The organism is Cyanobium gracile PCC 6307 (assembly GCF_000316515.1).
Lineage (GTDB): Bacteria > Cyanobacteriota > Cyanobacteriia > PCC-6307 > Cyanobiaceae > Cyanobium > Cyanobium gracile.
This window is the reverse complement of sequence record NC_019675.1, coordinates 781,278-993,871: the sequence shown is the minus strand read 5'-3', so window position 1 is coordinate 993,871 and position 212,594 is coordinate 781,278. Positions and strand designations below refer to the sequence as shown.

The 212,594-nt window shown below is 69.5% G+C and carries 241 protein-coding genes, 2 tRNA genes and 1 riboswitch (2 of these 244 cut by a window edge); of the genes, 110 read left to right on the top strand and 133 right to left on the bottom strand.

The genetic code is table 11. The features are described from left to right. Window positions 1–266: the final stretch of a sugar phosphate isomerase/epimerase family protein gene (locus CYAGR_RS04710; protein WP_245552608.1), read on the top strand. 595 nt of this gene lie to the left of the window's left edge; only the last 266 of its 861 coding nucleotides appear in the window; the start codon falls outside the window, past its left edge; its stop codon occupies window positions 264–266. A 16-nt stretch (window positions 267–282) separates the two neighbouring features. Beyond that, window positions 283–498: a hypothetical protein gene (locus CYAGR_RS04705; protein WP_015108636.1), complete on the top strand. Its 216-nt coding sequence runs from the start codon at window positions 283–285 to the stop codon at window positions 496–498. On the opposite strand, the gene CYAGR_RS04700 is transcribed toward CYAGR_RS04705, so the two are convergent. The 9 genes from CYAGR_RS04700 to CYAGR_RS04660 form a co-directional block, all read right to left on the bottom strand. Next, window positions 447–1,496: an aromatic ring-hydroxylating oxygenase subunit alpha gene (locus CYAGR_RS04700; RefSeq protein WP_015108635.1), complete on the bottom strand. Its 1,050-nt coding sequence runs from the start codon at window positions 1,494–1,496 to the stop codon at window positions 447–449. The genes CYAGR_RS04705 and CYAGR_RS04700 overlap by 52 nt on opposite strands. A 34-nt stretch (window positions 1,497–1,530) precedes the next feature. Continuing rightward, the gene (locus tag CYAGR_RS04695) at window positions 1,531–2,298 is read right to left on the bottom strand and encodes an ABC transporter ATP-binding protein (RefSeq protein ID WP_015108634.1); all 768 of its coding nucleotides are present in this window, start codon (window positions 2,296–2,298) and stop codon (window positions 1,531–1,533) included. Between the two features lie 5 nt (window positions 2,299–2,303). Then, complete coding sequence (locus CYAGR_RS04690) at window positions 2,304–3,080, bottom strand: ABC transporter permease (RefSeq protein WP_015108633.1); 777 nt, start codon at window positions 3,078–3,080, stop codon at window positions 2,304–2,306. Between the two features lie 5 nt (window positions 3,081–3,085). Beyond that, the gene (locus CYAGR_RS04685; protein ID WP_015108632.1) at window positions 3,086–4,096 is read right to left on the bottom strand and encodes an ABC transporter substrate-binding protein; all 1,011 of its coding nucleotides are present in this window, start codon (window positions 4,094–4,096) and stop codon (window positions 3,086–3,088) included. Between the two features lie 126 nt (window positions 4,097–4,222). Then, window positions 4,223–5,587, bottom strand: coding sequence for a type III glutamate--ammonia ligase (gene glnT, locus CYAGR_RS04680; protein WP_015108631.1), 1,365 nt, complete (start codon window positions 5,585–5,587; stop codon window positions 4,223–4,225). Further along, window positions 5,587–6,288: a hydrogenase nickel incorporation protein HypB gene (gene hypB, locus CYAGR_RS04675; RefSeq protein WP_015108630.1), complete on the bottom strand. Its 702-nt coding sequence runs from the start codon at window positions 6,286–6,288 to the stop codon at window positions 5,587–5,589. The genes glnT and hypB overlap by 1 nt, the downstream gene beginning before the upstream one ends. Window positions 6,289–6,294: 6 nt before the next feature. Further along, window positions 6,295–6,690: a hydrogenase maturation nickel metallochaperone HypA/HybF gene (locus tag CYAGR_RS04670; protein WP_015108629.1), complete on the bottom strand. Its 396-nt coding sequence runs from the start codon at window positions 6,688–6,690 to the stop codon at window positions 6,295–6,297. A gap of 3 nt (window positions 6,691–6,693) precedes the next feature. Further along, window positions 6,694–7,908, bottom strand: coding sequence for an agmatinase (speB, locus tag CYAGR_RS04665; RefSeq protein WP_015108628.1), 1,215 nt, complete (start codon window positions 7,906–7,908; stop codon window positions 6,694–6,696). 31 nt (window positions 7,909–7,939) lie between these two features. Then, window positions 7,940–8,084: riboswitch (guanidine-I (ykkC/yxkD leader) on the bottom strand. 68 nt (window positions 8,085–8,152) lie between these two features. Continuing rightward, window positions 8,153–8,554: a DUF3136 domain-containing protein gene (locus CYAGR_RS04660; protein WP_342662073.1), complete on the bottom strand. Its 402-nt coding sequence runs from the start codon at window positions 8,552–8,554 to the stop codon at window positions 8,153–8,155. Between the two features lie 104 nt (window positions 8,555–8,658). On the opposite strand from CYAGR_RS04660, the gene CYAGR_RS18150 reads away from it, so the two are divergent. The 3 genes from CYAGR_RS18150 to ppk2 all read left to right on the top strand — a co-directional run bounded on the left by CYAGR_RS18150 (window position 8,659) and on the right by ppk2 (window position 10,133). Then, window positions 8,659–8,796: a hypothetical protein gene (locus CYAGR_RS18150; protein ID WP_156818385.1), complete on the top strand. Its 138-nt coding sequence runs from the start codon at window positions 8,659–8,661 to the stop codon at window positions 8,794–8,796. Between the two features lie 38 nt (window positions 8,797–8,834). Continuing rightward, window positions 8,835–9,038, top strand: coding sequence for a hypothetical protein (locus CYAGR_RS04655; protein ID WP_015108625.1), 204 nt, complete (start codon window positions 8,835–8,837; stop codon window positions 9,036–9,038). Window positions 9,039–9,143: 105 nt separating this feature from the next. Beyond that, entirely contained in the window at window positions 9,144–10,133 is a 990-nt protein-coding gene (gene ppk2, locus CYAGR_RS04650) for a polyphosphate kinase 2 (protein ID WP_015108624.1), read from the top strand. On the opposite strand, the gene CYAGR_RS04645 is transcribed toward ppk2, so the two are convergent. The 3 genes from CYAGR_RS04645 to CYAGR_RS04635 are packed head-to-tail and all read right to left on the bottom strand — an operon-like array spanning window position 10,124 to window position 14,078. Continuing rightward, window positions 10,124–12,508, bottom strand: coding sequence for a CPBP family glutamic-type intramembrane protease (locus tag CYAGR_RS04645; protein ID WP_015108623.1), 2,385 nt, complete (start codon window positions 12,506–12,508; stop codon window positions 10,124–10,126). The genes ppk2 and CYAGR_RS04645 overlap by 10 nt on opposite strands. A 7-nt stretch (window positions 12,509–12,515) precedes the next feature. After that, the gene (locus CYAGR_RS04640) at window positions 12,516–13,097 is read right to left on the bottom strand and encodes a rhomboid family intramembrane serine protease (protein ID WP_015108622.1); all 582 of its coding nucleotides are present in this window, start codon (window positions 13,095–13,097) and stop codon (window positions 12,516–12,518) included. A 36-nt stretch (window positions 13,098–13,133) separates the two neighbouring features. After that, window positions 13,134–14,078 (bottom strand): AEC family transporter, encoded by a 945-nt coding sequence (locus CYAGR_RS04635; RefSeq protein WP_015108621.1) that lies wholly within the window; start codon window positions 14,076–14,078, stop codon window positions 13,134–13,136. Between the two features lie 95 nt (window positions 14,079–14,173). Between CYAGR_RS04635 and CYAGR_RS04630 the strand changes: the two genes are divergently transcribed. Then, complete coding sequence (locus CYAGR_RS04630; RefSeq protein WP_156818547.1) at window positions 14,174–14,980, top strand: prohibitin family protein; 807 nt, start codon at window positions 14,174–14,176, stop codon at window positions 14,978–14,980. Window positions 14,981–14,992: 12 nt separating this feature from the next. After that, window positions 14,993–15,949 (top strand): isopenicillin N synthase family dioxygenase, encoded by a 957-nt coding sequence (locus CYAGR_RS04625; RefSeq protein ID WP_015108619.1) that lies wholly within the window; start codon window positions 14,993–14,995, stop codon window positions 15,947–15,949. On the opposite strand, the gene CYAGR_RS04620 is transcribed toward CYAGR_RS04625, so the two are convergent. Beyond that, a complete protein-coding gene (locus CYAGR_RS04620) occupies window positions 15,930–16,229 on the bottom strand; it encodes a hypothetical protein (protein ID WP_015108618.1) in 300 nt (99 codons plus the stop codon). The genes CYAGR_RS04625 and CYAGR_RS04620 overlap by 20 nt on opposite strands. 149 nt (window positions 16,230–16,378) lie before the next feature. On the opposite strand from CYAGR_RS04620, the gene CYAGR_RS04615 reads away from it, so the two are divergent. The 7 genes from CYAGR_RS04615 to CYAGR_RS04585 all read left to right on the top strand — a co-directional run bounded on the left by CYAGR_RS04615 (window position 16,379) and on the right by CYAGR_RS04585 (window position 24,515). Continuing rightward, entirely contained in the window at window positions 16,379–16,609 is a 231-nt protein-coding gene (locus CYAGR_RS04615) for a chlorophyll a/b-binding protein (RefSeq protein ID WP_043326463.1), read from the top strand. A gap of 318 nt (window positions 16,610–16,927) precedes the next feature. Beyond that, a complete protein-coding gene (locus CYAGR_RS04610) occupies window positions 16,928–19,087 on the top strand; it encodes an HAD-IIB family hydrolase (RefSeq protein WP_245552605.1) in 2,160 nt (719 codons plus the stop codon). A 25-nt stretch (window positions 19,088–19,112) separates the two neighbouring features. Then, on the top strand, window positions 19,113–19,949 hold the full coding sequence (locus tag CYAGR_RS04605; RefSeq protein ID WP_015108615.1) for an HAD-IIB family hydrolase: 837 nt from the start codon (window positions 19,113–19,115) through the stop codon (window positions 19,947–19,949). A 4-nt stretch (window positions 19,950–19,953) separates the two neighbouring features. After that, a complete protein-coding gene (locus CYAGR_RS04600) occupies window positions 19,954–20,859 on the top strand; it encodes a carbohydrate kinase family protein (RefSeq protein WP_043325437.1) in 906 nt (301 codons plus the stop codon). Window positions 20,860–20,863: 4 nt separating this feature from the next. Beyond that, window positions 20,864–22,816: an alpha-amylase family glycosyl hydrolase gene (locus CYAGR_RS04595; RefSeq protein WP_015108613.1), complete on the top strand. Its 1,953-nt coding sequence runs from the start codon at window positions 20,864–20,866 to the stop codon at window positions 22,814–22,816. Window positions 22,817–22,854: 38 nt separating this feature from the next. After that, window positions 22,855–23,835, top strand: a complete 981-nt coding sequence (locus tag CYAGR_RS04590) for a lytic transglycosylase domain-containing protein (protein WP_015108612.1) — start codon at window positions 22,855–22,857, stop codon at window positions 23,833–23,835. 53 nt (window positions 23,836–23,888) lie between these two features. Further along, window positions 23,889–24,515 (top strand): methyltransferase family protein, encoded by a 627-nt coding sequence (locus CYAGR_RS04585; RefSeq protein WP_245552604.1) that lies wholly within the window; start codon window positions 23,889–23,891, stop codon window positions 24,513–24,515. Between the two features lie 39 nt (window positions 24,516–24,554). Here CYAGR_RS04585 and CYAGR_RS17645 read toward each other — a convergent pair whose 3' ends face one another. Together CYAGR_RS17645 and CYAGR_RS04575 are read right to left on the bottom strand one after the other, a co-directional pair. After that, the gene (locus tag CYAGR_RS17645; RefSeq protein ID WP_015108610.1) at window positions 24,555–24,959 is read right to left on the bottom strand and encodes a hypothetical protein; all 405 of its coding nucleotides are present in this window, start codon (window positions 24,957–24,959) and stop codon (window positions 24,555–24,557) included. A 61-nt stretch (window positions 24,960–25,020) separates the two neighbouring features. Next, window positions 25,021–25,272 carry a hypothetical protein gene (locus tag CYAGR_RS04575; RefSeq protein WP_015108609.1) on the bottom strand — a complete coding sequence of 84 codons (252 nt, stop codon included), beginning with the start codon at window positions 25,270–25,272 and terminating at the stop codon, window positions 25,021–25,023. 73 nt (window positions 25,273–25,345) lie between these two features. Between CYAGR_RS04575 and CYAGR_RS04570 the strand changes: the two genes are divergently transcribed. The 3 genes from CYAGR_RS04570 to CYAGR_RS04560 all read left to right on the top strand — a co-directional run bounded on the left by CYAGR_RS04570 (window position 25,346) and on the right by CYAGR_RS04560 (window position 27,352). After that, entirely contained in the window at window positions 25,346–25,864 is a 519-nt protein-coding gene (locus CYAGR_RS04570; RefSeq protein WP_015108608.1) for an RDD family protein, read from the top strand. Next, entirely contained in the window at window positions 25,861–26,568 is a 708-nt protein-coding gene (locus tag CYAGR_RS04565) for a hypothetical protein (RefSeq protein WP_015108607.1), read from the top strand. The genes CYAGR_RS04570 and CYAGR_RS04565 overlap by 4 nt, the downstream gene beginning before the upstream one ends. A gap of 100 nt (window positions 26,569–26,668) precedes the next feature. After that, the gene (locus CYAGR_RS04560) at window positions 26,669–27,352 is read left to right on the top strand and encodes a M23 family metallopeptidase (protein ID WP_015108606.1); all 684 of its coding nucleotides are present in this window, start codon (window positions 26,669–26,671) and stop codon (window positions 27,350–27,352) included. Window positions 27,353–27,377: 25 nt separating this feature from the next. Here the strand turns inward: CYAGR_RS04560 and CYAGR_RS04555 are convergent, their stop codons facing one another. Continuing rightward, window positions 27,378–27,818 carry a DCC1-like thiol-disulfide oxidoreductase family protein gene (locus CYAGR_RS04555; protein WP_015108605.1) on the bottom strand — a complete coding sequence of 147 codons (441 nt, stop codon included), beginning with the start codon at window positions 27,816–27,818 and terminating at the stop codon, window positions 27,378–27,380. Between the two features lie 216 nt (window positions 27,819–28,034). Here CYAGR_RS04555 and CYAGR_RS04550 point away from each other — a divergent pair, with 216 nt between their 5' ends. The 3 genes from CYAGR_RS04550 (at window position 28,035) to CYAGR_RS04540 (ending at window position 29,734) form a co-directional block, all read left to right on the top strand. Beyond that, window positions 28,035–28,337, top strand: coding sequence for a hypothetical protein (locus CYAGR_RS04550; RefSeq protein WP_015108604.1), 303 nt, complete (start codon window positions 28,035–28,037; stop codon window positions 28,335–28,337). Window positions 28,338–28,496: 159 nt separating this feature from the next. Continuing rightward, window positions 28,497–28,772, top strand: coding sequence for a DUF1830 domain-containing protein (locus CYAGR_RS16885; protein ID WP_245552603.1), 276 nt, complete (start codon window positions 28,497–28,499; stop codon window positions 28,770–28,772). Continuing rightward, a complete protein-coding gene (locus CYAGR_RS04540) occupies window positions 28,697–29,734 on the top strand; it encodes a histone deacetylase family protein (protein WP_156818384.1) in 1,038 nt (345 codons plus the stop codon). The genes CYAGR_RS16885 and CYAGR_RS04540 overlap by 76 nt, the downstream gene beginning before the upstream one ends. On the opposite strand, the gene CYAGR_RS04535 is transcribed toward CYAGR_RS04540, so the two are convergent. Continuing rightward, the gene (locus CYAGR_RS04535) at window positions 29,659–30,162 is read right to left on the bottom strand and encodes a hypothetical protein (RefSeq protein ID WP_015108601.1); all 504 of its coding nucleotides are present in this window, start codon (window positions 30,160–30,162) and stop codon (window positions 29,659–29,661) included. The genes CYAGR_RS04540 and CYAGR_RS04535 overlap by 76 nt on opposite strands. Before the next feature lie 144 nt (window positions 30,163–30,306). On the opposite strand from CYAGR_RS04535, the gene CYAGR_RS04530 reads away from it, so the two are divergent. Beyond that, window positions 30,307–30,888: a ferritin gene (locus tag CYAGR_RS04530; protein ID WP_015108600.1), complete on the top strand. Its 582-nt coding sequence runs from the start codon at window positions 30,307–30,309 to the stop codon at window positions 30,886–30,888. Window positions 30,889–30,920: 32 nt separating this feature from the next. On the opposite strand, the gene CYAGR_RS04525 is transcribed toward CYAGR_RS04530, so the two are convergent. Together CYAGR_RS04525 and CYAGR_RS04520 are read right to left on the bottom strand one after the other, a co-directional pair. Next, a complete protein-coding gene (locus CYAGR_RS04525) occupies window positions 30,921–31,193 on the bottom strand; it encodes a hypothetical protein (RefSeq protein WP_015108599.1) in 273 nt (90 codons plus the stop codon). 6 nt (window positions 31,194–31,199) lie between these two features. Further along, window positions 31,200–31,793 (bottom strand): Crp/Fnr family transcriptional regulator, encoded by a 594-nt coding sequence (locus CYAGR_RS04520; RefSeq protein WP_015108598.1) that lies wholly within the window; start codon window positions 31,791–31,793, stop codon window positions 31,200–31,202. Window positions 31,794–31,966: 173 nt separating this feature from the next. Between CYAGR_RS04520 and CYAGR_RS04515 the strand changes: the two genes are divergently transcribed. Further along, entirely contained in the window at window positions 31,967–32,485 is a 519-nt protein-coding gene (locus tag CYAGR_RS04515) for a hypothetical protein (protein WP_015108597.1), read from the top strand. A 16-nt stretch (window positions 32,486–32,501) separates the two neighbouring features. Next, the gene (locus tag CYAGR_RS04510; protein WP_015108596.1) at window positions 32,502–33,131 is read left to right on the top strand and encodes a hypothetical protein; all 630 of its coding nucleotides are present in this window, start codon (window positions 32,502–32,504) and stop codon (window positions 33,129–33,131) included. A gap of 30 nt (window positions 33,132–33,161) precedes the next feature. Here the strand turns inward: CYAGR_RS04510 and CYAGR_RS04505 are convergent, their stop codons facing one another. From CYAGR_RS04505 to CYAGR_RS04470, 8 genes are all read right to left on the bottom strand, one after another. Further along, window positions 33,162–33,707 (bottom strand): alpha/beta hydrolase, encoded by a 546-nt coding sequence (locus tag CYAGR_RS04505; protein ID WP_156818383.1) that lies wholly within the window; start codon window positions 33,705–33,707, stop codon window positions 33,162–33,164. 124 nt (window positions 33,708–33,831) lie between these two features. Continuing rightward, a complete protein-coding gene (locus CYAGR_RS04500) occupies window positions 33,832–35,370 on the bottom strand; it encodes an alpha/beta hydrolase family protein (protein ID WP_015108594.1) in 1,539 nt (512 codons plus the stop codon). Window positions 35,371–35,437: 67 nt separating this feature from the next. Further along, window positions 35,438–36,244, bottom strand: a complete 807-nt coding sequence (locus CYAGR_RS04495; protein ID WP_015108593.1) for a nitrate ABC transporter ATP-binding protein — start codon at window positions 36,242–36,244, stop codon at window positions 35,438–35,440. A 25-nt stretch (window positions 36,245–36,269) separates the two neighbouring features. Further along, entirely contained in the window at window positions 36,270–38,267 is a 1,998-nt protein-coding gene (locus tag CYAGR_RS04490) for an ABC transporter ATP-binding/substrate-binding protein (protein ID WP_015108592.1), read from the bottom strand. 166 nt (window positions 38,268–38,433) lie between these two features. After that, window positions 38,434–39,261, bottom strand: a complete 828-nt coding sequence (gene ntrB / locus CYAGR_RS04485) for a nitrate ABC transporter permease (protein ID WP_015108590.1) — start codon at window positions 39,259–39,261, stop codon at window positions 38,434–38,436. Between the two features lie 51 nt (window positions 39,262–39,312). Beyond that, window positions 39,313–40,647: a CmpA/NrtA family ABC transporter substrate-binding protein gene (locus tag CYAGR_RS04480; protein WP_015108589.1), complete on the bottom strand. Its 1,335-nt coding sequence runs from the start codon at window positions 40,645–40,647 to the stop codon at window positions 39,313–39,315. Between the two features lie 386 nt (window positions 40,648–41,033). Continuing rightward, window positions 41,034–41,543 (bottom strand): phosphate-starvation-inducible PsiE family protein, encoded by a 510-nt coding sequence (locus CYAGR_RS04475; RefSeq protein ID WP_015108588.1) that lies wholly within the window; start codon window positions 41,541–41,543, stop codon window positions 41,034–41,036. Beyond that, a complete protein-coding gene (locus tag CYAGR_RS04470) occupies window positions 41,500–42,210 on the bottom strand; it encodes a Crp/Fnr family transcriptional regulator (protein WP_051017032.1) in 711 nt (236 codons plus the stop codon). Before CYAGR_RS04470 ends, CYAGR_RS04475 begins: the two co-directional genes overlap by 44 nt. Before the next feature lie 166 nt (window positions 42,211–42,376). Here CYAGR_RS04470 and CYAGR_RS04465 point away from each other — a divergent pair, with 166 nt between their 5' ends. After that, entirely contained in the window at window positions 42,377–43,255 is an 879-nt protein-coding gene (locus tag CYAGR_RS04465; RefSeq protein WP_015108586.1) for a DUF6671 family protein, read from the top strand. 164 nt (window positions 43,256–43,419) lie between these two features. Here the strand turns inward: CYAGR_RS04465 and CYAGR_RS04460 are convergent, their stop codons facing one another. Next, entirely contained in the window at window positions 43,420–43,896 is a 477-nt protein-coding gene (locus tag CYAGR_RS04460; protein WP_342662072.1) for a thiol-disulfide oxidoreductase DCC family protein, read from the bottom strand. A gap of 74 nt (window positions 43,897–43,970) precedes the next feature. Here CYAGR_RS04460 and CYAGR_RS04455 point away from each other — a divergent pair, with 74 nt between their 5' ends. Further along, the gene (locus CYAGR_RS04455; protein ID WP_245552602.1) at window positions 43,971–44,837 is read left to right on the top strand and encodes a lysophospholipid acyltransferase family protein; all 867 of its coding nucleotides are present in this window, start codon (window positions 43,971–43,973) and stop codon (window positions 44,835–44,837) included. Here CYAGR_RS04455 and CYAGR_RS04450 read toward each other — a convergent pair. Continuing rightward, a complete protein-coding gene (locus CYAGR_RS04450) occupies window positions 44,828–45,445 on the bottom strand; it encodes a hypothetical protein (RefSeq protein WP_015108583.1) in 618 nt (205 codons plus the stop codon). The two genes, CYAGR_RS04455 and CYAGR_RS04450, sit on opposite strands and share 10 nt — an antisense overlap. A 181-nt stretch (window positions 45,446–45,626) precedes the next feature. Between CYAGR_RS04450 and CYAGR_RS04445 the strand changes: the two genes are divergently transcribed. Beyond that, window positions 45,627–46,220 carry a MarC family protein gene (locus CYAGR_RS04445; protein WP_015108582.1) on the top strand — a complete coding sequence of 198 codons (594 nt, stop codon included), beginning with the start codon at window positions 45,627–45,629 and terminating at the stop codon, window positions 46,218–46,220. Between the two features lie 23 nt (window positions 46,221–46,243). Here the strand turns inward: CYAGR_RS04445 and CYAGR_RS04440 are convergent, their stop codons facing one another. Continuing rightward, on the bottom strand, window positions 46,244–46,759 hold the full coding sequence (locus CYAGR_RS04440) for a hypothetical protein (RefSeq protein ID WP_015108581.1): 516 nt from the start codon (window positions 46,757–46,759) through the stop codon (window positions 46,244–46,246). A gap of 285 nt (window positions 46,760–47,044) precedes the next feature. Between CYAGR_RS04440 and CYAGR_RS04435 the strand changes: the two genes are divergently transcribed. The 5 genes from CYAGR_RS04435 (at window position 47,045) to CYAGR_RS04415 (ending at window position 50,056) form a co-directional block, all read left to right on the top strand. After that, window positions 47,045–47,227 (top strand): hypothetical protein, encoded by a 183-nt coding sequence (locus CYAGR_RS04435; protein ID WP_156818382.1) that lies wholly within the window; start codon window positions 47,045–47,047, stop codon window positions 47,225–47,227. Window positions 47,228–47,481: 254 nt separating this feature from the next. Beyond that, window positions 47,482–48,096, top strand: coding sequence for an esterase/lipase family protein (locus CYAGR_RS04430; protein WP_015108579.1), 615 nt, complete (start codon window positions 47,482–47,484; stop codon window positions 48,094–48,096). Window positions 48,097–48,124: 28 nt separating this feature from the next. Further along, entirely contained in the window at window positions 48,125–48,688 is a 564-nt protein-coding gene (locus CYAGR_RS04425) for a methyltransferase family protein (protein ID WP_015108578.1), read from the top strand. 95 nt (window positions 48,689–48,783) lie between these two features. After that, on the top strand, window positions 48,784–49,530 hold the full coding sequence (locus CYAGR_RS04420; RefSeq protein WP_015108577.1) for a superoxide dismutase: 747 nt from the start codon (window positions 48,784–48,786) through the stop codon (window positions 49,528–49,530). 79 nt (window positions 49,531–49,609) lie between these two features. Continuing rightward, window positions 49,610–50,056 carry a cupin domain-containing protein gene (locus CYAGR_RS04415; RefSeq protein ID WP_015108576.1) on the top strand — a complete coding sequence of 149 codons (447 nt, stop codon included), beginning with the start codon at window positions 49,610–49,612 and terminating at the stop codon, window positions 50,054–50,056. Window positions 50,057–50,078: 22 nt separating this feature from the next. On the opposite strand, the gene CYAGR_RS04410 is transcribed toward CYAGR_RS04415, so the two are convergent. The 6 genes from CYAGR_RS04410 to CYAGR_RS04390 form a co-directional block, all read right to left on the bottom strand. Beyond that, on the bottom strand, window positions 50,079–50,294 hold the full coding sequence (locus CYAGR_RS04410) for a Nif11-like leader peptide family natural product precursor (RefSeq protein ID WP_015108575.1): 216 nt from the start codon (window positions 50,292–50,294) through the stop codon (window positions 50,079–50,081). Beyond that, window positions 50,284–53,079, bottom strand: a complete 2,796-nt coding sequence (locus tag CYAGR_RS04405; RefSeq protein WP_015108574.1) for a cation-translocating P-type ATPase — start codon at window positions 53,077–53,079, stop codon at window positions 50,284–50,286. The genes CYAGR_RS04410 and CYAGR_RS04405 overlap by 11 nt, the downstream gene beginning before the upstream one ends. A 27-nt stretch (window positions 53,080–53,106) precedes the next feature. Then, entirely contained in the window at window positions 53,107–53,754 is a 648-nt protein-coding gene (locus CYAGR_RS04400; protein WP_015108573.1) for a thermonuclease family protein, read from the bottom strand. A 27-nt stretch (window positions 53,755–53,781) separates the two neighbouring features. Further along, window positions 53,782–54,909, bottom strand: coding sequence for a nicotinate phosphoribosyltransferase (locus tag CYAGR_RS04395; RefSeq protein ID WP_245552639.1), 1,128 nt, complete (start codon window positions 54,907–54,909; stop codon window positions 53,782–53,784). Then, a complete protein-coding gene (locus tag CYAGR_RS19030; protein ID WP_245552638.1) occupies window positions 54,825–55,160 on the bottom strand; it encodes a nicotinamide phosphoribosyltransferase domain-containing protein in 336 nt (111 codons plus the stop codon). The genes CYAGR_RS04395 and CYAGR_RS19030 overlap by 85 nt, the downstream gene beginning before the upstream one ends. Window positions 55,161–55,268: 108 nt before the next feature. Then, window positions 55,269–56,285 (bottom strand): bifunctional nicotinamide-nucleotide adenylyltransferase/Nudix hydroxylase, encoded by a 1,017-nt coding sequence (locus CYAGR_RS04390; RefSeq protein ID WP_043326435.1) that lies wholly within the window; start codon window positions 56,283–56,285, stop codon window positions 55,269–55,271. A 318-nt stretch (window positions 56,286–56,603) separates the two neighbouring features. On the opposite strand from CYAGR_RS04390, the gene CYAGR_RS04385 reads away from it, so the two are divergent. The 4 genes from CYAGR_RS04385 to CYAGR_RS04370 all read left to right on the top strand — a co-directional run bounded on the left by CYAGR_RS04385 (window position 56,604) and on the right by CYAGR_RS04370 (window position 59,983). Next, window positions 56,604–57,386, top strand: coding sequence for a hypothetical protein (locus tag CYAGR_RS04385; RefSeq protein ID WP_156818381.1), 783 nt, complete (start codon window positions 56,604–56,606; stop codon window positions 57,384–57,386). A 217-nt stretch (window positions 57,387–57,603) separates the two neighbouring features. Then, window positions 57,604–58,299: a phosphoribosyltransferase gene (locus tag CYAGR_RS04380; RefSeq protein ID WP_015108569.1), complete on the top strand. Its 696-nt coding sequence runs from the start codon at window positions 57,604–57,606 to the stop codon at window positions 58,297–58,299. Beyond that, window positions 58,245–59,435, top strand: coding sequence for a phosphotransferase enzyme family protein (locus CYAGR_RS04375; RefSeq protein WP_015108568.1), 1,191 nt, complete (start codon window positions 58,245–58,247; stop codon window positions 59,433–59,435). The genes CYAGR_RS04380 and CYAGR_RS04375 overlap by 55 nt, the downstream gene beginning before the upstream one ends. Next, window positions 59,435–59,983, top strand: coding sequence for a DOMON-like domain-containing protein (locus CYAGR_RS04370; RefSeq protein ID WP_015108567.1), 549 nt, complete (start codon window positions 59,435–59,437; stop codon window positions 59,981–59,983). Before CYAGR_RS04375 ends, CYAGR_RS04370 begins: the two co-directional genes overlap by 1 nt. A 16-nt stretch (window positions 59,984–59,999) precedes the next feature. On the opposite strand, the gene lipA is transcribed toward CYAGR_RS04370, so the two are convergent. Together lipA and recR are read right to left on the bottom strand one after the other, a co-directional pair. Further along, the gene (gene lipA, locus CYAGR_RS04365; protein ID WP_015108566.1) at window positions 60,000–60,923 is read right to left on the bottom strand and encodes a lipoyl synthase; all 924 of its coding nucleotides are present in this window, start codon (window positions 60,921–60,923) and stop codon (window positions 60,000–60,002) included. Between the two features lie 24 nt (window positions 60,924–60,947). Continuing rightward, entirely contained in the window at window positions 60,948–61,517 is a 570-nt protein-coding gene (gene recR / locus CYAGR_RS04360; RefSeq protein WP_043326431.1) for a recombination mediator RecR, read from the bottom strand. Between the two features lie 238 nt (window positions 61,518–61,755). Here recR and psbP point away from each other — a divergent pair, with 238 nt between their 5' ends. From psbP to CYAGR_RS04335, 5 genes are all read left to right on the top strand, one after another. After that, entirely contained in the window at window positions 61,756–62,253 is a 498-nt protein-coding gene (gene psbP / locus CYAGR_RS04355; RefSeq protein ID WP_051017190.1) for a photosystem II reaction center PsbP, read from the top strand. Window positions 62,254–62,255: 2 nt separating this feature from the next. Next, entirely contained in the window at window positions 62,256–63,320 is a 1,065-nt protein-coding gene (locus CYAGR_RS04350; protein WP_015108563.1) for an NAD(P)/FAD-dependent oxidoreductase, read from the top strand. Between the two features lie 32 nt (window positions 63,321–63,352). Then, window positions 63,353–64,696 (top strand): NHLP bacteriocin system secretion protein, encoded by a 1,344-nt coding sequence (locus CYAGR_RS04345; protein WP_245552601.1) that lies wholly within the window; start codon window positions 63,353–63,355, stop codon window positions 64,694–64,696. A 12-nt stretch (window positions 64,697–64,708) separates the two neighbouring features. Then, complete coding sequence (locus CYAGR_RS04340) at window positions 64,709–64,900, top strand: hypothetical protein (RefSeq protein ID WP_015108561.1); 192 nt, start codon at window positions 64,709–64,711, stop codon at window positions 64,898–64,900. 192 nt (window positions 64,901–65,092) lie between these two features. Continuing rightward, window positions 65,093–65,320, top strand: a complete 228-nt coding sequence (locus tag CYAGR_RS04335; RefSeq protein WP_015108560.1) for a type 2 periplasmic-binding domain-containing protein — start codon at window positions 65,093–65,095, stop codon at window positions 65,318–65,320. Between the two features lie 202 nt (window positions 65,321–65,522). On the opposite strand, the gene CYAGR_RS04330 is transcribed toward CYAGR_RS04335, so the two are convergent. The 6 genes from CYAGR_RS04330 to CYAGR_RS04305 all read right to left on the bottom strand — a co-directional run bounded on the left by CYAGR_RS04330 (window position 65,523) and on the right by CYAGR_RS04305 (window position 73,418). Then, complete coding sequence (locus tag CYAGR_RS04330; protein WP_245552600.1) at window positions 65,523–66,536, bottom strand: GGDEF domain-containing protein; 1,014 nt, start codon at window positions 66,534–66,536, stop codon at window positions 65,523–65,525. Window positions 66,537–66,777: 241 nt separating this feature from the next. Continuing rightward, window positions 66,778–68,184 carry a chloride channel protein gene (locus CYAGR_RS04325; RefSeq protein ID WP_051017031.1) on the bottom strand — a complete coding sequence of 469 codons (1,407 nt, stop codon included), beginning with the start codon at window positions 68,182–68,184 and terminating at the stop codon, window positions 66,778–66,780. After that, on the bottom strand, window positions 68,181–69,968 hold the full coding sequence (locus CYAGR_RS04320) for a TolC family protein (protein WP_015108557.1): 1,788 nt from the start codon (window positions 69,966–69,968) through the stop codon (window positions 68,181–68,183). The genes CYAGR_RS04325 and CYAGR_RS04320 overlap by 4 nt, the downstream gene beginning before the upstream one ends. Window positions 69,969–69,983: 15 nt before the next feature. Further along, on the bottom strand, window positions 69,984–71,357 hold the full coding sequence (locus CYAGR_RS04315) for a carbohydrate porin (RefSeq protein WP_015108556.1): 1,374 nt from the start codon (window positions 71,355–71,357) through the stop codon (window positions 69,984–69,986). Window positions 71,358–71,361: 4 nt separating this feature from the next. After that, window positions 71,362–72,444: an FUSC family protein gene (locus CYAGR_RS04310; protein ID WP_015108555.1), complete on the bottom strand. Its 1,083-nt coding sequence runs from the start codon at window positions 72,442–72,444 to the stop codon at window positions 71,362–71,364. After that, window positions 72,438–73,418 carry an FUSC family protein gene (locus CYAGR_RS04305; RefSeq protein ID WP_015108554.1) on the bottom strand — a complete coding sequence of 327 codons (981 nt, stop codon included), beginning with the start codon at window positions 73,416–73,418 and terminating at the stop codon, window positions 72,438–72,440. Before CYAGR_RS04305 ends, CYAGR_RS04310 begins: the two co-directional genes overlap by 7 nt. Before the next feature lie 104 nt (window positions 73,419–73,522). Here CYAGR_RS04305 and CYAGR_RS04300 point away from each other — a divergent pair, with 104 nt between their 5' ends. Further along, window positions 73,523–74,026, top strand: a complete 504-nt coding sequence (locus CYAGR_RS04300; protein WP_015108553.1) for an MgtC/SapB family protein — start codon at window positions 73,523–73,525, stop codon at window positions 74,024–74,026. Here the strand turns inward: CYAGR_RS04300 and CYAGR_RS04295 are convergent. From CYAGR_RS04295 to CYAGR_RS19370, 3 genes are all read right to left on the bottom strand, one after another. Continuing rightward, window positions 73,995–74,885, bottom strand: coding sequence for an LCP family protein (locus tag CYAGR_RS04295; protein WP_043325430.1), 891 nt, complete (start codon window positions 74,883–74,885; stop codon window positions 73,995–73,997). The two genes, CYAGR_RS04300 and CYAGR_RS04295, sit on opposite strands and share 32 nt — an antisense overlap. A gap of 103 nt (window positions 74,886–74,988) precedes the next feature. After that, window positions 74,989–76,818 carry an ABC transporter ATP-binding protein gene (locus CYAGR_RS04290; RefSeq protein WP_015108551.1) on the bottom strand — a complete coding sequence of 610 codons (1,830 nt, stop codon included), beginning with the start codon at window positions 76,816–76,818 and terminating at the stop codon, window positions 74,989–74,991. Next, a complete protein-coding gene (locus CYAGR_RS19370; protein ID WP_015108550.1) occupies window positions 76,815–77,237 on the bottom strand; it encodes an RNA recognition motif domain-containing protein in 423 nt (140 codons plus the stop codon). Before CYAGR_RS19370 ends, CYAGR_RS04290 begins: the two co-directional genes overlap by 4 nt. A gap of 286 nt (window positions 77,238–77,523) precedes the next feature. Between CYAGR_RS19370 and CYAGR_RS04280 the strand changes: the two genes are divergently transcribed. Then, the gene (locus tag CYAGR_RS04280; protein ID WP_015108549.1) at window positions 77,524–77,727 is read left to right on the top strand and encodes a hypothetical protein; all 204 of its coding nucleotides are present in this window, start codon (window positions 77,524–77,526) and stop codon (window positions 77,725–77,727) included. A 16-nt stretch (window positions 77,728–77,743) separates the two neighbouring features. Here the strand turns inward: CYAGR_RS04280 and CYAGR_RS16330 are convergent, their stop codons facing one another. The 8 genes from CYAGR_RS16330 to CYAGR_RS04245 form a co-directional block, all read right to left on the bottom strand. Continuing rightward, window positions 77,744–78,049 carry a hypothetical protein gene (locus CYAGR_RS16330; RefSeq protein ID WP_051017029.1) on the bottom strand — a complete coding sequence of 102 codons (306 nt, stop codon included), beginning with the start codon at window positions 78,047–78,049 and terminating at the stop codon, window positions 77,744–77,746. Between the two features lie 58 nt (window positions 78,050–78,107). Beyond that, on the bottom strand, window positions 78,108–80,030 hold the full coding sequence (locus CYAGR_RS04270; protein ID WP_015108547.1) for a DEAD/DEAH box helicase: 1,923 nt from the start codon (window positions 80,028–80,030) through the stop codon (window positions 78,108–78,110). A 92-nt stretch (window positions 80,031–80,122) separates the two neighbouring features. After that, window positions 80,123–80,485: a phosphomannose isomerase type II C-terminal cupin domain gene (locus tag CYAGR_RS04265; protein ID WP_015108546.1), complete on the bottom strand. Its 363-nt coding sequence runs from the start codon at window positions 80,483–80,485 to the stop codon at window positions 80,123–80,125. 414 nt (window positions 80,486–80,899) lie between these two features. Further along, window positions 80,900–82,588 carry an ATP-dependent DNA helicase gene (locus CYAGR_RS04260; RefSeq protein ID WP_015108545.1) on the bottom strand — a complete coding sequence of 563 codons (1,689 nt, stop codon included), beginning with the start codon at window positions 82,586–82,588 and terminating at the stop codon, window positions 80,900–80,902. After that, the gene (locus CYAGR_RS19020) at window positions 82,585–83,058 is read right to left on the bottom strand and encodes a PDDEXK family nuclease (protein WP_051017027.1); all 474 of its coding nucleotides are present in this window, start codon (window positions 83,056–83,058) and stop codon (window positions 82,585–82,587) included. The genes CYAGR_RS04260 and CYAGR_RS19020 overlap by 4 nt, the downstream gene beginning before the upstream one ends. Next, complete coding sequence (locus CYAGR_RS04255) at window positions 83,004–86,390, bottom strand: UvrD-helicase domain-containing protein (RefSeq protein WP_051017026.1); 3,387 nt, start codon at window positions 86,388–86,390, stop codon at window positions 83,004–83,006. Before CYAGR_RS04255 ends, CYAGR_RS19020 begins: the two co-directional genes overlap by 55 nt. Then, entirely contained in the window at window positions 86,387–89,668 is a 3,282-nt protein-coding gene (locus CYAGR_RS04250) for an exodeoxyribonuclease V subunit gamma (protein ID WP_015108543.1), read from the bottom strand. Before CYAGR_RS04250 ends, CYAGR_RS04255 begins: the two co-directional genes overlap by 4 nt. A 10-nt stretch (window positions 89,669–89,678) precedes the next feature. Next, window positions 89,679–90,365: a metallophosphoesterase gene (locus tag CYAGR_RS04245; RefSeq protein ID WP_015108542.1), complete on the bottom strand. Its 687-nt coding sequence runs from the start codon at window positions 90,363–90,365 to the stop codon at window positions 89,679–89,681. 111 nt (window positions 90,366–90,476) lie between these two features. On the opposite strand from CYAGR_RS04245, the gene CYAGR_RS04240 reads away from it, so the two are divergent. Next, window positions 90,477–90,830, top strand: a complete 354-nt coding sequence (locus tag CYAGR_RS04240) for a hypothetical protein (RefSeq protein WP_015108541.1) — start codon at window positions 90,477–90,479, stop codon at window positions 90,828–90,830. Window positions 90,831–90,875: 45 nt separating this feature from the next. Here CYAGR_RS04240 and CYAGR_RS04235 read toward each other — a convergent pair whose 3' ends face one another. Then, window positions 90,876–91,196 (bottom strand): MgPME-cyclase complex family protein, encoded by a 321-nt coding sequence (locus tag CYAGR_RS04235; RefSeq protein WP_015108540.1) that lies wholly within the window; start codon window positions 91,194–91,196, stop codon window positions 90,876–90,878. A 13-nt stretch (window positions 91,197–91,209) separates the two neighbouring features. Further along, complete coding sequence (locus tag CYAGR_RS04230) at window positions 91,210–91,959, bottom strand: pyridoxine 5'-phosphate synthase (RefSeq protein ID WP_015108539.1); 750 nt, start codon at window positions 91,957–91,959, stop codon at window positions 91,210–91,212. 181 nt (window positions 91,960–92,140) lie between these two features. Here CYAGR_RS04230 and CYAGR_RS04225 point away from each other — a divergent pair, with 181 nt between their 5' ends. The 4 genes from CYAGR_RS04225 to grxD are packed head-to-tail and all read left to right on the top strand — an operon-like array spanning window position 92,141 to window position 94,063. Beyond that, the gene (locus CYAGR_RS04225) at window positions 92,141–92,830 is read left to right on the top strand and encodes a lysophospholipid acyltransferase family protein (protein WP_015108538.1); all 690 of its coding nucleotides are present in this window, start codon (window positions 92,141–92,143) and stop codon (window positions 92,828–92,830) included. 29 nt (window positions 92,831–92,859) lie between these two features. Then, window positions 92,860–93,435, top strand: coding sequence for a hypothetical protein (locus CYAGR_RS04220; RefSeq protein ID WP_015108537.1), 576 nt, complete (start codon window positions 92,860–92,862; stop codon window positions 93,433–93,435). A 47-nt stretch (window positions 93,436–93,482) separates the two neighbouring features. After that, window positions 93,483–93,716: a BolA family protein gene (locus CYAGR_RS04215; protein WP_015108536.1), complete on the top strand. Its 234-nt coding sequence runs from the start codon at window positions 93,483–93,485 to the stop codon at window positions 93,714–93,716. A 23-nt stretch (window positions 93,717–93,739) separates the two neighbouring features. Beyond that, window positions 93,740–94,063: a Grx4 family monothiol glutaredoxin gene (gene grxD / locus CYAGR_RS04210; RefSeq protein WP_015108535.1), complete on the top strand. Its 324-nt coding sequence runs from the start codon at window positions 93,740–93,742 to the stop codon at window positions 94,061–94,063. On the opposite strand, the gene CYAGR_RS04205 is transcribed toward grxD, so the two are convergent. Continuing rightward, window positions 94,060–94,323, bottom strand: a complete 264-nt coding sequence (locus CYAGR_RS04205) for a DUF6761 family protein (protein WP_015108534.1) — start codon at window positions 94,321–94,323, stop codon at window positions 94,060–94,062. The two genes, grxD and CYAGR_RS04205, sit on opposite strands and share 4 nt — an antisense overlap. A 203-nt stretch (window positions 94,324–94,526) precedes the next feature. On the opposite strand from CYAGR_RS04205, the gene CYAGR_RS04200 reads away from it, so the two are divergent. Beyond that, window positions 94,527–95,318, top strand: a complete 792-nt coding sequence (locus tag CYAGR_RS04200; protein WP_015108533.1) for a response regulator transcription factor — start codon at window positions 94,527–94,529, stop codon at window positions 95,316–95,318. Here the strand turns inward: CYAGR_RS04200 and CYAGR_RS04195 are convergent. The 8 genes from CYAGR_RS04195 to CYAGR_RS04165 form a co-directional block, all read right to left on the bottom strand. Further along, entirely contained in the window at window positions 95,311–95,859 is a 549-nt protein-coding gene (locus CYAGR_RS04195; protein ID WP_015108532.1) for a hypothetical protein, read from the bottom strand. The two genes, CYAGR_RS04200 and CYAGR_RS04195, sit on opposite strands and share 8 nt — an antisense overlap. After that, on the bottom strand, window positions 95,856–96,137 hold the full coding sequence (locus CYAGR_RS04190) for a hypothetical protein (protein WP_015108531.1): 282 nt from the start codon (window positions 96,135–96,137) through the stop codon (window positions 95,856–95,858). Before CYAGR_RS04190 ends, CYAGR_RS04195 begins: the two co-directional genes overlap by 4 nt. Before the next feature lie 109 nt (window positions 96,138–96,246). Next, the gene (locus CYAGR_RS18830) at window positions 96,247–96,654 is read right to left on the bottom strand and encodes a nitrilase-related carbon-nitrogen hydrolase (RefSeq protein WP_245552599.1); all 408 of its coding nucleotides are present in this window, start codon (window positions 96,652–96,654) and stop codon (window positions 96,247–96,249) included. Beyond that, window positions 96,642–97,064, bottom strand: a complete 423-nt coding sequence (locus CYAGR_RS18825) for a nitrilase-related carbon-nitrogen hydrolase (protein ID WP_216593364.1) — start codon at window positions 97,062–97,064, stop codon at window positions 96,642–96,644. The genes CYAGR_RS18830 and CYAGR_RS18825 overlap by 13 nt, the downstream gene beginning before the upstream one ends. 8 nt (window positions 97,065–97,072) lie before the next feature. After that, window positions 97,073–98,638, bottom strand: coding sequence for a carotenoid isomerase (crtH, locus tag CYAGR_RS04180; RefSeq protein ID WP_015108530.1), 1,566 nt, complete (start codon window positions 98,636–98,638; stop codon window positions 97,073–97,075). 41 nt (window positions 98,639–98,679) lie between these two features. After that, entirely contained in the window at window positions 98,680–100,062 is a 1,383-nt protein-coding gene (gene trmFO / locus CYAGR_RS04175) for an FADH(2)-oxidizing methylenetetrahydrofolate--tRNA-(uracil(54)-C(5))-methyltransferase TrmFO (RefSeq protein WP_015108529.1), read from the bottom strand. Next, the gene (locus tag CYAGR_RS04170) at window positions 100,062–100,184 is read right to left on the bottom strand and encodes a photosystem II protein Y (RefSeq protein WP_015108528.1); all 123 of its coding nucleotides are present in this window, start codon (window positions 100,182–100,184) and stop codon (window positions 100,062–100,064) included. Before CYAGR_RS04170 ends, trmFO begins: the two co-directional genes overlap by 1 nt. Before the next feature lie 30 nt (window positions 100,185–100,214). Further along, entirely contained in the window at window positions 100,215–100,730 is a 516-nt protein-coding gene (locus CYAGR_RS04165; RefSeq protein ID WP_015108527.1) for a gamma carbonic anhydrase family protein, read from the bottom strand. Window positions 100,731–100,815: 85 nt separating this feature from the next. Here CYAGR_RS04165 and CYAGR_RS04160 point away from each other — a divergent pair. Next, window positions 100,816–100,887: transfer RNA gene (locus CYAGR_RS04160), tRNA-Lys, on the top strand. A gap of 55 nt (window positions 100,888–100,942) precedes the next feature. Here the strand turns inward: CYAGR_RS04160 and CYAGR_RS19560 are convergent. From CYAGR_RS19560 to CYAGR_RS04140, 5 genes are all read right to left on the bottom strand, one after another. Next, window positions 100,943–101,209, bottom strand: a complete 267-nt coding sequence (locus CYAGR_RS19560) for a type II toxin-antitoxin system RelE family toxin (RefSeq protein WP_071881548.1) — start codon at window positions 101,207–101,209, stop codon at window positions 100,943–100,945. Next, window positions 101,184–101,420, bottom strand: coding sequence for a type II toxin-antitoxin system RelB family antitoxin (gene relB, locus CYAGR_RS04150; protein WP_015108526.1), 237 nt, complete (start codon window positions 101,418–101,420; stop codon window positions 101,184–101,186). The genes CYAGR_RS19560 and relB overlap by 26 nt, the downstream gene beginning before the upstream one ends. 22 nt (window positions 101,421–101,442) lie before the next feature. After that, window positions 101,443–102,132, bottom strand: coding sequence for a response regulator transcription factor (locus tag CYAGR_RS04145; RefSeq protein WP_015108525.1), 690 nt, complete (start codon window positions 102,130–102,132; stop codon window positions 101,443–101,445). Between the two features lie 86 nt (window positions 102,133–102,218). Beyond that, window positions 102,219–102,389 (bottom strand): hypothetical protein, encoded by a 171-nt coding sequence (locus tag CYAGR_RS18145; protein WP_015108524.1) that lies wholly within the window; start codon window positions 102,387–102,389, stop codon window positions 102,219–102,221. Window positions 102,390–102,491: 102 nt separating this feature from the next. Beyond that, window positions 102,492–104,090: an iron uptake porin gene (locus tag CYAGR_RS04140; protein ID WP_015108523.1), complete on the bottom strand. Its 1,599-nt coding sequence runs from the start codon at window positions 104,088–104,090 to the stop codon at window positions 102,492–102,494. Window positions 104,091–104,430: 340 nt separating this feature from the next. On the opposite strand from CYAGR_RS04140, the gene CYAGR_RS04135 reads away from it, so the two are divergent. Together CYAGR_RS04135 and CYAGR_RS04130 are read left to right on the top strand one after the other, a co-directional pair. Next, on the top strand, window positions 104,431–105,456 hold the full coding sequence (locus CYAGR_RS04135) for an imelysin family protein (RefSeq protein WP_015108522.1): 1,026 nt from the start codon (window positions 104,431–104,433) through the stop codon (window positions 105,454–105,456). Continuing rightward, window positions 105,456–106,733, top strand: a complete 1,278-nt coding sequence (locus CYAGR_RS04130) for a di-heme oxidoredictase family protein (RefSeq protein WP_015108521.1) — start codon at window positions 105,456–105,458, stop codon at window positions 106,731–106,733. The genes CYAGR_RS04135 and CYAGR_RS04130 overlap by 1 nt, the downstream gene beginning before the upstream one ends. Window positions 106,734–106,746: 13 nt before the next feature. Here the strand turns inward: CYAGR_RS04130 and CYAGR_RS04125 are convergent, their stop codons facing one another. From CYAGR_RS04125 to CYAGR_RS04095, 7 genes are all read right to left on the bottom strand, one after another. After that, a complete protein-coding gene (locus CYAGR_RS04125) occupies window positions 106,747–107,460 on the bottom strand; it encodes a DUF305 domain-containing protein (RefSeq protein ID WP_015108520.1) in 714 nt (237 codons plus the stop codon). 49 nt (window positions 107,461–107,509) lie between these two features. Beyond that, window positions 107,510–107,974, bottom strand: a complete 465-nt coding sequence (locus CYAGR_RS04120; RefSeq protein WP_015108519.1) for a hypothetical protein — start codon at window positions 107,972–107,974, stop codon at window positions 107,510–107,512. A 35-nt stretch (window positions 107,975–108,009) separates the two neighbouring features. Further along, window positions 108,010–108,540 (bottom strand): SDR family oxidoreductase, encoded by a 531-nt coding sequence (locus CYAGR_RS04115; protein ID WP_051017021.1) that lies wholly within the window; start codon window positions 108,538–108,540, stop codon window positions 108,010–108,012. A gap of 121 nt (window positions 108,541–108,661) precedes the next feature. Further along, complete coding sequence (locus CYAGR_RS04110; RefSeq protein ID WP_043325413.1) at window positions 108,662–109,174, bottom strand: DUF305 domain-containing protein; 513 nt, start codon at window positions 109,172–109,174, stop codon at window positions 108,662–108,664. Between the two features lie 256 nt (window positions 109,175–109,430). Next, window positions 109,431–109,859, bottom strand: a complete 429-nt coding sequence (locus tag CYAGR_RS04105; RefSeq protein ID WP_015108517.1) for a heavy metal-responsive transcriptional regulator — start codon at window positions 109,857–109,859, stop codon at window positions 109,431–109,433. A gap of 56 nt (window positions 109,860–109,915) precedes the next feature. Beyond that, entirely contained in the window at window positions 109,916–110,308 is a 393-nt protein-coding gene (locus CYAGR_RS04100; RefSeq protein ID WP_015108516.1) for a DUF302 domain-containing protein, read from the bottom strand. 133 nt (window positions 110,309–110,441) lie between these two features. Then, window positions 110,442–110,660: a CsbD family protein gene (locus CYAGR_RS04095; protein ID WP_015108515.1), complete on the bottom strand. Its 219-nt coding sequence runs from the start codon at window positions 110,658–110,660 to the stop codon at window positions 110,442–110,444. 310 nt (window positions 110,661–110,970) lie between these two features. Here CYAGR_RS04095 and CYAGR_RS18820 point away from each other — a divergent pair, with 310 nt between their 5' ends. The 9 genes from CYAGR_RS18820 (at window position 110,971) to CYAGR_RS04055 (ending at window position 118,329) form a co-directional block, all read left to right on the top strand. Further along, window positions 110,971–111,687: an alpha-amylase family glycosyl hydrolase gene (locus CYAGR_RS18820; protein ID WP_216593363.1), complete on the top strand. Its 717-nt coding sequence runs from the start codon at window positions 110,971–110,973 to the stop codon at window positions 111,685–111,687. Window positions 111,688–111,775: 88 nt separating this feature from the next. Next, window positions 111,776–112,756: an alpha amylase C-terminal domain-containing protein gene (locus tag CYAGR_RS18815; protein WP_216593362.1), complete on the top strand. Its 981-nt coding sequence runs from the start codon at window positions 111,776–111,778 to the stop codon at window positions 112,754–112,756. 28 nt (window positions 112,757–112,784) lie between these two features. Next, window positions 112,785–113,663: a transglutaminase family protein gene (locus tag CYAGR_RS04085; protein ID WP_015108514.1), complete on the top strand. Its 879-nt coding sequence runs from the start codon at window positions 112,785–112,787 to the stop codon at window positions 113,661–113,663. Between the two features lie 52 nt (window positions 113,664–113,715). Then, window positions 113,716–114,513 carry an N-formylglutamate amidohydrolase gene (locus CYAGR_RS04080; protein WP_015108513.1) on the top strand — a complete coding sequence of 266 codons (798 nt, stop codon included), beginning with the start codon at window positions 113,716–113,718 and terminating at the stop codon, window positions 114,511–114,513. Window positions 114,514–114,617: 104 nt separating this feature from the next. Then, a complete protein-coding gene (locus CYAGR_RS04075; protein ID WP_245552598.1) occupies window positions 114,618–115,361 on the top strand; it encodes a transglutaminase-like domain-containing protein in 744 nt (247 codons plus the stop codon). Next, window positions 115,358–116,086: a proteasome-type protease gene (locus CYAGR_RS04070; RefSeq protein ID WP_015108511.1), complete on the top strand. Its 729-nt coding sequence runs from the start codon at window positions 115,358–115,360 to the stop codon at window positions 116,084–116,086. Before CYAGR_RS04075 ends, CYAGR_RS04070 begins: the two co-directional genes overlap by 4 nt. Before the next feature lie 50 nt (window positions 116,087–116,136). Next, entirely contained in the window at window positions 116,137–116,730 is a 594-nt protein-coding gene (locus CYAGR_RS04065; protein WP_051017189.1) for an esterase/lipase family protein, read from the top strand. Between the two features lie 43 nt (window positions 116,731–116,773). Continuing rightward, window positions 116,774–117,856 carry a glycosyltransferase family 2 protein gene (locus CYAGR_RS04060; protein WP_015108509.1) on the top strand — a complete coding sequence of 361 codons (1,083 nt, stop codon included), beginning with the start codon at window positions 116,774–116,776 and terminating at the stop codon, window positions 117,854–117,856. Then, window positions 117,826–118,329, top strand: a complete 504-nt coding sequence (locus CYAGR_RS04055) for a glycosyl-4,4'-diaponeurosporenoate acyltransferase CrtO family protein (protein ID WP_015108508.1) — start codon at window positions 117,826–117,828, stop codon at window positions 118,327–118,329. Before CYAGR_RS04060 ends, CYAGR_RS04055 begins: the two co-directional genes overlap by 31 nt. A 4-nt stretch (window positions 118,330–118,333) precedes the next feature. On the opposite strand, the gene CYAGR_RS04050 is transcribed toward CYAGR_RS04055, so the two are convergent. Continuing rightward, window positions 118,334–120,535, bottom strand: a complete 2,202-nt coding sequence (locus tag CYAGR_RS04050; RefSeq protein WP_015108507.1) for a beta-glucosidase family protein — start codon at window positions 120,533–120,535, stop codon at window positions 118,334–118,336. A gap of 416 nt (window positions 120,536–120,951) precedes the next feature. Between CYAGR_RS04050 and CYAGR_RS18140 the strand changes: the two genes are divergently transcribed. From CYAGR_RS18140 to CYAGR_RS04030, 4 genes are all read left to right on the top strand, one after another. Continuing rightward, complete coding sequence (locus tag CYAGR_RS18140; protein WP_245552597.1) at window positions 120,952–121,140, top strand: high light inducible protein; 189 nt, start codon at window positions 120,952–120,954, stop codon at window positions 121,138–121,140. A 96-nt stretch (window positions 121,141–121,236) separates the two neighbouring features. After that, window positions 121,237–123,339 (top strand): copper-translocating P-type ATPase, encoded by a 2,103-nt coding sequence (locus tag CYAGR_RS04040; RefSeq protein WP_015108505.1) that lies wholly within the window; start codon window positions 121,237–121,239, stop codon window positions 123,337–123,339. Next, a complete protein-coding gene (locus CYAGR_RS04035; protein ID WP_015108504.1) occupies window positions 123,336–123,761 on the top strand; it encodes a cupredoxin domain-containing protein in 426 nt (141 codons plus the stop codon). The genes CYAGR_RS04040 and CYAGR_RS04035 overlap by 4 nt, the downstream gene beginning before the upstream one ends. 144 nt (window positions 123,762–123,905) lie before the next feature. Continuing rightward, on the top strand, window positions 123,906–124,931 hold the full coding sequence (locus CYAGR_RS04030; protein WP_015108503.1) for a YcgJ family protein: 1,026 nt from the start codon (window positions 123,906–123,908) through the stop codon (window positions 124,929–124,931). A 27-nt stretch (window positions 124,932–124,958) separates the two neighbouring features. On the opposite strand, the gene CYAGR_RS04025 is transcribed toward CYAGR_RS04030, so the two are convergent. The 4 genes from CYAGR_RS04025 to CYAGR_RS18810 all read right to left on the bottom strand — a co-directional run bounded on the left by CYAGR_RS04025 (window position 124,959) and on the right by CYAGR_RS18810 (window position 128,020). Continuing rightward, the gene (locus CYAGR_RS04025) at window positions 124,959–125,477 is read right to left on the bottom strand and encodes a hypothetical protein (RefSeq protein ID WP_015108502.1); all 519 of its coding nucleotides are present in this window, start codon (window positions 125,475–125,477) and stop codon (window positions 124,959–124,961) included. A gap of 86 nt (window positions 125,478–125,563) precedes the next feature. Further along, the gene (locus CYAGR_RS04020; protein WP_015108501.1) at window positions 125,564–126,232 is read right to left on the bottom strand and encodes a DoxX family protein; all 669 of its coding nucleotides are present in this window, start codon (window positions 126,230–126,232) and stop codon (window positions 125,564–125,566) included. Window positions 126,233–126,264: 32 nt separating this feature from the next. Beyond that, the gene (locus CYAGR_RS04015) at window positions 126,265–127,860 is read right to left on the bottom strand and encodes an FAD-binding domain-containing protein (protein WP_015108500.1); all 1,596 of its coding nucleotides are present in this window, start codon (window positions 127,858–127,860) and stop codon (window positions 126,265–126,267) included. A gap of 22 nt (window positions 127,861–127,882) precedes the next feature. Then, entirely contained in the window at window positions 127,883–128,020 is a 138-nt protein-coding gene (locus tag CYAGR_RS18810) for a hypothetical protein (protein ID WP_015108499.1), read from the bottom strand. A 200-nt stretch (window positions 128,021–128,220) separates the two neighbouring features. Here CYAGR_RS18810 and CYAGR_RS04010 point away from each other — a divergent pair, with 200 nt between their 5' ends. From CYAGR_RS04010 to CYAGR_RS04000, 3 genes are all read left to right on the top strand, one after another. Then, entirely contained in the window at window positions 128,221–128,493 is a 273-nt protein-coding gene (locus CYAGR_RS04010; protein WP_015108498.1) for a hypothetical protein, read from the top strand. A gap of 61 nt (window positions 128,494–128,554) precedes the next feature. Beyond that, window positions 128,555–128,698 carry a chlorophyll a/b-binding protein gene (locus tag CYAGR_RS04005; protein ID WP_015108497.1) on the top strand — a complete coding sequence of 48 codons (144 nt, stop codon included), beginning with the start codon at window positions 128,555–128,557 and terminating at the stop codon, window positions 128,696–128,698. An 84-nt stretch (window positions 128,699–128,782) separates the two neighbouring features. Continuing rightward, complete coding sequence (locus CYAGR_RS04000; protein WP_015108496.1) at window positions 128,783–129,562, top strand: hypothetical protein; 780 nt, start codon at window positions 128,783–128,785, stop codon at window positions 129,560–129,562. A gap of 9 nt (window positions 129,563–129,571) precedes the next feature. Here the strand turns inward: CYAGR_RS04000 and CYAGR_RS03995 are convergent, their stop codons facing one another. The 3 genes from CYAGR_RS03995 to CYAGR_RS03985 form a co-directional block, all read right to left on the bottom strand. Further along, on the bottom strand, window positions 129,572–129,784 hold the full coding sequence (locus CYAGR_RS03995) for a hypothetical protein (protein ID WP_015108495.1): 213 nt from the start codon (window positions 129,782–129,784) through the stop codon (window positions 129,572–129,574). 88 nt (window positions 129,785–129,872) lie between these two features. Then, window positions 129,873–130,466, bottom strand: a complete 594-nt coding sequence (locus CYAGR_RS03990; RefSeq protein WP_015108494.1) for a PPOX class FMN-dependent protein — start codon at window positions 130,464–130,466, stop codon at window positions 129,873–129,875. A 9-nt stretch (window positions 130,467–130,475) separates the two neighbouring features. Further along, window positions 130,476–131,129: a methyltransferase domain-containing protein gene (locus CYAGR_RS03985; protein WP_015108493.1), complete on the bottom strand. Its 654-nt coding sequence runs from the start codon at window positions 131,127–131,129 to the stop codon at window positions 130,476–130,478. 54 nt (window positions 131,130–131,183) lie between these two features. On the opposite strand from CYAGR_RS03985, the gene CYAGR_RS03980 reads away from it, so the two are divergent. Continuing rightward, window positions 131,184–131,576: a VOC family protein gene (locus CYAGR_RS03980; protein WP_015108492.1), complete on the top strand. Its 393-nt coding sequence runs from the start codon at window positions 131,184–131,186 to the stop codon at window positions 131,574–131,576. Here the strand turns inward: CYAGR_RS03980 and CYAGR_RS03975 are convergent. Genes CYAGR_RS03975 through CYAGR_RS03955 form a run of 5 tightly spaced genes read right to left on the bottom strand, consistent with a single transcriptional unit; the run spans window position 131,563 to window position 135,395 of the window. Further along, the gene (locus CYAGR_RS03975) at window positions 131,563–132,438 is read right to left on the bottom strand and encodes a PfkB family carbohydrate kinase (protein WP_015108491.1); all 876 of its coding nucleotides are present in this window, start codon (window positions 132,436–132,438) and stop codon (window positions 131,563–131,565) included. The genes CYAGR_RS03980 and CYAGR_RS03975 overlap by 14 nt on opposite strands. Next, window positions 132,439–133,227 (bottom strand): ABC transporter permease, encoded by a 789-nt coding sequence (locus CYAGR_RS03970; RefSeq protein WP_015108490.1) that lies wholly within the window; start codon window positions 133,225–133,227, stop codon window positions 132,439–132,441. Beyond that, complete coding sequence (locus CYAGR_RS03965; RefSeq protein ID WP_015108489.1) at window positions 133,227–134,039, bottom strand: ABC transporter permease; 813 nt, start codon at window positions 134,037–134,039, stop codon at window positions 133,227–133,229. The genes CYAGR_RS03970 and CYAGR_RS03965 overlap by 1 nt, the downstream gene beginning before the upstream one ends. 13 nt (window positions 134,040–134,052) lie before the next feature. Next, window positions 134,053–135,051 carry an ABC transporter ATP-binding protein gene (locus tag CYAGR_RS03960; protein ID WP_425386794.1) on the bottom strand — a complete coding sequence of 333 codons (999 nt, stop codon included), beginning with the start codon at window positions 135,049–135,051 and terminating at the stop codon, window positions 134,053–134,055. 59 nt (window positions 135,052–135,110) lie between these two features. Beyond that, window positions 135,111–135,395: a hypothetical protein gene (locus CYAGR_RS03955; RefSeq protein WP_015108487.1), complete on the bottom strand. Its 285-nt coding sequence runs from the start codon at window positions 135,393–135,395 to the stop codon at window positions 135,111–135,113. A gap of 283 nt (window positions 135,396–135,678) precedes the next feature. Here CYAGR_RS03955 and CYAGR_RS03950 point away from each other — a divergent pair, with 283 nt between their 5' ends. From CYAGR_RS03950 to CYAGR_RS03915, 7 genes are all read left to right on the top strand, one after another. Continuing rightward, the gene (locus CYAGR_RS03950) at window positions 135,679–136,482 is read left to right on the top strand and encodes a transglutaminase-like domain-containing protein (protein ID WP_245552596.1); all 804 of its coding nucleotides are present in this window, start codon (window positions 135,679–135,681) and stop codon (window positions 136,480–136,482) included. Window positions 136,483–137,151: 669 nt separating this feature from the next. Next, window positions 137,152–137,919: a phycobilisome rod-core linker polypeptide gene (locus CYAGR_RS03940; RefSeq protein WP_015108484.1), complete on the top strand. Its 768-nt coding sequence runs from the start codon at window positions 137,152–137,154 to the stop codon at window positions 137,917–137,919. Window positions 137,920–138,110: 191 nt separating this feature from the next. After that, window positions 138,111–139,067 carry an orange carotenoid-binding protein gene (locus CYAGR_RS03935; RefSeq protein WP_015108483.1) on the top strand — a complete coding sequence of 319 codons (957 nt, stop codon included), beginning with the start codon at window positions 138,111–138,113 and terminating at the stop codon, window positions 139,065–139,067. A gap of 44 nt (window positions 139,068–139,111) precedes the next feature. Beyond that, window positions 139,112–139,939, top strand: coding sequence for a fatty acid desaturase (locus CYAGR_RS03930; RefSeq protein WP_083891344.1), 828 nt, complete (start codon window positions 139,112–139,114; stop codon window positions 139,937–139,939). Between the two features lie 25 nt (window positions 139,940–139,964). Next, window positions 139,965–140,291 carry a hypothetical protein gene (locus tag CYAGR_RS03925; protein WP_015108481.1) on the top strand — a complete coding sequence of 109 codons (327 nt, stop codon included), beginning with the start codon at window positions 139,965–139,967 and terminating at the stop codon, window positions 140,289–140,291. Between the two features lie 220 nt (window positions 140,292–140,511). Next, window positions 140,512–140,850: an RNA recognition motif domain-containing protein gene (locus CYAGR_RS03920; RefSeq protein WP_015108480.1), complete on the top strand. Its 339-nt coding sequence runs from the start codon at window positions 140,512–140,514 to the stop codon at window positions 140,848–140,850. Window positions 140,851–141,039: 189 nt separating this feature from the next. After that, entirely contained in the window at window positions 141,040–141,252 is a 213-nt protein-coding gene (locus tag CYAGR_RS03915; RefSeq protein ID WP_015108479.1) for a hypothetical protein, read from the top strand. Here CYAGR_RS03915 and CYAGR_RS03910 read toward each other — a convergent pair. Together CYAGR_RS03910 and CYAGR_RS16320 are read right to left on the bottom strand one after the other, a co-directional pair. Then, window positions 141,231–142,124, bottom strand: coding sequence for a transglutaminase family protein (locus CYAGR_RS03910; RefSeq protein ID WP_015108478.1), 894 nt, complete (start codon window positions 142,122–142,124; stop codon window positions 141,231–141,233). The two genes, CYAGR_RS03915 and CYAGR_RS03910, sit on opposite strands and share 22 nt — an antisense overlap. Window positions 142,125–142,127: 3 nt before the next feature. Continuing rightward, a complete protein-coding gene (locus CYAGR_RS16320; protein ID WP_015108477.1) occupies window positions 142,128–142,502 on the bottom strand; it encodes a hypothetical protein in 375 nt (124 codons plus the stop codon). Between the two features lie 245 nt (window positions 142,503–142,747). On the opposite strand from CYAGR_RS16320, the gene CYAGR_RS03900 reads away from it, so the two are divergent. The 3 genes from CYAGR_RS03900 (at window position 142,748) to CYAGR_RS18135 (ending at window position 144,156) form a co-directional block, all read left to right on the top strand. After that, window positions 142,748–143,215: a hypothetical protein gene (locus tag CYAGR_RS03900; RefSeq protein ID WP_043325404.1), complete on the top strand. Its 468-nt coding sequence runs from the start codon at window positions 142,748–142,750 to the stop codon at window positions 143,213–143,215. A 114-nt stretch (window positions 143,216–143,329) separates the two neighbouring features. Then, window positions 143,330–143,644, top strand: a complete 315-nt coding sequence (locus CYAGR_RS03895; RefSeq protein WP_015108475.1) for a hypothetical protein — start codon at window positions 143,330–143,332, stop codon at window positions 143,642–143,644. Then, window positions 143,641–144,156: a hypothetical protein gene (locus CYAGR_RS18135; RefSeq protein WP_015108474.1), complete on the top strand. Its 516-nt coding sequence runs from the start codon at window positions 143,641–143,643 to the stop codon at window positions 144,154–144,156. The genes CYAGR_RS03895 and CYAGR_RS18135 overlap by 4 nt, the downstream gene beginning before the upstream one ends. Window positions 144,157–144,165: 9 nt before the next feature. Here CYAGR_RS18135 and CYAGR_RS03885 read toward each other — a convergent pair whose 3' ends face one another. The 4 genes from CYAGR_RS03885 to CYAGR_RS03870 all read right to left on the bottom strand — a co-directional run bounded on the left by CYAGR_RS03885 (window position 144,166) and on the right by CYAGR_RS03870 (window position 150,420). After that, window positions 144,166–144,618 carry a hypothetical protein gene (locus CYAGR_RS03885; RefSeq protein WP_015108473.1) on the bottom strand — a complete coding sequence of 151 codons (453 nt, stop codon included), beginning with the start codon at window positions 144,616–144,618 and terminating at the stop codon, window positions 144,166–144,168. A gap of 353 nt (window positions 144,619–144,971) precedes the next feature. Next, window positions 144,972–147,851: a bifunctional acetate--CoA ligase family protein/GNAT family N-acetyltransferase gene (locus tag CYAGR_RS03880; RefSeq protein ID WP_015108471.1), complete on the bottom strand. Its 2,880-nt coding sequence runs from the start codon at window positions 147,849–147,851 to the stop codon at window positions 144,972–144,974. Beyond that, window positions 147,848–148,294, bottom strand: coding sequence for a universal stress protein (locus CYAGR_RS03875; RefSeq protein ID WP_015108470.1), 447 nt, complete (start codon window positions 148,292–148,294; stop codon window positions 147,848–147,850). Before CYAGR_RS03875 ends, CYAGR_RS03880 begins: the two co-directional genes overlap by 4 nt. Window positions 148,295–148,335: 41 nt before the next feature. Further along, window positions 148,336–150,420, bottom strand: a complete 2,085-nt coding sequence (locus CYAGR_RS03870; protein WP_015108469.1) for a cation:proton antiporter domain-containing protein — start codon at window positions 150,418–150,420, stop codon at window positions 148,336–148,338. Between the two features lie 128 nt (window positions 150,421–150,548). Here CYAGR_RS03870 and CYAGR_RS03865 point away from each other — a divergent pair, with 128 nt between their 5' ends. Further along, window positions 150,549–151,856, top strand: coding sequence for an aromatic ring-hydroxylating dioxygenase subunit alpha (locus tag CYAGR_RS03865; protein ID WP_015108468.1), 1,308 nt, complete (start codon window positions 150,549–150,551; stop codon window positions 151,854–151,856). An 18-nt stretch (window positions 151,857–151,874) separates the two neighbouring features. On the opposite strand, the gene CYAGR_RS03860 is transcribed toward CYAGR_RS03865, so the two are convergent. Next, the gene (locus CYAGR_RS03860; protein WP_043325399.1) at window positions 151,875–152,525 is read right to left on the bottom strand and encodes a ParB-like protein; all 651 of its coding nucleotides are present in this window, start codon (window positions 152,523–152,525) and stop codon (window positions 151,875–151,877) included. Between the two features lie 154 nt (window positions 152,526–152,679). Here CYAGR_RS03860 and CYAGR_RS03855 point away from each other — a divergent pair, with 154 nt between their 5' ends. Both CYAGR_RS03855 and CYAGR_RS03850 read left to right on the top strand, forming a co-directional pair. Continuing rightward, a complete protein-coding gene (locus tag CYAGR_RS03855) occupies window positions 152,680–153,792 on the top strand; it encodes a sirohydrochlorin chelatase (protein WP_015108466.1) in 1,113 nt (370 codons plus the stop codon). Between the two features lie 396 nt (window positions 153,793–154,188). Beyond that, window positions 154,189–154,422 carry a DUF2811 domain-containing protein gene (locus CYAGR_RS03850; RefSeq protein ID WP_015108465.1) on the top strand — a complete coding sequence of 78 codons (234 nt, stop codon included), beginning with the start codon at window positions 154,189–154,191 and terminating at the stop codon, window positions 154,420–154,422. Between the two features lie 222 nt (window positions 154,423–154,644). Here the strand turns inward: CYAGR_RS03850 and CYAGR_RS03845 are convergent, their stop codons facing one another. From CYAGR_RS03845 to CYAGR_RS03820, 6 genes are all read right to left on the bottom strand, one after another. Then, window positions 154,645–156,315, bottom strand: a complete 1,671-nt coding sequence (locus tag CYAGR_RS03845; RefSeq protein WP_015108464.1) for a GMC oxidoreductase — start codon at window positions 156,313–156,315, stop codon at window positions 154,645–154,647. Between the two features lie 157 nt (window positions 156,316–156,472). Beyond that, window positions 156,473–156,549, bottom strand: a tRNA-Met gene (locus CYAGR_RS03840). Window positions 156,550–156,613: 64 nt separating this feature from the next. Further along, window positions 156,614–157,597, bottom strand: coding sequence for an asparaginase (locus CYAGR_RS03835; RefSeq protein WP_015108463.1), 984 nt, complete (start codon window positions 157,595–157,597; stop codon window positions 156,614–156,616). A 31-nt stretch (window positions 157,598–157,628) separates the two neighbouring features. Next, window positions 157,629–158,147 carry a CGLD27 family protein gene (locus CYAGR_RS03830; protein WP_015108462.1) on the bottom strand — a complete coding sequence of 173 codons (519 nt, stop codon included), beginning with the start codon at window positions 158,145–158,147 and terminating at the stop codon, window positions 157,629–157,631. Between the two features lie 11 nt (window positions 158,148–158,158). Continuing rightward, on the bottom strand, window positions 158,159–158,545 hold the full coding sequence (rsfS, locus tag CYAGR_RS03825; protein ID WP_015108461.1) for a ribosome silencing factor: 387 nt from the start codon (window positions 158,543–158,545) through the stop codon (window positions 158,159–158,161). Beyond that, the gene (locus CYAGR_RS03820; protein WP_015108460.1) at window positions 158,538–159,173 is read right to left on the bottom strand and encodes a DUF3318 domain-containing protein; all 636 of its coding nucleotides are present in this window, start codon (window positions 159,171–159,173) and stop codon (window positions 158,538–158,540) included. The genes rsfS and CYAGR_RS03820 overlap by 8 nt, the downstream gene beginning before the upstream one ends. A 122-nt stretch (window positions 159,174–159,295) precedes the next feature. Between CYAGR_RS03820 and carB the strand changes: the two genes are divergently transcribed. After that, window positions 159,296–162,619 carry a carbamoyl-phosphate synthase large subunit gene (gene carB / locus CYAGR_RS03815; RefSeq protein WP_015108459.1) on the top strand — a complete coding sequence of 1,108 codons (3,324 nt, stop codon included), beginning with the start codon at window positions 159,296–159,298 and terminating at the stop codon, window positions 162,617–162,619. A gap of 22 nt (window positions 162,620–162,641) precedes the next feature. Then, window positions 162,642–163,319, top strand: coding sequence for a DUF3386 domain-containing protein (locus CYAGR_RS03810; RefSeq protein WP_015108458.1), 678 nt, complete (start codon window positions 162,642–162,644; stop codon window positions 163,317–163,319). A gap of 12 nt (window positions 163,320–163,331) precedes the next feature. Here the strand turns inward: CYAGR_RS03810 and CYAGR_RS03805 are convergent, their stop codons facing one another. Next, window positions 163,332–163,562 carry a DUF6447 family protein gene (locus CYAGR_RS03805; RefSeq protein WP_015108457.1) on the bottom strand — a complete coding sequence of 77 codons (231 nt, stop codon included), beginning with the start codon at window positions 163,560–163,562 and terminating at the stop codon, window positions 163,332–163,334. 71 nt (window positions 163,563–163,633) lie between these two features. Continuing rightward, window positions 163,634–165,373, bottom strand: coding sequence for an ABC transporter ATP-binding protein (locus CYAGR_RS03800; protein WP_015108456.1), 1,740 nt, complete (start codon window positions 165,371–165,373; stop codon window positions 163,634–163,636). Window positions 165,374–165,412: 39 nt separating this feature from the next. Between CYAGR_RS03800 and CYAGR_RS03795 the strand changes: the two genes are divergently transcribed. The 3 genes from CYAGR_RS03795 to folP are packed head-to-tail and all read left to right on the top strand — an operon-like array spanning window position 165,413 to window position 167,292. Continuing rightward, a complete protein-coding gene (locus tag CYAGR_RS03795) occupies window positions 165,413–165,631 on the top strand; it encodes an RNA-binding S4 domain-containing protein (RefSeq protein WP_015108455.1) in 219 nt (72 codons plus the stop codon). 10 nt (window positions 165,632–165,641) lie between these two features. Further along, window positions 165,642–166,403, top strand: coding sequence for a triose-phosphate isomerase (tpiA, locus tag CYAGR_RS03790; protein ID WP_015108454.1), 762 nt, complete (start codon window positions 165,642–165,644; stop codon window positions 166,401–166,403). Window positions 166,404–166,428: 25 nt separating this feature from the next. Continuing rightward, complete coding sequence (gene folP, locus CYAGR_RS03785; RefSeq protein ID WP_015108453.1) at window positions 166,429–167,292, top strand: dihydropteroate synthase; 864 nt, start codon at window positions 166,429–166,431, stop codon at window positions 167,290–167,292. Between the two features lie 25 nt (window positions 167,293–167,317). Here folP and CYAGR_RS03780 read toward each other — a convergent pair whose 3' ends face one another. Then, window positions 167,318–167,599, bottom strand: a complete 282-nt coding sequence (locus tag CYAGR_RS03780; RefSeq protein ID WP_015108452.1) for a hypothetical protein — start codon at window positions 167,597–167,599, stop codon at window positions 167,318–167,320. A 137-nt stretch (window positions 167,600–167,736) separates the two neighbouring features. Between CYAGR_RS03780 and CYAGR_RS03775 the strand changes: the two genes are divergently transcribed. Further along, a complete protein-coding gene (locus CYAGR_RS03775; RefSeq protein ID WP_015108451.1) occupies window positions 167,737–167,940 on the top strand; it encodes a hypothetical protein in 204 nt (67 codons plus the stop codon). A gap of 6 nt (window positions 167,941–167,946) precedes the next feature. Here CYAGR_RS03775 and CYAGR_RS03770 read toward each other — a convergent pair whose 3' ends face one another. Continuing rightward, entirely contained in the window at window positions 167,947–168,438 is a 492-nt protein-coding gene (locus CYAGR_RS03770) for a LexA family protein (RefSeq protein WP_015108450.1), read from the bottom strand. Between the two features lie 96 nt (window positions 168,439–168,534). Between CYAGR_RS03770 and CYAGR_RS03765 the strand changes: the two genes are divergently transcribed. The 3 genes from CYAGR_RS03765 to CYAGR_RS03755 all read left to right on the top strand — a co-directional run bounded on the left by CYAGR_RS03765 (window position 168,535) and on the right by CYAGR_RS03755 (window position 170,610). Beyond that, complete coding sequence (locus tag CYAGR_RS03765; protein ID WP_015108449.1) at window positions 168,535–169,023, top strand: cupin domain-containing protein; 489 nt, start codon at window positions 168,535–168,537, stop codon at window positions 169,021–169,023. A 41-nt stretch (window positions 169,024–169,064) separates the two neighbouring features. Then, complete coding sequence (locus CYAGR_RS18805; protein ID WP_015108448.1) at window positions 169,065–169,412, top strand: hypothetical protein; 348 nt, start codon at window positions 169,065–169,067, stop codon at window positions 169,410–169,412. Window positions 169,413–169,473: 61 nt separating this feature from the next. Then, window positions 169,474–170,610, top strand: a complete 1,137-nt coding sequence (locus CYAGR_RS03755) for a DUF4912 domain-containing protein (protein WP_015108447.1) — start codon at window positions 169,474–169,476, stop codon at window positions 170,608–170,610. Here CYAGR_RS03755 and CYAGR_RS03750 read toward each other — a convergent pair. After that, window positions 170,607–172,148 (bottom strand): bifunctional aminoglycoside phosphotransferase/ATP-binding protein, encoded by a 1,542-nt coding sequence (locus CYAGR_RS03750; RefSeq protein ID WP_015108446.1) that lies wholly within the window; start codon window positions 172,146–172,148, stop codon window positions 170,607–170,609. The genes CYAGR_RS03755 and CYAGR_RS03750 overlap by 4 nt on opposite strands. Beyond that, entirely contained in the window at window positions 172,114–172,620 is a 507-nt protein-coding gene (locus CYAGR_RS03745; protein ID WP_015108445.1) for a TspO/MBR family protein, read from the bottom strand. Before CYAGR_RS03745 ends, CYAGR_RS03750 begins: the two co-directional genes overlap by 35 nt. Before the next feature lie 163 nt (window positions 172,621–172,783). On the opposite strand from CYAGR_RS03745, the gene CYAGR_RS18690 reads away from it, so the two are divergent. After that, window positions 172,784–172,945, top strand: a complete 162-nt coding sequence (locus CYAGR_RS18690) for a hypothetical protein (RefSeq protein ID WP_015108444.1) — start codon at window positions 172,784–172,786, stop codon at window positions 172,943–172,945. Here the strand turns inward: CYAGR_RS18690 and CYAGR_RS03740 are convergent. After that, window positions 172,879–173,400 carry a hypothetical protein gene (locus CYAGR_RS03740; protein WP_015108443.1) on the bottom strand — a complete coding sequence of 174 codons (522 nt, stop codon included), beginning with the start codon at window positions 173,398–173,400 and terminating at the stop codon, window positions 172,879–172,881. The genes CYAGR_RS18690 and CYAGR_RS03740 overlap by 67 nt on opposite strands. A 27-nt stretch (window positions 173,401–173,427) precedes the next feature. Here CYAGR_RS03740 and CYAGR_RS18130 point away from each other — a divergent pair, with 27 nt between their 5' ends. Then, the gene (locus CYAGR_RS18130) at window positions 173,428–173,619 is read left to right on the top strand and encodes a hypothetical protein (protein WP_156818379.1); all 192 of its coding nucleotides are present in this window, start codon (window positions 173,428–173,430) and stop codon (window positions 173,617–173,619) included. Window positions 173,620–173,637: 18 nt separating this feature from the next. Here the strand turns inward: CYAGR_RS18130 and CYAGR_RS03730 are convergent, their stop codons facing one another. The 4 genes from CYAGR_RS03730 to CYAGR_RS03715 form a co-directional block, all read right to left on the bottom strand. Then, entirely contained in the window at window positions 173,638–174,036 is a 399-nt protein-coding gene (locus CYAGR_RS03730; protein WP_015108441.1) for a hypothetical protein, read from the bottom strand. Window positions 174,037–174,046: 10 nt separating this feature from the next. After that, window positions 174,047–174,292 carry a hypothetical protein gene (locus CYAGR_RS03725; RefSeq protein WP_015108440.1) on the bottom strand — a complete coding sequence of 82 codons (246 nt, stop codon included), beginning with the start codon at window positions 174,290–174,292 and terminating at the stop codon, window positions 174,047–174,049. Between the two features lie 167 nt (window positions 174,293–174,459). Then, a complete protein-coding gene (locus CYAGR_RS03720) occupies window positions 174,460–175,092 on the bottom strand; it encodes a DUF4335 domain-containing protein (RefSeq protein WP_015108439.1) in 633 nt (210 codons plus the stop codon). A 22-nt stretch (window positions 175,093–175,114) separates the two neighbouring features. Continuing rightward, entirely contained in the window at window positions 175,115–175,669 is a 555-nt protein-coding gene (locus tag CYAGR_RS03715; RefSeq protein ID WP_051017017.1) for a DUF3038 domain-containing protein, read from the bottom strand. Window positions 175,670–175,748: 79 nt separating this feature from the next. Here CYAGR_RS03715 and CYAGR_RS03710 point away from each other — a divergent pair, with 79 nt between their 5' ends. Then, complete coding sequence (locus CYAGR_RS03710) at window positions 175,749–176,288, top strand: adenine phosphoribosyltransferase (RefSeq protein ID WP_015108437.1); 540 nt, start codon at window positions 175,749–175,751, stop codon at window positions 176,286–176,288. Window positions 176,289–176,291: 3 nt separating this feature from the next. On the opposite strand, the gene CYAGR_RS03705 is transcribed toward CYAGR_RS03710, so the two are convergent. From CYAGR_RS03705 to dapB, 5 genes are all read right to left on the bottom strand, one after another. After that, window positions 176,292–176,504, bottom strand: coding sequence for a DUF2949 domain-containing protein (locus CYAGR_RS03705; protein WP_043326360.1), 213 nt, complete (start codon window positions 176,502–176,504; stop codon window positions 176,292–176,294). Further along, window positions 176,425–177,666: an FAD-dependent monooxygenase gene (locus CYAGR_RS03700; protein ID WP_015108435.1), complete on the bottom strand. Its 1,242-nt coding sequence runs from the start codon at window positions 177,664–177,666 to the stop codon at window positions 176,425–176,427. Before CYAGR_RS03700 ends, CYAGR_RS03705 begins: the two co-directional genes overlap by 80 nt. Before the next feature lie 97 nt (window positions 177,667–177,763). Continuing rightward, window positions 177,764–178,024, bottom strand: coding sequence for a hypothetical protein (locus CYAGR_RS03695; protein ID WP_015108434.1), 261 nt, complete (start codon window positions 178,022–178,024; stop codon window positions 177,764–177,766). A 64-nt stretch (window positions 178,025–178,088) separates the two neighbouring features. Further along, the gene (locus CYAGR_RS03690) at window positions 178,089–178,736 is read right to left on the bottom strand and encodes a hypothetical protein (protein WP_015108433.1); all 648 of its coding nucleotides are present in this window, start codon (window positions 178,734–178,736) and stop codon (window positions 178,089–178,091) included. Window positions 178,737–178,755: 19 nt separating this feature from the next. Continuing rightward, on the bottom strand, window positions 178,756–179,622 hold the full coding sequence (dapB, locus tag CYAGR_RS03685; RefSeq protein WP_015108432.1) for a 4-hydroxy-tetrahydrodipicolinate reductase: 867 nt from the start codon (window positions 179,620–179,622) through the stop codon (window positions 178,756–178,758). A gap of 137 nt (window positions 179,623–179,759) precedes the next feature. On the opposite strand from dapB, the gene CYAGR_RS03680 reads away from it, so the two are divergent. The 7 genes from CYAGR_RS03680 to CYAGR_RS03650 all read left to right on the top strand — a co-directional run bounded on the left by CYAGR_RS03680 (window position 179,760) and on the right by CYAGR_RS03650 (window position 190,399). Continuing rightward, complete coding sequence (locus CYAGR_RS03680) at window positions 179,760–183,776, top strand: magnesium chelatase subunit H (RefSeq protein WP_015108431.1); 4,017 nt, start codon at window positions 179,760–179,762, stop codon at window positions 183,774–183,776. A 488-nt stretch (window positions 183,777–184,264) separates the two neighbouring features. Further along, entirely contained in the window at window positions 184,265–184,462 is a 198-nt protein-coding gene (locus CYAGR_RS03675; RefSeq protein WP_015108430.1) for a CsbD family protein, read from the top strand. A gap of 333 nt (window positions 184,463–184,795) precedes the next feature. Further along, window positions 184,796–186,904, top strand: a complete 2,109-nt coding sequence (locus CYAGR_RS03670; protein WP_015108429.1) for a catalase — start codon at window positions 184,796–184,798, stop codon at window positions 186,902–186,904. Continuing rightward, the gene (locus CYAGR_RS03665; RefSeq protein WP_015108428.1) at window positions 186,897–187,916 is read left to right on the top strand and encodes an acyl-CoA dehydrogenase family protein; all 1,020 of its coding nucleotides are present in this window, start codon (window positions 186,897–186,899) and stop codon (window positions 187,914–187,916) included. Before CYAGR_RS03670 ends, CYAGR_RS03665 begins: the two co-directional genes overlap by 8 nt. Next, entirely contained in the window at window positions 187,913–189,040 is a 1,128-nt protein-coding gene (locus CYAGR_RS03660; RefSeq protein WP_015108427.1) for a glycosyltransferase family 2 protein, read from the top strand. The genes CYAGR_RS03665 and CYAGR_RS03660 overlap by 4 nt, the downstream gene beginning before the upstream one ends. Further along, entirely contained in the window at window positions 189,037–189,792 is a 756-nt protein-coding gene (locus tag CYAGR_RS03655) for a PIG-L deacetylase family protein (RefSeq protein WP_015108426.1), read from the top strand. Before CYAGR_RS03660 ends, CYAGR_RS03655 begins: the two co-directional genes overlap by 4 nt. Further along, a complete protein-coding gene (locus CYAGR_RS03650; RefSeq protein WP_015108425.1) occupies window positions 189,785–190,399 on the top strand; it encodes a class I SAM-dependent DNA methyltransferase in 615 nt (204 codons plus the stop codon). Before CYAGR_RS03655 ends, CYAGR_RS03650 begins: the two co-directional genes overlap by 8 nt. 130 nt (window positions 190,400–190,529) lie before the next feature. Here CYAGR_RS03650 and pstS read toward each other — a convergent pair whose 3' ends face one another. Next, the gene (pstS, locus tag CYAGR_RS03645) at window positions 190,530–191,537 is read right to left on the bottom strand and encodes a phosphate ABC transporter substrate-binding protein PstS (RefSeq protein ID WP_015108424.1); all 1,008 of its coding nucleotides are present in this window, start codon (window positions 191,535–191,537) and stop codon (window positions 190,530–190,532) included. A gap of 293 nt (window positions 191,538–191,830) precedes the next feature. Here pstS and CYAGR_RS18125 point away from each other — a divergent pair, with 293 nt between their 5' ends. After that, a complete protein-coding gene (locus CYAGR_RS18125; protein ID WP_156818378.1) occupies window positions 191,831–191,998 on the top strand; it encodes a hypothetical protein in 168 nt (55 codons plus the stop codon). 226 nt (window positions 191,999–192,224) lie between these two features. Here CYAGR_RS18125 and CYAGR_RS03640 read toward each other — a convergent pair whose 3' ends face one another. Continuing rightward, window positions 192,225–192,440, bottom strand: coding sequence for a hypothetical protein (locus tag CYAGR_RS03640; protein ID WP_156818377.1), 216 nt, complete (start codon window positions 192,438–192,440; stop codon window positions 192,225–192,227). A 190-nt stretch (window positions 192,441–192,630) separates the two neighbouring features. Between CYAGR_RS03640 and CYAGR_RS03635 the strand changes: the two genes are divergently transcribed. Then, window positions 192,631–193,158, top strand: a complete 528-nt coding sequence (locus CYAGR_RS03635) for a ferritin (RefSeq protein ID WP_015108421.1) — start codon at window positions 192,631–192,633, stop codon at window positions 193,156–193,158. A gap of 244 nt (window positions 193,159–193,402) precedes the next feature. Next, window positions 193,403–195,187 carry a ferrous iron transport protein B gene (gene feoB, locus CYAGR_RS03630; protein ID WP_015108420.1) on the top strand — a complete coding sequence of 595 codons (1,785 nt, stop codon included), beginning with the start codon at window positions 193,403–193,405 and terminating at the stop codon, window positions 195,185–195,187. 15 nt (window positions 195,188–195,202) lie between these two features. Here feoB and CYAGR_RS03625 read toward each other — a convergent pair whose 3' ends face one another. The 5 genes from CYAGR_RS03625 to CYAGR_RS03605 all read right to left on the bottom strand — a co-directional run bounded on the left by CYAGR_RS03625 (window position 195,203) and on the right by CYAGR_RS03605 (window position 198,721). Further along, entirely contained in the window at window positions 195,203–195,436 is a 234-nt protein-coding gene (locus CYAGR_RS03625; protein WP_043326349.1) for a FeoA family protein, read from the bottom strand. 68 nt (window positions 195,437–195,504) lie between these two features. Further along, a complete protein-coding gene (locus CYAGR_RS03620) occupies window positions 195,505–195,807 on the bottom strand; it encodes a hypothetical protein (RefSeq protein WP_015108418.1) in 303 nt (100 codons plus the stop codon). A 43-nt stretch (window positions 195,808–195,850) separates the two neighbouring features. Then, window positions 195,851–196,273 (bottom strand): hypothetical protein, encoded by a 423-nt coding sequence (locus tag CYAGR_RS03615; RefSeq protein WP_015108417.1) that lies wholly within the window; start codon window positions 196,271–196,273, stop codon window positions 195,851–195,853. A gap of 58 nt (window positions 196,274–196,331) precedes the next feature. Next, complete coding sequence (locus CYAGR_RS18120; protein ID WP_015108416.1) at window positions 196,332–197,447, bottom strand: UDP-2,3-diacylglucosamine diphosphatase; 1,116 nt, start codon at window positions 197,445–197,447, stop codon at window positions 196,332–196,334. Between the two features lie 230 nt (window positions 197,448–197,677). Continuing rightward, entirely contained in the window at window positions 197,678–198,721 is a 1,044-nt protein-coding gene (locus CYAGR_RS03605) for a substrate-binding domain-containing protein (RefSeq protein WP_015108415.1), read from the bottom strand. 92 nt (window positions 198,722–198,813) lie between these two features. On the opposite strand from CYAGR_RS03605, the gene CYAGR_RS03600 reads away from it, so the two are divergent. Continuing rightward, window positions 198,814–200,517 carry a VWA domain-containing protein gene (locus CYAGR_RS03600; RefSeq protein WP_015108414.1) on the top strand — a complete coding sequence of 568 codons (1,704 nt, stop codon included), beginning with the start codon at window positions 198,814–198,816 and terminating at the stop codon, window positions 200,515–200,517. After that, on the top strand, window positions 200,517–201,281 hold the full coding sequence (locus CYAGR_RS03595) for a coiled-coil domain-containing protein (protein ID WP_015108413.1): 765 nt from the start codon (window positions 200,517–200,519) through the stop codon (window positions 201,279–201,281). The genes CYAGR_RS03600 and CYAGR_RS03595 overlap by 1 nt, the downstream gene beginning before the upstream one ends. Here the strand turns inward: CYAGR_RS03595 and CYAGR_RS03590 are convergent. Then, the gene (locus CYAGR_RS03590; RefSeq protein WP_015108412.1) at window positions 201,245–203,467 is read right to left on the bottom strand and encodes a PhoX family protein; all 2,223 of its coding nucleotides are present in this window, start codon (window positions 203,465–203,467) and stop codon (window positions 201,245–201,247) included. The two genes, CYAGR_RS03595 and CYAGR_RS03590, sit on opposite strands and share 37 nt — an antisense overlap. Beyond that, window positions 203,464–204,501 (bottom strand): esterase-like activity of phytase family protein, encoded by a 1,038-nt coding sequence (locus CYAGR_RS03585; protein WP_015108411.1) that lies wholly within the window; start codon window positions 204,499–204,501, stop codon window positions 203,464–203,466. The genes CYAGR_RS03590 and CYAGR_RS03585 overlap by 4 nt, the downstream gene beginning before the upstream one ends. A 95-nt stretch (window positions 204,502–204,596) precedes the next feature. Between CYAGR_RS03585 and CYAGR_RS03580 the strand changes: the two genes are divergently transcribed. The 3 genes from CYAGR_RS03580 (at window position 204,597) to CYAGR_RS16865 (ending at window position 207,069) form a co-directional block, all read left to right on the top strand. Continuing rightward, window positions 204,597–205,406, top strand: coding sequence for an NYN domain-containing protein (locus CYAGR_RS03580; protein WP_015108410.1), 810 nt, complete (start codon window positions 204,597–204,599; stop codon window positions 205,404–205,406). A 43-nt stretch (window positions 205,407–205,449) separates the two neighbouring features. Further along, window positions 205,450–206,283 carry a PhzF family phenazine biosynthesis protein gene (locus CYAGR_RS03575; protein WP_015108409.1) on the top strand — a complete coding sequence of 278 codons (834 nt, stop codon included), beginning with the start codon at window positions 205,450–205,452 and terminating at the stop codon, window positions 206,281–206,283. A gap of 111 nt (window positions 206,284–206,394) precedes the next feature. Continuing rightward, window positions 206,395–207,069: a gamma-glutamylcyclotransferase family protein gene (locus CYAGR_RS16865; RefSeq protein ID WP_015108408.1), complete on the top strand. Its 675-nt coding sequence runs from the start codon at window positions 206,395–206,397 to the stop codon at window positions 207,067–207,069. On the opposite strand, the gene CYAGR_RS03565 is transcribed toward CYAGR_RS16865, so the two are convergent. Further along, window positions 207,066–209,201, bottom strand: coding sequence for an AAA-type ATPase lid domain-containing protein (locus CYAGR_RS03565; protein WP_015108407.1), 2,136 nt, complete (start codon window positions 209,199–209,201; stop codon window positions 207,066–207,068). The two genes, CYAGR_RS16865 and CYAGR_RS03565, sit on opposite strands and share 4 nt — an antisense overlap. Before the next feature lie 110 nt (window positions 209,202–209,311). On the opposite strand from CYAGR_RS03565, the gene pdeM reads away from it, so the two are divergent. Beyond that, window positions 209,312–209,992, top strand: a complete 681-nt coding sequence (gene pdeM / locus CYAGR_RS03560; protein ID WP_015108406.1) for a ligase-associated DNA damage response endonuclease PdeM — start codon at window positions 209,312–209,314, stop codon at window positions 209,990–209,992. A gap of 10 nt (window positions 209,993–210,002) precedes the next feature. Here the strand turns inward: pdeM and CYAGR_RS03555 are convergent, their stop codons facing one another. Further along, on the bottom strand, window positions 210,003–210,470 hold the full coding sequence (locus CYAGR_RS03555) for a CBS domain-containing protein (RefSeq protein WP_015108405.1): 468 nt from the start codon (window positions 210,468–210,470) through the stop codon (window positions 210,003–210,005). 30 nt (window positions 210,471–210,500) lie between these two features. On the opposite strand from CYAGR_RS03555, the gene CYAGR_RS03550 reads away from it, so the two are divergent. Next, window positions 210,501–211,052, top strand: a complete 552-nt coding sequence (locus tag CYAGR_RS03550; protein WP_015108404.1) for a CDP-alcohol phosphatidyltransferase family protein — start codon at window positions 210,501–210,503, stop codon at window positions 211,050–211,052. Here CYAGR_RS03550 and CYAGR_RS03545 read toward each other — a convergent pair. Further along, window positions 211,009–211,677 carry a VanW family protein gene (locus tag CYAGR_RS03545; RefSeq protein ID WP_172637148.1) on the bottom strand — a complete coding sequence of 223 codons (669 nt, stop codon included), beginning with the start codon at window positions 211,675–211,677 and terminating at the stop codon, window positions 211,009–211,011. The two genes, CYAGR_RS03550 and CYAGR_RS03545, sit on opposite strands and share 44 nt — an antisense overlap. A gap of 154 nt (window positions 211,678–211,831) precedes the next feature. Continuing rightward, window positions 211,832–212,594 carry the 3' portion of an NAD-dependent epimerase/dehydratase family protein gene (locus CYAGR_RS03540; RefSeq protein WP_015108401.1) on the bottom strand. It continues 155 nt past the right edge of the window, so 763 of the gene's 918 nt are visible here — the last part of the coding sequence; its start codon lies beyond the right edge, outside the window — the gene reads right to left on this strand; its stop codon occupies window positions 211,832–211,834.

Below are 212,594 nucleotides of genomic sequence, written 5' to 3'. Positions count from 1 at the left end.
CCCAGGTGTCCCACCCTTTCGCGCCCGAACATGCCGAGGCGCTTGCCGCCCACCTGGCCTGCTGGCAACTGTTCGCCGAACGGACGGTGAAACGGGGGGCACCGCCACCCAGCTTCACGCCCGAGTTCGGACCGGACGGCTACATGCCCACCCTGCCGTTCACCGACCGTCCGGTGGCCGATCTGCTGACGATTAACACGGCAATGGCGCAGTGGCTGCGCAGCCAGCCGGTAGCCGGAAACAGCGATAGAGTGTGTTCATCGTGAACAGAGTTACGTTGTGATGACCGTGATCGACGCCCCGACCGCCACACCGTCGGCCAGCCATTCCAGCGAAGGGACCGATCCCCGCCAGGCCGCCCTGGTCGCTTCCCTGCGGGCCCGCTACGCCATCGCCGAGCAGCGCCAGGACGCAGATGCCAAGCGCGCCCTGTTCAAGGAGGCCGCTTACCTGGGCATCCGCCCCGACGCGTACCAGGGCTCCAGCAGCGCCGCGTAGATCGCCTGCTGGTGCAGGATCCGGGCCTCCAGCCGGTGCGGCGGGCCGGTGCGGAACCCATCCCCGTAGCCCCGCTGGGCCGACTCGACCAGGGCGCGGTCCTCGGCCAGGAAGTGGACCATCTCCGCCATCAGCGCCTCCCCTTCGGCCTGGCGTGAGGCAGGGCCCAGCAACCACACCTGCATCCGGCAGGTGCCCAGGGTCTCGGGCAGGAACTGGATCATCGCCATGCGTCCGTCGGGCCACAGCAGCAGGTGGTTCCACGGCGGCAGGCCGAAGGTGAGGAACGCACCGTCCGCTTCCGGCGAGGGGGTGGCCAGCACATTGGCCCAGGTGCCGAAGCGATGGCGGTAGTCGCGCACCGGGCCCTGCAGTCGATGCAGGGTGGTGGGGTGCGCGATGGCGACGTGGTAGTCGTCGAGGGTGTTGTCGTGGGCGATCTTCCAGTTGCAGGCGAGCCCCCGTTCATGGAAGGCCAGGGGTTCCAGGGTCTGGGCCAGGGCTTGGGGGGCTTCCTGCAGCGGCAGATCGAGCTGGTCGTCGAGGGGAATCGGATCGGCTCCCAGGGCCACCCAGATCAGGGAGGACCGAACCTGGCAGTCGAGGGCCTCCAGCGGCCAGGCGCCGCGATCGAACGGGTCGACGAATTCCCCTTCCCTGGCGGCCGCCAGCAGCGTTCCGCCCAGGTCGTAGGTCCAGCCGTGGTAGGGGCAGACCAGCCTTCGGCAGGCCACGCTGCCCTCAGCCGGTTCGCGGAAGGCCACGGCCCGGTGGGGACAGCGGTTGCGGAAGGCCCGCACGGCGCCATCAGTGCCATGGCAGAGCAGGATGGGAAGGCCCAGCAGCTCCAGCGCCCGCACATGCCCCGCCGGCAGATCGGCGGCGGCGGCGACGGGGTGCCAGAAGCGGGTGGCGTAGTGCTCGCGCTCGAGGGCGGCGACGGACGGGGAGCTGTAGAGCTCCGGCGGCAGAAAGGCGGCCCGGGTGGCGGTGTCCATGGAACGGTTGGTCAGGACGGGGCGGACGGAACGCTCAGAGCAGGGAGCCATCCAGGCTGCGCAGCCGGCTGGCCAGTTCCTCGCGTAGTTCCAGGAAGGGCTGGGACACGCGCAGGTGGCTCAGGTCGGAGCGGTCCAGCCGGACGTCGACGCTGTGGACGATCCGGCCGGGCCGCGGCGCCATGATGTGGACGGTGGTGGCGAGCAGCAGCGCCTCCTCGATGTCGTGGGTGATCAGCAGGGCGGTGAGTCCGGTGCGCTTCCAGAGGTCGTGCAGGAATTCCTGCATCGATTCGCGGATCTGCAGGTCCAGCGCCCCGAACGGTTCGTCCAGCAGCAGCACCTTCGGCTCGGTCGCCAGGGCCCTGGCGATGGCCACCCGTTGCTGCATGCCCCCCGAAAGTTCCCGAGGCAGCAGCCGGGCTGCATCCGCCAGCCCGACCACGTCGAGGAAATAGGCGGTCCGTTCGCGGATCTCCGCCTTGTCCCGTCCCTGGAGGGAGAGGCCGAAGGCGACGTTCTGGGCCGCCGTGAGCCAGGGATAGAGGCTGTACTTCTGGAACACCATGCCGCGGTCGGAGCCGGGGCGCCGGACCGGAACGCCATCCAGCTGAATCGTGCCTTCGCTGGGCCGCTCCAGACCGGCGATCAGGCGCATCACGGTGGACTTGCCGGAGCCGGAACTGCCGACCAGGGCCATGAACTGACCCGAGACCAGTTCGAAGCTGATGTTCTCGAGAACGAGCTTGCGATCTCGCCCCTCGCCGAAACTCTTGGAAACCTGGGAGACCTGGAGATGCATGGGGTTCAGTTGGCCCAGGAACAGGCCCGGCGCATCAGAAACCGGAAACCCAGATCGATCATCAGACCGATCAGCCCGATCACAATCAGACCGACGAAGATCTCATCAGTACGCAGGAATCGCTGGGCCAGACTGATGCGTTTGCCCAGGCCCTCGTTGGCGGCCACCAGTTCGGCGACGATGACGAGGTTCCAGGCCGACGCCATGTTGATGCGGTAGGTGTCGAGCACCTGGGGGGCGATGTAAGGGGCTACCACCCGGGTCAGGATCGGCAGGCCCCGGCCCCCCAGGGTGAGGGCCGTTTCCACCAGTTCGGAGGGAACGAACTTCACCGCATCCATGATCATCAGGGTGTTGAAGAAGAAGGTGCCGATGAAGATGAGCATCACCTTCGGCAACTCCTCGAGACCGAAATAGATGATCAGCAGGGGGATGAAAGCGGGCGCCGGCATGTAGCGGATCAGCGCCATCAGGGGTTCCAGAAAGTGGCAGATGGTGCGGTTCGTGCCCATGGCGATGCCGATCGGAAGGGCCAGACCTGCCGAGATGGCGAAGCCGATGAACACCCGCTGGATGCTGGCCACCGCATCCGCCACCAGGATGCCGCGCTGGAACTGGTCGCTGCCCGCCAGCCACACCGCTCCGGGGCTCGGCAGGAAGAGTTTGTCGACCATGCCGCTGGCGGTGACCAGCCACCACATCAGGAAGACGGTGAGGATGCCGAGCACCCCCAGAACCCAGGGGTGGCGGAGGAAGCGGCGCAGGGCGGGGGACCGGGCCATGGTGCTCAACGGGCGTTGTCGACGAACTGGGAATTCAGCAGGTTGGTGAGGTCAGGCTTGGTCTTGGCCAGGCCCGTCTCCACCAGGAAGGCGCTGATCTGCTCGGCGGCGTAGGGCAGCGACAGCATCGTGGTGCCCAGCTTGAAGTTGCTGCGGTTCTCCTCGAGGGTCTGGATGGTGGTGCCGGCGTTGTACTCATTGAACTCGGCTTCGCTGACACCGGAACGCTCCACCAGGATCGGCAGGGTGCCGGCCGGGTCGTCCTTGATTGTGGTGAGCGTGGCGAACCAGGCGTTGACGATCTTCTGGACCTTCTCGGGATTCTTGGCGACGAACTCCGTGCGACAGACGAGCAGATCGCTGATCGCTCCTGGGTGATCCTTGGAGGTGGCCAGGGCCCGGCTGCCCGGCCGTTTCAGGGCCTGGGTGGTGAAAGGGGCATAGACGCCGGCGGCGTCCACCTTGCCGGCCGCGAAGGCGGCGGCGGCGGCGCCGGTTTCGAGGGGAACGAAGGTGATGTCCTTGGCGGAGAGACCCGCATCCTTGAGCACCTTCAGCAGCAGGAAGTGGTCAACGGTGCCTTCCTCGGCGGCGACCTTCTTGCCCTTGAGATCGGGGATCGACTTGATCTCGGCTGCGGCGATGATCTGATCATTGCCCGTGGAGAAATCGTTCTGGAGCACCACCTGAAGATCCGCTCCTCCCGCCACCGAACTGATCGTGTCGTTGAGGGTCTGGCTGTTGCAGTCCAGCTGGCCGGCGTTGAGGGCGTTGATCGAATCCAGGTAGCCGTCGAACCATTGCATTGAGACCGCCACCCCCTGCTTGTCGAATAGCCCCGTGACCTCGGTGACTTTCCAAGGAAACCAGCCCGGCCAGGCGCTGTAGCCGATCTTGACGGGCGTCTCCTGGCTGGCCGGTTGCTGGCAACCGGCCAGCAATCCTCCCCCGAGGGCGGCCATCAGGGCGAGGGCGATGGCCCGGCGTTGACGACGGAAAAAGGTGGTTTTCAACATCAGGGGAATCGGGGAAAGGATGGTGGCGGCGCCACTGGGGTGAGTCGCTTTTCTGCGGGCGCCCGGATGGGCGCGGGGCTCCGTTCCCTGGGGTTGGGCGGTGCAGGGAGCCCCCGGTGGAGAGGGTCAGAAAAACTCCAGATAACGCTGCTGTTCCCATTCGGAAACTGCCGAGTGGTAGGACTCCCACTCTTCACGTTTGTAGGAGATAAAGGCCTGGAACATGGCATCACCGAATACGCTTTCGGCAAGTGGATCCGCCGCGAAGGCCTCCACCGCCTCACCGAGGGTTCGGGGCAACATGTTCAGGCCACGATCGGCCCGTTCCGCGGCGCTGAGTGTGTAGGCATTCACCAGGTTGGGGGCGCCGGGATCCAGTTCTTCCCGGATCCCTTCCAACCCGGCCGCCAGCATCAAGGCACCGCCGAGATAGGGGTTGCAGGAGATGTCGGCTGCCCGGCATTCCACCCGGCCACCGGGAGAGGGAATGCGCAGCATGTTGGTGCGGTTGTTGTTGCCGTAGCAGACGAACACCGGTGCCCAGGTGAATCCCGACATGCTCCCCTGGGCGACCAGGCGCTTGTAGCTGTTGACCGTCGGGGCGATCACCGCGCAGATGGCGGGGGCGTGGCGGAGCACACCGGCGATGAAGTGCTCCGCCAGCCTGGTGACCTCTCCGGGGGTCGCCTCGGGCGTGGCGAACAGGTTCACCCCGGTCTGAAGGTCCGCCAGGGACATGTTGAAGTGGGCGCCGCTGCCGGTGCGGTCCCCGAAGGGCTTGGGCATGAAGGTCGCCAGCAGACCGTGCCGATGGGCGATCTCCTTGGCCATGAGCTTGAAGAAGGTGAGCCGGTCGGCCATGGTGAGGACGTCGGCGTAGTCGAAATCGGTCTCGAACTGGCCGGGGCCGTCCTCGTGGTCGAAGGAGTAGACCCCCCAGCCCAGGCCATTCATCGCCTGCACCAGTTCGTCGAGCCAGGGCAGGTTGTCGAGCAGGCCGCGCACGTCGTAGGCGGGCTTGTCGAGGGTGTCGCGGTCGCTGAAGGGAACCCAGCCGCCGGCTGCCCCCTTCTTCAGCACGAAGAACTCGGTCTCGATGCCGAGATTGAAGCGGAAGCCCATGGTGGCTGCCTCCTGCCGCACCCGGCCGAGGATGTGGCGGCTGCAGGCGTCGAAGGGCCGGCCATGGAGATGCAGGTCGCTGGCGAACCAGGCCACCTCCGGCTGCCACGGGAGCACGGTGACGCTGGCGGGATCGGGGACGGCGGCCACCTCGTCGTCGCTCACCTCCTGGGGAACGCCGTCGAGGGCCGCCCCGGTGAACAGTTCGGAGCCGGCCATCATCTGGCCGAGGTGCTCGAGGGGCACGGCCTTGGCTTTGCTCACCCCGTGCAGGTCCACGAAGCTCGCCAGGGCGTAGCGGACCCCCTTCGAACGCAGGTCGGCCTGCAGGGCCGTGGTGGGGTCGGAGGCGGGATGCTGGTGACTCATCAGGCGTGCAGCAGGGCGGGGGAGGTCTGGACGGCCTGGCGCTGGGCGTCGAGCCAGTCGTGCCAGGCCTCGAAGCCCTCTCCGGTGGTGGCGGACAGGCGGAACACGGCGGTGCGGGGGTTGACCTGGCGGATGTGGGCCTCAATCCGCTCCACATCCACCGGCAGGTGGGGCAGCAGATCCACCTTGGTGATCAGCACGCAGTCGGCTTCCCGGAACATGACCGGGTACTTGAGGGGCTTGTCGTCCCCCTCGGTGACACTCAGCAGCGCCACCTTGCGGTGCTCACCGATGGCGAATTCGGCGGGGCAGACCAGGTTGCCCACGTTCTCCACCCAGAGGATGTCCAGGGCGGCGGGATCGAGCCGCTGGCGGAGCAGCTTCAGTCCACCGCTGACCATGGCGGCATCCAGGTGGCAGGCGCGACCGGTGGTGATCGGCACCACCGGAATCCCCACGGCCTCCAGCCGCTCGGCGTCGAGCAGGGTGGTCATGTCGCCTTCGAGCACGGCCATGGCCCAGCGCCCGGCGAGGGCGGCGAGGCTGCGCTCCAGCAGGGAGGTCTTGCCGGCGCCGGGGCTGCTCATCACGTTGAGGCAGAGCAGATTCCAGGCGTCGAAGTGCTCGCGGTTGTGCTCGGCCCGGTGCTGGTTGGCCGCCAGCAGGTTGAGGCCGAGGCTGTCTTCGAGGGGCATGTGCATGGCGGATCAGCGGGCGGCGGTGGGGCGCGAAGCGGTGGGTGGAGCGGTATCGAAGCCGTAGGCGACGGAGCGGATCCGCAGTTCGCGGCCGCTGACGATCTCCTCCATCGGGTGGTGGCAGCAGGGGGAGCGGAAGCCGTCGGCGGGATCGGGGCTGTAGGTGGCCTGGCAGCGGACGCAGCGCCCCACCAGGGGCACCGACTCGATCACCAGCTCGGCGCCGTCGAGCCAGCTGCCCCTGACGGCATCGGCCCAGGTGACCACCAGCTGGTCGGGTTCGACGCAGGTGAAGGTGCCCACCTCGAGGTGGACCCGATTCACCGCCGGCACCTGGGGAGCGTGCTGCTGCTTCCACTCGTTCATGGACAGCAGCAGGCAGCGCGTCATGTCGACTTCATGCATGCCCTATCTCCAGGCGCGGTCGACCTGCATGTTGCAGTCCCTGGAGAGCCAGGCGGGGGCTGACTTCCGGGGCAGCTGGCCGCTCACCACCAGGTGGGCCATGGTGTCGCAGATGACCCGGGTGGCCATCAGGGAGGTCATGTCGCTGATGTCGTAGGGCGGGGAGACCTCCACCACCTCCAGGCCGCAGACCGGAACGTTGCGCACGATCAGCTCCAGCAGCTTGAGGGCTTCCCGCGGCAGCAGACCGCCGGGCTCGGGCCAGCCGGTGCCCGGCACGAAACCGGCATCGATGCAGTCGATGTCGAAGGAGATGTAGACGCAGTCGGTGCCGTCGGTGGCCCGTTCGATGGCGTACCTGGCCGCCGCCTCCAGGCCCATGTCGCAGATGTCGGTGACGGTGAGCACGTTGGTGCCCCGCTCGCGGCAGACCTTCACCCCTTCCCGCGGCACCTGCCAGCCACCGATGCCCAGCTGCACCAGGTTCTCGGCCGGGGCGTTGGCCATGTTGGTGGCATGGAACCACGGGGTGGTGTGCATGCGCTCGTCGAGGTCGCTCTCCTGGGTGTCGACGTGGCGGTCGAAGTGGATGATGCCCACCTTCTTGTCGCCGAGATGGCGGCAGACGCCCCGGACGGTGGGGAAGCCGATCGAGTGGTCGCCGCCCAGGATGATCGGGAAGGCGCCGCTGGCGAACACGTGGGCGATGCCCTTGGAGATCTGATCGAAGCTCTTCTCGTTGTTGGCGGGGATGGTGAAGATGTCACCCACGTCGCAGAGGGTGATCTGCTCGCGCAGGTCAACCCCCATCTCGTAGTTGTAGGGGGTGTAGAGGGCCGAGATGCGCCGGATGCCCTGGGGGCCGAAGCGGGTGCCGGGCCGGTAGGTGGTGCCGCTGTCGTGGGGGACGCCCACCACGGCCACGTCGAACTCGCCGACGCGGTTCACGTCCTCGATGTAGGGCGCCTTCATGAAGGTGTTGATGCCCGCGAAGTGCGGCAGCTCCCCGCGGGAGAAGGTGGAGATGCGCCGGTCGACGATGCTCTCGGCCGCCTCCAGGCCGTAGCGGTGCCCCTGGTCGACCTCCTGCTGCCAGCCGGTGAGGGGCAGGGAGGCTTCCTTCTCCAGGGCCCGGGCCCCTTCACTGCCGGCCGGGTGGCGGCCCCGGTCGAAGGCGTCGGCCGCATCGGACGGGCGGCCGCTGGACGGATCGTTCATTCGGACCTCTGGGCACGGTGGGGATGGGGCGGTCTCCCGGGCTTTTGTCCCTCCGTGCCACGCACCGGTGAGAACAGGGTCCTCAAGCTCCGGTGGGTGCGCTTCTCTCGGACCAGCCATCCCTCAGCTGCCGGCAAGGCCAGCAATGCGAGACCGGAACCCTAGAAGCAATTTCCGCCTTGGGATCTTGCAGGTCCCCGGGCGAGACGGTTGTGACGGTTGCTACGGGATCGGGACGGTGGCGTCAGGAAGGACAGGGAAGACCGGCCGCCTTGCGGTTGGTCTCGCGGCGCAGCAGCAGAAAGAGATAGTCCGGGTCCTTGTACTGGCTCGGCAGACACTGGTGCAGCTGCTCGAGCCGGTGCCAGCAGACCGTGCGCTGGATCTTCTTCAGGGTTCGACCTTCCCGGACCAGCAGGCGCAGGGCCTTGCAGTACATCGAATAGTTGGCCTCCAGTTCACCGATGGTGACTGTCGGGATCGTGACCTTCGGCAGGGACGCTGGAAGCGATCGGGCGGTCATCGGCCATCCTTCGGGGCAGGCCCCGCAGAGATACGTCCACTGTCGTCCATCGGCGGCCTGGGCGCGCCCCCCATCCGGGGACATTCCCGGGCCGGTCGCCTCCCGGCCGGGGGCGAGCGTCATGGGGGTTCCCTGACCAGGCAGGCGCCGGGGGGTGGCGCCCCTTCCGATTCAGTTAAGATTTGGTCAGCAGACGAATGCCCGGCATGTACGAAGACCATCCCGTGATGAACGCGCTGCTGCAGCAGCTCCGCTCCCTCAACGAGCAGTACAGTGACTCCCCCAACGAACTCAATCGCTACCGCGTCGTCCGCCAGGAGCAGCTGATCGCCCAGTGGGCCCCAGGTGTCAGCGTCGCCGGCTGAGTCCTCCCCCCCCCTGTTGATGCCTCCCCCGTGAGGTGATGAATAAGAACCACCCCGTCTACCACTCCCTCATCGCCAGGCTGGAGAGTCTGAGAGAGCAGTACCGGCAGCATCCCAGCGAGCGGAACCGTTACCGGCTGGTGCGGCAGGAGCAGCTGATCGCCCAGTGGGTGGCCGCCTCCGACCTCCCGACCCCTCTCTCCGCTCCGGTGGGCGGCGCGCCGGCACCGGCGCCAACATGAAGAAAATCTCTTGCTTTGCTGTCGGGTGTCCCTTGTTGCTCTCGGGCTCCCTTTGATCGGCTATTCCGTAGACAGCACACCCCTGTCGGCGGTACCGGCAAAGCTATGGGCAAAGGTATGGGCAAGAAGCACAAGAGTGGTCTCAAGATCAAGACCCTGAAGATCAAGTCGCCGAAGAAGAAGGACTCCGGAGGCGAGCACCGGTCGGCCAGCGCCTATGGGAACGGCCTGGCCTCCTCCGGTGTGAGTGAGTCGGATCTCTACAGGCCCTCGCCGATTCTCGACGACCTCTCCGAGAATTCCGAGGGACGCCCCCCCAAGCTGGATCGCAAGTTCTACGAAAAGGAGCTGGCGCGGCTCCAGGTGGAGCTGGTGAAGATGCAGTACTGGGTGAAGCATGTGGGTTACCGCATCATCCTGCTGTTCGAGGGCCGGGATGCCGCCGGCAAGGGCGGCACCATCAAGCGCATCACTGAACCGCTCAACCCCAGGGGCTGCAACGTGGTGGCTCTGGGCACCCCCTCCGACCAGCAGAAGACCCAGTGGTATTTCCAGCGCTATGTCGAGAACTTCCCCTCCGCCGGCGAAATCGTCCTGTTCGACCGCAGCTGGTACAACCGGGCCGGTGTCGAGAAGGTGATGGGCTTCTGCGCGCCCGAGCAGGTGGATGAATTCATGCTCTCCTGTCCGGAGTTCGAGCGCATGCTGGTGCGCAGTGGCATCACCTTGATCAAGTACTGGTTCTCCGTCAGCGATGACGAGCAGGAGGCCCGGTTCCGCTCCCGCCTGGAGGATCCGGCCCGCCGCTGGAAGCTGAGCCCGATGGACCTGGAATCCCGGGACCGCTGGGTGGAGTTCTCCCGGGCCAAGGATGAGATGTTCGCCCACACCAACATCCCGGAGGCCCCCTGGTTCACCGTCGAGGCCAATGACAAGCGCCGGGCCAGGCTCAACTGCATCCGCCATCTGCTCAGCAAGGTCCCCTACGAGGACATGACCCCGAAGGCGATCGAACTGCCCCCCCGCAAGAGCGGAGCCAACTACCAGCGTCCGCCGATGAACGAGCAGTTCTTCGTGCCCAACGCCTATCCCTGAACCCCCACCACCAGCCAGCGGCGGCCCCCGAGCGGCTCCAGCCAGATCAGCACCACCAGCCAGTGGATCAGCACCGGTGGCCAGATGGACCCGGTGAGCTGGTAGGCGATCACACAGGTCAGCCCCAGCAGGCCGGCCAGGAGCAGGAAGCGGCCGTCGTCGAAGAGCTGCCGGCCCTGGCGGTACCAGAGCCGGCCCGCCAGTGGATGCCAGGCCACGAAGAGCCCCACGCTCAGGGCCCCCCAGGCGACGGTGTCCGCCATGCCCAGCCCCTCCAGGGGATGGGGCAGCAGGGCGCCCCGGAACAGGGTCTCCTCGACCAGGGCCGGGGACAGCAGCAGGGCCGGGGCCCGGCGCAGCAGCAGCCATGGTCGTACCCCTGGATAGGGCGCCGGCAGGAAGCCGCTGCGGCGCCCCAGGGGCAGGGCGATGGCGGCGTAGGCCCCCAGCAGCAGGGCCGTCAGCGCCAGGCCGGCTGCGCCGAGGGGCGTGAAGAAGGCATCCATCAGCCGGGGCAGGGCCAGCCCCACCATGGGCAGCTGACCGAGCAGCTGGGTCGGCGCCAGGGGGGCTAGGCGCCGGTCGGCACCGGGGAGCTGGTTGGTGCGCAGGACATGCAGCGGGTCCCCGTGGCGCAGGAACACCCGGGCCATCTCGTCGTGGGCGCGGCGGGGCAGCATCGAGCGCCAGCTCAGCAGCCCATCCCAGAGGCTGGGGCTGGCCCGGAAGCGGTCCGGTGCATCGCCAGGGCGGTCCATCAGCGAGGCGTTGTGGCGCCAGTCGGCGCGCACCATGCCGAAGGGGGTGAGCAGGGCATCGAGGGAGCGGGCCAGGGAGGCGAGCCGGGGCAGCTCGGTGCCGTCGAGCTCGCGGCGGCGGCGGCGCAGCTGGTCGATGGCGATCCAGAGGGCCTGGCTGGAATCCTGCACGCAGGAGATGGCTGGGGACACCAGCGAGACGCCGCCGCCATCGCCGCTGCGGTAACGGGCCATCAGCACTTCCGCCTGGATCGCCAGTTCCTCCAGCAGCAGGGGGTCGGTGCGCACCAGCACGTCCGAGATCGGCCGCGTCCCGAGCCAGCCCCGCTGCAGGTTGCCGGTGTAGGCGCTCCAGTCCTGGCTGCCCGAGACGATGCCGTTGGGATTGTTGGCGTAGATCTGGTGGTAGCGCAGGTCGAAGCGGGGCTCCCCGGTGAAGGGATCGCTCACGACCCGGGCGGCACCGAAGGCGAAATGGCCCGTCACCGTGAAGCCGCTGATCGGCTCGCCATCGGGCCCGCCGATGCCGCCGAAGTTGTGGATCAGCAGGGAACGGTCGCCGGGTTGCCAGGGGGCGTGCTCCCCATCGGGATCAAGGCCCACCCGGCTGAAGCGGCCGCGCCGGGTCTGGCCGTCGCTCCAGTTGACCCGACTGATCGCGTTGAGGCCGACGGCGGTGCCCTGCAGAACCCGGTCGCTCTCCAGACGGGTGAGGTGGCGGGGTTCCAGCGCCTGGGCGGTGAAGGTCCCGTCCCTGTCCGGGGCGCCGTAGAGATACCAGCCGTCCCTGCCCACGGGGGACTCCAACAGTCCCTGGGGGTCGAAGAAGCGCCGGCCATGGCGATCGGGGGGCTGGCGGGGCAGTCGCACCGTCTGGATCGGGCCGACGAAGTCTCCCTGCTCCCGGTCGTAGTGCTGCACCTGGAAGCGCTCCGGCTCGGCAGGGTCACGGGAGAGCAGCTGCACCAGAGCCACCCAGCGGCCCGTGCTCTGTAAGGGCGGGCGACCGATCCGGAGCACGGTGCCCCCATCCCGCCGCTCGACGCGTACCTCCTCGAGCGCCACGGTGATGTCGTCGTGGGGATGGGCCCCCGCCAGGGTCTGCAGCGGCCCGACGTTGTTGCGGCCGTCGAGGCGGGTGGGCACCACATTGCCCTGCTGCGTCGCCAGCCGGGCCTGCTCCCCGAGCCGCACCGGCGTGCTCACCTTGCCCACCAGGGCCCGCAGGATCGGCTCGTCCTGCCAGCCCAGTCGCAGGCGCTGGCCGACCAGGGCTTCGTGGCCCGCCGGGGCCTGCTCCAGCTCCAGCCACACCCAGTCGCCGCCGCCTGCGGCCATCTCGGCTGCTGCCGGAAGGATCAGGCGACCGAACCAGTCGCCGTGGGGGCGGTAGAGGGCCGGATCCGGCCGCCGTGCCAGGGGATAGTGCTCCGGGCGGTTGAAGGAGGCGCGCCAGGCCAGGTCGTAGCTGGTGGGCGGTGGCGGGGCCGCCGCGCCCAGGGCACCCCGGGCCAGGGGCAGAACCAGCAGCAGCATGGCCATGGCGGCCGCCAGGAGCACCAGCCGGAGGCGGCGGTCGGGGCGGGACCGCCCGGGCTCGACAGGAGTCGGTGGCATCGGGGGCCTAACCGCCGCTTTCCCGGTGGATCGCCAGGGCCGCGAGCACGCCGCCGGCGAAACCGGAGGCATGGCCGATCCAGCTCACCCCCGGGGGACTCAGGAACGGCAGCAGGCTGGGCAGCGCCCCCCCGTAGGCGACCAGCGCGGTGAGCGACAACAGAATCGAAAGGGGGCGGCGCTCCAGCCAGCCGATCAGCAGCAGGTAGCCCAGCAGTCCGTAGATCACGCCAGAAAGGCCGTGGCTGGCCTGGTGCCAGAACAGCCAGACCGGGATGGCCGTGGCGTAGACCCCCAGCCACACCGCCAGGTAGTCGCCCCGGCTCTTGGCCAGCACCAGCCAGGACAGGGGCAGGAACCAGAGGCTGTTGCTGATCAGGTGACCGAAGCCTCCATGGCTGAAGGGGGCGGTGAGCACCCCGAGGAAAGGGCCCCCCGGCACCATCGCCAGGTTCCAGCGGCCTCCGAAGAAGATCTGGTCGATGATCTCCTGGGCCCAGGGCACCGCCAGGATCAGCACCGGCAGCACGGCCATGCCCTTGAGACGGGACAGGCTGCGGTCGAGCCGCTGGGCAAGGGAACCGGCCATGGCCGCAGGCGAACGGGCAGTGCGTGTCGGCCTGTCCTAGCTCCCCAGCGGACCGCTCAGCAGCCACCACCACAGCGGAACCGAGACCAGGGCCAGGGCGGTGCTCCAGAGCACCAGCGTCGCCACCGCCTCGACCGCCTGCCGCCCCCCGGCTTCGGGGGACGGCCGCTGCCCGGTGCCGGCCGCTTCCGTGAGCAGCAGCACCGAGAGGGCCGTGGGGGCCGCCGCCTGCAGCACCACCGCGTCCCGTAAGGGGGAGGGCAGCCCCAGCAGGACGGCGAGCAGCAGCATGGCCGCCGGGAGCACCAGCAGCTTGCCCACCAGGGGCGCCACCAGGGCCGAACCCCCGGCGGGGCCGGCCGTGCCCGCCGGGCGGCGCCGCAGCATCAGGCCCAGCCGCATCCCCACCAGGGCCAGGGCCACCAGCACCACCAGCCGGGCCGGCCACCACAGCCACTGGGCCAGTACCGCGCTCCAGGGGGTCAGGTGCAGGAGCACGGCCAGCGCCAGACCCCGCATGGCCGGGCTGGTGGCCAGCACCTGCAGCTGGCGGCGCACGCCGCTGGCGCGCCGGTCCACCAGCAGCGGACCGAGGCTCCAGGTGATCAGCGTGGCCATCAGATCGAAGGCGATCGTGAAGCCGATGGCCTCGGCGGGAAGCAGGGCCAGGGCCACGGGCAGCCCCCAGTAGGCGGTGTTACCCACGACGCAGCCCAGTTGCAGGCTGCCCTCAGGGATGCACCGGCCCAGGGCCGGCAGGCGCAGCAGCACCAGGCCCAGGCCCGAGGCGGCCGCCGCCATCAGGGCCGCCGTGAGCAGCTCGACCTGGAAGCCCGACCGCAGCAGCAGGGCCACCAGGCTGATGGGGATGCCCCAGGTGATCAGCGGCGGGGCGAGCCGTCCGGGCAGTCCGTGGAACCGCATCCCCAGCAGCAGGCCGACACCCAGGGGCGGGACCAGTTCGAGCAGGAACCGCAGCACCAGCCCCCCACCGCACCCCTGGCGTACCCACCATGGCGGCCCCCGGTCTGCGGCGCTGCCTAGGGTCGTCGCTTCCCCAGGTGCCCAGGTCTTCGATGCAATCCCCCATGCGCTCCGGTGCCGACAATGGCTTCGGCGGCCTCTGGCAGCTGGTCTTCGCCGCCGTGCTGGGGGGCTTGGTGCTGCTCACCCAGACGGTGTTCATCGTGCCGGCGGGCAGCGTGGCTGTGGTGACCACCCTCGGCAAGGTCACCGGCGCGCCGCGGCAGCCGGGGGCCAACCTCAAGATCCCCCTGGCCCAGAACACCTCGCTCTTCGATGTCCGCACCCAGGTGCGGCCGGAGCAGTTCTCCACCCTTACCAAGGACCTGCAGGTGATCCAGGCCACGGCCACGGTGAAGTACGCCATGAAACCCGCCGAGGCGGGCCGCATCTACGAAACGATCGCCACCGACGACCAGCAGATCTATCCGCGGGTGATCCAGCCCTCCCTGCTGAAGGCCCTCAAGTCGGTGTTTTCCCAGTACGAACTGGTGACAATCGCGACCGAGTGGAACTCCATCTCCGAACTGGTGCAGGAGAAGGTGGCCGAGGAGCTGCGCAAGTTCGACTACGTGACCGTGCAGGGTCTGGATCTGACGGGGCTGCAGATCGCTGAGGAGTACCGCGCCGCCATCGAGCAGAAGCAGATCGCCGAGCAGCAGCTGCTGCGGGCCCAGACGGAGGTGCTGATCGCCGAGCAGGAGGCCAAGCGCTACCAGACCCTCAACTCCAGCCTCGACGACCAGGTGCTCTACAAGCTGTTCCTCGATAAGTGGGACGGGCAGACCTCGGTGGTGCCGGCCCTGCCGGGGGCCGCCGGGGGCAGCGGCAGCCCTGTGATCGTCAACGGCCGCCGCTGAGCGGGACAGCCAATGCACGAGGCGATTCTCGATGTGGATCTGCTGGCCTTCGAGCGGGGCGACGGCAGGGCCCGCGACGCCGTGGTCGATGGGGTGAGGCGCAGCCTGGCCAGCGGCTTCGTCTACACCAGCAGCGACCTGCCCGTCGACCTGCTGGACACCGCCTACGCGCTCCTGCAGCGGTTCTTCGCCCTCGAGGCCGACACCAAGCGGCGCTTCCGGGCGCCCGGCTCCAGCGGCCAGACGGGATACACGGAGGTGCTGGTGGAGACGGCCGCGGGCAGCGATCATCCGGACTGGAAGGAGATGCTGAACTGGTCGGAGCCGCTGCCGCCCGGGCATCCCCTGCGGCTCCGCTTCCCGTCGTTCTACCCCGAGCAGGTCCTGCCGGAGGCGGCCGTTCCCGGCATCACCGCCGTGCTGGGGGAGTTCCACCGGGCGATCGCCGATCTCCAGCGCCGCTTTCTGCGGGTGATCGCCGTGGGCATGGGCTGCGCCGAGGGCTTCTTCGAGGAGATGGTGCGTGAGGCCCCCACCCTCACCCGGGCCCTGCGCTATCCCCCCATGGCCCAGTCTCCGGCGCAGGGCCACGTGTGGGCGGCGGCCCATGGGGACATCAATCTGATCACCGCCCTGCCGAGGGCCACCGGGCCGGGGCTGCAGGTGCGCGTGGCCGGGGAATGGGTGGAGGCCGCCCCGCCGGAGGGGCGGGTGATCATCAACACGGGGCTGATGCTGGAGCGTCTTTCCAACGGCCGCATCCCCACCGGCTGGCATCGGGTGGTGGCGCCGCCGGGGGCTACCGGCGAGCGCCACAGCGTCGTGCAGTTCTGCCATGCCCGGCCCTGGACGGTCCTGGCGCCTGTGCCCTCCTGCTGCGGCCCGGATCAGCCGCAGCGTTACAGCGCCATCTCCGCTGCAGATGCCCTCGAGGAGGTGCTGTACCGCATCAATCTGCTCGAGAACTGAGCATCCGCTGGCGAGGATAGCGGTCGTTCAGAAGTCCGTCGTCACCCATGAGTTCGACGATCCAGGGTGCCGGGATTCTCTCGATGTCGCCGGTGTCGATGTTGAGCACCCGGGCGAAATCCGCCGCCGTAGGGCCGCTGAGCTCGCAGATCCGGCCGATGAACCACGGCCTGCCGGCCATGGCGACGACGGCCAAGTGCCCGGCCCGAGCCTCCCGGAAGCGCTGGGGGTTGGCCCGCCGCAGCGGGGCCACCGCAGGATCGATCTGGCCGGGTGCCATGGCAGACCTCTGGTACACCTGTACTGTAGCTGGATCGCTCTGGCGCGGCAGCGGTCTGCGGGAGCCCCATAGGCTGGGCCCACCCAGAGGTGGAATCCGTGGACGAAGGCAGCAGGCAGGAACCCGGAACGGATCTGGGCGACACGGATCTGGTCGCCAGGGTCGCGGGCGGGCAGCCGTTTCTGTACGAGCCCCTGGAGCGGTTCGGGGAGGGCCTCACCACCTCCCGCCCCTGGAATCGGTCCGCCCTGGCCGGGGTCGAGCGACTCAACGGGCGGGTGGCGATGATCGGTTTCCTGGCGGCTCTGATCGGCGAGGCGTTCACCGGCAGGGGGATTGTCGGTCAACTGGGCCTGATGCTGCGCTGGCTGCTGGGCTGAGCCCGTGCGTCAGGCCCACGGCCCGATCGGTGGCCGGGAGGAGGTTCAACCCAGGCAGGCGACAACCGCGGGGTCGACTCGGCGGCCACGGAACCTGCGCTTTTGGTTGGTGTCCTTTTGATCGCGTGCGTTTCGATGGCATTTCGTTACAGGTACGTGCAACGATTGCCTCACCCATTCGGAAGGTTTGCCGCCATCGATTTGCGGTAGAATCGCTATCTCCACCGATCAGCGCGTCTAACGCTCGAGTCACCACTGCCCAGCCCTGGCTGTCTCGCACGGCACGGGTCGGGCGGCTTCCTTGACGTGCTCCCAGGCTTGTCCGACGCCGAAACGATGCCGATGGATATTCGCGACCGTTCTCTTTACATCCTGATGATCAGCATCCATGGCCTGATCCGGGGGGAGAATCTGGAATTGGGCCGTGACGCCGATACCGGAGGGCAGACGAAATACGTGGTGGAGCTCACCAGGGCCCTGGCCCGTCAATCAGGCGTTGCCCATGTGGATCTGGTCACTCGAAGCATCCGGGATCCCGAGGTCTCAGCGGATTACGCCAGGCCCGTTGAGCCTCTTGACAGCAAGGCTCGCATCATTCGCATCGCTGCCGGACCGGATCTCTACCTCCCCAAGGAAGAGCTCTGGGGCCATCTCGATGCCTTCACCGATGAGCTTCATTCCTGGCTCCGTCGCCAGCCGCGTCGACCCGATGTGCTGCACAGCCATTATGCCGATGCAGGCTATGTCGGCGTCCGCCTCTCCCACCTCACCGGCCTCCCCCTCGTGCACACGGGCCACTCCCTGGGTCGGGACAAGCTGCGGAGGCTTCTGGCCCTGGGATTGCCGGTGGAAGAGATTCAACAGCGCTACCGAATGGCTGAACGGATCAGTGCCGAAGAGGATGTGCTGAACAGTGCCAACCTTGTGATCACAAGTACGCATAATGAGATTGAAGACCAATATGAGCTCTACGATTGCTACACCCCGGAGAAAATGTCGGTCATTCCTCCGGGAACCGATCTGAATCAGTTCCATCCCCCCGACCCCGGAAATGGCCCTGTCGCCTTTGCCAGCACCCTTGGCAAGTATCTCCGGGAACCCGATAAACCCATGATTCTGGCTCTCTCAAGACCAGATAAACGCAAGAACATCGTTTCTCTTCTGGAAGCCTATGGGACATCGGAACGCCTCAGGGAGCTCGCAAACCTTGTCATCATTGCCGGCAATCGCAATGACATCCGTGAACTCCAGGAAGGCGCCCAGAACGTCCTCACGGAGTTGCTTTTGGTCATGGACTGCCATGAGCTCAGTGGTCTGGTGGCCCTGCCCAAGCACCATTCCCCCAGCGATGTGGCCGACATCTATCGGTTGGCTGCCTCCTCGAAGGGTGTGTTTGTCAACCCGGCCCTCACCGAACCCTTCGGGCTCACGCTTCTGGAAGCGGCGGCCAGCGGACTGCCTCTTGTGGCCACGGAGGTCGGCGGGCCCGTCGACATCATCGGGAACTGCAGAAACGGCCTGCTGATTGATCCCCTTGACGAGACCTCCATCACCAGAGCGCTGCTGAAGATTCTTGAGGATGGGGAGTTATGGTCCACGTTCTCCCGCAATGGATTGGTGAATGTCGCCAAGTTTTATTCGTGGGAAGCCCATGCCAGTAACTATCTCGAACGGCTGGCAAATCTCGTCCTCCAGACTCGCGCCAAGGCGCGTCCGGCTCCTCTTTCGAAGGCCCCGGCGGTCCAGACCCGCACTCGCGCGATCTTCACGGCCATCGACAACACCCTGCTGGGCGATCCTGAGGCTCTTGCTCAGTTTGTGAAGCTGATCCGGGAACACCACCGCAGGGTCCTGTTCGGCATTGCGACCGGACGACGGCTGAACTCCGTTCTCAAGCTCCTGAAGGTGCATGCAATCCCGATGCCCGATGTCCTGATCACAAGCCTTGGCACGGAGATCTACACCCCACCCCAACTGACCACGGACATCGCCTGGACCCACCACATCGACCATCTGTGGACCCCCCAGGTCCTGCATCGCCTCATGGACTCCCTGCCTGGCCTGACCCTGCAGGAGAAGGAGCACCAGAGCCGTTTCAAGCTTTCCTATTACTACGATGATCATCAGGCGCCTCCCCTCGAGGAGATACTCACGCTCGTGCGTCAGCATGAACTGTCCGCCCACACCAGTCTCTCCTTCGGGCAGTTCCTCGACTTCGTTCCCGCCCGCGCTTCCAAGGGCCAGGCCCTTCGGTACGTGGCCAACCGGTGGAACATTCCCCTCGGGAAGGTCCTGGTGAACGGAGGCTCCCGCGGTGATGAGGACATGCTCCGGGGCAACACGCTGGGCGTGGTCGTGGACAGTCCCCATCGTGATGAGCTCGACCAGCTCAACGACACCGAGCGGGTGTACTTTTCCGAGGGATCGCATGCAGCCGGCATTCTTGAGGCGATCGATCACTATGGATTTTTCCGCTGATGTCGCAGCTCGTCGCCACCCGTTGATGCCACCTCTCCTGATCTGCACGGACCTGGACCGGACCCTGCTGCCCAACGGCGATGCCACCGAATCGGTGGGTGCCCGGCCGGCCTTCGCCCAGCTGGTCTCGCGGCCGCAGACGCGTTTGGCCTACGTCAGTGGCCGACATCTGGCTTTGGTGGAGGAGGCGATCCTCGACTATGGACTCCCTGAACCTGATTGGATCATCGGCGATGTGGGCAGTTCCATCTACGCCAGGCAGACCGATGGCTGGTCCCCTCTGGAGGTGTGGTTCAGGCACATCTCGCCGGACTGGCAAAGATCTGGTTGGTCTGATCTGGCGATGGCGCTGTCCGGAGTGTCCGGTTTGACCCTGCAGCCTGAAAGCAGGCAGAACTCCCATAAGCTCAGTTTTTTCGTCCCACTGGATGCCGATCTTCCTAGCCTGACCCGGGACATCCAGGCTCGCCTGCAGGAACGCGATGTCGCCGTCTGTCTTGTCCACAGTGTCGATGAAGCGGCCGCCATCGGCCTGCTGGATATCCTTCCCCAGCGGGCGGGCAAGCTTCGGGCGATCGAGTTTCTGATGCGCGAGCAGGGATTGTCCTATCAGCAGACGATCTTTGCCGGTGACAGTGGCAATGACCTGTCCGTTCTGACCAGTTCGCTGCCAGCCGTGCTGGTCGCCAATGCCCACCCCGATGTGGCGGCACAGGCCGTGGCGGAATCCGCGCGCATGGGCACCCAGGATCGTCTGTATCTGGCCAGGGGTGGGTTCCTGGGGATGAATGGCAACTACAGTTCGGGCATTCTTGAAGGAATCGGCCACTTTCATGCCGATGCCGTCCGGGAGCTGGAGTGACCGGATGCAGGCACCCTGTCCGATCACCGTTTTCGGCGAAGTCCTGTTGGATTGTTTCCCCGATGCCACCGAGGTCCTCGGCGGGGCCCCCTTCAACGTGGCCTGGCACCTCAGGGGTTTCGGCCAGTCTCCCCGACTCGTCAGCCGGGTCGGCAGGGACGCCAGGGGCGAGCGGATCCGCTCCGCCATGGGGGACTGGGGCCTGGATGGCTCCGCTCTGCAGACTGACCCGATCCATGCCACCGGCCGGGTGAGCGTCACCCTTGTGAATGGCGAGCCCACGTATGAGATTGTTTCGGGCTGCGCCTACGACTTCATCGAACCGCCCAAGCCTGGCATGGTCCCGGCCTCGGGGATTCTGTATCACGGCACCCTGGCCGTTCGCCATCCCCCGTCGGCGGCGGCGCTGGCCAGCCTGAAGTCGCGCCATCAGGGGTCGATCGTCCTGGATGTGAACCTGCGCCCACCCTGGTGGTCGCTCGAGACGGTTCTGCCTCTGGTGGATGCGGCCCACCACGTGAAGCTCAATGCCGCGGAGCTGGCCCTGCTGACCCCGGACGCGTCTCCCGAGGACGATCGGCACGCCCTGGCCGCCTCCATGCACCCTTTTGCCGAGCGCCACCGGCTGGAGACACTGGTGGTCACCCGTGGTGCCCTCGGTGCCCTGCTCTGGCGTGGCGGTGAGATCGTTTCCGTCCCCGCCGCCGCCGCTGTCCCTGTCGTCGATACCGTGGGTGCGGGGGATGGGTTCGCCGCCGTCCTGCTGCTGGGGCTCAGCCAGCAGTGGCCTTGGGCCGAGACCCTCGCCCGTGCCGGGGATTTCGCCGCGGCCCTGGTGTCACAGCGCGGTGCCACCATCGATGACCCATCGGTCTATGGGCAGTTTCTGACGTCATGGGGGGGTGGCTGATCCGATGTACGAACAGATCTCCCACTCCCTTTTGAACTCGATCCTGGATGACCTGCGCCCGGAGATCCGGCGCCAGGACCTGCGTCACTTCTACACCAGGCTGGGTGCCAACTTCTACGCCATCCATTCGTTGTTCGTCACCCTCTATGGCCATCGTGACGACTTCAAGTTCCAGCTTCTGCGTCTGGTAGAAACCATGGCACGAGGCTATATCGATCGCTCCCCCGAACTTGAGTCTCTTGATATCGCAAGGGAGAATGACTACAACTGGTTCCTCTCCCAGAAGTGGGTTGGGATGGCCATTTACTCTAATGGTTTCGCGGAGAACCTTCCTGATCTGATCACCAAGATTGCCTACTTCCAGGAGCTGGGCATCAACATGGTGCATATCCTTCCGATCCTGATGTGCCCATCTGGTAAGAGCGACGGTGGCTATGCGATCAGTGACTTCCGTCGCATTGATGCCAGGGTGGGCACGCTTGATGATCTGCGCAGGATTGCCGACGAGTTCAGGAAGCGTGAGATTCTGCTTGTGCTGGATATCGTGCTGAACCACACATCGGATGAACACGAGTGGGCCCAGCGTGCGATAGCTGGTGAACAGCATTATCAGGATTATTACCACGTCTTTGACGACAGGGATATTCCCGATGTCTTCGAGCAGAGCATGCCGGAGGTCTTCCCCGAGAGCGATCCCGGCAACTTCACCTGGAATGGGGAGATGGGGAAATGGGTCATGACGGTCTTCCACGAGTACCAGTGGGACCTCAACTACTCCAACCCTGCGGTGTTCATCGAGATGCTCGATGTGCTGCTGTTCTGGGCCAACCAGGGCGTCGATGTTCTGCGGCTCGATGCCGTTGCCTTCCTCTGGAAGAAGCTCGGTACCACCTGCCAGAACGAACGCAAGGCCCACCTCATCCTGCAGTTGATGAAGGACTGCTGCCAGGTGACCGCGCCGGGTGTCCTGTTCATCGCCGAGGCCATCGTGGCCCCCACCGAGATCACCAAATACTTCGGCGAAGACGCCATCGTGGCGAAGGAATGCGAGATTGCCTACAACGCCACCCTGATGGCCTTGCTCTGGGATGCCGTGGCCACCCGCAACACCCGGCTCCTCTGCCAGGGCCTCAAGAGCCTGCCCAGCAAGCTGGAGCGGGCCACCTGGCTGAACTACGTCCGCTGCCATGACGACATCGGCTTCGGTTTCGATGACAGTGACATCGAGCAGGTCGGCTACGACCCCCGCGCCCACCGGCGCTTTCTGATCGACTACTTCAAGGGGGATTTCGATGCGATCCCTCGCGGGCTCACCTTCATGCCCAACGACACCACGGGCGATGCCCGCATCTGCGGGTCCCTGGCCTCCCTTGTCGGTCTGGAGTCGGCCCTCGAATCGAAGGATCAGCCACTGATTGCAACCGCCATCAGCCGTATCCTGCTGATGCATGGAGTCATTCTGTCGTTCGGGGGCATCCCGCTCATTTATAACGGCGACGCCTTGGGCGTGTTGAATGACTACAGCTTCTACGACGACCCCAGCAAGTGCAACGACACCCGCTGGGTGCATCGCCCGAAGATCGACTGGGCCAGGGCAGAGCTCAGGCGGAAGCAGGGAACCGTGGAACATACAATCTTTTCGGCGATCAAGAAGATGATCGCGATCCGCAAGGAGATTTCAGCCTTTGCCGATTTCAATAATCGTCAGATCCTGGCTCTCGAGAATGACCATCTGCTGGCGTTCGTGCGCACCAATCACCTGCGGCCATCGGACCTGGTGCTGGTGGTGGCCAACTTCAACGACCAGCCCCGGTTCTTCGATCTCGACAGCCTGGTGCCGCCGGTCTTGAGCAGCCACGATGGGCTGGTGGATCTGCACTCGGGCCGCCGGCCGTCCCAGTCCGGCAGCCGCATCGTGCTGCAGGCTTACCAGTTCTACTGGCTGACCAAGACCTGAGCGCCCGACCTTCCCACCGCCCGACGCTTCCCCTGCCCATGCGCGTCGTCACCCCGGTTCTGCTGGCCCTGCTGCTGGTTTCGGCGGCGCTTGCGGTCACCGTGTCGGTGCAGCCGGCGCCCACCGGCCTTCCCACTGGGACCTCCGCTGCCGCGTCGTCCCCGGATGCGACGCCAGCCTCGCCGCCGGAGTCTTCGCCGCCACAGCCGCCCCCGCGGGTCTACCCCCGGCTTCCGAGGGACCCTGCCGCCATCGCCTCCCAGCTGGCCGCCGTGGAGGCAGCCCTGCGGGCCCCCGATACCCCGACCGGGCTCCTGGGCGAGCTGGGGCATCGCCAGCAAGTCACCTATCGCCGGCTCGCCGCCGATCCGGCCCTGGCCGCCCGGGTCCGGAGCTTCCTGCCCGTCGGCTGGCAGGGGGTGATGGACCGCCACCTGGCGGCCCGTCGGGAGTTTCTGGCCATGCACCGGGGGGGGCGGCGTCCGGCCGTCGTGCCCGCCTGGCGGATCATCTCCCCGCAGCCCGCCGCCGACCTGCTGCGGTACTACCGGGAGGCGTCCGCCGCCACCGGCATCCCCTGGGAGGTCCTTGCCGCCATCAACCTGGTCGAAACGGGCATGGGCCGCATCGATGGCGTTTCCGTCGCCGACGCCCGCGGCCCGATGCAGTTCCTTCCCACCACCTGGGCCCAGCCCGGCATCGGCAAGGGCGACATCCGCGATCCCGAAGACGCGATCCACGCCGCCGCTCGCTACCTGGTGCGGCGCGGGGGCCTGCGGGACATTCGCCGGGGGCTGTGGGGCTACAACAACAGCCGGCATTACGTCCGGGCTGTGCTGCTCTACGCCGAGCTGCTGCGCATGGATCCCCAGGCCTTCACCGGCCTCTACCACTGGGAGATCCATTACGCCTCTTCTGCCGGCGACCTCTGGCTGCCGGTGGGCTATAGCCAGAGCCGCCCCCTGGCAGTCGCCACCTACCTGGAGCGTTTCCCCGCCTCGGCCCCTCCGGGACCCTGAGCCTCCTGCCAGCATGGAACCCCGTCGTGCTCCGGATGGCCCAGCTGCCGATGATGACCCAGCTGCAAGCGATCAACATCGCCAAGGTGACCACGATTGTGGCGCTGCTGGTGCCTGCCCTGGTGCTGGGGCTGGAGTCGGAACGGGTCGCGATCTACCTCGCCCTCCACATCAGCTATTGCCTCTGGTGGCTGCTGGAGGAGGTGCTGTTTCCCTGGCGCACCACCCAGCTCTTCACCGAGGTGGTTCGGCCGCTGCAGGCCGTCGCGGTGGTGCTTTACGTCGGGGTGTTCTATGCGGTGCCGGGCTGGCTGGCCATGGCCAATCCGGCGCCCATCGGCCCGCTGACGATCGCCCTCGGGCTCAGCCTCTACATCTTCGGATCGCTGCTGAACACAGCGGCCGATGTGCAGAAGGGCACCGCCAAGGTCCTGGGGGCCACCCTGGTGGCGGACGGGGCCTGGCGCCGCGTCCGCCATGTCAACTACCTCGGCGACCTGCTCCGCTACAGCAGCTTTGCGGTGATCGCCGGTTCCCCGTGGGCCTGGCTGCTCCCCGCCTCCGTGCTGGCGCTCTACCTGCCCCGCATGATCCGCAAGGAAGCGTCCATGGCCGAGCGCTATCCCGCTTTTGAGGCCTATCGCCAGAGCAGCTGGTGGCTGCTGCCGGGGCTCGTCTAGCACTGCAGTTGCCGTGGGCCAGACCACGGATGGGTAGCCTCAGCCGAGGCCCCTGCCGAGCAGGACATCCCTGGCGCCATTGACCGCCTGCATGGTGGCGTGGCGCCCGCCGCGGTCCGGGTGATGCTCGGCGGCGGCCCTCTTCCAGGCCGCGGTCACATCGGATTCCCGGAGCCGGCCCGCCAGGGCCAGGCCGAGGCGGGCCCTGGCCTCAATGGCCTCCAGGCTGGGGCTCCGGCCCAGGGGGCCGTGATCGGCGGCGGACAGTCCCGTGCCCTTCTTGCGGCGCCCCTTAGTGCCGGAGGCCTTGCCCTGGCCGCGGGGGCGTGACGCAGCAAAACCCTTGCCGAGCGGCTCATCGCTCCTGTCCGAGGGAGCGTTGTCGTGCTGATCCGGCCGCAAGGAGACCAGGGTCAGACGGGGGTCCAGCAGGGTGCGAGCCATGGGTTCAGGTGCCTGCCCGACCGTTGCGTTGAGGGATTGCGTTGATGAGGGTGGTCGCGACTCAGGCCGCGATGTCGAGGCCGGGGGCCGGATCGATGCTCAGTTCGGCGAGCAGGTCGCTCGACAGCTGATCCACGGCGAGGAGATCGCTGGTGAGCAGATCGGTGGCCACGCTGTCGGTTGCCGCCGCATCGGCCATCTCGGGAGCCACCATCGCTGCGGGGGCCTGGTTGTGGCCGCCGGCCATCGCCGGTGCGAGAAAGGCCATGGCCAGACCCACCATCAGGGCGAAGAGGAAGGTAAGGGCTCGCATGGGCGATGGAGAGAATCTCCACAGTCCTAACACCGCTCCGTCCCTGACGCTCCCAGGAGGAGAAGATGGCCCCATGGAGCGCAGCGAAACCTCCCCCGCCCCGGCCATCGCCTACGCGGGATTCTGGATCCGCGCGGCGGCCTCGCTGATCGATTCGCTGCTGATGCTGATCATCACGGCCCCCCTGCCGCTCCTCCTCTATGTCGTGGCCGACGAGACGGCGGTGCTGGTTGTCAGCACGGTGGTGTCGGCCCTGGTGGTGATCCTGTTCTGGCGCTGGAAGCAGGGCACGCCCGGCAAGCTGATGCTGCGGTTGAGAATCGTCGATGCCGGAACCGGAGGCGAACCAGGCCTGCGCCAGTGGTGCCTGCGCTACGTGGGGTATGTCATCTCCACCCTGCCCCTGCTCCTGGGCTTCTTCTGGGCGGCCTGGGATCCCCGTCGCCAGGGCTGGCACGACAAGCTTGCCGGCACGGTGGTGATCCGTGTCCCACGCCGGACCGTCCCGCCCCCGAAGCGCGCGACGGGGGGCGCGACCGGGGCCGGGAACGCTGGGGCTGGACCCCCTGACCCCCATCGCCTGCGGCCATGACAGCTCCCTCCCGCGATCCCCTGGATGAGGCCATCGCCGCCCGCCGGGCCCAGGACCCCCTGGTGGGGGCCCGCATGGGTGCCGAAGAGATCAGCCGCCGGCTCCTCAAGGCCATGGCGTCCGAGCGGGGAGTGCACGTGGAATCGCTGCTGGCGGTGTGCGGTGCCCTGGCGGGCCAGGCCTGCCAGGCCGGGGTGCGGGCCCGCTCCCGGGCGGCCGGCCGGGCGGAGCTCGCGGGGCTGCATGTGGTCGGAACTGGGGACGGGGGCTCTTACCTGGTGGGCGAGGGGCTGGTCCAGGCCCTGTTCAACGATCCTTACTCCACCTGGGGTCTGGCCGCCGGCGCTGCCCAGCAGGCGGGCTGCACGTCCCTGCCGGACCCGACGGCCCTGTGGCGGCACGGGATCGAACGCCTCGGCCAGGGGGACTTCGGAGTGCCCCAGGTGCCCGACGCCCACCAGCCGTCGCCGGAATCCCTGCAGTCGCTGCCCAGCCTCTGGCCGGCCCTGCTGCCGCTGGCGCAGCGGTTCTGCCCCGAAGCGGTGGAGTGGCCGATCCTGTTCGGCCTGGTGGCCCAGAAGGCGATCACCATGGGCCAGGAGGTGATCGACCCCTGCCTGGCGCTGCGCATTGTGATGGACACCGCCGTCGCCAGCGCCATGGTGGTTCTGCCCCAGAGCCAGGAGCCCGCCACCGGTCCTTGACGGGGCCGGGCGCCACGGCCATCGCCGTCCTGACATCCCTGTCTTGGCAGCGGCGGCCGGGGGCGTTACCAAGGCCTGCACGCTCCCTTGCAGCAGGCGGATGGATTCCCGCTTCCGACGGTTTCTGACGGCGTTGGTCCTGCCCTGGCTATTGCCCCTGTCCCTGGGACCCCGTCCCCTTTTCGCGATGGGGGAGCCGCCGCCCCGGCCGGCGGAGATTCCCCTGGAGGTGCCGGTGGGCGACCTGGGCCAGAACGACCGTTTGCCGGAACCGTTGCGGTCCCGCTACCGGCCGGCCCCGGTGGGGGTGTTTCCCGTGCACCAGGCCGGGGCCCTGGGCTATCCCCTCGCTCTTCAGCCCACCGAGCAGGCCCCGTTCGGCTGGCGGCTGGCCGACGCGCGCAACGCCTGGCGCATGCACACCGGCCTCGATCTGATTGCTCCGGAGGGAACCCCGGTGTTCGCCGTGCTGCCCGGCAACGTGCGGCTGGTGGATGAGGTGGGTGGCTATGGCCTGCTGGTGGTTATCGACCATGGCCTCGGCTGGCAGAGCCTGTACGCCCATCTGCTGGATGTGTCGGTTCTGCCCGGGGAGAGCCTGGTGGCGGGCCAGCCCATCGGCCGGGTCGGCAGCAGCGGCTCGGCCACCACGGCCCATCTGCACTTCGAGTGGCGCCAGCTGCGCCAGGGGCGACTGGTGGCGGTGGATCCCTCCCCGCTGCTGCAGCCGATCGGCACGGGCGCCTCCGTGGCGGGCCGGGCGCCCTTGCCGCCGCTGCCCTGAGCCAGGCTGCCGGCGGGGCTCGCCGTCAGGGGCGGTCCGGATCCAGCGGCAGGCCCTTCAGGGCCAGGGCCAGGCGCCGCGCTGCCAGCAGCAGAGGGTACAGCCGGCGGCTCCGGGACGGCGCATGGAACAGCGGAACCAGCAGCTGCAGCAGGGGATCACTGGGCCGCATCAGGATGCAGAGCTGCCGCACCGCTTCTGCCCCGTGCCAGGCCTGCTCGCCCTGGAGCAGGACCGCCCCCTGGGCCAGCGGCAGGCCCCGCGCCAGCAGGGCGCCGCGCAGGGCCGCGTCGGCCCGCCCGTCGACGATCTGCAGATGGGGAATCCCGCCGCGCAGTTCGCTGCTCAGGGCGAAATGACGGCAGAACGGACAGCCTCCGTCGTAGACGAGCCGCAGGCTCTGCGGGGTGTTGGGCCCAAGGAGCTGTGGGGTCAGATCGGGGGTTGGGGATGGGGGGGCGCCCATCGCTGCAGGGGAGATCAAGGGCGGGCGGCCGCGGCTTTTTGAGCGTGTTCGCAGGGTTCGATTCTGCCGCCGGCGGCTGGAGACCGCGACAGGGCATGGCATCGGCATCGATGGATCGATTTCACCAAGTCCTGACAGGTGACTGGATTCTGTGATCCTCAGCACCGTTCGATTTCTGAGAACGGTTAGATCCTCTGTCAATGGATGACTGCAAAAATGCTCACACCCACCACCCGTCTGAGGCTCCAGGAGATCATCGGCAGGATTGCCGATTCCCGCCCGGTCAGTCTCCATGAGCGCATCTATGTTCAGAAGTTTGCTGATCGCGATGCCAGTGTCTGGAGCTGGCTGCGGCGGGCCCAGCGCACCCGGCAACGGGGTGAGCCCGAATCGGAACTTGACCGCTTCACGGGCTCGCTGGACCTGGGCGACCCCTGTGACAGCGGCGGATTCGATCCCGGGCGGGACGATCTGGGTGACTGGTTCAGCGGAGCTCCGCATTGGCTCAGGCGCAGTTGAGTCATCCTTAAGCGGTACAAACACTCATGGCGGATGCTTCGTCGCATCGGCAACGGACACGGCCGGGGGAGCGTGTGTTGATGCCATGGTCAGGTCGCAGCCAGGTCGGAGGGCACCATGGACGCCTTGCTTTGTAGCTACCGCAACTGTTCAGAACGTATGCGGATCATCCGCTGCTGTGGCCCTGAGGATTTCTTCCTTGAGCGGGTTGTCTTTCCCTTTGAGGTGCTCACCTTCCATTGTCCGCCCGCCACGGACGTGGAGATCTGGGCACGGGATTCGCTGGGCATCGTCCTCACCGAACAGCTCCCCGCCGATGCCCTGGCGATGCAGCAAAGTGGGGTGTCGCCCCGTCCGGCATGGCTGCCCCAGGTTCCCAACCGAGCGGTGGGGGTGAGGGGCAACGCCAGCTCGGTCTGCCTGCTCCCCCACTGACGCCGGTCCCGACCACCGGCATCGTCTGCAGCGCCAGCTACCGCGACCATCTCACCGGCCCCTGGCACCCGGAGTGCCCCGCCCGGGTCGATGCCGTGATTCAGGGCCTGGAGCGGGCCGGGCTGCTGGCCCGCTGCCGGATCCTCCCGCCCCGCCTGGCCACGGATGCGGAACTGCTGCGCTGTCACACGCCGGGGTATCTGCAGCAGGTCCGGGAGGATATCCAGGCCGGCCGTGACCAGCTCTCCACCGGCGATACCGCCATCAGCCCCCACTCGGAGCGAACGGCGCGGCTGGCGGCCGGGGGGGTGCTGGCGGCGGTGGAGGCCGTCATGGAACAGCGGGTGCACCGGGCCTATGCGGTGGTCAGGCCCCCGGGGCACCACGCCAGTCCGGCGCGGGGCATGGGCTTCTGCATCTACAACAACGTGGCCGTCGCCGCCCGTCATCTGCAGGCGGTGCATGGGCTCGAGAGGATCCTGGTCGTCGACTGGGATGTGCACCATGGCAACGGCACCCAGGACATCTTCTGGAGCGATCCCTCGGTGCTGTTCCTCAGCAGCCACCAGGCGCCGCTCTACCCGGGGTCGGGCTCCCGCCAGGAGCAGGGCGAGGGGCCAGGTTCCGGCTACACCCGCAACTGTCCCCTGCCGGCCGGCACGTCCGGGCCCGAGATGGTGGCCGCCTGGCGGGAGGAGCTGCTGCCGCTGGCCGAGGACTTCGCCCCGGATTTCGTGCTGATCTCGGCGGGTTTCGATTCCAGGGCCGGAGATCCCCTCGGGGATTTACGCCTCCAGGACAGGGATTTCGCGGCCCTGACCCGGATGCTGCTCAGCATCGCTGCGGACCATGCCCAGGGCCGTCTGGTGTCCGCGCTGGAGGGCGGCTACGACCTTGAGGGCCTGGCGTCGGCCAGCGCCGCCCACGTGGCCTGCTTGCTGGGGGACATCGGCCTACGTTGATCACGCCACCAGAGCCAGGCCTCGCGGTTGGTGAGCAGGCCGATCAGCACCATCACCACCATCAGCACGATCTGGTCGGCCCGGGCGTCCGGCACCAGGATGTCGGCGGCCAGGTGGGGGAGGTTGGTGAGGGTGTAAGCAACGCTCAGCCAGAAATGGCCGGCCCGCCAGTGGCGCCAGCGGCGCGGCTGGCCCGGATCACTGGCGGCGTAGGCGATCAGCACAACCGCCGCCAGGGGCACCAGGAAGTAAGCCAGCATGGCCCCGAACAGCAACGGGAGCTGGGCGTCCTCCACATGGCCGTGGATCTCCGGGGAGATCCCGTGAAACAGGGGCATCAGGCCCAGCTCCACATGGAACAGCATCGCCAGCAGCCAGGCGATCCAGAGGCTGCGCAGGCGCAGGGCGTGGTCGACGGCACCGGCCATGGGAACGGTCCAGGGCTTCCTGAGTCTGGGCGTTTCCTCCCACGCCGCGCGCGGGATGGGTCGGTTTGTGATGGCTCGCTTCGTTGCCAGGCTCCGTAAATTGTGCCAACGGTGAATGGGTCCTTTCCCCCCAGGCCGCTCGTGATGACCTCCTCGACCTCCTCCCTGCCCAAGACCGCGGTGGCCACCGGCCCCGCCGGGAGGGCCATGGCCCAGCCTATGGAGGCCGGGCTGCTCGAGGGTCTGCAGGACCATCTGGGCCTGGAGCGCAAGGCCAGTGCCGCCTACTGGGCCATGGCCCTCTGGTTCGCTGAGCGGGAACTGCGCGGATTCGCCGCCCACCTCATGGCCGAATCCCGCGGTGAGCAGCAGCATGCCGGCCTGCTGGCCGACTACCTGATCGCCCGCGGCCAGACGGTGGACCTCGGTGAACTGCCCGCCCCCTGCCAGCAGTGGAGCGACGCCGAGTCGGCCCTGGCGGATGCCTTCCGCCTGGAGGCCGATGTCACCACGTCTCTGCAGCTCCTCTATTCGATGGCGGAGCGCGCCGGCGATGTGCGCACCACCGTCTTCCTCGATCCGATGATCCAGGGCCAGATCGCCGCCGAGAACGGCGCGGCCCATCTGCTCGGCCGGGTGCGTTTCGGGCGCCAGGAGGCCGCCGCCATGCTGCTGATCGATGGGGAACTGGCGGCGGCCCAGGCGGCGGCGGCCCTCCCAGTCTGACCCCCGGTCAACGGCGTCCCTCCCCAGGGGATTCAGGTGGCCAGGGGCCGGCTGGTGAGCTCCATCAGGAAGGCGGCCCCGAGGGGATCGCACAGGGGCAGGCGCATGAGCGCCCGAGCCTGGTGCTGGAGTTCCAGGCGGCGCTGCTCCAATCGACGGGTTTCACGACCAAGCCGCAGGCGGAGTTGTTCGTCGCGGCAGGCGGCCCCCTGCCCCTTCAGCCGCTCCCAGCTCTGGCGCACTGCGGCCATGTCGCGGCAGAGGCTGGCGATGAGGCTGTCGCTGGTGTGGAACGTGGTGGCCATCGCGTTTCAGGCCGCCAGGGGGGCGCCATCCACCAGGGCCGGTGCCAGGCGCAGGCCGGTCTCGCCGCTGGGGGCCTCGAGCAGGTCGGCGGCGCGGATGCGGGAGATCAGCCGGGTGGTGGTGACGCGGGTGGTGCCGATCAGCTCGCCGATGCGCTCATGGGTGAGGCGGAAGGGGAGATCGCACCAGGGGCCGCAGCGGCGCCCCAGCCGGCGCACCAGCAGGGAGAGCAGGGCATGGAGCCGCTGCTCGGCGCTGCCGAGGTGGCGGATGCGCAGCAGCTGCAGGGTCCACTCGTTGACCGGATCGAAGCCATGGCCGCCCGTGGGCTCGGCATCGCTGCGGAAGCAGAGAGGGGTGAGGGCCTCGACGCAGACGCCATCGCTGCAGAGGCGGTCGGTGCGGAGCTGGTCGCCGGATTGGAGGAAGGCCAGGGTCATGCCCTCGGTCTCCTCACAGGGGCAGTAAACGCGGGCGATGCCGTCGAGGACCTCGAGGCAGGAGCCGCCGGGACGGGGGGTGGGATCGAGCAGGACCGTCTGGCCGGCGGGCATGCGCACGGCACTGGCGGGATCGTCGGGGAGGAAGCGGTAACGCATCGGGCGAAGGGAGAGGCCTTATTGCGAACGGCTCTCAAGCTAGAGGACCCACCGTCACTTTTGCAAGCGATTCTCAATAGCAGCTGGTGATTGCGAAGCGGGGCGGGCCCCGGGTACCCGGCCCGGTCGCCCAGCGGTCCCTAGCGTCGAGAGCTGCTTCCAGAGGCGCTGCCGTGATCCCCGATGCCCCGTGGCTGCTCGACCGCGAACGGCGCTGCCGTCGCGATGGCAGTGGCCTGACCACCGCGGATCTGCTCGGCTGCTGGCGGCTCGAGCGGATCTGGAACAAGGGGAGCCGGCAGCCTGCCTCGGCGGCCGCCGCCCTGCTGCGGGGGCTGGCGGCCCGGCTGCGGCTGTCCGCCGACGGGACGGGTCCGGAGGGTGGGGATCTGCGGCTGGCCAACAGCGTGCGAATCGGTGCCCTGGAGCTTCGCTTTGAGGGCGCGGGCCGACTGGAGGGCCGTCGCCCGCTGCTGGTGTTCAGCTTCGAGCGCCTGCTGCTGCTGCTGGGCGAGCGGGTGCTGATCGAGCGGGCCCTGCCCCAGCCCGATCCGCTGCGCCGACCCTTCTTCGCCCTGATCGCCGCCGAGCGCCCGCTCTGGCTGGCCGCCCGCGGCCGTGGCGGCGGCCTCGCCCTGTGGCTGCTTGAGGAGACGGAGGGAGAAAATGAGGCTAGGGTGAATGAAAATTGAATAAATGGTTGGAACTATGGCTGAGTCAGCAACGGCCCTCCAGGACTGGCTGCTCCTGAGGGCGGAGGACGGCAGCGCGGCGACCCTCCCGGAGAACCTCTCGCGGGCCTTCCAGGCCAACGACCTCAGCCTGCTGCCGGTGTTCGTGGCCCACGCCTGGCAGGAGCACCTCCGGGCGGAGGCGGACCGAGGACGGCGGGAAGCCACCGAGGCCCAGCAGCAGGATCGCGAGGCCGCCTTCCATGCCGAGCTCGGCCTCGATGGCCAGGCGGACGGCGATCTGGCCCTGCAGCTGGGCCGGGCGGTCGACCGTGGCCTCAGCGCCTGCCGCTGCAAGCTGCACCTCACGGCCCAGTCGATGCCGGATGGTCTGCGCTGGTTCCGCCTGGAGATCAGGGACAGCCCCGCCGGCCCCGGGGGGGCCCAGGAAACGATCCAGGTGCTGCCCGTCGCCGGTGAGTCCCAGGCCCTGGCCATCCGCGCCGCCATCCACGCGGTGCTCGAGGCCCGCGGCTGGCAGGCCAGCGCCGAGCCGGGGCTGTTCCACCTTGAGGGCCCCCAGCTGGTGGCCTTGGTGGCGATCCTCAAGCGGCTGGCCGTGCCGGAGTCCGAGGCCCTGCTGGACCTGATGGCGCTGGCGGCCTGAGTTCCGGCCACCGGGCCCGGAAGGCCGGCGTCAGGGGGGGGCCGGCGAACCGGGCTCCTGCACCCGCTCCAGGTTGGAGCCGAGGTCGGATTCGAGAAACTCCTTCACCACGTGGCCCATGCCGCTCAACCCCGCCAGGGCCGACTGCAGGGCCGGCAGGTTGATGGCCACCTCCTCGTTGGGGTAGGCCCGCAGGAATCCCACCGCCGACAGCGTTCCCGAGCCGGCCTCGATCCCCAGGATCGTGGCCGAACGCAGGGCCACCATGCCCACCGGCGGCGCCTTGAGGGGATAGAGGATGCCGGAGAGCCGTTCCAGGGCGTTCTCGCCGAAGCGGGTGCTCAACAGCCGGGTGGTCTGCACCAGCGGCAGCGTCACCCGGTGGTTCAGCAGCTTGCCGACCTCGGCGGGGTCCTTGCCGCCCAGCCGCAGGGCATCCCCCAGCAGGCCCACGGCCTCACCGGTCCGGGCCAGCCGTTCCAGGTCGGCGACGGGGATCGAGCGGCGAAACGCCCCACTGACGAAGACCACCTGCTCGGCCGCCCTGGCCGCCGGCCCGGCCAGGATCAGAAGCATGGCCAGCCCGGCGCCGCCCCAGACGCGGGTTGTTGACGGGAGGGAAGACAGGGGGAGCATTGATCGGGTGGCCGGATCCAGGGGCGCCGAATCAAGTGTGGGTCAGACGGCGGGCGCCGGCGCCTCAGGGGTTCCAACTCGTCAGCCGGTCCGTCACTTCGATCAGGGAGAGGCTCCCATCCCCCCAGCCACCCGGGGGCAGCAGGGCCGAGGCGCCCGGCCCGGGGGCGACGGCCGGACCGGCGGCGAAGGCTCCGTTCACCCAGGCCAGGAGCAGTCCCCGCAGGGGTCCGCCGCCCTGGTCATAGGGGGAGCCCATGTTGAAGTGATCGCCGCCACCCGCCAGAACGAGCCGGTGGCCGGCCTTCCCCAGGCGTGCGACCCGGGCCATCGGAGCGATGGCTTCGGGACCAGGGGGCACCACCCAGTCGCGGCTGCCGCTCACCACCAGCACCCGGCCTGCGAAGACAGGGGTGGCTCCGGTTTCGAACAGGAGCGACATCGGCGGACTCACCGCCACGGCCGCCTTCACCCGCGGGTCGGTGAGGGCCGCCTTGTCGGTCCCCCCCAGGAAGCTGCACTGCAGCACCCAGCTCAGGTTGCGCTGCGGATCCTGCAGATCGTTGCAGCGTTTCTGCAGCTGCTGGGCGGTGGGTCGGGCGCCCGCCAGCTGCAGGGCCGTGGTGGCGCCCCAGGACTGGCCCAGCACCACCACCGAAGCGGTGTTCAGCCCGCTTGGAAGCCCCAGCGTCCCGGCGGCCGCCGCATCGATCAGGGCGGAGATGTCGAGGGGGCGCAGGCGCAGCTCCGCCGCACCGGGCGGCGGCACCTTGCCGGAGAGCATGGCCTGCTGCTGGGTCCGGTCACTGCCGGGGTGGCGTGGCAGCAGCACCGTGTAGCCGTGGCTGGCCAGATGCCGTGCCCAGCCTTCGAAGCTCTCGGGCCCGTCCCAGAGGCCATGGGAGATGGCCACCAACCGGCCGGAGGGCTGCTGGGTCGGGCGGATGACCACCACCTCCAGGGGCTGGGGTCGGTAGGCCACCGGCAGGGTCAGGGTGTCGCGCTGCACCGGCAGGGGGCCCGGATCCCGCAGGGAGGGGGCCGGCGTCTCTGGCGGCTCCCCCTCCAGCAGACGGTTGGCTGACAGCAGCTGGGCGTTCATCCGCTGCAGCAGGAACAGGCCCTTGCCCACATCCACGCTGGCGGTCCGGCCCGGCACGGCCTGGAGCACCCCCAGCATCGTCAGGGGCCCGCGGCCGGCGGCCCGGTCCAGGACCTTCAGCACCGTGTCGCTGGAAATGTCGGCCGGCAGACCGTCGACCCCCCCGAGGGAGGAGAGCAGCAGCAGGGCCTGCTGGGCCAGGGGGGAGGGGACCACCTGGCGGGCCACATCCAGGACCTGCAGGGGCAGGGGGGCGTTGAACAGATCCACCAGGGAGCGGCCGATGGCGCCCCGGGTGGCCTGGTCAAGCTCGGCCAGGTCGCTGTTGCCCGCCAACAGGGCCCTGGGATCGCTCAGTTCCGCCAGCCGGATCGAGAACGTGGTCTCGACCAGGGGCAGTTTCAGCTCGATCGTCTCGAGGGCCCGGGCCGGCGCAGCAGCGGTCAGGGCCGCGACCAGGGCCAGGCCTAGCCCAGCCAGGGACGCAGATGTCCGCTTCAAGAGAGCAACTCCGCTGTTGGGGCCGCATCCTGGCAGAAACAAACAGCCCCGGCCTGCCCGTCGGGCCTCATTCCACGTCGTCGTGGGCGAAGCGGTTGTAGAGGAAGTCGAGGGCGGTGTTGCGCAGCTCGTAGTACTTCGGATCCTCCATGATGTCCTCCCGGTTGCGCGGCCGGGGGAAGTCGATGGGCATCACCTCGCCGATCGAGGCGGCCGGACCGTTGGTCATCATCACCAGCCGATCGGCCAGGAAGAGGGCCTCGTCGATGTCGTGGGTGATCATCAGCACGGTGCATTTCTGGGTGTTCCAGATCTGCAGCAGCTCCTCCTGCAGCTCCTCCTTGGTGATCGCATCAAGGGCCCCGAAGGGTTCATCGAGGATCAGCACCTCGGGGCGGATGGCCAGGGCCCGGGCGATGGCCACCCGCTGCTTCATGCCACCGGAGAGCTGGGGAATGCGCTTCTCCATGGCCTTCTCGAGGCCCACCATCGCCAGGTGCTCCACGGCGATCTCCCGCTTCTCGCGGCTGGAGAGGTCCGGTTTCACCTCGTCGATGGCCAGGTAGACGTTCTCGTAGGCCGTCATCCAGGGCAGCAGGGCGTAACCCTGGAAGACCACCATCCGATCGGGGCCGGGCTTTTCGATCGGCCGGCCGTTGAGCAGCACCTGGCCGGCAGTGGGTGTCGAAAAGCCCGACACCATGTTCAGCAGGGTGGATTTGCCGCAGCCGGAATGGCCGATGACACAGATGAACTCACCCTGCTCGACCTGCAGGTTGACGTTCTCCAGCACCGGATAGGGGCCGGTGGGGGTGGGATAGACCTTGCCCAGCGCGTCGAACCGCAGCAGGGGTTGGGTGGCGGTGGTGATCATGGGGGGAGGGGGTACGGATGGGGACTCAGACGCTGATGGCACGGGGCTGGCCGATGGGGATTTCGGCGATGCTGAAGTCACGGTGCAGGGACACGTCGTTGAGGTAACCGATCGGGTCCTCGGGGTTGAAGGCGCGGCCGTCGAACAGTTCGATGCCTTGGCGCTGGTAGCTGACGTCGTCCATGCCCAGCTCGCGGGCCGCCGTGCTGAAGACGCCGACGGCGCAGATCCGCTCCAGGATCTCCACGTAGTTGCGCGGAAACGGGATCTCGGCCCAGCGGGCCAGCTGGGTGAGGATCCAGAGGTGCTCGGTGCGGCTGGGACGGTTGAGGCCCGCGCCGAAGAACAGGTGGTGGGGCTCACCGTGGGGGGCGAAGGGGTCGCTTTCGCCGGGCTGGCCGCTGAAGCGGATCAGGTCCGCCTTGATCCCCAGGTAGCGGCGGTCGCTGAGCAGGTCGCTCATCTCCGGCCAGTGGGCGGGATCGGCGCAGTAGCGGCAGGCCTCCAGCAGGGCCTTGGTGAGGGCGATGTGGGTGTTGGGATAGGCCAGGGCCCAGTCCTCGCGGACGCCGAGCACCTTGCCGGGATGGCCCGACCAGATCTCCAGATCCCCCACGATCGGCACCCCATGACCGCTGCTGGCGGCCCGGAAGTTCCAGGGTTCGCCGATGCAGTAGCCGTCGATGGAGCCGTCCTTGAGGTCGGCGAGCATCTGGGCCGGCGGCAGGGTCTGCAGGTGCACGTCCTTGTCGGGGTCGATGCCGTTGGCCGCCAGCCAGTAGCGCAGCAGCAGGTTGTGCATCGAGGCAGGGTGGACGATGCCGATCCGATGGGGCTCCCGTTCGTGGCTGCCCAGCCAGGCCCGGTAGTCCTCCACCGTGCTGACGCCCTGTTCCGCCAGTCGCTTGGCGAGGGTCACCTCGTTGCCGTTGCGGCTGATGGTGAGGGAGGTCACGATCGGCAGCGGATCATCGCCGTGGCCGCCGGCCGTCATCCAGGTGGGCATGCCCGAGGGCATCATCGCCGCGTCGAGGGTATTGTCGACCAGACCGTCGACCACCCCCCGCCAGCTGGTCTCCCGCACCAGGTGCACGTCGTCGAGACCGTGTTTGGCGAAGAAGCCCTTGGCCTCGGCCATCGCCAGTGGCGCACAGGCCGCCAGGGGGATGAAGCCCAGGTCGAGATTCACCTTCTCCAGGCCATGGCGGGCCAGCACCTTGTGGGGCCGGGCCTGCCACTGCTTCACCCGCTTCTGGCGGTTGAGGAAGTAGATGATCTCCGAGCGCAGGCTGTAGTAGCTGGGGTGGTGCACAACCGTGAGCCGCTGGCGGGGCCGGGGGATGTCCACCTCGAGGATGCCGCCGATCTTCGAGCCGGGCCCGTTGGTCAGCATCACGATCCGGTCGGAGAGAAGCACCGCTTCGTCCACGTCGTGGGTGACCATCACCGCGGTGAGCTCGTGTTCGTTGCAGATCTGCATCAGCTTCTCCTGCAGATTCCCCCGCGTCAGCGCATCGAGGGCGCCGAAGGGTTCATCCAGCAGCAGCAGCTTGGGCTTGATCGCCAGGGCCCGGGCGATCGACACCCGCTGGCGCATGCCCCCGGAGAGCTGGCCGGGGAGCTTGGTGGCGGCCTGGGTCAGTCCCACCATCTCCATGTGCTCGTCGATCAGGGCGTCCTGCTCCGGCTTGCCCAGGTCGGGCATCACCTCCTCGATCGCCAGGGCGATGTTCTGGCGAACGGTGAGCCAAGGCAGCAGGGAGTAGTTCTGGAACACAACCATCTTGTCGGGTCCCGGACGCTTCACCGTCTCCCCCTCGAGAAGCACGGTGCCGCCGGTGGGCAGATCCAGCCCGGCGATCATGTTGAGCAGGGTGGACTTGCCGCAGCCGGAGTGGCCGATCAGGGAGATGAACTCCCCCTTGCGGATCTCCAGATCAATCCCCTTGAGGGCCAGGTAGTTGCCGCCGCCGCTGAGGGGAAAGTTCTTTTCGAGGTTCTGAACATCAACGAGTGCTGTCATGGCGGATCACGGTTGCGAAAGGTGGAGTTGGGTGAAGGCCAGGACCATGGCGGTCATGAGCAGGAGGCGGCCCAGCAGGAAGCGGATCACATTCTTCTTCTCGCTCATCCAGGCTTCAAGCCATCCAAAGGGCCTCAGGGCGGTAGGCAGGTTCATGGCTGCTGGCTCACTGACCGGGGGAGATGCGGGACTGGAGCCAGGCCATCAGCCGATCCAGCAGCAGGCCGATGCCACCGATCCAGAGCACGGCAAGAAGGATGTCGCTGACGTAGTTCTGCTGGTAGGCATCCCAGATGAAGAAGCCGATGCCGACGATGCCGCTCATGACGATCTCGGCGGCGATGATCGCCAGCCAGGCCAGGCCGATGGAGATGCGCAGACCGGTGAAGATGTAGGGGAGGGCGGAAGGAATCAGCACCTTGGTGAAGAAGGTCTTCTTCGACATCTGCAGGACCAGGGCCACGTTGTGATAGTCCTGGGGGATCTGACGCACGCCCTCGGCGGTGTTGATCAGGATCGGCCAGACGGCGGTGATGAAGATCACGAAGATGGCGGCCGGCTGGTTCTTCTGGAAGATCACCAGGGCGATCGGCACCCACGCGAGCGGCGCCACCATGCGCAGGAACTGGAACAGGGGATCGAAGGCGCGGTTGAGGGTCTTGTTGAGGCCCACGGCGATGCCGGCGCCGATGCCCACCACGGCGGCGAGGAAATACCCTTGGGCGACCCGGCCCAGGCTGGCCATCGTCTGCCAGAAGAGCCCCTTGTCGAGGCCACCCCGGTCATAGAAGGGATACAGAAGCAAGTCGCGGGTGCGCACTTCGGTGAACAGGCTCAGGGGGCCGGGAAGTCGGGTGAGACCGAGGCTGGCACTGAGTTGCCAGACCAGCAGGAAGCCGAGGATGCCGAACACCGGCGGCAGGATCAGCTTGCGGTTGCGCTTCCACCAGAGCAGGGGACCTGAGCTGGGGGTGTTGGGTGTGGTGAGCGTCATGGAAGAAAAGGTGTCCTGGAAGGAAGGGATGGAATCCGTTGGGGGTGAAGATCAGCGCTTAATCTTCAGACTGTCGAGGTAGGCCTGGGGGTTTTCGGGGTCGAAGACGACACCGTCGAAGAAGGTCTCCTTGCCGCGGGAGGAACCGGTGGGGATGTCCTTGGCAGGCAGCCCCAGTTCGGTGGCCGCCTGGCGCCAGATGTCTTCCCGATTCACCTTGTCGACCAGGGCCTTGGCCTGCTCGATCGTGGTGAGCTTGCCGGGGTGCATGTTCCAGCGCAGGGATTCCACCAGGAACCACAGGCTCAGACTCTTGTAGGGATAGGAGATCACCCCCCGATCGCTCATCCAGTAGATCGGCCCCAGCTTGGGATCGTTCACAGGTTTCCGGTCGGCCCCCAGCAGGTACTGGCCCTTGAGGGCGGGTTCGAGCACCTCCACCGGGGTGTTGAAGTAGGCACGGGAGCTGATCAGCTTGGCCACTTCGCTGCGGTTCTCGGGCTTGTCGGCCCATTGCTGGGCCTCGATCAGTCCCTTCACCAGGGCCACCGCCGCCTTGGGGTTCTTCTCGACCCAGTCGGCACGCACCGCCAGGAATTCCTCGGGGTGGGCGGGCCACATCTGGGCTGTCAGGGCGGCCAGGTAGCCGATGTCATCCTTGACGATCCTGAACGGCCAGGGATCCCCCGTGCTGAACGCCTCCATGGTGCCGTTGCGCATCCCTTGGAGGGTTTCGGTGGAGGGCACGGTCAGCAGTTCGATGTCCTTGTCGGGATCGACGCCGCCGGCCGCCAGCCAATAGCGGATCCAGAGGTCCTGGTTGGCGTTGGGGAAGGTGTAGGCGGCGCGGAACTTGCGCCCCTCCTTTTCGGGGAAGCGCTTGAAGACATCCACACTCGGGCTCAGATCCAGGCCCAGGTTGTCGTCCTTGAGGCTGTTGGACACCGCGAAACCGTTGGCCTGGCTGATCAGCTGGGCGAGCACCGCCATGGGCACCTTCTTGCCGTCGGTGATGATGCCTTCGGTGATCAGATGGGGCATGGGCAGCTGCCACTGGCCACCGTCGATGCCGCCTCCGGCGGAGCCCAGCACCACGTTGTCGCGGGCGGCGGGCCAGCTGGCCTGCTTGGCCAGTTCCACCTTGAGGCCGTGCTTGGCGAAGAAGCCCTTCTCCACACCCACCACTAGAGGAGCGGCTTCGAGGATGGGGATGTAGCCCAGCTTGATCGTGGTGGTTTCCAGCTTGGCGGCCGCGGCGACATCAGGCTTGGGGGCGGTGCCAGTGGAGCCGCTGCGGTCAGGGGGATTGCCGAGACATCCCGCGAGCAGCAGGGAGGTGCCGAAGGCGCCCCCGAAGAGAGTGATGAAGCGACGGCGACTGGTCATGGCGTCCGGGTAGGAGCGAGGGGGAGAAATGGGATGGCCAGTGAAGAAGAAAGGGACTGCTCAAGGAACAGATCCCTGGGGTTGATTGGGCGGAGGAAAATTGTCTCCTGGAGGCACGATGAAGGTGGACAGAATGAACCCAGATCGAAGCGGTGAAGGGTGGTTCTTGGCACCGGAATCTGGAGTCCGGCAACGTTAGTGGCTGGCTTGGATTAGTGGGTGCCCATTCCAAGCAGGCTTACAAATCTTCTGGATAAACCTGTCTTATCGGATGCGGATTTGCCTGCTGGGGCGGCAGATATAGGGCACGGGCCTGGCGATGGCAAGCGCGACATCTCAGATGGGTATTCCGGACTACCCGTGCCTGGTGATCCTTGATGAACGCCCTACTCCTGGTGCTGCCGCATCCTTGCCGACACCTGGGCTTCCGGGTCGACGCCGGCAAACGTCGGTGGCAGCCAGACCCTCACCACCATCAGCAGGGCCATGGTCATCAGAAACAGGCAGACCGCCAGAATCTGTTGCCAGTCCGTTTCCAATACACCGCGGACGATCACTTCCCGCAACACCGAGACGATGGCGATCTCCACCGCCACGCCAATTGACACCCGTTGTTCCTGCAGGTAGATGATCAGCAGGCGGAACAGTTCGACCAGGATCAGGATGAACAGGATGTCGGCCGTGACCTCGTGGAACTCCGAGGTGGAGAACAGGGTCGAGAAGGTTCGCTTCAGCTGCAGCACCATCACGCCGAACAGGCCCAGGCAGAGGGAAATGGCGATCAGGTCCTGGACAGCCTCCAGCGACTGGACGATCTGGCTGCGGCGGAGCTGCTGATGCCAGGGGATGGCGTCATGGGGTGTCGAAACCGGCGTTCCGGTGGGCGGGTGGTTCATGGCGAAGCGTCTTCGGAAACCGAAGCGAGGTCACGGGAAGGGTGGCGGTGTTGTCGTCGGCGCACTCCTGGCTGGCGTCGCGGGGCACGAGCAGATCGGCCTCGCTGACCTTGACGACCTGACCCTTGCTGCGGAACCGGGTCAGGGATTTGGTCACGGTGACCCGGGTCATGCCGGCGATATCAGCCAGCTGGCGGTGGGTCAGATTCATGTCCTCCAGGGACAGGGTGGTGCCGCTGCTGCTGACCCGACCGAAGCGGGTGCCGATCCAGTGCAGCAACCGCAGCAGCCGGGAATCGGCGGGTCGGACGCGATGGATCTGCAGCAACTGGGTGGTCTGGGTGAACAGATCCCGCATGAAGTCCAGGGTCTCGCGCTCACTGGGCTCGTATTCGACCACCACCACCCGGGTGAGGGAGATCAGCTCGTAGGGCGTCACATCACAGCCGGTGGGCGTGATCAGCTCGCCCGGTCCCCAGATGCCGAGGGTGATGGACTCGCCCTCCTCGTTCCAGGTGTTGGCGCGGATGTAGCCGTCATCGATGCGCCAGCTGATGTCGGCTGGCACGTGATCATCGGCGCGGAGGGTGAGCTGCAGCGGTCGGGCGGGCATGGCGAGGGTCATGTCACGGCGAATGGCATGGCGGGGGGCTCCGGCGGGCTGCATGGCGAGCGGCGGATGATTGGGCTTGAGGGGTGTGATCGTTGTGTGGCGCCCAACCACCGGGCAGGACCTGGTGTTGGAGTCCGGGAACATTAATGACTGGATTCGGCTGCTGGGTGCTACCTCAACGCAGGATTACCAATCCAGCCGATAAGTCCCGGTGATCGGATTGCCCCCCTTCGCCTGTCGTCTTCCGGCGGCTTTTGCTGGCCGTCCGGTCAGCCTGGCCACCCGCCATGGCAAGGAACGTCTGCTGGCCAGGCCCTTCCGCCAAGGCCTCGACCTCCGCCTCGTTCTGGCCGCCGGCTTCGACACGGACCTGCTCGGCACCTTCAGCGGCGAGCGGCCCCGTCCCGCCGATGCCCTTGAAACCTGCCGGCTCAAGGCGGAGGCCGGCATGGACGCCACGGGTCTGGATCTCGGGCTGGCCAGTGAGGGCAGCTTCGGGTCCCACCCCTCCCTCCCCTGGCTGACGGTGGGCACCGAGTGGCTCACCTTCGTGGACCGCCGCGAGGGTCTGGTGATCGCCGAGAGCCTTGTGGCGCCTCGTACCAACTTCGACGGCCGGCGGGTGTCACCACAGGACGACATCCAGGACTGGCTCGATCGGGTGGGCTTTCCCTCCCATGCCCTGATCGCCCGCCCCCACGGCAGGGACGGCGCCGGCCAGCCCCTGATCAAAGGGCTGCGGACCCCTGCGGCGCTGGCCGAGGCCCTGGACCGCTGTGGCCGGGCCTCGGCCGATGGGTCGGTCTGGCTGGAGACCGACATGCGGGCCCACTGCAACCCGACCCGACGGGGGGCGATCCGCTCGCTGGCATTCCGGTTGGTCCGCCGGATCGCCCGCCCCTGTCCGGCCTGCGGTGCGCCGGGCTGGGGCCGTTGCGACGTGCGGGTCGGCCTGCCCTGCCGCTGGTGCGGCCACCCCACCGAGCGCCTGCTGGCCGAGGTGTGGGGCTGCGTCGCCTGCGCCCATCAGGAGGAGCGGCCCCGCCAGGATGGTCAGCTCACGGCCGATCCGGGAGATTGCCCGCGCTGCAATCCCTGAGAGAACCTTCTGGATCCTGCCAGCCCGATCCGCCTGACCGATCGGTCGTGGCAGCTACCCGGCCAGGTGTCCGGCTGTCAGCGCGGATGGGATGGTGTTCCTAAGGTCAATTCCTCCTGGAATCCCGATCCGGTGGGGCACGTTCAAGGGCTCCGCCGGATTTTTTATCGGCCGCTCCTGGTGACGGGCTGGAGGTGCTGGTCCGGAGTCTGCGGTTCCACGGCAGCAGAAGAAGGGATCGCGCATCGGTCGCGGCAGAGAACCTCCAGGGACGGCCGGCCGGTGATGGCCAGGCGCCAGCGCGCCCAGAGCCCGTAGAGGGCATCCACCAGGGGCCGCAGCAGGGGCCAGCCGGTGGGGGCATAGAGCCAGCCCAGGTTCACCAGGGCGTAGGCCTGGCGGAACACCTCCACATCCCGGATCACGGCGCCGTCGGCGCGCAGGGCGTGCATGCGGCCCATGGCGTCGGCGTACGTGATGCCACCGTGGCGGGCCGGGTCGTAGGCGGGGTCATTGACGTCCACGAAGGCCAGCCGGCCCAACCCCCGGTCGCGGCGGCGCAGGGTGTTCACCTCCCGCAGGCACAGGGGGCAGCCGCCATCGAACAGCAGGGTGAGCTCGGCCATGGGGGCGGGCGGCAACAGGGGGATGGCTGGGGCTCCAGACACCCCGTGAGCCTAGAAAAAGCAGCCGCCGCTGCGGTGGCACCCGTCCGGTGGCCAGACTCCAGCGCACTCCCCTGTCCCCCATGACCGTCTGCCGCCAGGCCGCGCTGCACCGCTGGCACCGCCGGGACCCGGCGCTGATCCGTCAGCTGATGCCGTTCTGGGGCTGGTTCTACGACCATTATTTCCGCGTCGTCTCCGATGGCTGGGAGCACATCCCCGACGCCGATCCGGTGCTGTTCGTGGGCAGCCACAACGGCGGGCTGGCGGCGCCCGACATGCACATGGTCATGTACGACTGGTTCCGCCGCTTCGGTCTGGAGCGCCCGGTGCTGGGGCTGGCGCATCCGAAGGTCTGGCTGGGCTACCCGCCGCTGGCGGATCTGGCCGCCCGCACCGGCGCCATCCCCTATCACCCCCGCCTGGCCCTGGCGGCCCTGGAGGAGGGAAACAGTCTGCTGGTGTACCCCGGCGGCGGGCAGGACACCTTCCGTCCCCACCGGGACCGGGGCCGCATCCACTTCGCCGGCCGCACCGGCTTCCTGCGCCTGGCGATCTGGCACGACCTGCCGATTGTCCCGGTGATCTCCTGGGGGGCCCACGACACCCTGGTGGTGCTCGAAGACCTCTATCCCCAGTTCCGGGCGCTGCACGAGCGGGGGATGCCCTGGCTGTTCGGCATCGATCCCGAGGTGATGCCCCTCTACCTGGGCCTCCCCTGGGGCCTGGCCCTGGGACCGCTGCTCAACCTGCCCCTGCCGGTGCCGATCCACACGCGGGTGTGCCCGCCGATCCGCCTGGAGCGCAGCGGCCACGCCGCCAGCCGGGACCGGGCCTATGTGCAGGCCTGCTACCAGCGGGTGACCGCCACCATGCAGCAGGCCCTGGATCAGCTGGCTGTCGAGGCTCAGCGGTAACGGGAGGGAGCCCCGTAGGACTGGGAGGGAATCGACTGGGGCCCGCTGCCGTTGCCGAGCCGCTGCGGCAGGGGATCGACCCGGCGCTGCAGTTCCGCCAGGGAGCGCGTTTCCCCCATCGCCAGACCGGTCAACACCGGCAGTTCCTGCTTCATCTGGTTGGCGGGCCTGGGATTCACGAAGCGGAAGTTGAGGGTGGTCTTGTCGCCGGCGCTGTCGTAGCCCACCACTGTGAAGTACAGGTCCGCCGTCCTGCCGGCCTTGGATCCGGCGACGGCCCCGCCCACCATGCCCCCCACCAGGCCGATCGGGCCGAGCAGGAGGCCACCGGCGATGGCTCCGGCGGTGCCGCCACCAACGGCCCCCACGGTGCCGTTGGTGGTGTCGTAGGTCTCCGCTCCGCCCGCGAACCAGCGGGCGACTCTGCCGATGGGGATGAAGCTCTTCCTGTCACCGATGCCGTTGGCGTCGAGGTTGATGGTGCAGGGGTTGTTGCCGCAAAGGGCCTGGTAGGTGGCGGCCGAAGCCTGGGCGGGAAGCAGCAGGCTCAGCAGGACCGGCGTGATCAGTGCCGCCCGGATCCGGAGCCGGGCCGATGCGGGGACCATGGGTCGAGGGCGAAGGGAACCCAGTCAATCGCCAGATGCCAGGGGTGCAATGGGGAGGGTTCCCCGGGGTGATGACCGGATGTGACTGGTGCGCCGGGGGTGGGGCCGGGCCCGGGGCTCCGATGGGCGGGCCCATGGCTCCGATGATGGTCGTCGCTCTGCCGGTGTCCCCGGGGCCCCCATGTCCCTGATCAACACGGCCGTCGGTCTGCTGGCGATCAGCTCGCCGATCGGTCTGCTGCCGGTGGTGGTGGAGGCCGGTGGGGGCAACCCCGTGCGGATCCGCCGGATCAGCCGTCTGGCGGTGCTCACCTTTCTGTGTGCCCTGATCGCCGCCTGCTGGTGGGGCCAGGGCCTGCTCGACCTGTTCGGCATCACCCTCGAGGCCTTCCGGGTGGCCGGGGGGCTGATTCTGCTGCCGATCGGCCTGCGCCTGATCGATGGACGGGAGGTGAGCCACGGTTCCCTGGATGGCACCGAGGAGAGTGCAGGCGTGGTGCCGATCGGCCTGCCGCTGCTGGCGGGCCCCGGTGCCATCTCCCTGGTGGTGGCCGATGCCCCCGCCGCCTGGCAGGGCAGGCTCGCCCTCAGCGGTGTGATCGGCCTGCTGGCGATCGTGATCTATCTGTTGCTGATCGCGTCGATGCCCCTGCGTCAGGCCCTGGGGGAACTCCAGGAGAAGGTGATTAGCCGCCTGATGGGTCTGCTGCTGAGCGCCATCGCCGTCCAGATGCTCGTCAGTGGCCTCAGGGGCTGCTTTCCGGTGCTGGCCTGAAGGGTCCGGTGTGCCAGGAACACTCAGAGACAACCAAGCCGCGGTGGGGTCGGCGGTCCTTCGAACGGGTCGATGGCCAGCTCCTGATCCAGCACGGTGAGGATGTCCTGAATCACGGCAGGGCGGGTGGCCACCCAGAGAAAGCCCTCCAGGGGTGCGGCCGCGACCGGGTCCCACAGGCAGAACTGGGGGTGCTGCCGGTACATGCGGGTGGCCAAGGGCACGAGGAAGCGGGTCTTGGGGAACCGGTCCTCCCCGTGATCGAAGGTGAGGACGATGGCGAATTCCAGCTCGCCCTTGGCGGTGTAACGGTCGATCCGGGTCTCCCCTTCCGATCCGGCAAACGGAGAGAGCCGGTACTCGACGTAGCGACGATGGAAGGGGTTCCTCTGCTCCTTCCAGGTCTTCGCCTCCACGCCCAGCTCAGTCGCCAGCTCGGTGAGCAGCAGGTAAGAGTGGGTGCGCAGGGTCTCGTGGAGCTCGTCGCTCCTGTGGCTCTGCAGCCGCCAGCGCTCCGCCAGCGCCTCGTAACGGCTCATCCGGGGCGGGTCCTGGGGGGTGGGTCCCGTTGGGCCAGTCACCGATGCTCTCCTCACTTTTTCAGTTTATCGGCGCCCAGCGGGCGGGCCAGCCGATGGCTTCGCCGCGACGGAGAAGGGTCGATCCAGGGGCCGCTCACGCCCCGAAACGTCGGTCGGCGATGGCTTTCTTGACCTTTCAACCCGAGCGAGGCAGGCCTGCAGCAGCACTGCACAGCCGACCATGGCCGTGAGCGATGACTTGGTGTACTCTTAATGAGCAGTGAAACGACGGCCATGGATCCTGTGAGCCCGGTAGCCCAGCTGGCAGTGGCAGCCATCAGCGGTGCCGCCTTTCTGATTTCGATGCTGGTGATCCCCTTCCCCGAGTCGAAGGCCGATTCCTCGGCGGGCATGACCACAACCTCCCGGACGAGCGACAGCTTCTTCCGCACGGTCGATGCTCCCTCCACTCCCCTGACCAAGTAATCCACCGGCCACGGATCCTCCGTTTTGCCTCTTCAGGCCAGCCCCCGAACAGCGCCCGGCCCCTGACCGCCCGCCCATCCCAAAAACCATTTCAACAGCGGATCCCAGCCAGTCTCTGGTCCCTGATCCAGCGAGTTTACGTTGAGCCGCGAGACCCGAAGCCGGTCCGCTGAACGCCCCTCCCTGCAGGAGACCTTTTCCAACACGTGTTCCTGCGCGCGCCGCAGGATGGTCAGGACCAGTTCTCCGCTGCCATGGCTGCCGGCCCTGAGACTCCTCCGTGTCCGCCGCTGGTCCTGGTCCATGGCCTGTTCGACACGCCCCGGGTCTTTGACCGACTTGATCGGCGGCTGGCCGGCAGGCGCCATCCCCTGCTGAAGCCGGCCCTGCCGCTCCGCTTCGGTGTTGCTTCGATCGAGATCTCGGCCCAGCGCCTGGCCGCCGCGATCGAGGCGGCCTTCGGGAATGCGGAGCCGCTCGACATCCTGGGCTTCTCCATGGGCGGCGTCATCGCCCGCACCTGGATCCAGCGGCTGGGAGGCCATGCCCGCACCCGCCGCTTCATCAGTCTCGGCAGCCCCCAGCTGGGGACCCTGACGGCCCAGCCCTGGCCCCGCCGGCCCCTGGCCGGCATCGCCGACCTCAAGGTGGGCAGCCCGTTGCTGCGGGAACTCAATGCCGACCTCACCCTGCTGCAGGGCATCGACTGCCGCAGCTACGCCACGGTCTTCGATCTGATGGTGGTGCCGGGCTGGCGGGCGGTGCTGCCGATCGGGCCGCGGCGGATGCTGCCGGTCTGGACTCACCAGCAATTGCTGCGCCACCCGGCGGCCCTCGATCCCCTGGTGGCCGATCTGCTGCGCCCCTGAGCCGCTTCCGGACCCAACATGGGGATGGATGCCGATCCGCGAGGTCACGATGCCGAATGCCCTGGCCGAAAGGCTCACCGCCTGGGGCTTCTCCTGGGCGGGTCTGCGTGACAACCGCCGCGGCGAGTGGTGGCTGGTCGCCCAGATAGCTCTGATTGTTGCCCACCTGCTGCCGGCCACCCCACCTCCCGCCTCCCTGGGTCTGACCTGGCCGCTGCCGGTGCGCCTCGGGGGGCTGGCTCTGTTCATCCTGGGACTGGTGCTGGCCGGCCAGGGGGCCCTGAACCTGGGGGCCAGCCTCAGCCCCCTTCCCGAACCCATGGCGGACGCCCCCCTGGTGACCACCGGGGCCTACGGCCGCTGCCGCCACCCGCTCTACCAGTCCCTGATCCTCTGCTCCCTGGGCGTGACGGTGGCTCTGGGCAGCCTCCTGCATCTGGGCCTGATGCTGGGGCTGGTCGTCGTGCTCGGCTTCAAGGCGCGCCGGGAGGAGGCCCGCCTCGTCCTGCTCCATCCCGAATACGACGCCTACCGCCGGTCGACCGCCGCGATCCTTCCCGGACTGCCCTGGCTGGACTGGCGTTCCGCCTGAGCCCCTGAGCTCCACGCGGTCGCAGCCCGCCGCTGGCGCCGACCGCCGCCGACCGGTGGAGCGGCTAGAACCGACGCCACTGCCCTGTCCGGTCCATGGTCCTGCTTCCGTTACTTCGGGTTCTGCGGGCCTGCGGCCTGGCCGCCCTGGTGGCCTTGGTGGCCCTGGCGGTGTGCGTAGCCGACCCGGGGCCGGCGCTGGCCGCCTTTGTGCTGCCGCCGCTGCCCTACCCGGCCGATGCCCTGGCTCCGGCGATCGAGCCCACCACCATGACGATCCACCACGACCGCCACCACGGCGCCTATGTGGCCAACCTCAACGCCCGGATCACCGACCACCCCGAGCTGGAGGGGATGGCACTGGAGGACCTGCAGGGCCGGATCTCCCGCTACCCGGCCGCCGTGCGCAACAACGGCGGCGGCCACTACAACCATTCCCTCTTCTGGCGGGTGATGGCGCCCCCGGGCCAGGGCGGTGCGCCTTCCCCGCAGCTGGGGGCCGCGATCACCGCGGCCTTCGGCTCGCCCGAAGCCCTGCAGCAGCGCTTCGCCCGGGCGGCGGCCGACCGCTTCGGTTCGGGATGGACCTGGCTGATCCGCCGACCCGATGGGTCCCTGGCGATCGCCAGCACCGCCAACCAGGACAACCCGCTGATGGATCTGCCGGGGATCGAGCGGGGTGTGCCCCTGCTGGGTCTGGATGTGTGGGAGCACGCCTACTACCTCGACTACCAGAACCGCCGGCCGGACTACATCGCCGCCTGGTGGTCGCTGGTGAACTGGAACGAGGTGAACCGGCGCTTCGCCGCTGGCGGCGGGCCGACAACCGCGAGTGAATCCTGACACCTGCGCTTGTCGGTAGCTGATACGACGCCTCCCCAGGAAAACGGTCGCGAAAGTTAACGATATTGCCGTGACCACCATGGCCCTGTCCCGAGCTGGCTTCTCCCGAACCGGCCTGTCCCGAACCGTCGAGCTCGTCCCCGTCCAGCGCACCCTCCACGGTGACGCCCTATTCTCCGCGCCCCGCACCAGCGACGAAACCCTGATCGCCGAGATCGCCAGGGGCGACGCCTTCGAGCTGTTCTGCCACCGCTTCCAGACCGATCAGCTGCTGGTGCTGCGGGGGGCGATCGACCTGGTCGTGCTGCAGAACCGCCAGCTGCGCCGCATCCCCCTGCGGGAGGACGAGGCCACCTGGGTCTGCATTCCACCCGGGGTGCCCCACGGCGCCATCAACCGGGGCCGGATCCCCGCCCTGCTGGTCAATGCCGTGCTCCGCCACGGACCCAGTGACCCGAGGGATTACGAACCCCATCCGGTTCCGCCCAGGTTCCGCAGCCAGTGGCGCCGGCTGGCGGTCGCCTAGTCGCCGGCGCCTGCCGGCCCCCTCAGTTGTATTCCCCGGGGATGTCCTGCTTGGTCACCGTGACCCGACCGACCTTCTTCCCCGACAGGCGCAGCAACTCATCGCCCGAGAAGTCGAAGCCCCTGCCGGCGGCGATCTGGGCGACGTCGTCGGCGGTGGCGGCGGCCAGCACCTCGGCGCGCAGGGCCTGGTCGTCCTGCATGCGGGCCAGGAAGGAGCGCGCCTGATCAAGGCTCATGCTGGCGGGGACGGTGGGGCGTCCAGCATGGCGCAGGCCGCTGACGGCTCCACAGCTTCTCCAGCTCCAGGTAGACGATGAACACCAGGCTGACGCCCCCGCAGGCTGCCAGCTCGATGGCCGTCAGCGGGGTGACGCCGAAGAAACGGGCCAGCGGCGCCACGTAGAGGAGCATCAGCTGCAGGGCGGCGCTGACCAGCACCGCCCCCAGCAGCCAGGGATTGGCCAGGAGCGGGGTGCGCCACAGGGGGCGGTCGGTGCCGGCGGAGAGGGCATGGCCCAGCTGGGCCAGGCAGAGGGTGGTGAAGGCCATGGTCTGCCAGGGCCGTCCCAGCCGGGCGGCCACCACCATCAGCGCCACCACCAGGGCACCGAACACCACCCCGATGCGCAGGATGGCGCTGCCCAGACCCCGGGCGAAGATCGATTCGCCGGGTTCGATCGGCGGCTGGCCCATCAGATCCTCCGCCGGTGGGCCCATGGCGAGGGCCAGCGCCGGCAGTCCGTCGGTCACCAGGTTGATCCAGAGGATCTGCAGGGGGGTGAGGGCCAGCCCCAGCAGTGGCGCCGAGCCGATGGTGATCAGTTCCCCCAGGTTGCAGCCCAGGATGAAACGCACGAAGCGGCGGATGTTCGCGTACACCTGCCGGCCCTCCTCCACGGCATTGACGATCGAGGCGAAGTTGTCGTCGAGCAGCACCATGTCGGCCGCCTCCCGGCTCACGTCCGAGCCGCTGATGCCCATGGCCACCCCGACGTGGGCCTGGCGCAGGGCCGGAGCGTCATTGACCCCGTCCCCGGTCATGGCCACCACGGCGCCGGTGGCCTGGAGCGCCTGCACGATGCGGAGCTTCTGCTCCGGCACCACCCGGGCGAAGAGGCTGGTCCGGCGCACCAGCGCTTCGAGCGCCGCCGCGTCGAGGCCCTCCAGCTCCGGACCCTGAACGACCGGGCTGCCCGGTTCCGCCAGGCCGATGGCCTCGCCGATCGAGCGGGCCGTGAGGGGGTGGTCGCCGGTGACCATCACCGGCCGGATGCCGGCCCCACGGCAGCGGGCCACGGCAGCGGGCACCTCCGGCCGGGGCGGATCGCGCTGGGCCATCAGGCCGAGCAGCACCAGGCCCTCCAGTCCGGCCTCCGCGCCCTGATGCCGGGGGGCGGCGGCGAAGGCCAGCAGGCGCAGCCCCGAGGCGGCCAGCCCCCGGGCCTGGGCCAGCCACCAGTCCCGCTGGGCCTCGCTGAGAGGCCGCACCCCGGCGCCATCCAGCCAGCGATCACAGCAGGGCAGGATCACTTCGGGGGCTCCCTTGGCGATCAGGAGCAGCGTGCCCTCTGCGGCCCTCGGGCCCGAGGCTGGGGGCCCCAGGGGTGCCCTGAGGCGGCCGTCAGGGTCGCCCAGCCACACCGCCATCATCCGCTGTTCCGAACGGAAGGGACTCTCGGCGGCACGGCCGTGCCGCGCCCGCAGGCTGGTGGCCTCCAGGCCCGCCCGGGCGGCGATCTCCAGCAGCGCCACCTCGGTGGGATCGCCCAATCCCCCCTGCTGCCGTGGCTCGGCGTCGTTGCAGAGAACGCCGGCCTGCAGCAGCAGGTCGAGGTTGCCGGAGCTGAGCCCGGTCATGGCCCCGGGCGGCGGCGCCAGCTCGGTGGCCCGGAAGCCATGGTGGCTGCCGTCGGCCCACCCGTGGTCCTCGCCGTCCTCGCCGGGGTGCAGGGCCAGGGTGCCGCAGCGGAGCTCGGTCACCACCTGCCGGTTCTGGGTCAGGGTGCCGGTCTTGTCGGTGCAGATGACGGTGATGGAGCCCAGCGCCTCCACCGCCGGCAGGTGGCGGATCAGGGCGGCGCGACGCACCATCCGCTGGGTGCCGATGGCCAGGCTCACCGTGATCACCGCCGGCAGCCCCTCCGGCACAATCGCGACGGCGGTGGAGAGGGCCAGCTCCAGCAGCGCCAGGGGGGAGCCGCCGAGCAGCCAGCCCCCCAGCACCACCGCCGCCACGAGCCCAAGGGCCCAGGCCACCAGCCGGCGGGAGAGGTCCGCCAGCCGTTTCTGAAGGGGCGTCGGCTCCGGGCGGGCGGCGTGGACCAGCGTGGCGATGCCTCCCAGCACGGTGGTCATGCCGGTGGCGGTCACCACCGCCAGCGCCCGGCCCCGCCCCACCGCGGTGCCGAGGAAGAGGCAGTTGCTGCGCTCCACCAGCGGCGTGTCCGCTGCCAGGGGCGGTTCGGGGCGCTTGCTGACCAGGTCGGCCTCGCCCGTCAGTGCCGACTCCTGCAACCCCAGGTCGTTGCCCTCCAGCAGCCGTGCGTCCGCGGGCACCCGATCACCGCTCTCGAGGCGGATCAGGTCCCCCGGCACCAGCTGGTCTCCGGGAAGGCGCTGCCAGCTCCCGTCGCGACGGACGCGCGCCAGGGGCTGGGCAAGGTCCAGCAGGCTGCGCAGGGCCAGCAGCGCCCGGCTCTCCTGCAGGTAGCCGAGCAGGGCGGTGAGCCCCACGATGAGCAGGATCGCGATCGCATCCTTGGGGACGGCGTGATCCACCACGGCCAGAGCGGCCGACACCGCCGCCACCGCCAGGAGCAGGAGCAGCATCACGTTGCTGAACTGATCCAGCAGGATCCGCCAGCGCCCCGGGCCCGGCGGCAGGTGCAGCCGGTTGGGGCCTGTGGTGGCCAGACGTTCGGCCGCGACGCTCCCGCCCAGACCCTCGGCGTCGACCCCAAGCCGGCGCAGGCATTCCGGCCCGGACAGGGCCTGCCAGTCCGTGGCCTCGGGAGGGATCATGGCCAGCCATCCGGCGGCCCCTGAACCCTAGGAGCGCAGGCTTTCGCAGGCCTCCCCGTCGCCGTCGCCATCCAGATAGCCGTGGCCCTGGCGCAGCAGCTCCTGGGCCCTGGCATGGGAGCTGATCTGGCTGCAGTGGTGGCGGCGGCCGTCGGGGGTGGTGCCATCGGGGATCCGGGCGGAGCGGCGGCCGCGCCGGAAGTCCCAGGGCCGGGTGATCCCACCCGGCACCCGCCAGACACCGAGCCCCTGGCGGCGGGCCCGTTCCTCGGCCTCCAGGTAGGCCGCCCCGTCGCAGCCGGCGAGATAGTGCCGGTAGGCGAAGGCCAGGCCGTCCTCCACCACGGCCAGGTTGATGTTGGTGTCACGGATCACCTCGGCCACCGTGCGTCCGAAGCGGTCGGTGCTGTGGGGTTGGATCGTCACCGGCCGGCCCACGGGCAGGCGCATCAGGAGGGCCTGGCGCGCCTGCTGGCCCCAGGGGCTCTGGGCCGTTTCGGGGGCATCGATGCAGGCCAGGCGGATCGTGATCCGCTCCTGGCCGCGGCGCACCCGCAGGGTGTCGCCATCGCCGATCGAGAGCACGGTGGCACGGAAGGCCGGCGCCGCTGCCGCGGGCCCGGCCGGCAACAGGGCCAGCAGGATCAGCAGCGACGGCAACCGGTGGCCGGGCATGGCGCCGGGGGGACAGCTGGCGGGCCCTCAGCCTTGCATCGCCCGCGAGCGCACCTCCTCGAGGCTGCAGCGCCGCCGCAGTGCCCCGTTTTCGAACACGGTCTGCAGGCAGCTGGCCGGATGGGGCTCCGCTCGCTCCAGCACCACCGTCCGATACCCCCGTTCGTCGCGGATCAGGTCGAGCACGCCGGCCTTGCTGGTCTTGGCGGGATCGGTGACCGGGCTCTTGTGCACCGGCCGGATCCGGCCGGCCCGCTCCACCCACGACACCTTGTAGGCGAAGCGCTGGCTGTCCCGGTTCACCTGCTGCAGGAGGCCGCCACCCATCCCGAAGGCCACGTTCTCGACGCTGAAGCCCGCCGCCAGGATCGCCTCGATCACCAGCGGCAGGCTGGTGGCGGTGATGCCATCCCCCTGGATCACCCGCACGTGCTCCAGCACCCGGTAGCCCTTGCCATTGAGCCGGCTGCCGAAACGGGCTTCCAGACGGCGCAGCAGCTCGGGCACGATCGCCACCGGATCGCCGGAATCGGGCCGGATCACCACGGTGGCGCCAGAGGCGATCACCTGCTCCCGCAGCTGCTCGCCCCAGAGATGGTCGACGGCATTCCAGAGGTCGTAGGCATCGGAGACCACCGCCAGCACGGCACCGGGCCGGGCGAAGCGGTCGAGCATGGTCCGGTAGGCCTCCAGCTCGTGCTCCTGCCCCCAGGCAAGGATCGTGGAGTGTTCAGCGGCGGGTATCGAGAAGCCGGCCATCGGGCCGTCGTAGTGCCGCCGGCCCGCCACCAGAGCCGCGACGGTGTCGGTGCCGCGGAAGGCCACCAGGTGGGCCAGGCCGCCGATGGCGGCGCTCGCGTGGCTGGAGACGCCGCGGGAGCCGAAATCGTGCAGGCGGAAGGGCAGTTCGGCGACCGGGTCGTCGGCGGAGCGCTCCAGGGCCACCCGCAGGAGCTCGCGGAAGTGCCAGCTGCGGGTGGCCACAGTGGTGGGGTACCAGAGGCGCAGCAGCAGGGTCTCCACCCAGGTGACCAGCCAGGCCAGGGCCGGATCGGTGGATTCCACCGTCATTAGCACGTTGCCGGTGGGCACGCGGCTGCCCTCGGGGACGGCCCGGATCCGCAGGGGCAGGCGGCCGCCGTGGACGCTGAGCAGACGCTGCCAGCCCCGGTGATTGAAGGGCAGGCCGTGGGCGCTCCAGAGGTCGGCGGCCCCTCCACATCGCCCCGGGTGACGGGTCGCTCCAGGGTGTCCTGCAGCAGCATCTGCAGGCCGAAGAACAGGGTGTCGGGGTTCTCGCCGCCGCGGCTTTCCATGTAGGCCCCCATGGCGGTCAGATCGGGGGGGTACTGGAGCCAGTGGCTGCCTTTGTAGCTGTCGGTGTCGAGCAGAAGATTGAAGTCCATGGTGTGCGCTCCGCACGGGGTGGATGGGTGGCCCTGGCCCGGTCACCCCGGGCCGCAGGCGTTGATGGGACGGCCGTCGTGGACGGCTGTCGGCGCCGGCGGCGCCGCTCAGAGTCGCGAGATGAAGTGCTGGATGATCTGGACGTGGTCCTCGAAGAAGCTGTCTTCGTGGGCGTAGATGTCGGCCAGGGGCATCCAGAAGGCCTTCTCGGCGTCATCGCCCCCGCGCACGGCTGGCAGAGCTCCGCCCTTGAGCTGAATCAGGAAGGCGTGGGTGATCACCCGGCCGCGCAGGGAGCGTCCAGGAGCATCGAAGACGTGGCGATCGGCGATCGATCCCTCCAGCACCGGCCGGGGCACCTTCAGTCCCGTCTCCTCACGGAGCTCCCGGAGCATTCCCTCGACCACTGGCTCCTGCTGATTGAGGTAGCCCCCCGGCAGGGCGATCAGCCCCTGGCCGGGCCGCACCCGGCGGCGCACCACCAGCACGTGGCCCGACTGGACCACCACCGCGTCGGTGGTGACGAAGGTGGGCGGGTAGGGCGCCACCGACCACAGCTGGCGGTAGCCGGCGATGTAGTCGGCTTCCTGGCGCAGCCAGCGGTAGCGGCCCGTTTCCCGGTAGTCCGTGAGGAAGGCCCGCACCGCCTCCGGGACGCAGCCGGCCCACTCCGATGCATCGGCGTCGGAGAAGTAGGCGTGGCGAATGGTTGTGGCGTGGACCTCGCTCCTCAGGGGCACAGCCTGGAAGTCCCACTGAGGAAACAGATCGAGGTAGTAAGTGCTGCGGTCCTTCCGGTGACCGATGAGCAGCACCCGTTCGTCCTCGGCCGTGACGGTGAGCACTTTCTGCTGCACCTCCGCGAGCCAGAGATTGTCGGAGTAGAGGTGGTCACGGATCGGGATCACCTCCAGCCGCCGCTGCCACGCTGCTGGAAGGGCGGCCCGGATCATGGCCTCCCGTTCCTCGCTGCTCCAGGGGTTGCGGGTGTCGGGGGCGCAGCGGTGGCTGCCCAGCAGGAGGATCAGGCGATCAGCCCTTTCCAGGGCCGCTTCGACCAATCCGAAATGCCCCTCATGGAAGGGCTGGAACCGTCCGATGAGGATGGCGACGTCGTGATGCATGGTGAACCTCAGAATCCCTGAGATGGCGCCCGCCTCACCGGCGAACCCCACCGATTTAGCACGCCGACGCAGACTGTCAACGCTGGGGGTCAAGGTCCGGGCGTCACGATCCGCAGAGGCCAGCGCAGGCCGGTGGACGATGGCCGGTGGACGATGGCCGGTGGACGGTGGACGATGTGACGTTGGCTGCAGCGGAGGGCCACCATGGCTGGCCGTCCATAGCCTGAGGGTTGCGGTGCGGTCTGAGGAAGCATGGGTCCCTCTCCTTCCGATGAGACCTCCTCTCTGATCAGGAATCTCAGCATCTTCACGGCATCGGTGGTTTCCCTCTCCGGGGCTTTCCAGGCCTGGAGCTCGATGCAGATCACCCATTCTCTCGAGGAGGCCAGGAGAACCCAGGCCTTCTCCAGGCAGATCCTCGAACAGATGGACAATCTCACGGGCGAGAATGAAACCAAGGGCAAGGTTGCCCTGATTGGCCTTTACATCATTGCGGCCAATGACAAAGACAAGATGAATATCGCCAACATCGCTCTTCAGAGTGGAAAGAACAGCCTCAGGGATGCCGCGGCCTTCCTACTGCGGCAGGAATGCAAGGAACTACCCCAGCAGTCAACCTGCAAGAACGCCCTGGAGATGCTGGCGCGCACGGAAGATGTGAGCGTGCAGCGCCAGATCCGCAAGGAAGACAAGCTGATCGGCGATTCCCCGGGGGCTCGCCAGCAGGAGGCGGTGGTGAATGTTCAGGTTCAACCCTCGCCCGTGGCCCAGGCTCTCGAGGAGATCACGACGGCCAAGATCGCCGCCTCCGACCTGCAGGGATGGATCTACATCGGCAAGGCGGATCCCTCCGGCGCCCTTCTCGATGACCGCACCATCAACGTCGCCAGGAAGCCCTCCGCCAATGCCGACGTCACCACCATCACGTCGGTGTATCTGCGCTCCCAGGGCACGATCCGCTCGGGTTCCTCCCTCGGCATCATCCCCAGGGGGCAGGTCCTGCGGATCCATGCCCTCAGCTCAAGGCCGATGGCGGCCGGCACCGAGGCCGTCTGGGCCAAGGTGAAGACCCAGAGGGGGTCTCTCCAGAGCGTTCCCTGACGGGGAGGGGCAATCGCTCCGGGCCCTTGTGGCAGCGAGACCTGGCAGCAGGCGAGGCAGCAGCGAATGTGCTGCATCCGCTGCCGGAGGCGGTGGCTAGCACAAGGACATACGGGCTGGGGGACGGCCTGCGGGTCCTGCCGATGACGCCGGAGGCCATCCACCGGTCCTTTGAGCCCCGGTGCCCTCGCCCCATCCGTTCCGCCTCCCTGTCGCCATGGTGCTCCGCGCTCCCCTCTGGACCAGCCGCCACCAGGCGGGCCTCGCCCTGGCCGATGTCTTCGCCGATCGTCAGGGCCTCCGCGGCGACACCACCCTGGTGGCCCTGCCCAGGGGTGGTGTGCCGGTGGCGGCCGCGATGGCGTCGCGTCTGGGGCTGCCCCTGGTGACCTGGTCGGTGCGCAAGGTCGCCGATCCCAGCTGGCCCGAGCTGGCGATCGGGGCCGTCGCCGCCGGCGGCGTGGTGGTCTGGCGCAACGGGGCACGGGGCCGGCAGCGGGCCACCACGGCAACGGAGCACGGCTGGCTGCGGGCCCAGGAGCTGGAACTGGAACGGCGGCAGCGCCTTTTCGGGGACCCACCAGGTGATCAGCTGCGCGGCCGGCACCTGATCGTGGTGGACGACGGCATCGCCACCGGCATGACGGTCAAGGCGGCGCTGCTGTCCTTGCGCCGGATGCACCCGGCCTCCCTGGCCCTGGCGGTGCCGGTGGTGGATCGGGAGGTTGCCGGCGAACTGGGCCGCCTGGTGGAACGCCTGGAGGCCCTGGCCGTCGTCGGCGACCTGCAGGCCGTCGGGCTGTGGTACGAGCACTTCGAGCAGCTCAGCGACGGGCAGGTGCTCGCCCTCCTGCAGGGATGCCGGGCCGGCATGCCATCATCCGCACCTGCGCCACCGGTGAGCGGCCCATGACCCTGGGGGAATCCGACGGCGCCCTGGTCTCCATCGCCGAGGCCTTCGATCTTCCCGGACGGGTGCGCAGCCTTGAACCCCTCGGCAGCGGCAACGTCAACGAGAGCTTCGTCGTCGTCTGCGACGGCCCGCCCGTGCAGCGGTTTGTCCTGCAGCGCCTCAACAGGCGTGTGTTTGCGCGGCCCGACCTTGTGATGGCCAACATTCTCGCCCTCGGGGACCACGTCGAGCGGCGCCTGGCTCAGGGGGGCTCCCCCCTGGGGGAGCGGCGCTGGGAGGTTCCCCGGGTGGTACGTTGCCGCGCCGACCAGCGGCCCTGGGTGGAGCGGGAGGACGGCTTCTGGCGCCTGATCACCTTCGTCGAATCCTCGCGGAGCTTCGATCTGGTCACCAGTGCGGAACAGGCCCGGGAGGTGGGCGCCGGTCTGGGTCTGTTCCACCACCTGATCAGTGATCTGTCGCCGGAGCGGCTGGCCGACACCCTGGAGGGCTTCCACATCACCCCTCGGTATCTGGAGCAGTACGACACCGTGCTGGCCGACGCGGGGGCCGCGGCGGGGAGCGACGTCAGCCATTGCCGGGCCTTCGTGGAGGAGCGACGGGGCTTCGCGTCGGTGCTGGAGGTGGCCAGGGCCAGCGGCCGTCTGCGGCTTCGCCCAATTCACGGGGATCCCAAGGTCAGCAACGTGATGCTGGAGACCGGCTCCGGCCGGGCCGTGGCCCTGGTGGATCTCGATACGGTGAAACCCGGGCTGATCCACTACGACATCGGTGACTGCCTGCGCTCCTGCTGCAACCCCCTCGGGGAGGAGACGGCGGATTTCGAGGCCGTCCGCTTCGATGTGGATCTCTGCCGTGCGGTGCTGGGGGGCTACCTCTCCGCCGCCTCAGGCTTTCTCACCGAGGCCGACTACGACCATCTCTATGCCGCGATCCGCCTGATCAGCTTCGAGCTCGGCCTTCGCTTCTTCACCGATCACCTGGCTGGAAACGTCTACTTCCGGACGGAGCGGCCCGACCACAACCTGCAACGGGCCCTGGTGCAGTTCCGACTGACGGCCAGCATCGAGGCCCAGGAGCGATCGATCCTCGCGGTGATCGACGAGCTCCGGGCCGGCGGTGCCGGCGCCCCCTGATGCCGGCTCCCCTCCGACATGGTTTCGAGCTCCGCCCCTTCGGCGGCGTGTGCCCCTCCCCGGACCTGCGGCTGGAGGGAGAGGTCAGCCGGGAGGGCGCCCAGCTGCGGCTCCGCTATCGGCTGGGTGGCGCGATCGGCACGGTGCAGGTGCCGCCACCGGTGGCCTCGCCCGAGAGACGGGACGGGCTGTGGACGAGGACCTGCTTCGAGTGCTTCTGGGGCATCGCGGGGGAGCGGCCCTACTGGGAACTGAATCTGTCCCCCGCCGGCCACTGGAACCTGTACCGGCTGGAGGACTACCGGCAGGGGCTGCGGCCGGAGCCCGGCTACGACCGGCCCCTCCACCGGGTCAGCCAGGAGGATGGCGTCCTGTCGATGAAGCTGGATCTGCCGCTGCCGGCCCCGATCCCCCCTGAGGCTCCCCTGGAGGTGGCGATCGCCGCCGTGATCGAGGACCGCCACGGCCAGCTGAGCTACTGGGCCCTGGCCCACCCGGGGGTCGAGCCCGATTTCCACCGCCGGGACGCCTTCCTGCTGCGGCTCTGAACGCGGCCCGGTGGCTTCAGGCGTCGGGGCCGGTGGCTTCGGCGTGGTAGCTGCTGCGCACCAGGGGGCCGCTGCGCACCTGGGCGAAGCCCATGGCGCGGGCGATGGCGCCCAGCTCCTCGAACTCCTCCGGCCGCCAGTAGCGGGCCACGGGGATGTGGGCGAGGGAGGGGCGCAGGTACTGCCCCAGGGTGAGACGCTGGCAGCCGACGGCCCGCAGGTGCTCCAGGGTGCTCACCACCTCGGCGGCGGTCTCACCGAGGCCCAGCATCAGGCCGGATTTGGTGGGAATCCCCGGCGCCAGTTCCCGGGCCATGGCCAGCAGGTCGAGGGAGCGGCGGTAGGTGGCGCCGCGGCGCACCTCCCCCTGCAGCCGCTCCACCGTTTCCAGGTTGTGGTTGAAGCAGACTGGGGCAGCGGCCAGCACCGCGCTCAGCCGTTGGCGCTGGGCCCGGCGGCCCGCTTCGGGGTCGGGGTGTCCGCCCCAGAAATCGGGCGTCAGCACCTCGATCAGCACCTGGGGATCCCGGCGGCGGATCGCTGCCATGGTGGTGGTGAAGAGGCTCGCCCCGTGGTCGGGCAGGTCGTCGCGGGCCACGGCGGTGAGCACCACGTAGCGCAGACCGAGCACCTGCACCGCCTCCGCCACCCGCTCCGCCTCGGCCCCGTCCAGGGGCACCGGGGCCCGGCCCTTGTCCACCTGGCAGAAGGCGCAGCTGCGGGTGCAGATCGGTCCCCCCAGCAGGAAGGTGGCCGTCCCGGCGGCGTAGCACTCACCCCGGTTGGGACAGCGGCCCTCCTCGCAGATGGTGTGCAGCCGCTGCGCCTTGACCACCCCCTGCACCCGTTCGGTGGCCGAGGCCTCCCCCAGGGGACGCCGGATCCACTCCGGCAGCCGCTCGGCGGGGGGGATGGCGCTGTAGCGGCTGGTGGCGGTCATGGTGTCGCGGTCAGGCGTCGGGGTTCATTCCATGCGCCGGCGTCCTTCGAACGCCCGGGCCAGGGTCACCTCATCGGCGTATTCCAGCTCTCCCCCCACCGGCAGCCCGTAGGCGATGCGGGTGACGCTGGTGAAGGGCTTGAGCAGCCGCGCCAGGTAGAGGCTGGTGGTGTCCCCCTCCACGCTGGGGGTGAGGGCCAGGATCACCTCGATCGCCCCCTCCCGGTCGACCCGCTCCACCAGGGGCTGGATCTGCAGCAGCTCCGGACCGATGCCATCCATCGGCGAGATCAGTCCGCCCAGCACGTGGTACTGGCCGTGGAATTCACGGCTGCGTTCCATCGCCAGCAGGTCGCGGGAGTCGGCCACCACACAGATCTGCCCGTTGCGGCGCTCCTCGTTGCGGCAGATCTCGCAGAGTTCCTCGGCCGAGAGATGGAAACAGCGTCGGCACTGGCCCACCTGGCTGCGGGCCGCCAGCAGGGCATCGGCGAAGCTGCGGATCTGCTCCTCGGGCTGGCGCAGCAGGTGCAGGGCCAGCCGCTGGGCCGTGCGGGGCCCGATGCCGGGCAGTCGTTCGAACTGGTCGATCAGCCGGGCCAGGGGTCGGGTGAAACCGCTCAGCGAACCGGCTGCAGGTGGAAAGCAATCTAGGCGGCCCACTCGCGTCGGGCGACGGCGCCGGGTGAGGATGGCCCCGGCTCCCGCCAGCTCCCCTGCCCCGCCCCGTGCCATGGGTTTCCCTGCCACCCACCAGCCCGTTGCCCCCGCCGCCGCCGGCCCCTGGCGCGCTCGGGGTGGCTCCCTGCTGGCGGTCCTGCTGCTGAGCCTGATGCTGGTGGGCTGCAGCGCCGCCGCCGCGGGCCTGAACTCCTTCCAGAGCCCGGATGGCCGCTACGCCTTCCTGTACCCCACCGGCTGGACCCGGGTGCAGGTGAGCAACGGTCCCCAGGTGGTCTTCCACGACCTCATCAACAGCGACGAAACCCTCAGCCTTGTGGTGTCCGAGGTCACCCCCGACCGGGATCTCAGCCAGATGGGCAGTGCCGTCGAGGTGGGCGAGACCCTGCGGCGCAGCGTCATCTCCCCGGTGGGCAGCGGCCGCGACGCCGAACTGGTGGAGGCCCATGAGCGGGAGCAGGGCGGCCGCACCTACTACGACCTGGAGTACACGGTCCATCTGGCCGACCGGGATCGCCACGAGCTCGCCACCGTGGTGGTCGACCGGGGCCGCCTTTACACCTTTGCCGCCAGCACCAACGAAGCCCGCTGGAACAAGGTCAAGGACCTGTTCGCCGTGGTGATCGGCTCCTTCACCCTGCAGATCTGAGCGTGGCCGTCCCCGGCCGGCTGACCGTCGTGGGGGGCGGGCTGGCCGGCAGCCTGCTGGCCCTCGAGCTGGCGGAACGGGGCCTGGCGGTGACCCTGGTGGACGCGGGGGAGGCGACGGCCACGGCCCTCAGCTACGGGGGAGTGGCCTGGTGGGCCGGGGCCCCTGGGCCCCTGGGCCGGCTGCTGCGCCAGGCCCCCTCCCGCTGGCGACGGCTGCAGGCGCGCCATGGGCCGCTCGGCTGGCGGAGCTGCGGCCTTCGCCTCCATGGCGGCGGCTGGACCACCCCCCTGCTGCGCCCCCCCTTCGCCCAGGTGGACGCCGCCGTGCTGATGGTCGCCCTGCCCGGTGCGCTGGTGGCCGCCGGGGTTGAGCGGCGCCAGGGCCGGGTGGTGGCGCCGCCGCGGCCGGTGGCCGGTCGCTGGCACCTGGAGCTGGAGCCCGGCGGCACTCTCGTGGCGGATCAGGTGGTGCTGGCGGCCGGGGCCGGTTGCCGCGCCCTGGCCCCCGCTCTGCCGGAGCGCCATCGCGCCAGCTGGGCCGGGGTGCTGGCCCTGCCGGTGCGCCCGACCCTTTCATCAGGGTCCGCCAGCCCCTGGCTGCGGCACGCGGCCCGGCGCCGCATCGTGCAGCCGCGTCACTGGCAGCGGCCGTCCCTGGAGGCCCGGGCCCCGGAGCTGCGGGAGGAGTGCTGGATCGTCGATGCCGGTTTCGCCCCCCGGGGGGAAGGGTTGCTGCTGGGGCAGATCAGCCTGGTGCGGCCGGGCCTGGACACCGGCGAGCTGCCCGCGGCGGCCGTGATGGAGAGCCGGCTGCGCCAGGCTCTGGCCTGGCTCGATCCGGTGCTGGCCGCCCTGCCGGGCCCCTACCGACAGGTGCCGGTGGCCTTCTGCAGCGGCGGCCTTCCCCTGGTGGGGCCCCTGGGCGACGCGGCGGGCCTCTGGGTGTTCAGCGGATTCGGCGGCGCCTTCGCCCAGGTGCCGGTGCTCGCCCCTTTGCTGGCCGATCTGATCGCCGGGGTTGCCGATCCAGGGATTCTGGCCGGATTCGGCGTCCTGCCGGGCTGACAGGCGGCCTTCCATCCAGCATGCTGGCGGCGATGGCCACCTCCGCCCCCCCGACCGGTGCAGCCCCGCCTCGCCGGCCGGTGGCGGCCCTGCACCGCCGTTGGCGTGGCCTCAGCGACCGGGGCCAGGTGGGGGCCTGCCTGGTGGCGATGGGCGGGGCCCTCGGTCTCTGGGTGCTGTTCTGGCCCGTGCCCACCGAGGTGATGGGGCAGGGGGTGCTGATCTACCCCGACACCGCCGGCCTGCTCGATGCCCGCGCCGGCGGACAGGTGCGGAAGCTGCGAGTGGCCGTTGGGCAGAACGTGCGCAAGGGGCAGGTGCTGATGGAGCTGTACCTGCCGGTGCTCGATCGCCAGCTGCAGCAGCAGCGCGGCAACCTGGCCCAGCTGGAGCGCGACAACCGCGACCTCGACCGCCGGGATGCCCTGCGGCTCTCCAGCGAGCGGCTCAGCGTCGACACCGCCCTGGCCAAGCTGGCCCAGGACCGGCGCCGCTACGAGGAGTTGGCGGCCACCTATGCAGAAAAGGTGCGCAACCTGCGCTGGCTGAGCCGGCGGGAGGTGGTGGCGCCCCTGGCCTCCGAGGTGGTGGCGGCCGAGCAGGGCCTGACCAGCACCAGCATCAGTCTCGATGCGGTCAGGATCCAGGAGAAGGATCTGCTGACCCGCTACGAGCAGGTCCGGCTGGACATCCAGACCCAGGCCTTGCGGCGCCGCTATCAGATCGATGACATGCGCCGCCAGATCCGGGTCACCGAGGCCCGCTTGGCCTACGACGGCCAGGTGCTGGCCGACCGGGACGGCACCGTGCTGGACCTGCAGGTGATCCAGGGCCAGACGGTGGCCACCGGCCAGCGCCTGGGCACCCTGGGCCGGGCCGCCGCCCCCACCGGCGAGCGGGCACCGTTGCTGCGGGCCGTGGCCTATTTCGCTCCGGCCGATGCCCGCAGACTGCCGGCCGGCCTGCCCGTGGAGGTGGTGCCCCTCTGGGACCAACGGGGCCGGTTCGGCGGGATCGTCGGCAAGGTGGTCGAGGTGCTGGCCCTGCCGGCCACGGAGGAGGACATCTCCACCACCATCGGCAACCCCCAGCTGGCCCGGGACCTGCTCAAGCACGGACCGGTGATGCGGACGGAGATCGCCCTGGAGCGGGACCCCGGCAGCCGGGACGGCTACCGCTGGACCCTTTCAGGGGGCAGTGGGGTGTTTCCCGTCAGGGAGGGACTCACCATCGCCGCCCATGCCTATGTGGAGTGGCGCACACCGATCACCTACGTGATTCCGGGCCTGCGTTCCCTCACCGGCGGCTACCGCAGCCTGCGCATCGATCGTGTCTGGGACCGGCCTTCCCTGCAACAGAGTGGCTCCCCGCCATGAGTGAGCATCACCATGGCTGATCGTCGCTGGTGGCAGATCCGCAATCCTCTGCTGCGCCAGGAGCTTCCCTGGCTGGTCAGTGAGGTGGTGCTGCTGGTGGTGTTGTGCAATGCCAACCCACCGGAACTGTGGTTCTGGCTGGTGGTGCTGCTGGTGATCCTGGGCTACAGGATCGAGCGCTGGTATTCTTCACGGCCTGAATGATCGCTTTGCCGCAGAATTCTGGCTGGAATGTGTTGAGCTTCTGCCCATGGAAGAAGCCGGGGGTCAAGGTTTTGTTCCCTCGCCCCATCGTCGTTTCCTCAGAGGCCGATGATCCTTCCCATGGGTACAGGTTCCAGGGTGCGGCAGAGATCACCGAGGATTCCGTACCGTCCGCGATGGTTCCTGATCGGTATGGTCGCCCTAGCCATGATTGCGGCGCTGTTCGGTTGCTTCAGGCCAGCATCGCTGACCCTGCGGATCGGCGCCAACCTCTGGACCGGTTATGAAACTCTCTACCTGGCCCGGGACTTTGGTGAGCTTCAAGACAAGCCCATCAGACTGATTGATGTTCCCTCCGGGACCGAGAAAGTCAGGACATATCGAAACGATGAAATTGACGGAACAGGCCTGTCGATCTGAGGTGGACGCTGGACCGGATTCCGGGGTCCCCCTCACCTGGCTGACGGTGTGATTGCGTATCTGGCCAAGCCGGTGAAACTCCAGGAGCTTGATCAGCCCACAGGAGGATCCTGGAGACCGCTGGCGAGAGAGGATCGCCTCAAGCCCCTTGATTTCGGGTCCACCGATCGCCACGGACTCCATTCCTGCGCCGGGAGGCAGTTCAGCCGCTGCGTTTCTGCAGCACGCTGTTGACGCCTGCCCGGCCGCGGTCGGCCTCTGATGCTGCCGGCCCAGGTGTTTCGCCATCCTCCTGGTGGAGGAATCGCAGCTGCTTGATCTCCTTCATCAGGGCCTCCCCATCGGCCAGCAGCTCGACAATCGTTTCGTGCCGTTCGGGTTGGTAGGCCGTGATGCCAAAGGAGAAAGAGATGGCATATCCCATGTTCGACAGTCTCTTGTCTTGGTCGAGGGCTTTCTCGATGCGATGGACAACGGTGTCTGTCTGCTCCCGGGTGGCGTTGATCAGCAGGACCACGAACGCATCCCCACCGAGTCGGGCCACCACATCGGAGTCTCGGCAGAGACCCGTGATCAGGTCAGCCAAGGTGATCAGGACCTCATCGCCAGCCTGGCGCCCGTGGAGGTGGTTGATTCGCTGGAAATCGTTCAGATCGAGATAGAGGAGTGAAACCGGTATGGCCTGGCGGGTGCAGAGCTGAAGGGTCTGCTGGGCAAGGGCAAGGAATCCGCGTCTGTTCTCCAGACCCGTGAGCTCGTCCCTCGTGGCCAGAAGGGTGGAGGCCACCTCCCGCTCAACGACGCTCGCCAGATCCCTCAGGATCTCGATCTGCTCCCCATCGAGGGTTCGGGGTGCCTGATCGACGATGCACAGGGTGCCGATCTTTCGATGGTCAACCGTCAAGGGACAACCGGCATAAAAGCGAACATGGGGCTCTCCCAGAACCAGAGGATTGTCATGGAAGCGTTCATCTTCCAAGGCGTCAGGAACGATGAACACCTCTGAGCCGAGAATGGCATGACCACAGAAGGAAACGCTTCTGGAGGCTTCCGAACCATTCAGACCTGCGGAGGATTTCGACCACTGCCGATGCTCATCGACGAGGCTGACCATCGCGATCGGGACCTTGAAGATTCTCTGGGCCAGCCTGGTGAGCCGATCGAAACGGGAATTTTGTCCTGTGTCGAGGAGGCCCAGGGACCGAAGCTTGGCCAAGCGAAGCGGTTCGTCGTCAGGGGTCTCAGGCGGTTTCAATGAATCCCTCTTCGATACATGGCCGGCCGACGGGGAAACGCATCAGGTTGCGAGAGCTGTTTGTAGGTCAGTTGGTGGAACAGTTCGTAGACCTGCGATTCCATTTCGACTTTAGCGTTTTCTTGCTTGCCCGTCCCATGTCTTTTTTCCGGCCGTCACTTCTGGGGCGGTGCCTGTCGTGGGAAGGACAGAGGTGGCATCTTCATCCTGCTTTCATCCCTTCTGTCTGCCTGACTTCGTGAATCTCAAGCCAGCGTTCCAGCTGCACCTCGTTCCACGTGTCTGCCCATGCCCAGCGGCCGATCGGTGCCGCCAGAGCGGCCACCGACAGCAACCAGGGCAGCAGCGCCATGGTTCCCGCGATCTGCATCACGAACAGCGCGCAGAACAGAGGGGTGCGGCAGGCTCCGCTGAACAGGGCCGTCGCCCCGGTCCATACCAGCAGCTGCCGTTCCAGGGGCGGCAGGTCGGCGATCAGGGGACCGGCCAGCAGCGCTCCCAGTGACATGGCGTCGTGCATCACACCTCCGGGGGCCCCGATGGCGATGCTCAGCACCGAAGCCACCATCCGCCAGGGAAGGATCTCCAGCCCCGGGGGATCCTCGCCGTAGGCCATGCGCAGGATCAGCAGCTGGCCGTCGTTGAGGCTCCAGCCACCGCTGGCGACAGCCGCCAGGCTGATGACCAGGGCGGCCAGCAGGGCCCCCGCCAGGGGCCTGGCCAAGGCCGATCCCCCCGCCTTGCCCGGTCGCGCAAGCCAGCGGCCCCAGCGACCGGCCATCCAGGCCGTACCGGCGGCGAACATCCCCCCCAGCCAGCCGGCGGCCAGGGTCAGCAGCAGAGCGGGGCCCACCAGGTGGACGCCGCCCCCCACCAGAAGGGACGCACCAGCCTGGTGGGCGGGGGCCGCGTCCGGGGTGCTGCCCCAGAGGCCGGTGGCCAGCCCGAGCATGACGCCCGCTCCCGTGATCAGCAGCGTGCCGTTGATCAGAGCCGCCGAGCGCCGCCGGCAGAGCTCCTCGATGGCGTAGGTGACCCCCAGCAGAACGGAGTTGAAGGCGATGCCCAGGCCCGCCGCGGCGCCGGTCGCCAGCAGCACCGGCAGCGGCAGACGCCTCAGGGGGGCCACCCTCTCCCGCAGCGCCAGCAGCAGGCTTGCCCCCAGGGAGGCGGAGGGGGACTCCAGCCCCACCGTCAGGCTGGCGCCATGGGTGAGCAGCAGCAGCGGCAGCCGGGCCAGCTGGCGCCTGAGATCCAGGGAGGCGAGCGCCGCCGTGCGGGACGGACCCTGGCGCACCCGCTCCAGCTGCAGGGCCAGCACCCCGTTCAGTCCGCCGCCCCGGCCGCCTTTCAGGGGGCCGTTCGCCAGCAGGGTCAGCAGCGCCGTGCCGGCGAACACCAGCAGCAGGCTGCCGCCTGGGATGCCCCCATCCCCGCCCAGGGGCCAGGCCTGCTGAAGGCGGAAGCCGAGGGCCGAGAGCCACTGGTAGGGCTGCAGCAACAGCAGCAACGGCACTGCGGCCAGGAGCAGGACCACCACCTGCCCCAGGCGCAGGCTTCCGTCACGCCGGGCATCGGCGGCATCGATCGCTTCGGGGGGAATCGTCATGGGGTCCATTGCAGGCGTGCCGGAACCGCAGCATCCGGGTCCGTCGGCATGGGCAGGAGTTCGCGCAGCAGCTGGGCGTAGGTGATGTTTACGTTCACGGTGGCCTCCAGGCGCCCGACCAGGCTGGCGATCAACCGTTCCTGGGTGTTGGAGAGATCCAGCTCGCTGCTCAGCCCTGCCTGGTAGCGCAGGCGGGCGTCCCGGAAGGCCTCCAGGCTCGCCGCCACACCCCGCCTGGCGGCCACCAGCCGCGCCAGGCTGGCCTCGTGGCCCAGGAAGGCCTGCTCGATCCGCAGCCGGATGTCGTTGCGCTGGGCGGCGTACTGCTGGGCCACCGCGGCGCCGCGGCGGGCCAGGGCCCGGGCCTGGCCCCGGGTGGTGCCGGCATCGAAGAGCAGCCAGCTCACCGCCAGCCCCACCGACCAGTCGGTGCCGTAGGTGTTGAGGGAGGTGGGCACCGTGGCGCCGCAGCAGCCGCCGTCGGCGACCCGTACGTTCCAGTTGTTGGCGTTGCTGGCCCCGGCGCCGGCGCTGGCGAACAGGGACAGCTTCGGCAGCAGTTCGGCGGCGACCGCGTCCTTCTGGCGCAGCAGCGCCTCCCGGGTGGCCAGGAGGCCTTCCAGTTCCGGGTTGTCCCGGAAGGAGGCCAGCAGGCTGGCCTCAAGGTCGAGGGGCCAGCGCGGCTGCAGGCGGATCGGGTCGCTGGCGGTGGGTGTCAGCTGGGGCGGCAGGTTGAGCAGGGCCGCCAGCCGGCGGCGGGCGACCGCCCGTTCCGCCAGGGCCGCGATCAGCTGCTCCTGGCCGTCCGCTTCGATCGCCTGCCGCCGCAGCACGTCGAGCCGGGGCACCAGCCCGGCCTGCTTGAGGTCCAGGCTGTCCTGCAGGATCAGCAGGTCGTTACGCACGATGGCCTCGCGGATGCGCACCAGCTGGTCGGCCCGCTGCAGCTGGTAGTAGCTCTCGCTCAGGGACAGCTGCAGCCGCCGCAGGGCATCGGCGTAGTCGAGGCGGCTGCCGCGCAGTCGCGCCAGGGCGGCCCGCGCCTTCGGCGTGCGGGCGAAATCCAGCAGCGCGTAGCGCAGCTCGAGGCCGCCGGCGACCCCGTTGGTGTTGGTGTTGAGCGAGCCTCGGCCGCCGGGGGGGATGAAGAAGGGGTTGGCGGGGGGGAAAAGGGTCCCGGTGCCGGTGGGGGAGAAAAAGCTGCTGCTTGCCTGGTCGGTGCCGCCGTTGGCATAGGCGGAGATCCGCGGCCAGTAGGTGCCCATCTGGCTCTGCAGCTCGGCGAGGGACGCTGCCACCGCTTCACGGCGGGCCTGGAGGCCGGGACTGTTGGCGAAGCCGATCGCCAGCGACTGCTCCAGGCTCAGGGCCTGAAGCTGGCCTGGGCGCAGGTTGCCCGCCTCCGGCAGCGCCAGGGGCGGCAGGGGAGCCCTGTCCTGCGGTGGCCCGGGAACCGCGCTGTCTTCCGCAGGCCCCAGCAGCGCCTCCGGCAGGAACGGCCTGGCGGATCCGACCCCTTGGTGGGGGGCCGCCTCGGCGGGGAGCAGCTCCTCGAGGGCACGGATCTGGCGATCCAGTTCATTCCAGCGGCGCTCGAGGCGCCGGACGTCGCCGGCACTGGCCGCTGGCAGGGGCTGGCCTGCGACGGGCCCCGGTCCGAGGACGAGACTCAGCACCATCCCGGGCACCGTCCCGGCGAGGATCCACCTGGCCAGCGGCCGCCGCGTTCCGCTGCCCCCCATGGCCTCCCGTTCCCCCCATCCGGCGCCCAGTTTGCTCGACATCGGCCCTTCCGGCTCCTAGAAGCTGAAACCCAGCTGCACGCCCGCCGCGAACAGGCCCGGCACCCGGCCGGCCCCCCCCGGATTGAGGATCCACTGGAGGCTGGGCTGCAGGTTGAAGGATTGGTTGAAGCGGAGCTGATACCCCAGCTCCACCACCCCTTCGTGGCTCAGACCGGGTTGGCTGATCGGACTGAAGCCGGTGCGGGCCACGCCGAGGATCAGCAGATCGAGGGGACGGCCGGGCAGCACCCCCTGGCTCACCAGACCGCCGCCGATGTAGCTGGGCGTGGGATTGACGGCGGTGTCGAAGCCCGCGGCGGTGGCGGCCCAGAGCCGGTGGTCGAGGCCCCACGGCAGGGACACGGGCACGGTGGCGCTGCCGTACAGGCCCCGGTTCGGTCCGGTCCCGGCATAGGCCGCCAGCTGCAGCAGTCCGCCAGGCAGCTGCCGTTCCACCGATACCGGCTGGCCGCAGCTCCGCCCCCGGGGGCTGAGGCCGCCACCGTCGCGGCAGGCGGCGATCGGCTCCCCCAGCCGGCGGTTGAGCCAGGGGGCCGCATAGCTCCACTGCAGCTGATGGGTCCAGCCTCGGCCGGGGGGAAGGCCGCTGGCGGTTCCCAGGAGCTTGGCGACCTCGTCGGTGGCGGCCAGGTTGAAGCTGGCCAACCGCAGGGTGGTGGCCGGGGTCGGCCGCAGCACCAGCAGGGCCCCCGGCGCTGCCACCGGAAAGACGGGGAAGTTCGGGATCGTGAACAGCACCGGCGCCCCGTTGAGGGCGTCGTGGACGTAGAAGCCTTCGACCGGGGCGCTGAACAGGTCGGGGGCCATGCCCACCAGCCCCGCCTCCAGGCTCCAGCGGCCGTCGGCGGAGCGGCGCTCCAGGCTGGCGCGGGTGAGCCAGAACCCCACCGGGTTGGCCACCTCCTGCAGGGGCAGCGCCGCCCCCACCCGCTGGGCGTAGCTGGGATCGCCGTTGTAGCCGGCGACGGCCAGATGCATCGCCCATCGCTTCCCTTCCCCTCCAGCGGCCTCCCCGGCGGGGGCTCGCAGGGTGAGGGCCAGGGTGGTCTGCTGGATCCAGCTCGCCTCCCTCACCAGGCCGCCGACGGGATTGACCATCGGTTCGGCCAGAATCTCCAGGTCCAGATCCACCCAGGCCGGCAGACCCAGCGTCTGCTGGAGGGTGCCCCAACCCGGCTCCAGCTGGACCAGGGCCGGCTCCGGTGGGGGCGCCACCGGTGGCACCAGCGGTGGCGTTGGTTCAGCCATGGGCCCGGCGGGGAGCGGTTCGGCGTTGCCGGATCCGGTGGCGGCCAGCAGCAGCAACGCCAGCGCCAGCGCCGGGGGGTGGCCGGAGACCTGCGGTGGGGACGGGGGCGCTCCAGCCATGGCGTCAGCCGGTGCCCTCCCCCAGGACCCGCCAGCTGTGCTCCGCCTGCTCGACGCTGCGCAGGGCCTGGCCGCAGAGCATCAGCCGGCTGGCATTGCGCTGCAGCAGGGTCAGATCGAAGCGATTCAGGTCCGGATCGTGCAGCGAGCGCTCCAGGTTCCCCCAGCGGGCCGGGGGGGTCATGGCGGTGGCCGGGGGTGCCGGTCGGTGACGGTGGGGCACCTCGAGGCAGTGGCGCCATTGCTCCAGTCGCCCGGCCACGGCCCGCAGCAGATCGGCCTGGGCGCTGTGCAGTCCCTCCAGGGGGCCCCGATCCGCCGGGGTGTGCTCGAGGAGCCGCAGCCCGTCGACCACGCCGACCAGCTGGGAGCCGGCGCCGTTGAGGAGCTGGAAGAGCCGAAACGTGGCATGGCTGGTGGGGTTGTTGCCGAGCTCATCGGCCACCGCCGGCATGGCCTGGCGCAGGGCCACCAGCTGGCGCCGCAGCCCCTGGGCCGTTTCCAGCTCGCGCCGCCGGGCGGCGACCAGGGCCCCCGGCGGCGCCGGGACGGCCGGCACCTCGAGGCGGTCGGCCTGGACGACGAGGGCCCCGCCGAGATCGGAAAGGAACCGGCGCAGCCGCTGCCGGTTGCCCTCCACCGCCAGGTCGGGCCAGAAGAGCCGCAGGCACAACAGGGCCACCAGGATGCCGGCCGCGGTCCAGAACAGTCGCACCGGGACCCAGATCCCCAGTTCACCGTCGTGGACCAGCCAGCCCATCACGATGATGTTGCTGCCCACCTTGTACCCCACCTCCAGCCCCAGCGCCGCCCCCACCAGCCGCATCGCGACCAGGGACAGGCTCAGGCCCAGGGGCAGGGGCAGGTGGCTGAGGCCGGTGAAGGTGACCACCAGCACCACCCCCCCCACCACCGACCCCAGCAGGCGCTGGCGGCCCAGGCCGATGGAGCCCCCGTAGGTGCCGGTGCAGACGACCAGCACGGCCATCGGCGCGTAGAAGCCGTAACCCAACGGAGCCAGGGCGCCCAGGCCGTTCAACAGACCCGCGGTCAGGGCCAGGCGCAGCTCGGAGCGGCGGATCAGCATCGGGCCACCAGGCTGAGGGTGCGCAGGCTGGCCAGCAGCGGCTGCTGCTCCTCGGCCAGGGCCAGCAGCGGCAGCAGCGGCAGGGAGCGGTGCCGGGCCAGGCTCTGCCAGGGCCCGGGGTCCGGGGCCAGCACCGGCAGGGTGTCCCCCCGGAGCAGGGCCGCCATGCGTGCCATGCCGGCCTGCAGGGGATCGCCGGTCGGCTCCCCGGCCGCCTCCGTGTCCAGGCCCAGCCGGTCGGGGAGGCCCCCCAGCAGCCGCTCCCACTGCACCCAGTGGTGCTGGACCGTGGCCCACAGCAGCAGCCGCTGGGGCCAGCGCTGCCGTTGCAGCCGCTGGCCATGGGGTCCGCGCCGCTCCTGGGCCAGCAGCTGCTCCATCGCCACCAGGTCGTGGCTGAGCCTGGCCGGGGGCAGGGGCTGGGGCCGCTCGCCACGACCCTCGAGCCAGCTGCGCAACTGCTCCAGCTGGGCGGCATAGCCCTGGCGCAGCCCGGCCTCCAGCCGCAGCATCCGGTCGAGTCCCCGCCGGGGCCAGAACAGCAGCCCCACCACGATGGCGATGACGCAGCCGACGGCCGTGTCCAGGGTGCGGTTGAAGACGTAATCCCAGTTCAGGGCCACATGGCTGGGGATCATCAGGAACATCAGGCTGACCAGCGTCGCGGTCCCGGCGGCCGACTGCCAGCCCAGCCAGCGCAGCAGGGGCAGCATCAGCAGCAGCGACACCAGCACCCCCGGCCACCCGGACAGCAGGGTGTGGACCAGGAAGGTGACCAGCCCTCCGGTGATGGTGCCGAAGACCCGCACCCGGGCGGCCTGGAGGCTGAGGTCGTCCCCGTCCTCCATGACCGTGACCACGGCCAGCATCGGATACCAGACGTAGGCGATCCGCTCGAACCAGAGGGACAGTGCGGCGGTGAGGAAGGCGGCCACCCCAAGCCTCAGGCTGTTGCGAAGCAGGGCGGACCGCACGGACCTCGAGGCGCAGGGCTGGCAGGAGCCTATGGAGGCCCATGGTCCACGGCCATTCGGCGATGCGCCATGGTTGATCACCCCTTGCCGTGCCGCGGGCAGCCATGGTTCTCTCGCTGAGCCCGGATCTGGAGGCCCTGCTGCGGCTGGGGATGGCGGTGCTCTGCGGATTGGCGGTGGGCATCAACCGGGCGCACCACGGCAGCCGTGCCCACCCCAACCGGCTACGGGTTCATGTGCTGGTGGGGATGAGTGCCTGCCTGATGGTCCTGGCGGCCGGCCCCGATGCCCAGGCCCGCAGCCGCGTGATTCAGGGGGTGGCGGCCGGCATCGGCTTCCTGGGAGCCGGCGAGATTCTGGTGCCTCCGGTGCGTTCGAAGCACGGCATCCCCGAGGTGCGGGGCCTGAGCAGTGCCGCCTCGATCTGGTTCACGGCGGCCCTGGGGGTCACCGTGGCCGTCTCCAGCCCGGTGCCGGTGCTGATGGCCCTCGGCCTGGCCCTGATCACCCTCTCCGTTCGCGACGATGGGCCCATCACCGGTAACGGCGGTGATGGGGAGAAGCCGCCCGAGGTGTTCAGAAAAGGAAACGGTGGCGGCCGTTCGTAGCGTTGGCCTGGCCCTCGTTGCCGGCCTCGAGGGGGTCGTTCTCCGGGGCTGGCCAGACGGCGTCCCAGTAGCTGATGCCGTCCTTGTAGAAGGGGCGGCCGTCCAGCCGCTGGGTGTCGAGCTGGGTGCTGCCCATGGCCGTGATCAATCCCCCCAGCTCCATGGGTCCGAGGTCGGTCTTGATGTCCTTGCGGGCGGCCATCATCAGGGCCGGCAGCCGCACGAGGTACTCGGGCCGGGTGAGCTTGCGGAACAGGGACTTCAGGGCCAGCTGCTGGCGATCCATGCGCCCCAGGTCGCCGGTCTCGTCGTGGCGGAAGCGCAGGAAGCCCTCCAGATCCTTGCCGCGCAGGGTCTGCATCCCGGGTTGCAGATCGATCGACAGCCCCTGGCTGCGGTCGACATAGACCATGCGCTTGGGGACGTCCACCTCGATGCCCCCGAGGACATCGGCCATCTGGCGGATCAAGGAGAGGTTGACGACCAGGTGGTGCTGGATGGGGCGGCCGAGGCGCTGGGAGATCTCCCGCTTCACCGCTTCGATGCCGCCCATGTTGTAGAGGGCGTTGATCTTGACCGGACCGAAACTCTCGGCCTCGATGTACGTGTCGCGGGGGATCTGGGTGATGCTGGTCTGCTTGCCATCGATGCGCAGGGTGGCGATCACATCGGTGTTACCACCGCCCACGTCGGTGCCCAGAATCAGGATGTCCTGACGGTCCATGCCGCCGCTCCAGGCGGCGAAGGGATTGCTCAGCGCCGGATTTCCCCCGGCGGTGGCCCGGGTGGAGATCAGCTGGGCCAGGGGCCCGGCCAGCAGCAGGCCCGCCCCAAGGCCGCAGACCACCGCGAGCAGCACGGGGGTGCGACGACGGGATGACCTGGGCCTGGCTCCCCTGCTTGGCTGGGCCCCTCTGCTGGGCTGGGTCATTTTCATTCAATCCACGCTAAGCCCAGCGGGCTCAGCGCAGGGCCTCCTCCGGTCTCAGCCCCGTCTGCACCCGCCAGAGCGCCGCATAGGCCCCGTTTCTGGCCAGCAGTTCGCCGTGCCCACCGCTCTCGACGATGCGTCCCTGATCCATCACCACGATGCGGTCGGCGTGGCGCACCGTGCTCAGGCGGTGGGCGATCACCAGGGTGGTGCGGGAGGCCGTGATGCGATCGAGGGAGCGCTGGATCGCCGCCTCGGTTTCGTTGTCGACGGCGGCGGTGGCCTCATCCAGCACCAGCACCGGCGGATCCTTGAGGATCGCCCGGGCCAGGGCGATGCGCTGCCGCTGGCCTCCGGACAGGCGCAGGCCCCGCTCCCCCACCAAGGTGTCGTACCCCTGGGGCAGCGCCTCGATGAACCCCGCTGCTTCCGCCAGGCCGGCCGCCCGTTCGATGGCCGCGCGGGTGGCGGCGAAGCTGCCGTAGGCGATGTTCTCGGCCACGGTGCCGTGGAACAGGAACACCTCCTGGCTCACGAGGCCGATGGCTCGGCGCAGGTCCTGCAGGGACAGCGTCTCGATCGCCACGCCATCCAGCAGGATCCGCCCCGCCTGGATGGGGTAGAGCCGCAGCAGCAGCTTGACGATCGTGCTCTTGCCGGAACCTGTGGCTCCCACGATCCCCAGGGTGGCGCCGGCGGGAATCTCCAGGTCGAAGGCTTCGAGCAGCCGCTCGCGTCCGCCGTAGGCGAAGTCGACCCGCTCGAAGCGGATCTGGCCGCGGACATCGGCGATGGGGAGCGGCCGGCTGCCGCTGGGGATGGCAACGGGGGTGTCCAGCAGGTCCATCACCCGGTGGGTGGACGCCATGGCGCGCTGGTAGTCGTCGAGGGTGCGGCCCAGGGTGGTGAGCGGCCACAGCAACCGCTGGGTGATGAAGACCAGGAACGAATAGGTGCCGATGGCGATGGCGCCTCTCCAGGCCTGGAGTCCGCCGATCACGAGGATGGCGATGAAGGCGAAGAGAATCGCAAACCGGATCAGGGGAATGAAGGCGGCCGAGAGGCGGATGGCCCGGCCGTTGCTGACCCGGTAGGCCTGGCTCTGGGCGATCAGCCGTTGCTTCTCCCAGTCCTCCGCCGCGTAGCTCTTGATGGTGAGCATGCCGCCGAGGTTGTTGCTGAGCAGGCTGGCCAGGTCGCCGGCCCGCTCCCGCACCTCCCGGTAGCGGGGGGCCAGTCGGCGCTGGAAGCGGAGCGAGCCCCAGAGGATCACCGGGATCGGCAGGAAGGAGACCCCGGCCACCGTGGGGGAGAGGACCACCATGGCCCCGCCCACCGCCAGGACGGTGGTGATCAGCTGCAGGATCTCGTTGGCGCCCTGGTCGAGGAAGCGCTCCAGCTGGTTGATGTCGTCGTTGAGGACCGTCAGCAGACGCCCGCTGCTGCCGGCCTCGAAGAAGCCCATCTCCAGGTGCTGGAGGTGGTCGTAGGCCTCGATGCGCAGCTCATGCTGCACCGTCTGGGCCAGGCGTCGCCAGAGCAGGGCGTAGAGGTACTCGAACAGGGACTCGGCGCTCCAGATCAGGAACGAGAGCACCGCCAGCACCCCCAGCTGGCCCGGCACGGTGGTGAAGCCGAGGCCAGCCAGCCAGGAGGTGCGCTGCTGGACCACCACATCGACCGCCAGGCCGATGAGAACGGGGGGGGCCAGGTCGAAGAGCTTGTTGAGGATCGAGCAGGCGGCCGCCAGGGCGGCCAGCCTGCGGTGGGGCCGCAGGCTGCGCAGCAGACGGCGAAGCCCTGCCGCTGTCGGGGCTGACCCCGGGGGGGCATCAACGGGCCTGACCGCCGCCGGACTCACCAGCGATTGCCGCCGCCGCCACCGCCGCCGTATCCACCACCGCCGCCACCGCCGTAGCCGCCGCCGCCGCCACCGCCGTAGCCGCCGCCGCCGGAGCGACCACCGCCGCCACCGGGGCGACCGCCGCCACCGCCGTAGCCGCCACCGCCGGCGCGACCACCGCCGCCACCGCCACCCTCACGGGGTGTGGCCTTGTTGACACGGATCATGCGACCCATCCATTCGACGTCCTGGAGGTCGTCGATGGCCTTCTGCTCGGACGCGTCGTCGGCGAGCTCGATGAAGGCGAAGCCGCGCTTGCGGCCGGTCTCACGGTCGAGGGGCAGGCTGCACTGACGGACCTCGCCGTACTGGCCGAAGAGATCGAGAAGGTCCTCGCGTTCGGCCTGGAACGAGAGGTTGCCGACGTAGATGGTCATTCAAAGAATAAAGCTGGAACGGATTCCTCCGGTGTCGGGAATCCCAGGGAAAGCAGGCGGTCGGCATGGAGCACAGATCGGATCCGGGGATGAATCCGGCTCTGTTGGGCCTGAGCCGTCGATGCGTGCCGAAGGGAGCCAGATCGGCGTGGAATTCCCCGAAGCCTACAACCGTGCCCCTGGGCTCCATGGCGAAGCTTGAAGCAGATGCGAAGGAAAACGAAAAAATCTCCCCACCCCCGCCCGTGACGCTTCATTGTCAGCAAACCCTGATCCAGTTGATCCCATGAAAGCCGCCCCTGTGCCCTGGAGCCTCACCTGGCGTGAGGACGGAGAGCTCGGTTCCCAGGATCTGTTCGACGTGCTTCAGGTCCTGGTGGCGAGCGAGAGTCACGAGGTCCAGATGAGCCTGATCGCCGCGGTGGAGCAGCTCTCCGTGAGCGAGCTCCAGGTGACGGCCTGCGAGCAGGTCACCCGCCTGTGCGCCTGAGGCCCTCCCCTGGCGTTCAGATCGGGTAGCGCTTGACGGTGGCATCCCGGCAGCTGCTGCGGGCCGAGGCGATGCTGCTGCCGCTGGAGATGCGATCGGCCACGCAGTTGCAGGCGAAGCTGGCCATCCCGTCCGGGGCTTTCTTCCCGGATTGGGCCACCTCCGTCTCGAAGGCGGAGAGGCAGATGGAGCGCACCACCTCGAGGATGGGGCCGGAGGCCGCTTCAGCCCGGCGATCCAGCGACCCGAAGGCCACCAGAGCGACCAGGCCGAGGATCAGACCGGCCTGGGCCGGCAGGTGCCGGGGGCGGAAGGAACGCAAGGGTGGCCGCTGCTGGGAAGGCATGGGGAACAGGGGTGTGGAGCGCGGTGGAGGGAATTCAGGAGCCCAGCCGCGAGATCTGAAGTTCCTTGTTCATCACCCGCAGGCGACGCAGGTCGGAGAAGACGTCATCGGGCATGCCCTTGGGCAGGTCGACGGTGCTGTGGGCGTCGAAGATGCGAATCTTCCCGATCGATCGTCCGGCCAGGCCGGACTCGTTGGCGATGGCACCAACAATGTTGCCCGGCTTGACCCGATCCCGCCAGCCCACTTCGATGCGGAACCGTTCCATGTTGTCCTCGGGACCGTCTTCGCCGCGTTCCTGAGTGCGGTCGCTGAAGGGGCGGCGTTCCCCACCCCGGTCACGCTCACCCCGGTCACGGTCGCGCTCCCTGGTGGGGGCGCTGGCGCGGCCCTGTCCCCAGCGCTCCTCCCCCTGCAGCAGCAGGGGCTTGCCCCCCAGTCCAAGCTCCAGGGCGGCCAGGGCCAGCTGTTCGGGTGTGCAGGCCTGTTCCTGGGCCACGCGCTGCAGGATCTCGCCGAGCAGGGCCCGCTCCTCGGGGTTGCAGGCGGGCTGCTGCAGGGCTGTGGTGAGTTTCTGGCGCAGCCGGTCGAGGCGGTGCTGATTGATGCTGGCGTTGCCCGGCACCTCCATCGGTTCGATGGGCTGGTTCACCGCCCGCTCCAGGCCTCCGAGGAAGCGCCGCTCCCGGGGGGTGAGGAACAGGATCGCCTCCCCGCTGCGCCCGGCACGGCCGGTGCGGCCGATGCGGTGCACATAAGCCTCCCCGTCGAAGGGGATGTCGTAGTTGATGACCAGGCCGATGCGGTCGACGTCGAGGCCCCGGGCGGCCACGTCCGTGGCCACCAGCACATTGACGCGGCCGTCACGGAGCCGCTCGATCGTGCGTTCCCGCTGGGTCTGGGGCACGTCGCCGTTGAGCACCGCCACGTCGTAGCCGTGCTGCTCGAGGGACTCGGCCACGGTGAGGGTGATGGCCTTGGTGCGGGCAAAGATGATCACCCCTTCGCTGCCCTCGGCCTCCAGCACCCGCTCGAGCGCCTCGAGCTTCTGGGGACCGTTGACCACCAGGTGCCGCTGGCGGATGCGGCGACCGTCGGCGGCCTTCTGGCGGATGGTGATCTCGGCTGGGTTCCTCAGGTGGTTCTGGGAGATGCGCCGGATCTCCGGGGGCATGGTGGCGGAGAACAGCACCACCTGCCGCTCGGCGGGGAGCTGCTCGAGCACCCACTTGACGTCGTCGATGAAGCCCATGCGCAGCATCTCGTCGGCCTCGTCCAGCACCAGGCTGCGCAGGCCGGAGAGGTCGAGGGTGCCCTGGCGCATGTGATCCATCACCCGGCCGGGGGTGCCCACGACGATCTGAACGCCCCGGCGCAGCTGCTGGATCTGATCGCGGAAGTCGGCGCCGCCATAGACGGGCAGCACCTTGACGCCCTTCATGCGGGCCGCATAGCTGTTGAAAGCCTCCGCCACCTGCATCGCCAGTTCGCGGGTGGGGGTGAGCACGAGCACCTGGGGGGTGCGCTGGCCGGGATCGAGGCGCTCCAGCAGGGGCAGACCGAAGGCGGCCGTCTTGCCGGTGCCGGTCTGGGCCTGGCCCACGAGGTCGCGGCCGAGCATCAGCTCGGGGATCGCGGCCTTCTGAATCGGTGAGGGCTCTTCGAAGCCGATGGCGGCCAGGCCGTCGAGCAGCTCCTGGCGCAGCCCGAAGGCGGCGAATGCGCTGACGGGGACCGTGGTTTCGAGGCCGGTCGTGTCGGTGGCGGTGGTTGTCGAGGCGTTGGTTTCGGAGACGGTGGCTTTGGGGGCGTCGTCGTCGGAGGGGCCATCGGCCTGCTCGGTGGCGGTCACCGCAAGGTCGGGTGCCGACAACGACACGGCCTCGCAGGGCTGCGCGAGGGCCGCCTGGGAATCGGCAGCACCGGTGAGGGTGCTGCCGTCAATGATCTGGGTCACGGGATGCGGGAGCCTGGTGAATCCTTTTCAACGCAGGCCGGCAGCGGACCGTTGGAGATGGGTGCCATGCACCCGGGCTGCCTTGCCCTTGCTCAAAGGTTGAAATGAGACTTTACCACCCTGCCGTAATCGTCGTCGAAACGCTCGATGTCCTCCTCCCGCAGCACCTCGCCCAGCTGCACCTCGATGATCTCCAGGTCGGTGGCTCCGGCCGCCGCCCGGTGCAGGGCGCCACAGGGGATGAACAGGGTGGCGCCGGGGACGGCGGTGATGCCGCCGTCTTCGGTCTCCATCACCCCCTCGCCGCTTACCACGACCCAGTGCTCGCAGCGCTGCTGGTGGCGCTGCAGGCTGATGCGCTGCTCCGCCCTGATCCGCAGACGCTTGACGAGGTAGCCGGGACCTGTGGCGAGGGTCTCAAACCATCCCCAGGGCCGCTCAACCCGCTCAGCCATCGCGTCGCTCTCCAGGAATCGCAGCGGGAGGCACGGTCGGCGGATCGGGAGCGACGGCGGCGGGAGGGGGCGTGTGGGGGTGGGAAAAAGACTGACCGGAACCACCTGGGGCCAGGGAATCCATGGGGTTGTCCCTTTGGACCTCAGGGCACCTGAAGGGAAGACTCCGGCTGGGCCGGTTCACTCCTTCGTGACGATGCAGGAGGGCATTCCTCAAGGGGGGACTGGAGGAATCAAGGGGCTCCCGGAAAGGGAGAGATCCCAGCGGTGGAGACTATTGGAGCAGGGGCTCCGGTGAGTTCGGCCCGGGGGAACCGCGCCGATGGACGAAGTATGGAGCGGGGCTCAGAGCTCCTACCGGGCGGTTCACTTTTCGTAGACACATTGCCGGCTGTGGAGATCAATGAAGAAGCCTTACGGGCCTTTCCCGGCCATGGGCCCGTCCTCTTGCTCGCTGATCAGAAGGGCCGCCTGCCGCGCCCGGGTCAGGGCGGTGTAGAGCAGCCGCCCGTCGCGGGCGGTGCCGCTGGGCAGCAGCACGATCACCTCCTCGGCTTCGCTGCCCTGGGCCTTGTGGACCGTCAGGGCGAGGGCCGGTTCGGCGGCCCCGGCCAGCTGGCCGGGATGGATCCAGAGCGGCTCCCCCTCCCCGTCCCCGAACAGCAGGCGCGCCGAGGGCCCGGGGCCGCCCACGAGCACGCCCACATCGCCGTTGGCCAGGTCCAGTTCCGGCAGGTTGCGGCGGCAGAGGACGGGGGTGCCCGGGGGGAGATCCTGCAGGTCGCCGTCCCGCCGAGCCCCCAGCAGGGTCCGGTGGATCGCCTCCAGGCCCCAGCGTCCCTGGCGTTGGGGCGCCATCACCAGCAGGCGGTCCCGTTCCGCCAGCAGCGCCCGGCATCCCCGGGGGGAGCCCGGCCGGCAATGCCCCGCCAGCCTGGCCAGCGCGTCCTGGTGGCGGCGCAGCCGCTCCAGCAGCTCCGCCGGCAGAGTCCGGGGGGAGCAGGGGCGCCAGTGCAGGTTGTCGGTGTCATCCAGGGCCTGCAGCAGGGGGCGGATGGCGGCGATCGGATCCGGATCCTGCGGGGCGGGGGCCGCTCCCAGCCCCTGGCGCAGGGCGGCGGCCACGGCGGCGATGGCCCCGGCGTTGCGGTAGGTGGTGGTCAGGGTGATGGCGGCGCCCCCCAGCCGGCGGCGGTGTTCGGGCCGCTGCAGGTCCTGCAGCACGGCCCCGGGAGCGATCGGGGGCAGCTGGGCCGGGTCGCCCACCAGCACCAGCCGACAGGCGCTGGGCAGAGCCTCCAGCAGGGCGCCCATCAGGCCCAGATCCACCATCGAGACCTCATCGACCACCAGCAGGTCGAGGTCGAGGGGGCGGCCGCGGTGGCGGCCGAACCGGTCGCCGCGGCTCTCCAGCAGCCGGTGCAGGGTGGTGCAGGGAAGGGCGCCCCCGGTGGCCGCCCGCAGCCGGCCCGCCGCCTTGCCGGTGGGCGCCGCCAGATGGATGCGGGCGTCGGGCTGGTGCACCCGGTGGGCCGCGATCATGGCCGCCACCGTGCTGGTCTTGCCGGTGCCGGGTCCACCCTCCAGCAGCACCAGACCGTGGCGGAGCACCGCCGCCAACGCCTGCCGCTGCCGGGCATCGAGGCTCCGGGGGGCGCCGGGCTCCGCAGCACCGGGACCCGCAGCACCGGGACCCGCAGCGCCGGGCTCCGCAGCACCGGGAGCTTCGCCGTCGCCGCCCGGCACCAGGGCTCCGGCCCGATCGACCAGCGCCTCGAGCACCGCCTGCCGCTGCCGCTGCCAGCGGCGCCACTGCAGTCGGCCCTCCTCCAGGGCCAGGGGCCCGTCCGGATCGCCGGCGAGCGAACTGGCGGCCAGGGCCCGGCGGTGCCCCTCTGGCCAGGCGGCTTCGCTGACCTCCGCCGGTCTCGGGCCCCGCAGATCCAGCTCCAGCTCGCCCCGGGCCAGGGCCGCGGTGAGGGCGGCGATCAGCTCGCCGACCAGGGGATCGGGGGGGGTGCCATGGAGACGGGGCAGAGCTTCGGCCAGGCTGAGGGCGAGGGCTCCCACCCAGGGCTGGGCGGTCTGGAGGGGTTCCCTCATGACGGGTCCTCCCCGGCGTCGGCCGCGGCATGGCCGCCCAGGGCCCCGTCGAGGGCCAGGAGTCTGCCCAGGGGCGGCCGCTCCACGAACATGCCCGGCACGGCGCCGCTCCGGGCCTGCGCCCCCGTTTCCCCGGGCGTCCCGCGCAGGAAGACGTAGGCGTATCCCCCCAGATGGCGCTCGGGGGCATAGCCGGGCAGCCGCCAGGCCAGATACCGGTGCAGCGCCACCAGGTAGAGGTGGGCTTGGAGGGGGTAGTGGCTCTGCGCCATCAGGGCGGCCATCGCCTCCCGGCCGTAGTGGCGGGGGCCGCAGGCCAGGGGCCTGCCCTCGCCGTCCCGCCGGCCCAGCCAGTTGCTCTTCCAGTCGGCCACCCACCAGCGCTCCTCCCCATCGGCATCCGTGGCGGTGAAGATCAGGTCGATCGAGCCGGTGAGGAAGCCGCGGCTGGCCACCGGCAGGCTCCCCACGGTGGCGGCGTAGGCGGCACCGAAGGCACCGCCGGGATGGTCCGCGAAGGCGGCCGCCAGCTCCGTCGCCCTGACGAAGCCGAGGGTGAGGTCGAAGCTGAGTTCGTTGAGCCGGCGCTCCGGCCCCAGATCGGCCACCCGCAGGGACCCCAGCCCGCCACCAAAGGGGGTGAGGCGCACCTGCTCCAGGCCCCGCAGCAGGGGCTCCACGGTTTCCGCCTCCAGCCCGGCCCGGCGCAGCTCCCGTTCCACCAGCTCCCGGTTGGCGGGCGTGTCGGTGGGAACCCGGTAGTCCAGCTGCTCCAGCATCCGGTGCAGGCAGTCCCCGGCCCCCGGGCCGCGGGCGAAGCCGGCCAGGGGACCCTGCTCCGGCCACAGGGCCGCGTCGCCCCCCTCTGGGGCCTCGCCATCGGGGCTGGGATCGCTGGTGTCGCGGCCTTGGTCGAGGGCCGCCTCCGAGACGACGGCGCCGTGGGCGGCGCGGGTCCAGCCGGTGTAGCTGCTGCGCCCCCAGCTCGCGTCCAGCGTGCGCCGGGGCACCGGTCCGCAGCGCAGGGCCTCCGCCATCTCCGGTGCCGGCGCCAGGGTCCCCGAGGCGCCCGGCTCCATGGCGGCCTGGTGCAGTTCGAGCCCCAGGGCCCGACGCCCGATCTGCTCCTGCAGCCGCATGAACCAGTCCCCGTCGCTTCGCCCGCTGATGGGGCCATCGTCCTCGGGGTCGGGCAGGGGCTCCTCAGGGAAGAGCCAGGGGAACAGGGGGTTGGCCTGCTGGCCCTTCGCCGGCCCCCAGGCGAGCAGCAGCAGGTGCTGGGCCCGGGTGACGGCCACGTAGGCCAGCCGCTCCCGCTCAGCCCGTTCCGCGTCCCGGTGCTGGCGCAGCGCCTGCCATCCCCGTCCCCAGGCGGGACGCAGGTGGAGGTCGAGGTGGGCGCCGGCGCCGGCGGCCGGATGCCAGCGGAGGCCCACCCGGTGGCCACCGGCGGGGGGGTGCCCGCCGCCTGCCACAGGTAGGGACAGATCACCACCGGGAACTCCAGCCCCTTGCTCCGGTGCACCGTGATCACCGTCGCCGCCTCATCGGCCTTGTCGCTGTGGGCCTGGTGGGACTCAGGGATGGTGCCGCTGGCGCGGGTCTGGTCGAGGCGCAGGCGCCGCAGCCAGTCGGCGGCGGCCACCAGGGCGAGCTGCTCGACGTGCAGCCGCTCCTGGAGCAGCTCGGCCACCTGCTGCAGGTCGGCCAGCAGCCGGCCGCTGACGCTCATTCGGGCCAGCCCTTCCCCGTCCACCAGTCGTGAGAGCACCCCGAGCGGTCCCTGATGGGGCAGGTCCCGGGCCAGGGCCTGGAGCCCGCCGGCCAGTTCACTCCACTCGGCTGGAGCGGCTTCGGCGATCCGCCGTGCCGACCAGCCCAGCAGGGGGGAGGCGGCCAGCAGCCGCAGGCGGCCCGGATCGGCCGGATCGGCCAGCGCATCGAGCAGCCGCTGCAGGGCGGTGGCGGCCGGGCTGGCGAACACGTCGGCCTTGCTCACCAGCCGGCTGGCGATGTGCCGCCGCTCCAGGGCGCTGCGCAGGTCCTCCGCCTGGCGGTGGTTGTGGACCAGCAGGGCGATGTCGCTGGCCCGCAGGGGCGAGGGAGGCCGTCCGTTGTCCACCGCCAGGGCGGGGGCCTGCTCCAGCAGCTCCAGGACGGCGTCGGCCACCAGGGCGGGCAGCCGGGCCTCCAGCACGCTCCGGCTCGGCAGGGCATCGCCCGCCCCCCGCTCGCCCCCCAGCCAGAGCAGGCGCACCGGTGCCATGCCATCGGGCCCGCTCCGCCGTGAACGGGCCAGCACCGCCGGCACCGGCAGGTCGGAACGGGGCAGGCCCGCCGGTGCCATCAAGGCATTGAGGCTCCCGATCAGCGCCGGGGTTGAGCGGCGGTTCTCCTGCAGCGCCAGCACGCGCGCCGCGCTGCGGCGGGCCAGCCGGTAGGTGTCCAGATCGCCGCCGCGGAAGCGGTAGATGGCCTGCTTCGGATCCCCCACCATCACCAGCAGGTGGGCGTCGCCGGTGAAGGCCAGCCGCAGGATCCGCCACTGGACCGGGTCCGTGTCCTGGAATTCATCGATCAGGGCGGCCCTGTAGCGCTGCCCCACCGCCCGCAGCAGGGGGGTGGGGGCGGTGGCGTCCGGGCCGGGGTCAAGGCCCTCTAGCAGCTGGGCGAAGCCGATGCTGCCGCTGCGGGCCCGGCGCCGGGCCAGCTCCGCCCGCCCCCAGTGGGAGCCATGCAGCAGCACCGCCTCCGCCGGGCCCTCCCGCAGCGCGGCCACCGCCTCCAGGAGCCCGGGGTCGGGCAGCTGGATCTCCCGCTCCGTACCCTCCACCTTCCTGGCCATCCGGCAGAAGGGGTCGGGGTGGAAATAGGACCCCAGTTCCTTCTGGGCCATCAGGGCGGCATAGCTGCCGCCCTCGGGCTGCTGGGCGAGCCAGGCGTCGACCAGCTCGCTGCGATCGTTTCTTGGTTTGACGGCATAGGGGGTGGTGGCGCTGGCCCCGGCGGCCCGCCACTGGGCGGCGGCGGCGCGGAAGGCCTGCTCCAGCTCCCGGCCTCCGTCCGACCAGGCCTGCCGGAACCGTGCCCAGGGCTCCTCCCAGAGCGCCGTCAGCTGCTCGGCCAGCGGTCGCTCCAGGCCCAGGCCCGGCGGCAGGGGATCGAGGGCCAGGCCGGGGTCGCCATCGAGCAGCAGCAGCAGCCGCTCCAGATCCCCCAGGTCGATGGCCGCCGCCAGCCCCTCCGCCAGGTGCAAGGGAAGGGCCAGCACCTGCTGCTGCCAGTAGTCGTGGGCGACCTGGCGCACCAGGTCGGCGGCGTCGATCTCCAGCGTCAGCTCGGGGGGGCGGGCGGCCTCCATGGCGTGGCGCCGGAGCGTGCGCTGGCAGAAGCCGTGAATGGTGGTGATGTCGGCGGCGTCGAGCTCCTCGAGGGCCAGCAGCAGCAGGCCCTGCACGGTCCCGCGGGCGCCGGGCTCTTCCGGCTGGTGCTCCAGCCATTCGACCAGCACCGGATCGGGCGCCGCCCAGCCGTCGGGGGGCTGGAGGCCGGTGAGGGCCTCCTGGAGCCGGCGGCCGATGCGATCGCGCAGTTCCGCCGCCGCGGCATTGGTGTAGGTCACCACCAGCAGTTCCCGCAGGCCGAGCCGCCTCTCGGCCAGGAGCCGCAGCACCAGATGGGCCAGGGCGAAGGTCTTGCCGGTGCCGGCGCTGGCCTCCAGCAGCACGACGCCGTCATCGAGGCTGACGTTGTTGGCCTCGAAGCGCTCGGGCCCGGGGGAGCCGTTGCCGGCGCGGGTCATCGCACCACCTCCGCCGCCAGCAGGGGGGAGAAGAGGTCGGTGGCCAGGGCCAGGACTTCCGGCGTCAGCAGATCGTCCGCCGCCAGGCCGGGGCCGAAGCAGGCCTCCATCTCGGCCCGATTCCGCTCGCCGGCGTGGAAACCGGAGCCCTCCCAGGTGCCGGCAGCCTTGGCCCGTCCCTGGCCGGGTTTCTTGCGCTCGCCCGCCACATGGCTCCAGCCCGTTTCCGGCGGCACCGGCCATCCCCGGCTGCGCCACTGCCGCTCCAGCCCGGCCAGACGCTCCAGTTCATCCCGTGCCGCCACAGGGTCCGGTGCGGTGAGCACCAGCACCGGCCCATAGCCATCGCCGTCCCGGGCGATCAGCACCCCCCGGCTCGGGGCGGCACCGGCGGCGCTGGCCAGCAGGAGCTGGAGCCAGAGTTCCAGCCGGTGGCTGACCCGGGCCTGGGCCGTGTGGGCCAGCACGACGGCGTCGCCCCGCCAGGGGATCGCGGCCTGCCAGGGGCCCAAGTGGTGGCTGGGGCGCCGGGGCGGGCCGAGGGCCTCCAGGGCGTTCACCAGGCCCGTCCAGCGGCGCTGCAGGAGCTGCGCCTCCAGGGGGCCCGCCGCCCCGGGCGGCAGCAGGCCCTGCCCCCGGTGCCGTTCCAGCCAGTCGGCGGCCGACCGGGGGGCCTCTCCGCCGGGCTCCCCTTCGCTGCGCTGCAGGGTCTCCCGCAACAGGGAGGAGCGCTCCCTCTCCCCCAGGGCCAGGGCCTCGAGGTCGTCGACCCGCTTCTCCCACTCCCCTGGCCGCAGCCCCAGGGACCGCAGCCAGTGCTTCTGGGGCGCCACCAGCCAGTCCCGCAGTTCGGCGTAGGCCTCGCCGTCGCCGTCGGGGGGAGCCTCCTGGGGGGACGCTCCGGCCAGCAGCGCCGCGGGCGGCACCGGCCGTTCGCCGGCCAGGCAGCGCACCGCCTCCAGCAGCCGCCTGTCGCAGCTGGGGGCTTCCCGCCCGCCTGCGGGCAGGAAGTTGCGCCGGTCGAGGGGGTTGGCGGCGTGCTCCACCAGCAGCCGCCCCATGGCCTCCGCATCCAGCTGGCCGGCCAGCCACTGCAGCCACTGGCCCACCGGGCCGGAGGGGGGCAGGGCGGCGCCGGTGCGGTCGTCGCGGCAGCTCCAGCTCAGCAGCAGGTGGTCCCGGGCGGAGAGCAGGGCCTCCATCAGCACGTAGCGGTCCTGGTCGGCGGGGTGGGGATCGCCGAGCTGCCGCTGGCCCTCCATCAGATGGAAGGCGGGCCGGTCGCCGGGCCGGGGAAACAGGCCCGCATCCAGTCCCATCAGCACGATCACCCGGTAGGGGATGGCCCGCATCGGTTCGAGGGCACTGATGGTGAGAGCGCCGCTGCGGTGGCCGAAGCGGCCGCTCTCGGCCCCGAGCAGTTCCCGCAGCGCGGCCGCCGCCACCGGTGCCTCCAGGGACAGGGCGCAGGCACCGGCGGCCGTCTGCCAGGCGTCGATGGCCCCCATCAGCTCGGGCCGCTCGTCGGCGTCGTCGCCCGTGGCCCCGAAGAGGTCATCGATCAGCCGCCGCAGCCGCTCCGCCCAGTCGCTGACCGTGCCGCCCCGCCGCAGTTCCCCGAGCCAGTGGCGCAGCCGCCCCAGCAGGTGCAGCCAGCGGCCGGCCAGCTCCAGGGGCACCACCGCCTCCCAGGGGGCGGTCTCCCCGGGCGCCAGGCCCGGGTCGGCGGGCAGCACCAGGCCGAGCAGCAGCCGATCGATCGTCCAGGCCAGGCTGTGGGAGGGCGGGTCCTTCTCCTGGCCGTCCAGACCCCAGCGGAAACCCGCCTCCTGCAGCGCCTCCACCAGGCGGGCCGCCTCGGCCAGCTCGAGGCCGAACCGCTCCAGCAGGGGCCGGCAGCCCAGCAGGGTCTCCAGGCCGGTGGCGGTCAGCCGGGTGCCGGCCAGCTCCAGCAACAGCAGCAGGGTGCTGGCCATCCCCGCCCCGTCCTGCTGGCTGCGGTCGGTGAGGCGCCAGGGGAGTGCCACGCCCGTGGCGTGGGCGTCGCCGAACACCGAGGCCACCAGGGGGGCGAATCCGTCGATGTCGGGCGTCATCACCAGGATGTCCCGCGGTTCGAGGCCGGGGTCGGCCGCCAGGAGCTGCAGCAGGCGGTCGCGCACGATCTGCACCTGGCGCAGCCGGCCGGGACAGGGGTGGAACTCCAGGGAGTGATCCTCCGGATCCATGGCCAGGGACGGGATGCGGTCCGCGTCGGCCAGCTGCTCCTGCAGCTGGGCCAGCAGGGGGGGCCGGGTGGTGCCGGCGGCGGCCGCGAAGAAGAGGTCGCGGTCCTGCTCCTCCCCAAGCTGGGCCTCGCCGGTGCCCTCGAGCAGCTGCTGGAACTCTCCCCCCAGGCGGCCGAAGCGGGCCTCCAGTCCCGGGGCCTCCAGCAGCCAGGCGGCGTCGAGCGGCTGGCGCAGGGCCAGGGCGTCGCTCAGCTCCTGGCGGCGCTCACCGCAGCGCTGCCAGAGATCGCGGCACGGCGTCAGCAGGTAGAGGTCCACGGTCCGGTGCCGGCTGAGGGCCTGCAGGAGCTGCACCTGGATCGGCGCCATGCTGCTCAGGCCGAAGAGTCGCAGGGGGGCGCCGCCCGCTTCGGGGCAGGGGCCGCCGCGGCGCAGTCGGGCGATCAGCTCCTGCACCCGGCGTCCGAACGGTTCGGCACCCAGTTCCGCCCCCAGGGCGCGGTAGAGGAGGGGCTGCCAGAGCTGGCTGTCGGGCAGCGGCCGGCCGTGACCATCGATCGCCTGCCCGCCCTCCCAGGCCCGCAGCAGCTCGGGCCGGTAGAGGGCGTAGTCGTCGAAGGCATCGGCGATGGCCCGCCCCAGCTGCCAGTGGCCCAGTTCCAGCTGGGCTGCCGCCCCCCTGCCCGCGAGCCAGCGACGCAGCGGCTCCCCTTCCGCTTCGGCGGCGACCGCCGGCAGCAGGCCCAGCAGGGGCCAGACGAGACGGTCGGCACGCCAGGGATCGACGGCCCCCGCCGTGGGGATCTCCCCGACGGGGACCAGCAGCTGGTCGACCAGCTGGCGCAGGTGGCTCCCGGGGAAGGGAAAGCGCAGGTTGGCGGCGATACCGCCGAGGTGCTCGGCCAGCTGCTCGCCGAGCCAGCGGCTGGTGGGCCAGGTGTTGACGACCACCTGGACCTGCTCGAACGGGTCGGGCGGGTGGAGACGCAGCTGGGTGGCCAGCAGGCGGGCCAGGAACTCGGCCCGGTTGCTGCGAAAGACCGTCAGCAAAGGGGTGGGCTCAGAGGGCCCGGCTCATCGCCGAGCCGGAGGTCGGGGTCGCCATCGGGGAACCCGCCGCCGCCAGGTTGCTGACGTGCCGCGTCTGCCGCGTTTCCGGGCAGTAGGCGGTGAGGTCGCCGCCGTAGCAGGCGCCGGTGTCGAGCAGGACGATCGAGCCCAGCCGCCGCAGGCCGGGCCCGGGGGTATGGCCGACGATCACCTCGCCGAAACGGTCGTCGTAGGCCTGCCAGAAAGCCAGCCTCACGTTGAGGTCGGGCTGCCAGGTGCGGGGATCGAAGCCGGCATGGGTGGCCACCCAGCCCTGACCCCAGTAGGCGAGGGGCAGCTGGTCGAGGCGGTCGCGCCAGAGGCGACAGCGGGCCGCTCCCAGCTGGCGGTAGGTGTCGTTGCCGTTCAGGTCGGGACGGCCAGGCGCCACGCCCGTGTCGAGCTGACGCACCAGATCCCGTTCATGGTTGCCCTTCAGCCACACCGCCCGCTGGCGACGCACCAGGTCCCAGACCAGTTCCATGGACTCCTCGATGCGGCAGCCGCGGTTGATGACGTCGCCGCAGAACACGAGGCGATCGCCGGCCGGCAACTGGACGAGAAGGCGTTGCAGAGCTTCCGCACATCCATGCACATCGCCGATGACCCAGTGGTGGGGTGGACGGTGATGGGGTGGACGTCGGTCCGGGAACGTCATCAAGAAGGAAGCTTCCCCCCAAGTGTTGCCTCTGGAGTGGGCTTCTGTCACCCCCGCCGGCGTCGGCGGGCCTCCAGCGCTGATACGGTGCGCCCACGGAGGGAACGGGTGATGGACCTGAAGGATCTGCCGGTCACGCAGAGGGTCAACGCCCTGGTGAAGGCCCTCGACGGGGCCCGCCGCACCAACGAGGCCCTGGCCCGCTGCAGTGACGGTGAGCAGATGCTGGACGTGCTGCTCGATGCCTCTTCGCGGCTGGGACTGGGCCTGACCCGCTGGGAACTGCAGAACACGCCACCGATCCGGGACTGGATCTGGTGGAAGAACAAGGAAGCCCCCCTGACGATCGGTGACAGCAAGCCGCGTTACCAGCAGGACGGCGGCCAGGGCCGACCCCGCCCCGCCGGATCGAACCAGGACGAGGGTCCCGAAGAGCCCCGGCGCCGGTTCCTGGGTCTGTTCTGAGCGGGGCCGGACCGGCAGGCGCCCCGTCCAGCCCCTGTCTCCGGGTCAGTTCAGGGTGGCCAGGGGGTCGGGGATCCCCGCGCTGGGGGCCTCGAAGCTGCCCACGGCCACGAACTCCAGGCGCAGCTTCATGAAAGTGATGAACTTCTCGTCGGTGGACACCACCGCCGCCGCCGGCCGGGGCACGGCGGCCACGGTGGCGGCCAGCTCGGGGGCTTCCAGGAAGGCAGGGCGCTCCAGGAGCCAGAAGTCGATGGCCTTGTCCTTTTCGGCGTAGTTGCGCCGGCGCTCGCGCAGCACCTCCTCCAGGGGTTCCTCCTCAAGCAGGAAGGCGCGGCTGGCGGCGACGAAGTGGTAGCGGGTCATGGCGGGAGGGGCCTCAGGGCTGGCGGTCGCCGAACAGCGGGTCGCGGCGGGGATTCTGCACCAGCGCCCGCATCTGGCGCACCGCCTCCTGGAGGCCTACCAACAGGGCGCGGGCCACGATCGTGTGGCCGATGTTCAGTTCCTCCATCCCCTCGATCGCGGCGATCGGCTCGACGTTGTGATAGGTGAGGCCATGGCCGGCGTTGACCCGCAGGCCGAGCCCCCGGGCGATGGCGGTGGCTTCGGTGATCCTGGCCAGCTGGAACGGCTGCTCCCCCCAGGCGGCTTCGGCATAGGCGCCGGTGTGAAGTTCCACCCAGCGGGCGCCGCAGTGGCGGCAGGCCTCCAGCTGGGCGTCGTCGGGGTCGACGAACAGGCTGACGCCGATGCCCGCCTCCATCAGTCGCCCCACCATCGCCGCGAGACCGTCCCGCTGGCCGGCCACGTCCAGGCCCCCTTCGGTGGTCACCTCCTCCCGGCGTTCCGGCACCAGGGTCACCATGTCGGGCCGGACCCGCAGGGCGATCGTTTCCATCTCCGCGGTGGCGGCCATCTCCAGGTTCAGCCGGGTGCGGACGGTGGCCCGCAGCAGCTCCACGTCCCGGTCCTGGATGTGGCGCCGATCCTCCCGCAGGTGCACGGTGATGCCGTCGGCGCCGCCCAGCTCGGCGAGCAGGGCGCAGCGCACCGGATCGGGCTCCACGGTGCGGCGGGCCTGCCGCACGTTGGCGATGTGGTCAATGTTGACCCCGAGGCTGGCCATGGGCGGCGGGTGGCTGAAGCGATCCTGATCGCACCGTATCGGTCCCCGGGGGTGCGGCCGCAGGCCCAACTGCCCGCCGCGGGCCGGCAAGGGGGGATCCAGCCCCTAGCTTCGACATCGATGTTCTGCCGGATCGAGAGTGTTGGCGGCGCAGACGCCCTCCGGACCAGGCCTCTCTTCGTTGGTCAGCCAGCGGGAGCGTTCCCTCTGCAACGGCATCAGCCCCTGGCTGTCCCCGGTGGCGATGGTGGTCACCATCGACCTGGCGCTGCGGGGCTATTTCGGCGAGCTGACGGTGCTCGATCGCGAGCACCTGCCCCGCGACGGTGCGGTGCTCCTGGCCCCCACCCATCGGGCCCGCTGGGACGCCCTCATGCTCCCCTGGGCGGCGGGCCGCCGGGTCACAGGCCGGGACTGCCGCTTCATGGTCACGGCCGATGAGATGAAGGGGCTTCAGGGATGGTTCCTGCACCGTCTCGGCTGCTTCCCGGTGAATCAGGGGCGGCCCACCCTGGCCAGCCTGCGGTTCTCGGTGGAACTGCTGGCCTGCGGTCAGCAGCTGGTGGTGTTCCCCGAGGGCCGCATCCGCCGCGAGGACGGTCCGATCCGTCTGCACCAGGGGCTGGCCCGCCTGGCCCTGCTGGCCGCCAGCCAGGGCGTGGACGTGCCGGTGGTCCCGGTGGGCCTCGCCTATGGCCACGCCGATCCCCGCCCCGGTGACCAGGCCGCCGTCTGTTTCGGCCGCCCCCTGCGGGCGGCGGGCCAGGGACGCCAGGCGGCCCTGGACTTCAGCGCCGAGCTCGCCGCCGCCATGGAGTCGGCCGAGCAAGCGGCCCGCCTCGTGGTGGGTCGCCCGATCGGCTCCCCGTAAAGTTCCGCCGTTACCCGTCAGGCGTCGACGTGATCAGGCCTTCCGCCGTTTCTGTCCTCCGATCCGCCCGGCCATCGGGCCTCGCCGGCGTCTGCGGCAGCTGCCTGGCCCTGCTGGCCCTGGCCCAGCCGCTCCTGTCGCCGCCGGCCCGGGCCCAGGCCGCCCCCCAGACGGTCCAGCCCGCCGGCACCGATCTCAACCTCGCCGCAGTGAAGACCCTCCTTTCAAGGGGCGATGCGGCGGTGGCCAGCGGCAACCTGGCCGAGGGCCGGCGCCTCTACGACCTGGCCCGCGATGCCAGCCGCCGCCTGCTCGGCTTCTACCGCGACCTGAGCGGCTCCTTCCGCGGTCTCGATGCCCGCATCCCCCGGGAGATGGATGACAAGGGCCGGGAGGCCCTGACGCTGCTGGCCGAGTCCAACCTGCGGCTGGCGGCCCTGTTCCGCCGCCAGAACCAGCCCGAGGTGGCCATCCCCCTGCTGGTGGAGGTGGTGAAGATCATGACCCCCACCAACGAGGCTGGCCGCAAGGCCTACCAGCAGCTGGTGGAGCTGGGCTTCGTGATCACCCCCTACAACGCCCCGGGATCGACCGCCGGTGGGTGATCGTCCTTAGATTCCAGCCTTCCGTCGTCTCCCCGATCCCCGCCGCCATGGTGCAACCGGAGCAGGTCAAGGACGCGATCCTGCGCGCGCTCCCCGATGCCGCCGTTGAGGTGGAGGATCTCACCGGGGGCGGCGACCACCTGCAGGTGAAGGTGGTGTCCGGTGCCTTCGCGGGCCTCAACCGGGTGCGCCAGCACCAGCTCGTCTACGGCGCCCTGCGCAGCGAGCTGGCCAGCGAGGCGATCCACGCCCTGGCCCTGCAGACCTCCCTTCCTTCCTGACGTTCCCTTTCGCGATTCCGACCATGGATGCCAGCACCCGTCAACGCATCGACGCCCTGATCACCGCCAGCCCGGTGATGGTCTTCATGAAGGGCAACAAACTGATGCCTCAGTGTGGATTCTCTAACAACGTCGTCCAGATCCTGCAGTCGCTGGGTGTGCCTTTCGAAACGTTCGACGTGCTCTCCGACATGGAGATCCGCCAGGGGATCAAGGAGTTCTCCGACTGGCCCACCATTCCCCAGGTGTATGTGAAAGGGGAGTTCCTGGGCGGCTCGGACATCCTCATTGAGATGTACAACAGCGGTGAGCTGCGCGAGAAGCTGGAAGTGGCCCTGGCCTCCTAACGGCTCCGCTCCATCAGCAGTCTGGGCTGGCCGTCTGGCCCCAGGAAGCTGGAGGGGTCCTGGATCCAGCGGTCGATCAACTCCTCCAGCCGGCGCTGCGAGTGGTGATCCAGCACGGCTGTGCGACGCAGAGCATGGAGGTAGCCGTCCGCGTACAGGCGGAGCTCGGAGGGTCCGTGGTGACGGTCGGACAGGGCCTGGCAGGCATCACACAGGGACTGGAAGTGGCGGATCGCGTCGGGGTGTTGGAGTGCTGTCATGGCTGGGGTCGGGCCCCTGGCGTCATTGTGGCGGCGAAAGCCGGCAGATGGCACCATCCTGCCGTGCCGGGACCGTCATCCGAGGGCGGACAGTTGACAAGGCATCGCCCGTCAACGGCGTCTCCGCACATTTCCAGTTAGCGTTGACACACTCAATCGGCTGTCGGCACTTCCGCTTCTGATTTCATCGTGATGCTGAGGAAATGCCCGTGGCCCAGGACAAGCTGACTGATCCAGGAGGAACCCCTCGCCGCGTCCTGGTGGTCGACCCCCACGCGACCCTCCGCACCGTTCTCGCCCAGCGTCTCCGCCAGGATGGGCACCTGGCCGCCGCCGTCGCCACTGCCCGCGAAGCCCTGGAGATCTGCCAGGAGCAGTCCCCCGATCTGCTGGTGAGCGCCGAACTGCTCGAGGAGACCTCGGCCTTGCGCCTCGCCGCCCAGCTGCATTGCCAGGTGATGGTGCTCACGGCCCGCTCCGGCTCGGAGCCCGTGGTGGCCCTTCTCGATGCCGGTGCCGATGACGTGCTGCGCAAGCCCTTCGGTCTCGAGGAGCTCGCCGCCCGCTGCCGCACCCTGCTGCGCCGCAGCGGCAGCGGCCTCCAGGAACGGGTCTGCGTGGGCCCCCTGGAGGTGCACCTGCTGCTGCGCCAGGTCACCCTGCGCGACCAGCCCGTGGAGCTCAGCCCGCGGGAGTTCGCCCTGCTCTGCGCCCTGCTGATGCCCCCGGGGGTGGTGCGCAGTCGCCAGGAACTGCTGCGCATGGCCTGGCCCCCCTTCAGTGGCGGCCCCCGCTCGGTCGACACCCAGGTGCTCACCCTGCGCCGCAAGCTCGAGCAGGCAGGACTGGGAGAGGGCGGCGCGATTGAAACGATGCGGCAGCAGGGCTACCGCTTCAGCCTCGACACCCTGCCGGAGATGAGCGAGGAGGCTGCCGGTGCAGCCGGCTCCAGTCTGCTGGTGTCGTCCCCCACCACCGCCTCCCGCCTCAACTGAGCGTGAGCAGCAGGGTCAGGGCCTCTCCCGCCAGCAGGAGGCCGCACAGCAGGGCCAGCAGCCGGTAAGTCCAGGGCGGGCTGATGCGGCTAATCCCCTCGGTGGCGATGCCGGTGGCGGCGCTGAAGCGCTCCAAAAAGTCCTCGAAGCGGGCCACCCGCTGGGGCAGCAGCCAGGCGGCGCCGCTGCGTTCCCCCTGGCAACCGGCCGTGCGCACGTAGTAGACCCGACCTCCCTGGCTGGTGGTGACCGGGGTGAGGGCAGTGATGCGATCCCAGGGCAGCTGCCAGCCGCGGCGCAGCAGCCAGGAGCACCAGGGGGGATGGCACACCCGCAGCTCCCGCCCGTCGAGTTCCACCCGTTCACTGGTGATGGCGACCACCAGCAGCAGGCCGGCGCTGGCGGCCAGCAGCAGGGGAAGGCGCAGGGACTCCGGCGCCAGCACCGGCAGGGGCAGGACGAGGGCCAGGTAGAGGGCCAGCAGGGTGAACCGGATCAGCGGCGCCATCGGATAGCGCTGGGCCGTCGGGGTGGAGCTCATCGGTCGTCGGGGGATCCGGGCAGGGGCTCGATGACCTGGGAGGGCTGGTAGCGGCCGCCGAACACCTCCGCTTCCCGCCCCTTCCAGAACTCACCCAGCCGCATCAGGTCTGCATGGGCTTCCCCGAGCCGTTCGACGTACTCATTGGGCTCCATGGTGTCCTTGGCCTCCTTGAGCTTGCTGAGCCGCAGCAGGTGCCAGACCCAGGGCTTGCCCATCTCGCCGCGGGCCTCCAGGTAGCGCGCCAGGTCGGAGGAGCTGGGAGTCGGAGCCGCCATGGACACGCAATAAATGTTTACAAACCTTACCGCCGCCCCCGCTCCGGCGTGGCCCTGGGATGCCGGTTGGGGGGTGTCAGTAGAGATCGGGCCGCAGGTCCACGTGGTATCAGGCGGCGGCGGAGTGGGTGGGCCCGTATTCTCGGGGCCGGCAGTCGGCGATCAGCAGGGTGGGCTCTGGCCGGGCCGCCGCCAGCAGATCGCCATGGGGGCCGCAGATGACGCTGTTGCCCAGGTAGGCCGCCATCACACGCCCGTTCACCGTCTCCTCGACGCAGCGGTTGGCGTAGGCCACGAAGCAGCCGTTCTGAAAGGCATGGGCGGGGATCAGGGTGCGGGACACGTCCGGGTAGGGCTTGTCGGTGCGCTCGCCGGTGCTCAGCTCGGCCCAGGCATCGGCGGCCGTGGGGATCAGGACCAGCCACGCCCCCTCCAGCGCCAGCCGCCGGGTGAGCTCGGGGAACTCGGCCTCGTAGCTGTTGAGCAGGCCCACCCCCACCCCGTTCACCGGCTGCACCGTGTAGGCCGCCCCTCCTCGGGATGGTGGTAGCCGGCGCTCCAGCAGCGCTTCTCGTCCGGTCCCCAGAGGTGGGTCTTGCGGTAGTTGCGCAGCAGGCTGCCGTCTCGGTCGAACAGGGCGATGGCGGCCACCCGCCCCAGGCTGGGGCCGTCCACCGGTTCCGCCAGCAGCCGCGCGACCGCGGGCGTGACGATGTAGCCGGTGAGATAGAGCTCGGGGAAGGCCAGCAGCTGCACTCCCTGCCCCGCCGCCAGCTCAGAGAGCCGCTCCAGGCGCTCCAGGTTCTCTTCGACGGCCTCGGGGGTGCCGGCGCTGCCGCTGCCCTGCCGGATCCCCAGCCGCAGGCCCTCGCCGGCGGCCGGTGGCTGCGGCCGCACGACGCCGTGCAGGCGATGGTCGGGAACCATGGGGCGCTTCAGGCCGGCAGGTTCCAGGGATTGAGGCCCAGGTCGGCGCCGATGCGGTGGGCACAGGCGAAGCCGCTGAAGGCCACCGCGTTCAGCCCCTGGCCAGGGAAGCAGGAATCGCCGACGCAGTAGAGATCGGGGATGGCGGTGCGGTTGAAGGGCATCGGCAGCAGGCCGGGCAGCCGCAGGGCCGGCACCGGTCCGTAGCTGCCGCCGTGGCGGCCCAGGAAGCGGCGGTGGCTGCGGGGGGTGCCGATCTCCCGGTGGGTGATCGCTCCTTCCAGGCCCGGCAGGATCGCCTCCAGGCGGCGGATGAGGCGGGTGGCGGCGGCCTCCTTGGCGGCCCGGTAGGCCCCCGGCGCCAGCCCCTGCCAGACCTCCATCGACGATGGGGTGAAGGTGTGCACGATGTGGTGGCCGGCCGGGGCCAGGGAGGGATCCAGCAGGGTGGGAATCGAGACGAAGATCACCCCCTGCTCGGCCTCCATCTCCTCCCAGCGCTCCAGCAGCAGGTGGTGGACATGGCTGCCCGGCGGGATCGCCTCCGCCTTCACGCCCAGGTGCAGGGAGAGGAACGAGGAGGACGGCTTGTAGCGCCGCCGCCAGGTGCGCTCGGCCGCCGGGGTGTGGGCCTCGTCCACCAGGGAGCCGAAGGTGTCCCAGCGGGTGGCGTTGCTCACCACCCGGCGGGCGTGGATCTCCTCGCCGGCTGCCAGCCGCACCCCCACGGCATGGCCGTTCTCCAGCAGCACCTTCACCACCCGCGCCCGGTAGCGGATCTCGCCGCCGTGACTTCGCAGGCCCGCCACCAGCTTCTCGGCGATCACCCCGACGCCGCCTTTGGGGTAGTTGATGCCGCCGGCGTGGCGATCGGAGAACACCATGCCGGCGTTGATCATCGGCGTGCGATCGGCGGGCATCACCGACCAGCAGAAGCACTCCATGTCGATGAACTTCAGCAGCGCCGGATCGCTGATGTGGGCGCGGGCCACCGCGCCCACATTCACCGGCAGCCAGCGGGCCAGGCCCAGGCAGGCCAGGGGCGCGCGGAAGAATACCTTGGCCAGGTAGGCCGGGTCCTCCAGCGACAGCAGCGGCATCGCGTCGAGGCAGCGGAACACCTGCCAGCAGGTGTCGTAGAAGGCGCGGATCCCCGTGGCCTCATGGGGAAAGAGAGCGGTGAGATCGGCCAGAAAGCGGTCGTAGTCGCGGTCGACCGCCACCGACAGGCCGCCGGGCAGGTGGTAGGCCAGCTGGGCCGGGTCGGGGATCGTCTCGCAGTGCTCGCCCACGTCGGCGAGGGCCCGGGTGAGCAGGTTGGTGTGGCCCGTCTCGCCGAAGCCGAAGATCATCGAGGCGCCGACGTCGAAGGTGTAGCCCTCGCGGCGGAAGCTGCCGCCGCTGCCGCCGGGGATCAGGTAGCGCTCCAGCACCAGCACCGAGGCCCCCTTGGCCGCCAGCTGGCTGGCGGTGACCAGCCCGCCGATCCCCGAGCCGATCACGACCACGTCCCAGGGGCGGCCATCGGCCGCGGTGAGGGGGGCGGCGGCGGAGGAAGGGACGGTGACGGTCACCGGAACCAGGCGAACGGGAGCGGCCCGACCCTAGGAAGCGATCAGCCCGCCACGGCAGAGGTTGCGGCCTGACGCTGCGCGTCCCAGGCGGCCAGATCCGCCAGGGCCCGGTCGCGGTAGGCGCCATAGCGGCGGCGTTTGTCGCGGATGCGCTCCGGCAGCTCCGGCATCAGGCCGAAGCTGGGGGGCATGGGCTGGAAGCCCCCCTTGCGGGCGCTGCCGCTGCGCTCGGCCTCGCTGATGAAGGCCAGCAGGGCACCGGCCATGGTGGTGGCCGGCAGGCTCAGGGGCGCCAGCCCCCGCACCAGGCGGACGGCGTTGGTGCCGGCCAGCCAGCCGCCCGCCACCGCGGCGGCGTAGCCCTCGGTGCCGGTGATCTGGCCGGCGGCCAGAAGGGTGGGCCGCTGGCGGAACTGCAGGGTGGGCTGCAGCAGCTCGGGGGACTCCAGGAAGGTGTTGCGGTGCATCACCCCGAAACGCACGAAGCTGGTGTTCTCCAGCCCGGGGATCATCCGCAGCACCCGCTGTTGCTCGCCCCATTTGAGGTTGGTCTGGAAGCCGACGAGGTTCCAGAGGCGGCCGTCCTTGTCCTCCTGGCGCAGCTGCACCACGGCATGGGCCCGTTTGGCGCGGCGCACATCGCGGTCGTGCAGGTCGCCCCAGCGCGGATCCCAGAGGCCGATCGGCTTGAGGGGGCCGTAGCGCATGGTGTCCTCGCCGCGGCGGGCCAGTTCCTCGATCGGCAGGCAGCCCTCGAAGAAGGTGGCGCTCTCCTGCTCGAAATCCTTCAGCTCCGCCTTCTCCGCCTCCAGCAGGGCCGTGCGGAAGGCGAGGTACTGCTCCCGGTCCATGGGGCAGTTGATGTAGTCGGCGTCGCCCTTGTCGTAGCGGCTGGCCCGGAAGGCCACCGACAGGTCGATGCCCTCCCCCTCCACGATCGGGCTGGCGGCATCGAAGAAATGGCACGACTCCCGCCCGGTGAAGAGCAGCAGGTCGTCGGCCAGGGCGGCGCCGGTGAGGGGCCCGGTGGCCAGCACGGCGATCTCGGCGGGGTCCGGTAGCGCCAGCTGCTCGCGGCGCTCCACCGTCACCAGGGGGTGGGCCTCAACGGCCGCCGTGAGGGCGGCGCTGTAGCGGCCCCGATCAACGGCCAGGGCGCCTCCGGCGGGCACCGCATGGACATCGGCGGTACGGATCACCAGCGACCCCAGGCGGCGCAGCTCCTCTTGGAGCAGGCCGGCGGCCCGGTCGGGAGAAAGGGCGCCGAAGCTGTTGCTGCAGACCAGTTCGGCGAAATCGCCGCTGTGGTGGGCCGGGGAGGGGCGCACGGGCCGCATCTCCACGAGCCGCACCGGAAGTCCGGCTTCGGCGATCTGCCAGGCGGCTTCGGTGCCGGCCAGGCCGGCACCGATGACGACGACCATCAGGCGCGGGCGCGCTTGAGCATCAGTTGCAACTGACCCACGGCGGCGCGGCCGATGTTGAAGGCGGCCCAACCCACGGCCAGGAGGATCGGAGCAGCGACGAGCAGCAGCCGGAGGTCCATGGCGACGCAGGGAAAAACGATGGCGGGATCCTAACGGAGTCCAGCGTGAACCTCAGCCAGCTGGCGGTAGCGGTGGGCGTGCTGGCGCTGGGCCTCGATCGCGGCGGCATCCAGCTGCCGTTTCACCACCGCTGGAGCCCCCATCACCAGGGCGCCGGCGGGCACGTCGCGGGTGACCACCGAGCCGGCCGCCACCAGGGCCCCGGCCCCCACTGTGACGCCGTTGAGCACGATGGCGCCGATGCCGATCAGGCAGCCGTCCTCCAGCGTGGCGCCATGGACCACGGCCCGGTGGCCGATGGTCACATCGGCGCCGATGGTCACGGGCTGGCCCGGATCCCCGTGCAGCACGGCGCCGTCCTGGACGTTGCTGCCCTCCCCCACGGCGATCGCGCAGACATCCCCCCGGGCCACCGCGGTGGGCCAGAGGCTGGCCCCCGCCGCCAGGTGCACATCGCCGATCACCACCGCCGACGGGGCCACCCAGGCGGCAGCGTCGATGCGGGGGGCGTCCCAGCGGCTGGGCCAGGCGTCGGGGCTGGTCATGGGGCGTGGCCTCGATGGGGGGTCAGGGTGCGGCGGCCGGTGGGCTTGGAGAGGGTCACCGCCGGGTGATAGCTTCCCCAGCAACGGGTCGCTAGCTCAGCGGTAGAGCATTCGGCTTTTAACCGACTGGTCCTGAGTTCGAATCTCAGGCGACCCATCCCAACCACCGCAAAGCCCACCAGCTATACGCCGATTTGCTGCAGTGGGCTGAGTTATCGATAGGCCTCGCTCCTGTGGCTGACTCCGACCACCAGCACGACAAGCTGCTCATCTTCGATCAGACAGATCACCCGGTGGTCGCCGACCCGGTAGCGCCTAGACCGGAACGGTTGGCCGCCAGGGCCTTCCCTCTCTGACGCGGATCGTCGGTCTCCTGCAGGAGCCGTTTCTTTATACCGCAAAAGGTTCTGCGGGGTCGAGCGATCCAGCTTCTTGAGCTGGCGCCTGGCCGTCTCAGAGATCCGGAGTGTCCAGGCCAAGTTCTTTCACCACCTCATCGAGGCAGTAGGTCCTTTCCTGTCCCAGGCGCATCCGTTCCACGGTGGCGGCGCCGAAGTAGGCATCCTCCAGGTCGTCCAGGCCCTGCTCAATCAGCTCCCGCAGATAGAAGGCCTTGGTCCGCCCTGTTTCGGAGGCCAGCCGATCCAGCCGCGCCTCTGTTGCCGGGTCCAGGCGGACGGAGGTGGCCATGTAGTTTTGTGAATTGTTATATTCACCCTAGCTGCACCATCCCGCAGCGGACCCCCTTGAGCACCGCCTGCATGCGGTTGTTGACGCTCAGGGTCTGCAGCAGACGCTTGGTGTAGGTGCGGGCGGTCTCGTCGCTCACCACCAGCTTCTGGGCGATCTCCCGGTCGCTGAGGCCGCTGGCCAGCAGGTCCAGCACCTCATACTCCCGCGGTGTCAGCCGCGGACAGCTCAGGTAGGGGAGCTTGCCCGAGCGCAGCGAGGGGCTGCGGTAGGAGTGGTGCCCCATCACGGCGATCACGGCGGCCTGCAGGGGGCGCTGGTCGTCGACGATGTCGGCCTCCGCCACAACGGCCTCCAGCCAGGGGGCGTGCTCGTATTCGGCGGGAATCACATCCCCGAGGGCGAGCATCACCGCCTTGAGGCCGGGCATCAGCTCCTTGGCCTTGCGGGTCAGCTCGAAGCCGTTGCCGCCCTCCAGGTGATCGGTGCAGATCAACAGTTCGTAGGGCTCCCGGCGCAGATAGGCGAGACAGCTGGCCTCATCGGTGATGGCGCAGCCGATCAAACGGCGGTCGCTGATGCTCTCGCAGATGGCCCGCAGCAGGAAGCGGCCCTTCATGGCGATGGCCACCTTCCCCTTCACTGCCACCGACAGCAGCATCGCGTCGAAGGTGTTGCCTTCCAGGTTCTCCAGGAATGGTGTGAGATCCATCGCGACCACCCCTGCAGCCCTGCGGGCCATCCTTTCCACCGTCATCATCCGACCCCACGGGACCGGGCCGTGGCCGCTCCGGCCGCTCAGTCGAGGAGGCCGGCGGCCTGGTCGTCGACCGCGATCAGCCGCATCAGGATCAGCTGCAGATCGAGATCGGTGAGCTCGCCGTTCGCGCTCCACTTCATGCAGGTGCGGCCGAGACAGTTCTTCTGGCGCACCGTCTCTTCGGGTCTGGTCTCTGGCGCGTTGACCATGGCGAAGTCCCTCGTGTCTTGAATTCAAGATACGAAGACCCTGTGTTTGTACCTATCCCCATCTGGGGGTAGTTCTGGGGCTCCTGGTCCGGCGGACCCTTTTCAGAAGCGGAAGGTGGTCTTCACCAGGCCGCCCAGCTGCCGGAAGGTGGTGCCGGGGGTGGTGTCCTGCCCCAGCGGCCGGCTCAGGTAGAAGAGGGCCGGGGTGACGCTGATGGTGTCGGTGACCTGCAGCTTGTACCACCACTCCCAGGCGAAATTGCCGTCCTGGGGCGTCTGGTCGCCTGTCAGGGCCGTGGCGAAGACGGGCTGACCCACCGCCATGCCCAGGGCGTTGCCCTTGAGGAAGGCGTCGTCCCACTGCAGGCCCACCATCCACGACTGGCTGGTGCGCAGGGCCCCGGGAGCCTGGGCGGTGTCGACGCTGGTGCCGTTGATGCCCCACCCCACACTGATGGAGGGAATCCAGCCGGACTGGGCTGGCTGCCAGTAGCCGCTGAGGCCGAAGGCATCGGTGCGGCTGTTGGGGTTGGCCTCGAAGGTGAGGCCCGTGAAGGGGGTGGTGCCGGGCACACCGACGCCCGATTGGATGCGGGAGTAGATCGCCGCCAGGCCCCACTGGTCCTTGGCGTAGCCGATCTGCACTGTGCCGGTGCCGGCCGAAGCCACGGTGCCGATGCCGCCGATGTTGGGATCGCCCCCATCGCCGTTGGCGGCCACGTAATTGGCGCTGATGCTGAAGCCGCCCTGCTGCCACCAGACGCCGGCCCCCGGGCCGAGGTTCTTGTTGTAGGCCGCCGGGGCGCCGTTGAGGGTGAACAGGTTGAGGATGGTGTCGGAGGGATAGGCGCTCGGCCAGAGGGCGAGCATGTCCTCCTGGCCCACCCGGCCACCGACGCTGGCGGTGAACTGACTGCCGATCGGGAACTGGTAGAAGATCTTGTCGATCGCCACCACATCGCCGCAGTCGGCGGGGCCACCGCAGTCTTCCTGGAAGGCCGCCTCCAGGGTGGAGAGCCCACCGGTGGGACCGGCGCCGCCGAAGGCGGAATCGGCGAAGTTGCCGGCCCGCAGGATCGTGCGCAGCAAGTCCTTGCCCGTGAAGCTGGTGTCGAAGCTCAGCTGGATGTCGTAGCTGAAGGTGGTGGCCCCCACGGCGGCCCGGGCGGCATCGACGTTGAGGGTGTCACTGCCCGAGAACGCATTGGCACCGATCACGAAGGTGGCCTGGCCGCTCAGCTTGGTGGTGGTGGAGAACTGGGTGGCCTCCAGGTCGCCCACCTTGGCCTCCAGGCCATCCACCCGGCCGCGCAGCACGGCGAGTTCCTTCTCGAACTCGGCCATCAGGCGCTTCAGCTCGTCGGTCACCTCGGTGATCCGGTCGAGGCAAGCGTTCAGCAGGGCCGCCGCTTCGTAGCGGGTCATGGCCTGGCCGCCCTTGTAGGTGCCGTTCGGGTAACCGGCGACGCAGCCGTAGCGCTCGATCAGGTTCGCGAGGGCCTGGAAGGCCCAGTCGGTGGGCTTGACGTCGGAGAACTGGTTGATGCTGGTGACCTGCTCCTGGCCCTGCCCCGCCGCGGACCTGGCGTAGCGGTTGACGGCGTCCAGGTTCAGCTCGCCGGCGCTGGCCGCGAGCGGGGCCAGGGGGGCCAGCAGACCGGCGGTGGCGGCGGGAATCAGGTGACGCAGGGGAAGGCCCATGGAGGTCGAAGCGTTGCCGAGGGAAAGGGAAGGGGGCACCGATCGGGCCGGCACCGGAACGCGGGCTGGAGAGCGGGAAGGGACCCTCCAGCAGAGGTGCGCTTGAACAGGAGATGCCTGAGAACGATAATAGTTATCAGCAATAGCTCCCTTGCCCTGGACCGGTTCTCCCGCCGGCAGGGGGCGCCGTCGCCATCCGCCCCATCCTGTTCAGGCGCTGCTGGGGAAGGCCACCACCAAAGGAACAGGGGGCGGTGCCAACGGGCACGCGCCAGGGTCCCCTGGCGTCAGGTTCTGCGGCGCGCCGAGGGGACAGTGACAGCAGCCTCCCTTCCTGCCCATGGCACCGACCTGCCGCTGGCGCCCAGCCCTGGCCCTGGGCCTGCCGCTCTGCCTGGGCCTGGCCCTCTCCGCCTGTGGCCCGCGCCCCGGTACGGCGGCGCCGACGGAGCGCGCCGTGGCCCAGTCCTTCGTGGAGAGGGTGGTCCTGCCGAACTACACCCAGCTGGTGGCGCAGACGGCGGCCCTGCAGGAGGCGATCCAGCGCCTCAGCGAGAACCCATCCGACGCGCAGCTCGCGGCCACCCGTCAGGCCTGGCTGGCGGCGCGGCGGACCTGGGAGACCAGTGAAAGCTGGGCCTTCGACCCTGCCGAGACCAACGGCTTCGACGGGGCCATGGACGACTGGCCCGTCAACGGCAAGGACCTGGCCACCGCGCTGGGCCGCCAACGCTTCGGCTCCGACACCTTCGCCGCCCTCAGCGAGACCGCCAAGGGGTTCCACGGCATCGAGTGGGTGCTCTATGGCGGTCGCACCGGCTCTCCGCCCACCGCGGCCCAGCTCACCCCGGGTGAACGGGCCTACCTGCGCCTCGCGGCCGATGATCTGCACCGTCAGGCGGCCGGGTTGCTGGCCAGCTGGTCGGGTCCTGAGGGCTTCGGCGCCCGGTTCAGCCGCCCAGGGGAAGCCGGCGCCGCCGTGCAGGAGATGCTGCAGGGGGTCATCGGTCTGCTGCAGGAAGGGGGCGACGAGAAACTCGGCCAACCGTTGAAAACCCGCGATCCCCGCACCCTCGAGAGTGCCGACAGCGGCAACACCCAGGCGGATCTGGTGGCCAATGTGGAAGGGGCCCGCCGGGTGCTGATGGCCACCGGTCTGGTCGAGCTGATCGGCAGCCGCGACCCCGACCTGGCCCGCCAGATCGACCGCGAGAGCGCCGCGGCGGTGGCGATGGCCAAGGGGTTGCCCGACCCCCTCAATGGCGCCCTCTCCGATCCCACCGCCCGCCAGGCGATGGAGGCGCTGATCAGCCAGCTGCACAGCACGGCGAAGCTGGTGGAGCGCTCGGTGCCGCTGCTGTCCTGATGGCCCGTCCCTCCCGCGTTCTGCGGCGCGTCCTGCTGGCCGGGCTGGCCCTGGCCGTGGTGCTCGGGCTCGGCATGCGGCAGGCCTGGGGGGCCGCCGATCCCCAGCAGGCCGCCGGAGCGATGACGGTGGCCAACCGCACCTCGGCTGCCTTCGAGCAACCGGCCGCCGGCCTCACCCCCGCGGAACTGGAGCGCCACCAGGTGGCCGATGTGTTGTTCGATCGCACCCACGTGCCCCTGGAGGGTGCCCCCGGGGCGGGTCTGGGGCCACGCTTCAATGCCGCCTCCTGCATCGCCTGCCACGTGCGCAACGGCCGGGGCCGGCCGCTGATGGGGGAATCCCTGGTGCGGGTGGCACTGCGGAACGGGCAGCCGGTGCCGGGCCTCGGCCACCAGGTGCGGGACCGCGCCGTTTTCGGCGCCCGGCCGGATGCGGCCGTGACGGTGGCCTGGCTGGAGCGGGATGGCCGGCGCCGGCCGGAGGTCCGGCTGGAGGGTGACGCGTCCCTCGACCTGTCCGAGCGTTCGGTGGCCCGCTCCCTGCGGGTGGCGCCGCCCCTGATCGGCCTGGGCCTGCTGGAGGCGGTACCGGAGGAGGCGATCCTGGCGCACGCCGATCCCGACGACCGCGACGGTGACGGCATCTCGGGCCGGCCCCACTGGCTGGAGGAGGGGAAGGGGACGCCGCGGCTGGGGCGTTTCGGCTGGAAAGCGGGCGCCGCCACGGTGCGCGACCAGACCGCTGCCGCCTTCCTCAACGACATGGGCCTGACCAGCCCGGGGGACATCGGCACCCGCGAGCTGGAGCTGGTGACCTATTACAGCCAGACGCTGGGCGCCCCGCGCACCGCCCTGCCGGCCACTAGCCCGGTGGTGCGACAGGGCCGGGAAGTGTTCGGGACGCTGCAGTGCGCCCGTTGCCATGTTCCCCGGCTGACCACCGGCCGTTCCCCCGGGGCGGTGGCCGGGGCGATCAACGGCCAGCCGATCTGGCCCTACACCGATCTGCTGCTGCACGACATGGGCGCCGGCCTCGACGACGGGGTGGCCGAGAAGGGGGCACCGGGGCGGGAATGGCGCACGGCCCCCCTGTGGGGCCTGGGCCTGGCCCAGCGGGTGAATGGGTCGGTGGGGTTCCTCCACGACGGCAGGGCCCGCACCATTGAGGAGGCGATCCTCTGGCATGGGGGGGAGGCCGCCGCCGCCCGGGAGCGCTTCACGGCCCTGGCCCCGGAACAGCGGCGCCGCTTGCTGGGCTGGCTGCAGCAGCTCTGAGGCTCCGCCAGCCTCAGAGCGCGAAAAGGGCGTCGTAGCGGCCGTACTCCGGCTTGCGCAGGCCATCGACCGCCAGCATCCGCCGCAGTTCGATGATCTCGGCGCGCTGGGCCACGATCACCTGGCGGGCGAAGCGCCGGATCGTGGGGTTGGTGCTCTTGGCCAGGGCGTCGTGGGCCATGATCAGCGCCCCGCCGTGGTGATGGAGCATCCCCTCCAGGAACCAGACGACGCGATTGTCCGGGCTGGGGGGATCGCCCATCATGCGCATCCCGTCGATCTGGGCCTGGCTCATCCGGGTGAGGCCGGCCAGGCTGTTGGGATCGCCGCCATTGGACAGGGCCACCGGATACACGGGCGCCTTGGGGTACCAGGCCTTGCGCCACAGCCCCATGGCCCGGATTTCGTTGGCCTGGTCACGCCAGATCGTCTTGCCCAGGGCCCCCACACCGGGCGCCCCGATGCCGAAGACGAACTCGCTCATGCGCAGGGCACCGGTGTGGTGCTGCACCATCCCGTCGATGAAGCGCAGGTCGTAGGTGGAGCCGGCGGGGCCCACATCATGGGCATGGCCGGCGTGGGCTGGAGACGTGCCGGCCGGGGCGGCGTGATGGTGCTTGTGGTGGTCGTGGGGCATGCCGCTGTGGTCCTGCGCCAGGGCTGGGAGCGTCAGGCCCAGAGCGCAAAGGGCGCCGAACAGGGCGAGGGAGAAGCGGCTGCGGCGCATGGAGGCTCAAGATCAACTCTCACCGTATGGTCTCCACTTGGCTGGAGAGTCAAGGGTTCCGGCGGCACCGCGGCCAGGTGAGAGGCACCGGGCCGAGCCGCGGCGCCTGGGCCGGATCCCCCAGCGGCGCCAGGGGGGCCTCAGAGAAGGGTTGTGGGGCGTTCTGGGTGTAGGCCACGGTGTACAGCTGGGGCTCAGCCTTCAGTACCCATCCCTTGAGCTGCTCGAGGTGCTCGGCGAAGGCAGGGCTGTCTCGCATCGCCAGATCGGTCTCCAAGGGACTGAAGTGGGCCTCATTGAGGGCCCGGGTGCGATCGAGGCTGAGGTGCAGATTGGCGCTGAGACTGCCTGGAAAAACGCCCTGAAGGCGCTTGTATTCACCCACCTGGGTGGCCACGAAGGCCTCATCCCGATCCGGATCCAGGGGACAGACATTGATCAGCACGACCCCGTCGCCGACACGGATCGTGTTGACGGGAAAGCCATTGCTGAAGCTGGCGGGGGATTCGCTCATCGAGGGGCCGCAGGGGGAAGGTTCACAGGAATGGATCAGAGGATGCCGCCGTTCACCTGGAGGGTCTGGCCGTTCACCCAGCGGGCGTCATCGGAGGCGAGGAAGGCCACCACACCCGCCAGATCGCCAGGCTGGCCGAGGGGGCCCAGGGGCGTGGAGGCGATGCGATGGGCCAGGGCCTCAGCCGGCATGATCAGTCCGTCGGTGTCGGTGCCCCCGGGGCCGATCGGGTTGCCGGAGATGCCGGGGGGTCCGAGTTCCTTGACCAGAGCCATGCCGAACGGCTCCACCGCCGCCTTGCTGGCGGCGTAGATCCGTGCTGCCGGCAGGGCCTGGCGGGTGACGCCGCTGGCCAGGTTGATGATCCGGCCCCCGTCGGCCCCGTGGCGGGTCGTCTCCTGGAGGGTAAAGAAGGTGCCGCGGCCATTGGTGTCGATCACCCGGTCGTCGTCCGCTTCGTCGATGTCGGTGGTGGGTGTGAACACCGAGACCCCGGCGTTGTTGACGACGATGTCGAGGCGGCCGAACGGCTCGAGCACGCTGGCGAACAGGGCCTGGGCTCGCACCCCACTTCAGCGACGACGACCGCACCTTGATCCCCGTGATTCAGTCGCTCTGTGCCTGGGGCCAGCGGCACGGGCAGCGTCAGGTTCGTCACGACTGAGTGGGGTGGGTCGGCGTCGCCCCTCAGGGGGTCCCGTACCAGCTGCGGTACCACTGGGCCATCTGCTCGATCTCCTGGCCCTGGGCCTTCACCATCGCCTGCTGCATCACCCTTAGCTGCGGATGCTGGCTGTTGGACTGGGCCATTGAGGCCATCATCACGCCCATGCGGTGGTGGGGAATCATCTGTTCGATGAAGGCGCGATCGAAATCCGAAGCGCTCTTCAGCCAGGAGAGATCGGCTCCCGTCCCCCCCATTCCCATCATTCCCATGCCGCCGCGGTGGCCCATTGCTTCCCCCCACGTCGGCACACTCCCGCCGAACCACTGGCGGTACCAGGTCCGCATCTGCGCGTTCTCCTGGGTCTGGCTGGCCTTGATGCTGCTGGCCAGGGCCTTGATCTCCGGCCGCCTGGCCCGGCTCAAGGCCAGATCCGCCATGGCGATCGCCCCGTCATGGTGGGGAATCATCATCACGATGAAGTGCTGATCCATCGACTGGGTGCCCATGCGGCCCGCACCCATTCCGCTCCCCATGGGAGGAGCACCGGTGGGGGGCTGTGCAAGCGCTGGCGTCCCCAGCCCCAGGTACAGAGCACCCAGCCCTGCGACGGCAGCCAACCTGCGCGCCGCCGCCCGTGTCCGGACGCCGGCGGATCGGGAATGGTCCATCCGTTCTGCTCCCTTGCGTGTGGCTGTTTTGAGTATGGGAAGGCAGCCGGGAGCCGGTGAGGGTCCGGCCCAGGGATTCATCTCCGGGCCCCGTGGCACGGCTGAACGCCCCTGCGCGATTTCAGACCCGCAGATTGGGGCAGATCAGATCCCCTTCCTTGGCCGGATCGTTCTGCCAGCCCTCCAGCAGGCCCTGCAGTTCCTGCCTGAGCTTGCCCAGCTCCTGGATCTGGGCATCGATCCGCCCGATCTGTCGCTCCAGTTGGATCTGGATGTCGCCGCAGGGCAACTCCCCGGCGTCATGCACCGCCAGACAGCCCTGGATCTCCTGCAGGCTGAGCCCAAGGGTCTTGAGCCGGCGGATGAACTCGAGGCGTCGCAGGCTCTGCTCCGCAAACAGCCGGTAGCCGCCCTCGCTGCGACCGATGGCCGGCAGCAGACCCAGATCCTCGTAGTAACGGAGGGTCTTGACGGGCAGGCCGCTGCGCCCAGCCAGAACCCCGATCTTCATGCCGGTCTTCAGGCCGGTCTTGATGCCGACGGCGGCCATGGGCGTGAACGACCACTCACACCAAAATCCTAATGGCGGCGAAGGCCGCCGAAGGATCAGGAGGCCGCGGCCTCGATGATGGCCCTGGTGACGGATTCCACCTCCTGCGCCACCTCCACTACGTCAGGATCGGAGCAGAGGGTCTGCAGCATTCTCTCAGGCCGGATCATGCCGATCCGGGTCTGACTGACTTCCGTGAAGACGGAGATTCGACACGGAAGCACCATCGACAACGTCATATGGTTCGTCAGCACCCTGGCAGCCTGCCCTGGGTTGCAGACGTCGTAGATCCGACAGTCCTCGGTGAATTCGATCCCCTTGCTGCGCAGGGTCTGGCCGAGGTCGTGGACTGCCAAGACCCCGAAGCCCCGGGCCACGATGGCGTCCTGCAGGTCCGTACTTGCCTGCGCAAAGGATTTGGTTGTGTCGGCAATGAAGAAGGGATCCATGGGAGTCACGGCCTGCAAGGGTGGTGTGGGGATGTGACATCGCCGCAGACAAGCTGTGTCGCCATCTATCCGCACCAACCAGTGGATGTCCGCTGGAGGTCATCTGCGGCGAGCTCGAGTCGGCCCGGCCCGATCAGTCCTGTCCGTCAGCCAGTTTCGCGGCAGCGTCACTGACCTTCTGGGCCACGGCCCTGGCACCATCCTTGAGATCTTCAGCCGCGTTCATGGCAGAGGCCTGAACCTGTTTGGCCTTGCCCTTGAGTTGGTGGCCGGTGTCGCCGGTCAGTTCACCCAGGGCCGATTCAAGTCTGCCCTCCGCATCCTTGGCGGCGGCGTCAGCTTTGTTGGACATGGTTCTCGTGGCGAGGTGAATCTGCAGCGTGGGGATCCTGGGTGCCAAAAGGGTGTCGTCGATCCGCTGCTGCTACTCCAGCCTAGGGATGGCAGAACGACCTGCGTGTGAATCCTTCGGCCCAACCCAAGGTGAAGGCTGGTCAGGCCAGGCCTGGCATGGATGGTCATGGCCTTGATGGGATCGTCTGCATCAACTTGCATCAAACGGGCAGCAGATCCGCCTCTGTCCTGACACCCGTTTCAACGTTTCTGAACGGTCGATGGGAAAGGAAACCCCTGTGAAAGACTGGTTTTAGCGGGGTGGAACCATGGCGAAGCCGCTCATCACTGCCGGCATGGGATCGGTGCCCTCTCCTGACGGTGTCGCGTTCCGGGTCTGGGCCCCCCATGCTGAGCATGTCTCCGTCATCGGGTCCTTCAACCACTGGGATGGGGCCGCCCATCCGATGGATTCCGAGCCCCGTGGCTTCTGGTCCATCTACGTTGAGGGCGCCAAGATCGGCGACCAATACAAATACCAGCTCTCCACGCCGTGGGGAGTGATCAAGCGCATTGATCCCTATGCCCGAGAGGTGACCAACTCGGTCGGAAATGCCATCATCCATGATCCTGACTTCTGCTGGGAAGATGATGACTTCAGCATGATGAGCTGGAATAAGCTTGTTATCTATGAATTGCATGTCGGCACGTTCAATGATGATCAGCTCAGTCTGCCTGGACAATTCGGCTCCATCAAAGCTCGACTCGAACACCTGAAGCGGCTTGGCATCAACGCCATTGAGATCATGCCTGTCGGTCAATTTGCCGGCCAGCGCTCCTGGGGCTACAACCCATCCCATATCTTTGCCGTCGATTCAGACTATGGTGGTTCCCTGGGCTTCAAGCGGTTCATCAAGCGTGCCCATCAGGCTGGCATTGCCGTGATTCTGGATGTTGTTTTTAATCATTTCGGCCCCAGTGACCTTGACCTCTGGAGATTTGATGGCTGGTCTGAGAATGGCAGGGGGGGGGATCTATTTTTATAACGATGATCGTGCTTTGACGCCATGGGGCGAGACGCGGCCTGACTACGGCCGAGGTGAAGTTCGTCAGTACATCCTTGATAACGTTAGCATGTGGCTCGATGAGTATCATCTTGACGGCCTCCGGTTTGACAGTACTGGTTATATTCGCAACATCGGTGAGAATGGAACTCAGGAGATTCCCGATGGCTGGAGCATGCTCCAGGCCATCAACGAATCCGTGGCCCGGCATCACCCGGGACGCCTCACCATCGCTGAAGACCTGCGCAGCAATGACTGGTTGACCAAGGATGTCGGCGCCGGCGGTGCAGGATTTGGATCCCAGTGGGATCCCCACTTCGTCCAACCGATCCGTCAGGCCGTCATTGCCTCCCATGATGAGGACCGTGCTCTGGACAGGGTCCGAGACGCGATCCTCTATCGCTACAACGACGATGCCTTTGAGCGCGTGATCTACAGCGAATCCCATGACGATGTTGCCAATGGGCAGTCCCGGATTCCCCAGGATGTCAATCCGGGCGATCCCACCGGCTGGCATGCCCAGAAGCGCTCCACGCTGGCCGCCGCCATGGTGTTCACCGCGCCCGGGATTCCCATGCTGTTTCAGGGACAGGAGTTTCTTGAGGGAGGCTGGTTCCGCGATACGGTCCCCGTTGACTGGGACCAGCGCCAGGAGTTTCGCGGAATCATGCGTCTGTACCGGGATCTGATCCGTCTCCGCCTTGATCGGGAGAGCGTTTCCCGTGGCCTCTGCGGTCAGTTCACCCAGGTGTTTCACCTCGATACCCAGCGAAACGTGCTGGCTTTTCACCGCTGGGACAGGGGAGGGCCCGGGGATGATGTTGTGGTGATCGCTAATTTTTTTCACGAGTCCCAGGAGGACTACACCGTGGGCTTGCCGGCGGCCCATGGCTGGAAACTTCGCTTCAACAGTGATTGGCACGGGTACAGTGAGAGCTTTGACGGCTATCAAAGCGGTGATGTTGAAGCCGTTCCAGGAGAATGGGATGGGTTCCCCTATAACGCGTCTTTCCGTATGGGGCCCTACAGCGTTCTGATCTATTCCCAATGACCTTCTCTCCCCCGTTGAGGCGGAGCCGATGAGACGTTTCAACATCCTTCATCTCACCACATACACCTACAGCGCACCTGTTCAGCTCGGCACGCATACACTGCGTCTTCGTCCACGGGAGGGCCACGATCTGCGTATCGAGACCTCCTCGTTATCCATACTCCCGGCGGCGAAACTGCGCTGGCACCGTGATGTTGAGAGCAATTGTCTTGCTATGGCCTCATTCCGCGATGCCGCTGACAGGTTGCTGATCGAAAGCAGCCTGATCATCCAGCAGTACGACCATGTTCCATTGGACTTTCTTGTAGATGATGACGCCGTTTTCTATCCCTTTCAGTATGCTTTCAAGGACCATCCCGTGCTGGCCGCCTACCTGACGGCGACGCCAGCAGAACCTGGCCATCCATTGATGCAGTGGATAGCAACGGTCTGGCAGCCGGGCGAAGTCATCGAGAGCTATGCCCTGTTGAAGCGTCTGAATCTGGCGGCCCACCAGCGTGTCTCCTACCGCAAACGCGACGAGCCTGGCGTCCAGACCCCTGCCGAAACGCTCAACAGCGGCTGGGGCTCCTGTCGTGACATTGCCTTTCTGTTCATGGAAGCGGCCAGGGGATTCGGTTTCGCCGCCCGTTTCGTCAGCGGTTACAGCTTCACCGCGCTGCCACCGCAGGAAGCCGGCAGCATGCACGCCTGGGCGGAGGTCTTTCTGCCAGGGGCTGGCTGGAAGGGCTTCGATCCCACCCATGGCGCCATTGTCGGCGACACCCACATCCCTGTCGCGGTGGCCCGAAGGCCCGAGTCGGTTCCGCCCATCGCCGGCACTTTTGGCGGAGCCTCGCTGCTGTCGATGGACGTGGGCGTGTGGGTCACGGAGCTCCAGGGCTTCACGGCGAACGTCGAAACCTGAGCGTCCCACGCCATGCTGGCCTGGTTGGCTGCTTTGAATCAGGGATTCAACGGTGCACCTAGAACCCCTTCTCGAGGCCGCTGACCCGGCCGTCTTCCGGATCGTCTCCCCCTCCGGGTCCTCGGCCGTGCTGCTCACGGCCGACCACGCCGGCCGCGCCATTCCCCGCCGTCTGGACGGCCTGGGCCTGAATGATCGGGTGCTCGACACCCATGTGGCCTTGGACCTGGGTGTGGACGGGCTGGCCCTGCACCTCTCGGCGCGGCTCGACGCCTTTCTGATCCTGCACAACTACTCGCGGCTGGTGGTCGATGCCAACCGGCCGCCGGACGCGCCGGATTCGATCGTCAGCCACGGCGAGGCCGGCGCCATCGCCGCCAACGCGAACCTCTCTCCGGCCGAGCGGCAGCAGCGCCTCGAAGAGCTCTTCCACCCTTACCACCGCCGTATCGGGGCGGAGCTGGAGGCCCGACGCGTGCGCGGCCAGCCCAGCGTGCTGGTGACCCTGCACAGCTTCACGCCGGTGCTCGGGACGGAGGTGCGCCCCTGGCATGTGGGAGTGCTCTATGGACGTGATGGCCGCCTCGCCCGGCGGATGCGCCAGGAGCTGGAGCGGGAGCGGGGTCTGCGGGTGGGAAACAACGAGCCCTATGCGGTGAGCGAGGCGAGCGATTACACGGTGGTGGTGCACGGCGAGCGTCGCCGGATTCCTCACGTGGAGCTGGAGGTCCGCCAGGACCTGCTGGCCACCGAGGCCGGCCAGCAGGAATGGGCGGAGCGCCTCGCCGGTGTGCTGGAGATTGCCCTGGCGGAGGGATTCCCGCCGCCAAGGGTCGCCCGCGGTTCCTAGGGTGATGGATGGACAAACCTCAGAGCGCCACGCCGCTGCCGACGCACCCCCTAAAAATCCGGGTTGGATTTGATGTGGCGCTGCGCTTCCCAGCGGCGACTCCCATGATCGTCACCCTGGGGGTGCATGCCAGTCGATCAGGGGATCTGCTGGAGCCCGACCTGCTGCGGGTGGAGCCGGAGGTGCCGCTGAGCTTGTACGTGGACTCCTTTGGCAACCACTGCCACCGGCTGGTGGCCCCGGCCGGTGTGCTGCGACTGCGGGGTAGTGGACTGGTGGCTGATTCCGGCCTGCCCGATCCGGTGTTGCCGTGGCTGGAGCAGCAGCCGGTGGAGAAGCTGCCGGAGGAGAGCCTGCTGTTTCTGCTGGCCAGCCGCTTCTGCGAGTCCGATCTGCTGTCGCCCCTCGCCTGGTCACGGTTCGAGGCGGCCCCGGGCGGCTGGGGGCGGGTTCAGGCGATCTGCGATTTCGTCCATCAGCACGTGCGCTTCGACTACGGCCGCTCAAGCCCGACGAAGTCAGCCCTCCAGACCTTCGAAAGCCGGGAGGGGGTGTGCCGTGACTTCGCCCACCTGGCGATCGCCCTCTGCCGCTGCATGAACATCCCGGCGCGATACTGCACCGGTTACCTGAGTGACATCGAGGTGCCGCCGCCCCATACGGCCATGGACTTCCATGCCTGGTTCGAGGCCTACCTCGGCGACGGCTGGCACGTGTTCGACCCGCGCAACAACACCCCCCGCATCGGCCGGATCCTGATGGCCCGGGGCCGGGATGCGGCCGACGTGGCCCTCACCACCAGCTTCGGCCCGTCAGAGCTGGTGTCGTTCCAGGTCTGGACGGCATGACCTACTGCGTGGCGGTGCTTCTGGAGAGCGGCATGGTGTTCGCCTCCGACTCCCGCACCAATGCGGGGCTGGACGATTTCGCCAGCTTCTGCAAGATGACCGTGTTCGAGCGCCGCGGCGACCGGGTGCTCGTCCTGCTCAGCTCCGGCAGCCTGGCAGGAACCCAGGCGGTGATCGGTCTGCTGCGCCAGCGGGCCGAGGCCGGCGACGGGGAGCCCACGGTTTGGACGGCCCGGACCATGTTCGATGTCATGGTGCTGGTCTCGGATGCGGTGCGGGCGATCGAGCAGCGCGACGGCCCCTACCTGAAGGCCTCCGGCTCCAGCTTCAACGCCTCCTTCCTGGTGGGCGGCCAGATCAGGGGCGAGGCGCCACGGCTGTTCCGTATGTATGCGGAGGGCAACTTCATTGAGGCCGGCGAGGACACACCCTTCCTTCAGACGGGTGAGGCGAAGTACGGCAAGCCGATCATCGACCGGGTCATCCATACCGACACAACGCTGGCGGAGGCCTCCAAGTGCGTGCTGGTGTCCTTCGACTCGACCATGCGCAGCAATCTGTCGGTGGGGATGCCGATTGACCTGCTCGTCTACGAGCGGGACCGCTTCGAAATCCTCCACCGCCGCCGCTTCAGTGAGGGGGACAGCTACTTCAAGGACCTCAGTGCCGAGTGGAGCGTGGGGGTGCGCAAGGTGTTCCGGGAGCTGCCGGAACTGGTCTGGTAGGCGGCCCGAGCCCCGCGGCCGATCCCCCACCGCTGGTGCTGATCCACGGGATGTGGGACACTCCCCGCCTGTTCGATCCCCTGCAGCGCCAGCTGGCGGGGCGCCGCGGCCCCCTGCTGATTCCCCATCTGCCCCACCGCTTCGGGATCACCCCGATCGAGGAGCAGGCGGCCCTGCTCGGCCTCCACATCGAGGCGGCCTTCGGTGCCGAGCAGCCCATCGACCTGCTGGGCTTTTCGATGGGCGGGGTGATCGCCCGGACCTGGATCCAGCTGCGGGGCGGCCACCGGCGCACGCGGCGGCTGATCAGCGTCGGCAGTCCGCAGCAGGGCACCCTCACCGCCGGCCCCTGGCCCAGCTGGCCGCTGGCCGGCATCGCCGACCTGAAGGCGGGCAGTCCCCTGCTGGCGCGGCTGAACAGCCACCTGGCCACGCTGGAGCCCGTGGAGTGCTGCAGCTTCTACTGCCATCCGGACCTGATGGTGATGCCGGCCTGGCGTGCCGTGCTGCCGCTCGGCCCGGGCCGCTGCCTGCCAGTGCGCTACCACCACCAGCTCATGACCCACCCGGCCGCCCTGCGGGCTCTGGTGGACGAACTGCTGCGGCCGGATCCGGGAGGAGCGGATCCGGGGCTTCCAGGCTGATTGCGGTTTAGCTTGTCGTGTCTTCCCGATCCGGCGACAACCGATGGACCTTGTCGCCATTTCGCTGGTGGTGCGCTGGCTGCTGGGCTGGGCCCTCTGTCTGCGGCTGTTCCGGCTTCCCGTGGCCGAGCTCCAGGGATATCCATCAGTTTCCGTGCTGATTCCCGCTCGCGATGAGGAAGGCACCCTCCCGAATCTTCTGCCGGCTCTCCAGGCGCAGACCTTCACCCCCCTGGAAGTGATCGTGATCGACGATCACTCCAGTGATCGCACCGCCGCGATCGCGGCGGCCTCCGGGGCGAGAGTGATGCAACCGCCTCCTCTGGCGCACGGGTGGTGCGGCAAGACCTGGGCACTGCACCACGGCGTCCGGGCCAGCAAGGGCGAGATCCTCGTTTTCCTCGATGCCGACACCGAGCCCCATCCCGCCTTTCTGGCTCGGCTGGTGGCGGCCCAGCAGCAACTGGGTGGGCTTGTGTCGGTGCAGCCGTTCCATCGCACCGAAAAGCCCTACGAGCAGCTCTCGATCCTGTTCAGCCTCGTGGGGCTGATGGCGGTGCCCATGGGGCAGGGCTGCGGCGTGGCGTTCGGTCCGGCCATGGCCACCAGCCGTTCGGATTACGACCGGGTGGGGGGCCATGAAGCTGTGGCCGGCAAGGTGGTGGAGGACTGGTTCATGGGCCATCTGTATGAGAAGGCCGGTCTGCCGGTGAGTGCCTACATCGGCGACGGACTCATCCAGTACCGCATGTATCCCGGCGGGTTTCACGACATGGTGACGGGTTTCGCCAAAAATTTCGCCACCGCCGCCGGGGAGGTGCGATGGGCCTGGATGCTGGCGGTGCTGCTGTGGATCTCCGGCCTGTTCTGGGCCGCCTGGTGCCTGCCGGCGTCCCTGCTGGGGTGGCCACTGATGGGTCCGCCTGCCATTCTTCCCAACCTGCTGCTCTACCTCGCCTTTGCCGTCCAGCTGGTAGCGCTCACCAGGCGCGTGGGGAACTTCGCCTGGATCTGCCTGGTGTTTCCGATTCCTGTTCTGTTTTTCCTGGCGGTGTTCGTCCTGGCGATCCTGAATCTCCAACGTGGCACGATCGAATGGAAGGGCAGGCAGTTTCCAACGCGGTAGCGGTTCTGGCCTGCGCCCTGGGCTGGCTGCTGTGGTCGGTGCTGATCGGTGGGCTGGCCCACGGCCTGCCCCAGGCGGCCCTGGAGGGCGACAGCTGGCTCACCAGACCGCGCCCCTGGCCGGAGACGAAAGAGGTGTATGAGCGGCGTCTGGGGATCCTGCGCTGGAAGTCCCTGCTTCCGGATGCCGGCGCCGCCCTGCCGGGAGGTGTGCGCAAGAACAGCCTGGTCTGCCGGGACCCTGCCACCTTGCAGCGCCTCGTCGAGGAGACCAGGCGAGCTGAGCTGGTGCACCTGGCCATCTGGCCCTTCTGGATCGTGACGGCCCTCTGGCTGCCGCCGGCCGGGGTGCTGATCAACCTGGTCTTCGCGACCCTGTTCAATCTGCCCTGCCTTTGGCTTCAGCGTTACAACCGTCTGAGGCTTCAGCCTCTGCTGCTGACCATGCGGGACCGGGATTCTTCTGACCGCTGATGCCTTACCGCCCGACCACCCCACCGAGCAGGTCAAGGTCCACGCCAATCCCGCCGTCCTCGGCGTGGCGGGCCACCACCAGCCGGTGCCGGCCGCTCTCCAGCACGAAGGCGTCCCGCCCCTGATCGAACCAGGCGAGGCGCCTCAGGGGTATCCCCACCGCAACCCGTCGGCTCGCATCCGCCGCCAGGCTCACCCGGGCGAAGCCCACCAGGGTGCGCCGCGGCCGCTCCACGGCCTCCCCGGGCGGCTCGGCGTAGACCTGCACCACCTCGGCGGCCTCCACCGTGCCGGTGTTCGTCACCGTGACGGCCAGCTCCAGCGCCCCCTCGTCCCCCGCCGGGGTGGGGAGCCACGCCACCGCCGGGTCGGTGTGGCTGAAACGGCTGTAGGAGAGCCCGAAGCCGAAGGGAAAGGCCGCTGGCCGGTTGCTGCGGGCCAGCCGCCGGTAGCCGTGCCAGAGGTCGTAAGTGATGTGCCGGGCCCGGGGATCGAACGGCGGCAGGTGGCCGGCCTCGGTGGGCACCGAAAAGGGCATCCGCCCCGACGGGGAGATCCGACCCAGCAGCACGTCGGCGAGGGCCGCGCCGCCCTGCTCACCGGGGTACCAGAGCAGCAGCAGGCCCGGCACCCGCTGCCGCCAGGCCTCGCAGAGGATCGCCCCACCCCCCATCAGCACCACCACCGTGCGCGGGTTGGCGGCGGCGATCGCCAGGATCAGGGCCTCCTGCGGCGGCGGCAGCTCCAGCACCGTGCGATCGCCGGAGGCGAAGGAGCCGCCCGCCCGGGCCGTACCGAAGCGCGTCACCCCGGCGACCATCGCCGCCACCGCCGTCCACAACGGCAGCAGCCGGCGCCGGCCGCACAGGCGCAGCAGCCACGCGGGGGGCGGCGCCTGGCGCAGGATCGGGGCCAGGTCGCCCGGGTGGATGTGCTCCCCCTCGTGGCGCCAGTCCAGGCCCACCACCACCAGGGCCGCATCCGTGCGGGCCGCCAGGGCCGCGGCCGCGGCCGGATCGCTGCCGTTGTCGTGGTGCAGGCGCAGCTCCGGCGCCGCCGCCCGCAGCCCGGCCAGGGGCGTCAGCACCGATCCCGGCGTCGGCCGGGTGTCGGAGGACCCCCGGTCCCCCAGGTTGACGGCGTCCGCCAGGTGGCCGACCACCGCCAGCGACGCGATGCCGCTCAGGGGCAGCACCCCGCCGGCGTTCCGGAGCAGCACGATCGAGCCGGCGGCGGCCTCCCGCGCCAGCTGCCGGTGGGCACGGCAGCCGCGCAGCGCTGGGGGATAGGCGCCGGCGGGCACCGTGGCCTGGGCCAGCAGCATCCGCAGCACCGCCGCATCGATCAGGGCCTCCGGCACCTGTCCCGCCGCCACCGCCGCCGGAAGTGTGGCCGCAAAGATCATCCGGAAGGGCATCTCCAGGTCCTGGCCGGCCTGGATGGCGGCCACGCCGTCGCGCAGGCCGAAGATGAAGTCGGTGAGCACGAAGCCGCGGAAGCCCCAGCGGTCCTTGAGGATCTCCCTCAGCAGGTGGGGATGCTGGCCGCACCAGGCCCCGTTGACGCTGTTGTAGGCGCTCATCACCGCCAGGGCGCCGGCCTCCAGGCCATCGCGGAACTGGGGCAGGTAGAGCTCCTGCAGCACCCGCTCAGTGGCGCCCACATCGACGCGGAAACGGGCGCTGTCGATCGAGTTGAGGGCGAAATGCTTGACGCAGGCGATGGCATGGCGCCGCACGCCGCGGGTCGCCGCCGCCCCCATGGCGCCCACGTGCACCGGGTCTTCGCCGTAGGTCTCCTGGGCCCGGCCCCAGCCCGGATGGCGCAGCAGGTTGACGCAGATCCCGCCGAACAGATTGGCCCCGAAGCTGCGGGCCTCCAACCCCATGGCCTCGCCGATCCGCTCCTCCAGATCGACGTTCCAGCTGGCCCCGCGACCGATCGGTGCCGGGAAGGTGGTGGCACCACCCTCCAGCACCACCCCGCGGGGGCCGTCGACGAAGTGCAGCCCTCCGATGCCCAGGCGCTCCACCACCCCTGCCGGCCAGGGGCGGCGGTGGGAGGCGTCGTGGAGGGCGATGGCCCCCAGGCCCCCCCAGAACGGGGTGTCGCCATCCAGCATGCCGAGCTTCTCACCCAGGCTGAGCCGCTGCAGCTGGCTCCGGGCCTGCGTCTCCAGGCGACTCCAGTCGGGGCGAGTGGGCACGGATCCAGCCTAGGGGCGGGGCTGGATGGCGAGCATTCCGCCGCGATGTGTGGATCGCGGCACAGCTTGGGTGGCGTACGGGTTTCACCCTGATGGGCCCGCATCTACTGCGTCTGACTGATCGGAAGGGTGGGTCATCCGCCCCAGGACAGAATGAACCGGCTGTAACTGATTGATTCCATGACGTTCTCCTTAGGTTGTGGGAAGGACGCAGGCCACTGATCATCACGGATCAGGTCAGAGTCGACAGCGCTGACAACCTGCCTCAGCCTCCACCCCAAACTTCAACCATTCCCATACGAGACATCACCATGGCCATTCCTGTAAGGATTCCGAAAAAGCTCCATGCCCACCACTTCGCGGAATCAGAAGGCGGACGTTGGGATTCCGAAGCTTCCCCGCTCCTCGATCCTCAGGTGATCGAGCCACGCATGTACCTGGCCAGTCCTGGCAGCGAGAGCGGCTGGGGTTTCCACGGCCGCGCCGAGCGGCTGAACGGCCGGCTGGCCATGCTCGGTTTCGGCATCGGTCTGACCATTGAGGCCCTTACCGGCTCGGGGATCCTGGGGCAGATGGGGCTCGGGGCTCTGCTGCCCCAGGGCTGAACCCGGTGGCGAGGCTGGATGGCCCGATGGCTTGACTCTCCAGCCATGGGGAGCCCATAGGGTGAATCCGTCGTCCCCGGCCCCGGTCCGCCCCCGATGAGCCACTCCACCCTGGGCTCCCCCTGCTGCGCCGCCGATCCGGCGGCCGCCGCCACGACGGGGATGGAAAGGGAGCTGGCCCATGAGCTCACCGTGCTGCGCCGCCGCCTGTCGGTGGCGGCCGTGCTCACCCTGCTGGTGATGGTGGCCACCCTTCCCCACATGCTCGGTGTCCACATCGGCTGGCTGCCGGCCTGGTTCACCAGCCCCTGGACCCAGCTGGCGCTGAGTTCCCCGGTGCTGTTCTGGTGCGGGCGGGAGTTCTTCAGCGGCGCGTGGTCGTCCCTGCGCCGCCACAGCGCCGACATGAACACCCTGGTGGCCGCCGGCACCGGCATCGCCTGGCTGGCCTCGCTGGTGGCCACTGCCTTTCCCGGGGTGCTCACCGCCGAAGGGCTGCCGGCCGACGTCTACTACGAAACCGCCGCGGTGATCCTCACCCTGGTGCTGCTGGGCCGGCTGATGGAGGCCAGGGCCCGCGGCCAGACCTCCGAGGCGATCCGGCGGCTGCTCCAGCTCCAGCCCCCCACGGCCCGGGTGCTGCGGGAGGGGATCGCCAAGGAGGTTCCGGTGTCCACGGTGGCGGTGGGTGACCTGGTGCAGGTGCGGCCCGGGGAGACGCTGCCCCTGGATGGGGTGGTGGTGGAGGGCAGCTCATGGGTGGAGGAATCGATGCTCACCGGCGAGCCCACCCCGGTGGCCAAGGGCCCCGGCGATGGGGTCATCGGCGCCGCGCTCAACCGCAGCGGCAGCTTCACCTTCCGCGTCACCCGGGTGGGTGACGACACGATGCTGGCCCGCATCGTCGCGCTGGTGCGCCAGGCCCAGAGCTCCCGCACCCGGGTGCAGCGCCTGGCGGATCAGGTGGTGGGCTGGTTCGTGCCGGTGGTCATCGCCATCGCCATCGCCACCTTCGTGGTCTGGTTCCTCGTCAGCGGCAACGTGGTGCTGGCGACGCTGTTTCTGGTCAGCGTGCTGGTGATCGCCTGCCCCTGTGCCCTGGGCCTGGCCACGCCCACGGCGATCATGGTGGCCTCCGGTAAGGGGGCCGAGAACGGCCTGATCTTCCGCAGCGCCGAGGCGCTGGAAACGGCCGGTGGGCTGCGCACCATCGTGCTCGACAAGACCGGCACTCTGACCCTGGGCCAGCCGGAGGTGACCGATTTCGAGCGGCTCCACGGTGGCCGGATGCCGGTCGGGACGCTTCTGGCCCTGGTGGCGGCCGTGGAGTCGCGCTCGGAGCATCCCCTGGCCGAAGCGATCGTCGCCTACGCCTCCAGCCGCTGCGGCGACGGCGAACTCCCCGCGGTGCAGTCCTTCGAGGCCAGGGCGGGGTCGGGCGTGCTGGCCTGCGTGGCCGGCCGGGAGGTGCGGGTGGGCAGCCCCCGCTGGCTGCGGAGCTCGGGCCTGGACACCACCACCCTGGATCCGGTGATGGCACGGCTGGAGCGGGCCGCCCGCAGCGTGGCCGCCGTGGCGGTGGAAGGCCGGATCGAGGCCTGCTTCGGCATCGCCGATCCGATCAAGCCCGAGGCCCATGCCGCCGTCGCCGCCCTGCGGCGCCTGGGGCTGGAGGTGGTGCTGCTCAGTGGCGATGCCCGCCGCACCAGCGAGGTGGTGGCGGCCGATGTGGGCATCGTGCGGGTGATCGCCGAGGTGCGCCCCGGCGACAAGGCGGCGGTGGTGCAGCAACTTCAGGAGCAGGGGCAGGGCCCGGTGGCGATGGTGGGGGACGGCCTCAACGACGCCCCGGCCCTGGCCCGGGCCGATGTGGGCATCGCCATGGGTACGGGCACCGATGTGGCCATCGCCGCCAGCGACATCACCGTGCTCTCGGGCCACCTCGGTGGCGTGCCGGCGGCGATCGAGCTCAGCCGCCACACCATGGCCACCATCCGTCAGAACCTCTTCTTCGCCTTCGCCTACAACGTGGCGGGGATCCCGATCGCCGCCGGGTTGCTGTTCCCGCTCACGGGCTGGCTGCTGAATCCGATGCTGGCGGGGGCCGCCATGGCGTTCAGTTCGGTGTCGGTGGTGAGCAACGCCCTGCGGCTGCGTCGCTTCCGCCCCCGCCTGCGTCCATCGGGGGCCGGAGCATGACACCCCACGAGGCGGCCGCGCCGCTGTGGCGGTCGATCCCCCAGCCGCTGGCCCTGCAGGTGCTGGTGGCGGCGGTCGGGCTGGCCCTGATCGCAGCGGAGCTGTGGTGGTTCCTTGGCTCCCATGGCGCCGGGGTGGCGGCCGACGAAGGCGAGCAGGGGATGCAGGAGATCACGATCACGGTCCAGGGCGGCTACACGCCCTCCCGCGTCCGGGTGAAGGCGGGCCGGCCGGTGCGCCTGCTGTTTCACCGCACCGATCCCAGTGGCTGCGTGGCCCGGGTGATCTTCCCGGACTTCCAGCGCAGCCTCGACCTGCCCCTGGGGGCCACTACCAGCATCGAACTACTTCCCGAGCGGCCGGGCTCCTACCCGTTCCACTGCGGCATGGCCATGGTGCGGGGCAGCCTGGAGGCGGAATGATGGGATGAGGTTTCAGGGCTGGCTTGTGATCACCAACCTTGACAATTCCTCTGCTTGGATGCTGCAGATCGCCAGATAAAAAGGGTTCGAAAGACCAATCCTGGTATCGTTGATTCCAATGCCCATTTGCGTGCAAAAAGATTGATGAACAGACGTTTCACCGGACATTTCAGCCAGGCCTCCCTGCTGCTCGTCGCCCTGGCCGTGGCGGCGCCGGAGGTACGGGCCCAGGGCAACCCCTGGGGGGCACCGAGCCAGCAGACGCCGGTGCAGACCACGCCCTGGGGTGGTGGGGGCGGATCCGGGGGCGCCGGTTACGGCCGGCCCGGCAACAGGGCCCTGTCTTTCCCGGTGCAGGGGGTGATCTGCGACAGCTCCGTGAGCGTCTGCTTCAACGCCAACGGTGCCGCCCTGGCCGAAACGGAACGGGAATTCGGACGCCGGGCGCGCCGCACCCTGGAGAACAATCTGGTCAGCAATCCCATCGTCGACGTCACTTTCGCCGACGGCCGCTACTGCAATTTCAACCTGCGTGGCTGCTGGACGAACCGTCAGCGCACCCGCTTTGACCCCCGGCTGAACCCCTGGGTGTTCGGCGCCGCTGCCGGCACCCCGGGCGGCCAGGGCACGGTGATCGGCGGTGCCGGTTCCACCTGGGGGCCGGGCGGCGCCACGACCAATGGCCAGCTCCCCACCACCGGCTTCCAGCCGCCGTTCACCCGCACCCGCCAGAGCGGCACCTGCGCCTGGACCAATGCCGGCATCTCCATCTACAACGGCACCTGCCGCTACGAGATCGTCCAGAACAACACCAACGGCTCCAAGACCCTGGCCTTCACCTTCGACAGGCTGCCGGCCTCGAACCCGCTGCGCACGCTCCGTTTCACCGCCCAGGGCAACGGTCCATGGAGCATCCAGATGCCCAACGGTTCCGCGGCCGCGGTGCAGTCCAGGGTCAACGCCGATCAGTACCGCTCCGACATCCAGCTGGGCTGGGGCAGCGTCTTCAACCTGGGCTTCCGCAGCACGACGACGGCCACCACGGCCCAGCTCAACCAGGCCCTCCAGCCCGTGGATGCCAATGGGCAGGTGGTGCAGGGCAGCGACAGCGAAGCCCTTGGGCAGGCCCTGGGCGGGCTGCTGCAGCAGCTGTTCGGGGGCGGTCGCTGAGTCAGGGGTCGCTGAGGGAGGGCCCGATCAGCCCGCGACCGGTCCCAGACCCTCGCCGGCGTTGCTGAAGAACCGGCGCAGGTTTACGCCCGCCTCATGGGCGGCGATCGTCACCTGCAGCTTCTGCTCCGCGTCGAGGCCATCCCAGAAGGCATGGAAGAGGTCGAGGGAGGCCTTGGCCGTGCCCACCGCCCCCACCAGGGCCATGGGTGCCGCCAGCCAGGGGAACACCAGCAGCACCACCGAGAGCACGGCCCCCACGGCCACGCCGGTCCGGGCCGATTCCAGGCTCGTGGCCAGCACCAGCCGCACCTGGGTCAGCCGGTCGATCTCCCCCCGCCGGTGCAGCGCTTCGGTGCGCAGGGCACTGAGCAGGGCTTGGTAGATGGCGTAAAGCAGGACCCCGCCGACGGTGGATTCCGAGACGAATTCACCGCCACTGAAGGCGCCGCCGTTGCGGTTCAGATCCACCGAGGCCAGCCCCGCCAGGGGGGCCGCTTCCCAGCCGGCGCGGGGAATGCGAAAGGGATCGTGCTCGCGGGTCATGGTTGCGGGGGAGCCGGGCATCCAGCTTGCCATTGGTGACAGGGGAGATGCCCGGTGAGAAGGACCCTCCGGAGAATGGACTCCGATCAGCCGGCTTCGGCCGCCAGACCGTAGGCCTGCACTGTGGCCGTCCCGTCCGGATCGGTCTCGCCCTCCTGATCGTCAAGCACCCCCGCGACGATGCCGGCATCAAACGAGTAGCGGCCCGGGCCGATCAGCAGCAGGGCCAGGCTGCCGCCCAGATAGAGCACCACCAGCTCCAGCACGTAGATGTTGAAACCGCTGGTGAGGATGTGGTGGTAGGCGGCCACGGCCATCGTGCCGGTGAGCGCCAGGGCCCCCAGGGGGGACAGCAGACCGAGAATCAGCAGCCAGCTGCCGAAGATTTCCGAATAGCCCGCCACGTGGGCGAGGAACAGGGGGAAGGGCAGGTGCAGAGGGACCACATAGTTGGTCGCGAACGCCTGCGGGTCGGCCAGTTTGTCCTGGCCGTGGTGGATCATCATTGCCCCGATCGCCAGCCGCAGGATCAGCAGGCCGAGGTTGGCCAGCCGTCCCTCCCGCAGGACGTAGGACTTCAGGGCCTGACGCACTGTGGCGGCGATGGGGGTACCGGGGGCCGGAGCGACCGCACGCTCCTCCCGGTTGCTGGGCACGAGAGCGGCGGCCGTCGGACGGTTGAGCGCCAGCACCCACAGGGCGATGAAGGCGGTGAAGAAGCCCGCGAAGAGCTCGAGCAGGAGCGTGGTGGTCATGGCACCGGGAGATTTATGAAGATTCTGGCGATTCAGGTAACGGAACGTGAAGCGCCCTCCGTGTCCAGCCCCAGGTCCAGGCTGAGCTGACCCACGGTCACCGGCGGCTGCCGGCGACGGCTGCCGCCGCTTCTCCGCCTGCCGGAGGGGGGAAGGCCCGATTGGCGCGAGCCGTGTCGTTCCTGGATCGCATCCGCGGCGGCGCCGAAGCCGCTCTGACGGCGCAGACCCCAGAGCCGTTCCCTGGCCTCCCGGGCGGCGCCCGCCACCTCCACGATCGGGGCCGGGTAGTCGTGGCCGATGCGGCAGCCGCTGGCGGCCTGGGTGGCCGGATCCATCCGCCACGGCTCGTGGCGCCAGATCGCCGGCACCCCGGCCAGCTCCGGCAGCCAACGCCCCAGAAACACCCCCTCGGGGTCATGGTCGCGGCCCTGCTTGATCGGGTTGTAGATCCGGATCGTGTTGATGCCCGTGGTGCCGCTCTGCATCTGGCACTGGCTCCAGTGGATGCCGGGCTCGTAGTCCACGAACTGGCGGGCCAGGTGCAGGCCGCTGTCGCGCCAGTCGATCCAGAGGTGATGGCTGGCGAACGACAGCAGCATCGCCCGCATGCGGAAGTTGATCCAGCCGCTGGCCCGCAGGGCGCGCATGCAGGCATCCACGAACGGCACCCCCGTACTCCCCTCGCTCCAGGCCGCCAGCCGCCCGGGGTCGGTGACGCGCAGGTGACGGGTGGCGGGATGGAGCTCAAGGATCTCGATCGAGGGCTCGCTCTCCAGCTTCTGGATGAAGTGGCAGTGCCAGTGCAGACGCGACAGGAAGGCGTCCAGGGCCCGGGGCCAGCCCGCGGCGACCTCGGCAGGCAACGTCGCCAGGGCCATCCGCCGGGCCCGCGTGGCCTGGGTCACCTCCCCCATCGACAGGGTGCCCCAGGCCAGGTGGGGCGAGAGACGCGAGCAGCCCTCGAAGGCCGTCAGGGGACTGGAGAGCCGGCGGTGGTAGCCGCGTCCCCGTTGGTGCAGGAAGCCGTCCAGCAGCTCCAGGCCGGCCTGCCGACCACCGCGCTGTCGTGCCGGACAGGGGTCCGCCGCCAGGCCCAGCTCTGCGGCGGTGGGCAGGTCCCGCGGGGCGATCCCCTCCAGGGGGGGCAGGGCGACGGGAGCCTCCAGCAGCGGTTCGGCCATGCGCCGCTCCCAGTCACGGGCCCAGCCGCGGCGATCCCTGCGTCCTCGGGTCACCCCGAAGCTGGCGAATTGCTGCCAGGGGATCCCCCGTTCGCGGGCCCAGGCGGCCACCTGCCGGTCCCTGGCGTAGGTCCAGAGGTTGCCGGTCTCCTGGTGGCTCCAGAGCCCGTCGATGCCGAGCCGATGGTGGGCGGCCTCCAGCACGGCCACCACGTCACCCACGCGCACCACCAGGGGCTGGCCCAGGCCGGCAAGCGACTCTTGCAGCTCCTGGAGCGCCTCCCGGCAGAAGCTCCACTGCCGGTCCGAGCTGTCCGGTTGCCGCCACAGCTCCGGTTCGACCACGTAGAGGGGCAGCACCGGTCCGCGTCGGGCGGCTTCCACCAGGGGGCGGTGGTCGGCGAGGCGCAGATCGCGCTTGAACCAGACCACCTGAAGAGCCATCCGCCCAGGCTAGGAATCCGCTTCAGCGCTTCGGCAGGTCGCTGGGCCGCAGCACCACCACCACCACGCCCACCACCACCATCACGATCAGGACCGCGGCCCCGGCCAGGGGCAGCACCGTCTCCGTCTCCATCCGCCCGCCCGCCGACTGCCTCCCCATCCTGATGCGGCCACCCGGGCAGCGCGCAAAAAAAAAGGACAGGTCAGCCAGACCCGCCCCCGATGAACGTCTTAAGAATTGTAAAGGTTGCGTCGTGTCGGCCGCGAGCGGCCCTCAAGCCGCGGCCCCTGGGGCGTTCCGCCGCGGTCCGCGGTTGCCCGGAAGCCGCGCCACAATCTTCATGTTCCGTTACATCAGCCATGACGGTCGGCGAGCTCTACCTCGAATCCCTGTCCACTGGTGTCATCACCCCCGCCGAGCTCTCCTGGCTCACCCACGGCCAGGACCGTTTCTCCCGGCTGGAGGAGGCCACGGCCCTGCGGCTGGGCCGCCTGCTCGACCAGGGGGACATCCAGCTGGGCTGTCGCCTGGTCCCCACGGGCGACGCCTCCGAAGCCATCGCCTCGCCGGCCCCGGCCGCCGGGATGCTGGAGGAGTGGATCGAGCCCCTGGGTCGCCGACGGCATCGCTGACGACAGTCACAACGCTTCACGATCGTTTACACTCCCTTCAAGTTTCGCAACGAACCCACCCATGTCTGACTCCACCACCCGCTTCGGCTTCGTCGCCTTCGCTGAAACCTGGAACGGCCGCCTGGCCATGCTCGGTTTCGTCATCGGCCTCGGCACCGAAATCCTCACCGGCCAGGGCATCCTCGCCCAGATCGGCCTCGGCTGAGTCCGGCTCCTGCCTTCGTCCGCATCGGCCCGGGTGGTTCTGCCATCCGGGCTTTGATGTCTGCGGCGTTCCCCCCGCATCCCCATGGCGCACGCTCTCGTCTTCGTACTGGCTCCCGAGGGAGGCCTTCCCGGCGACGGCGCGGCCTGGGAGGACCTCCTGGCGGCCCAGCGTCTCGGCGTCCGCAGCGGCATCGCCCTGCGCATGTTCCGGGTGCCCGCCGAGACATCCCTGAACCTGGACGACCTGGTCAGCTCCGGCCAGGCCAACGTCAGTGGGGCCGACCCCTTCGCGCCCCTTCGCACTTCCCCCTGCCATGAGGAGCCGCCAGCCTCCTCTGAGGATCCGGCTCAGGCGCGGCGGCTGATCTGCGACGCGGTGGTGCCCCATCTCGAGCCCCGCGCCCTCTGGCTCGGCGCCTACCAGCTCAGCGGTCCGGAGCGGCCGTCGAGCGGCGGCCATCCGGCCGAGGGCGTGGCGATCGCGTCGGTCCGCTGTCTCGACCAGTTCTCCCTGCGGGAGGCGGACAACGAAACCTGCTGGTTCTATCCCACGGAAAACGGCAACTATCTCTGTTGGGAAAACCAGCGCAGCCTGGAGCTCTCCCTCGGCTACCCCGCCGATTCCTGTCTGCAGGAGGGGCCGGTCTCCTACCAGCGCAGCGACCTGCAGCTCCTCTGGTCCCTGATGGCCGACGACCAGGCCCTCACCTGCGTCGGCCTGACCTATCAGAAGCGGCGCATCGAATGGCCGATTGCCGCCAGTGGTCCGGAACCCTTCGCCACCTGGACCGCGTTTCGGGTCGATGCCATGGCCGATGACACCTACCGGGAGATGGCGAACATCACCGTCTTCCCGGCCTGAACGGCGGCCTCAGCTGGCCTGCTCATAGAGCTTCTCCAGCCGCTCCCGGCTGAGGTCGACGTAGAGCACCTCCTCACCCTGGGCCGGTGCCTCCGGGTGGCGCTGTCGCGGCGAGGGGCTGGAGGCGGCGCTGCGCAGGTTCTGGGTCATGAGGGCGAAGGCACCGCCGGCGATCACCGCGAAGCTCACCATGTAGACGATGGGAAACAGGACATCCAGCATGGATTGCTCGCTTTTGCCCACGTTAATGTAACGATCTGTTAACCGTGGCTGCCACGGCGGCGCCGGAAGCTCAGCTCACGAATCCAGTTCAGGGATTCAGCCACTCCTCCTGCCAGCCGTTGTCGGCCCGCCAGCGGCGGCGCCGGTGGGGGTGACCGGCCAGCTCCAGCAGCTCCACCCGCTGCAGCTGCACCCGCAGCAGCTCGAAGTGCTCCGGCCGCGGGGCCTCCTCCCCCAGTTCCCGGGGGAACGGTCCCTCGCTCTGGAGGGCTTCCCCCGGCGCCGGCCAGCCCCACAGGGCCCGGCCCCGGGGGGTGAGGGCCTGCCAGTGGAAGTTCAGGGCCCGCTGCTCCTCGTCGCCATCGAGAGGCAGCCGGTGGCCCCGCAGCCGGAACTGGCTGCGCGCTCTGGGTAGCAGCCAGCAGAGTTCGAGGGCGGCGGCCCCGGCGAGTTCGTCGCTCTTGGCGCTGCGGCGGTCGGTGAGCAGATCGAGGCAGGTTGCGCCGGCCCAGCAGCGGAACACCAGGGTGCGCACCCGCGGGGTGCCGTCCGCCGCCATGCTGGCCAGCTGCAGCCAGCGGGCCTGGGGGGAGCGGCCCTGCCGCTCCAGGGCGCCGCGCACCAGGGCCCGCCAGGGAGGCAGCGACTCCCCCGGGGTCGGCGACGGACGGGACTCGGACATCGGTAGGACCTACGGCGTGGGTTTTTCGGCCACCACGGCGAAGAAGGGATCCCCCTGTCCCCCCAGCCAGCCCATGGGACCCTCGGCCCGGGTCGGCTCGGCGATCAGCTGCGGGGCCGGCCAGCCCTGGGCCTGCAGCACCCGGCTGACGTAGGCCAGGTGATCCCTGTCGCTGCCGTCGGTCCAGACCTGGGGGGCTTTCTGGAAGAACATCCGGTTCGAGAAGGCCACGATCACCTGGCCGCCGGGGCGGATCACCCGCAGCAGTTCGGCCGCCACCGGCTCGGGCCGCTGCAGGTACTGCCAGCCCGCCACCATCAGCACCGCATCCACGCTGGCGTTCGCCAGGGGCAGGCGCTGGTCCTGGTTGAGGTTCTGCAGCCAGTGGCGATCGAGGCGGGGATTGGCGGCCAGCTCCGCCCCGTTGAGGCCATGGCCGATCACCTCCTCGTAGGTGATGTCCTCCGGCAGGTGACTCACCCAGCTGCTCATCAGATCCAGCACCACCGCGCAGGGGGGGATCCGCTCGCGGTAGAGCGCCGTCAGCCGACGGCGAAAGGCAGCGTCGAGGTGCTGCACGAAGCGGGGTTCGGCATAGAAGAGGGCGTCATCGGAGCTGTCCAGCTTGCGCCGCTCCGCCTCGTTCAGCACCTGCACCGCCATGGTCACCAGGAATCGGTTCTGCTGCCATGGTGGCGAGCCGCGGCTGCTTCCGTCATGACGTCCGCCGTCCCGTCGTCCTTCCTGGTGCTGGCCGCCGATGACCCCGAGCGGCTGGCCGCCTTCTACGGCGCCCTGCTGGAGACGGAGCCCCAGCGGGGATTCAGCTCCAGCCACTGGCGCCTGCTGGGCCCGGGGGAGCACCGGCTGGAGATCTACGCCCCCTCACGCCGGCGTCCCCGCCCCCGCGGCGAGGGCCGGCTGGCCCTCTGTTTCTCCCGCCCGGCGGGCGAGGCCCCACCCCTGCAGCTGCTCCAGGACTGGCTCGCCGCCCTGGTGGCCCTGGGGGCGGTGGCGGTGGAGCCGCCGCGGCAGGAACCCTTCGGGGCCGAGGCCTGGCTGGCTGATCCGGAGGACAACCGCCTGCTGCTGCTGGTCAGCGGCGGCTGAGCCGCAGCTGACAGGCGTAGGGCCCGCGGCCATCGAGGCAGGCCGCGCCGCAGTGGGCGCCGAGGCTGATCGACTGCCGCAGATCCCAGCCGGCGGCCAGGGCCGTGGTGACGCCGGCGGCGAAGCTGTCGCCGGCGCCGTAGGCATCAAGCACCGGCCCCATGCGGGAGACGGCGCCATAGCGGCCACCTGGAACCAGCACCCCGCCCCGCTCGGCCTCGGTGCCGATGTAGAGCGAGGGCGCCGGCTCCAGATCCCCGGGCCTGTAGGTCTCGCCGGGGTCGGCGGCGCTGCCGATCAGGGCGTCGAGGGTCACGCCCGCTTCCCGCATGGTCGGCAGCCGCAGCCGCGGCGTGGCGGCCAGCACCCGGGCTCGCCGGGCCAGCTGCAGGCCGCCGGCATCGGTGGCGGTGACGAACACCCCGTCGATCTGGCTCAGGCGCTGCCATGGCAACCCATCGGCGGCGGTGGGCATCAGCCGCTCGCCGATCACGGTGATGGTGCGCTCGCCGCCGGCGTCGATGAAGGTGATCCCCCGCCGGGTCGGGGCCGCCCGCCAGGCGATGTGCAGCTCGAGCCCCAGACCCTCGAGCTCCTCGGCGGCCCGGCGCCCGAGGGCGTCGTCGCCCAGGGCGGTGAAGAAGGGAATCCGCTCCCCCGTCAGACGGGCCATCTGCACGGCTACCACGGCGCCGCCGCCGGCGGGGAGCTCACAGAAGTCGTCGGCATGGAGGATCTCGCCGGCCGCCGGCAGATGGTCCACGCCGATGAAGCTCACCATCTCCATATGGCCCACCACCGCCAGGGCCACCGGGGGGAGGTCCGGCAGCGCCGCCAGGGGCAGGGGCTGGAGGGGCTCCATTCAGCTGGAGGCGGAGGTGTAGAAGCGCAGGGCGAACTGCCAGAAGCGCCGGCTCACCACCACCGAGGTGATCGCCACCGCGCCGCCGGCCAGCAGCCAGGGGCCGGTGGCTCGCCCGAGGATCGCCTCGGCCGGCACCGTGGTGAGGAAGGCCACCGGCACGATGAAGGTGAAGAAGGCCCGCAGGCCGGCGGGGAAGGCGCTCACCGGAAAGCGACCCGCCACCAGCACGCTGCGCAGCACCTCGGTGGCGTTCCAGATCTTCACGAACCAGATGCTGCTGGCCGCCAGCACGAACCAGAGGCTGTACAGGATCATCAGGCTGGCCACCAGCATCAGGGCCGCCCCCAGCAGGGTGAGGGGCGCCGGGGTGGCGCCGGCCTTCCAGGCGGCGTAGCCGATCAGGCCGGCCCCCAGGGCGATGCCCGGCAGACCCCAGGGGGAGAAGGTGCGGGCCGAGAGCCAGAACTGGCTGTCGATCGGCTTGAGCAGGACGAAATCGAGGCTTCCCGTGCGCACGTGGGCGACGATCGTGCTGAGGTTGGGCTGCAGCAGGGTGCTGGTGATCCCCTCCAGCAGGGTGTAGACCCCCAGCACCACCAGGGCCCCTTCCCAGCTCCAGCCCCCCAGCGACTGGCCGCGTCCGTAGAACAGCGACAGCACGAAGATGCTGCCCACCAGATTGCCGGCCGTGGCCACCAGCTCGATCAGGAAATTGGCCTGGTATTCCAGCTCGGCCGTCAGCGAGGCGATCCAGAACACCCGCAGGGTGGTGAGGTAACGGCCCATCACGCCCCCATGGCCGAATAGTGGCGCAGGCCCCGCCGCCACAGCAGCAGGTTGATCGGCAGCAGCAGGGCGGCCCAGGCAGCCATGGCCGCAAAGCTCTGGAGCACCGGCACGGTCTCACCGGCCAGGATCCGGGCCGGTACATCCACCATGTAGGGGAAGGGGGTCCAGAAGGCGAAGGTCCGCACCGACTCGGGATAGAGGGCCAGGGGGGCCACCAGCCCGGAGAGATAGAGGTAGGGCAGGTAGAGGAGGCGCTCCAGGGCGCTGGCCTTCTCGCTCCAGAAGCACACCATCGTCAGCGTGAACTGCATCAGGAAGCGCAGGGCGAAGGCCGCCAGGGTGGCCAGCACCGCCAGCAGCGCCGACGTCGGCGAGGGCCACCAGAAGGCGGCGGGATAGAGAAGGAAGAACAGCCCCACCAGCATCGCCACGAAGGGCAGCCGGGTGGCCTGCTCCGAGAGGTGGGCGGCCACGTAGCGCCACACCACGGGCAGGGGCTGGAGCAGGTAAGGCGACAGGCGGCCGTTGAGGTTGTCCTCCTCGAAGGTGTACATCACCCAGACGATCGTGAACTGACGCACCACGAACGCCGACAGGAAGTAACGGGCCAGCTGCAGGGAGCTCATCCCCAGCCCGCCGCCGGCATCGACGGCGCTCCAGAGGCCCAGCATGATGAAGGGCAGCACCCCCGAGAGCGCCCAGAGCACGATCTCGGCCCGGTACTCGAGCATGTAGGCGTACTGGCTGGAGAGCAGCACGGCGGCGATGCGGCGGGCATGGGCCAGCCGCTGGCGCAGGGGGTGTCTCATGCCGGGGCCACCCTCATGCCACGGCCCCTTCATGGAACAGCCGGCCGATGATGTCCTCGATCGGCGGGTCGGACACCGACAGATCGACCACCGCCAGGTCGGCCAGCAGCCGCCCCACCTGTTCGGTGAGCCGCTCCCGCGGGATCAGCAGCCGCACCTCCCGGCCCTCGATGGCCTCCACCTCGCCGTAGCTGGCGAAGGCCTCGGCCCCCAGGGGCGCGTGCAGCTCCAGACGCACCTCCCGGCAGGGGGCGAGCCGCTGGGTGAGGGTCTCGAGGCCGCCGTCATAGAAGAGGCGGCCCTCGTGGATCAGCAGCACCCGCGGGCAGAGGGCGGTGATGTCGGCCATGTAGTGACTGGTGAGCAGCACGGTGGCGCCGAAGCGGCGGTTGTAGTCGGCCAGGAAGCTGCGCACCCGGGCCTGGGCGTTCACATCCAGGCCCAGGGTCGGTTCATCGAGGAACAACACCGCCGGACGGTGCAGCAGGGCCGCCAGCAGCTCCGCCTTCATCCGCTGGCCCAGGGAGAGCTTGCGCACGGGCCGGCGCAGTTCGTCCCCCAGTTCGAGCATCTCCGCCAGCTCGGCGATGCGGCGGCGGCTCTCGGCCGGGGGGATGCCGTAAACGGCGGCGTTGACCCGCAGGGAATCCAGCGGCGGCAGATCCCAGATCAGCTGCTGCTTCTGGCCCATCACCAGGGTGATCTGACCCAGGAAGTCCGCCTCACGGCGCTGGGGCTGGCAGCCGGCCACCTCCACCGTGCCGCTGGTGGGGTGGATTAACCCCGTGAGCATCTTGAGGGTGGTGGTCTTGCCGGCGCCGTTGGCCCCCAGGAAGCCGACGAACTCCCCCGGCGCGATGGCGAAACTCACGTCCTGCACGGCTGCGATCAAACGCTCGCGACGATTGACGAAGTGACGCAGGGTGCCGGCCAGTCCGGGTTGCTTGTCGGCCACCCGGTAGGTCTTGCCGAGGCCCTGCGCGCGGACGATGGCCATGCGGTCGGGGGCCATGCGGACGGGGGCGGGCAGGCCCACCCTATCGAGGGTCCTGCCCCGCCTGGAGCTGGACATCAGGCGGCCTCCGGGCACCAGCCGGAGCTGCGCTGCAGCGGCTCGAGCCAGCTCGGACAGCGCTGGGTGAGGTGGTCGCCGTGGCAGATCAGGGCCTGATGCCACTGGCAGCTCAGCAGCGGGATGCCGTCGGCGTCGGCGTGGTGCCGAAACCACTGGCAGGTGAGGCAGACGTGCCGGCTGCGACTGGGGAGCAGCTGCTCCGGCCCCAGGTAGGGCCAGGCGTCGCGCTCTGGAGCAGGGTGCCCAGCTGGGCGTGGAGCGGGGCCTGGAGCAGAGGACATGGCCAGTGAAAGCGGTACATCTGTACTAGCAGGGATCGCCCCTGGCGGCCAGTGCCACCCTTGAGCGGCGCCGCCGCCGCACGACTGCTGCGAGACCGCTGCGAGACCGCAGCCGTGCCGCAGCGGGTCTTCGGCGCGGTCGCTGCGGCCACGCCAACGATCCGGGGCACGGAAATTCTGTTCTGGATCGCCGTCACGGAACCCCGGCCGGGGGGCCACAATCGACGATCGGGGTCGCGCCGTTCGCCATGCCTTCGCCATGCTGATCCGGCTCGGTTGCGAATTGACCCTCTCCTGCTGGGCCCCGACGCCGGTGCTGGCCCTGGTCCATCCCCATGGCAGCCGCCTGGAGGACCGGCGCGGCCCCGAGCGGCTGCGGCTGAGCCCCGACCGGATCGCCGAGGTGCTCACCGATGCGGACGGCAACCGCGCCTGCCGCTTCGTGGCCTCCACCGGCAGCACCACCCTGGGATTCGAGGTGGTGGTGGCCGACCACGGCCTTCCCGATCCGGTGGCGCCGGAGGTGGGGGAGTGCCCGGTGGGGTCGCTGCCGATCGTCACCTATCACTACCTCAACCCCAGCCGCTACTGCGACACCGATCGCCTCGCCCAGGTCGCCTGGGGACGCTTCGGCGGTGTCCGGCCGGGCTGGTCACGGGTGCAGGCCATCTGCGACTGGGTGCACGAGCAGCTCCGCTTCGACTACGGCGCCGCCCGCAGCGACAAGACCGCCCACGACGCCCTGCGCGAAGGACGCGGCGTCTGCCGCGATTTCGCCCATCTCGCCATCAGTCTCTGCCGCTGCCTCAACATCCCCGCCCGCTACTGCACCGGCTACCTGGGCTATACGGGCACCACGCCCCTGCCCGAACCGATTGACTACTCAGCCTGGTTCGAGGCGTTCCTCGAGGATCGCTGGCATGTCTTCGACCCCCGCCACAACCGGCCCCGCATCGGCCGGGTGCTGATCGCCCGGGGTCGGGATGCAGCAGATGTGCCCTTCCTGCGCTCCTTCGGCGACCACCAGCTCACCGGCTTCCGCGTCATCACCGAGGAGGTGGCCAGGCCCGACTCTCGCTCTCTCTGACCATGGCGGCACCCTTCCGGCGGGGCCTGGGGCGGGGCGAAGTGTGGAGAATTCATGCGCTGGGCCAGCCTGCCGGGCTTCAGCGGCAGAATCCCCCTGAGTTCAGGCGCCATCGAACCCGTCGAACGGTTCCTGACAACAGTCCCTGACAACCGTTGCCTGGGGCAGCCTCTAGACCCTTGGAGCCCATGGGTCCCGTCCATGGGGCCGGGTCTCGGGCATCACATTCAGCCTGCCGTACTCAACCTGGGTTTTTCTCCCTGACTCCCGCGGATCGACCAATGGGTTTACGGATCGATGAAGCCACGTTTCTGGAGCGAGCCCGGTCCCGATTCGGGGGCCGATACGATTATTCGCAGATCAACTACAAGAGTTACCGCAGTCCGATCAAGATTCGTTGTCTGGAGCACCCTGTCCGGGAGATTGTGATCACACCGGAGCGCCATCTCCAGACCACCGGCGGTTGCAAGTACTGCCTCAGAAACTATCGCAACCAGACCCTCGAGCGGGTCCTGAGGTTGGACTGCGAGCCCACCGAGCGCCCCGCGCCCCTGCAGGGGCCGCCTGTGGCGGGCCCGAAAAGTAAAGCTGTGTGAGGGATCCGGCGGGTTGCCCAAGGCCAGTTTTGTTCACGGTTATCTTTCCGGGTCATTCACCTTGAATCCCTCCATGGCCCTTCCTCTGCTTGCCGCCCGACCCTCGAGCCTCAATGCCAGGGTGCCGAGTTTCGCGATCGCCAGTGAGGAATCCCCCCGCCAGGCCGTCGCCACTCTGGAGACCCGCAAGACATCTGGTGATCGTCTCAGCCTCGATGTCCAGATCGAGCAGGCCTACCGCCAGATCTTCTTTCATGCCTTCAAGGTGGACCGTGAAGCAGTGCTGGAATCCCAGTTGCGCAGCGGACAGATCACCATGAGGGATTTCATCCGTGGTCTGCTGCTGTCCCGGCGATTCCGTGAGGGTTTCTATGAATGCAACAGCAACTATCGCCTGGTTGAACAACTGGTCGGCAGGGTGCTGGGGCGGCCCGTGTATGGCGACCAGGAAAGGATCCGCTACTCGATCCTGATCGCCGAGCACGGCCTTGCGGCCCTGGTCGATGCCCTGCTCGATTCGCCCGAGTATCTCGAAGCCTTCGGTTACGACACCGTTCCCTACCAGCGCTCGCGGGTGCTGCCCGGGCGGGCCCAGGGGGAGCGCCCCTTCAACCAGCAGGCGCCCCGCTACGACGGTCGCTGGCGTGACGTCATCGCCAGCAGGGCCCCCCGCGGCTCCAGCCCCTGGTCCCCCGGCACCCCCCGTCCCGCCTGGCTCAGAGAGCAGCCCTCGCCCCTGGCCCGCCAGATCTGGCAGGGGCTGGTCACCGCCGGTGGCTTCGCCATCACCGGGCTGGTGCTCTGGACCGCCGCGGCCATGCTCAGCACAGGGGCGCCCTGAGCGTCGCCCTCCGGGAGGGATCGCCGGAGGGTCCGGGTCCGCAGCACGGTGAGCGGGATGGGTGTCTGGCTTGCTGTGCTGATGGACACAAAATCGTGCTTCCCTTGATGTCAGCCGGTGACAGCGCCCTCGCCGCCACCGCCATGCATTAGGATTTGTAAAGATTTCTTGACCTTTCGGAGGTGCTTGTCATGTTCACGCTCGAAAAAGCGACCCAGATCTTTCCGGATACCCTCTCGGCCGATGTGGTGCCGGCCCTCACCGCTCGCTTCAGCCTGCTGAGCGCCGAAGACCAGCTGGCCCTGATCTGGTTCGCCTACCTCGAGATGGGCAAGACCATCACCATCGCCGCCCCCGGTGCGGCCCGCATGCAGTTCGCCGAGCCGGTGCTCAACCGGATCAAGGCGATGACCTTCGCTGAACAGAGCCAGGTGATGGTGGATCTGGCCAACCGGTCGGACACCGACATCTGCCGCACCTACGCGATCTGGTCGGTCAACATCAAGCTCGGCTTCTGGTATCGCCTGGGTGAATGGATGGAGGAGGGCATCGTCGCCCCCATCCCCGAGGGCTACCAGCTCTCCGCCAACGCCGCTTCTGTGCTGTCCTCGTTGAAGGGCATCGATGCGGGGCAGCAGATCACCGTGCTGCGCAACTTCGTCGTCGACATGGGCTTCGACCCCAGCAAAGTGGACGGGACGGAGCGCATCGCTGAGCCGATCGTGCTGCCGACGGCACCCGAGCAGCGCACCAAGGTTTCGATCGCCGGCATCGACAACGCAACGATCCTCTCCTACATGGATCTGCTCAATGCCAACGACTTCGACAAGCTGATCCAGCTGTTCCTCCCCGATGGCGCCCTGCAGCCCCCCTTCCAGCGTCCCATCGTCGGCACCGACGCCATCCTCCGCTTCTTCCGCGAGGACTGCCAGAACCTCAAGCTGCTGCCCGAATCCGGCGTGAGCGAGCCCTCCGATGGCGGTTTCACCCAGATCAAGGTGACCGGAAAGGTGCAGACCCCCTGGTTCGGAGCTGGTGTCGGCATGAACGTGGCCTGGCGATTCCTGCTCGATCCCGAGAACAAGATCTACTTCGTGGCGATCGACCTGCTGGCCTCCCCCGCCGAACTGCTCAAGTTCGCCCGCTGAGCCGTCCGTCCACCCTCACCGCTCCGGCGGGTCCCTTGACCGGAGTGGCGCTTGCCTCTCCGGTCTTTCCGGCTTGGGAAGGCACGGGTCTGGTGCTGGGCACGGGCATCTTCGGGGCCTGGCTGGCCACCCTGGTGCTGGCCCTGCTGGCGGGTCCCGAGGGCTGGACACCGCTGACCCTCGGGTTGGCCATTGCCCTGCGCACGTTCCTGCAGACGGGCCTGTTCATCCTTGGCCACGATGCGATGCACCGAACCCTGGTGCCCGGCAGTGCCCGGCTCAATGACGGATTGGGCCGGCTGGCTCTGCTCCTCTACGCCGGCCTTCCCTATGGCCGCTGCCGCCGCCACCATCTGCGCCATCACCGGGTCCCCGGCAGCGGCCGTGATCCCGACTTCCGTCGAGCCAGCGGGGATGGGGCCCTTCGTTGGTACGCCCGGTTCATGGGCAACTATCTGTCCCTGGGGCAGTTGGTGCTGCTGCTGGCCACCTGGCTGGCCGTGGCCGGAGGACTGATGCTGCTGGAACCCGGGCGGGCGCTGGCGGTCCCCACCTTCTGGGTGCTGCCGTTGGTTCTCAGTTCGTTCCAGCTGTTTCTCTTCGGCACCTATCTTCCCCATCGCGGTGAGGGATCCACCCCTGACGGCCGCCATGCCATCCGCACTCTGGGGTACCCCCACCTGCTCTCGCTGCTGGCCTGTTACCACTTCGGGTACCACCGGGAGCACCATGCCCACCCGACGGTGCCCTGGTTCCGACTGCCGGAGTTGCGGCAGCGGCTTTCCGATCCTCACGGCCACGATGATGGTCAGGGTCACAGCCAGGGTCTCGGCCCTGGCAACGGCTCGCGCCAGCTCAGGCCTGGGCGTTAATGTCCAAATCGAGCTGTTGAGACCCATGGTGAGTGCGGTGCTGGAGTGGACGGATCAGGAGCAGCAGGTGGCACGCCGCGCCTTCGACAAGGCCCACTCCAGAGCCGCGATCGGGATCATCCGGGCCGTCCAGGCCCATGCCAGCCGCATGGACAGCGTCGAGGAATGCTGGAAACTTCATGATTTTCTCAGCATCCAGCGCCATGAAATCGAAGGGCGTTTCGATTTCCGCCTCCCCGGCTTGCTGTTCGTCTTCGCCAGCCTGGTGAAGGATGGCCTGCTGCAGGTCGAGGAGCTCGAAGGACTCGAGCGGGACAAGCTCAACAAGATCACGGCGATGTCGCGCATGTGAGGCGGATGCCGCACTTCCGCTGCACGGCTCCGCTGGGATCGCCTCCCCCGCCTGCATCTGGTCGCTGCCGCCACCCGGACGGGCTTCCCGACCCGCGCGCACGGAGGGTTCCGGCCCGCGGGGGCTGTAAGGTAGGGAAGATTCCAAGATTTCTCTCCAGCGAGCTCATCACTTACTAAAAGGGCTGTCGAAGGATCGGTTCATAGTTTTTTTCAGGTTCATGACCATCTACATCGGAAATCTTTCCTTCGACGCCGAAGTGGAAGACGTGAAGAACCTTTTTGCCCAGTACGGCGAACTTCGCCAGTGCACCCTTCCCCTCGATCGCGACACGGGTCGCAAGCGCGGTTTTGCGTTCGTCGAGATGACCAACGACGCCGACGAGACCAAGGCCATCGATGATCTCCAGGATGTGGAGTGGATGGGTCGCAGCATCCGCGTCAACAAGGCCGAGCCCCGCACCGGTGGCGGTGGCGGCGGTGGTCGCTCCGGTGGCGGCGGCGGCTACGGCGGCGGCGGCGGTGGCTACGGCGGCGGCGGTGGCCGCAGCCGCTACTGAAGTCATTGCCGGATCACCGGTCCCCGGCGGGATCCGGTTCCCTTCTCACTGCCCCTGGGTCTCCGGGGGCGGTTTTTTTTGTCTACGGTTCCGGCCCGCCGGGGGTGGCGCGTGTGGGGAGTCCGGCACGGATCGAAAGACACTCTGCTGCTGGGGCCCGTTGGCTTGGGCGGGGAGCAGATTGGGCCCATGAGTGATGCAAGCCCTCGCGGCCGTTACCGGGTCCGACCCGCTGACCAGAACGAGACCACCGTGCCCAGCGAGGTGATCGGCCCCACCTTCGACCACCGCGACGAGGCCGAGCGGTACGCCCACAGCCTGGTGCTCACCCACCAGGCCCCGGTGGTGGTCGAGAAGCTGGCGCCCGCCGGCTGCTGGCTTCAGCTCGGGATCATCGGCTGAGGCGGAGCCCCGAGCTCCCGGAGCTCCTCGGTGGCCTGCAGGCGGATCAGGTAGGCCAGGCTGGAGCCCACTCCGGTGCCGCGGTAGCGGCCGCTGACCGGCGCCGCCAGGTGATGGTCAGGCGCGGCGGCCAGGATGACGTGGCCGTCGGCCACCGCCAGACCCAGGCTGGGGTCGAATCCCCTCCACCCCCCTCCGGGCAGGTAGACCTCCGCCCAGGCGTGCAGTTCGTGCTCGCTCACCTCGGGGGGATGGTGCATCGAATAGCCGCTCACGAAGCGGGCCGCCAGTCCCTGACTGCGGCAGGCCGCCACAAAGAGCATGGCGGTGTCCCGGCAGGCTCCGGTGCGCGTGCGCAGCGTCTGGGCCGCATCGGTGGGTTCCCCTTCCAGCCGGCCGACATGGTGAAACCCGTGATGGATCCCATCGGCGAGGGCGCTGAGGAAGGCGGTGGCCGACCGGTCGACCCCGTCGGCGATGGCCTGGGCCCAGTCGCGCACGCTGGAGTCAGTCCGATCCTGCAGACAGCCCGCCAGAGAGCGGGCCTCCGCTTCCGGGTAGGTCACCGGCAGCTGCTGGGCCCCACGGTGGGTGACGATCCAGTCGAAGGGGTTGCAGCGCAGGGTCTCCACCAGCATGTCCACCGTGATCGTGAGCTGGTCGCGCTCCTGCTGGAACCAGGCCACCATCGCGTCGGTGCCATCGGGCTCGAGCACCCGGCTCAGGCCCGCCGGAGCCTCCTCCAGCCGCAACTGGTGCTCAAGGATCCTCTGGCTGCCGTCCTGGCGGGGTGTGAGCCGCAGGGCCATCGGCTCCAGGAAGACGGGACGCTCGTAGGTGTAGCTGAGACGGTGGTGGATGCGGAAGAACATCGTTCAGCCCATGGCCCCGCGCAGGACGTCCTGGAGGTCGTCATCGATGACGTAGGTGTGCAGCGGCGCCGTGTCCAGGTCCTCGACGAGGGGGAAGAAGCGGACCGAGAACCAGGCCTCGAAGAGTTCGAGGCTGCGGGGATGGGGCCAGCGGCTGCGGTCGCGGCACCAGAGGTCGAGCTCGGCGGCGAAGATGTCCCCGTAGCTGTCCAGCAGCCGGTCCTGGGCTTCCAGCTCGTTGTCGTAGGTGGGGATCAGGTAGAGGCTGTGGTCCTCCCCCAGCCCCTCCATGTCCTCGCGGGTCCAGAAGGGCCGGGTCCAGTCCACCATCGGCTGCCGGGGGGCCACCGCGATCGCGCAGCGGTTGAGAACGGCCATCGATGGTTTGTCTGTGGCTTGTACAACGCTAGCGAGGTCGGGCCTGGGGAGCATCAGCGATCGATTGTTGCCAGCCCCGGCCCCCCATGGCCACGATGTGTTCATCGCTACCCAGCCATCGGCGCCTGCCGCTGCCCGCCCGTCCCATGCATCTCCGCCGTAACCCCCTTCGCCCCAGCGTTCATCCCACAGGCCGCCGAGCCCGGTGCCCGATCCCGGCGGGGATCAGCCCTGCGGCCGGCCTGATGGCCGCAGGGCTCCTGGCCGTCGCGCCGGCGAGCCTGGCCCAGCAGGATCCCTCCGCCACGGTGCTCTACAGGCTGGCGACCCAGTGCGCGCTGAAGGGCGCCGCCCCTGTGCCCTGCACCGTGGAGGCGGTGGACAGCGGCGGGGCCACCCTCTACCGCCATCGCATCGGAACCGGCGTCGAAACGGTCCGCATCACCTCGGAGCCGGTGACCATGGCGATCTGGGCCCACGACATCCGCAACTGGCGGCCCCTGCGGGGGGCCTCGGCCCGTTTCTCCACCAACACGGTCTGCTTCAACGGCAAGGACCTCTGCGTGGTCAACCCCAACTACCTCAACAGCGTCCGGCAGGATCGCGCCAACACCCGCCTCCAGGGCCGTGATCTGGTGATGGTGCATTTCGGCGCTGACGGCCGGGTGGACGCCAGCTGCTACGACGACGCCTGCGCGCTGCTGCTGAAATGAAAACCCTCGCTGGATTCGCTCTGTTGATGGCCGGTGTGATCGCCTCCCCGGTCGGGGCTGCCCTGGCCCTGGAGACGTCTGCTTCCTCGCTCACTCCGCAGCTGATCGCCCGCGGTGGCGGGGGGGGCCGAGGTGGTGGTGGCGGCAGGGCCGCTGGAGCTGGCAGAGCCGCAGGTGGGGCACGCGCTGGCGGTGCGGCCAGGGCCCACAGTGGTTTCCAGGGTTCCGGCGGCGCCGGTGGTCTCAACCGCGGTGCGGCCCGACCCGCCGGTGGCTGGAGCGGCGGTGCCGCCGGCGGGATGGGTCGTCCCTCACTGGCTGGTCCCGTGGCACGACCTGGTGGGGTTGGAGCAGCAGGCCTCAATCGCCCTGGGGGCGTTGGAACCCCTGGCCTCAACCGTCCTGGAGGGGTTGGGACACCGGGTGTGAACAGGGTTGGCGGGGCCGGAACCATCAACCGCAACGCCAGTCTCAACCGGAACGTCAACGTCAACCGCAACTGGAACCGCGCTGTCAATGTCAACGCCATCGGCGTGCGGCCCGGCTGGGCCCGTCCCGGCTGGGGCATGGCCAGGCCCTGGAACCACGGCTGGTATGGCGGCTGGGCCACCCCGTCCTGGGGGTGGTGGGGGGCCCGGGCCGCCACCTGGGGTGTGGCCACCCTGGCGACGGCCTCCATCATCAACAGTGCTGTCGACGCCGCAGTGGCCAGCAGCCAGACGGTGATCGTGGTGCCCAACACCGAGTACCAGTTGCTGTTCGGCACGGTCCAGCCGACCGGCACCAGCACCGTGGCCTTTGACGTCAGCGCCAACGGCAGCGTTTATCAGCTGTCGGCCGACTGTCAGTCGGGCTTGCTGAACGGTCAGGTGCCGGGGAATGCCCAGGAAGCGGAACTCCTCAATGCCGCCTGTCAGGTGGCCTTCGGGACCGCTTCCTGAGCCGGGGGCTCACCAGGGCAGGGGAGCCCGCTGGGCGCCGATGCTGCAGCCCATCTGCTGACCCAGCAGGGCCCCGAGTGGCACGGCCCAAGTGCGGCCGTCCTGGCGGGAGGCGGCGTACCCCAGGCCACCGCCGATGATGCCGCCCACCAGTCGGCCGACGTTGCAGCGCTGGGCCGTCTGGGCCTGGATGTAGTCGGGGGCCACCGGCAGGTTGGCCCGGTAGCGGTCGACGTCATAGTCGGCGCGGTAGCCGCCGCCGTAGCCGTCGCCGTAGGAGGAGGGGCTGGGCAGGGTCTGCACGGGATAGGGAACACGGCGGCTGTCGACCTGACGGGGAGCGCCGGACGGGCCCCAGGGACCGGCCCAGGCCTCCAGGGGAGCGGCGACCAGGGCCAGGACGCCGGTGGTGCCCAGCAGGCCCGCGAGACGGCGGGACCCCTGACGAAGGAAGGTGTTCATGGTGTTCGCGTTGTGAGGAGCGACCCCTGAGGTGGGGCTGACATCAATCAAGCGAACCGATGTGACCGATCCATGAACGGCTGGCGGCCGATGTCCGACAGGATGCGACTACGGCCGCAGCCACGGCCTCTGCCCCACTGGCGGTGTTCAGTGCATCGCTTGTTGTACGACCCCTGGCCGGATCGCCCCGCCGTTGCCAGCGTGAACGGGAGGGTGGGAGAACCCGATGAGCTGGAGCGAACTGGAGCGCCTCGTCGATGAGGCCGAGACGGATGAGGTGATCCGCCGCGGGTTGCGCCATTGCCGCTCATGCCCGGAGCTGATCCTGGCCGCCCGCCGCCTGGGTTACCACGTCACGCGGGTGGATCTGCAGCGGGCCTGGCAGATGCACCGGCTGGCGGCACCGTCCCGGTCCGTTCCGGCGCAACGGCGCCCGGCTCCAGGAGGCTGATCTCGGCGTGCACGCATTCGGCCGTGGGCCGGAGCTGGAAGCCCAGCTTCCGGCACACGTGCTGCATGCCCCGGTTCTCGTGCAGGATCTCGGCGCTGATCCGCTCCAGTCCCTCCTGGCGGCCGATCTCCAACAGCAGACCCAGCAGGGCGGTGCCGAGCCCCTGCCGCTGCCACGGATCGGCGATCAGCATGGCGAATTCGGCCGCGTTCTCGTCGTGGATCCGGCTGAGCCGCCCCACCCCCAGCAGCTCGGCCACTGCCCCGTTCTCCCCCGCCCGCTCCGCCACCAGGGCCATCTCCCGGTCGTAGTCGGTGAAACAGATGCGGGTTAGCCGCTCGTGGGCGATCCTGTGGCCCAGGGTCATCAGATGGAAGTAGCGGAAGTAGACGCTCTGCTCCGAAAGGGTGCGGTGGAACGCCACCACCAGAGGTTCGTCCTCCGGGCGGATCGGCCGGAGGGTCACCGCTGAGCCGTCCGGCAGGTGCCATTCGCGCACGTATTCGCTCGGGTAGGGCCGGATCGCCGGCCTGGGGCTGAAGCAGGTGGCCCCGGAGGACGCCTGCAGCAGCACCCGGGCATCAAGGGCCACCAGGGCTCCTTCCCCGTCCCCCGGCGCCACCCGGAGCGGATTGATGTCGAGTTCGAGGATGGCCGGGTGCTCCAGCACCAACCGGCTCAGGCGCACCAGCAGCCGTTCCAGCGCCGCCAGATCCACCGGCGCCCGTCCCCGCACCCCCTCCAGCGCCGCGTAGATCCGGGTGCGTTCCATCAGCCGCCGGGCCAGGGTGGTGTTCAGCGGCGGCAGGGCCACGGCACTGTCCCGGAAAACCTCCACCAGCAGGCCGCCGGTGCCGAACAGGATCACCGGCCCGAACTGGGGGTCGATGCTGCTGCCGACGATCAGTTCGTAGGTCCCGGTCAGTTCCAGCATCGGCTGGACGGTCACCCCGCCGAAGGCGCTCGCCCCATGCCGGGCGACGATCGCCCCCTCCATGGTCCGGTAGGCCTGGGCCACCGCCTCCCCATTGGGCAGGTTGAGTTGGACCCCGCCGACGTCGCTCTTGTGGGTGAGTTCAGCGGAGAGCAGCTTCACCACCACCGGGTAGCCCATGGCCTCGGCGGCGGCCGTGGCCGCCTCGGCACTGACGGCCATGTGGGTGGGAACCGTGGGAATGCCGTAGGCCGTCAGTACCTGCTTGGCTTCCCATTCGTTGAGCAGGGTGCGCCCCTCGGCCCGGACCGCGGCCAGCAGCTCCTCCACCCGCCGGCGGTCGGCTTGGGACTCGCCAGCACCGGACGCCACCGCTGCCTCCGTTTCCGGTACCAGGGCCGGCGTTTCGTAGAGGGCGCGAAGGTTGTCGCTGTAGCGCCACATGGCATCGAACAGCTGCACCGCCGCATCCGGGTAGCGGTAAGTGGCGATGCCGGCGGCATTGAGCAGGCGCTCCCCCACCGCCACGTCCCGGCCCCCCATCCAGCTGGCCAGCAGGGGCTTGGTGGTGGTCGCCGCCAGGGCCACCAGCCGTTCGGCCGTGCCGGTGGGGTCGGTCATGGCCTGGGGGGTGAGCACCACCAGCAGACCGTCGCTGTCGGGGTTCTCCAGGGCCAGGCGGATGGCTGTGTCGTAGCGCCCCGGATCGGCGTCCCCGAGGATGTCGATCGGGTTGGCCCGGCTCCAGTGCTCCGGCAGCACGGCATCGAGGGCCGCCAGGGTCGCCGGCGGCAGGCTGGCCAGGGCGCCGCCGTGGCGCACCAGGGCGTCGGTGGCGAGCACGCCCGGTCCGCCGGCATTGGTGAGGATCGTCAGCCGCGGCCCAAGGGGCCGGCGGCGCTGCTTGGAGAGCACTTCGGCCAGGTCGAAGAGGTCGGCGATGCTGTCCACCCGGAGCACGCCGCAGCGTCGGAAGGCGGCATCGAGCACGGCGTCGCTTCCGGTCAGGGCGCCGGTGTGGGAGGCCGCCGCCTGGGCCGCCTCCGCCGTGCGCCCGGCCTTGATCACCACGATCGGCTTGGTGAGGGCCACCTCCCGCGCCGCTGAGAGGAATGAACGGGGGTCCCCGATCGACTCCATATAAATAACGATGCTGTGGGTCTCCGGGTCGTCTCCCAGGAAGGTGATCAGATCCCCCCAGTCCACATCGAGCATCGAGCCCATCGAGACGAAGGCGCTGAATCCCACGTTCTCCTGCAGGCTCCAGTCGAGGACGGCGGTGCAGATCGCCCCCGACTGGCTCAGGAAGCCCACATGGCCGGGTCGGGCGAAGGTGCCGGCAAAGGTGGCGTTGAGGCCGGAGCGGGGATTCATCAGCCCCAGGCAGTTGGGCCCGACCAGCCGCATGCCGGAACGGCGCAGGCCATCGCGGATGCGGGCCTCCAGGGCCATGCCCTCGGCGCCGATTTCCCGGAAGCCTGCCGACAGCACGATCACCCCCTTCACCCCCGCCGCCGCACAGGCCTCGATCAGGGCCGGCACCGTGGCGGCCGGGGTGGCGATCACCGCCAGATCCACCGCCTCGGGCACCTCCGCCACCGTGGCGTAGGCCCGGATCCCCAGCACACTGGCCCGCTTCGGATTGACGGGGTAGACGGTGCCGCCGAAGGGATGGCTGATCAGGTTCCAGAGCACCCCCCGGCCGACGCTGCCCGGCCGGTCGGAGGCGCCGATCACTGCCACGCTGCGGGGGGAGAAGAGCGCCGCCAGCGGCTGGTGCTGGGAGCGCAGGATGTCGTAGGCCCGATCGGAGGCGCCGTCGCCCCCAGCGGAGGCGAGCGCACTCATCGATACACCAGGACCGGACAGGGGGACTGGACCAGCACCCGCTGGGTCTCGCTGCCGATCAGCATCCCCACCAGGCCGCGGCGGCCGTGGGAGGCCATCAGTATCAGATCGCATCCCAGCCGGGTGGCGGCCTCGACGATGGCCTGGTGGGGCAGGTCGCTCATCACCTTCTCGCCATCGGCGCGGACGCCGGCCTGCCGGGCCACCGCCAGGGACTCCTCCAGGATCCGCTCCACGTCCTTGCGGCTGGCGCTCATCAGGGCCTCCATCGTGGTGGCATCGAGCATCTCGCCGAGCCCCACCACCTGCACCGGCACGCTGGCCTGGGCATGGAAGAAGGTGATACGGGCCCCCAGGGCCGCGGCCAGAGCCACGGCATGGCGCACGGCCTGCATCGAGAGGTCGGATCCGTCGCTGGGAACCAGGAGGTGGCTGTAGGGCATGGGAGCTGGGGGTCTCCCCTCTGTCTACTCATGGCCCCAGATCAGTGCAGGGGATCGCTGATCACCAGGACCGAACAGGCCAGCCGCCGCAGCAGCCCGGTGGCCTGGTCGCTGGCGGGAATCGGCAGGCCCTCCACCAGGCGCCGCAGGGAGCGCAGGATCACCAGATCGTGGCTCTCGCTGCTGCGCTCGATCGCGTCGGTCACGTTCCCATCGGCCATGAGCTCCACCGTCACCGGCACGGCCCCACCGGCCCTGGCGGGGGACGGGACCCAGGCCTGGAGCTGGCGGGTCAGCCGCTCCCGCTCCGCCTGGGCCAGCCAGGGTTCATGCACATGCAGCAGCGTGATGGCGGCCCCCTCCCCGGGCGGGCAGGCGCTCAGCAGCCGCTCCGCCAGCTGGAACTGCTCCAGGGCGCCGGCGGAGAGGTCCTTCACCGGCACGAGCAGCCGCCGGAAGCCGGTCGGATCCTCCCCCAGCCGGGCCATCACCACCGGGCAGTGGGCCTGACGGCAGATGGCAGCCACCAGATCGCCGAACAGCCAGCGCCCCAGCCGGGGGCCGCTCGCCACCCCGACCAGCACCAGGTCGGCCCCCTGCTCCAGGGCCGTCCGGGCGATGCCGCCCGGGATGTCGTTATCGACCCGTAGGAGGGAGCGGCTGGGCACCCCCGCCGCCGCGGTGCAGACATCGGCCCGCTCCAGCCGCTGCCGCCCCGCCGCCAGGGCCCGGTGCACGACGGGGGGATGGGGGCCGCGCCCCGCCCCGGCCTGGCGGGGCGACACCACCGCCAGAGGCAGCACCAGGCCCTGGCGGCCCGCCTCGCCGTCGATCAGGCGCCCCGCCAGGGCCAGCAGGAACCCCTCGCTCCTGGCGTCGCTGACCGGCACCAGCACGCGCAGGGCCCGTCGCACCAGGGCCAGCTGGCCGCTCTCCTGCACGCTGAGCTCCCGGGAGCGGCGGCTGGCCATCCGGGTCATCGCCACCGTGGTCAGGATCGGCCCCAGGGTCGCCGTCACCACCATCAGGGCCAGCACGCTGTTGAGCATCCGCTCATCCAGCAGGCCCTGGCGGAACCCCACGTAGGTGGCGGCCAGGGTGGCGGCCACCTGGGGCAGCGACAGCGACCAGAGGGTGAGCATCTGGGGCCCGTCGTAGCGGTAGAGCAGACCCGACCACCAGGAGGCCAGCCCCTTGCTGGCGATCAGGCTCAGGATCAGGGCAATGGCGAAGGCCGAGCCCGTCATGGTGCTCAGGAACACCGGCACATCCAGCAGCAGGCCCAGATCGATGAAGAACAGGGGGATGAACAGGCTCGCCCCCACCACCACCACCTGCTCCTTGACGCGGCCGTCCGGCAGCACGCCGTTCACGGCCAGGCCGGCGAGGAAGGCGCCGACGATCTTCTCCACGCCGGCCAGCTCCGCCCCCACCGCCGCCAGGAACAGGGCCAGCAGCACCGCCACGAACAGACGGCTGTCGCCATCGACGCTGCGGCGGATCAGGCCCCGGCCCAGCCAGCGGATCAGCAGCAGCACGGCGGCGGCGTAGACGGCCACCTTGAGCAGCAGGCCCACCACCCCCTCAGCGCTCAACTGCCCCCGTCCCAGGCTGACGCAGAGGGCCAGCACCACCAGGGCGGCGATGTCGGTGAAGATCGTGCCGCCGATCGCCACCGTGACGCACTCCTCCCGCATGGCGCCGAAGCTGCGCACGATCGGGTACCCCAGGGGGGTGTGGGAGGCCAGGATCGAGCCGATCAGCACGGCGCTCACCGCCGGGTAGCCGTAGGCAAACCCCAGCATCGTTCCGGCCAGCATCGGCAGGGTGAAGGTGAGCAGCCCGAAGCGGAAGGACCGGGCCCGGATCCGCCGGAACTCCCCCAGGTCGATCTCCAGCCCGGCGATGAACAGCAGGTAGATCACCCCCACGTCCGAGAGCAGCCGCACGGTCTCGCTGGTCGACACGAGCCAGCCCAGGCCGTGGGGACCGATCGCCACCCCCGCCGCCAGCAGCCCCACCAGATCGGGCAGCCGCAGCGGCCGCACCAGGGGGGGCACCACCACGCTCAGCACCAGCAGCAGAGCGAAGATCGCCAGGGGATTGCCGGCCAGGAAGGTGCCCACGGGAATCGGGAGGGACGGCAGGGTGGTCCTCCAGGCCGTCCTAAGAGCGGCGCCGCCGGCGGTCGCCCTGCCCGCGTCGTCTCGTAACGGGCCCGCACCCGCCCGCGCCCGCCACCAGAATCGGCACCATGACGCAGTCCGCCTGGCGCCAGCACTGGTTTCCGGTCGCCTACCTGCGGGATCTCGATCCCGCCAGGCCCACCGCCTTCACCCTCCTCGATGAGGACCTGGTCCTCTGGTGGGACCGCGCCGGCCAGCTCTGGCGCGCCTTCGCCGATGTCTGCCCGCACCGGCTCGTGCCCCTGAGCCAGGGGCGCATCAATGCCGGGGGCGAGCTCGAGTGCCCTTACCATGGCTGGAGTTTCGCCGGTGACGGCCACTGCACCGCCATCCCCCAGGCCGAGCCGGGGGCGAGCCCCAGCGCCGTGCGATCCCGCTGCCGCGCCTACGCCACCGCCGAGGCCCAGGGACTGCTGTTCGTGTTCGCCGGGGAGGAGGCCGACGCCGCGGCGGTGCCCCTGCCCCTGGTGCCGGTGCTGGAGGAGCCGGGCTGGTTCGTGCAGGACACCTTCCGGGACCTGCCGATGGATGCCCTCACCCTGCTGGAGAACGTGCTCGATGTGAGCCACGTGCCCTTCACCCACCACCGCACGGTGGGCAAGCGGGAGAACGCCGCCCCGGTGGTGGCGACGATCACCAGCTCCGGTCCGGAGGGGTTCACCGCCCTGTGGGAGGAGGGGCCCCGCCGGGGCAAGCTCGGCAGCCAGTCCACCACCTACGCCGCCCCCGGCCTGATGTGGCACGACCTCACGGCGCCCAGCTTCGCCCGCATCCTCACGGTGGTCTACGCCACGCCGATCCGCCGCGGTGAGTGCCGCCTGTTCGCCCGCTTCCCCTTCCAGTTCGAGTCCCGGCTGCCTCCCCTGCTGCTGGGTCTGCGGCCCCGGTGGCTGCAGCACATCGCCAACCACACCGTGCTGGAGGACGACCAGGTGTTCCTGCACTGGCAGGAACGGGTGCTGGAGCAGCGGGGCCGCAGCGGCGGGGCCGAGCGGGCGTTCTTCCTGGCCACCGGCGCCGATGTCTACGTGAAGGCCCTGCACGACTGGGTCAACGCCCACGACGGCGACCCCTTCCCCGGCCAGCCCCTGCCCCCCCGCTTCGATCGGGCGGCGCTGATGGACCGCTGGGAGAGCCATGGTCGCCACTGCGCCTCCTGCCGCGGGGCCCTGGAGGGGCTGCGGCGCTGGCGGCCACTGGTGCAGGCCATCCCCTGGCTGGCCCTGCTGGCGATCACCTGGTGGCGGACGCCAACGGTGCTGGTCGCGGCCCTGCTGCTGGCGGGGGCCGCGGTGCTGCTGGCCCGGCGCTTCGATCGCTGGGAACGTCTGCTGCTGGCCGGGGATGGCGAACCGCCCCGCAACCGGCCCGACTGAGGGTCCGGGAGCGGCGATTCAGCCTTTCCAGCCGGCCAGGTGGGAGGCGGCCCTGGAGCGCACCAGGGAACGGGCGGCCGCCAGGGCCGGGGCCAGATTGGCGGAGCTGAAGGGGGGCAGGGGGCGGCTGCGCAGCCAGGCTCCCCAGCGGAATTCGTGGAAGGGGATCAGGGGGGCCGGCTCGATCATGCCCTCCTTCTTCAGTCTCCAAACGAGGGAGCGGTAGGGGTCGTCCTGCAGCTCCGGCAGGCGTTGCGGCAGGGCCGACGGGACCAGGGGGCCATGGCCGCGGCCGTCGTAGAGGTACAGCCAGCCCCGGGCCTGCAGTTCGGCGAGCACCGCCTGGGGCGGATCGGCCGGCCGATCGAGCACCAGGTAGCCGTAGGCCATGGCGCCGGGATCCAGCTCGATCAGTCCCCGCAGGCGGTGATGGCGGTCGACCATCCAGAGGGCGTCGCCCGCTCCGCGCACGAGGGGAACGGGTTTGCCGCGCAGGTAGCGCAGGCGCTGCTCCGCCGTCTCCAGGGAGAAGTCCTGTTGGCGGCTGCGCACCTCGGCCAGGCCCACGCACATCTGGGTGGGCCGCAGATCGGCGATGGCGACGCTGAGCAGGTCCGCCTTCGGACCCGGTGGGGGCAGGGGCCGGTACGGGGGCAGGTGCAGGCTCATGGGTGCCGGTGGCTGAACCCATCCTGACCGCTCCGCGCCGAAGCCCATCGCCGGGGCTCAGCCCTGGGAGAGGACCGTGCCCAGGCCGATCTGGTGCAGGATCCCCTGGCCGGTGTCACCCCCGGGAATAGGGTCAATCCAGCCACGGATGTCCATGACCACCGCCCCTGACCGAGCCATCGCTCCGGAGGGACCCCACGGCCCGATCGGGGTGCTGGTCTGTGGCCACGGCAGCCGCAACCGTCTGGCGGTGTCCGAATTCGCCTCCCTGGCCCACCAGCTCCAGCACCACCTCGCCCCGGTGCCCGTGGACCACGGCTACCTGGAATTCGCCCGGCCGATCCTGCGCGACGGCCTGGACGCCCTGCGCCAGCGCGGGGTGCGGCACGTGCTGGCCGTGCCGGCGATGCTGTTCGCCGCCGGCCACGCCAAGAACGACATCCCCTCGGTGCTCAACACCTACGCCGCCGAGACCGGGCTGCGCATCGACTACGGCCGGGAGCTCGGGGTGGACCTCAAGATGATCCAGGCCGCGGCCGCCCGCATCCGCGCCGCCCTCGAGCGCGCCGATGCCGACGCCCTCGCGGCCGGCCGCAGCCCCGTGCCGCTGCACGACACCCTGCTGGCGGTGGTGGGGCGTGGCTCCTCCGATCCGGATGCCAACTCCAACGTGGCCAAGGTGACCCGGATGCTGGTGGAGGGCTTCGGCTTCGGCTGGGGGGAGACCCTCTATTCCGGTGTCACCTTTCCCCTGGTGGAGCCGGGCCTGCGCCAGGCCGTCAAGCTCGGCTTCCAGCGCATCGTCGTCTTCCCGTACTTCCTGTTCTCCGGGGTGCTGGTGAGCCGGATCCGCCAGCACAGCGAGCGGGTGGCCGCCGACCATCCCGCGCTGGAGCTGGTCCAGGCCGGCTACCTGGGCGACCATCCCCTGGTGCTGGACACCTTCCGGGAGCGGGTCACCGAGGTGCTGGGGGGCGATGTGGCCATGAACTGCTCGCTCTGCAAGTACCGGGCCCAGGTGCTCGGATTCGAGCGGGAGGTGGGGGCGCCCCAGCACAGCCACCACCACCATGTCGAGGGGCTGGTGGAGAGCTGCAACCTCTGCGAGCGGGAATGCACCGGTGCCTGCCAGCCCGACGGCGTGCCCGTGCCGCTGGGGGGGGCTGGCCAAGGCCACGGCCAGGAGGGCCATCACCACCACCACCCTGTCTATCCCCATGCCGACCACCCGCTGGGTCCCCGCACCCTGCGGCGGCCGAGCGACTGACCAACGGGGCACCCACGCCAGGGGCGCCATCCTCGCCGGTCTCATCTCTCTCTGCGTCCAGAGAGACTGAGTTCTGATCACTTGTTCCGATGGTTCGGGGGTTTCCCCCACCGGTGCGCCGTTTTCCCCCGTTTTGCGGCACTTTTCCACAGATCTCGGCCTTCTGGCCGCTTCGGGACGTCAGGGCTGGGGAAAGTCATGGATGGCTTGGAACAGCCTTGACAGCGTCCGCCGCTGGCGGTCCGCCGCTCCCGTGTTCTGCAACACCTCGCCCGCAGCCCAGCCGGGGCCGCGAGTCTCATCCCATGCCCCTGACGGGGCCACGCCGCGGCCGGATTTTGACGCCGGCCATCGCCTGTGGCGTACTTGGAGCGAACTCAGCGGAATCCCAGCAGCATGGCCATGGATCCTGAGCACCCGGGGTGCGGCGGCGACGAGGCGAGTGTGAGCCTGGAAGCCGAGGTGCCGGAGGTGCTCTACGCCGGCATGCGCGAGTTCATCGACGCCCACCCGCACTGGGACCAGTACAGCGTCATCACCTCCGCCCTGGCCGGCTTCCTGTTCCAGAACGGCTGCCAGGAGCCCGTGGTCTCCCAGCACTACCTCGACGGCCTGTTCCAGAAGCCCTGAGGTCTGGAGGGGCCAGGCCGATGGAGCGCACGAAGACGATCGCACGGACCAGGCCGGCAGAGGCCAAAAAAAAGCGAGGGTGCCAACCCCCGCCGATGGTTTTCTCCCTTGCCCGACCCTTTGGAGGTCGCCCCGTCATTGTGCGCATGGGGGCCCGCCAAGATTGTGGTGATCGACACCAGCTGTGCCCTGCTGTGACGGCTCCCTGACCGGACCGCGTGTTCAGTGCCGCCGCATCCCGGCGGCGGCGGCGGCGCAGGCCCGCCAGGTGATCGCCATCTCGGTGAGGGTGGGGCTCTGCCAGCCGGCGCTGGGCCAGCAGGCCCCATCGGTGACCAGGACGTTCTCGGCCCCCCAGCAGCGGTTCCAGGGGTCGACGACCCCCTCCTCTGGGCGTTCGGCCATGCGGGCCCCGCCCAGTTCGTGGATGTAGTAGCCCGGTGGCGGCGGCTCCGGACGCACCGCCAGGCTGTTGCGGATCAGCGGTTCGAGCACCGGCAGCACGAACAGCTCCTCGATCGGCCGGATGCGGCCGCCCGCCGCGGCCACCACGTCCTCCATGCGCGCCTGCATGTGAGCCACCATCGCGGCCTCGTTGGCCTCCCAGCGGCAGTCGATGTGGGGGATGGGCAGGCCCCAGGCGTCGGTGCGGGAGCCATCCAGGCTCACCCGGTTCCCCGCCTGGGGCAGCACCTCCCCATGGCCGATCAGGAAGCCCACCGCCTCCCCGGGCCGGCGCCGCAGCAGGGCAGGGGGATCGAAGCGCTGCAGGGCGGCCCAGATGCCGTAGCCGCGCAGGAAGGCTTCCGAACTCCCCGCGTCGAGGTTCACGGTGTTGGGGATGAAGCAGCTGCCGGCCCCGGAGAGCTCGGCCGGTTCGCGGGGCGCCGCGATGGCGGGGATCGAGAAGAAGCGGCTGGTGGAGATGTGGTCCATCAGGCAGCGGCCCAGGCTGCCGGAGGGGTCGCTGAGGCCACCGCTGCGGACGGCGTCGCTCGAGTGCAGCAGCAGCCGCACCGTTTCGATCGTGGAGGCGCAGAGCACCACCAGGGGGGCGGCGAGGCGCTCCCTCCGGCCGCTGGCCGCGTCCACCAGCACCACCGCTTCGGCCTGCCGCCGGGTCGCGTCCATCTCCAGATGGCTCACCACCGCACCGCTGCGCAGCTGCACCCGGCCCGTGGCCAGGGCCCTGGCCAGGCAGTTGCCCTGGGCGCTGGAGGGGGGCCAGGGGGCCTCCGGCGTGGGCCGATGCAGGCGGAAGCCGCGGGAGTGGATCAGGGGCAGACCCAGCTCTCGGCCGATCGCCCCCTGCAGGTGTTTCTCCCCCGGCGTGAACGGCAGGGGCGGCCGGTAGCTCCCGTCCGGCAGCTGGGGCAGGCCGTCCCGCTGGCCGTGCACCCCCAGCAGGGTCTCGAGGCGGTCATAGAAGGGGGCCAGCTCGGCGGTGCCGATCGGCCAGGCTGGGCCATGGCCGTCCCGCCGGCCCGCCTGGAACTCCGCCTCCGAGAGGCGCAGGGTGATGCCGCCCCAGGTGAGGCTCTTGCCCCCCACCTGGCGGCCCCGGGTCCACAGGAACGGCGCGTCTTCCGGGGTGCTGTAGGGGTTGAGGCGTTCGTCGACGAACAGCTCCGGGTTGTGCTTCCAGAACCCCGGATGGTGCCGCTGCAGGCGCTGGCGGCCGCTGCTCAGGTGGGAGAGACGGCGCAGGCTGTTGAGCGGTTCGCTGCCCAGGGCCCGGCGGGCGGAGAGGTCCGGCCCCGCCTCCAGCACCAGCACCCGCAGCCCGGCCTCCGCCAGCACCATGGCCGCCACCGAACCGTTGGCCCCCGCCCCCACCACGACCGCGTCCCAGGGGATCTCGCTTCCGGCGGTGGTGGATGGGGCGGCGGACATCGGCAGGCGAACCGGTCCCGGCATCATGCAGGAGCGGCGGTGGCGCAGGGAGCCCGGCTGACGGGTCAGGCGGGTCAGCCCGTGGCCCCAAAAACAACAACCCCCCAGCGGCTGGCTGGAGGGTTGGTGGGTGACAACCCTTGGAGGGTTGTGGATTTGGTGGCGGGGAGGAGATTTGAACTCCTGACCTTCGGGTTATGAGCCCGACGAGCTACCAGACTGCTCTACCCCGCGTCGCACACGTGGACGGCGGATGTCCGCGTCGCACCTGTGAATTGTATCAGTCGATGCCCCCACCTCAGGGGCGGGCCCCGTCGAAGCGCAGCTCGCCGATCACCTCCAGGCGCAGGTGGTCGGCCGGTGCCAGGTAACGCTGGCGCAGCTCCACCAGGGTGGTGGGGGTGAGCCACTCGAGTTGCTCCAGCAGGTGCAGGGCCACCGCCTGCTTGGCCCGCCGGGCCCCGTCGTCCACCTTGATGGCCACCCCCATGCCCTCGCCCACCCGGCTGAGGCACTGGATGCCTTCGGCGCCCCCCTTGCTCAGCACCTGGCCGTGGCCCAGGCGCATCAGTTCGGTGTCGAACTGCCCGTCCCCGGCGATCAGATCCGGGTGGGCGAGCATGGCCCGGCTGAGCCGCTCCAGGTCGGCCTGCTCGCCGCCCCCGAGGTGGGCGAACAGCAGGGCCATCTGGGCCAGCTGCAGCTGCAGGGTGGGGGCGCCGCAGTCGTCTCGGGCGCTGATCAGTTCGGCCCCCGGCAGCCCCAGCAGCTCGCCGACCCGCTTAACCACCGCCTGCTGCAGGGGATGGTCGGCCTGGAGATAGCTCTCGAGCGGCCAGTGCATCTGCCGGCAGGCGGCCAGGAAGGCCGCGTGCTTGCCCGAGCAGTTGTGCTCCAGCGGACTGCTGGCGCCGGCGGGGGTGGGGCACTGGAGGTCCTCGGTGTCGAGCTCCGCACCCCAGAGCAGCTTGAACGCCTCCCGGGCATGCAGGGCGGTGCCGGCATGGGAGGCGCAGGCAATCGCCAGGCCCCGCTCGCCGGCCCCCATCCGGTCGGCGGCGCCGCTGCCCACGAAGACGGTGGCCTGGAAGGGCTTGAGGGCGGAACGCACGAAACTCAGCTGCTGGGGGTCGCCGGCGCGCATCAGCACCCGGCCCCGCTGGTCGCAGACCACCGCATGCACCCGGTGGCGCGACTCGACGATGCCGTTGCGCAGCAGGCGGACCTCCAGGGGGGGAATGCCGGGGCGGCCCGGGCCGGCGAAGCTGGAGGACAGGGTCATGGGGGAGGAAGCGGATCCGCGGAGGCCGACCTCAGAGAGCCTGGCAGAGCCCCGACCCGAGCAGCATCAGGGTGATGGCGATGGCGACCGCCTGGCGCAGGCGGGCCAGCACCGGCTGCACCTGGTGGCGGGCCACCAGCAGATCCTGCTGGCGCCAGGTGATCGGCTTCTCCCACACCTGGCCGTCGTACCAGCCCGATTCCTCGTACTCCACCCGCTCCGAGACCAGCCGCTTCTGGACGTAGGTCCAGCCGAGCCACTGGCGCAGCAGCAGCACCATGGGCAGGAGCACGGCGGCGGTGGCCGCGGCGATCACCAGCCTGACGGGCTCATGGCGGAGCGTCAGGCTGCCACTGGCCACCAGCAGCGCCGGGGGGAAGGAGAGCAGCCAGGAGAGGGCCAGGGCCCGCCACAGTCCCGCTGGGCCATGGGCGGGCCAGTGGAAGAACCAGGAGTTGCTGAGCTGGTCGTACTCCTGCAGCGGCCGCTGGGCCGGAGGCACCGGGCAGGGGGTGTCCTGGCTGGGCAGGCTCGGAACGCCGGCGGCCATCGCTGCGTCCCTCAGCCGCCGACCGGGCCGGCGCCGCCCACCTCGAGGGGGGCGCCGACGTAGCGCTCCTGCTCGCCGTGGCCCCAGAACGACTCCAGGTCGTAGTAGCTGCGCTCCTGGGGGGTGAGCACGTGCACGATCAGCTCGCCGTAATCCAGCAGCACCCAGCGGCCCTCGCTCTGGCCCTCGCGCCGCAGGGGCAGGCGGGCGGCGTCGGTTTCGAGCCGGTCTTCGACGGAGCGGGCGATGGCCCGCACCTGCACGTCGCTGAGGCCGCTGCAGATCACGAACCAGTCGGCCAGGGACGACACCTCATCCACCCGGATCAGGCGGATGTCGACCGCCTTGCGGTCGTCGCAGGCCTCGGCGGCCAGCAGGGCCAGGTCGCGGCTATCCATAGACGTTCTCGCTGGTGACCGACTGGCGGGAGCCCTGCTGCTGGGCCATTTCGGCCCGGGCCTTGCCGGCGCTCTTGCGCAGGGCCTCGAGGCGGTCTTCGTAGAAGGTGCGGCGCCGCTTCTTGCGGGTCTGCTCCACCAGCTCCTTGAGGGCACCCCCCAGGCTCTTGTAGGCGTTGGGCAGGCTGTAGCCGAAGCGGCAGGCCAGGTCGATGGCCCGCTCGTCGGCCAGGATTGCGTCCTGGAGTCGCTTCTCAGAGTTGTTCTTGAGGTAGAGGCGGTAGCCGGCGAAGCCTGAGAGCCCCAGGGCCATCACCAGCAGCAGACCGTCCTGCACCCACAGCTCGCCGATGGCGCCCCCCAGGCCGATGGCCAGGGCGGCCATCTCCCAGCCGTCCCGAGGGATGGCGTCATTCTGGATGCGGCCCACCTCGTGCCAGAAGAGCAGGTTGCGGTGATCCAGGGCCAGGGCGTCCCATTTCTCCAGATCCACCTGGATCTCCACCTCGTCGCGGCCGATCTCCTCGATGGTGATCAGGGGAGGATCGACGGAGGCCGCGGCTTCCACGAACACCCAGCTCTGCATCTCAGGGGGCAGCAACCCCTTCAGGCGCTGGAGTTCGCTCATCGGCGGCGTCTCGGGCGAAGGTATCCCGTCAGATTAGCGATTGCCTGCGGTGCCAGCGGCGCCGGCAGGCCGGTCGGGACGGCGACCGTGAGAGGCTGGGCGGGTTTGCCCGACCACGCCCTATGCCCCGCCGCACGGATCTGAGGCGCATCCTGCTGCTGGGGTCGGGACCGATCGTGATCGGCCAGGCCTGCGAGTTCGACTATTCCGGCACCCAGGCCTGCAAGGCCCTGCGGGCCGAGGGCTACGAGGTGGTGCTGGTGAATTCCAACCCGGCCTCGATCATGACCGACCCGGACCTGGCGGATCGCACCTACATCGAGCCCCTGACCCCCGAGGTGGTGGCCCGGGTGATTGAGCTGGAGCGCCCCGATGCCCTGCTGCCCACCATGGGCGGCCAGACCGCCCTCAACCTGGCCGTCGCCCTGGCCGAGAACGGCACCCTGGAGGCCTACGGGGTCGAGCTGATCGGCGCCGATCTGGCGGCGATTCGCAAGGCGGAGGACCGGCTGCTGTTCAAGGAGGCCATGGCCCGCATCGGCGTGGCCGTCTGTCCGTCCGGGATCGCCAACGACCTGGAGGAGGCGATCCGTGTCGGCGATGCGATCGGCACCTACCCGCGCATCATCCGGCCGGCCTTCACCCTGGGGGGATCGGGCGGCGGCATCGCCTACAACCCGGAGGAATTCCAGGCCTTCTGCAAGAGCGGCCTGGAGGCCAGCCCCGTCTCCCAGATCCTGATCGAGAAATCCTTGCTGGGCTGGAAGGAGTTCGAGCTCGAGGTGATGCGCGACACCGCCGACAACGTGGTGATCGTCTGCTCGATCGAAAACCTCGACCCGATGGGGGTCCACACCGGTGATTCGATCACCGTCGCCCCCGCCCAGACCCTCACCGACCGGGAGTACCAGCGACTGCGCGACCAGTCGATCGCCATCATCCGCGAGATCGGCGTCGACACCGGCGGCAGCAACATCCAGTTCGCCATCAATCCCGCCAACGGGGATGTGGTGGTGATCGAGATGAACCCCCGGGTCAGTCGCAGCTCGGCCCTGGCCAGCAAGGCCACCGGCTTCCCGATCGCCAAGATCGCCGCCCGGCTGGCGGTGGGCTACACCCTCGACGAGATCGTCAACGACATCACCGGTGCCACGCCGGCCTGTTTCGAGCCGACGATCGACTACGTCGTCACCAAGATCCCCCGCTTCGCCTTCGAGAAGTTCCGCGGTTCCCCGGCCGTGCTCACCACCTCGATGAAGTCGGTGGGGGAGGCCATGGCCATTGGCCGCAGCTTCGAGGAGTCCTTCCAGAAGGCCCTGCGCTCCCTGGAGACGGGTCATGCGGGCTGGGGCTGCGACCGCCCCGATCCGCCCCAGGATCCCGCCGACCTGGAGCGGCAGCTGCGCATCCCCTCCCCGGACCGGATCCATGCGGTGCGCGCCGCCATGGTGGCCGGCCGCAGCGACGACGAGATCCACCGGCTCAGCGCCATCGACCCCTGGTTCCTGGCCAAGCTGCGCCGGATCCTGACGGTGGAAACCACGCTGCTGCGGGGCCGTTCGTTGGAGGCCATCGCCGCCGCCGACCTCCTGGAGCTCAAGCAGACCGGCTTCTCCGACCGCCAGATCGCCTGGGCCACCGGCAGCGACGAACTCACGGTGCGCCGCCGGCGCCAGGCGCTGGGGGTGCGGGCCGTGTTCAAGACGGTCGACACCTGCGCCGCCGAATTCGCCTCCTCCACGCCTTACCACTACGCCACCTACGAGCGGCCCCTGGAGCGGCTCGAGGCCGATGGCTCCCTCACCCTGCTGGCCCCCGAGGACGAGGTGACCCCCGAGACCCGCCGCAAGGTGATGATCCTGGGGGGCGGCCCCAACCGCATCGGCCAGGGCATCGAGTTCGACTACTGCTGCTGCCACGCCTCCTTCGCCCTGCGGCAGGCCGGGTTCGCCACCGTGATGGTGAACAGCAACCCGGAAACCGTTTCCACCGACTACGACACCAGCGATCGCCTGTACTTCGAGCCCCTCACCCTGGAGGACGTGCTCAACGTCATCGAGGCGGAGAAACCCGAGGGGGTGATCGTCCAGTTCGGCGGCCAGACGCCCCTGAAGCTGGCAATCCCCCTGCTGCGCTGGCTGGAGAGCGAGGAGGGCCGCGCCACCGGCACCCGCCTCTGGGGCACCTCGCCCGAATCGATCGACCGGGCCGAGGACCGGGAGCAGTTCGAGGCGATCCTGAGGCGCCTGGAGATCCGCCAGCCCCGCAACGGCCTGGCCCGCAACGACGGCGAGGCCCGGGCGGTGGCGGCGGCCGTCGGCTACCCCGTCGTGGTGCGTCCCAGCTATGTGCTGGGGGGGCGTGCCATGGAGGTGGTCTTCGACGAGGAGGAACTCAACCGCTACATGGTGGAGGCGGTGCAGGTGGAGCCCGACCATCCGGTGCTGATCGACCAGTACCTGGAGAACGCCATCGAGGTGGACGTCGACGCCCTCTGCGACCGCCAGGGGACGGTGGTGATCGGCGGCCTGATGGAGCACATCGAGCCGGCCGGCATCCACTCCGGCGACTCCGCCTGCGCCCTGCCCTCGGTGTCCCTGGGGCCCGAGGCCCTGGCCACGATCCGCCGCTGGAGCACGGAGCTGGCCCTGGCGCTGGAGGTGCGCGGCCTGATCAACCTCCAGTTCGCGGTGCAGAACGACGGCGCCGGCAACGAAACGGTGTTCATCATCGAGGCCAACCCGCGGGCGTCCCGCACCGTGCCCTTCGTGGCCAAGGCCACCGGCGTGCCCCTGGCCAAGATCGCCAGCCAGCTGATGGCCGGCCGCACCCTGACGGAGCTGGGCCTGCTGGCGGAGCCGCGGCCGCCGCGGCAGACGGTGAAGGAGGCGGTGCTGCCCTTCAAGCGCTTCCCCGGCGCCGACACCCTGCTGGGGCCGGAGATGCGCTCCACCGGCGAGGTGATGGGGATCGCCGCCAGCTTCGGCCTGGCCTACGCCAAGGCCGAACTCGCCGCCGGTGAACCCCTGCCCACCAGCGGCAGCGTGTTCCTCTCCACCCACGACCGCGACAAGCCCGCCCTGGTGCCGGTGGCCCGCGCCCTGCTGGCGGCGGGATTCACCCTCACCGCCACCAACGGCACCGCCGCGATGCTGAGCCAGGCCGGCCTGGCGGTGGAGCCCGTGCTCAAGGTGCACGAAGGCCGGCCCAACATCGAGGATGCGATCCGCTCCGGCCTGGTGCAGCTGGTGGTCAACACACCGGTGGGCCGCCAGGCCGCCCACGACGATCGCTACCTGCGCCTGGCCGCCCTCGACTACGCCGTGCCCACCGTCACCACCATGGCGGCGGCGCGGGCCGCCGTGGAGGCTATCGCCGCCCTGCAGCAGCAGCAGCAGGTGGAGGTGGCGGCCCTGCAGGACATCCACCCGCCCTGGGTAGGGTGAACGCCCGATCGCCTGTGACCCTGTGACCAGCACCCTGGCCGCCCAGCCCATCGCCCCCGGCACCGACCTGCGCGAGGCGTTCCGCGCCGCTTACGAGAACCGCTACACCTGGGAGCCGGGCTTCGGCGGCTATGGCGGCCGTTGCGTCTGGGAGCAGGACGACCGGCGCTTGGAGGGCACCTTCCAGGTGGGCGCCGATCTCAAGGCGACCGTGGAGGGCATCGCCGACGAGGAGGTGCACAAGGCGGTCGCCTCCCAGCTGTGGGAGGTGGCGATCCACCGGGTGCGGCGCCCCTTTGAGCAGACCCACGGCGCCAACACCTTCACCGCCGGCGAGACCGATGCGGTGGGGACCGAGGTGATCATGGGCGGCAAGGCCGAGGGCGACCGTTACCGCATCAAGGACAACGTGGTGACGATGGTGCACCGCCACATCCACGGCACCGTGGTGACGATCTTCACCGAGAGCGTCACCGACACCGGCAGCGGCTACCTCAGCCACACCTACACGAGCCGCTACAGCGACCCCGCCACCGGCGAGGCCCGCGGCGGCACCAGCCGCTTCACGGACACCTTCGTGCCGCTGGCGGGAGAGGGCCCCTGGGTGCTGAGCGAGCGGGTGGTGGAGACGGAGGCCCATGGCGACACGCCGGCCGGCCGCCAGATGTTCCGTTTCGAGGATCTGGCCCCCCTGGGCTGATCTGCGCCGGCCTCAGGCCGGCTCCTCCAGGGTGGGGATGCCCTGGAGCCGCTCGTTCAGCTGCATGGCCATGGCCTGGCGGCCCACCGCCAGCACCTTGAGGGTGTCCTCATGCATGCGCAGCTGGGCATCGGCCACCTGCATCCCCCGCACCATCTCCTTGACGTCGTCGGGCAGGCCGTTGAGGTCGTAACGCTTGCCTTCGAAGGTCAGCACGGGGGGCTGCTGGCTGGGGGTCTGCAAGGCTCTGGACTCGGTGCGGAGCCAGCGTAGGTGGCAGGACCGCCCGTTCCCGCCGGAGGCGAAGCCTCTCCTCAGGCCTCGAGCCGGATGAACTGGCGCTCGCAGAGCTCGCGGTAGCGGCCGCCGCTGGCCATCAGCTCGTCGTGGCTGCCCTGCTGCACGATGCGGCCGCCGTCGAGCACCACGATCAGATCGGCCTCCTGCACGGTGGCGAGGCGGTGGGCGATCACCAGCACGGTGCGGCCGGCCATGGCCTGCTGCAGGCCCTGCTGCACGGCCTCCTCGGCCTCCGCATCCAGGGCGCTGGTGGCCTCATCCAGCAGCATCACCGCCGGGTTGCCCAGCACGGCCCGGGCGATCGCCAGCCGCTGCAGCTGGCCGCCGGAGAAGTTGCTGCCCCGCTCCTCGAGGCGGCTGTCGTAGCCGCCGGGAAGGCTCTCGATGAAGTCGGCCGCATTGGCCAGCCGGGCGGCCTGGCGGATCTGCTCAATGCTGGCGGGGCGCCCGAAGGCGATCGCCTCGGCGACGGTGCCGGAGAAGACGCTGCTCTGCTGGGGCACCAGGGCCACGGCCCGGCGCAGGTCCCGGGCCCGCAGGTCGGCCAGGTTCTGGCCATCGAGCAGCACCCGGCCGCTCTGGGCGGTGTTGAAGCGCAGCAGCAGGGAGAACAGGGTGCTCTTGCCGGCGCCGGAGGGCCCCACCAGGGCCACCACCTGGCCGGGGCGGATGTGGAGATCGAGCTGGCGCAGCACCGGACTGCCGCTCTGGTAGCCGAAGCTCACCCCGTCCAGCACCAGCTCCCCGGAGACGGCCCCCAGGGGCCTGGCCCCGGGGTGGTCGGGCGGTTCGACCGGCTCGTTCTCGATCGCCCGCAGTCGCCGCAGCGAGGCCTGGCCCTGCTGGAACTCGTTGAAGTTGGTGGTGAGGTGGGAGATCGGATCGATCAGCATCAGCAGCGCCGCCACGTAGCTGCTGAAGCCCTGGCTGTCCAGGCCGCCGGCCTTGATGCGCGCCGCGCCGATCAGCAGCACCGAGAGGATCCCGGCCGCTTCGATGAAGCCCACCACCGGATGCTGCAGCGCCAGCAGCTCCAGGGTGCGGTAGCGGGCGCGGCGGTGCAGGTCGATCTCGGTGTCGAAGCGCTCCTGCAGCCAGGGTTCGGCGGCGAAGGCCCGCACCAGGGGCAGGCCGCCGATCGCCTCCCCCAGCAGGGCCGCCAGGTCGCTCACCTGCTTCTGGCTGCGCTCGGCGGCGGTCATCACCCGGGCCCCGAAGGCGCTCACCATCAGCGCCACCAGCGGCGCCAGCAGCAGGGTGGCCAGGGCCAGGGGCCAGTCCAGCCAGATCATGTAGCCCAGCACCACCACCAGCTGCAGGGCGCTGGGGGTGGTGTCCTGGATCGTCTTGTAGATCACCTCTCCGACCCGGTCGGCGTCCTCGGTGAGCCGGTAGGTGAGATCGCCGGCGGAGAGTTTCTCCAGGGCGCCGAAGTCGAGCCGCTGCAGGCGGGCGAACAGCTGGCGGCGCAGCTCCTGGCTCACCCGCAGGGCCGGGCCGGCCAGCAGGGTGTCCTGGCCGAACTGGGCGATCTTCTGCACCAGGAACACCGCCAGGGCCGCCGCCACGCTGCGCAGCACCTTGGTGAAGTCACCGGCGCCGATGGCCGGGATCAGCTGGCCGGCCAGCCAGGCCAGCAGGGGCCAGCAGCCCACGAACACCAGCATGCACAGCCCCCCGAGCAGCAGGGGTCGCCGGTGGGGCTTCAGCAGCGGCCAGAGCCTGCGGAAGCCGGCCGGCGAGGGTGCAAGCATCGACGAACCCTATCAGCGCTCTCCGGGCGCCCCCCGACGGTGAAGCTGGATCAGTTCCTCAAATGGCAGGGCCTCGTCGGCACCGGCGGCGAGGCCAAGCAGCGCATCCAGCGGGGGGACGTGACCGTGAACGGCGCCATCGAGACCCGGCGTGGTCGCCAGCTGGCTCCGGGGGATGCGGTGGCCATCGACGGCCGGGAGGTGCTGATGCTTTCCCCGCGGCGGGAGCGCGGGGGACACGGTGGCCCCACGCCTTAACCTGCCTCGAATGTCGCTGCCGGGAGACCACGTGCGCAAGGCCGTCATCGCAGGCAACTGGAAGATGCACATGACCTGCGCCGAGGCGCGGGCGTTTGCGGCCAGCTTCCGGCCCCTGATCGCCGATCTACCCGACGACCGGGAGGTGGTGCTGGCCCCCCCGTTCACGGCCATCCCCACCCTCTGCCGTCACCTGGCCGGCGCCGGCGTCGCCATCGCCGGCCAGAATGTTCACTGGGAGGAGAGCGGTGCCTACACCGGCATGATCTCCGCGCCGATGCTGCTGGAGCACGGTGTCACCCACGCCATCGTGGGCCACAGCGAGCCCCGCAAGTACTTCAGCGAGACCGACGAGCAGATCAACCTGCGGGCCCGCACGGCCCAGAAATCGGGCCTGATCCCGATCCTCTGCGTCGGCGAGAGCGACGACCAGCGCGAGGCCCGCGAGACCGAGCGGGTGATCCACCGCCAGGTGGAGCAGGGGCTGGAGGGCATCGATCCCCTGCGTCTGATCGTGGCCTACGAGCCCATCTGGGCCATCGGCACCGGCAAGACCTGCGCGGCCGAGGAGGCCAACCGCATCTGCGGCCTGATCCGCGGCTGGGTGGGCCATCCCGAGGTGGTGGTGCAGTACGGCGGCTCGGTCAACCCCGCCACCATCGACATGCTGATGGCCCAGAGCGACATCGATGGGGTGCTGGTGGGGGGCGCCTCCCTCGACCCGGTCAGCTTCGCCCGCATCGCCAACTACCAGGTGCCGGTGGCGGCCTGAGGCCCGGGCCGACGCCGCGATCGCCGTGAGCCCCGCCGGCCCCGTCGCCGTCCCGCCCGGTTTCCGCTGGGGGGATCGCACCCTGGTGATGGGGGTTCTCAACCTCACCCCCGATTCCTTCAGCGACGGGGGCCGTTACGAGGCCCCCGAGGCGGCCCTGCGCCAGGCCCGGCTGCTGGACCGCCAGGGGGCCGACCTGCTCGACCTGGGGGGGCAGAGCACCCGGCCCGGGGCGAGCGAGATCGATGCGGAGGCCGAGAAGGCCCGGGTGCTGCCCGCCCTGGGGCGGATCCTGGCCTCTCTGCCGCCCCCGGAAGCCGGCGGCCCCCTGCTCTCGATCGACACCTTCCGCGCCCCGGTGGCCGAAGCCGCCCTGGCCGCCGGGGCCCACTGGATCAACGACGTCAGCGCCGGCCGGCGCGATCCCGACCTGCTGGCGGTGGTGGCGGCCGCCGACTGCCCCTGCGTGCTGATGCACAGCCGCGGCGACAGCCGCACGATGGATGGCCTGGCCAGCTACGGGGATGTGGTCGCCGAGGTGCGGCAGGAGCTGCTGCGGGCCACCGATCGGGCCCTGGCGGCGGGGGTGCGTGCGGAGCGGATTCTCTGGGATCCGGGGCTGGGCTTCGCCAAGACCACCGCCCACAACCTCGCTCTGCTGCGGGGCCTGGCCCTGCTGCGGGCCGAGGGTTTTCCCCTGCTGGTGGGGCCGTCCCGCAAGCGCTTCATCGGTGCGGTGCTGGCCGAGCCCCGCCCCCGGGCCCGCCTCTGGGGCACCGCGGCGGTCTGCGGTCAGGCCATCGCCGCCGGTGCCGATGTGCTGCGGGTGCACGACGTCGGGCCGATCGTGCAGACGGCCCGCATGGCCGATGCCCTCTGGCGCGCCTGATCCGTCCGGCAGGTCCTGCGCTCCATCAGGCCGGCGGTTCCTCCTGGCGTCCCGTCAGCAGGGTCTGCACCATCAGCCGCAGGGTCGCCCGGTTGCCGCCGGCGGCCCGCCAGCTTTCCAGCCACTGGAGCAGGGGGGAGGGGGTGCCCCCGTCGTCGCCCTGCTGGCCGATGCCCAGCCGTTCCAGGAAGGCGCTGGCATCATCCAGGCAGGAGCCGCCTTCGCCGAAGCCGTCCAGGAGCGGATCGAGGGCCGCCAGCAGAGTCTCCAGTTCGGCGGTGCTCAGCTCCGGCAGAGGCTCGATCATCGAAGCAGGTCACGGCGGCGTTGCCGCCCACCGACCCAGCATGACGCCTGGACGGCCTGTTGCCGCCGTTCCGGTGCGCCCGGTCGCCGGAGGCGCCCCTAGGCTGGTTCCAGCACAGCGCCGCACCTGCTTCCACCGTGCTGAAACTCTGCCTGCAGGTGCTCGTCTGCGTCACCATCGCCCTGCGCTGCATGGTGATCTTCGGCCACCTGCGCAAGCTCTGGATGGCGGACGGACTGGCCGGCGAGTTCCGCCGTGAGCTGCGCCGTCGCGGCCTGCTGATGGCCCCGCCCGCCCTGCCCGTCGACCCGCGCGCCCTGCCCCACCGCGCCGACCCCTGACGCCGATCAGTGACGCCTGGAGGGGGCGCCCGCCAGGTGATGCACGGCGTGGATCACGACGCCCCACAGTTCGGCCCCCCCGCCGTCGCTTCCCACCGCGCCGCCCCCGTCGTCGCCGGTGAGCACCAGGGGCGGACTGGTGCCGTCGCTGGCCACCAGCCACAGCGCAACGCCGCGCCGGGCCAGCCGGCGCAGCAGGAAGGCGCCGGCATGCACCGCCACCACCACCATGCCGGGCCGGGGATCGACGCTGCGGTCGATCACCAGCAGGTCGCCGTCGACGATGCCGTCGCCCCGCATGGCATCGCCGCTGACGCGCATGAAGAAGGTGGACAGCGGACGGGGGATCAGCTCCAGATTGAGGTCGATGCGGGCCTCCACGTAGTCGTCGGCGGGGCTGGGGAAACCGGCGCTGACCGCCTCCGTGGCCAGCAGGCAGAAGAGGGCCTCCGCCCCCTCCCGCGGGGGCAGCGGTGACTGGGGAGGCAGGGGACACATCGGACCGGGAGCGGAAGGGAAGCAGTACAGATGTTCTACTCCGGTTGACCGTCGCCGCGGGATCATCGTCAGCGACCCTCTCCCGCCCGCCCGGCCATGCGTTCCACTCCGGAGGCGCTGATCGCCCGCTACGACCTGCGGCCCCACCCGGAGGGGGGCTGGTACCGGGAGCTGCACCGCTCACCCGGCCAGGTGTGCCGGGCCGAGGACGGGCGGCAGCGCGCCGGACTCACGGTGATCGCCTTCCTGCTGACGGAGGGCCAGCTCAGCCGCTGGCATCAGGTGGCGGGGGCGGATGAGGTCTGGCACCACGCCGGCGGCGACCCCCTCGATCTCTGGCGGCTGCCGCCCGGGGGCGGCACGGCCGAGCGACTGTGGCTGGGCCCGCTCGCTGAGGCCGGGGATCCGGGCGCCGGCCCCCTGCAGATCGTGCCGGCGCTCTGGTGGCAGGCGGCCCGCAGCCGGGGGCGATGGAGTCTGGTGCACTGCTGCGTGGGGCCGGGTTTCGCGTTCGAGGACTTCCGTCTGATGGCCGATCTCCCGCCGGCCGAGCGGCCCGCCGGCGCCGATCCGACGCGGCTCTAGGTCATTCCGTCACCATGGGGGCCTGATGGATCGGGTGAGGGATGGGCTGTCCGAGGTGCGGCAGTTGGGCCGTGCGGGCCGACCGCAGCCTGGCGGGTCGCATGGTCTGTGCCCGTTGCGGAGAGCCGCTGGGCCTCGGCAGGGCCCGCCGGGTCGCCGACGGCACGCGGCGCCGGGGGCAGGGGGGCCGCAGCGCCCTGGTCCTGCCGGGTCGCTGGCGCCTCTGGCTGCTGGTGGGGGGGCTGCTGGCGGTCTCGGCCGTGTTGGCGTCCGTGCCGGAACGCCCGACCCGGCCCCCGGAGCGGCGGGGCGCCGAACCCATGCGGGGGGTGGTGCTGCTGCCGCCGCCGGCGGATCCGGCCCGTTCCGGGGGTGTTGCGATCCGCTGACAGGACTGATCCCGCCCAGATCCCATCGGCGATCATGGGCTGTAACGATTCTTGAAATAACATGGCCAGGACCAACCCGTTCGCGAACCTGGCCAGCCTCAGCATGCGTCAGCTGCGCGAGCTCGCCAGAACCCTGGGGATCCAGCGCTACAGCGCCCAGGACAGGGATGCGCTGGCCGAGTCCATCGCCGATCGCTCGGGTGAGCGGGGCGAAACGGCGGCGTCGGTGACGCCCGCGGCCGAGACGCCGACGTCTCCCCGGCCGGTGGCCGCCATCGAGGCCGAGATGGCCCCGGCGCCGCGGCCGGCGGCCGAAACCCGCGTCGTCTTCCTGCCCCGCGATCCCCAGTGGGCCTACGTCTTCTGGGACATCTCCGAGGACGACCGCAGTGACGCCCTCCACGCCGGCGCCTCCCAGCTCTGCCTGCGGGTCGCCGACGTCACCGGCCTGGCCGGCGGCTCCGCCCATCCCCACACCCTCCAGGAGGTGGTGGTCGACAGCCATGCCACCGAGTGGTATCTGCCCGTTCCCCTCTCCGATCGCGACTACCGCGTCGAACTCGGCTACCGCAAGGGCGGTGGCGGCGGCTGGATCTCCCTGGCCTTCTCCTCGGTCGCCCGGGTGCCCTCCCTGCATCCCTCCGAGCAGATCCTCGATCAGTTCGTCCCCTTCTCCCTCGACGCCTTCCCCTCCGCCAGCGCCAGCCTGCCCGCCCCCGCCGAGGCGGTGGATTCCGGCCTGCACGAGCGGCTCTACCAGAGCGCCACCAGCCAGTGGCGCCGCCTGGGCCGCGGGTCGGAGGCCTTCCATGAGATTGATGCCGCCGCCGGCCTCGAGAGCGGCGGTGCGTTCTCCGCCTCCGGCGCCGGCCCCTGGGCCTCCGGCCGCAGCGCCTCCGGTATCGGTGGGGTGGGCTCGCGTCAGCGCTCCTTCTGGCTGGTGGCCGATGCCGAGCTGATCGTCTACGGCGCCACCGATCCGGCGGCCCGCCTCAGCATCGGCGGTGAGGAGGTGCCCCTCTCGGCCGACGGCACCTTCCGGGTGCAGGTGCCCTTCCGCGACGGCCAGCAGCTCTACCCGATCGAGGCCCTGGCGGCCGATGGCGAGCAGAAGCGCAGCATCACCATGGAGTTCCGGCGCTCCACGCCGGAAGCCAACGTCAACACCCGCGAGGCCTCCGTGGCCGAGTGGTTCTAGGCCCCCAGCCGCTCCTCCACCCGGGCGACCAGATCCCCGGCCGTCAGCTCCGCCCCAACCTCCAGGGCGTACGGGAGTTCCCCTGCCTCCAGGGGCTCCCGGCTGCGAAGCTGGAGTTCCAGCACGGCTGAGTCCGCGTCGGAGGGATCACCCCCCCGCTGCCTGCGCTCCTCGATGCGCCGCCTGGCCTGCTTCGGGGTGCAGCGGCAGTCCAGGATCAGGAACGGCACGCCGCAGCGTCGGGCCAGATCCTCCATCCGCCGGCGTTGGTCACGGCCCAGGAAGGTGGCATCCACCACCACCGTGTACCCGGCCGTGAGGATGCGGTTCGCCTGCTCCGGCAGGTGCTGCCCATAGATCCCGGCGCTCACCTCGCTGCGGTAGGGATCCCCCTGCAGGGGGGGCGACTCCCCCTGGCCCCAGGCGCCGAACAGGCGCTTGCGCTCCACGTCGGAGCTGAGCTGGATCCATCCCTGGCGCCGGCACAACTGGCGGGCCCGGTGGCTCTTGCCGCTGCCGGAGACCCCATGGGTGATCACCAGGGCCGGGGCCGGGATCCCGGTGGTGTGACGGGCGCCGAGCAGGTAGCGCGCCAGGTCCTGCTGCAGCCGCTGCACCGTGCCGGCGTCGAGGTCGGGTTGGCGTAGGCGCAGGGCGCAGACCTTGGCCCGCACCAGGGAGCGGTAGACCCGGTACCAGCGCCAGGTAAGCAGGCCGCCCCAGTCGCCGCAGCGACCCAGCCAGCGGTTGAGCAGCACCGCCCCCAGGTCGGGTCGGTCGTGGTGCTCGAGATCCATCACCAGGAAGGCCAGGTCGCTGAACACGTCGATCCAGCGCAGGTCGGGGCTGAATTCCAGGCAGTCGAAGACCCGGATCTGCCCCCCCTCCAGCAGCAGGTTGCCGAGGTGGAGATCCCCATGGCACTCGCGGATACGCCCCTGGCTGCGGCGCAGGGCGAAGGTGGGCCGGAGCGCTTCGAAGCTCTCCTCCGTCCACTGCCGCAGGGCGGCCACCTCCGGCGCAGCGGCACCGGCGCCGGCCTCCAGCGCCGCCAGATTGGCCACCGCCGGCGCCTTCACCAGCTCCGGTGCGCCGTAGGCCTGGTCCGGGCCGGCCACCGCGGCAACGGCATGGAAGGCCGCCAGATCATCCGCCAGCCGTTCGAGCTGGTCGGGGGTGAGGCCCTGGCGCGCCAGAACGGGGCCCAGCAGCGCGCTCTGGGGGAACTGGCGCATGCGCACGGCCAGCTCCAGGGTGGGGCCGCTGCCGTGCAGGCTGGCCTGCTCCGGCGGTCCATGGATCGGGCTGAGGCCGAGGTAGAGGTCCGGCGCCAGTCGGCGGTTGAGCCGCAGCTCCTCCTGGCAGAACCAGCGGCGCCGCTCCGGGGTCGAGAAATCGACGAAGCCCAGGTTCACCGGCTTCTTGATCTTGTAGGCGATGGTTCCCGTCAGCAGGACCCAGGAGATGTGGGTCTCCAGGCAGTCGACCCGTTCGACCGGATGGTCATAGGCGCCGGGATCGAGCAGGGCGGCGATCATCGGGTCCACGGCCGCTCCGGTGCTCCTTGCGGTTCAATCCAACCATCCGCAGGGCGATGGAGGCCTCCACCGGTGTCCACAGCAGGACGGGCAGAAGCAACCCCGAAGCCAGGGGCGAGGCGGGCCCCACGATCAGGGCCAGCACCAGCGTCAGCGTCCAGCTCAGCAGCCAGAAGGGAAGGCCGGCGGTCAGCTGGTGCAGGCGGCAGATCAGCCAGTGGGGGCTTCGCAGCAGCACCAGCAGGACCGCGTAGGCCCCCATCCAGCCCCAGGAGCCGGCCGTCAGCCAGAAGGCGACCGCCGAGCCGTAAAAGCAGACCGTGATCAGCGGCCAGACGAGGGCGACCCATGGCTGCCGGCTGATCCACTCCGGTCGCCGGAGGCTGCGAAACCAGACGAAATCCCGCTCCGTGGGATTGACGACCAGGGTGATCACCAGAACGGTGATCAGGATCAGCAGCCAGGGTGGCACGGGACTCTGCAGACACGCGCATTATTGGGCGCCGCCGGAGAGCCGTCCATGGCGGGGGCGATGGCGGGCCATGGGGGCGGGGGGTGTCGGTTCGTCGCGGCGGCGGACCAGCCCGCCCGTCGCTCCTACGTTGGAAGGGTCCGACGAGCTTGCTGGAGGCCCCATGCACACCCACGACCTCGAGAACCACGACAACCTCTACGCCGACGAAGGCACGATGGTGATCGGCGAGACCAGGGCCGATGCCCAGAGCCATGCCTACTGGGCCGTGGGGGCCATCGCCCTGATGGTGGTGGGCCTGGGTGTGGCGCTGGTCGTCTCCTGATCCGCCCCCCTGGGCGCCCCGCCCGGCTCGCCGGCTGGCGGAGCGGGAAAGCGCTCGCCGAAGCAGGACAGGGGGATGGGCGGACACAGCCGCGCCCAGCCCCCAACGTCCCCCTGTCGCTGCCAGGCGGCGATGCGCAGCGGCGCGGCCGCTCCCCAGCGGCAGATGAGCAGGTAACGATGCCCCCAGGTCCGCGGCCAGGCCGTGGCGCCTTCCCCGGCCCAGGGCCAGTGGGCCGGGTCGAGGGGCTCCAGATCGCGGTAGCGGCGCAGCAGGGCCGGCAGCAGCTGGCCCCCGTCTGCCCCCTCGCCCCGCTGGCAGAGCTGCAGGCGCCGGGCCAGGGCGAAAGGCTGCCCCCGGCTGGGGACGACCAGGTGCAATCCCCCCCAGCCGGGAAAACCCAGGCAGGAGAGCAGGGCGCCGGAGGCGGGGCCGGAGTCGTGGTCGCGCGGCATGGGGGCGGAACGCTGAACATCCGTTCGGTGCCACCAGCCGTCCCGCGGCCCCGCGTCGGCCGGGCGCACTGGCAGGATCAGGGCGAAGGACGCGACTCCCCTGCCGCCATGTTCGAGAACCGCGAACGGCCCGCCTGGGTCAACTGGCTGATCCTGGCGATCTTCCTGCTGTCGTCCTGGCAGCTGGCGGGGTTCTGGTTCCAGCAGCTGCACCACTGAATGGCCGGCGCGGCCCCTTCAGGCCGTGGTGCCCCCGCCTCTTGAGGAACGGCGCGGCCGGGCGGTGAGTCCCCGCACCAGACGCACGCCGCCGCCGACCAGCAGCAGCAGGGCCATCAGGGCCAGCAGGGCCACCACGATGACGCTGCCCAGCTGCAGGATGCCCATGCTGAGCCGGCTGAGCCCGCCGATCAGGTTGGCGATGGCATTGCTGACCAGCAGCAGCGCATCCAGCCGTTCCGGCAGCTGCATCAGACCGGCCAGGATCAGGCTTCCAGCCCCGATCAGCAGCAGGCCCGCCAGCACCTGCCGCCAGCGGGAGGAGGGACGGCGCCGGCGGCGACGCAGCTCCAGGCCCTTCCCCGGTGTCGGTCCCCTCGGCGTCGGCAGATGGAGCGGATAGGGGGTGTGGGGCATGGGGGGGTCGTCAGGGCTCCAGCGGATAGCCGGCACCCCGCATCCACCGCTCGAACTCCATCAGCACCAGCTCGTTCGGACAATCGATCAGGGACAGGTCGTTGACCGTGCAATCCCCCTGGCCGCCGTGGTGGAGCGTGAGGTGGAAATGGGAACCGCTCAGGCCGCAGACCTCCGGATCGCTGCGGACCACCACATCCAGGGCAGCGCCGAGCCGTGCCACCCGGCGGCGCAGTTCCGACCAGGTCATACCCATCGCATCGTTCTCATTGCATCAAGCTCATTGCATCAACCCCATCGCATCAAGCCCATCGCATCGTTCCCATCGGGGAGCCCGTCGCATGGCCCTGGAGGCGCTGGCTGGTTGCCCCCAGTGTGACCAGTGCCGGGCCGACGTCAACCGCTCGCCGGCCGCTGGTCGGCTCAGGGCCGCGGGGTGGCCGGGGCCTGCTGGGCCGCCGGCGGTGCCGGTGTCGGCGCGGGAGGTACGGCGGGCGGAGGCAGGAGCAGCACCAGGGCCGCCGAGACCGCCAGGGCCGCCGCGCCGCCCACGGGCGCCGACAGGCGACGGTGCAGGGGAATCCGCTCCATCAGTTCCCTGGGCCCGAGGGGCTCCGGTTCGGGAATCGCCAGGGGCAGCTGCACCCGGGGATCGAGCCGCAGCAGATCCAGCACCCGCACCAGATCCGCCAGTTCCGCATCGTCGAGGTGCATCTCCAGGGGAGGGGTGTCGGGCTGGCTGCTGCGCAGCAGGAGCCTGTGGCCGCCCTCGGAGTGGGGGCCGATGTCGACCGGTTCCCCGGCCACACTGAAGTCGCGGTGCACGCCGCTGATCAGGTGGCGGGCGTAGGGCAACACCACCTGCATCAGGGCCTGGAGGTGCTCCCGGCGCCCCTCCAGCAGGGGCCGGCCCAGCCACTGCAGGCTCCAGCCGGTGATGATGCCCAGGGCCGCGCCGCTCTGGCCGATGGAGACGTCGGGGAGACCTTCCACCTGAAGCCGGCAGCTGAGCTGATCGAAGACGAGGCTCTGCTTCATCACGGAACTCTGAACCATGGGGGGTGTGCTGCGGTCGCCGTCACGCCACCGCGTCCATCAGGCTCGCCTTGATGCGCTCAAAGCCCCCCTGGCCGGCGCAGAGGCTGAGGCCCTGCACCAACTGGAGCCGCTGGGCGGCTCCGTCGTTGGGATCGAGCAGTTTCTGGACGCCGCTGCGGCGTGGGTTCATGCGCTCCTGGATCAGTTCCCCCAGACGCCCCTGGAACAGGGCCCAGCGCTCCTTCGCCACCGACTCCGGCTCGCTGCTGGAGAGCAGGGAGCGCAGCATCGGGTAGAGGCGATCGGCCATGACGCAGAGGATGCGGATCAGGGCGTCGGTCTCGGCGACAGGCACGTCGCCGCGGCGGCAGGAGCGCCGCAGGGGGTTGTGGCAACGCCGCTTCCACAGCTCCACCCGGTTGGGGAAGAGGCCGGCGTAGCCCAGCTGCTCACTCAGCCAGACCATCGCCTCGCCGCCGTTGAGGTCGAGCGCCTCCATGCAGAGCAGCATCAGATCGAGACGCTCCAGACCCCTGCGGGGCAGGGGGCGGGAGGAGCGGTCCTGGATCGCCGCTTCCGAAGTGTCCTTGGCCATGACTGCGATGATGCCAGCGGCGCCGTCCATCCGTCACGTCGCCGGTACCGGTCCCTTCACCAGCACGACCTGCAGCACGATGGCCAGCAGCCCTTCCTCGATCGATCTGCGCACCTGGGTCCGGGACATTCCCGACTTTCCAAAGCCGGGCATTCTCTTCCGTGACCTCACGCCCCTGATGCGGGACCCCGAGGGCTGGGGCGAGGCCATCCGCCTGCTGGGACTGCTCTGTGAGCAGGTGCAGCCGGACCTGATCGTGGGCATCGAATCCCGCGGCTTCATCGTCGGTACGGCCCTGGCCACGATCACGGGCGTGGGGTTCGTGCCGGTGCGCAAGCCGGGCAAGCTCCCCGGCGCGGTGATCGGCGTGGACTACAGCCTCGAATACGGCACCGACCGGCTGGAGATCCACAGCGATGCCCTCGCTGGCGGCCAGCGGGTGCTGATCGTCGACGACCTGCTGGCCACCGGCGGCACCGCCGCGGCCTGCAGCGAGCTGGTGCAGGCCGCGGGGGGGCAACTTTGCGGCTTCGGCTTCCTGGCGGAACTGGCGGCCCTCGACGGCCGCAGCCGGCTGCCCCAGGAGCATCCGATCGAGTCCCTGATCATCTACAGCTGAGCCTCAGGTCTGCTGGTCCTGCCAGGCCAGGACGCTGTCGAACTGCTCGAGGCTGATCAGGCCGAACCGCCAGAGGACGGCCGGCAGGGGCGCCTGCTCCAGCTGGGACTGGCGGATGCCCAGCTGGAGGGCGTTCTCACTCAGGCCGAGCTGATGGCGCAGGAAGCGCACCATTGCCGGAGAAGGCAGGGGCTGGGGAGAGCTGCTGATCACCATCCCCCCATGCTGCAAGCGGCCGGCGCAGCCGACAAGGTCCCTGGGTCATGGCCCGCAGGGCCAGGGCCCGGCTCAGGTCGATGCGGGCCAGGCAGGCCAGGGCGAGCTGGCGGAGGGGCAGCAGCCACCGGTGGCGGTTGGAGAAGATCCGCACCAGCAGGTCGGTGGCCAGCAGGGTGAGCAGCAGATCGGGCCAGCGGCGGCGCCCGTAGGCCGCTCCGATGCGGCGCGGCGACAGCGTGCCCCGGGCCGCCCGTTCGGCCAGCCGCTGCAGCACCGCCACATCCCGCCAGCAGAGATTCAACCCCTGGCCGCCCACCGGATGGCAGCGGTGGGCGCTCTCCCCCACCAGCACCGTGCGGCCCCGATGCAGGCGCCGGGCCAGCTGCAGGGCCACCGGAAAGGCGCGGGCAGGCGTCAGCAGGGCATCGGGCTGGAGCCGGTCCGGCAGGGCGCCCGCCAGCCGGTCGAGGAAGGCCGGGGGCTCCAGACCCTCCAGCTGGCGGCAGCGGGCCGCCGGCGCGCTCCAGACCAGCTGGAAACGGCGCCCGCCGAGGGGGAGCACAGCGAAGGGGCCTTCCGGGCGCAGCAGCTCCCAGGCCTCATCGTCGGCGCAGCCCCGCATTTCCACCTGCACTGTCAGGCAGGCCTGGCGGTACGGATGGCTCCACTGGCCGATGCCCAGGGCCTGGCGGGTGGGCGAGTCGGGGCCGTCGGCGGCCACCAGCAGATCGGCATCGTCCGGGTCGTTCGCGGCGGCGGATGGCGTCGCGCCGCCGAGATCCAGGCGGACGGTGGGATGCTGGCCGAGGCGTCGCAGCAGCAGCGCCATCAGGGGCCGGTGGGATCCGATCCAGCCCACCGCGTCCGCCTGGCCCAGGTCGGTGGGCTCGAAGCGCACATCACGCCCCGCCGCCACATCGCGCAGGTGCAGCCGGCGGAAGGGCACCAGGGTGGGCCGTAGGTCACCCCAGAGCCCCAGGCGCTGCAGCAGCTCCCGGCTGGAGTGGGTGAAGGCGTAGGCCCGCTCCCGGGCCTGCAGCGCCTCGGGGGCCAGGGGATCGTGCAGGCTCACCCGCCAGCCGGCCTGGGCCAGGGCCAGGGCCGCCAGGGCGCCGGTGGGGCCGGCGCCCCGGATCCGGGCGTGGAGCGAAGCGGGCATGGCCACAGAAAAGCCGCAACAGAAAGTCTGCTGCGGCGAAGGGGTCCACCGTGAACGGCGGACCGGAGAAAGGCTGTCCCCCGAGGGGGCGCCGCCATCAGCCGATGCCGAGCAGGCCGCGGGTGAAGGCCTCGCCGCCCAGGGCGAACTCGGTGGCCAGCAGGGCGATGAAGCCGAGCATGGCCATGCGGCCGTTGAGCTTCTCGGCGCGCTCGTGGAAGCCCCAGCCGCTCTCGGCGCTCACCACTTCCATGCGGGGTTCGGTGGCGAAGGCGTTGAGGCGGCCTCCGTCCTCGGTGGTGACGGTGGCGCCGCGGATGGCGGAGCGATCGAGGGCGGTGGGGGTGGCGGCGGTCATGGGAGAACTCCTTGAGAAGTGTTGCGAGAATTGTAACGCATTGTTTCGAATGCGTCCAGCGTCCTCACCCCAGCCGCCGCAGGCAGAGCTCCTCGAAGGCCGGCCGCAGCAGATAGGGGTACTCGCCCACCCACTGCTTGACCTGGGGCAGCCAGCCATCGGAGAGGGCGCCGATGCGGGAGAAGTCCTTGCGCTCACTCAGCACCAGGCAGCGGATCACCATGCCGCGCCGGATCTGCTCATGCTTCTTCTCCAGGGGGAAGCGGATCTGCCCCAGGTAGCCGTCCTCGTCCTCCAGTTCCAGGCACAGCCAGGTGCGCCGGTTCTCCACCAGCTCCAGGCGCCCCTGGCGGTTGGCCTGCTCCCGCCGGTTCTCCACCACCTCCCGCCGGAACTGGTCAGCCACCACCCCCTCGAAGATGGCGCCCGCCGGGTAGCGCCGCAGCAGGGCGTTGCGGCGTCCCGCCTCCAGGATCGGCCCCCACAGCACATAGAGAAGGAAGACGAAGCCCACCACCAGGAACACCGGGCCGGCCTGACTGCGGAACAGCAGGGTCTGGCTGATCAGCAGGGCGATCACCCCGCCGATCACCGAGATCAGCACCCGCTGCAGCAGTTTGCGCGGGTCGCCGCTGCAGGCGGTGAACTGGGGGCCAGTGGCCACCGCCGGAATCAGGCGCAGCAGTTCGCCGGGTTTGAGGGGGATCAGCATCGGTCGAGGGGGCAGCGGCTCACAGCAGCCTCTCGAGGCCGTACACCAGGCCGCCCAGGCGGCGCACCTTGCGCACCGTGAGCAGCACCCCGGGCATGTAGGCGCCGCGGTCGATCGTGTCGTGGCGCAGGGTGTAGGTCTCGCCTGGGGATCCGAACATCACCTCCTGGTGGGCCACCAGCCCGGGCAGCCGCACCGAGTGGAGCCGCAGGCCGCTCTCCCGCACGCCCCCCCGGCAGCCGGCCAGGCTCTCGTGCTCCTCCACCTGCAGGGGGTTGAAGGTCTTGCCCAGCTCCTCCATGAGCTCTGCGGTCTTGAGGCAGGTGCCGCTGGGGGCATCGGCCTTGCGGTTGTGGTGCAGCTCGGTGAGCTCGGCGTAGTCGTAGAAGCGGGCCGCCGCCGCCGCCGCCTGCTGCAGCAGCACCATGCCCACGCAGAAGTTGGGCACCACCGCCCCCCCCATCGAGGCCTTCTCGGCGAACGCGGCCAGATCCGCCAGCTGGTCGGGGCGCAGGCCGGTGGTGCCGATCACCGGATGGACGCCGTAGGCGAAGGCGCCGCGGCAGTGCTCGTAGACCACGCTGGGGTGGGTGAAGTCCACCAGTACTGCGCCGCCGCCCGGGCCGGACTGCCGCACCGCCTGGCTCGCCTGGCAGAGGCTGCCCTCGAAGTCGGCGCTGATCGCCACCTCCAGTTCCCCCAGCCCCAGGGCCAGCCCGACGTCCTCGCCTTCCCGGCCCGGGGTGGTGTCGATCGCCCCCACCAGGGCGCAGTCTGGGGCCGCCACCACGGCCTTGATCACCTCGGCCCCCATGCGGCCCAGGGCCCCGGCCACCACCACCGGGATCGGCGCCGGCTCTGCTGGGGACGGGGAGGTCGCGGTCATGGCCAACTAGCACTCCCGGCGAGCCTATGAGGCCCGGCCCACCGGCAGGGTGCCGGCCTGTAACGCTGCGCTGCAACCGATCGCGTCCCCGACGGCAGCTCCGTAGGCTGCTTCACATTGCTCAACGCATTCGCCGCATGTTCACGCAGGTCCGTTCCGCCAGCCGCCGGGTCAGCCCTGCCCCCACCGATGGCGCCAACGACCGGGTGGTGATGAAGGCCGTCTACGTGGTGCTCGAACCCCAGTACCAGAACGCCCTCACCACCGCCGCCACCGGCCTCAACGACCAGAACGGTCCCCTGGCGGTGGAGCTGAGCGGCTACCTGATCGAGGAGCTGCGCGACCCGGCCAACTACGCCGACTTCTGCGCCGACGTGGCGGCGGCCGACGTCTTCATCGCCTCGCTGATCTTCATCGAGGATCTGGCCCAGAAGGTGGTGGACGCCGTGGCCCCCCACCGCGACCGGCTCAAGGCGGTGGTGGTGTTCCCGTCGATGCCGGAGGTGATGCGCCTCAACAAGCTGGGCACCTTCTCGATGGCCCAGCTGGGCCAGAGCAAGAGCGCCATCGCCCAGTTCATGCGCAAGCGCAAGGAAGCCAACGGGGCCGGCTTCCAGGACGCCATGCTCAAGCTGCTGAACACCCTGCCGACGGTGCTCAAGTACCTGCCGGTGGAGAAGGCCCAGGACGCCCGCTCCTTCATGCTCAGCTTCCAGTACTGGCTGGGGGGAACGCCGGACAACCTGCGCAACTTCCTGCTGATGCTGGCCGACCGCTACGTCTTCGGCAAAGCGGAGCTGGGCCGGCCCCAGCTGACGGTCGCCGACCCGGTGGTGTTCCCGGACCTGGGCATCTGGCACCCGCTGGCCCCGGGCATGTTCGAGGACCTCAAGGAATACCTCAACTGGAGCGCCAGCCGCGCCGACCTCAGCGAGCGGGCCCGCCGGGGTCCGGTGATCGGCCTGGTGCTGCAGCGCAGCCACATCGTCACCGGCGATGAGGCCCACTACGTGGCCGTGATCCAGGAACTGGAATATCGCGGTGCCACGGTGATCCCCGTGTTCTGCGGCGGCCTCGACTTCTCCCGGCCCGTCTCCTCCTTCTTCTACGACCCGCTTCAGCCGGAGCAGCCCCTGGTGGATGGGGTCGTGAGCCTCACCGGTTTCGCCCTGGTGGGCGGCCCGGCCCGCCAGGACCATCCCAAGGCGATCGAGACCCTCAAGCGGCTCAACCGGCCCTACATGGTGGCCCTGCCGCTGGTGTTCCAGACCACCCAGGAATGGGAAGAGAGCGACCTGGGCCTGCACCCGGTGCAGGTGGCCCTGCAGATCGCCATCCCCGAGCTGGATGGCGCCATCGAACCGATCGTGCTGTCGGGGCGCGACGACGCCACCGGCAAGGCCCACACCCTGCAGGACCGGGTGGATGCCATCGCCGAGCGGGCCATCCGCTGGGCCTCGCTTCGGATCAAGCCCCGCGCCGAGAAGAAGCTGGCGATCACCGTGTTCAGCTTCCCCCCCGACAAGGGCAACGTGGGCACCGCCGCCTACCTCGATGTGTTCGGCTCGATCTTCCGCGTGCTGGAGGAGATGAAGGCGAAGGGCTACACGGTGGACGCCATGCCCCGCACCCCGAAGGAGCTGATGGAGGCGGTGCTCAGCGATCCGGAGGCCCTCGAAGGAGCACCCGAGCTGGCGATCGCCCACCGCATGAGCGTCGAGGAGTACGAGCGGCTCACCCCCTATTCCGAGCGTCTCGAAGAGAACTGGGGCAAGCCCCCCGGCAACCTCAACTCCGACGGCACTAACCTGCTCATCTATGGCCGTCACTTCGGCAACGTGTTCGTGGGGGTGCAGCCCACCTTCGGCTACGAAGGCGATCCGATGCGCCTGCTCTATTCCCGCAGCGCCAGCCCCCACCACGGCTTCGCCGCCTACTACACCTATCTGGAGAAGGTGTGGGGCGCCGATGCCGTGCTGCACTTCGGCACCCATGGCTCCCTGGAGTTCATGCCGGGCAAGCAGATGGGCATGAGTGAAACCTGCTACCCCGATTCCCTCATCGGCGCCCTGCCCAACCTTTATTACTACGCGGCCAACAACCCGTCGGAGGCCACCATCGCCAAGCGGCGGGGCTACGCCTCCACCATCAGCTACCTCACCCCGCCCGCCGAGAACGCCGGCCTCTACAAGGGGCTCAAGGAGCTGGGCGAGCTGGTGGGCTCCTATCAGCAGTTGCGGGAGAGCTCCCGGGGGGTGCAGATCGTCAACGCGATCATCGAAACGGCCCGCCAGTGCAACCTCGACAAGGACGTGGCCCTGCCCGAGGCCGATGCGGCCGAGCTTGATCGCGATGCCCGTGACGGCGTGGTGGGGGCGGTGTACCGCCAGCTGATGGAGATCGAAAGCCGGCTGTTGCCCTGCGGCCTGCACACCATCGGCAAGCCCCCCACCGCCGAGGAGGCGACCGCCACCCTGGTGAGCATCGCCGCCCTGGAGCGGGAGGAGGAGGGCCTGCGTTCGCTGCCGGGGCTGCTGGCGGAAAGCCGGGGCCGCACCATCGCCGAGGTGTACCGGGGCAACGATGAAGGCGTGCTGGCGGATGTGGAACTCAACCGGGTGATCACCGAAACCTGCCGCGCCGCCGTCGGTGCCATGGTCAAGGAGGTCACCGGCGCCGATGGCCGTGTCACCCTGCGCCGCAATTTCGGCTGGTTCTTCGACCTGCTGGAGCGCTTCGGCTACCGGCTGCCCAGCCCCTGGCTGAGCGCCTGCCGCCAGGCGGGCTTCCCCGACGTGGATGTCACCGAGCTGGATCGCCAGTTCGCCTACCTGCGCTTCTGCCTGGAGCAGATCTGCGCCGACATGGAGATGGAGAGCCTGCTGCGGGCCCTCGATGGCGAGTACGTGCTGCCCGGACCCGGCGGTGATCCGATCCGCAACCCCGGCGTGCTGCCCAGCGGCAAGAACATCCACGCCCTCGATCCCCAGGCCATCCCCACCCGGGCGGCCATCGCCGCCGCCAAGGTGGTGGTCGACCGGCTGATCGAGCGCCAGAAGGCCGAGCAGGGCACCTGGCCGGAAACGATCGCCTGCGTTCTCTGGGGCACCGACAACATCAAGACCTACGGCGAATCCCTGGCCCAGATCCTCTGGTTCATCGGCGTGCGTCCCATGGCCGACTCCCTCGGCCGGGTGAACAAGCTGGAGCTCATCTCCCTCGAGGAGCTGGGCCGGCCCCGCATCGATGTGGTGGTGAACTGCTCGGGCGTGTTCCGTGACCTGTTCATTAACCAGATGGCCCTCATCGACCAGGGCGTCAAGATGGCGGCCGAGGCCGACGAGCCCCTGGAGATGAACTTCGTGCGCAAGCACAGCCAGGAGCAGGCGGCTGAGCAGGGCATCTCCCTGCGGGAGGCGGCCACCCGGGTGTTCTCCAATGCCAGCGGCAGCTATTCATCAAATGTGAACCTGGCGGTGGAGAACAGCACCTGGGAGGAGGAAGGCGAACTGCAGGAGATGTACCTCTCCCGCAAGACCTTCGCCTTCAACGCCGACAACCCCGGCGAAATGAACCAGAACCGGGAGGTGTTCGAATCGGCGATGAAGACCGCCGATGTGACCTTCCAGAACCTGGATTCGGCCGAGATCTCGCTCACCGACGTGAGCCACTACTTCGACTCGGACCCCACCAAGCTGATCGCCGGCCTGCGCGACGACGGCAAGGCCCCCACCAGCTACATCGCCGACACCACCACGGCCAACGCCCAGGTGCGCTCCCTGAGCGAAACCATCCGCCTCGATTCGCGCACCAAGCTGCTCAACCCCAAGTGGTACGAGGGCATGCTCGATTCCGGCTACGAAGGGGTGCGGGAGGTGGCCAAGCGGCTCAACTTCACCCTCGGCTGGAGCGCCACCAGCGGCGCGGTCGACAACTTCGTCTACGAGGAGGCCAACGAGACCTTCATCAACGATCCGGAGATGCGCAAGCGGCTGATGGACCTCAACCCCCACAGCTTCCGCCGCATCGTCGGCACCCTGCTGGAGGTGAACGGCCGCGGCTACTGGGAAACCTCTGACGAGAACATCGCCCAGCTGCAGGAGATCTACCAGGAGATTGAGGACCGGATCGAGGGGGTGACCAAGGAGTCCTGATCGTTCAGGCTCCAGGGGCCTGGGGGCGGCGGCCCTCTTGCCCCTGGTCCGTTTCCATGGCTGGGGCTGGAATCGGCAGGAGCTCCTGGGAGGCCGATGCTTTCCTGCCAATGGGGAATGGCAGAAGCGTTTGCTGTCTCGATACCCAGCTGACGACGCAGCCTTAGCAGCAGATGCGCTGCATCGAGACAAGGCATTGCCATATCCACACAATTATTCATAATCCCCGCATGGGCCGTTGGCGCTGAGGTTTGGCTCCTTTGCCGGGGCCACAGCTCCTGCTTCTTCGCAGTCAGCCGTCCGGCGCACCGATTCCTGCGTAGGACTGAGTCATGCCATTGCACGGGAACAGATCCGTGAGAGTTGACATCCAGGCTCAACTCATCGCCGTCAAGTCAGAGGCAACGCTGATGGCATCCCTGCCATCTCAGGCACCGGCAATGGTATAGACGAACAACCCAGCTCCACTCCCTACACCCCTGAGAACCATGTCCAACAAAATCGACGCCGCAGCCAAAGATGCTGAAGGCAAAATCCAGTCCGCCGTCGGCTCCATCACTGGCGACAAGGGCCAGCAGATCAAAGGAGAAGCCAAGCAAGTCCAGGCCGATACCATGAAGGCGGAGGCCAAAGTGAAAGAGGAAGCCAAGAAGGCTGCCAGGAAGGTTGAAGACGCCATGGAATAGTCAGCCAGCCGGCAGCCGTTGGGATCCCATAGCGTCCAGTCTCCATAGCAAGATCCTGACAACGGCCAGTCAGACCGTGACACGTTCATAAGTCGCCATCAGGCCAAGTAGTACCTAATCATCCGTGGTCAACACCAGCCGGGGAGTCCATCACTCCCCGGATTCTTCCTAATCGCCTTACGTGTTGGCTGGCTCAGCTCACGTTGATGCGATGTCTGGAAGCTCTGCTGGATGCGTCCAACCTGAGGTCTTCAGGCTGCGTCCTGGTATCACCCGGACTGGCGGAATTATGGCGACCTTGATTGAGATCTTCCGTACCATTATTCAACGATCATGTCTTCCAAGTCCAACGACGCCCCCGTCCGTGGGGACGCTCCCGCCAACAACCTGTCGCAACCGGCGGAGACCCATCAGAGCGTTGAAGCGCTGGCTGACACGATCACGACGAATCACGGGATTCCGATAGCCGACAATCAGAACACGCTGCTGGCCGGAGTGCGTGGTCCGGCGTTGATGGAAGACTTTGTCCTGCGGGAAAAACTCACCCACTTTGACCACGAGCGCATCCCCGAGCGGGTTGTCCATGCCCGTGGATCCGGCGCCCATGGCTACTTTGAGCTCTACGCGTCGTTGGCGGATATCACCAAGGCCGCCTTCCTGAGCGATCCGGCTGTGAGGACGGATGTCTTCGCTCGCTTCTCAACGGTGGCTGGCAGTTCTGGCTCTGGAGATCTGGCAAGAGATGTGCGTGGATTTGCCGTCAAGTTCTATACATCAGAAGGTATCTACGATCTGGTAGGGAACAATATTCCTGTTTTCTTTGTTCAAGATGCCATGAAGTTTCCTGATCTCGCCCATGCTGTCAAACCGGAGCCGGATCGGGGATTTCCACAAGCGTCCTCAGCGCACGATACCTTCTGGGATTTCGTCAGCTTGAGCCCGGAGTCCATGCACATGCTGCTCTGGACGATGTCGGATCGGGCTATACCGCGCTCCTTCAGGATGATCGAGGGCTTCGGTGTCAACACTTTCCGCATGGTCAATGCGGCCGGTGCGTCGAATTTTGTCAAGTTTCATTGGCGCCCCAGGCTTGGTCTGCAATCCGTGCTTTGGGACGAAGCGGTGAGCATCAATGGCGCCGATCCCGATTTTCACCGTCGAGATCTCTGGGAGGCGATTGACCAGGGTGATTTCCCCGAATGGGAGTTTGGCGTGCAAGTCATCAGTGAGGCAACGGCAGCATCCCTGGACTTTGATGTGCTTGATCCAACCAAACTGATTCCTGAGGAACTCGTTCCTGTGCGGATCGTTGGCAAGATGGTACTCAACCGAAATGTGGGCAACTTCTTCTCAGAGACGGAACAGGTGGCGTTCCTGCCCACCAATCTGCCGCCGGGTATCGAATTTTCGAATGATCCCCTGCTTCAGGGGCGCTTGCATTCCTACCAGGACACCCAGATCACACGCCTCGGCGGACCCAATTTCCATGAGCTTCCGATCAATGCGGCGCGCTGCCCGATGCACAATTTCCAGCGCGATGGCATGCATCAGATGAACGTTCCCAAGGGTCGCGTGAGTTATGAACCAAATTCGCTCGATCAAGGGGTGCCTCGCGAAAATCCACATCGGGGCGCGACCAGCATTCCTGAGCAGATGGATGGTGAAAAGATTCGTCAGCGCGCCTCCACCTTCGCTGATCACTACTCCCAAGCCCGACTCTTCTTTCGTTCGGTTACTAAGCCTGAACAAGCCCACATCATCGACGCCTTCGCCTTTGAACTCTCCAAGGTGCAAGTGAAGGCCATCAGAACCAGGATGTTGGGGCATCTGGCGATCATTGACCCGGACCTTCAGGCCCAGGTGGAGGCGTCGCTCGGCATGCAAGGGGAGGCGGACACGATCACACCCGCCGTCAAGCCCCGCGAGCTGACGCCTTCGCCGGCCCTCAGCATCCTGGCCAAGGCCGTACCGACCCTGAAGGGCCGCAAGGTGGGCGTACTTCTGCTGGATGGATTTGATCCCGCCCTGCTGACGGCCCTGCAGGACAGTGTCAACAGTGAGAAGGCTTCGCTGTTCCTTGTCGCCAACTCCATCGCCGGTGCCACGGACTCCAGCGGCAAGCTCGTGCCAGCCGATGGCGCCCTGAGCGGCTCCCCGTCCGTCTTTTTCGACTCGGTGGCCATCCTGGCCCCGAAGGATCCACCGAAGACGCTGCCCCTGGCCGCAGCCACCACCGAATGGCTGGAGAAGGCGTTCAACCACCGCAAGGTGATGGCCTACAGCTCGGGTGCCAAGACCATTCTCGAGCGCGCCCAAGTAGCTTCCGATCCTGGCGTGGTGCTGCTGTCCGGAGCCAGCAGTGTGGGTGGATACATCAAAGCGGCCAAGCATGGCCGCCTCTGGGATCGGGTGCGGGCTGGTGAGGAGGGGGCCGATGCTTGATACGCCGTCGCGGCTCGCCCCCGCCATTGCCACCGTCGTCAGGCCCGTCCCATTCCCGTTGCCCGATGGCTTGAGTGTCCGTGAAGTGATGCTCAAACTGATCGCCGCTGGCCTGGACACGCTGCCGATGCCGGGCAGCGGGGCCACCCTGGAGCGCTGGCGCGCGCTGGCGGAGATCGGTGCGCTTGATCTCTCCCTGGCCAAGCTCTATGAGGGCCACACCGATGCGGCAGCCATTCTTGCCGAGCTGCGCGGCAGGACGGCCGACGGCCTGTGGGGCGTCTGGGCTGCCGAAGACCCACGCTTTCGACTGGTTTATCGGGATGACGGCCATGGCGGCCAACTGGTTGGCCAGAAGCCCTGGTGTTCTGGCGCCTCCGTGGTGGATCATGCCCTGATCACCGCCTGGACAGAGGCGAACAAGCCGATTCTGGTTCAGGTCAAGCTCGACCATACCGGCGTCACCCTGCAGAGCGATGGCTGGAAGGCCGTCGGCATGGCCGCCTCCGAGTGCGCTGTGGTGACCTTTGACGGGGTCCCTGCCAGCCCCGTTGGTCTGGCTGGTGATTACGGTGCACGTGCTGGTTTCTGGCAGGGAGCTGCGGGTATCGCCGCCGTCTGGTACGGCGCCGCCTGTGCCATCGCCTCGACCCTGGCCGCATCGCCTCTGGTGGAACGGGATCCCCACGCCGCCGCCCATCTCGGTGCCGTCGATGCCTTGGTGCGAGGAAGTCGGGCGCTGCTGGTGGAGACGGCCGCCTGGATCGATGCCCATCCCCAGGCCGATGCCTTCGCCGCCGCCCTGCGCGTCCGGGCCAGTGTCGATGCGGCGGCGAGCGAGGTGATCTGCCGCACCGGTCGCGCCCTGGGGGCCGCGCCGCTCTGTGCCATGGCCGAGCATGCGCAGCGCTGCGCGGATCTTCCCGTCTTTCTTCGCCAGAGCCATGCCGAATGGGATGGTGCGCTCCTCGGGCGCAGCGTGGCGGGCCACGCTGATGGATGGCTCCTATGAGCATCCTGTCTGCAAGGCTCAACGCCAACGCGGTTGATTTCCCTGCTCCCCATGGGTCTCTGCGTGCCTGTGTCGTCATTCCGGTCCGCAATGAACAGGCGGTGCTTCCCGGCGTCATTGCTGCCCTTGCCGCCCAGCGGGACTTACAGGGTGAGGCGCTTGACGGCCACGATTTCGAAGTTCTGCTGTTGCTCAACAACTGCACCGACGCCACGGCTGCTGTGGCCGAGTCTTTGCAGCAGCGTTTTCCCCAGTTGGCCCTGCACATCGCCCAGGTCGTCTTTGCTCCTTATGAGGCCCATGTGGGCCGGGCGCGTCAGTCCCTGTTTGATGTCGCTTTTCAGCGCTTTGAGCGCCTGAATCGCCCAGCGGGCTTGATCCTTTCCACCGACGCGGATTCGCGCCCGGCTCCCGACTGGATTGCCCAGAACGCGCTGGAGGTCGCGGCCGGCGTCGACGGTGTGGGGGGCTGGATCAGCCTCGATCGCGTCGAACGCTCGGAACTGCCCGCCGGCGTGCGCCGGCTGTTTTCGCTGGATGTCATGTATCGCCGTGCCCTTGAAGAACTGTGCTCTCTCTACGTACCGCAGGTTCATGATCCCTTCCCACGCCACCACCAGCATTTCGGCGCCAGCATCGCCGTCACGGCGGCGGCCTACGGGCGTGCCGGCGGTATGCCCCTGCGGGCCTCCAGCGAAGACGTGGCTCTCTACCAGGCCGTTCTGAACAGCGGCGGGCGCTTTCGTCACAGCTTTCGGGTGCGGGTGGTGACCTCGGCACGCATGGTCGGACGAGCTCAGCGCGGCCTGGCCGAGGCCATCCAGGCGTGGAATGGCCTGGTCGGCGCAGCGTCCCCAGTGTTCGTGGAACCGGCCCATGCCGCCGAGGAACGGTTGGCCCGGCTTGGCCTCTGGTGCAGCCATCATCCCGGTGGCAACCCGCCGCCCGCTTTGACCATCACGCCGGAGGTGACGGTGGCCGGCAGGGGACAGGAGATCGGCGCTGCCATCAGGGCGTTGCGCGCCAGAAGTTCGGCCCTGCTGTTACTGCCCTTCAGGGATCGGCTGGAGGCTGTGCGTCGGCGCCTGACGGCCCCTGCAAACACGGGTCGGGTGCTGGCATGAACGAGCTCTCCCTGCTGGCCGACGTGGAGCGGCATCCCCTGGTTCCTTGCGAGGCCGTGGCGAAGCTGGGCCGTGTTGTGCTTCTGGCACCCCATCCCGACGACGAGGCGCTGGGATGCGGCGGCCTGCTGGCCCTGTTGGCGGACGGGAACCAACGGGCCCACGTGATTGTGATGACGGATGGTTGCCGCTCCCATCCCCGCTCACGTGCCTATCCGGCAGCCCGCCTTGCCGCGCTGCGCAGCGAAGAAACGCTGGCGGCTCTGGCCGTGCTGGGTTACCCAGCGAGCGCCGTGACGTTCATGGGTTTTGAAGATGGTGCGCTGCCCGCCGATGACACGGCCGGCTTCGGGGCGGCGGCCTGTCGCTTGCGGGAGCTGCTGATCGAGCATTCGCCGGACACGATCGTTCTGCCCTGGCGTCGTGACTCCCATGCCGACCACCAATCGACCTGGCAATTGTGCCGGGGGGCGGCCTCTGGGCTCTCCGTCACATTCCGCTGGCTCGAGTATCCCGTCTGGGCATGGTCGCCGCCTGATGCCCACGAAGTTCCACCCCAGGCCACGGAGGTGAGGGTGTGGCTTCTGGATATTGCAACGGCACAGAAGCGTAAACGGCTGGCTATTGCCCAATACGGATCCCAGCTGGGAACTGTGGTCGACGATGACGCGAGCGGCTTCATCCTGGAGCCGTCCATGCTTGCCCATTTCCACAAGCCCTGGGAGCTCTATCTGGAGCCGCACCATGGCTGACGAGACACCCATCATTGAGCCGGTACTGGGGGCCAGCGGGTCGGTGGCTCCGGAACACTTCGATCAACTCTATGCTGCCAATGCGGATCCCTGGGACTTCGAGACCAGTACCTATGAAGCGAAGAAGTATGCCGCAACGTTGGCCTCACTGCCATTGCCGAACTATGTGAATGGCTTGGAGCTTGGTTGCTCGATTGGTGTTTTCACTCAGCTGCTGGCGACCCGTTGCTGGAATCTGCTCGCGACGGATGTCTCTGGCTTTGCGCTCTCCAGAGCCCAGACCCGTTGCGCAAGCCTGCCAAACGTACGCTTTGAACACTATCAACTTCCCGATCACTATCCTCAAGGTGTGTTCGATCTGATCGTCGTGTCAGAACTTGGCTATTACTTTTCCGTCAACGATCTTGCGATATTGCGTGCCAGCATTGCAGGTTCTCTGGACATCCATGGGCATCTTCTGCTGGTCCACTTCACTGGTGAAACCAGTTATCCACTGACGGCGGCAGAGGTTCACCGCTGCTTCCTTGAATGGCCTGATCGCCCTTGGATCAGCGTGCATCACCAGATCGAGAAGGACTACAGGCTGGATGTGCTCCAGAAGCTCTGAGGCTTCCACATTGGTTACACCAGCACAGCTTCGGAATGTTCCAGCCTTGGCTGTGGTTGTGACCGTCTACAGCAAAAGAGGGGGGCCGAAGCCCCCCCAGCTACCCCTGCGGGGTGAAGCAACGCCAGGATCAACGGCCGATCTTGGCCACTTCGGCGCGGGCCCGGGCCAGGACGGCGCCGGTGAGGGGCACATAGTCAAGCGTCTTGGCGATGTTCTGCCCCTTCGGCGAGAGGCCCCAGTTCAGGAACTGCCGGAGGGTGCCGGCCTTGTCGCCATTGCCGCGCTGGTAGGCCAGGACCCAGGTGAAGGAGGCGATCGGGAAGGCGTTGGCGCCGGCCGGGTTGCAGTCTTCACCGCCGAGGCGGGAATCCAGCTTGATGCTGTTGAGGGCGGCCGCGCCGGTGGCGTCGTTGGCGAGAACGAACTTGCCGGCCTTGTTCTGCACGGCGGCCGGAGTGATCCGCCCCTTCACGAAGGCCTGGTTGAGGTAGCCAATCGAGCCGGGGGTGTTCTGGATCAGACCGGCCACGCCCTCATTCCCCTTGCCGCCCACACCCACGGGCCACTTAACGGCCTTGGAGGCGCCCACCTTCGACTTCCACTCGGGCGAGAAGCAGGAGAGGGAGTTGGTGAACACGTAGGTGGTGCCGGAACCGTCGGAGCGGTGGGCCACGGTGATGGTCCCTTTGCCGCACTTCAGTTGCTCCCAGGTGCGAATCTTGCCCAGGAAGATGTCAGCCACCTGGCGCTGAGTGAGCTTGAGGTTCTTGCAGCTGGGGTTGTTGTAGGCCGGGGTGACGGTGCCGCCCATCATCGGAATCTGCAGGGCACCGCGCTGGGCGGTCACGCCCTTGGTGAACTCCCCTTTGGAGGCATTCAGTTCCTCATCGGTGGCGCCGAAATCGACACTGCCGGCGTGGAACTGGCGCACACCGGCGCCGGAACCCACCGACTGGTAATTCACCTGCCTTTTGGTTTCCCTGGCGAATTCCACGGCCCAGCGCTGATAGGCCGGAGCCGGAAAGCTGGCCCCGGCTCCGTTGATCGAATTGCTCTGGGCGATCACAGGAACCGCCACGCCAGCCGTGAGCGCGCCGGCAGCGGAAAGGATCAGGGCCTTCTTCGCGAAGGTCATCAGGATGGCCAAGTTGGGGGCAAGTTATGAATAGCAACCCGCTCTGACCATTTGTGTTATGGAGAGGTTAACGGGTGTTCAAGGATTGAGTACTCCATGGAACGTCCCACGGAACTCCCCTGGAACGAGCGCGCTGCCCCTGTCCCTGCCGGTCCGTTTCGGCCCTGCTGCTGCTCGGCCCGGCGCCGCGGCTCCCGCTTCGCCAGCGCCGCCTTCGTCACCGGTGGGCTTGATGTGGCCTGCGAGCGGGACTGTGGCTGCAGCAGGCCCACTGTCTGCGCGGTCCGTTTGAGGTGGTGCTGGCGACGGCGGCCCCGCCCCGCTCCACCCGGGGGATGGAGCTTCTGGCCCAGGCCGCCGATGGGGTGATGCGCCTTCCCGGCCGGCTCGGCCTGCCCCAGGAGTTCGGCGCCCTGCTGGGGCGGCGGTTGCTGGAGGCTCTGGAGCCGCAGCACGGTTGACCTGGCGTCGTGCCCTGAGGAAGCTGCCGCTCCACGGGAGAGACGGAGGCGGTCGCCATGGGATTGGCGAGCCTGCTGGGCTGTGCCGCTCAATCGCCCGTTGCCGACAGCTTCAGCTTGGCGCCGAACGTGTGCCGCTCTGGAGCGGCCCGGGAGTCCTGCCGCGCGCCCGTCCCCTCCGACCCGGGCGGAACGGTTGGTGAGGGCGATCCTGCCGCCACACCTCTCACCAGGCGTTTCTCTCGATGCGCACCCACAGGCTGCGGCGGACATCCAGGCTCACCAGCAGCTCCAGGTGCTCGGCCGTGATCGCCCTGGCCTCCTCCATGCGGCCATCCAGAGATAACTGGGACAGGCGCTCCAGGCACCAGTCCCGCTGGTGAGTGAGGACGAGGACGCGTTGCAGCTGGGCGTCATCCTCGGAAGAGGGAACTCTGGTCATGGCTGGCCGGCCCATGGAAGCCGTCAATCTGTCGATCTCGGGCCGGTCGATGTAGGCGAAGCACACAACAGACGGTGCCTTTGCTGACGCTGGAGGGAGACGGTGACCAATGTCACATCAGAGTGTGAGATAGGGGCGGCTTCGCCGCCATGGCCTGGCTAGGGATAGGAAGGACATCCCTGCCAAGCCTGTGAAAGAGCTCACCTCCGCGATCAATCAACACCTGGCCGCAGAGTTTCAGGCCGGCCACACCTATCTGGCCATGTCGATCTGGCTGCGGGAAAAGGATCTGGCCGGATTCTCCACTTACATGCTCGAGAAGAGCCAGGAAGAGCGCAACCACGCGGCCCGCATGATTGCCTACCTGGTCGACAGCGATGAACAGGTGGAGCTGCCCACCATCGAAGCCCCTGAACGCAGCTGGCCGTCGGTGCAGGGGCTGTTCGATCGGGTCTACGAGATGGAGAAGGGGGTCACCGCTTCCATCAACCGTCTCTATGCCATGGCGGAGGATGTGGGCGAGCGCAGTGCCACGGCCATGCTCGACTGGTTCGTGGCCGAACAGCTCCAGGAGGAGGCCGAGGCCCGGTTCGTGCGCAAGCGCCTGCGACTGGCCGGTGACAACAGTGCCGCCCTGCTGCTGCTGGACCAGCAGTTCCTCGAGGGGACGGCCCTGGCCCACGTCAAGGGCGGCCTCAGCGGCGCCACCGGTGCATGAATCATGATGACGTCTTTTCCATATCGTGTTATCCCGACTCCGTTGAATCCGCCCGCCCGTTGTGCCCATGCCCGCTCCTGAGCGCGCTGCCCCTGTCCCTGCCGCGTCCTGTCCCCCCAGTGGGGATCGGGCTGATGGTCGCCTGCAGCGACGGGCGGGCTGGCGCTGGGGGGCCAGCGACTCCTGTCATGGGTCCGGAGCAGGCAGGGGGAGGGGCTCCGGGTGGCAGGTCGCCCTGCTGGGCATGCCCAACACCGGCAAGTCGACCCTCTACAACCGCCTCACGGGCGGCCATGCGCAGATTGCCAACTGGCCCGGCCTGACGGTGGAGCTGCTGCGGGGGGCGATGCCGGCCGACCGCCACGGCACGACCTTCGAACTGGTGGATCTGCCGGGAATCCACGACCTGAGCGGCAGCAGCGAGGACGAGGCCGTGGTGCAGCGCTTCCTGCGCCACACGCCTCCGGATCTCGTCCTGGTGGTGCTCAATGCCAGCCAGATCACCAGCCAGCTGCGCCTGCTGCTGCAGCTCCAGCAGCTGGGGTTGCCGGTCGTGGCGGCGCTGAACATGAGCGATGAGGCCCGCGGCTTCGGCCTTGGGATCGATCACCGGGGGTTGTCGCAGGAGCTTGGCCTGCCTGTGCTGCCCGTGAGCGCCAAGCACAACCAGGGCATCGCCGCGCTCATCGAACAGCTGCATCAGTGGGGCGAGAGCTCCAGCGCGGCTGGCTGGGCGCCGCCGGCCGGCCGAGGCGAGTTCCAGGCTGTGGACGATCGGCTGCGGGATCTGGTGGCCCGTTACGTGACGCTGCCGGAGCGGTGGCTGAATCGCCGCACCCGTTTGGTGGATCGGGTGCTGCTCCATCCCCTGGTTGGCGTGGTGCTGTTCCTGGGCCTCGTGCTGGCGGTGTTCCAGGTGCTGTATGCGGTCACCGCTCCGCTCCAGGATCTTCTGGGAACGGGACTCGACTGGATCCAGGCCAACGGGCTGGAGCCGGCTCTGCAGGCGCTGGGCTCGCCGGACTGGTTGCGGCGCTTCCTGCTGGACGGCCTCTGGCTGGGCGTGAGCACGGTGGCCACCTTCCTGCCCCTGATCTTCGTGTTCTACGTGCTCATGGGCATCATCGAGGACTCGGGCTATCTGCCGCGCGCCGCCTTTCTGATGGATGGCTTTATGCGCTGGCTGGGGCTGGATGGCCGTGCCTTCGTGCTGCAGGTCATGGGGTTCGGCTGCAACGTGCCCTCGATCATGGGAACACGGGTGATCCGCGATCGGGGCATGCGCCTGCTGGCGATGCTGTGCATCCCCTTCGCGCTCTGCCAGGCCCGGCTGACCGTGTTCCTGTTCATGGCCGGCGTGTTCTTCCCCCGACCCTGGTGGGCGCCTGGGCTGGTGCTGTTCGGGTTCTATGGGATGAGTTTTCTGGCCGCCGTGATCACGGGCCTGGTGTTCCAGCGGGCCTATCCGAGTGAGGAAGCCTTCGTGCTGGAGCTGCCCCCCTACCGGGCCCCCAGCCTCACCACCATCCTGCGCCGGGGCTGGACCTCGATGCTGAACTTTCTGGTCACCACCCGCGTGTTCATCATCGTGGGTGCCGCCGCCATCTGGCTGCTCACCAACCTTCCCCCGGGTGCGGCGGAGGGATCGGGCCGCACCCTCGCCGGAGGCATCGGAGCTCTCTTCCAGCCGCTGCTGGGGCCGATCGGCATGAACCCGGAGCTCACCGTTTCTCTGTTCTTCGGCTTCATCGCCAAGGAGATTCTGCTGGGAGCGATGGCGGTGATCTACGGGACCACGGAATCCGGCCTGGGTGATGCGATCCAGAACGCCATCACACCGTTGCAGTCCCTGAGTTTCATGACCTTCGTGCTGCTCTACACCCCCTGCCTGGGCACCGTGGCGGCCCAGATCCAGGAGGCCAGGAGCCGCCGCTTCGCCCTGTTGTCCCTGGGCTGGTCCCTGGTGCTGGCCTGGGTGCTGGCCTTCCTCGTCTATCAGGGCGGGGGGTTGATCCTGTCCCTGGGCTGAGCTGCAAGCACTGATTCAGTGTGGACCGATCAGATGGACGTCCATTTCGGCGGCATGTTCGGGGCGGAGCATGAATTCCAGAAGCCCGCTGGCCAGATGCAGGAGGCCACCGGGCTTGCCGCGCCGCAGCACTTCCACTTCCACCCCGGGCCGCACACCCATGGACTGCAGCCGACGCTGCAGGGCGGGATGGCTCGGCAGGGAGGCGATCGAAACCCTGGCGCCCGCTGGAACCTGACTGAGGGGCATGAACAACCTGTCTTTGGACTCCACCCTAGGGCCGCTCAAGGCGGCTCCCCTGCCAGTCGATGGTTCGGTCATGCCGAAGCTGCAGTCAGGTCAAAGGCCTGCCGCAGCGAGGTGGCAAGGTCATGCTCCATCTGCATCTTCCTTCGCTCCCCATCCTGCATCTTGCTGTAGAGCCGACTCAGTTCAAGTTCCTGGTTCTGGAGATGCCGTGCCAGTCCGATCCTGGCCTGGTTCAACTGGGGATGATCCACCAGGATCGCTGTGATCGGTTCGCCGCGTCGGATTCGCTTCAGCACCTCATGGGTCCCGTGGGCTGTCCCTGTCCGGCAACCCACGAAATCCCAGACCGCCTGCGGGGAGGAGACCGTCATGATCCTGAGGAGTCACGCTCGAATCTCTGCAGGTTGAGCAGCGTTAATGAATGGTCGCATCTTCGACCATGGCGACAAAATGGGCCAGTTCCGTGGCATTCCCGCGGTGGAAGTTGGCCTGGTCAAGCTTGACGTTCTCCAGGGCCGTTTCTGTGTTGTAGTCCCGCTTGAGTCGGTTCAGCTCGCTGACCAGCTGCTGCCTGTCGTTGTTGTATACGATGAAGTTCTGCGGCCATCGCCCATTGCAGCCTGGCTCCGGTGTCTCCAGGTCATGGGCGTGGCACCAGCGGGCATAGGGCGTCAGAATGATGCCACCGCAGGCCTGCACCTCACAGATCGGCAGTCCGATGGGTTCGCAGTGGGCCACGACATAGAGGCTGCAGCTCCTGTAGATCGTCCGGATCTCCCGCATGGAAGAGCTGCCATGGAGCACCTTGAAGGGGATGCCCAGGCCCTGCGCCTCCATTCCAGCGACCCGATTGATGCACTGAAGTTTCCGGGTGTCGTTCGGAATCCCGGTGGCTTCAGGGTGACGTTGGCTCCAGGTGCGCCACCCCCAGGCCGCAGCCCGGGCAGGGGCGCATCGGATAGGTGTTGAACGGGAAACGCGGCGGCTGGAAGGGTTCGATGCCCCGGCGCCGGTCGAAGCGCACCATGCCGATACGGCCGCTGTGGGCCACCACCAGCGCCGTGCGCCCCAGCCGGCGCTGGCTGCGGGCCCAGCTGCCGGTGTTGTAGTAAGTGATGTGGCAAGGGATCCGCTCGTCACCGCCGCTGTCCGGCAGGGCCAGGGGCGTGGCTTCGGGGATGTGGGTGTGGCCGTTGATCAGCCCGTCGAGGGGCTCCGGACCGTGCCGCTCCCGCTGCAGGTGGCGGATGATCCCGCGCTTGATCAGCCGGTCGTGGCCGGTGCGGCTCTTGAGGGCACTCTCGAGCACGAAGGCCAGGGAGAAGCCACCGGAGGAGTTGAGGCCCCGGCTCACCGGAATGGGCCATTCCCGGTGGCTGGCCAGTAGGTCCACGGCGCTTTGCAAAATCGCCTCGGCATTCCACCCGGCCGGCTGGGCTCCGGCGGCCGGCCGGGTGAATGGGGACAGCAGGCCGTTGATGCCGGCGCTGTAGTGCTCCTGGAGGCGGGCCAGCCCCTCGGCGGCGCCGGCGTGGAAGCGGATCAGCCGGTCGTACTCGTCGCCGTGGCGCACCAGCAGCCGCTGCCCCGCCGGGGTGATGTACGTGGCCTGGCGCCGGATGGCGAATCCGGGCCGCTCCAGGCCGGCGTGACGGCGCAGGTAGGCGTCATGGTTGCCGGGGACGTAGACGATCGCCACCCCCGCCCGGCCCAGGGCCTCGAGCCTCTCGATCACCCGGCGATGGGAGGCCCGCAGCAGCCGCGCCTCCTGCGGGAGCTCGCTGGCCGGTGATGCTCCGCGGCTGCCGCTTAGCAGGGTGTCGATCCGTTCAGTGAGAAAGGAGGCATCGACATTGGCGTTGAAGCGGATCGCCTGCAGATCGATGATGTCGCCGACCAGGAACAGGGTTTTCGGGCGGATGCACTCCAGGAAGGCCGCCAGATGGCCGGCCTCGCACTGATTGGAGCCCAGATGCAGGTCAGAGATGAACAGGGCGTCGCAGCTGAGCAAGGACTTCTGGCGAGAGTTCTGGCGCCCTGGGGTTTGGGTGCTTGATGGCAGCACACAGCGCCATGGTGACATGCGTGCCGCCACGATTCCGACTGGTCAGGGATGAAGAAACAGGATCGAATCTCCCCGTCTCTGCCTCACTGCCAAATGGGAATACCGTTGGTTTTCGTCCGTCGCGTGGCGCACTTCCTCAGGTGATCGATGGGCTGGTCGATGGCCCTCCGAATCGCTCAGCCGGCCTGTTGCCAGAGGCGCAGCAGCTCCTCCCGTTGCTCCGGCGAGGGCGGCGGCAAGCGCTTCACGCCCCGGGCCGCCGGGCTGCCACCACCGCCATCGGCACCGCGGAATCCCAGGCGGGTGAGCACCCCCTGTCCCTCGGGGGAGAGCAGGAATGCGACCAAGCGCTCCCCGTCCTCCGTCCGGCCGGTCGCCTCCCCCCGCAGCACGGCGGCCGCCAGCACCGTCTCGATGGTGGGATCGGGGAACAGCAGCACGTACCCCCCGGGCCGCAGGCGGCCGGCCTCCCCCTGGCGTGCCAGGGCGGAGGCCTCGTAGACCAGCGCCAGGTCGCCTTCGTTGGGGCCACCGCTGATGAACTCCTGCAGCAGGATGTCGGTGGATCGGGCCGGCCGGTAGACGGCCCGGCGCAGGGCGGCGGCACAGCCGCCACTGCCGCCACCAGCGCCATATCCGCCACTGTTCGCGTCCTGGCACCAAAGCGCCAGGGTCAGCTGGCCGGAGTTGGAGCGCATCGGATCGGCGCTGCGCAGATCGAAACTGCCCCAGCTCTCCGGAGCGCCCAGGGCCCCCCACTGCCCCGCCGCCGTGGCCCGCCGCAGCAGCGGCCAGGAGAAGCGCCCATCCGGGAACAGCCGCTGGACACGCTCCGGCCAGGCCACCGCCACCAGCAGGGTGCGTGCCACGGGTATGGGGGCCTGCAGGAACGCCGGCGCCCCGCCCTGGGCCTGCAGCTCGGTGGCCAACCGGCTGAGCAGATCCCTGTTAGCGGGAATCAGCACCCGCGGTCGCTCCGGGCCCTCCTCCCGGGCGCGGTTGACCATGTCCTGGGAGCCCTGCACCCTCCAGACCAGGTCGATGCCCCCATGGCGGCGTTCGAACAGGGGTTCGAGTTCGGCCATGGCGCTGGCCAGTTCCGAACCCACCGCCACCACCAGCTGGCGCCGCAGGCCGGGGAGGGGGGCCGTCGCCAGGGCCAGGGAGGCCCCGGCGATCAGGAGGGAAAGCAGGCGCCGGCGGGTCAGGGTCGCTGCCAAGGGGAGCGGTCCGGGTTCGCTGCAGTCTGATCGGCGCCGCCCGGATCCAGGATCCTTGCCAGCAGAATGGGATCGACGTTCTGCGCTGCTCCATGGCACGGGCCCAGCGGTCGGCCGGCCTCAGCACCGCGCTTCTTGCCCTGCCGCTCCTGGGCCTGTCGATCAGCGGCTGCCAGCTCCTGGCCCCGCCGCCGCTGGAGCTGGAGATGCTGCTGGGCAGCGCCCTGAAGGGCTTCTGCCATGAGGCAGCCAAGGCCATCGCCCAGACGCCCCCGCGGCTCGCTGACCGCACCCCGGTGCTCCTGCGCTGCCGGGCCGCCGGCAGCGGCGATGTGGTCAGCGAGATGGAAAGCCACGCCCGGGGCGTGCTCCAGGGGGGGCAGGCGGCTGATGACCCACGCATCCCGACGCTGCTGTCGGTGGATGGCGAGATCTATCTCGACCTGCTGCGGCACCGCCTGCAGCGCCTGGCCCCCACTCGGGAGCTGATCCCGTCGCCGGCTGACGCGCCTGCCCTGGCCTCCAGCCCGATGGTGTTCATGACCACTCCGGCGCTGGCGAAGGGCCTCGACCGTCCCGATCCCTTCACCGCTCTGGCACGCAGCAGCGACCACCGCCAGCTGGATCCGGCCGGGCCCTCCCAGCCGATCCGTTTCGTCCACACAGCTCCGACCCGTTCCAACTCGGGCCTCCAGACCCTGGTGGCGATGGTGGCCGAAGTGGCCGGCAAGCGGCCTGAAGCGCTCACCCTTGCCGATGTGCAGGCCCACGGCGACCAGGTGACGGCCATCCAGCGGCACGTGACCCGCTACGGCAGCTCCACCGACGAACTGGCCCGGGCCATGCAGCGTAACGGTCCCTTCTGGGCCTCGGTGGGTTCTGTCTACGAGTCGTCGGTGGTGGCGGTGAACGCCTCCCGCCAGGGCGACCAGGAGCCCCTCAAGGCGGTGTACCCAAGGGCCACCTACGCCAGCACGATGCGGGCGATCCTCCCGGACGCCCCCTGGGTGTCGCCGCAGGAGAAGCAGGCGGCCCTGCTGCTCATCGAGCGCCTCCAGCGTGAGGACGTGCAGCGCCTGGCGGCCGACCAGGGGCTGCGGCCGGCCAACCCGGCGGTGCCACCCAGTCGCGTCACAGCGGCCTACGGCGCCGACCCCCGAGCCGTCTACGACTCGCTGCGGGCCCCGAAACCGGAGGTGGTGGAGGCGATCATCACCCTCTGGCGCAACCAGGCCAAGAAGCCCTCCCGGGTGGCCCTGGTGGTGGACAGCTCCGGTTCGATGAAGGGGGAGAAGCTGCCGGCGGCCCAGCGCAGCCTGCAGGCCTACCTGGCCCAGATCGGTCCGCGGGACACCGTGGGCCTGTTCGATTTCGACAACCGGCTGAGGCCCCCGGTGGTGGTGACCGGTGCCGGCTCGGCTGGCGGGGCGGCGGGCGCCAGCTTCATCGCCTCACTGGACGCGGAGGGCGGCACCGTGCTTTACGACGCCATCCGCCAGGGTCGCGACTGGCTGCGCTCCACCCGTCGCCCCGGCGAGATCCTGGCGGTGGTGGTGCTCACCGATGGCCAGGACAACGGCTCGCGCCTCTCCCTGGAAGGGCTCGGCGGTGAGCTGAAGCGCAGCGGCTTCGCCAGCGACGAGCGCATCGGTGTGTTCACCATGGGCTACGGCAACCAGGGGGATTTCGACCCCGACGTGCTGCGCCGCATCGCCGAGAGCAACGGCGGCGATTTCACCACCGGCACCGCGGACAGCATCCGGCGCCGCATGGAAGATCTGCAGATGGCGTTCTGATGGCGTTGGCGTCCGGCTGGTCCAACCCGCTCGACCATCCCCTGGCGGTCGCCGCCGGCGGCGTGGGCCTGGTTCTGCTGGTGCGCGCAGGCGGGGTGAGCCTCCCTCTGGCCCTTGCGGCGGCGGTCGGGCTGAGCATCGCCTGCGCGGCCCTGCTCTCCCGTCTGGGGGCGGCCGGACGTCGCAGCCGCAGCCAGCGGCTCCATGACCAGCGCCTCGATGCCGGACTGGAGGAGGCCCTGGAACGGGCCGGCGGCCTGGCGGTGACGGCGCTGGCGTTGCGGGAGGAGGCCGTGGCCCGTTTCACGGACCCGGGCCATCTGGAGGCCCTGGGCAGCGTCCAGCTCTGCTGCGAGCGGCTGCAGCAGCTGCCGGAGCGGCTGCGGGAACGTCGGCCCCTGCTGGAATCCGGCGGCGGGCAGCGCCTCGATCCGGAGGACCTGGCGCATCGCCTGGCGCGGGAGGAGAAGGCCCTGCAGCGGGAGGCGGAGGGGCCCCTGCGCCAGGAACGGCGGCGGCTGGTGGACCAGCTGCGCCGCAACCTGCACGCGGCGCGCCAGGGGATGGATGAGCGGGAGGCCCGGCTGGTAGCCCTTGCCACCAGGCTGGAGGCCATTGATGGCGGCCTGCAGCAGCTGCGCCGCCAGATCGATCACCAGTGGCCCAGTACCGAGGCCAGCGATGCGGCCATGGCGACGGCGATCGAGCCGCTCGATGAGGCCCTCGATCAGATCGAGCGGTCACTCGACGCCGGCACCACCTGAGGCCCCAGCAGGGGGCCGCCCGCCAGGCGCCGGATCGCCACCACCCCGGGGCGGGGAGCCCGGCCTGGGACGCCGGAGGGCCAGTTGGAGCCCAGGGGCACCCAGCGCAGCTGCTCGAAGGAGCGGCCGGAGCGATCCACCAGCCGGTGGGCCTGGGCCTCACGGGCCTCCGCCGAGGGGCGGGTGCCGTGGTCCTCGCCCGGGTGCTGCACCGCCAGGAACAGGGTGGATTCGCCGTCGTCGAAGCAGGGCCCGGTGAGCTCGCACTCCATCGGGCCGGTGGCGAAGCAGTAGGCCTCACCGGCGTGGGGGCCGCGGCTGGGCAGCACCCAGCAGCTGTTGTTGCCGAACAGATCCAGGTCGGCTGACTTCGTCGAGCGGTCGGTCACCATCCAGAGGGTCCCCTGCCGGTCGATGGCGAGGTTGTCGGGATTGGCGAAGCCCATCCCCCCTTGCCACGGGGCCCCGCCGGTGGCCACCATCCGCCAGCGGAAGGAGCCGGCCCGGGCCGGACCGTCGTCGGCCAGGCCCATGATCCAGCCGTAGGGCCAGGTGGCCTGGCCTTTGGGCCCACGGAAGATGGCCGGGTCGGCCCGGCCGTCGTCGCTGCCGCCGCCGGCGGTGAAGGCGATCAGCAGCTCGCCGCTGATGGGATCGATCACCGTGTCCTCGGGCCGGGCCGCGGGGGTGGCGCCGATGGCGCAGGCGGCCAGGTGGGCATCGATCAGGATCGCCCCCATCCGCTCCTCCCCCTCCCCGGGGTAGAGGTCGGCCAGGGTGGCGAACCGGCGCCGGTAGGCCGCCACGGCCGCGTCGCTGCTGAAGGCTTCGGCCCCAGGCTTGAGGCGGTCGCTGTGGGGCAGCAGCACCGCCTGCTCCACGCCGTGGCGGGCGAAGTGGCCAGGGCCCAGCGGCGCCACCGGGGTGGTGGTCTCCAGGGGCAGCCAGCGCCCCCGGCCCCCGCCGCCATCCCGGCCGGGGGGATCGAAGCGGGCCACCTCGAGCCGGCCGGCGCTGAACAGCTCCGAGTTGGCCGGGTCGGCCGGATCGCGGATCACCGTGTCGCTGACGAAGCGATAGAGGTGGCCGCCGTGGCGGTCGCAGCCGGAATAGACCACCAGGGGCTGGCCGGCGACGGCCTTCACCGCCACCGCCTCGTGCCGGAAGCGGCCCAGCCAGCTGTGCTTCACGGCGGGGCGTTCGGGCTGGCGCGGGTCGAGCTCCACCATCCAGCCGTACTTGTTGCCTGCCAGGCCGAAGGGGTTGCCGAGGCCGTCGAGGCGCTGGCCGTCGTAGGCGAACGGGCGGGCGGCGGGGGAGACGGAGGAGCCGTCGGCATGGACGGCCTCGGCCACCTGGCTCTGCATGTTTTCCTCGGCGCTGAGCACGGTGCCCCAGGGGGTCTCGCCGCCGGCGCAGTTGGCGAAGCTGCCGATGATCGCGTCCCCGAGGCCGTCGTCGTAGCCGAGCCGCTCGCGGCGGCGGAACACGGCCGCCGCCGGCCCCGAGCTGCGCAGGCGCCGGGTGGGGTCGCGCCAGCCGCTCAGGCCGGTGATGCGGCGATCGAACCGGCCCGGCCGGCGCCGCCAGGGGCCACCAGGCTCCCGCTCCAGCTCGATCACGCCGACCCCCAGGTCGGCCATGGCCGCCGCCGCCAGCTGGCGGATGGGCTCCAGCAGCGGGTCGTCCGCCGCCAGGCTGGCGGCATCCACCCGGCCGCCCCGGGCGGCCAGCGCGTCGATGACGGCGTCGAAGGGCAGCTCGCCGCCCACCGCCTCGGCGTAGCCCTGCCGCCAGGACCGGGCGCTGATGTACTCGAAGTTCACTGTCAGCAGGGCCCGGTCCGCTCCCAGGGGCAGGAAGGAGAGGTGGTCGTTGTTGAAGCCGAAGCGGCCGTCGGCCAGCGGGTCCCCCCAGACCGCCAGCAGATCGGCCCGGAAGCCGTCCGGAAGCACCAGCCGGTCCTCGAGGTCGATGCGGGCGTAACGGCGCCGTTGCTCCGCCGCGTCGAGCCCGTCGCCGGGCACCGGCAGGGGGGTGGGCACGGTCGGGAACGGGGGGGGCGGCGTCGGGGCGGCCCCGGCCTTCCAGGCGGCCGCCCTGCCAGGGGCTGCCGTGGGCAGCACGGCGCCGGCGAAGGAGCAGGCTCCGATTCCGAGCAGGGAAAGCAGGTCGCGACGGTTCATCGATTGGGGGGGCAGGGGTCGCTGCGGCGCGGGGCCAGCAGGGCCAGGTGGTTGTCCTGCAGGGGGCTGAAGTTGTCGTCCGAGGCCAGCAGGAGGGTGGGGCGGCCATCGGCCCGGGCGGGTCCCGGGGTCATGGCCTCCCAGTTGTCGGGTGGGAGGCCGGCCGCGATCAGATCCCACTGCTGGATCGGCGCCAGCACCGCCTCGGGATCGGCCTTGGGATCGGCCCGTTCGTCCGGCAGCGGGTAGTGGGCCAGGAGCACCTGCCAGCGGGCGGGGGCCTGGAAGCGCCGCAGCAGGGCCAGCAGGCCCGGCGCGGGGCCGGCGGCGTCGACCACCAGCAGATCGGTCAGTCCCCAGCCCTCGCCGGCGGGGATGGCCAGCCGGGCCAGGGGATGGGCCTTCGGCCCGGCGGGCTCCAGCGACCAGCCCAGCAGCCGCACCTGCCCCGGTGGATCCTGCAGCAGGGGCCTTTCCGCGGCCATCAGCAGCACATCCGTCTGCCTAGGGCGGCGCAGCAGGGCCAGAGACTCGGGCCCCTGGTTGGCTTCGAGGCCGCGCCCCGGGGCCGGCTGCCAGTCGGCGGGCAGGGTGTAGGCGCGCTGCAGCAGGCCGCTGCTCCGCTCGAAGGCCAGCAGCTGGGCCGGCCGGGCGGCGCTGCGGCGCCCCTCGCTGGCCACCCAGAGCCGCTCGCCGAGCACCACCAGCCCTTCGGCGTCGATCTCCGCCGGCAGCGGAGCCTGGGGCGATCCCTGCAGCTCCAGCCGGAACACCGGCCGAAGCGGCACCCGCCCGAGCTGCCGCACGCCGCTCCAGGCGTCCACGCGGCCCCGGGGGGCATCGCTGAGCAGCAGCAGGACATCGCTCTCACTCCGGTAGCTGGCGGCGGAGTAGCCGCCCAGGGGCGCTCCGTCCGCCCCGCGGCGCGGCAGGCGGGCGCCCGCCACCAGCTCCCAGCCCGCCTCGGCCGGGCAGGGCAGCAGGGGCGGCGGCGGGGGGAGGGGCGAGGAGGCGGCGATCAGGGGCACGACCATGGGGGGAATTCTCCCGTCGCCGGGGGGCGGCGGCGGCATCCGGCGACACGCGGGTTCGGGACGGGTAGGGTCAAGGCAGCCCCGGGGGATGTGTGATGCGATCCCCATCGGGTGTCCAGCCGCCGGCCGGTGGTCTCGCGGAAGAGTCGGGCCGGCGCCTGGCGGTGCTGATCGACGCCGACAACGCCCGGGCGGCGGTGATCGAGGCGGTGCTGGAGGAGGTGGCCCGCTTCGGTGAGGCGATCGTGCGGCGCATCTATGGCGATTTCACCTCCAGCCAGAGCGCCTCCTGGAAGGCGCTGCTGAACAAGTTCTCGATCAAGCCGATGCAGCAGTTCGCCTACACCGTGGGCAAGAACGCCACCGACAGCACGATGATCATCGATGCGATGGATCTGCTCTACACCCGGCGTTTCGATGGCTTCTGCCTGGTAACCAGCGACAGCGATTTCACCGGCCTGGCGGTGCGTCTGCGGGAGGAGGGCCTGCTGGTGTACGGCTTCGGGGAGGAGAAGACCCCGGCGGCGTTCCGCAACGCTTGCCACAAGTTCCTGTTCACCGAGGTGCTGCGCACCGCCTCCCGCCTGGGGGACGCCGGCGCGGAGCCCGGGGAGGCCCGTCGGCCCCGGGACACCGAGCCCCCCGCCAGCGCCCATCCCGTCATCCCGGCCGACTTCCTGATGGAGGCCCTGGATCGCTCGGTGGATGAATCGGGCTGGACCCAGCTGGGCACCTTCGGCAGCTACCTGCAGAAGATCCAGCCCGATTTCGATACCCGCCTCTACGGCTTCCGCAAGCTCTCCGACCTGGTGCGCGGCTGCCCCTCCCTGTTCGTGATGGAGGAGCGGGAGGCGCCCAGCGGCAACCGCACGATCGTCTATGTGCGCGCCCGCGAGGACGACTGAGGCCGGCAGACTGGTCCCTGTCCGCTGCGGCCCCACCCCTGCCATGACAGTCCTGCGCCTGGCGGCCTTCAGCGACGGCGAGCGGGGCGGCAACCCGGCCGGTGTGGTGATCGCTGATCCGTTGCCTGCGGACAGCGAGATGCAGCGGATCGCCGCCGAGGTGGGCTACTCGGAAACAGCCTTCGCGGCCCCGCAGGGGGACGGCTGGCGGGTGCGCTACTTCTCCCCGGCGGCCGAGGTGCCCTTCTGCGGCCACGCCACCATCGCCCTCGGGGCCGCCCTGGCCGAACGGTTCGGGGATGGGGTGTTCCCGCTGACGCTGAACCAGGCCGCGATCACGGTGGAGGGCCGGCGGCAGGGGGAGCGCTGGAGCGCTGCCCTGCAGTCGCCCCCAACCCGCAGCGCTCCGGTGACTCCGGAGCTGCTGGCGGCCGCCCTGGAGCTGTTCGCCTACGACCCCAGCGACCTGGATCCGGCCCTGCCCCCCGCCGTCGTCCACGGCGGTGCCGACCATCTGCTGCTGGCCCTGCGCCGCCGCGAGGACCTGGCCGCCATGCGCTACGCCATGGAGGACGGAGCCCGGCTGATGGCGGCGGCGGGCCTGCTGACCCTGCTGCTCGTCTGGGCCGAGGGTCCCCGGCTGTTCCACAGCCGCAACGCCTTCGCCGTCGGCGGTGTCTACGAGGATCCGGCCACCGGCGCCGCCACCGCGGCCCTGGCCGGCTACCTGGGGCGCCTGAGCTGGCCCCACGGCGGGTCGATCACGGTGGTGCAGGGGGAGGACATGGGGAGTCGCTCCCTGCTTGAGGCCGAGATCCCCGCCATGCCTGGGGCTTCGATCCGGGTGTCAGGGCAGGTGCGCCGCCTGGGCCCCTGACTCAGGAGGCCTTCTCCAGGCGCTTGACGATCCAGCCCATCAGCACCAAGGAACCCAGCAGCGCCACCAGCAGGGCGATCGTCATGGAAACGGGGGCAGCTCCGTCGCATTATGACCACAGGGACCCCAGCCCTGGCCCGACCCGTGCACAGCCATCCCGAGCTGGTCTTCGTCTACGGCACCCTCAAGCGCGGCCACGGCAACCACCACTGGCTGCTGGAGGCGCCATTCCTCGGGGAGGCGGTGCTGCCGGACGTGGTGCTCCACGACCTGGGCCCCTTTCCGATGGCCGTGCCCGGCGAGGGGGTGGTGCGAGGTGAGGTGTACCGCGTCGATGCCGCCGGCCTGGCCCGGCTGGATCGGCTGGAGGGCTACCCCCGCCTCTACGACCGCCGGCCCCTGCCCCTGGCCGATGGCCGCCAGGCCTGGGTCTACCTGGGGCGGCCCCACCAGGTGCGCCACGTGTCCGCCATCGCCGACGGCTGCTGGCTGGGTCCGGCGCCGGGAGTGGCCGTGCGCCGCAGCCAGATGGGCCTGGCCGTGGTGCTGGCCCTGGGCGGGGCCGCGCTGCTGGCGGCCGCGCCTCCCCCCGCCGCCCTGGCCCTCGACACCCTCTCCCTATGCACCGCCTGGCGCGGCAGCCGCGGCACCGAACGCGTGCTGCTCGGCAACAGCCTCGGCGCCGCCCACTACCTCACCAAAAAGCAGCGGCTGCAGGAGAGCCCGTCCGAGGCTCCCGTGGCGCTCTACAGCGACAGCGATCTGCAGCGACTCTGCGGGCGTTAGCCCCCGGCCACCAGCCAGCGGCCACCGGTCCCCAGCCCCAGCGCCAGCCAGCCCAGGGCCAGCCAGCCCCAGCGCAGGGGCTGCAGCAGTCGCCGCAGCAGCACCACCGATCCCGCCACACCCACCGCCACCACCAGGCTCTGGCAGAAGGCGATCACATGGCCGTCGGCGCTCCAGGCCGGCAGCCACCCGGCAAGCTGCGGCCACCAGGGACCAACGCTGACCGGCAGCACCAGGCCCCCTTCGGCCATGCCCAGGGGCAGATGGTCGGCCAGCATCAGCGCCCACAGCAGCGGTAACAGGGCATAGAGGCAAAGCCGCAGCCGTGAGGCGGCCACTTCCGGACGCCGCCCCCAGCCCCGCAGGTGCCGCACCAGCAGGAACACCCCTGCCGGCAGGGCCAGGGCCAGGGTTGCGAAGGCCAGCCGTGGCAGCAGCGGGCCTTCGTGCAGATGCGCCGGCGCCAGGGCCACGCCACCCAGCAGTCGTTGCCAATGGTGCAGGCACACCCCGCCGGCCAGCACCAGAATCAGGCCCACCTCCCCAGCGGGCGGGTCCATGTCGCGCTGCAGATCCGCGGCGGGAGGCCGCAGCCGCAGCTGCACCGAGCGATGGGGGCAGGCCTGGGCGCAGGTGAGGCAGAGCACGCAGTTGCGGTTGTCCTCCAGGTGGGCCGGATGGGTGCCCAGGGGACAGCCGGCCGTGGCCAGGCCCTCGCCTTCGGCCGGCCCCCCCTTGAAGCAGGCGTAGGAGGTGCAGCTGCCGCTGCAGATCCCCGCCTGAGCCCGCAACTCACTGATCGCCAGCTTGGCGAACAGGGCGTTCATGCCCCCCACTGGACAGAGATGGCGGCACCAGAAGCGCTTCTCAAAGCGCAGCGAGCCGATCACGGCACCAAGGGTGATCAGCAGCAGCAGGCAGCTGCTCAGCCAGGCCGAATTCTCCAGGTTCCATACCGCCTCCCAGACCAGGATCGCCGCGAAGCCGGCCGCCAGGATCGGCGCCGCCCAGGCATCGCTGTCGCCCCGGGGCCAGCGGGCGGGCTGCCAGCCCAGGGCCCCGGCGATCCGCTGGCTGACCTCCCCCCAGACCATGAAGGGGCAGAACGAGCACCACAGCCGGCCCACGATCGGATAGGTCAGCAGGATGAGCGGCCACCACCAGGCCCAGAACATGTTGAGGGCCCCGTTGTGCTGACGGTCCTGGGGGCCGAGCCAGAGCCAGAGGTTGACCAGCACGAACACCCAGCTCACCACGCCGAATAACAGGCCGTTCCACAGCAGCGGGGAGCGCATCAGGTCCCGCAGCTGGGGCTTCCAGCGCCAGAGATCGAAGCGGGCGCGCTGGGAGCGGCGGCCGGTCCAGAAGACCTCGTCGGGCAGGACGGCGGGCCGGCCCTCGGCGCACTGGCGCAGGGCCCGCTCGATCACCAGGGTGAGTTCCCGGATGTTGCCGGGGAAGTCGTAGGTCTGGAGCCGCTTGATCAGCCCCTCACTCACCGTGGGGGGCGTCGCCCAGCCCAGGCAGCGCGCCTTCTGCCGCACTCCATAGCGCAACCATTCGCCCAGGTCCTGGCGCCGTACCCGCAGGGGCGGCACCCGGATGTGGCGGCAGAAGGCATCGAAATCGGGCGCCGTGGTCTCGGCGGTGAGGTACACCCGTCCCGGGAAGAACCGTTCGCGGCCGTCATCCGGCGAGACCCAGCGACCGCTGCGGGCCAGCTCCAGCAGGGCCGGCCGCAGCTGGGGATCGGCCCTGTCGATCTGATCAAGCAACAGGCTGCCGCCGCCGAGGCAGTCGAGCAGGGTGAGGCCATCGGCCCCGGCCGCAAACAGTTCCGCCCCGTCGGGGCGCAGCAGGGCGCCGTTGAGCTGCACCAGCAGCTGCTTGCGGGCCGCGGATCCGAAGTGGATCAGGGCGGCGATGTTGTCCTTCTCCAGCCCCGGCTCACCGCTGATCAGCACCGGACCGCCAGCGGCATCGGCGGCGGCGTCGCGGATCGCCTGCCGCAGCTTCTGGGCGTAGCGGCTGCTGCCGACGACACCCCGCCGGACCCGGCCCAGCAGGTGGGGCGCCAGCCGCAGCAGAGCGGCCCTGGCAGTCTCGGCCGCATCCTGCGGGGTGGACGTCATCGGAGTGGGCCCTGCTCCAGGGATTCTGGGCGGAGAGAATGCCTGCGTTCCGTTTCGCCCAGCGATCGCGCCATGTCCGTCACCCTCCACGGCGCCCCGCAGCCGCCGGCGTGAACCCTCCTGCCGCCGCTGCCTTCCCCTGGCGGGGCCACCGTCTGGACCTGCTGGCGGAGAAGGCCGCCTGGGATCCGGATCAGGGCCTGCTGCTCCTGGCCGACCTGCACCTGGGCAAGGCGGAATCCTTTCAGTGCCAGGGCATTCCGCTGCCCAGCGACGGTGATGCCATCACGCTCAATGCCCTGATGGCGGTGGCCCACCGGCTCCAGCCCCGCCAGGTGGTGGTGCTGGGCGACCTGATCCACAGCCGCCTGGGCCTCACCGTCGAACTGCGCCAGAAGCTGGCGGCCCTGCCCTCCCTGCTGGGCTGTCCCCTGCGCCTGATCGGCGGCAACCATGAACGGGGCAGCTGGCTGGAGGGCCTGGTCCAGGAGCCCTCCCAGGCCATGGGCCCCCTGTGGCTGAGCCATGCCCCGGAGCCCATGCCCGGCCGGCTGAATGTCTGCGGCCACCGCCATCCGGTGGCCCTGGTGGGCCGTGGCGCCGACCGGCTGCGCCTGCCTTGCTTCGCCTACGACCAGACCCTGGACCAGCTGGTGCTGCCGTCATTCGGCGCCCTCACGGGAGGCCACCCCTGCCCAAGGGGTGAGGCGCTCTGGCTCGTGGCCGACGGTGCGGTCATCGCCTGGAACCGAACCTCCCGGCTCCCGGGAGCCCGGAGGGGGGTCGCCTGATCGGAAGCGTTCAGCCCTGGGCGGCCAGGGCCCGCACCACGTCGCCACGGGTGAGCACCCCCACCAGGGCCTGCTGGTCGTCGAGCACGAACAGCCGCTGGGTGCCGCGGTCGTGGAGCAGGCGTGCTGCCGCCGGCAGGGTGGTGGCGGCAGGGCAGCTGTGGGGCTTGGAGCCCATCACATCCCCCACCGTGCTGCCCAGCACCTGGTGCACCTGCTTGTCCCAGTCGAGCGGGTTGCGCAGGTAGATGACGGCATCGAGCAGCATCACGTAGGGGCCGGCATCGAAGCCGCTCTCGCGCACCATCAGGTCCTGCTCGCTCAGTTCCCCCACCAGGGCTCCGAGCTCATCGAGCACCGGCAGGCCGCTGATGTGGTGATCGCTCATCAGCTGGACGGCCTCCTGCAGGGGCGTGGTGGTGGTGACACTCAGCACGGGGCTGGTCATCACCTCGGCCACGCTGCGCTCGACGACCATGCGGATCTCCTCGGTGATGGCATTCTGCTGGTGAACGGGACCCCTCCCCTGCGACGCCTCGCCGACCTGCTGACCCTGGCCCGGGCCGTGCTGGGGTTGCCCCTGCTGCTGGCACTGGCCGGCGCGCGGCCCGACCTGGCCTGGGTGCTGCTGCTGCTCGGCGGCCTCAGCGACTGGGCCGATGGCGCCCTGGCCCGCCGGGCCGGCGGTGGGTCAGTGTGGGGGGCCCGGCTCGATCCCCTCACCGACAAGATCCTGATCAGCGCCCCGCTGCTCTGGCTGGCCCATACGGGCGGTCTCCCCCTGTGGGCGGTGTGGCTGCTGCTGGCCCGGGAGCTGCTGATCTCCGGCTGGCGGGCCGGCCAGGGCAGCGGCGGCCCCGCCTCGCTGGGGGGCAAGGCCAAGACGATCCTGCAGTTCCTCTCCTTGCTGCTGCTGCTCTGGCCGCCGGCCTGGGGCCTGGGCCTCGGTGGGGCGCTGGTGCCCCTGCTCCATGGCGCCGGCTGGTGGCTGTTCTGGCCGTCGCTGCTCCTGGCGCTCAGCTCGGCCCTGGGGTACCTGCGGGCCGCTCCCAGGGGCTGACCTGGAGGCCCTGTCGCTGTTCGTAGACCGTGGAGACGAACAGGCGCTGGTTGACCATCGTGTCGACCTGAACCCAGGGCTTTTTGAGCTCCACACGCACAAAGGCGACGTCGCAGGGCGTCAGGTCGGCGTCCGAACGGAGCTCGCCGATCAATCGGTTCCACTCCACTTTGAACCGGAAGGCGACAGGAAAGGGGTGGGGATTGAGGAGTCGCAGGTCCTTGAATCCCCACACCACCGTGGCGTCGGCGCCCAGCGGCGTGAAGCGCTGGTCCTCCTCGTAGATGTCCAGGCTGTGGGGATGGCGTTCCAGCACGGTCAATCCACCCAGCAGGGCCAGGTGATACACCATCGAAGACTGCTGGCAGAGACCACCGCCGCTGAGGGCGACAAGCTTTCCGCTGACGATGTTGCGGCCCGGCAGAAATCCATTGGCGGCATGGGGACGGCCGACACGGTGCCAGAAGGACCAGGCCTTTCCGGCACCGATCAGGCCGCGATCCAGCAGGGCGGCGCCGCGGCTGATATTGGCCCGTTTGTTCTCGAAGAAGTCACTGAACAGGATCGGCTGGATGAGGCCGATCCATGGGCGCTGTTCCACTTCGCCCGCAGCCAGGTCGCCCACGGATCGGTCGAACCGCACCCCTTCCGGCAATCCTTCCAGAGCCGCCAGCCATGGCGGATCTCCTGACGCATCCCCAGCGGCAACCGTCGTCTCATGGCTTCATCCTGGCTTTGGGCGATGGCATGGAACCGGCGCTGATGGAAGCCCTGACCCTTCAGCCCAGCAGGGCCTCGTCGCCGCTGAAGTCGGGCGTGGTGGGCATCCGCAGGGCGTAGTCGTTGGCATAGCTATCGGCCAGGGTGGCCTCCAGGTCGAAGGCCGGCTCCCAGGCCAGCTCCCGCCGCACCCGGTGGGTGTCGGTGAGGAAGTGGGCCAGGCGCAGGGGGAAGGCCTTGCGGGCCTTCTTGTCGAGACCGGCGGGATCGAAGCTGCGGACCTCCACCGCCTCCGGATCGGTGCCGCAGGCGCGGGCGGCGGCGGCCACCAGTCCCCGGAAGCTGATGCCCTGGGAGCCGGTGCAGTTGTAGATGCGATTGGTGGCGGCCTCCACCTCGATGCAGCGGGCCATGGCGGCGGCCAGGTCGGCCACATGGCCCAGCTGGGTGATGGTGCTGCCGTCCCCGGGCAGGGGCACCGGCCGGCCGTGCACGAGGCGATCGAAGAACCAGCTCTCCACCGGGTTGTAGTTGCCCGGGCCGACGATGTAGGTGGGCCGGAAGCTGGTGAAGGGGATGCCCTCCTGGCGCAGCCAGGCTTCGGTATCCAGCTTGCCGGCGTGACGGCTCTGGGGATCGGTGGGGGAGTCCTCGTCCAGGGGCCAGAGCTCGCTGTCGGCGTAGACCCCGGCCGAGCTGACGTACACCAGCCGGTGGGAGGGGGGGCCGGTGCGCTCGATCACCTGGCGGGTGTCCTCCAGGGTGCGGCCGGAGCTGTCGACGATCACATCGAAGGGGCGGTCCTGGAGGGCCGCCAGACCT

Bases quoted from the DNA above. Each gene is read 5' to 3' on its own strand.
- dapB (WP_015108432.1), bottom strand. From the start codon at position 179,622: ATGACCGCGACCTCCCCGTCCCCAGCAGAGCCGGCGCCGATCCCGGTG.
- CYAGR_RS03625 (WP_043326349.1), bottom strand. From the start codon at position 195,436: ATGCCCCTCAGTCAGGTTCCAGCGGGCGCCAGGGTTTCGATCGCCTCC.
- CYAGR_RS04310 (WP_015108555.1), bottom strand. From the start codon at position 72,444: ATGCTGATCCGCCGCTCCGAGCTGCGCCTGGCCCTGACCGCGGGTCTG.
- trmFO (WP_015108529.1), bottom strand. From the start codon at position 100,062: ATGGTCGTCGTCATCGGTGCCGGCCTGGCCGGCACCGAAGCCGCCTGG.
- CYAGR_RS04325 (WP_051017031.1), bottom strand. From the start codon at position 68,184: ATGACGATTCCCCCCGAAGCGATCGATGCCGCCGATGCCCGGCGTGAC.
- CYAGR_RS04110 (WP_043325413.1), bottom strand. From the start codon at position 109,174: ATGGGGAGCGGAATGGGTGCGGGCCGCATGGGCACCCAGTCGATGGAT.
- psbP (WP_051017190.1), top strand. From the start codon at position 61,756: ATGCTGGTGGGCTGCAGCGCCGCCGCCGCGGGCCTGAACTCCTTCCAG.
- CYAGR_RS04070 (WP_015108511.1), top strand. From the start codon at position 115,358: ATGACCTACTGCGTGGCGGTGCTTCTGGAGAGCGGCATGGTGTTCGCC.
- CYAGR_RS04505 (WP_156818383.1), bottom strand. From the start codon at position 33,707: ATGCTTCTGATCCTGGCCGGGCCGGCGGCCAGGGCGGCCGAGCAGGTG.
- CYAGR_RS04120 (WP_015108519.1), bottom strand. From the start codon at position 107,974: ATGAGCGAATCCCCCGCCAGCTTCAGCAATGGCTTTCCCGTCAACACG.
- CYAGR_RS16320 (WP_015108477.1), bottom strand. From the start codon at position 142,502: ATGGCCGTTCTCAACCGCTGCGCGATCGCGGTGGCCCCCCGGCAGCCG.
- CYAGR_RS03935 (WP_015108483.1), top strand. From the start codon at position 138,111: ATGTTCACGCTCGAAAAAGCGACCCAGATCTTTCCGGATACCCTCTCG.
- CYAGR_RS04010 (WP_015108498.1), top strand. From the start codon at position 128,221: ATGACGGTCGGCGAGCTCTACCTCGAATCCCTGTCCACTGGTGTCATC.
- CYAGR_RS04655 (WP_015108625.1), top strand. From the start codon at position 8,835: ATGAATAAGAACCACCCCGTCTACCACTCCCTCATCGCCAGGCTGGAG.
- CYAGR_RS04135 (WP_015108522.1), top strand. From the start codon at position 104,431: ATGGCACCGACCTGCCGCTGGCGCCCAGCCCTGGCCCTGGGCCTGCCG.
- CYAGR_RS03665 (WP_015108428.1), top strand. From the start codon at position 186,897: ATGCTTGATACGCCGTCGCGGCTCGCCCCCGCCATTGCCACCGTCGTC.
- CYAGR_RS04630 (WP_156818547.1), top strand. From the start codon at position 14,174: ATGCAATCCCCCATGCGCTCCGGTGCCGACAATGGCTTCGGCGGCCTC.
- CYAGR_RS04320 (WP_015108557.1), bottom strand. From the start codon at position 69,968: ATGTCGAGCAAACTGGGCGCCGGATGGGGGGAACGGGAGGCCATGGGG.
- CYAGR_RS03900 (WP_043325404.1), top strand. From the start codon at position 142,748: ATGGCCGCAGGGCTCCTGGCCGTCGCGCCGGCGAGCCTGGCCCAGCAG.
- CYAGR_RS03555 (WP_015108405.1), bottom strand. From the start codon at position 210,470: ATGGTCGTCGAGCGCAGCGTGGCCGAGGTGATGACCAGCCCCGTGCTG.
- CYAGR_RS04060 (WP_015108509.1), top strand. From the start codon at position 116,774: ATGGACCTTGTCGCCATTTCGCTGGTGGTGCGCTGGCTGCTGGGCTGG.
- CYAGR_RS04555 (WP_015108605.1), bottom strand. From the start codon at position 27,818: ATGGGCGCCCCCCCATCCCCAACCCCCGATCTGACCCCACAGCTCCTT.
- CYAGR_RS04590 (WP_015108612.1), top strand. From the start codon at position 22,855: ATGCGCGTCGTCACCCCGGTTCTGCTGGCCCTGCTGCTGGTTTCGGCG.
- CYAGR_RS03580 (WP_015108410.1), top strand. From the start codon at position 204,597: ATGCGATCCCCATCGGGTGTCCAGCCGCCGGCCGGTGGTCTCGCGGAA.
- CYAGR_RS04260 (WP_015108545.1), bottom strand. From the start codon at position 82,588: ATGAGGGAACCCCTCCAGACCGCCCAGCCCTGGGTGGGAGCCCTCGCC.
- CYAGR_RS04695 (WP_015108634.1), bottom strand. From the start codon at position 2,298: ATGCATCTCCAGGTCTCCCAGGTTTCCAAGAGTTTCGGCGAGGGGCGA.
- CYAGR_RS04315 (WP_015108556.1), bottom strand. From the start codon at position 71,357: ATGGCTGGAGCGCCCCCGTCCCCACCGCAGGTCTCCGGCCACCCCCCG.
- CYAGR_RS04200 (WP_015108533.1), top strand. From the start codon at position 94,527: ATGCCCGTGGCCCAGGACAAGCTGACTGATCCAGGAGGAACCCCTCGC.
- CYAGR_RS04450 (WP_015108583.1), bottom strand. From the start codon at position 45,445: ATGGTCCCCGCATCGGCCCGGCTCCGGATCCGGGCGGCACTGATCACG.
- CYAGR_RS17645 (WP_015108610.1), bottom strand. From the start codon at position 24,959: ATGGCTCGCACCCTGCTGGACCCCCGTCTGACCCTGGTCTCCTTGCGG.
- CYAGR_RS04685 (WP_015108632.1), bottom strand. From the start codon at position 4,096: ATGTTGAAAACCACCTTTTTCCGTCGTCAACGCCGGGCCATCGCCCTC.
- CYAGR_RS04495 (WP_015108593.1), bottom strand. From the start codon at position 36,244: ATGATCACCACCGCCACCCAACCCCTGCTGCGGTTCGACGCGCTGGGC.
- CYAGR_RS03845 (WP_015108464.1), bottom strand. From the start codon at position 156,315: ATGTCCGCCGCCCCATCCACCACCGCCGGAAGCGAGATCCCCTGGGAC.
- hypB (WP_015108630.1), bottom strand. From the start codon at position 6,288: ATGCACATGCCCCTCGAAGACAGCCTCGGCCTCAACCTGCTGGCGGCC.
- CYAGR_RS03875 (WP_015108470.1), bottom strand. From the start codon at position 148,294: ATGCCCTACAGCCACCTCCTGGTTCCCAGCGACGGATCCGACCTCTCG.
- CYAGR_RS04000 (WP_015108496.1), top strand. From the start codon at position 128,783: ATGGCGCACGCTCTCGTCTTCGTACTGGCTCCCGAGGGAGGCCTTCCC.
- CYAGR_RS03690 (WP_015108433.1), bottom strand. From the start codon at position 178,736: ATGCTGATCCCCCTCAAACCCGGCGAACTGCTGCGCCTGATTCCGGCG.
- CYAGR_RS19030 (WP_245552638.1), bottom strand. From the start codon at position 55,160: ATGGACTTCAATCTTCTGCTCGACACCGACAGCTACAAAGGCAGCCAC.
- CYAGR_RS04550 (WP_015108604.1), top strand. From the start codon at position 28,035: ATGCTCACACCCACCACCCGTCTGAGGCTCCAGGAGATCATCGGCAGG.
- glnT (WP_015108631.1), bottom strand. From the start codon at position 5,587: ATGAGTCACCAGCATCCCGCCTCCGACCCCACCACGGCCCTGCAGGCC.
- CYAGR_RS04475 (WP_015108588.1), bottom strand. From the start codon at position 41,543: ATGAACCACCCGCCCACCGGAACGCCGGTTTCGACACCCCATGACGCC.
- CYAGR_RS03595 (WP_015108413.1), top strand. From the start codon at position 200,517: ATGGCGTTGGCGTCCGGCTGGTCCAACCCGCTCGACCATCCCCTGGCG.
- CYAGR_RS03705 (WP_043326360.1), bottom strand. From the start codon at position 176,504: ATGGTGATCAGCAGCTCTCCCCAGCCCCTGCCTTCTCCGGCAATGGTG.
- CYAGR_RS04335 (WP_015108560.1), top strand. From the start codon at position 65,093: ATGGTCGCCCTAGCCATGATTGCGGCGCTGTTCGGTTGCTTCAGGCCA.
- CYAGR_RS04690 (WP_015108633.1), bottom strand. From the start codon at position 3,080: ATGGCCCGGTCCCCCGCCCTGCGCCGCTTCCTCCGCCACCCCTGGGTT.
- CYAGR_RS03820 (WP_015108460.1), bottom strand. From the start codon at position 159,173: ATGAGCGAACTCCAGCGCCTGAAGGGGTTGCTGCCCCCTGAGATGCAG.
- CYAGR_RS04530 (WP_015108600.1), top strand. From the start codon at position 30,307: ATGACCTCCTCGACCTCCTCCCTGCCCAAGACCGCGGTGGCCACCGGC.
- CYAGR_RS18150 (WP_156818385.1), top strand. From the start codon at position 8,659: ATGAACGCGCTGCTGCAGCAGCTCCGCTCCCTCAACGAGCAGTACAGT.
- CYAGR_RS03730 (WP_015108441.1), bottom strand. From the start codon at position 174,036: ATGCCCCACACCCCCTATCCGCTCCATCTGCCGACGCCGAGGGGACCG.
- CYAGR_RS18805 (WP_015108448.1), top strand. From the start codon at position 169,065: ATGGGCTGTCCGAGGTGCGGCAGTTGGGCCGTGCGGGCCGACCGCAGC.
- CYAGR_RS18145 (WP_015108524.1), bottom strand. From the start codon at position 102,389: ATGGTCAACGCGCCAGAGACCAGACCCGAAGAGACGGTGCGCCAGAAG.
- CYAGR_RS04255 (WP_051017026.1), bottom strand. From the start codon at position 86,390: ATGACCCGCGCCGGCAACGGCTCCCCCGGGCCCGAGCGCTTCGAGGCC.
- CYAGR_RS04445 (WP_015108582.1), top strand. From the start codon at position 45,627: ATGTCCCTGATCAACACGGCCGTCGGTCTGCTGGCGATCAGCTCGCCG.
- CYAGR_RS04300 (WP_015108553.1), top strand. From the start codon at position 73,523: ATGGTTCTCTCGCTGAGCCCGGATCTGGAGGCCCTGCTGCGGCTGGGG.
- CYAGR_RS03585 (WP_015108411.1), bottom strand. From the start codon at position 204,501: ATGGTCGTGCCCCTGATCGCCGCCTCCTCGCCCCTCCCCCCGCCGCCG.
- rsfS (WP_015108461.1), bottom strand. From the start codon at position 158,545: ATGGATAGCCGCGACCTGGCCCTGCTGGCCGCCGAGGCCTGCGACGAC.
- CYAGR_RS03865 (WP_015108468.1), top strand. From the start codon at position 150,549: ATGACGCAGTCCGCCTGGCGCCAGCACTGGTTTCCGGTCGCCTACCTG.
- lipA (WP_015108566.1), bottom strand. From the start codon at position 60,923: ATGACCGCCACCAGCCGCTACAGCGCCATCCCCCCCGCCGAGCGGCTG.
- CYAGR_RS03915 (WP_015108479.1), top strand. From the start codon at position 141,040: ATGAGTGATGCAAGCCCTCGCGGCCGTTACCGGGTCCGACCCGCTGAC.
- CYAGR_RS04165 (WP_015108527.1), bottom strand. From the start codon at position 100,730: ATGACCAGCCCCGACGCCTGGCCCAGCCGCTGGGACGCCCCCCGCATC.
- CYAGR_RS04235 (WP_015108540.1), bottom strand. From the start codon at position 91,196: ATGACCCGCTACCACTTCGTCGCCGCCAGCCGCGCCTTCCTGCTTGAG.
- CYAGR_RS04425 (WP_015108578.1), top strand. From the start codon at position 48,125: ATGCCGATCCGCGAGGTCACGATGCCGAATGCCCTGGCCGAAAGGCTC.
- CYAGR_RS03700 (WP_015108435.1), bottom strand. From the start codon at position 177,666: ATGCCCGCTTCGCTCCACGCCCGGATCCGGGGCGCCGGCCCCACCGGC.
- CYAGR_RS04005 (WP_015108497.1), top strand. From the start codon at position 128,555: ATGTCTGACTCCACCACCCGCTTCGGCTTCGTCGCCTTCGCTGAAACC.
- CYAGR_RS04130 (WP_015108521.1), top strand. From the start codon at position 105,456: ATGGCCCGTCCCTCCCGCGTTCTGCGGCGCGTCCTGCTGGCCGGGCTG.
- CYAGR_RS04265 (WP_015108546.1), bottom strand. From the start codon at position 80,485: ATGGCTGAGCGGGTTGAGCGGCCCTGGGGATGGTTTGAGACCCTCGCC.
- CYAGR_RS04585 (WP_245552604.1), top strand. From the start codon at position 23,889: ATGACCCAGCTGCAAGCGATCAACATCGCCAAGGTGACCACGATTGTG.
- CYAGR_RS03615 (WP_015108417.1), bottom strand. From the start codon at position 196,273: ATGGAGGCGCAGGGCCTGGGCATCCCCTTCAAGGTGCTCCATGGCAGC.
- CYAGR_RS03985 (WP_015108493.1), bottom strand. From the start codon at position 131,129: ATGGCGGTGCAGGTGCTGAACGAGGCGGAGCGGCGCAAGCTGGACAGC.
- CYAGR_RS03860 (WP_043325399.1), bottom strand. From the start codon at position 152,525: ATGAGCCTGCACCTGCCCCCGTACCGGCCCCTGCCCCCACCGGGTCCG.
- CYAGR_RS04430 (WP_015108579.1), top strand. From the start codon at position 47,482: ATGGCTGCCGGCCCTGAGACTCCTCCGTGTCCGCCGCTGGTCCTGGTC.
- CYAGR_RS04245 (WP_015108542.1), bottom strand. From the start codon at position 90,365: ATGACGTTCCCGGACCGACGTCCACCCCATCACCGTCCACCCCACCAC.
- CYAGR_RS04375 (WP_015108568.1), top strand. From the start codon at position 58,245: ATGCCGGGCCGGCATGCCATCATCCGCACCTGCGCCACCGGTGAGCGG.
- CYAGR_RS04490 (WP_015108592.1), bottom strand. From the start codon at position 38,267: ATGACAGCACTCGTTGATGTTCAGAACCTCGAAAAGAACTTTCCCCTC.
- CYAGR_RS04560 (WP_015108606.1), top strand. From the start codon at position 26,669: ATGGATTCCCGCTTCCGACGGTTTCTGACGGCGTTGGTCCTGCCCTGG.
- CYAGR_RS04195 (WP_015108532.1), bottom strand. From the start codon at position 95,859: ATGAGCTCCACCCCGACGGCCCAGCGCTATCCGATGGCGCCGCTGATC.
- CYAGR_RS03925 (WP_015108481.1), top strand. From the start codon at position 139,965: ATGGTGAGTGCGGTGCTGGAGTGGACGGATCAGGAGCAGCAGGTGGCA.
- ppk2 (WP_015108624.1), top strand. From the start codon at position 9,144: ATGGGCAAAGGTATGGGCAAGAAGCACAAGAGTGGTCTCAAGATCAAG.
- CYAGR_RS03995 (WP_015108495.1), bottom strand. From the start codon at position 129,784: ATGCTGGATGTCCTGTTTCCCATCGTCTACATGGTGAGCTTCGCGGTG.
- CYAGR_RS18820 (WP_216593363.1), top strand. From the start codon at position 110,971: ATGGCGAAGCCGCTCATCACTGCCGGCATGGGATCGGTGCCCTCTCCT.
- CYAGR_RS03725 (WP_015108440.1), bottom strand. From the start codon at position 174,292: ATGGGTATGACCTGGTCGGAACTGCGCCGCCGGGTGGCACGGCTCGGC.
- CYAGR_RS04055 (WP_015108508.1), top strand. From the start codon at position 117,826: ATGGAAGGGCAGGCAGTTTCCAACGCGGTAGCGGTTCTGGCCTGCGCC.
- CYAGR_RS18690 (WP_015108444.1), top strand. From the start codon at position 172,784: ATGCACACCCACGACCTCGAGAACCACGACAACCTCTACGCCGACGAA.
- CYAGR_RS03765 (WP_015108449.1), top strand. From the start codon at position 168,535: ATGCGTTCCACTCCGGAGGCGCTGATCGCCCGCTACGACCTGCGGCCC.
- CYAGR_RS03920 (WP_015108480.1), top strand. From the start codon at position 140,512: ATGACCATCTACATCGGAAATCTTTCCTTCGACGCCGAAGTGGAAGAC.
- CYAGR_RS03970 (WP_015108490.1), bottom strand. From the start codon at position 133,227: ATGGGCCGTTACCTCACCACCCTGCGGGTGTTCTGGATCGCCTCGCTG.
- CYAGR_RS04470 (WP_051017032.1), bottom strand. From the start codon at position 42,210: ATGCAGCCCGCCGGAGCCCCCCGCCATGCCATTCGCCGTGACATGACC.
- CYAGR_RS04595 (WP_015108613.1), top strand. From the start codon at position 20,864: ATGTACGAACAGATCTCCCACTCCCTTTTGAACTCGATCCTGGATGAC.
- CYAGR_RS18810 (WP_015108499.1), bottom strand. From the start codon at position 128,020: ATGGGGAGGCAGTCGGCGGGCGGGCGGATGGAGACGGAGACGGTGCTG.
- CYAGR_RS04065 (WP_051017189.1), top strand. From the start codon at position 116,137: ATGTGGGACACTCCCCGCCTGTTCGATCCCCTGCAGCGCCAGCTGGCG.
- CYAGR_RS03800 (WP_015108456.1), bottom strand. From the start codon at position 165,373: ATGCTTGCACCCTCGCCGGCCGGCTTCCGCAGGCTCTGGCCGCTGCTG.
- CYAGR_RS03955 (WP_015108487.1), bottom strand. From the start codon at position 135,395: ATGTCCTCTGCTCCAGGCCCCGCTCCACGCCCAGCTGGGCACCCTGCT.
- CYAGR_RS04280 (WP_015108549.1), top strand. From the start codon at position 77,524: ATGAAAGCCGCCCCTGTGCCCTGGAGCCTCACCTGGCGTGAGGACGGA.
- CYAGR_RS03710 (WP_015108437.1), top strand. From the start codon at position 175,749: ATGGCCAGCAGCCCTTCCTCGATCGATCTGCGCACCTGGGTCCGGGAC.
- CYAGR_RS03695 (WP_015108434.1), bottom strand. From the start codon at position 178,024: ATGACCGCCGCCACCCCCACCGCCCTCGATCGCTCCGCCATCCGCGGC.
- CYAGR_RS03620 (WP_015108418.1), bottom strand. From the start codon at position 195,807: ATGACGGTCTCCTCCCCGCAGGCGGTCTGGGATTTCGTGGGTTGCCGG.
- CYAGR_RS16865 (WP_015108408.1), top strand. From the start codon at position 206,395: ATGACCACAGGGACCCCAGCCCTGGCCCGACCCGTGCACAGCCATCCC.
- CYAGR_RS03830 (WP_015108462.1), bottom strand. From the start codon at position 158,147: ATGGCCGCCGGCGTTCCGAGCCTGCCCAGCCAGGACACCCCCTGCCCG.
- CYAGR_RS04125 (WP_015108520.1), bottom strand. From the start codon at position 107,460: ATGCGCCGCAGCCGCTTCTCCCTCGCCCTGTTCGGCGCCCTTTGCGCT.
- CYAGR_RS04370 (WP_015108567.1), top strand. From the start codon at position 59,435: ATGCCGGCTCCCCTCCGACATGGTTTCGAGCTCCGCCCCTTCGGCGGC.
- CYAGR_RS04510 (WP_015108596.1), top strand. From the start codon at position 32,502: ATGGCTGAGTCAGCAACGGCCCTCCAGGACTGGCTGCTCCTGAGGGCG.
- CYAGR_RS04240 (WP_015108541.1), top strand. From the start codon at position 90,477: ATGGACCTGAAGGATCTGCCGGTCACGCAGAGGGTCAACGCCCTGGTG.
- CYAGR_RS04020 (WP_015108501.1), bottom strand. From the start codon at position 126,232: ATGACCACCACGCTCCTGCTCGAGCTCTTCGCGGGCTTCTTCACCGCC.
- CYAGR_RS03715 (WP_051017017.1), bottom strand. From the start codon at position 175,669: ATGGCCAAGGACACTTCGGAAGCGGCGATCCAGGACCGCTCCTCCCGC.
- CYAGR_RS03850 (WP_015108465.1), top strand. From the start codon at position 154,189: ATGGCCATGGATCCTGAGCACCCGGGGTGCGGCGGCGACGAGGCGAGT.
- CYAGR_RS04405 (WP_015108574.1), bottom strand. From the start codon at position 53,079: ATGATCCCTCCCGAGGCCACGGACTGGCAGGCCCTGTCCGGGCCGGAA.
- CYAGR_RS03770 (WP_015108450.1), bottom strand. From the start codon at position 168,438: ATGTGTCCCCTGCCTCCCCAGTCACCGCTGCCCCCGCGGGAGGGGGCG.
- CYAGR_RS04540 (WP_156818384.1), top strand. From the start codon at position 28,697: ATGGCTGCCCCAGGTTCCCAACCGAGCGGTGGGGGTGAGGGGCAACGC.
- CYAGR_RS03980 (WP_015108492.1), top strand. From the start codon at position 131,184: ATGACGTCCGCCGTCCCGTCGTCCTTCCTGGTGCTGGCCGCCGATGAC.
- CYAGR_RS18825 (WP_216593364.1), bottom strand. From the start codon at position 97,064: ATGGTTCCCGACCATCGCCTGCACGGCGTCGTGCGGCCGCAGCCACCG.
- CYAGR_RS04095 (WP_015108515.1), bottom strand. From the start codon at position 110,660: ATGTCCAACAAAGCTGACGCCGCCGCCAAGGATGCGGAGGGCAGACTT.
- CYAGR_RS16885 (WP_245552603.1), top strand. From the start codon at position 28,497: ATGCGGATCATCCGCTGCTGTGGCCCTGAGGATTTCTTCCTTGAGCGG.
- CYAGR_RS04570 (WP_015108608.1), top strand. From the start codon at position 25,346: ATGGAGCGCAGCGAAACCTCCCCCGCCCCGGCCATCGCCTACGCGGGA.
- CYAGR_RS04105 (WP_015108517.1), bottom strand. From the start codon at position 109,859: ATGGCCGCCGTCGGCATCAAGACCGGCCTGAAGACCGGCATGAAGATC.
- CYAGR_RS04340 (WP_015108561.1), top strand. From the start codon at position 64,709: ATGGCTGATCGTCGCTGGTGGCAGATCCGCAATCCTCTGCTGCGCCAG.
- tpiA (WP_015108454.1), top strand. From the start codon at position 165,642: ATGTCGCTGCCGGGAGACCACGTGCGCAAGGCCGTCATCGCAGGCAAC.
- CYAGR_RS04400 (WP_015108573.1), bottom strand. From the start codon at position 53,754: ATGCCCGGCCACCGGTTGCCGTCGCTGCTGATCCTGCTGGCCCTGTTG.
- CYAGR_RS03650 (WP_015108425.1), top strand. From the start codon at position 189,785: ATGGCTGACGAGACACCCATCATTGAGCCGGTACTGGGGGCCAGCGGG.
- CYAGR_RS04100 (WP_015108516.1), bottom strand. From the start codon at position 110,308: ATGGATCCCTTCTTCATTGCCGACACAACCAAATCCTTTGCGCAGGCA.
- CYAGR_RS04620 (WP_015108618.1), bottom strand. From the start codon at position 16,229: ATGGCACCCGGCCAGATCGATCCTGCGGTGGCCCCGCTGCGGCGGGCC.
- CYAGR_RS03960 (WP_425386794.1), bottom strand. From the start codon at position 135,051: ATGGCCCCCGACCGCATGGCCATCGTCCGCGCGCAGGGCCTCGGCAAG.
- CYAGR_RS03670 (WP_015108429.1), top strand. From the start codon at position 184,796: ATGTCTTCCAAGTCCAACGACGCCCCCGTCCGTGGGGACGCTCCCGCC.
- CYAGR_RS04025 (WP_015108502.1), bottom strand. From the start codon at position 125,477: ATGACCCGCGAGCACGATCCCTTTCGCATTCCCCGCGCCGGCTGGGAA.
- CYAGR_RS04520 (WP_015108598.1), bottom strand. From the start codon at position 31,793: ATGCGTTACCGCTTCCTCCCCGACGATCCCGCCAGTGCCGTGCGCATG.
- CYAGR_RS04565 (WP_015108607.1), top strand. From the start codon at position 25,861: ATGACAGCTCCCTCCCGCGATCCCCTGGATGAGGCCATCGCCGCCCGC.
- CYAGR_RS04170 (WP_015108528.1), bottom strand. From the start codon at position 100,184: ATGGACCTCCGGCTGCTGCTCGTCGCTGCTCCGATCCTCCTGGCCGTG.
- CYAGR_RS03975 (WP_015108491.1), bottom strand. From the start codon at position 132,438: ATGGAGCCCCTCCAGCCCCTGCCCCTGGCGGCGCTGCCGGACCTCCCC.
- CYAGR_RS03750 (WP_015108446.1), bottom strand. From the start codon at position 172,148: ATGATCGCCGCCCTGCTCGATCCCGGCGCCTATGACCATCCGGTCGAA.
- CYAGR_RS03880 (WP_015108471.1), bottom strand. From the start codon at position 147,851: ATGAGTGCGCTCGCCTCCGCTGGGGGCGACGGCGCCTCCGATCGGGCC.
- CYAGR_RS04205 (WP_015108534.1), bottom strand. From the start codon at position 94,323: ATGACAGCACTCCAACACCCCGACGCGATCCGCCACTTCCAGTCCCTG.
- CYAGR_RS03965 (WP_015108489.1), bottom strand. From the start codon at position 134,039: ATGAGACACCCCCTGCGCCAGCGGCTGGCCCATGCCCGCCGCATCGCC.
- CYAGR_RS04660 (WP_342662073.1), bottom strand. From the start codon at position 8,554: ATGACGCTCGCCCCCGGCCGGGAGGCGACCGGCCCGGGAATGTCCCCG.
- CYAGR_RS03940 (WP_015108484.1), top strand. From the start codon at position 137,152: ATGGCCCTTCCTCTGCTTGCCGCCCGACCCTCGAGCCTCAATGCCAGG.
- ntrB (WP_015108590.1), bottom strand. From the start codon at position 39,261: ATGACGCTCACCACACCCAACACCCCCAGCTCAGGTCCCCTGCTCTGG.
- CYAGR_RS04015 (WP_015108500.1), bottom strand. From the start codon at position 127,860: ATGGCTCTTCAGGTGGTCTGGTTCAAGCGCGATCTGCGCCTCGCCGAC.
- CYAGR_RS19370 (WP_015108550.1), bottom strand. From the start codon at position 77,237: ATGACCATCTACGTCGGCAACCTCTCGTTCCAGGCCGAACGCGAGGAC.
- CYAGR_RS04345 (WP_245552601.1), top strand. From the start codon at position 63,353: ATGGCCACCTCCGCCCCCCCGACCGGTGCAGCCCCGCCTCGCCGGCCG.
- CYAGR_RS04640 (WP_015108622.1), bottom strand. From the start codon at position 13,097: ATGGCCGGTTCCCTTGCCCAGCGGCTCGACCGCAGCCTGTCCCGTCTC.
- CYAGR_RS03740 (WP_015108443.1), bottom strand. From the start codon at position 173,400: ATGCCGCGCGACCACGACTCCGGCCCCGCCTCCGGCGCCCTGCTCTCC.
- CYAGR_RS04705 (WP_015108636.1), top strand. From the start codon at position 283: ATGACCGTGATCGACGCCCCGACCGCCACACCGTCGGCCAGCCATTCC.
- CYAGR_RS04085 (WP_015108514.1), top strand. From the start codon at position 112,785: ATGAGACGTTTCAACATCCTTCATCTCACCACATACACCTACAGCGCA.
- feoB (WP_015108420.1), top strand. From the start codon at position 193,403: ATGCCCAACACCGGCAAGTCGACCCTCTACAACCGCCTCACGGGCGGC.
- CYAGR_RS03990 (WP_015108494.1), bottom strand. From the start codon at position 130,466: ATGTCCGAGTCCCGTCCGTCGCCGACCCCGGGGGAGTCGCTGCCTCCC.
- CYAGR_RS03855 (WP_015108466.1), top strand. From the start codon at position 152,680: ATGACCACCGCCCCTGACCGAGCCATCGCTCCGGAGGGACCCCACGGC.
- relB (WP_015108526.1), bottom strand. From the start codon at position 101,420: ATGGCCACCTCCGTCCGCCTGGACCCGGCAACAGAGGCGCGGCTGGAT.
- CYAGR_RS03755 (WP_015108447.1), top strand. From the start codon at position 169,474: ATGGCCAGGACCAACCCGTTCGCGAACCTGGCCAGCCTCAGCATGCGT.
- CYAGR_RS04415 (WP_015108576.1), top strand. From the start codon at position 49,610: ATGGCCCTGTCCCGAGCTGGCTTCTCCCGAACCGGCCTGTCCCGAACC.
- CYAGR_RS03600 (WP_015108414.1), top strand. From the start codon at position 198,814: ATGGCACGGGCCCAGCGGTCGGCCGGCCTCAGCACCGCGCTTCTTGCC.
- CYAGR_RS04390 (WP_043326435.1), bottom strand. From the start codon at position 56,285: ATGCATCACGACGTCGCCATCCTCATCGGACGGTTCCAGCCCTTCCAT.
- CYAGR_RS03640 (WP_156818377.1), bottom strand. From the start codon at position 192,440: ATGACCAGAGTTCCCTCTTCCGAGGATGACGCCCAGCTGCAACGCGTC.
- CYAGR_RS04625 (WP_015108619.1), top strand. From the start codon at position 14,993: ATGCACGAGGCGATTCTCGATGTGGATCTGCTGGCCTTCGAGCGGGGC.
- CYAGR_RS04700 (WP_015108635.1), bottom strand. From the start codon at position 1,496: ATGGACACCGCCACCCGGGCCGCCTTTCTGCCGCCGGAGCTCTACAGC.
- CYAGR_RS03780 (WP_015108452.1), bottom strand. From the start codon at position 167,599: ATGATCGAGCCTCTGCCGGAGCTGAGCACCGCCGAACTGGAGACTCTG.
- pstS (WP_015108424.1), bottom strand. From the start codon at position 191,537: ATGACCTTCGCGAAGAAGGCCCTGATCCTTTCCGCTGCCGGCGCGCTC.
- CYAGR_RS03835 (WP_015108463.1), bottom strand. From the start codon at position 157,597: ATGACCCTGTCCTCCAGCTTCGCCGGCCCGGGCCGCCCCGGCATTCCC.
- CYAGR_RS03720 (WP_015108439.1), bottom strand. From the start codon at position 175,092: ATGGTTCAGAGTTCCGTGATGAAGCAGAGCCTCGTCTTCGATCAGCTC.
- CYAGR_RS03565 (WP_015108407.1), bottom strand. From the start codon at position 209,201: ATGACGTCCACCCCGCAGGATGCGGCCGAGACTGCCAGGGCCGCTCTG.
- CYAGR_RS04410 (WP_015108575.1), bottom strand. From the start codon at position 50,294: ATGAGCCTTGATCAGGCGCGCTCCTTCCTGGCCCGCATGCAGGACGAC.
- CYAGR_RS03910 (WP_015108478.1), bottom strand. From the start codon at position 142,124: ATGTTCTTCCGCATCCACCACCGTCTCAGCTACACCTACGAGCGTCCC.
- CYAGR_RS04140 (WP_015108523.1), bottom strand. From the start codon at position 104,090: ATGGGCCTTCCCCTGCGTCACCTGATTCCCGCCGCCACCGCCGGTCTG.
- grxD (WP_015108535.1), top strand. From the start codon at position 93,740: ATGGATGCCAGCACCCGTCAACGCATCGACGCCCTGATCACCGCCAGC.
- CYAGR_RS04145 (WP_015108525.1), bottom strand. From the start codon at position 102,132: ATGGATCTCACACCATTCCTGGAGAACCTGGAAGGCAACACCTTCGAC.
- CYAGR_RS04215 (WP_015108536.1), top strand. From the start codon at position 93,483: ATGGTGCAACCGGAGCAGGTCAAGGACGCGATCCTGCGCGCGCTCCCC.
- CYAGR_RS04525 (WP_015108599.1), bottom strand. From the start codon at position 31,193: ATGGCCACCACGTTCCACACCAGCGACAGCCTCATCGCCAGCCTCTGC.
- speB (WP_015108628.1), bottom strand. From the start codon at position 7,908: ATGAACGATCCGTCCAGCGGCCGCCCGTCCGATGCGGCCGACGCCTTC.
- CYAGR_RS04440 (WP_015108581.1), bottom strand. From the start codon at position 46,759: ATGAGCCGTTACGAGGCGCTGGCGGAGCGCTGGCGGCTGCAGAGCCAC.
- CYAGR_RS03590 (WP_015108412.1), bottom strand. From the start codon at position 203,467: ATGAACCGTCGCGACCTGCTTTCCCTGCTCGGAATCGGAGCCTGCTCC.
- CYAGR_RS04190 (WP_015108531.1), bottom strand. From the start codon at position 96,137: ATGGCGGCTCCGACTCCCAGCTCCTCCGACCTGGCGCGCTACCTGGAG.
- CYAGR_RS04420 (WP_015108577.1), top strand. From the start codon at position 48,784: ATGGTCCTGCTTCCGTTACTTCGGGTTCTGCGGGCCTGCGGCCTGGCC.
- CYAGR_RS04035 (WP_015108504.1), top strand. From the start codon at position 123,336: ATGACACCCCACGAGGCGGCCGCGCCGCTGTGGCGGTCGATCCCCCAG.
- CYAGR_RS04230 (WP_015108539.1), bottom strand. From the start codon at position 91,959: ATGGCCAGCCTCGGGGTCAACATTGACCACATCGCCAACGTGCGGCAG.
- CYAGR_RS04670 (WP_015108629.1), bottom strand. From the start codon at position 6,690: ATGCATGAAGTCGACATGACGCGCTGCCTGCTGCTGTCCATGAACGAG.
- carB (WP_015108459.1), top strand. From the start codon at position 159,296: ATGCCCCGCCGCACGGATCTGAGGCGCATCCTGCTGCTGGGGTCGGGA.
- CYAGR_RS04380 (WP_015108569.1), top strand. From the start codon at position 57,604: ATGGTGCTCCGCGCTCCCCTCTGGACCAGCCGCCACCAGGCGGGCCTC.
- CYAGR_RS04480 (WP_015108589.1), bottom strand. From the start codon at position 40,647: ATGACCAGTCGCCGTCGCTTCATCACTCTCTTCGGGGGCGCCTTCGGC.
- CYAGR_RS18815 (WP_216593362.1), top strand. From the start codon at position 111,776: ATGTGGCTCGATGAGTATCATCTTGACGGCCTCCGGTTTGACAGTACT.
- CYAGR_RS03885 (WP_015108473.1), bottom strand. From the start codon at position 144,618: ATGAACACCTTCCTTCGTCAGGGGTCCCGCCGTCTCGCGGGCCTGCTG.
- CYAGR_RS04600 (WP_043325437.1), top strand. From the start codon at position 19,954: ATGCAGGCACCCTGTCCGATCACCGTTTTCGGCGAAGTCCTGTTGGAT.
- CYAGR_RS03655 (WP_015108426.1), top strand. From the start codon at position 189,037: ATGAACGAGCTCTCCCTGCTGGCCGACGTGGAGCGGCATCCCCTGGTT.
- CYAGR_RS03575 (WP_015108409.1), top strand. From the start codon at position 205,450: ATGACAGTCCTGCGCCTGGCGGCCTTCAGCGACGGCGAGCGGGGCGGC.
- CYAGR_RS04075 (WP_245552598.1), top strand. From the start codon at position 114,618: ATGATCGTCACCCTGGGGGTGCATGCCAGTCGATCAGGGGATCTGCTG.
- CYAGR_RS03680 (WP_015108431.1), top strand. From the start codon at position 179,760: ATGTTCACGCAGGTCCGTTCCGCCAGCCGCCGGGTCAGCCCTGCCCCC.
- CYAGR_RS04040 (WP_015108505.1), top strand. From the start codon at position 121,237: ATGAGCCACTCCACCCTGGGCTCCCCCTGCTGCGCCGCCGATCCGGCG.
- CYAGR_RS04605 (WP_015108615.1), top strand. From the start codon at position 19,113: ATGCCACCTCTCCTGATCTGCACGGACCTGGACCGGACCCTGCTGCCC.
- CYAGR_RS04030 (WP_015108503.1), top strand. From the start codon at position 123,906: ATGAACAGACGTTTCACCGGACATTTCAGCCAGGCCTCCCTGCTGCTC.
- CYAGR_RS04575 (WP_015108609.1), bottom strand. From the start codon at position 25,272: ATGCGAGCCCTTACCTTCCTCTTCGCCCTGATGGTGGGTCTGGCCATG.
- CYAGR_RS04535 (WP_015108601.1), bottom strand. From the start codon at position 30,162: ATGGCCGGTGCCGTCGACCACGCCCTGCGCCTGCGCAGCCTCTGGATC.
- CYAGR_RS03660 (WP_015108427.1), top strand. From the start codon at position 187,913: ATGAGCATCCTGTCTGCAAGGCTCAACGCCAACGCGGTTGATTTCCCT.
- CYAGR_RS03675 (WP_015108430.1), top strand. From the start codon at position 184,265: ATGTCCAACAAAATCGACGCCGCAGCCAAAGATGCTGAAGGCAAAATC.
- CYAGR_RS04645 (WP_015108623.1), bottom strand. From the start codon at position 12,508: ATGCCACCGACTCCTGTCGAGCCCGGGCGGTCCCGCCCCGACCGCCGC.